Here is a 214,968-nt window from a genome sequence, read left to right on the forward strand (position 1 = left end):
ACAGCGACGAGTCGGCCTTCGGCGGGCTCGTTCCCCTCGACCGGGCGACAGGCGAGGCCGCGGCCGGACCGCACTGGCTGCCCTACTTCTGCGTGGATGACACCGACACGGCGGCGGCCGACGCGGAGCGGCTCGGCGGCCGGGTGACCATGGCCGCCACCGACATCCAGGAGGTCGGCCGGATCGCGTTCCTCGCCGACCCCGCGGGTGCGGCCTTCGCGGTGATCAAGCCGGTGATGCCCCAGGCCTGACCCCGGGCGTACGGCCCGGCGGCGCGCCCGGGCCCGGCCGTTGAACGATCGTTGATCGCCTGTTTATCGCGGCAGGGCACCGTGTGCGTCATGCCGATCAACACCGTGACGACCGACGAGCTCCCCTGGCAGGAGACGGCGCTGTGCGCCCAGGCCGGGCCCGAGTTCTTCTTCCCGGCTCCGGGGAGCTCCACCCGGGAAGCCAAGCAGCTGTGCAACGCCTGTGAGGGCCGGACGGCCTGCCTGGAGTACGCGATCGCCCATGACGAGCGCTTCGGTGTCTGGGGCGGACTGTCCGAGAAGGAACGCGAGCGGTTGCGCAGAGGCCGCCGCGACGCGCGCTGACCCGCCGGCGGGGCGGGCCCCCGTACGTCAGTCGATGCGGAAGGTCTCGCCGTACACCTGCCACACCAGCGGTGTCTCCAGGCCGAGGTTGCCCTCACGCAGGAACACCCGTTGGGCCGTGTCGATGCGGGTCGTGTCGCGCTGCACCTTCCGTGCCTTGATCGCCGACCGGCTCTCGTCGAGGAACGCGTTCAGGTACGCCTTCTCGTCGCCGCCCTCCGCGGCCGTGTCCGCCGACGCCATCGCGGCGTCGCGGATGCCGTAGAAACCGTCGGCCTCGACACCGGGCCCGTGCAGCACCATCGCGTCGTAGTAGACGAACTGTCCCAGGGTGCCGAGGCCGTCCAGCTTCGCGAGCCGGACCGCCGGTTCGAAGTACAGCTCGTCGCGCGCGTCGTCCTGCGCCTTCCGGAAGGCCGGATCGTCGGCCGCCTCGCGCCACGCGCCGGTGAACCCGGGATCCAGGCCCTCGTGCGAGTCGGTGCCGTCCACCTCGCGCAGCGCGGGGAGGAACGGGGCCAGCGGGTTGTCCGGGTGCTTCCCGGTGTAGGACTCGACCAGTTGCAGCATGTCGTTCGTCCCGGAACAGAAGCCGACGATCCCCGCGGTGTACCCGGTGCCGTCATGCACGTCCTCGATCGTCCCGTACTGGCTGCGCCAGTCCAGGGTGGACGCCTCCGCGCTCGACACGATCCGGGACGCCCTCTCCTTCATCCCGGGTGCGGCGAGGCCGGGCGGCAGCGAGTCGATCTGCTCGGCCTCCTCCGCCTCCTCGGCCGCTTCCGGCTTCTCGTCGCCGTCCTTCGTGGGTCCGGCAGCCTGGGGAACCACGGTGGGGGGCTCGGAGTCACCGCTGCTGAACATGATCGAAGCCACGATGGCGATCGGCGCACCGAAAAGGACAAGACGCGTCACAGGTTTCACCGGCACAGAATACGTTCGGTGAAGCTCTGGGTGCAGTCCAATCGCGGAGGCGGCGCACGCGGGGCGTACGCCGCCTCTCGGAGCGGTTCCGGACGCTCTTACCCGACCCGGCCGGCGAGCAGCCGGGGAGCCCGCCGGGTCGGGGTCGGCCCAGGGTCAGGCCTGGGCGGCGCGGGACGCCAGACGGGCCCTGCGCGCCGCCAGCTTCTCGTCGAACTTCGACGCCTCGCTGTCCAGGCCGCTCATGTACATGCCGAGTTCCTCCTGCGCCTTCAGGCCCTCCGGACCGAGACCGTCGATCTCGAGCACCTTCAGGTAGCGCAGCACGGGCTGGATCACGTCGTCGTGGTGGATGCGCATGTTGTAGATCTCGCCGATCGCCATCTGCGCGGCGGCCCGCTCGAATCCGGGCATGCCGTGGCCGGGCATGCGGAAGTTGACGACCACGTCCCGCACGGCCTCCATCGTGAGGTCGGGAGCGAGGTCGAACGCCGCGGACAGCAGGTTGCGGTAGAAGACCATGTGCAGGTTCTCGTCGGTCGCGATCCGGGCCAGCATCCGGTCGCAGACGGGGTCGCCCGACTGGTGGCCGGTGTTGCGGTGCGAGACGCGCGTCGCGAGCTCCTGGAAGGCGACGTACGCCACGGAGTGCAGCATGGAGTGGCGGTTGTCGGACTCGAAGCCCTCCGCCATGTGCATCATGCGGAACTCCTCGAGCTTGTCCGGGTCGACGGCGCGCGAGGTCAGCAGGTAGTCGCGCATCACGATGCCGTGCCTGCCCTCCTCCGCGGTCCAGCGGTGCACCCAGGTGCCCCAGGCGCCGTCGCGCCCGAACAGGGAGGCGATCTCGTGGTGGTAGCTGGGGAGGTTGTCCTCGGTCAGCAGGTTCACGACGAGGGCGATCCGCCCGATGTCGGTGACCTTGGACTGGCCGGACTCCCACGCCTCGCCGTCCTCGAAGACGCCGGGGAAGTTCCGGCCGTCCGAGAACGGTACGTACTCGTGGGGCATCCAGGCCTTGGCGACCTTGAGATGGCGGTTGAGTTCCTTCTCCACCACCTCTTCCAGCGCGTACAGCAGCTGGGCGTCGGTCCACGCCTTCGAACTTCCGAGGTGGGGAGAGGTGATCGTCACGGGGAGCTCCTGGGGACGGGAGAATTACCTACGGCTTCGTAGGTTACGTGACCGTAGGTTAAGGCTGCGGTAAGGCCATAACCAAGCCCGGTCATCGCGGTACCCGATCACATGAGGTTATCCATGCAGCTCAGAGGCCTGCTCGGCGGACAGGTCGGGCCTCGTCGTCCGGGCTGCGGCCGGCGGCCGGCGGGCGAGCCGGATGGGCCCGTTCCGCGTGCGGCGGCACGGCTTCGGTGCGGCACGAAAGGCTTCCGGCGGCGTGACCGGGTTCAGGGCGGTCCGGACCGCCCTCAACCCGCAGCATCCCGGATCTCAGCAGGCTCCGCCCAGCAGATCCGTCAGATCGCCGTCGAGATCCAGGAACCGGTACTCGTCGCCCACCGGCACGAGCTCCTGCGCCCGCCTCAGGAAGCGCCGCAGCTCGGACGTCCTGACGTGGACCATGGCGATGCCCTCGACGGCGTGGAACTCCAGCACCGTGCGGTCGTACCCGAACGGCCTGACCCTGACGTCGCCCACCCCGGCGGGCGCCTCCATCCCCGTGGTCAGCAGCTCACGGGAGAACTCCCAGGACACCTCGGTGCCTTCGAGGGTCGCCGGTGCCGGGAACGCCATGCGGACGGCGAAGGGGTCACCGCGGTCGTAGTGCAGGATCGCGGGCAGGGTCTCCATCCGCGGCGCGGACGCGACCATGCGGGCCTGCACGGACTGCTCGATAACGCTGGACAAGGCCTGCTCCCTCTCGCCTACGAACGGCTCCCGGCTCTGGAGTAGACGACGGAACGTCTCGATCCGTGCACTGGCGGGCAGCGTGAGCTGCGTCACCGTACGGCTTCCTCCCTCCGGTCGACTGCCCCGATTCACGCCGTGCACCCTGGACGCCCCTCGCCCGGTGGGTTAGCTTCCAGCGCCATGAGGGCCATGCGGAAGACGAGACGGCTGATGGCGCTGGGACTGTGCGGCGCGGCGGTGACCGCCGCACTGGCTGTGCCGTCGGCGCAGGCCGCCGCGGGCGGACACGGGGGCGCGGCTCGCGGGTGGACGCTCACCGGCACCGGGACGGACGCGAGGTTCCGCGGTCTCGCCGCCGTGGGCCGCGACGCCGCCTGGGTCGCGGGATCCGGGGGCACGGTGCTCCGTACCGAGGACGGCGGGAGGCACTGGCTCGATGTCTCGCCCGCCGCAGCGGACGGGCTGGAGTTCCGCGACATCGAGGCCTTCGACCGGCGCCGGGCGGTGGCCCTGGCCATCGGCGAGGGCGAGGCGTCCCGGGTCTTCCGCACCGAGGACGCGGGAAGGACCTGGGCGGAATCCTTCCGCAACGACGACTCCCGGGCCTTCTACGACTGTCTGACGTTCTTCGACAGCCGTCACGGGCTCGCGATGAGCGACCCGGTGGACGGGAGGTTCCGCATCCTGTCCACCTCCGACGGCGGCCGGAGCTGGCGTGTGCTGCCCGACGCCGGAATGCCCGCCGCGCAGCCCGGCGAGGCCGGGTTCGCGGCGAGCGGCCAGTGCCTCGTCAGCGCGGGCCGCGGCGACGTCTGGCTGGCCACCGGCGGCGCGGCGACCGCGCGCCTCCTGCACTCCCGTGACCGCGGCCTCAACTGGACGGAGACGGCGGCGGGCATCCCGGCCGGGGACCCGGCACGCGGGGTGTTCGGCGTCGCCTTCCGCGACCGTACGCACGGCATCGCCGTCGGCGGCGACTACCGGGAGGACCAGGCCTCCCCGGACGCCGCGTCCGTCACCGGTGACGGCGGCCGGAGCTGGCACCGCGCGACGACCCCGCCGCCGGCCTACCGCTCCGGGGTCGCGTGGCTGCCGCACAGCCGTCGCTCGGCGCTGGCCGTCGGTCCGACCGGGACCGACGTCACCCGGGACGGCGGGCGCACCTGGCGCACCGTGGACACCGGCTCGTACGACACGGTGGACTGTGCGGCGGACGGCGGCTGCTGGGCCTCGGGCGAGAAGGGACGCGTCGCCCGGCTCCACTGACTCGGCCGTACCGGCCGTGCCGGTGCCGTTCCGCGGCGCGGTGCCTCCTTCGGGTCGCGGCGCCGCATCGCACCACCGGCGCCGCCCGCCCTCGCCGGGGGAAGAGCCGGCAGCAGTACATCCCCCGGCAGGCTCCGACCACGAACCGCGCCTGATCGGCGAGCAGTTCGGCCGCGCTCGGAACCACGCCGAGCAGCGGTCCGCGCCGGGAGGGCCAAGGCCCTGTCGTGGGAGAGGCGCACACGCCGCACCGCGTCCCCGGTGGCCCGCGCGCGTCCGCACCCGGGGGGCACGAAGTCCCTGGCTTCCATCGTGTGGTCGCCCGGGCCGAGGACGTATCCGCCGTGCCGGGTGTCGATGCGCGGTCCGTGCCGCCGCGGTCGTGCACCCGCCGGGGACCACCGGACAGCCCTTAGACTGGCCCGCCGTGACGACTTTCCGGATGCCTGCCGACGAGGCCGAAGCCCGCGCCGTGCAGGACGTGTTGCGGCCCCGCGTCGTACTCGACGAGCCGGGGCCGCCGCCCGGGGCCGGCCGGGTCACCGGGGTCGACGTCGCCTACGACGACGAGCGGGATCTCGTCGTCGCGGCGGCCGTCGTCCTGGACGCGGCCACCCTGGAGGTGGTCGCCGAGTCGACCGCCGAGGGCCGGGTGACGTTTCCCTACGTCCCCGGGCTCCTCGCCTTCCGCGAGATCCCGGCGGTACTGGCCGCGCTGGAGGCCCTCCCGGTGGACCCCGGGCTCGTCGTCTGCGACGGGTACGGGCGGGCGCACCCCCGCAGGTTCGGGCTGGCCAGCCATCTCGGCGTCCTGACCGGCCTGCCGGTCATCGGCGTCGCCAAGAACCCCTTCACCTTCCGCCACGACCCGCCCGGACCCCTGCGGGGCGCCTTCACACCGCTCCTGGACGGGGACGAGGAGGTGGGCAGGGCGCTGCGTACCCAGGACGGCACCAAGCCCGTCTTCGTCTCCGTCGGTCACCGCACCGGGCTGGACAACGCCTGCGCCCACACGCTCGCGCTGGCCCGCGACTTCCGTCAGCCGGAGACCACCCGCCGGGCCGACGCCCTGTGCCGCTCCGCGCTGCGGGCTGCGGCAGGCCGGCCGCCGCTCCCGCCCGAGCTGTCGGGGCCTGCCGGATCTGTTGCCGACTGAGTACAAGGACGGATGTTCCTCGTCGAACATCGGGGGCAGGCTGGTACACATGATCAACCACCACGCACCCCAGATGAGCACCGGTACCGTACGTCTCTCCCAGCGCGGCATAGCCGTCGGCATGACGCTGGGAGTTCTCGCGGGAGCGGGCTGGACCGTGTCCATGGTCGTCACCCTGGCGTCCTGGATGAGCTGACCCCGGGCGTGCCCCCGCGTCCTCCGGTGGTCAGCGCACCGCCGCCACCCGGAAGCGCAGACCGGCCGCCTTCAACCGTTCCAGCAGCGCATCGCCCATCGCCACGGCCGTCGTGACCTGACCCGACGTCGTCGGCAGATCGTCCTGGGCGAGCGAGAGCGCCGACTCGGCCAGCATCTTCGCCGTCTCGCCGTAGCCGGGGTCGCCGCCCGACACCTCCGTGAATACCCGCCGTCCGCCGCCCTCCCCGACGAAGCGGACCGTGAACCAACTCCGCCCCCGGCGCCCCTCGTCCGGCCCCGTGCCCGGTTCGACCCGTGCCGACAGCCAGTTCCGCGCGGCCGGTATCTGGGCGGCCCCCACCAGCAGGCCCACGGCCGCGACACCGCCGAGCGCGGTCGGCAGGTGCTTCACCGAGGCGAAGTGCCGGTAGCGGAAGTCGGGGCCGTAGCGCTCCAGTCCGCGCGCGGACCGCTCCACGACGCGCGGGTCCAGGGTGGGCAGCGGCAGTGCCCAGGTGCCGGTCTCGGCGCTGAAGTGCGGTGAGCCCTGCGGGGCACGCGCCCGTCGGCCCACCGTGCGCGGTTCGTGCAGCCGGCGTTCCCTCGCGGCACGCAGCATCTGCGGGCCCCGGCCCATCGCGGTGAGCGCGGAGGCGAACGTACCGCCCGAGAAGACCGCGTCGGTGCGCACGAAACCGTCGACGGTCAGCGGCACGCCCTCGGGAAGCTGCTGGACGGTGAAGTAGACGCCGAGGTCGTGCGGTACGGAGTCGAACCCGCAGGCGTGCACGAGGCGGGCACCCGTCTCGCGGGCCCGCGCGTCGTGCTCCACGTACATCCGGTCGACGAACTCGGCCTCCCCCGTCAGGTCGGTGTAGTCCGTCCCGGCCTCGGCGCAGGCTGCGACCAGCCTCTCGCCGTACCAGACGTACGGGCCGACCGTCGAGGCCACCACGTGTGCCGATTCGGCCAGCTCCCGAAGGGCCGCGGTGTCGTCCGCGTCGGCCGTCAGCAGGGGGAGGTCCGCACAGTGCGGACGGTCCGAGGCCAGGCGGTCGCGCAGCTGCTCCAGCTTGGCGCGGCTGCGGCCCGCCAGGGCCCAGCGGAAGCCGTCCGGCGCGTGGGCGGCCAGATATTCGGCGGTGAGTGCCCCGACAAAGCCCGTGGCTCCGAAGAGGACGACGTCATAAGGGCGTTCTGCCCTGTTCTGCCTGTTCATGAGTTCCTCCGCAGGGGCCGGCGCCGAAGTAGCAGGCAGAGGGTAGCGGAGGCGTTCGTGGCGCTGCGAGGCCGGGAGGGTCCCGGTGCGAGAGGATCCGGGGAAGAACTAAGCGCTTGCTCGGCCAAAAGGGTTGTGCCGAGCGTGGTCCGTTCTTAGCATCATCGATGTTACATCAGTTGTGTCATACCGCTGGGGGCTTGATGGCAACGACAGGACACGGGTCGCAGGGCCCGCTGGCCGGGGTGCGCGTCGTCGAACTGGCGGGCATCGGCCCGGGGCCGTTCGCCGCGATGCTCCTCGCCGACCTCGGCGCCGACGTGGTGCGGGTCGACCGGCCGGGCGGCGCGGTGCTCGGAATCGATCCCGCGTTCGATCTCACCAACCGCAACAAGCGATCGGTCCTCGTCGACCTCAAGGCCGAGGACGGGGCCGGACAGGTGCTCGGCCTCGTCGAGCGCGCGCACGTCCTGATCGAGGGCTACCGGCCCGGCGTCGCCGAACGCCTCGGCGTGGGGCCCGAGGCCTGCCTCGCGCGCAACCCGCTGCTCGTGTACGGACGCATGACGGGCTGGGGTCAGGACGGGCCGCTGGCCGACCGGGCCGGGCACGACATCGACTACATCGCCCTCAGCGGCACCCTCTCCATGATCGGCAGGTCCGGAGAGCCGCCGACCGTGCCCGCCAACCTGGTCGGCGACTACGCGGGCGGCTCGCTCTACCTCGTCGTCGGCGTGCTCGCCGCCCTCCAGCACGCGCGTACACCCGGAGGGACGGGCCAGGTCGTCGACGCGGCGATCGTCGACGGCGCCGCCCACCTCGCCACGATGATCCACGGCATGCTGGCGGCCGGCCACTGGCAGGACCGGCGCGGCGCCAACCTCCTCGACGGCGGCAGCCCCTTCTACGGCTCCTACGAGACCTCCGACGGCCTGTACATGGCGGTCGGGCCCCTCGAACCCCGCTTCTACGAGGAGTTCGCCACGCTCCTGGACCTCGGGGACGAGGCACCCGACCGCGACGACTTCGGGCGCTGGGAGGAACTGCGCGCACTCGTCGCCGAACGCTTCAGCACCCGGACCCGCGCCGAGTGGACCAAGATCTTCGAGGGCACGGACGCCTGTGTGGCCCCCGTGCTCTCGCTCCGTGAGGCACCCGGCCACCCCCACCTGGCCGCCCGCTCCACCTTCCTGGAGCACAGCGGCCTCACCCAGCCCGCCCCCGCCCCCCGCTTCTCCGCGACGCCCGCCCGAGTGCGCAGCGGACCCGCGCTGCCCGGAGCGGACACCGAGGCCGTCGCCGCGGACTGGGACCTGCCGGGCCTGCTGACCAGCGGGAAGGAGCCGGCCGGCTGATGGAGAACTCCCCTCCGCCGGACCGCGCGAGCGACCCGCGCGCCGCCCGCGACCGGGCCACCACGCCCGACCACACACCCACCGGCTCCTGGCCGACGCGGCTCATCTCCACCGTCAACCGGCTCCAGGGGGCTTGAAGTGCAGCGGCAGATCTTCGACGAAGAGCACGACGCGTTCCGTGAGACGGTCCGTACCTTCCTGTCCAAGGAGGTCCTGCCGTACTACGAGCAGTGGGAGCAGGACGGCATCGTCCCGCGCGAGGCCTGGCTCGCGGCCGGTCGTCAGGGACTGCTCGGCCTCGCCGTCCCGGAGGAGTACGGCGGCGGCGGCAACGCGGACTTCCGCTACAGCGCCGTGCTCGCCGAGGAGTTCACCCGGGCCGGCGTCTCCGGGCTGGCGCTCGGCCTGCACAACGACATCATCGGGCCCTATCTCACCGGCCTCGCCACCGAGGAGCAGAAGCGGCGCTGGCTGCCCGGGTTCTGCAGCGGCGAGACCGTCACCGCCATCGCCATGACCGAACCCGGAGCCGGGTCCGACCTCCAGGGCATCCGCACCTCGGCCGAGGACAGGGGCGACCACTGGCTCCTCAACGGATCGAAGACGTTCATCTCCAACGGCATCCTCGCCGACCTCGTGATCGTCGTGGCCAAGACCTCACCCGACGGGGGTGCGAAGGGCCTGTCGCTGCTCGTCGTGGAGCGCGGGGCCGAGGGCTTCGAACGGGGCCGCAACCTCGACAAGATCGGCCAGAAGTCCCAGGACACCGCCGAGCTGTTCTTCGACGACGTACGCGTCCCCAAGGACAACCTCCTCGGCGAGCTCGACGGCGCGTTCCTGCACCTCATGACCAACCTGGCCCAGGAACGCATGGGCATAGCGGTCGCCGGTATCGCCGCCGCGGAGCACCTCCTGGAGATCACCACCCGCTATGTCAAGGAGCGCGAGGCCTTCGGGCGCCCGCTCTCCAAGCTCCAGCACATCCGGTTCGAGATCGCCGAGATGGCCACCGAGTGCGCCGTCACCCGCACCTTCCTCGACCGGTGCATCGTCGACCACTCCGAGGGGACGCTCGACGCCGTGCACGCCTCGATGGCCAAGTGGTGGGCCACCGAGCTGCAGAAGCGCGTCGCCGACCGGTGCCTGCAACTCCACGGCGGATACGGCTACATGACGGAGTACAAGGTCGCGAAGGCATTCGTCGACGGCCGTATCCAGACCATCTACGGCGGGACGACCGAGATCATGAAGGAGATCATCGGCCGCTCGCTGCTCGCCTGACCCCCTGCCCAGCACCGACCCCGAAAGGCAGCTGCCTTGAGTACCGAAGCATTCGTCTACGACGCGATCCGCACCCCGCGCGGCCGCGGCAAGGCCAACGGCGCCCTGCACGGCACCAAGCCGATCGACCTCGTCGTCGGCCTCATCCACGAGATCCGGGGGCGCTTCCCCGGCCTGGACCCGGCGGCCATCGACGACATCGTCCTCGGCGTCGTCAGCCCGCTCGGCGACCAGGGCTCCGACATCGCACGTATCGCGGCGATCGCGGCCGGGCTGCCGGACTCCGTGGCGGGCGTACAGGAGAACCGCTTCTGTGCCTCCGGCCTCGAAGCGGTCAACCTCGCCGCGGCGAAGGTCCGTTCGGGCTGGGAGGACCTCGTCCTGGCGGGCGGTGTCGAGTCGATGTCGCGGGTGCCGATGGGCTCGGACGGCGGTGCCTGGGCCATGGACCCGATGACCAGCTTCGAGACCGGCTTCGCCCCGCAGGGGATCGGCGCCGACCTCATCGCGACCATCGAGGGCTTCTCGCGCCGGGACGTCGACGAGTACGCCGCCCTGTCCCAGGAGCGCGCCGCCGTCGCCTGGAAGGAGGAGCGCTTCGCCCGTTCCGTCGTCCCCGTCAGGGACCGCAACGGCCTGCTCGTCCTCGACCACGACGAGCACATGCGCCCCGGCACCACGGCGGAGTCGCTCGCCGGCCTCAAGCCCTCGTTCGCCACGATCGGCGAGCTGGGGGGCTTCGACGCCGTGGCCCTGCAGAAGTACCACTGGGTCGAGAGGATCGACCACGTGCACCACGCCGGGAACTCCTCCGGCATCGTGGACGGAGCCGCCCTGGTCGCCATCGGCTCGAAGGAGACCGGCGAGCGCTACGGACTCACCCCGCGCGCCCGGATCGTCTCCGCGGCCGTCTCCGGCTCCGAGCCGACCATCATGCTCACCGGACCGGCCCCCGCCACGCGCAAGGCGCTGGCCAAGGCCGGACTCACCATCGACGACATCGACCTCGTCGAGATCAACGAGGCATTCGCCGGAGTCGTCCTGCGCTTCGTCAAGGACATGGGCCTGAGCCTCGACAAGGTCAACGTCAACGGCGGCGCCATCGCGCTCGGCCACCCGCTCGGCGCGACCGGCGCGATGATCCTGGGCACCCTCATCGACGAACTCGAGCGCCAGGACAAGCGCTACGGCCTCGCCACCCTCTGCGTCGGCGGCGGCATGGGCGTCGCCACCGTCGTCGAGCGTCTCTGACCGTTCCCCTGCCTACGGAGAAGACAAGCAAATGACCGAGAGCACGACCATTCGCTGGGAACAGGACGAGACCGGCGTCGTCACCCTCGTACTCGACGACCCCGACCAGTCCGCCAACACGATGAACCAGGCGTTCAGGGACTCCATCGCGGCCGTCGCCGACCGCGCGGAGGCCGAGAAGGACTCCATCCGGGGCATCATCTACGCCTCCGCCAAGAAGACCTTCTTCGCCGGCGGCGACCTCAAGGACATGATCCGGATCGGTCCGGACAACGCCCAGGACGCCTTCGACGCCGGCAGCTCGATCAAGAGGTCGCTGCGCCGCATCGAGACGCTGGGCAAGCCGGTCGTCGCCGCGATCAACGGAGCGGCACTCGGGGGCGGTTACGAGATCGCCCTCGCCGCCCACCACCGTGTCGCCCTGGACGCCCCCGGCTCCCGTATCGGCCTGCCCGAGGTCACCCTCGGCCTGCTGCCCGCGGGCGGCGGCGTCACCCGCACCGTACGGCTGATGGGGATCGCGGACGCACTGCTGAAGGTCCTCCTCCAGGGCACCCAGTACACCCCCCGGCGGGCGCTGGACAACGGCCTGATCCACGAGGTCGCCGCCACCCGCGAGGAGATGCTCGACAAGGCCCGCGCCTTCATCGACGCCAACCCGGAGTCGCGGCAGCCCTGGGACGTCAAGGGCTACCGGATCCCCGGCGGCACCCCGTCGAACCCGAAGTTCGCGGCCAACCTGCCGGCCTTCCCGGCCAACCTGAAGAAGCAGCTGGCCGGCGCCCCCATGCCCGCGCCCCGCAACATCATGGCCGCGGCGGTGGAGGGAGCGCAGGTCGACTTCGAGACCGCGCAGACCATCGAGGCGCGCTACTTCACCGAGCTGGTCACCGGCCAGGTCGCGAAGAACATGATCCAGGCGTTCTTCTTCGACCTCCAAGCCGTCAACTCCGGCGCCAGCCGCCCTGCCGGCGTCCAGGAGCGCCAGGTCCGCAAGGTGGCCGTCCTCGGTGCCGGGATGATGGGAGCCGGAATCGCCTACTCCTGCGCCCGCGCCGGTATCGACGTCGTCCTCAAGGACGTGTCCACCGAAGCCGCAGCCAAGGGAAAGGCGTACAGCGAGAAACTGCTCGCCAAGGCGCTGTCCCGGGGCCGTACGACCGAGGCGAAGCGCGACGAGCTGCTGGCCCGCATCACCCCGACCGGTGACCCGGCCGATCTCGCGGGCTGCGACGCGGTGATCGAGGCGGTCTTCGAGGACACCGCGCTCAAGCACAAGGTGTTCCAGGAGATCCAGGGCGTCGTCGAGCCCGACGCGCTGCTCTGCTCCAACACCTCGACGCTGCCCATCACCGTGCTCGCCGAGGGTGTCGAGCGGCCGGCCGACTTCGTCGGGCTGCACTTCTTCTCGCCCGTCGACAAGATGCCGCTCGTCGAGATCATCAAGGGCGGGAAGACCGGCGACGAGGCCCTGGCCCGCGCCTTCGACCTGGTCCGCCGGATCAGCAAGACGCCGATCGTCGTCAACGACTCACGCGGCTTCTTCACCTCGCGCGTCATCGGCCACTTCATCAACGAGGGCGTCGCCATGGTCGGCGAGGGCGTCGAGCCCGCTTCGGTCGAACAGGCGGCGGCACAGGCCGGTTACCCGGCCAAGGTGCTCTCTCTGATGGACGAACTGACGCTCACCCTGCCGCGCAGGATCCGCGACGAGACGCGTCGCGCCGTCGAGGAGGCGGGCGGCGCCTGGGCCACGCACCCCGCGGACGAGGTCATCGACCGGATGGTCGACGAGTTCGGGCGCCCGGGGCGCAGCGGGGGAGCGGGCTTCTACGAGTACGGCGACGACGGCGCGCGGGGCGCACTCTGGCCGGGGCTGCGTGAGCACTTCACGGAGCCCGGCACCGACGTGCCCTTCGAGGACATGAAGGAGCGGATGCTCTTCTCCGAGGCCCTGGACAGTGTCCGCTGCCTGGAGGAGAACGTCCTGACCACCGTGGCCGACGCCAACATCGGCTCCATCATGGGCATCGGCTTCCCCGCCTGGACCGGTGGCGTGCTCCAGTACATCAACGGCTACGAGGGCGGACTGCCGGGCTTCGTGGCGCGCGCCCAGCAGCTCGCCGAGCGCTACGGCGACCGCTTCCAGCCCTCCGGGCTCCTGCTGGAGAAGGCGGGCAAGGGCGAGACGTTCCACGACTGACGCACCGCCTCGCAGGCCGCGTTCACCCCTCCTCACCCGCGGTGAACGCGGCCCGCAGCTCCTCCTTCAGGGACCGCTGGAAGGCCGTGAGCAGCGCCTGCAGCACCATCGGCTGCATATGGGCGGAGAGCGACTTCATCGCCTTCACGTGCTCCGGGTCCGACTCCCGCTCCCGGTACGGGCCCCACACCTCGTCGCGGAACAGCCGGGTCAGCTCGTGGGCGGCCGATCTGGTGTGTTCCAGCAGGACCGTGCGCGCGGCCAGGATCGTCCCGTGCGCGATGGGGACGTCCAGCAGCTCCACCCCGAGCCGCAGCAGCCCCGGGTCCACCCGGAGCGGGCCCCCGGGCTCCTCCGGACGCTCCAGCACCCCCATGGCCGCGAGCCGGTCGACGTCCTGCCCGCTGAGCGTCCGGCCCGCGCGCCGCTCCAGCTCCGCGCGCTCCATGTCCTCGGCGGAGTCCGGAGCCCACGACGCCACCAGTGCCCGGTGGATGGCCAGATCCTGCGCGCTCAGGTCCCTCGGCAGCTGCTGGAGGTAGCGCTCGATCGCGGCCAGGGTCATGCCCTGGTGCTGGAGTTCCTCGATGAGCGCGAGCCTGGAGAGGTGGTCGTGGCCGTAGTGCCCGACGCGCCGGGGTCCGATGACCGGGGGAGGCAGCAGGCCACGGGTGCTGTAGAAGCGCACGGTGCGCACCGTGACTCCCGCGCGCGCCGCCAGTTCGTCGACGGTCAGCGTCGCCTCTTCGGTCCCGGTCGCCATGTCTGCTCCTCGTCGGCGGGGCACGCCGTGCCTTCGGGATACCGGGAGGACGGTTGTGCCACGCGGTAGCGCCCGTTCGTCGGTCAGGTGCAACAGTATTGCTGTCTCACCACTGTTGTGAAAGATTCCGGCGCCGCCGAGGCGCGTCGAGGTGGGGCACAGGGAAACGAACCAGGTAACCCTGTCGCCCGTCCGGTGTGGTTGAGTGGCTCCATGGCGGCACCGGACACCGACGAGACACTGCTGGCCAGGGCGCTCGACGAGACGCCACCGTCCGACGCGCTGAGCGAACAGATCCTGGACGCGGCACGCGAGCAGTTCACGACGTTCGGGCTGCGCCGCTCGACCGTCGACGACGTGGCCAAGCGCGCCAAGGTCTCCCGGGTCACCGTCTACCGCAGGATCGGCAACAAGGACAGCCTGGTCTCCGCCTGCCTGCTGCGCGAGTACCGGCGTTTCGTCGTGGACGTGGACGAGGCGGTGGCCGCGTTGCCGACCGTCGAGGACCGGCTCGTCGCCGGGTTCGTCGCCGTACTCAGGCACATCCGCGAACACCCGCTGGTCGGTGGGCTGCTGAGGCTGGAGCCGGAGATCATGCTCCCCTTCCTCACACTGGAGAGCGGCCCCGCACTCGTCGCGATACGCGGGTACCTGGCCGACCGCCTGCGCTCTGCCCAGCTCGCCGAGGGGCGGCCGGAGACGGACCAGACACCGGTCGCCGAGCTGATGGTGCGGATCACCGTCTCCTTCCTCCTGAATCCGGTGAGCTGCTTCGAGCTGGACGACGACGAGCAGGTGGGCGCCTTCGCGCGCCGCTACCTGGTGCCGCTGATCAGCGCGGGGTGAGCCTCTCGTGCCCGCGCGTGCGGCTTCCCCCGAGGCGGACGCGCGCCGTACTGCCCGGCGGCCCGCCGGGACGCCCGCCGGTCATGGCCGCTCCACGGGCAGGGGTTCCAGAGGGCGGCTCGTGGCCCAGTGCGGACCGAGGTCGTCCAGCCGGTAGCCGAACGGGTAGCTCCGCGGCCGGGGCCGGGAGGGCAGCCAGTGCGGCCTGGCCGGCAGCAGCCGTATCCCGTACGAGCGGGTCCGCACGAGCCGCGCGGCCGTCGCCCGCGCCCACCGGGGCTGCGCCGGGAAGCCGAGCGCGCGCAGCAGCGGCTCGTCGAGCAGCGCGAGCGAGAACCTGGCCACCAGGGGGCGCAGCGGGGCCGGGTACCAGGCGGCCATCACCCGGAAGGTCGCGTTGGCGACACGGCGGTTGGCCGGGTCGTAGGCGAACATCCGCTCCTCGTAGGAGTCGAGCAGCTCCTCGAACCCCTCGTAGGTGCGGGGAGCGCCCTCGATGCCCATCATGACGGCCATCCGGCGCCCCACCTCGGCCAGGGCTCCGGTCTCCTGCGCGCACAGGGGCCGCCATCCGAAGCGGTCGATCCAGCGTTTGGGGCCGACGACGGTGGTGGCCAGCACGTAGAGGTAGTCCTCGTTCGGGATGCGGTACCTGCCGTGGATGCGGTTGAGGTGGCGGGCCGCCGCCCTGGCCCGCTCCGAGTCGAAGCCGTCGGCCGCCATCTCGTACCCGAAGAGGACCGTGTCGTCGTAGCGCTTCTGCCCATGGCGTTCGAACTCCTGCGTGCGGTCCAGGAGCGCGGAGATCCGGGGGACGCCGTAGTCGCGGAGGAAGGCGACGCCGATGCCCTGCCGGTAGTCCCAGGGGAACTCGTACTGCGACATCAGCCGGAGTATCTCGGCGCAGTCGCGGGCGGGATCCATCCCTCGGATCTCGCGCAGTCGGCTGTAGCGACCCATGGTGTGCAACCTCCTCGGTGGATGGAGCCGTTCAGGTCGAAGTCCCGGGTGCCGAGCTGTCCAGCGGTCCCAAACTCCTTTTCATGCCAGTCAGTTGAAGGGCTCTCGCGCGCAGAGTGTCAAAGTTACAAATACTATCGACTTGTTTCATGGGGTGCGTCAACACCGAGGCTGGTCTCCCCCTGCGGCTCGCCGCGCCGCTCGCGATCGCATACTGGAACACACGGGTCGCACACCGGCCCGGCCCGCTCACCCGCCGGCCCCGGGAGCACCAGCATGAACAGCGAAGGCGATCCCGCCCCGCCCCCTCCGGGCGGCGTCCTGTGGAGCCTCGCGGGCGACGTCCGCGGCCTGCTCATGCTGCCCGCGGCCCTCACCCTCCAGGTCGCGCATCCGGCCGTCGGCGCGGGCGTCGACGAGCACTCCGTCTTCCGTACGGACCCCTGGGGGCGCGGCGAACGGTCCCTCAGCTCGCTGCTGCTCTGGGTGTACGGCGGCGAGGCGGCGGCCGAGGAGGGGCGCAGGCTCAGAAAGCTGCACCGCTCCATCCAGGGCACCGACACCCGGGGGCGCCCCTACCACGCGCTCACGCCCGCGAACTACGCGTGGGTGCACGCCACGGGATTCCCCGTCTACCAGCACGCCTCGCGCTACCTCGTCCGCCCGCTCACCGGGGCGCAGGAGCGTGCCCTGTACCGGGAATGGCTCCAGGTCGGCCGGATCCTGGGGCTCCGCGACAGGGACATGCCGCAGACGATCGAGGAGTTCTGGCCCTACTACCGCAGGATGCTCGCCGACGAGGTGGAGGCCACCCCCGTCGTACGGGAACTGGTCGCCACGGGCGTCCCCGTGCCGCCGCCCGACCGGGGGCCGCTCGTCCTGCGGGCGGCCCTGGGAGCGGCCTGGCCGCTCCTCCTCCCGCCCCTCGCCAGGTTCCGCCGCTTCATCACGGTCGGGCTGATGCCGCCGGACGCCCGTGAGGCCATCGGGCTCGACTGGACTCCTCGGCAGGAGCGCCGGCTGCGGCTCCTCGGAGCTGTCGTGCGGCGGACCGTGCCGCTGCTCCCGGAGCGGCTGCGCTACCTTCCGGCGGCCCGCTCGGCGCGGGCCGGGTGGCGGGCCGAGCGGCGGCGGCGCGGAGTCAGGCCGAGGCCCGGCGGATCAGCTCCGTCGAAGTGACCACGGACCCGGGCCATGTCCCGGTGTCGCCGTTCAGCCGCTCCATCAGCAGCCGGACCATCAACCTGCCCATCCCCTCAACATCCTGACGGACCGTCGTCAGCGGCGGCTCGGTGGCCTCGGCGACCGAGGCCATGTCGTCGAAGCCGACGACCGCCACGTCCTCCGGCACCCTGACGCCCCGTTCGCGCAGCACCCGCAGGGCACCGGATGCCATCAGGTCGTTGGACACGAACACGGCGTCGAGGTCCGGCCTGGCGTCCAGCAGGTCCGCCATGGCCCGGGCGCCGCCCTCCGCCGTGAAGTCGCCGTCGACGACGAGATCCGGCGCGGCGTCCGGAAGGACGTCGCGGTAGCCGTCGATCCGGTCGAGTGCCGACGTCTGGTCGCGCGGTCCGGCGATGTGCGCGATGCGCCTCCGGCCCAGCGAGACCAGGTGGCGCACCGCGTCCCGCGCGCCGCCACGGTTGTCGCAGTCGACGTACGGCACCTCTGGCGTCTCGCCGGTATCCGCCGCCGGGTGTTCGGGACGGCCTCCGTAGACCGTCGGGACCCGGAACCGCCGGATGATCGCGGGCAGTTCGTCGTCGGTGTGCAGTGAGAAGGCGAGCACACCGTCCACATGGCCACCCGCCAGGTAGCGGGTGACCCGGTCGAAGTCACCCCTGCCCTCCACCAGGAGCAGTACGAGCTGCGCGTCGTGGGCGTTGAGTTCTCGGCTGATGCCGCGGATCTGGCGGGAGAAGAACGGGTCCGAGAAGACGCGGAACTCGGGTTCGTCGATGATCACGGCGACCGCGCCGTTGCGCCGGGTGACGAGTGTGCGCGCCGCGTGGTTCGGGATGTAGCCGAGCTCCTCGACCGCCTTGCGCACCTGGTCCACCAGGGGCTGCCGCACGCCCGCACCACCGTTGACGACCCGGGACGCCGTCGCCCGGGAGACCCCGGCGCGGGCCGCCACGGCCTCAAGGGTGGGCCGTGCATCACGCTGCGGATCGGGGGTCGGCTCGGGCAAGGGTCACTCCTCGTACACGCGCGCCCCGGCGGGGAACGGCTGGAGCCGGCGGGTTCGGCACGGACGCCTCAGCCTATCCGCCCGGCCGGAGGCGCCGAGGCCGGAGACCGCCGGCCCGTCCCGGCGCAAAGGGCCCCGCGTGTAACGGCCGCTGATCCCGTCAGGTGTGCACCGAGTGTGGTACTGCCTACGAAGGGCGAAATATTCGCATTGCGTGAAAGGTGCCATTTGTGTCATATGACGAGCAGAAACCGGGCGGACGAGGGGAGTATCTGCCGGTAACGGCCGATCTTCCCGCCGATCCGGCCCACGGCCGCCGTCCCTCTACCGACCGAGTGGTGTTCGGCGTCTCCGCAGTGCTCACCCTCGCCTTCGTCATCTGGGGGTCCACGGCCACCGACTCGCTCGAAGACGTCTCCAACACCCTGCTCAACGGACTCATCCACAACGGCGGCTGGGCCTTCATGCTGGCCGCGTCCGGCTTCGTGGTCTTCGCCCTCTGGCTCGCGATCAGCCGCTACGGGCGGATCTCGCTCGGTCAGGAGGGCGAGGAACCCGAGTTCCGCACGGTCTCCTGGGTCGCGATGATGTTCAGCGCGGGCATGGGCATCGGCCTGATGTTCTACGGGGTGAGCGAGCCACTGGCCCACTTCGTCAATCCGCCCCCGGGCACCCACCCCGCCGACGCGGACGAGGCCATGCAGACGGCGATGGCGACCACCCTCTTCCACTGGACGCTCCACCCCTGGGCGATCTACGCCGTCGTCGGGCTGGCCATCGCGTACAGCGCGTACCGGCGGCACCGGCGGCAGACCATCAGCGCCGTGTTCATCCCGCTCATCGGCGAGCGGCACTCCCACGGCGCCGTCGGCCGGATCATCGACATCCTCGCCATCTTCGCGACCCTCTTCGGATCCGCCGCCTCGCTGGGCCTCGGCGCCCTGCAGATCGGCAGCGGATTCCAGGAGCTCAACTGGATGGAGAAGACCGGGACCGGCCTGCTGGTCGCGATCATCGCCGTCCTGACGGCCGCCTTCGTCGCATCGGCCATCTCCGGTGTGGAGAAGGGCATCCAGTGGCTCTCCAACATCAACATGGTGCTCGCGCTGATCCTGGTGATCTTCGTCTTCGTCGTCGGCCCCACCATCATCGTGCTGGACCTGCTGCCCACCTCGATCGCGGCGTACTTCGGTGACCTCGCCCAGCTCGCCGGCCGGACCGAGGCGACCGGAGAGGGCGAGGTGGCCGACTGGCTGGCCAGCTGGACGGTCTTCTACTGGGCATGGTGGATCTCCTGGACGCCCTTCGTCGGCATGTTCATCGCCAGGATCAGCCGCGGCCGTACGATCCGGCAGTTCGTCGGAGGCGTGATCCTGGTGCCCAGCACGGTCAGCCTGGTCTGGTTCGCGGTGTTCGGCGGCTCGGCGATCGAGCTCCAGCGGAACGGGCAGCTCAAGGGGGTCGGCGACACCCCGGAGGCCCAGCTCTTCGGCGTCCTGCACCAGTACCCGATCGCCACCGTGATGAGCATCCTCGTCATGATCCTGGTCGGCATCTTCTTCGTATCCGGTGCCGACGCCGCGTCGATCGTGATGGGCACGCTCTCCCAGAAGGGCGTCCTCGAACCCGCCAAGTGGGTCGTGATCTTCTGGGGCGTCGTCACGGGTGCCGTGGCGGCGGTCATGCTGCTCATCGGCGACGGGCAGGGGGACGCGCTGGCCGGGCTGCAGAACCTGACCATCCTGGTGGCCGCGCCCTTCACCCTCGTGATGATCGGGATGTGCATCGCGCTCATGCGGGACCTGCGCCACGACCCGATGATCGTCCGCAGGGAGTTCGGCGTCGAGGCCGTCGAGTCGGCGGTCATCGAGGGCCATGCCAAGTACGACGGCGACTTCGAGATCCGGATCGGCCCCGGCTCCGCCGAGGTCACCACCGACGAACGCCACAAGTCGGACCCGCCGGCCTGACGGGTCCGTGGCGCGGGCCCGCTCCTCCTCCGACGGGTCCGTGGCGAGCGTGAGGTCCGCCTGCCCGGAGGGCCCGGAACACCTCGGGCCCGTCCGGCTCGTCGGCCCGGCCCGGGCCGCGGCTCAGCGCACCAGCTGGGCCGCGGCCCGAGCACAGCCGCGTGCGACGGTCACACCCGCGCCGCCGTGCCCGTAGTTGTGCACCAGCAGGCCACCGCCCGGCAGCGCCTCGGCCTCGATCCGCACCCCTCCGTCGCGAGCCGGCCGAAGCCCGACGCGGTGGCCGGTCACCCGCGCTCCCGCGATCTCCGGCCGAACCAGCGCGCAGCGCGCCACGATCTCCTCGGCCGTACGCGGATCGGGCTCCGCACGCGAATCGTCCACCTCGGCCGTACCGCCCAGCACCAGTCCGCCCGGCTGCGGGAAGAAGTACGTCGTCGCGCTGGACGCCGGGTCCGCCTGGGTGAACCACTCGTCGATCCCCGGGTTCTCCACCACCACCAGCTGCCCCCGGACCGGACGCACCCCGGGGTCCGGCACCAGCTCCCGGGCCCCGAGTCCCGCGCAGTTGACCACCACGCGTGCCTCGGCCGCGGCCTCGGCGAAGCCGTCCACCGCACGCCGTTCGATCACACCCCCGGCCGCCGCCAGCCTGCCCTCCAGCCAACGCAGATGGACCGGCATGTCGATCAGCGGAAGGGTCACCCGCAGCCCCTCCGGCACCTCGGAGACTCCGTCCAGACCGCGCGCCCACGGGCCCAGCGCCCCCAACCGCTCGCCAGCGTGGACCCCGGCGACCATCCGCACACCCGTCTCGCCGGGGGAGGCGGCCAGCTCCCCGTACACCCGCAGGGTCTCCAGCGACCAGACGCCGACCATCGCCTCGGGCTCGATGCGGTACGGCCACCACAGGGCTCCCGCCACCGCCGACGTCGTGGCCGAGGCCTCCTCCCGGGACCAGACCCGCACCCGCAGTCCCCGCTCCGCCAGCAGCAGCGCGGTGGTCAGCCCGCTGACCCCGCCGCCCACCACGATCACGTCCGCCACCCCGCACACTCCTGCCTCCGCGTGCCCCCGCGCGGAGGCCCTGGCTGGCCATGGTCGCACCGGTGGTCCGGCGGCAGGACGCCCTCCGGGTGTTCGTTAGGATCGGCACCCTGATGACTGCCACTCTCGTCGCCAAGGAACTCGCCGCCGGGCACGGCGACCGCACACTCTTCGCCGGCCTCGACCTCGTCGTCGCGCCCGGAGACGTGATCGGTCTCGTCGGAGCCAACGGCGCCGGCAAATCCTCCCTCCTCCGCCTGCTCGCCGGGCTGGACCGGCCGGATGAGGGCGAGCTCCGGCTCTCCCCGCCCACCGCCACCGTCGGTCACCTCCCCCAGGAGCCCGAGCGCCGGCCGGGCGAGTCCGTACGGGAGTTCCTGGCACGCCGCACCGGGGTCGCCGACGCCCAGACCGCGATGGACGCGGCGACCCAGGCCCTGGTCGACGGGACGCCCGGCGCCGACGACGCCTACTCCGAGACCCTGGAGCGCTGGCTCTCCCTCGGCGGCGCGGACCTGGACGAACGCGCCGAGGAGGTCGCCGCCGAACTCGGGCTGACCATCGGCCTCGACCTCCCGATGACGGCACTCTCCGGCGGGCAGGCGGCCCGCGCCGGCCTGGCCTCCCTGCTGCTCTCACGCTACGACGTCTTCCTGCTCGACGAGCCCACCAACGACCTGGACCTCGACGGCCTGGAACGCCTGGAGCGCTTCGTCTCCGGGCTCAGGGCCGGCACCGTCGTCGTCAGCCACGACCGCGAGTTCCTGATGCGCACGGTCACCAAGGTCCTGGAACTCGATGTCGCCCAGCAGCAGATCAACCTCTACGGCGGCGGCTACGCCTCCTACCTGGAGGAGCGCGAGCGCGCCCGTACCCATGCCCGCGAGGAGTTCGAGGAGTACGCCGACAAGCGCTCCTCGCTCGAGGGCCGCGCCCAGATGCAGCGGGGCTGGATGGACAAGGGCGTCAAGAACGCCCGGCGCAAGGCCACCGACAACGACAAGATCGGCCGCAAGTTCCGCAGCGAGGCCAGCGAGAAGCAGGCCGCGAAGGCCAAGCAGACGCAGCGCATGATCGAGCGGCTCGACGTCGTGGAGGAGCCGCGCAAGGAGTGGGAACTGCGGATGGAGATCGCCTCCGCACCGCGCTCCGGTTCCGTCGTGGCCACACTCCGCGACGCCGCCGTCGTCCGCGGTGGCTTCTCCTTCGGCCCGGCCACCCTGCAGATCGACTGGGCCGACCGGGTCGCCATCACCGGTGCCAACGGCGCGGGGAAGTCCACGCTGCTCGCCGCCCTGCTCGGACGCCTGCCGCTCGACGCGGGCCACGTCTCCCTCGGCTCGGGGGTCGTGGTGGGCGAGGTGGACCAGGCGCGCAAGCTCTTCCACGGCACGGAGAGCCTGCTGGACGCCTTCTGCGCGGCCGTGCCCGACACCGAGCCTGCCGAGGTGCGCACCCTGCTCGCCAAGTTCGGCCTACGCGCCGCCCATGTGCTGCGCCCGGCGACCACGCTCTCGCCCGGCGAACGCACCCGGGCGGGTCTGGCGCTCCTGCAGGGCAGGGGGGTCAACCTGCTGGTCCTGGACGAGCCGACCAACCACCTGGACCTGCCGGCGATCGAACAGCTGGAGTCTGCTCTGGAGGCGTACACCGGGACGCTGCTGCTGGTCACGCACGACCGGCGGATGCTGGAGGCCGTCCGCACGACGCGCCGGGTCGAGGTGTCCGACGGGAAGGTCACCGAGGCCGTCTGACGGGACGTCACGGAGACCGTCCGACGAGAGGGGCACCGAGGCCGTCCGGCGGAGGACGGGCAGGCGGGCGGACGGGTAAGGCCCCGTCCGCCCGCCCCAGGTGCTCAGCGCCTGGAGCCGCCCTTGTCGGAGCCACCGGTCAGTCCGGCACGGCGCAACGCGTCGGCCATCGCGCTGTTGGCCGGCGCGGCCGCGGGCCGCGAGGCGCCTGCGCCCCCACCGCTGCCGTCCCGCCGGTCACGACGCTGTCCGCCCGAGCCGCCCTGACGGCTCTCCGGCTCCTGCCGCTGCCGTGGCGGGCGCTCACCGCCGGCCCGCGCGTTGCTGTTCCGCTCACCGCGTTCGCGCTTCGCGCCCTGGCCGCCGCCGCTCCGGTCCGCCGTCGCCTCGTCGTCCAGACGGAGCGTCAGCGAGACGCGCTTGCGCGGGATGTCGACCTCCATGACCTTCACCCGCACGATGTCGCCCGGCTTCACGATGTCCCGGGGCTCCTTGACGAAGGTGCGCGACATCGCCGACACGTGCACGAGCCCGTCCTGGTGGACGCCGATGTCGACGAACGCGCCGAACGCGGCGACGTTCGTCACGACACCCTCCAGCACCATCCCCGGTGCCAGGTCGCCGAGCTTCTCGACCCCCTCCTTGAAGGTCGCCGTCCGGAACGCGGGCCGCGGGTCGCGGCCCGGCTTCTCCAGTTCCCTGAGGATGTCCGTCACCGTCGGCAGACCGAACTTCTCGTCCACGAAGTCGTCCGGCCGCAGCGAGCGCAGCGTCTGGGTGTTGCCGATCAGTGAGGCGACGTCACCACCCGTACGCTTCACCATCGTCCGCACCACCGGATACGCCTCGGGGTGCACGCTCGACCCGTCGAGCGGGTCGTCGCCGTCCCTGATCCGCAGGAAGCCCGCACACTGTTCGTACGCCTTCGGGCCCAGCCGCGCCACGTCCTTGAGTGCCCTGCGGGAGCGGAAGGGGCCGTTGGTGTCACGGTGTGCCACGATGTTCTCGGCCAGTCCCGAGCTGATGCCCGACACCCGTGAAAGCAGCGGTGCCGAAGCGGTGTTGACGTCGACACCGACACCGTTCACGCAGTCCTCGACCACCGTGTCCAGGGAGCGCGACAGCTTCACCTCGGACAGGTCGTGCTGGTACTGCCCCACCCCGATCGACTTCGGGTCGATCTTCACCAGTTCGGCCAGCGGATCCTGCAGCCGGCGGGCGATCGAGACCGCGCCGCGCAACGACACGTCCATGTCCGGGAGTTCCTGCGAGGCGAAGGCCGACGCCGAGTACACGGAGGCGCCCGCCTCCGACACCATCACCTTGGTGAGCTTCAACTCAGGATGCTTGTCGCACAGTTCGCCCGCGAGCTTGTCGGTCTCGCGGGACGCCGTGCCGTTCCCGATCGCGATCAGGTCGACATGGTGCTCCCTGGAGAGGCGCTCCAACGTGGCGAGCGAGCGGTCCCACTTGTTCGCCGGCACGTGCGGGTGGATGACGTCCGTCGCGACGACCTTGCCGGTCGCGTCCACGACGGCGACCTTGACGCCCGTCCGGAAGCCGGGGTCCAGTCCCAGGGTCGCCCGGGTGCCCGCCGGCGCGGCGAGCAGCAGGTCCCGCAGGTTGGACGCGAAGACGCGTACGGCCTCGTCCTCCGCCGCCGTGCGCAGCCGCAGCCGCATGTCGATCCCGAGGTGCACGAGGATCCGGGTCCGCCAGGCCCAGCGCACCGCGTCGCCGAGCCACTTGTCCCCGGGGCGCCCGCGGTCGGAGACACCGAACCGGCGGGCGATCATGTTCTCGTACGACGAGGGCCCGGGCTGTTCCGAGGGCTCCTCCGGTTCGAGGACCAGGTCGAGGACGTCCTCCTTCTCGCCCCGGAGCATCGCGAGGACCCGGTGCGAGGGCAGCGCGGTGAACGGCTCGGCGAAGTCGAAGTAGTCGGCGAACTTGGCCCCCGCCTCCTCCTTGCCGTCCCGTACCCTCGCGACCACCCTGCCCCGCGACCACATGCGTTCGCGCAGCTCACCGGTGAGGTCGGCGTCCTCGGAGAACCGCTCGGCCAGGATCGAACGTGCGCCGTCCAGCGCCGCCGCGGGGTCCGCCACACCCTTCTCGGCGTCGACGTAGCCCGCAGCCGCGGAGAGCGGGTCCACCGACGGGTCTGCGAGCAGCCCCTCGGCGAGCGGCTCCAAGCCCGCCTCGCGGGCGATCTGCGCCTTGGTCCTGCGCTTCGGCTTGAACGGCAGGTAGATGTCCTCCAGCCGCGCCTTGGTGTCGGCAGCCCGGATCCGCGCCTCAAGCGCCGCGTCGAGCTTGCCCTGCTCACGTACGGACTCCAGGACCGCCGTACGGCGGTCCTCGAGTTCCCGCAGGTACCGCAGCCGTTCCTCGAGCGTGCGCAGCTGCGCGTCGTCGAGCATCTCGGTCGCTTCCTTGCGGTAGCGGGCGATGAACGGCACGGTCGAACCGCTGTCGAGCAGATCGACGGCCGCCTTCACTTGACGCTCACGTACGCCGAGTTCCTCGGCGATCCTGCCTTCGATGGACGTCGTCACGGTTTTCCCGACTCGCCTTCTCATGCTGGCTGTGCTGGCTGTGCCACTGGGGTGCTCCACACCCTGGTGGGCCCCTTCGCCTGCATTGTGCCGGGTTGCCGGGGGCCGTGTCGCGTGACCTGGTCGATCACGGCCCCGCCGTCCTGACGGACGGGCCGGTCAGGTGCGCGCTGCACCGCTGCTGCGGGAGGCGTCCCGACCGTCGTGAACGTGTACGTGCTCAGCCCTTGCCGACCAGGTCGTCCGGGAACGCACCGGCCGAGGCCGCCGTGAAGAGGAATCCGCGCCCCAGTTCGGTGAGCCGCGCCACGTCGTCGGCGCCGAGGTGCTCGTACGGCGCGGCGTCCATCCGGTCCGTCGCGTCCTCCAGCTCGGCCCTGAGCTCGGTACCCGCCTCGGTGATCTCGCCCTCGGCGTCCAGCACGCCGCGGGCGCGCAGCCGCGCCACGGCCGCCTCCCAGTCCGTGCGCCGCCAGCCGCGGGTGGCGATGATCCAGTGGGGCGCCATGCCCTTGCCGGTGGCGGTGTGGCTGACCAGCGCCTCCAGCGGGTCGAGGCCGGCCGACAGCAGCGCGGCCAGGTGCCCGTCGCCGCGGTGCTCGCGCAGCAGCGTCGCCGCGTGCCAGTACGCCAGGTGCGGCTCGTCCGGCACCGCCAGGTCGGCGTGCGCGGCGTACAGCGGACGGGCGTGGCGGGTGCAGGCCTCGGCGGCGCGCAGCGCCAGCCGCGCCGCCTCCTCCATCTCCGGGGAGCCGATGACCTCCTCGCCGAGTACCCGGCGCAGCGTCGAGTCGGCGGCCCGCAGCCGGGCTTCGAGCGCGGCCCGGGGGGTGATCTCCGACCAGACGGCCGGCAGGTGGCGGGCCACCAGCTCGTGGTTGAAGTTGTAGAACGTCGAGGTGACGGTGCCCGCCCCCACGGCGCCCATGGCCGCGGCCCGCGCGGCGAAGTACACGGCGCTCGGGTTCTCGATGCCGACCTCCCCGAACTCCTTGCCGAGGTCGGGGGAGAAGTAGACACAGGAGTGGATCGGGTTGAGTGCGTTGTGGCAGCGACGTCCGGCGCGCGGGGGAAGAATGGTCATGCCCGCACGTTACCGACTGGTTGGTACGCCCGATACCCCCGGGGCGGCGACGTCCCGACCGTGCCGGCACGCGTGGCCGGGCACGGCAGGAAAGCCGGGGAACTCGTCATTGCGGCCGTCGCTCGGAGCCCCCGCGGCCGTGGTCGGGCACCGGCGCGCGAGGAGCCGGTTCATCCGGACGCGGCAGGGCTCTCCGCCGGCACCGTCGGCCACGTGAAACCGGGGGCGCGGCGCTCCAGGAAGGCGGCGACGCCCTCGGCGGTGTCGCCGCTCTCCCGTGCCTGCGAGGACCAGTGCGCGTCCCGGTCCTCGCGGCCGTCCGCGAACTCCTTCGCCGCGGCCTGGGTCAGCTGGGAACGCGAGGCCAGGACCCGCGCGAACGAGAGCACCCGGTCCTCCAGCCCGCCCGCCGGCAGCACCTCGTCGACCAGGCCCGTCCGCAGCGCGCGCTCCGTGCCGATGAGCTCGCCGGAGAACAGCAGGTACTTCGCGGCGGACGGCCCCACCAGTGAGACCAGCCGCCGCGTGGACGACGACGGGTAGACGATCCCCAGCTTGGCCGGGGTGATGCCGAAGGACGCGCCCTCCTCCGCGAACCGCAGGTCACAGGCGGCCGCGAGCTGGCTGCCCCCGCCCACGCAGTAGCCGCGTACGGCAGCCAGTGTCGGCCGGGGGAAGGCCGCCAGGGCGTCCTCGGCCCGTACGGCTAGGGCTTGCGGCCTCCCGCCGGGATCACGGAGCGAGGCGATGTCCGCGCCGGCGCAGAAGGTCCCCCCGGCGCCGGTGAGCACCAGGACGCGGACGCCGGGGTCGGCGGCGAGTTCTTCCAGCAGCGCCGGCAGTGCCCGCCACATGTCGGAGGTCATCGCGTTGCGCTTGGCGGGGTTGCTGATGACGACGGTGGCCACGCCGTCCACGACCGCGTGCTCCAGCCGCGGCTCCGTCCGCCCGGGCTGCTGCTCCGTGAGGTCCATGCGCCGGATGCTATCCGTACCGCTCGAACCTATGATCAAGAAGGGGTCCAGAAGCGAGCACGCACCGTGAGGAGCTGTCGATGGCCGGACCCACGACCGAGGGCAGGAAGCTCGACCGGAGTTTCGCCGCGCTCGCCCTGCTGGGCGCGCTGCTGGCCGTCGCGGGGATCGTCGGCCTCGTCTACACGGGGGTGGCCACGCTCACCTCGATGATCCTCTTCGGCTGGCTGCTGCTCATCGGCGGTCTCGTCGGCCTGCTGCACGCCGTTCAGGCGCGCGGCACCCCGTACTTCTGGCTCGGCGTGGTGGTCGCCGCGCTGAACATCGCGGCCGGTGTCGTCGTCATCAGGAATCCCGTGGGCACGGCCGAGGCGCTGACGATGTTCGCCGCCCTGCTCTTCCTGACCGGGGGAGTGTTCCGACTGGTCGGCAGTGTCGTCGTACGGGGCCCGCAGTTCGGCTGGACCCTGCTCCAGGGGGCCTTCGGGCTCGTGCTGGGGGTGCTGGTGCTCGCCGACTGGCCGCACAGCAGCCTCTACGTGCTCGGCTGCTTCTTCTCACTGGCCCTGTTGTTCGACGGTCTGGGGCTGATCGCCATGGGGGTCGGCGGGCGACGCGTCGTCAGTATGGTGACGGAGCAGATGGCGCCCGAACACGGCGAGAAGTAGTCCAATCACCTGGCGTCGCCGTACTCAAGTGGTCAAATCGCATCCATAAGTGACCACTTGCGGACAGGCCTGCGGTCCGGACCATGCTGTTCCCGACACTCATTACTCGATGGTCAGTGAGATCCGAGTCGAGAGCGGGTGCCGGTCTATGGAGAGCCGTGGGAGTGTGCCGGCCCGTCCGGTGGCGTACGAGGGGGTGTGGCGCTTCACGGCCCCCGCCGTGGACGCCTCGGTTCCCCAGGCCAGGCACGCCGTACGGGACCTGCTGAAGCGGCAGGGCGTACCCGTCGAGGACGAGATCCTCCAGGGGCTGCTGCTGATCGTGTCGGAGCTCGTCACGAACGCGGTCCGGCACGCGGCTCTGCTCTCGCCCGAGCTCGCGGTCGAGGTGGCCGTCGGCGCGGAGTGGATCCGGGTGTCCGTCGAGGACAACCACCCCTACCGCCCCACGGCCCTGGTCACCGACTACGGGCAGACCGGCGGCCGGGGGCTGCTGCTGGTGCGGGAGACCACCGCCGAGGCGGGCGGCACCTGCGACGTGGAGCACACCGCCGGCGGCGGCAAGATCATCTGGGCGGCGCTGCCCCTCAAGACGCAGCTCTGACCGCCCCCGGCACCTCGAGCGGCTTCACCAGCCGGCGGACGGGCCCGTCAGCTCCCTGACCGCGGGCCGCGCGGCGTCCAGCACCGTCATGAACCAGGCCGAGAAGGGCACGGCCGCGTGCCGCTCCGCCAGTTCGCCGGCGGTCACGAAAGCCGTCTCGCCGACCTCCTCCGGGTCAGGACGCAGCTCCTCCTGCGCCAGCCCGACGAAGAGGTGGTTGAACTCCTGCTCGACGAGACCCGACACGGGGTCGGGGTGGTTGTAGCGGACCGTGCCCGCGGCGGCGAGCAGCGAGGGCGAGATCCCCAGCTCCTCGTACGTACGCCGCGCGGAGGCCGCGAAGGGCGCCTCTCCCGGGTACGGATGACCGCAGCAGGTGTTCGACCACACACCGGGGGAGTGGTACTTGCCGAGCGCGCGGCGCTGGAGCAGCAGCCGTCCCTGCTCGTCGAAGAGGAAGACGGAGAACGCCCGGTGCAGCTGACCGGGTGCCTGGTGGGCCGCGAGCTTCTCCGCGGTGCCGATGGTGGTGCCGTTCTCGTCGACCAGTTCGAGCATGATCGCGTCTGCTGTGCCGTTCGACGCGCTGTGCGTCGCGGTGGCTGGTGTGGTCGGCATACCCATCCTTCGCTTTGGTTCCCTGCCTCGTGCGCCGGGCCCCTCGAGTGCGGTCAAGTCTGCCGTACAAAAGCCGCTTGTCCGTGCTTCGGGGGCTGGCATGTCCGTCCCGCCGCCCCCTCCGGGGAGCGGCGGGACGGACGACCGGGTCGGACTCCGAAGGCCTCCGGGTAGTGGATCGTGCCCCTCGGGACCGGCACCGAATCGTCGGGCACCAGGGCGTTCACGGCCTCGTCGGGGACCTCGAAGCCCGGCGCGACGCCGAACCCCGGGGCCGGACGGAAGCCGAAGGCCGGGTGGTACCCGGGATGACCGTGTACCAGAACGAGTGACTCGCCCCGCAGCCGTGCCGCGTCCAGCACCGCGCGCACCACCGCGCGGCCGGCGCCCAGGGCGTCGACCGGATCGGCCTCGGCGGGGGTCGGGAACGCCGCCGCGACGACACCGTGCACCGCCTCATGGCCGCCGGGTGTCAGTGGCACAGACGCGCCTCGTGCTCCGCGTGCCCGCTGGGCTCCAGCTGGAAGGTGCAGTGCTCGACGTCGAAGTGATGACCGAGGCAGCCCTGGAGGTCGTGCAGCAGCTTCTCGTGCCCGATCGAGTCCAGCACCTCCTGGTGCACGACCACGTGCGCGGAGAGGACCGGCATCCCCGAGGTGATCGTCCAGGCGTGCAGGTCGTGGACGTCCAGCACGCCGGGCAGCGCCGTGATGTGCGCGCGTACCTCCCCCATGTCGACCCCCTTGGGCGCCGACTCCAGCAGTACGTCGAGGGTCTCCCGCAGGAGTTTCACCGTACGGGGGACGATCATCAGGCCGATCAGCAGCGAGGCGATGGGGTCGGCGGCCTGCCAGCCGGTCGCCATGATGATGCCGGCCGCCACGAGCACGGTCACCGAGCCGAGGGTGTCGGCGACAACCTCCAGGTAGGCGCCGCGCACGTTGAGGCTGTCCCGCTGCCCCCGCATCAGCAGGGACAGCGAGACCACGTTGGCGACCAGGCCGACGGCGGCGAACACGATGGCCAGACCGCCGCGGGTCTCCGCGGGGGTGATGAAGCGGTCGACTGCCTCGAAGACCAGGTAACCGCCCACGCCCAGCAGCAGCAGGCAGTTGGCCAGGGCCGCCAGGATCTCGGCGCGGGCGAAGCCGAAGGTCCGGTTGGGCCCGGCGGGCCGGTTGGCGAAGTGGATGGCCAGCAGGGCCATTCCCAGGCCCAGGGCGTCGGTCGCCATGTGGGCCGCGTCCGCGATCAGGGCGAGGGAGTCCGCGAGCAGCCCGCCGACGATCTCCATGACCATGACGCCGAGCGTGATGCCCAGGGCCACCCGGAGCCTTCCCCGGTACGCGGCGGCGGCCGTGCCCGTGGGGGGCGCCCCTCCGTGCGTGTGCCCGTGGTCGTGGCCTGCCCCCATGAGAACGCCTCCGTACACGCGTCGTGTCCTGCGGACAGCTCGGACGCACCTCGCCCGACGCGGCCAGTGAACTACGGGGGAGGGGTACGGGGCAACACGGCACTGAACACCGTTGTCATGTGCTCTGACCTGCGGAAACGTTTGCAGGTCAGAGCGCCGTCACGGTGTCGGCCGACCGTACGCCGTCACTTCGCGACGCGCGCCTCGGGATGGCTGAGGCACCAGCCCTCCCAGGCCGACTCCACCATCTCGCGCAGCCCTCGCCGGGCCGTCCAGCCCAGTTCCTCGGTCATCCGGGCGGCCGACGCGACCGCCGTGGCCGCGTCCCCGGGCCTGCGCGCCTCGACCACCGGCTTCCTGGGCATCCCCGTGACCTCACCCACCAGCTCGGCCAGCCGGAGCACCGAGACGCCCTCGCCCCGGCCGATGTTCACGGTGAGGTCCCCGGCGTCCGCGCCGGTCGCGTTCAGATCCAGCTTCCTGGTGACCGCGAGATGCGCCTCGGCCAGATCGGCGACGTGGATGTAGTCGCGCACACAGGTACCGTCCGGCGTCGGGTAGTCGTCACCGAAGATCCGCGGTGCCTCGCCCCGGGTCAGCCGGTCGAAGAACATCGGCACGACGTTGTGGACACCGGTGTCCGAGAGTTCCGGCTCCGCGGCGCCCGCCACGTTGAAGTACCGCAGGCAGGCCGTCGAGATGCCGTGCGCCCGCCCGGTGGCCCGGACCAGCCACTCGCCGACGAGCTTGGTCTCGCCGTACGGGTTGATCGGAGCGCACGGGGTGTCCTCGGTGATGAGGTCGGTGTCCGGGACGCCGTACACCGCCGCCGACGACGAGAAGAGGAAGCGCCTGACGCCCGCCGCGACCACTGCCTCCAGCAGTACGGAGAGACCCGTCACGTTCTCCCGGTAGTAGAGCAGGGGCTTCTCCACGGACTCGCCGACCTGCTTCTTGGCCGCGAGATGCACGACCCCGGTGACCGCGTGCTCCGCCAGTACACGGTCGAGCACCTCGCGATCGGACGCCGAGCCGCGCACCAGCGGGACGTCCTCGGGCAGCCTGGCACCGATGCCCGTCGAGATGTCGTCGAGGACGACGACCCGCTCCCCGGCCGCCCTCATGGCCTTCGCCACGTGTGCCCCGATGTAACCCGCTCCGCCTGTGATCAACCACGTCATGGGTGTCAGCTTATGCGCTGTACGGACGCGGTTTGTGGGGCGAGGCGTTGATCGACGATGATGATCGCGAACGCTGCCGCATGATGGCCGGTTCGCCCGAACGGAGCAGAAACGGGCGGTGAACTCGGCCTTCCGTTCATCCGATAGCCTCAGCCGACGTGCCGCCGGCCCACCTCCGGGCCGCACTGTCGCGCGCCGTCCCGCCAGCGCCAAGGAGTGAGTTCGTCTGTCGACCGCCATCCTCACCGGTACGCCGGTACCCGGATCGTCGCTCGAGGACGATCTGAGGTCACTCGGCTTCGAGGTGACTGCCGCCGCCGACGCCTCCGAGGCCGCCGAGCTGCTCGCCGCAGTACCCGCCAGCAGACGCGTCGCGCTCGTGGACACCCGCTTCGTCGGCCACGTCCACGCCCTGAGGCTCGGACTCACCGACCCCCGGTTCGCCGTCGCCGCGGTCCCCGGAGCGCTCACCGCGCTGCCCGAGGCACGCGCCGCACTGCTCCGTGCCCTCGGCCGGCCCGTGGCCGCCGTCGGCGCGGGGAGCCCCGTCGCGCCCGGAGCCTCGGAGACCGGCCCCGACGACCGCACGCTCCCGGGCGCGCTCGCCGCGGCGCTGGACGCCGAGGGCACCGAGGTGAAGCGCCCTGAGCTCGGCTCGCTCACCGCCGCGGTGCCCACCACCTCCGAGGAACGGCACGCCGCCCGGGCCGCGGTGGCCTCCGTCGACGACGAGGCCGTACGGCTGCGCAGCGCGGTGAAGGCGCACGACGGCTTCTTCACCACGTTCTGCGTCAGCCCCTACTCCCGCTACATCGCGCGCTGGTGCGCCCGCCGGGGACTCACTCCGAACCAGGTCACCACCGCCTCGCTGATCACCGCGCTGATCGCGGCCGGCAGCGCGGCGACCGGCACCCGAGGCGGATACGTCGCGGCCGGGGTGCTCCTGCTCCTCTCCTTCGTCCTGGACTGCACCGACGGGCAGCTGGCCCGGTACTCGCTCCAGTACTCGACGATGGGCGCCTGGCTGGACGCCACCTTCGACCGGGCCAAGGAGTACGCGTACTACGCGGGCCTCGCCCTCGGCGCGGCCCGCGGCGGCGACGACGTATGGGTGCTCGCGCTCGGCGCGATGGTGCTGCAGGCCTGCCGCCACGTCGTGGACTTCTCGTTCAACGAGGCCAACCACGACGCGGTGTCCAACACCAGCCCGACCGCCGCGCTCTCCGACAAGCTGGACAGCGTCGGCTGGACGGTCTGGCTGCGCCGGATGATAGTGCTGCCCATCGGTGAACGATGGGCCATGATCGCCGTGCTGACCGCCGTGACCACGCCCCGGATCGTGTTCTACGCCCTGCTCGTCGGCTGCGCCCTGGCCGCCTGCTACACCACGGCAGGCCGGCTCCTGCGCTCGCTGACCCGCAAGGCGCAGCGCACCGACCGCGCCGCCGGGGCACTGGCAGACCTCGCCGACTCGGGGCCGCTCGCCCAGGGCGTCGCCGCGGTGCTCCGCCGCCCGCGCGGCGGCTTCACGGCGCCGCTGCTCGCGTTCGCCGGAGCGCTGGCGATGGTCGCCGCAGCACTGTTCGCGCCGTACGGCGGGCTGCTGACCGTGGGCGCCGCACTGGTCTACGCACTCCTCTCGGGCCTCGCGGTCTCGCGGCCGCTCAAGGGGGCGCTCGACTGGCTCGTCCCGCCGGTCTTCCGTGCCGCCGAGTACTGCACGGTCCTCGCGCTGGCCGCCCGCAGCGACGTACCGCACGCCGTTCCCGCGGCATTCGGCCTGGTTTCGGCCGTCGCCTACCATCACTACGACACGGTGTACCGCATTCGGGGCGGCACCGGCGCACCGCCCCGGTGGCTGGTGCGCACCGTCGGCGGACACGAGGGCCGGACCCTGGTCGTGGCCGTACTCGCCGCCGTACTGACCACCGGTTCAGGTTTCACCACGGCTCTCACCGCGCTCGCGGCCGCCGTGGCCCTGGTGGTCCTCGTGGAGTCCATCCGCTTCTGGGTGTCCTCCTCGGCCCCCGCCGTACACGACGAAGGAGAACTCGCATGATCGGCCTCGTACTGGCTGCCGGTGCCGGACGCCGTCTGCGTCCCTACACGGACACCCTGCCCAAGGCCCTGGTGCCCGTGGACGGTGAGAAGACGGTCCTCGACCTGACGCTGGCCAACTTCGCCGCGGTCGGACTCACCGAGGTCGCGGTCGTCGTCGGCTACCGCAAGGAGGCCGTCTACGCCCGCAAGGCCGAGTTCGAGGCGACGTACGGCGTGAAGCTGACGCTGATCGACAACGACAAGGCCGAGGAGTGGAACAACGCCTACTCCCTGTGGTGCGCCCGTGAGGTCCTGAAACAGGGCGTCATCCTCGCCAACGGCGACACCGTGCACCCCGTGTCCGTCGAGAGGACCCTGCTGGACGCCCGCGGCGAGGGCCGGAGGATCATCCTCGCCCTCGACACGGTGAAGCACCTCGCCGACGAGGAGATGAAGGTCATCACGGACGGTGAGAAGGGCGTGAGCCGGATCACCAAGCTGATGGACCCGGCCACCGCGACCGGCGAGTACATCGGCGTGACGCTCATCGAGCCCGAGGCCGCCGAGGAGCTCGCCGACGCGCTGAAGGCGACCTTCGAGCGCGACCCCGACCTCTACTACGAGGACGGCTACCAGGAGCTCGTCGACCGCGGCTTCACCGTGGACGTGGCCCCCATCGGCGAGGTGACCTGGGTCGAGATCGACAACCACGACGACCTCGCCCGCGGCAGGGAGATCGCGTGCCTGTACTGACCCGCCTCATCCCGTCCCCCGTCGTCGTCGACATCCGGCGCGGCGCCATGGACGATCTGGCCGGTCTCCTCGCCGACCAGCGGATCTCCGCGTCGGGCAAGCTCGCCATCGCGATCAGCGAGGGGTCGGGGCGCGCCCTGCGCGAGCGGCTCGCCCCGGTGCTGCCGGGAGCCGACTGGTACCCGGTCGCCGACGGCACGATCGACTCCGCGGTGCGGCTCGCCGACGGCATCAAGGGCACCCGCTACGACGCCTTGGTCGGCCTCGGCGGCGGGAAGATCATCGACGTGGCGAAGTACGCCGCGGCGCGGGTCGGCGTCCCCATGGTCGCCGTCGCGACGAACCTGTCCCACGACGGGCTCTGCTCCCCGGTCGCGACCCTGGACAACGACAACGGGCGCGGCTCCTACGGCGTCCCCACCCCGATCGCCGTGGTCATCGACCTCGACGTGATCCGCGAGGCCCCCGCGCGTTACGTGCGCTCGGGCATCGGCGACGCGGTCTCCAACATCTCCTGCGTCGCCGACTGGGAGCTCGCCCACGAGATCCAGGGCGAGGAGATCGACGGGCTCGCGGCAGCCATGGCCAGGCAGGCGGGCGAGGCGGTGCTGCGCCACCCCGGCGGGGTCGGCGACGACGCCTTCCTCAAGGTGCTGGCCGAGGGCCTCGTCCTGACGGGCATCTCGATGTCGGTCGCCGGGGACTCCCGGCCCGCGTCGGGCGGCTGCCACGAGATCAACCACGCCTTCGACCTGCTGTACCCGAAGCGGGCCGCCAGCCACGGCGAGCAGGTCGGCCTCGGCGCCTGCTTCGCGATGCACCTGCGGGGCGCCCGCGACGAGTCGCGTCACATGGCGTCCGTCCTGCGGCGCCACGGGCTGCCCGTGCTGCCGCAGGAGATCGGATTCACCCCCGACGAGTTCGTGCGGGCCGTCGAGTACGCCCCGCAGACGCGGCCGGGACGCTTCACGATCCTGGAACACCTCAACCTGTCCACCGACCAGATCAGGGACGCGTACGCCGACTATGCAAAAGCCATCCATAGCTGAACTCCGCCCCGTCGTTCACCCCCCGGGTGTGAAGGACCGGCGCAGCGGCGAGCACTGGGCTGGTCGGCTCTACATGCGTGAGATCTCGCTGCGCATCGACCGGCACCTGGTGAACACCAAGGTCACGCCGAACCAGCTGACCTACGTGATGACCGTCGCCGGCGTGCTCGCGGCGCCCGCCCTCCTGGTCCCCGGCATCCCCGGGGCCCTGCTCGGCGTGCTCGCGGTACAGCTCTACCTGCTGTTCGACTGCGTCGACGGCGAAGTGGCCCGCTGGAAGAAGCAGTTCTCGCTGGGCGGGGTCTATCTGGACCGGGTGGCCGCCTACCTGTGCGACGCGGCGGTGCTGGTCGGCTTCGGCCTGCGCGCCGCCGACCTGTGGGGCCCTGGACGTGTCGACTGGCTGTGGGCCTTCCTGGGCACGCTCGCCGCGCTCGGCGCCATCCTGATCAAGGCCGAGACCGACCTCGTCGGGGTCGCCCGCCACCAAGGCGGGCTGCCGCCCGTCAAGGAGTCCGCGTCCGAGCCGCGCTCCTCCGGTATGGCGTTCGCGCGACGGGCGGCAGGCGCGCTCAAGTTCCACCGGCTGATCCTCGGCATCGAGGCGTCGCTGGTCATCCTGGTCGTCGCCGTGATCGACACGGTCAGGGACGACCTCTTCTTCAGCCGGCTCGCGGTCGCGGTCATGGCCGGTATCGCCCTGCTCCAGACAGTCCTGCACCTGGTGTCGATCCTGGCGTCCAGCAGGCTGAAGTGAGCTCCCCCATGAAACTCGGCGCCGTCATCATCACCATGGGCAACCGCCCGGACGAGCTGCGTGCCCTCCTCGACTCGGTCGCCGGGCAGGACGGCGACCGGATCGAGGTGGTTGTCGTCGGGAACGGCGCCGCGGTCCCCGACCTACCCCCGGGTGTGCGGACCGTGGAACTGCCCGAGAACCTCGGCATCCCGGGCGGCCGTAACGTCGGCATCGAGGCGTTCGGCCCGTCCGGAGCCGATGTGGACGCCCTGCTCTTCCTCGACGACGACGGGCACCTGCCGAACACCGACACCGCCGAGCTCTGCCGGCAGGCGTTCGAGGCGGACCCGAAGCTCGGCATCATCACCTTCCGGATCGCGGACCCGGACACCGGCGTCACGCAGCGGCGCCACGTGCCACGGCTGCGTGCCTCCGACCCGATGCGCTCGTCCCGCGTCACGACGTTCCTCGGCGGCGCGAACGCCGTACGCAGCCAGGTGATCGCCGAGGCGGGTCCGCTCCCCGGCGAGTTCTTCTACGCGCACGAGGAGACCGACCTGGCCTGGCGGGCCCTGGACGCCGGCTGGATGATCGACTACCGCGCCGACATGGTGCTGAACCACCCCACCACCGCCCCGTCGCGGCACGCGGTCTACCACCGCATGGTGGCCCGCAACCGCGTCTGGCTGGCCCGCCGGAACCTGCCCGCTCCGCTGGTCCCCGTCTACGTGGGGGTCTGGCTGCTGCTCACCCTGCTGCGCAGGCCCTCGCTCCCCGCCCTGAGGGCATGGTTCGGTGGCTTCCGGGAAGGCTGGACCCAGCCCTGCGGGCCCCGGCGTCCCATGAGGTGGCGTACGGTGTGGCGGCTGACCAGACTGGGCCGGCCGCCGGTGATCTGAGAGGCTCTCCTCTGAGAACATGAGCCGTATTCATCCGTACGGGGACCCTGTCCGCCCTGGCCGCGCCCGCGACCGGCTGCGCATCGTGAAGACGAGAGTTCTTAACTGTGAGTGACACGACCCACGACGGCGGGATTGCGCTGAGCAGTCCGCCGTCCGCCGATACGGGACTGAGCGCGTCCCAGCTGGCCGACAAGTACGGCCTGACGGTGAGCGGTGCCCGGCCCGGGCTGTTCGCGTACATCCGGCAGCTCTGGGGCCGTCGCCATTTCATCCTGGCGTTCTCGCGGGCCAAGCTGACCGCGCAGTACAGCCAGGCCAAGCTCGGCCAGCTGTGGCAGGTGGCCACACCGCTGCTGAACGCCCTGGTCTACTTCCTGATCTTCGGGCTGATCCTCGGCACGCGGAAGGGGATGAGCCAGGAGGTGTTCATCCCCTTCCTCGTGACGGGGGTGTTCGTCTTCACCTTCACACAGAGCTCGGTCATGGCGGGGGTGCGCTCCATCGCGGGCAACCTCGGCCTGGTGCGGGCCCTGCACTTCCCACGGGCCTCGCTGCCCATCTCCTTCTCCCTGCAACAGCTCCAGCAGCTGATGTACTCGATGATCGTCCTGCTGCTCGTGGCGGTCGGCTTCGGCAGCTATCCCTCGCTCTCCTGGCTGCTGGTCGTCCCGGCGCTCGCCATGCAGTTCTTCTTCAACACCGGCCTGGCGCTGATCATGGCCCGGCTGGGCAGCAAGACCCCCGACCTCGCGCAGCTGATGCCGTTCATCATGCGGACCTGGATGTACGCGTCGGGTGTGATGTTCTCCATCCCCGTGATGCTCGCGGACAAGCCGCCGTGGATCGCCGACGTACTGCAGTACAACCCGGCGGCCATCTACATGGACCTCGTCCGCTTCGCGCTGATCGACGGATACGGCTCCGACAACCTGCCGCAGCACGTCTGGGTGGTAGGGCTCGCCTGGTCGCTCCTGGTGGGCGTCGTGGGCTTCGTGTACTTCTGGAAGGCAGAGGAACGGTACGGCCGTGGCTGAGGAATCGTCCCAGGGACACATCCCCACCGTGATCGCGGACGACGTGCACATCGTCTACCGGGTCAACGGCACGGGCGGCGGCAAGGGCAGCGCCACCGCCGCCCTCAGCCGGATGATGCGCCGTGGCAAGGGGGAGCCGCGCGGTGTGCGCAAGGTGCACGCGGTGCGGGGTGTCTCCTTCACCGCCTACCGTGGCCAGGCCATCGGCCTGATCGGCACCAACGGCTCCGGCAAGTCCACCCTGCTCCGGGCCATCGCCGGCCTGCTGCCGACCGAGCACGGCAAGGTGTACACGGACGGCCAGCCGTCACTGCTCGGCGTCAACGCGGCCCTGATGAGCGACCTGACCGGCGAGCGCAACGTCGTCCTCGGCGGTCTCGCGATGGGGATGAGCCGCGAGGAGATCCGCACGCGCTACCAGGACATCGTCGACTTCTCCGGCATCAACGAGAAGGGCGACTTCATCACGCTCCCGATGCGGACGTACTCCTCCGGCATGGCGGCGCGGCTGCGCTTCTCGATCGCCGCCGCCAAGAACCACGACGTCCTCATGATCGACGAGGCGCTCGCCACCGGTGACCGCAAGTTCCGGGTGCGCTCCGAGGAGCGGATCCGCGAACTGCGCAAGGAGGCCGGCACCGTCTTCCTGGTCAGCCACAACAACAAGACGATCAGGGACACCTGCGACCGGGTGCTGTGGCTGGAGAAGGGCGAGCTCCTGATGGACGGCCCGACCGAAGACGTGCTCAAGGCCTACGAGCGGGAGACCGGCAAGTAGCCGATGCTTCCGCGTGGCCCCCGCCCGAGCACCACGGCGGGGGCCACCACCCTGTGCGGCCCCCGCAAGAGCCGTGGGCGGTCCAGGGGTTGTCTCCTACCGGCGGATGACGTCAATCGCGTTGTGTCCGGGGAACGTTGGTGGTGGGCGGAGTGTTGTACCAGGGGCGCGCTGCACCCCGGCGCGGCCCTGTGAGCTGTACAACGTAAGCTGTACCGGTGCTGATTCGCGGCAGTCTGCGGTGATACGCAACCCCGGCACAGCGCCCGTTGCGCGTACGTCGCACTCGGGAAGCCTGGCGGCGTGTCCGAAAAGGGATGTTTTGGGTCAGCAGTGTAGAACGGGAGATGTGACGGCAATGATGGAAGATCTCCAGCTCCGACGTGGTTTCGCCGTCCCCGCGTCGGGTGACACGCGGTGACCCGTACCCAGCGGGCGCGCACCGACGCCGCCGTGACCGGCACGCTCGACAAGGCCGCGGACGAGAACTTCCCCGTCGCCCCCTTCTTCCTGCCGCGCGCCTGGCGCGACGACCTGATGGCCGTCTACGGATTCGCCCGCCTCGTCGACGACATCGGTGACGGCGATCTGGCACCCGGCGGCGCGGACGCCCGTCACCTCGGCCTCGAACCCGGGCAGGGCGATGACAGGCTCGCCCTGCTGGACGCACTCGAAGCCGATCTGCACCGCGTCTTCGCGAGCACAGGCGACCCGCGCCACCCCCTGATGCGCGCCCTGCGCCCCACCGTGCGGCGCTGCGCCCTCACCCCCGAGCCCTTCCTCGGGCTCGTCGAGGCCAACCGGCAGGACCAGAAGGTCCGCCGCTACGGCACCTACGGTGAGCTGCTCGCCTACTGCGAGCTCTCCGCCAACCCGGTCGGCCGGCTCGTCCTGCAGATCACCGGCACCGCGAGCCCCGAACGCATCCGTCGCTCCGACGCCGTCTGCACCGCGCTGCAGATCGCCGAGCACCTCCAGGACGTCGCCGAGGACCTCGGCCGCGACCGGATCTACCTGCCCGCCGAAGACATGGCCCGCTTCCACGTCGGGGAGGCCGACCTGGCCGCGCCGTCCGCGGGCGCGGCGGTACGCACCCTGGTCGCCTTCGAGGCCGAACGCGCCGGGCACCTGCTCGACGAGGGCATCCCGCTGGTGGGCAGCGTGCACGGCCGCCTCGGACTGCTGCTCGCCGGCTTCGTCGGCGGAGGGCGGGCCGCCCTCGGCGCCGTCAGGGCCGCCGGTTTCGACGTACTGCCCGGACCGCCCAGACCCACCGCGCCGAGACTGCTGCGCGAAGTGGGAGCCGTCCTGCGAAGAGCGCACAGAGAGAGGTGACCCGAACCGTGGAGGGACAGACGACGTACATGTCGGCACCGGTACAGGCCGCGTACAGCTACTGCGAGGCCGTCACCGGACAGCAGGCCCGTAATTTCGCGTACGGCATCAGACTGCTGCCGTACGAGAAGCGGCAGGCCATGTCGGCGCTGTACGCCTTCTCCCGTCGGGTCGACGACATCGGCGACGGCGAGCTGGATCCGGCGACCAAGCGCACCCGGCTGGAAGGCACCCGGGAGCTGCTCGACCGGATCCGGGACAAGGCGGTCGACGAGGACGACACCGACCCGGTCGCGGTCGCGCTCGCCGACGCCGCACGGCGCTTCCCGCTGCCGCTCGGCGGCCTCGACGAACTCATCGACGGCGTGCTGATGGACGTACGCGGGGCGACCTACGAGACCTGGGACGACCTCAGGACCTACTGCCGGTGCGTCGCGGGTGCCATCGGGCGCCTCAGCCTGGGCGTCTTCGGTACGGAGACGGGCGCACCCGGCGCCGAGCGTGCCGCGGAGTACGCCGACACCCTCGGTCTCGCGCTCCAGCTCACCAACATCCTGCGCGACGTCCGCGAGGACGCGGGCAACGGGCGCACCTACCTGCCCGCCGACGACCTCGCCAAGTTCGGCTGCTCCGCCGGATTCCACCGGGCCACCCCGCCGCCCGGGTCGGACTTCGCGGGACTGGTGCACTTCGAGGTCCGGCGCGCCCGGGCGCTCTTCGCCGAGGGGTACCGGCTGCTGCCGATGCTGGACCGGCGCAGCGGCGCCTGCGTGGCGGCCATGGCCGGCATCTACCGCCGGCTCCTCGACCGGATCGAGCGCGACCCCGAGGCCGTCCTGCGCGGCAGGGTCTCGCTGCCCGGCCACGAGAAGGCGTACGTCGCGGTCCGCGGCCTGTCCGGTCTCGACGCGCGGTACATCTCGCGCCGGACGGCCAGGGGGCGGGTCTGATGGCACGCCCGACGCGATCCGCCCGCGCCTGGCGGGCAACCTTCCCGCGTCCCGGCGCGTCCCTCACCGGGACGACCCGGCGAAGGGGGCAGCCATGACGCACCGGAGCGCCCGCTCCTCCCGCGCCGTCGTCGTCGGCGGAGGGCTCGCGGGGGTCACCGCCGCGCTGCGTCTCGCCGACGCCGGGCTCGACGTCACCCTGCTCGAAGGCCGCCCCCGGCTCGGCGGGCTCGCCTTCTCCTTCCGCCGGGGCGACCTCTCGGTCGACAACGGCCAGCACGTGTACCTGCGTTGCTGCACGGGCTACCGCTGGTTCCTGGACCGGATCGAGGGCTCCCACCTCGCCCCGCTGCAGGACCGCCTCGACGTACCCGTGCTCGACGTGGGCCGACCGGCCGGTCCGAGGCTCGGACGGCTGCGCCGCACCGCCCTGCCCGTGCCGCTGCACCTCGCCGGCGGACTCGCCGCCTACCCGCACCTCTCGCTCACCGAGAAGGCGGGCGTCGCCAGGGCGGCGCTCGCGCTGGGCCGGCTCGACCCCGCCGACCCGGCGCTCGACGGCATCGACTTCGCCACCTGGCTGCACCGTCACGGACAGTCGCCGCGCACCGTCGAGGCCCTCTGGGACCTCGTCGGCGTCGCCACGCTCAACGCCACGGCACCGAACGCCTCCATGGCCCTGGCCGCCACGGTCTTCAAGACCGGGCTGCTCTCCGACCCCGGCGCCGCCGACATCGGCTGGGCCGCCGTGCCGCTCGGGGACCTCCACGACACCCTCGCCCGCAAGGCACTCGAATCCGCGGGCGTGGGCATCCACGTGCGTACCCGGGTGTCGTCGCTGACCCGCACCGAGGACGGCCGCTGGTCCGTCGGGACCGACGGCGAGCGGATCGACGCGGACACCGTCGTGCTCGCCGTGCCGCAGGGCGAGACCCACCGGCTGCTGCCCGACGGGGCCCTCGGCGACCCCGACCGGCTGCTCGGCCTCGCCGACGCGCCGATCCTGAACGTGCACGTCGTCTACGACCGCAAGGTGCTGCGCAGACCGTTCTTCGCCGCGCTCGGCTCACCCGTGCAGTGGGTCTTCGACCGCACCGGGTCCTCCGGTCTCCAGGGCGGCGGCCAGTACGTCGCGGTGTCGCAGTCCGCCGCCGGGGACGAAATCGACCTGCCCGTCGCCGAGCTGCGCAGGCGGTACCTGCCCGAGCTCGAGAGACTTCTGCCGGCCGCGCGCGGAGCCGGTGTCCAGGACTTCTTCGTCACCAGGGAACGCAACGCGACCTTCGCACCCGCGCCCGGGGTGGGCCGCCTGAGACCGGGCACACGAACGCGTGCCCCCGGGCTCTTCCTGGCGGGGGCATGGACCGCCACCGGCTGGCCCGCCACGATGGAGGGTGCCGTCCGCAGCGGGTTCGGTGCCGCGCACGGTGCGCTCCAGGCCCTGGGCCGGCCCCACGAACACCCGCTGCAGGAGGCGGCATGAGCAGTACCACCGGAACAAGAGGAGAGTCTGTGACCCCGGCGAATCCGGCTTACGACACCGTGGCGGACACCACGGACGTCACCGCGCTTCTGGAGCGCGGAAGGGCCCTGTCAGCGCCGGTGCTGCGAGCTGCCGTGGACCGGCTGGCGCCGCCCATGGGCACCGTCGCGGCCTACCACTTCGGCTGGATCGACGCCCAGGGCCGGCCCGCCGACGGCGACGGCGGCAAGGCCGTGCGCCCCGCGCTGGCACTGTTGTCCGCGGAAGCGGCGGGTGCCCCGGCCGAGGTCGGTGTCCCCGGCGCGGTGGCCGTCGAGCTCGTGCACAACTTCTCGCTGCTGCACGACGACCTGATGGACGGCGACGAGCAGCGCCGCCACCGGGACACCGTGTGGAAGGTGCACGGCCCGGCCCAGGCGATCCTCGTCGGCGACGCGCTCTTCGCGCTGGCCAACGAGGTCCTGCTGGAGCTCGGCACCGTCGAGGCCGGCCGCGCCACCCGCCGGCTGACCACGGCCAGCCGCAAGCTGATCGACGGTCAGGCCCAGGACATCGCCTACGAGCACCGCGAGCGGGTCACCGTCGAGGAGTGCCTGGAGATGGAGGGCAACAAGACGGGCGCCCTGCTGGCCTGCGCGGTGTCCATCGGTGCGGTGCTCGGCGGGGCCGACGACCGTACCGCCGACACCCTCGAGGCGTACGGATACCACCTCGGCCTGGCCTTCCAGGCGGTCGACGACCTGCTCGGCATCTGGGGCGACCCGGAGTCCACGGGCAAGCAGACGTGGAGTGATCTGCGTCAGCGCAAGAAGTCGCTTCCCGTCGTGGCGGCCCTCGCCGCGGGCGGAGCGGCGTCCGAGCGGCTGGCCGCGCTGCTCGCTGCGGACGCCAGGAGCACCGACTTCGACAGCTTCTCCGAAGAGGAGTTCGCCGCCCGCGCGGCACTCATCGAGGAGGCGGGCGGTCGCGAGTGGACCGCAGAGGAAGCGCGTCGTCAGCACGCCGTGGCCATCGAGGCGCTGCACGGTGTCGACATGCCGGAACGGGTGCGGGAGCAGCTCACCGCGCTCGCCGACTTCGTTGTCGTACGAAAGAGATGATGACCATCCAGATATGACTCGCAGTCGCCGGCGGGCGCCCGAAGTGGGCGCCCGCCGACGGCACCCCCAGCACAGCAGATGACCAACTGCACGAAGGGGAAGCCATGACAGCGACGACCGACGGAAGCACCGGGGCCGCGAACCTCCGAGCAGCCCCGGCAGGCCATCCGACCGAACCGACCATCGCCGCGGACGACACGCTCGACGTCGCGCGGCGGGCCGCGGAGCGCTCGGTGGAGCACCTCCTCGGCAGGCAGGACGAGCAGGGCTGGTGGAAGGGGGACCTCGCCACCAACGTCACCATGGACGCCGAGGATCTGCTGCTCCGTCAGTTCCTCGGGATCCAGGACCCCGACACCGTGCAGGCGGCCGCCCGTTTCATCCGGGGCGAGCAGCTCGGTGACGGCACCTGGAACACCTTCTACGAGGGACCGCCGGACCTCTCGGCCACCATCGAGGCGTACGTCGCCCTCAGGCTGGCCGGCGACCGGCCCGACGACCCCCACATGATCCGCGCCGCGGGCTGGGTGCGGGAGCAGGGCGGCATCGCGGAGTCCCGGGTCTTCACCCGGATCTGGCTCGCCCTCTTCGGCTGGTGGAAGTGGGACGATCTGCCGGAACTCCCACCCGAGTTGATGTTCTTCCCGAAGTGGGTCCCGCTCAACATCTACGACTTCGGCTGCTGGGCCCGCCAGACCATCGTGCCGCTCACCATCGTGTCCGCGACGCGGCCGGTGCGGCCCGCCCCGTTCGCGCTGGACGAGCTGCACACGGATCCCGCCAGCCCCAACCCGCCCAAGCCCACCGCTCCGGCGGTCAGTTGGGACGGGATCTTCCAGAGACTCGACAAGGCGCTGCACCTCTACCACAGGGTCGCCCCGCGCAGGCTGCGGCGCCTGGCCATGAACGCCGCGGCGCGCTGGATCATCGAACGCCAGGAGAACGACGGGTGCTGGGGCGGCATCCAGCCCCCCGCCGTGTACTCCGTCATCGCCCTGCACCTGCTGGGCTACGACCTGGACCACCCGGTGATGAGGGCGGGCCTAGCCTCGCTCGACAGGTTCACCGTCTGGCGCGAGGACGGGGCCCGGATGATCGAGGCCTGCCAGTCGCCGGTCTGGGACACCTGCCTCGCCACCATCGCGCTCGCCGACGCCGGGGTGAGCCCCGACCATCCGGCGCTCGTGCGGGCAGCCGACTGGATGCTCGGCGAGGAGATCGTGCGCCCGGGCGACTGGTCGGTGCGCAGACCCCAACTCCCCCCGGGCGGATGGGCGTTCGAGTTCCACAACGACAACTACCCGGACATCGACGACACCGCCGAAGTCGTCCTCGCGCTGCGCCGGGTCCGTCATCCCGATCAGGCCAGGGTCGAGGCGGCCATCGAGCGGGGGGTCCGCTGGAACCTGGGTATGCAGTCCCACAACGGTGGCTGGGGCGCCTTCGACGCCGACAACACCAGTCCCTTCCCCAACCGGTTGCCGTTCTGCGACTTCGGCGAGGTCATCGACCCGCCGTCCGCCGACGTCACCGGGCACGTGGTGGAGATGCTCGCAGTCGAGGGCCACGCGAGCGACAACCGGACCCGCCGGGGCGTCGACTGGCTCCTCGCCGAACAGGAGCCGAGCGGTGCGTGGTTCGGCCGCTGGGGCGTCAACTACATCTACGGGACGGGCTCGGTGGTGCCCGCGCTGATCGCGGCCGGACTGCCCGCGGCGCACCCCTCGGTGCGACGGGCCGTCGAGTGGGTGAGATCCGTCCAGAACGACGACGGGGGCTGGGGCGAGGACCTGCGCTCCTACCGCGAGGAGAAGTGGATCGGCCACGGCAGCTCGACCGCCTCGCAGACCGCCTGGGCGCTCCTCGCGCTCCTGTCCGCCGGCGAGCGGGAGAGCAGATCCGTGGAGCGAGGCGTCGAATGGCTGGCCGGGACCCAGCAGGCCGACGGGTCCTGGGACGAGCCGCACTTCACCGGCACGGGCTTCCCGTGGGACTTCTCCATCAACTACCACCTCTACCGGCAGGTCTTCCCCCTCACCGCACTCGGCCGGTACGTCTACGGCGATCCCTTCGCCACCGCCTCCGGTATCGGCGCCGGCACCGGTAGGGGGGCCTGACCCGATGGGTGGTGCACAGGAACCGCCCGGTCCCGCCACGCCGCTGCTGATCGCCTGCGCGCTCGGTATCGAACGCCTCGCGCTGCGCACCGGCAGGAGGGGAGGCGCCCCCGGACCGGTCAGCGTCATCAGCACCGGAATGGGCGCCCGGGCGGCCGAGAGCGCGGTCCGGGCCGCTCTGGGGCGGGACGGCGCCGGAGGTACGGCCGTCATCGCCTCCGGATTCTGTGCCGGGCTCGCCCCCGGCATGCACCCGGGGGACCTCGTGGTGGCGGAGGAGACCAGGGACGCCGCCGGTACGACGGCCTGCGTGGCACCGGGACTGCTGGTCGACGCGCTGACCAGGGCGGTGCCGGGCCGGGCCGTCCACACCGGCCCGCTGGCCGGCTCCGCACACGTCGTGCGGGGCCCCGAGCGGGCCGAGCTCCTGGCCACCGGCGCCATCGCGGTGGACATGGAGTCCGCCGCCACGCTCCGCACCGCCGTACGCACCGGACCACGCCCGGTTGCGGCCGTACGGGTGGTCGTGGACGCTCCGGAGCATGAGCTCGTCCGTATCGGCACGGTCCGCGGTGGAATATCGGCATTCCGCGTTCTTCGTGTTGTCCTTCCGGCTTTTTATGAATGGCACCGATCTTTGCTGCTCCCCAGGAGGTGAGCCCAGATGGCCATGCCGCTCCGTCAGTCCATCAAGGTTGCGACGTATCTCTTCGAACAGAAGCTCCGCAGGCGGGAGAAGTTCCCGCTGATCGTCGAGCTGGAGCCCTTGTTCGCCTGCAATCTGGCGTGTGAGGGCTGCGGGAAGATCCAGCACCCGGCCGGAGTGCTCAAGCAGCGCATGCCCGTCGCGCAGGCGGTGGGGGCGGTGCTCGAATCCGGGGCCCCGATGGTGTCCATCGCCGGCGGAGAGCCGCTGATGCACCCGCAGATCGACGAGATCGTCCGACAGCTGGTGGCGAAGAAGAAGTACGTCTTCCTCTGCACCAACGCCATGCTGATGCGCAAGAAGCTCGACAAGTTCACCCCGTCGCCCTACTTCGCCTTCGCGGTGCACATCGACGGGCTGCGCGAGCGGCACGACGAGTCCGTCGCGAAGGAGGGCGTCTTCGACGAGGCGGTGGCGGCGATGAAGGAGGCCAAGAGCCGCGGCTTCCGGGTGACGACCAACTCCACGTTCTTCAACACGGACACCCCGCAGACGATCATCGAGGTCCTCAACTTCCTCAACGACGACCTCAAGGTGGACGAGATGATGATCTCGCCCGCCTACGCCTACGAGAAGGCACCGGACCAGGAGCACTTCCTCGGCGTCGAGCAGACCCGGGAGCTCTTCAAGAAGACCTTCGCGGGCGGCAACCGCCGGCGCTGGAGGCTCAACCACTCCCCGCTCTTCCTCGACTTCCTGGAGGGCAAGGCGGACTTCGACTGCACGGCCTGGGCGATCCCCAACTACTCCCTCTTCGGCTGGCAGCGGCCCTGCTACCTGATGAGCGACGGGTACGTGCCCACCTACCGCGAGCTCATCGAGGAGACCGACTGGGAGAAGTACGGCCGCGGCAAGGACCCGCGCTGTGCCAACTGCATGGCGCACTGCGGCTACGAACCCACGGCGGTGCTCGCCACCATGGGCTCGCTCAAGGAGTCCCTCCGAGCGGCGCGGGAGACCATCGGCGGGAACCGCTGACGCCATGGCCCACGGAGGACCGGTAGCACCGGCCCTCCCCGGCCCGCCGGCCCGACCGCTCGCGGTGTGCCGCCCCTCGCGGCGCGCCCGGGTCGGGCCGGCGGAGGTCGGCGCGGGCGCACCGGTGCGGGTGCGGCCGACGACCACGGCCCCGGTGTCGTACACCGGGGCGAGCGCGGGTCCGCAGGGCGGGGCGGACGCGGGAATCCCGCCGGAGCCCCGCCCGCGACCGTGAGCCGACAACAGGACCGACGAGAGGGGGCCCGGTTGTGACGATGCTGGAATCCATCAAGGGACCGCAGGACCTGAAGGCGCTGAGCCGACCGGAACTCGGCGAACTCGCCGAGGACATCAGGACGTTCCTCATCCGCGCGGTGGCGAGGACGGGTGGTCACCTCGGCCCCAGTCTCGGAGTGGTCGAACTCTCCGTCGCCCTGCACCGTGTCTTCGACTCGCCCGTGGACCGCATCCTGTGGGACACCGGGCACCAGAGCTACGTGCACAAACTGCTGACGGGGCGACAGGACTTCTCGAAACTGCGCGGCAAGGGCGGCCTCTCCGGCTACCCCTCCCGCGAGGAGTCCGAGCACGACGTCATCGAGAACTCCCACGCCTCCACCGTGCTCGGATGGGCCGACGGCCTCGCCAAGGCCAACGAGGTGCTGGGCAGCCCGCACCACGTCGTGGCGGTCATCGGCGACGGGGCACTCACCGGCGGCATGGCCTGGGAGGCGCTCAACAACATCGCCGCGGCCAGGGACCGCCCCCTGATCATCGTGGTGAACGACAACGCGCGTTCGTACGCCCCGACCATCGGCGGTCTCGCGAGCCATCTCGCCACCCTGCGCACCACCGACGGCTACGAGCGCTTCCTGTCCTGGGGCAAGGGCGTGCTCCAGCAGACGCCGGTCATCGGGCCGCCGCTGTACGGATCGCTGCACGGCGCGAAGAAGGGTTTCAAGGACACCTTCGCGCCACAGGGCATGTTCGAGGACCTGGGACTCAAGTACGTCGGACCGGTCGACGGACACGACACCGCGGCGGTCGAGGCAGCCCTCGACCGGGCGAAGCGATTCCACGGCCCGGTGCTCGTGCACTGCATCACCGAGAAGGGCCGGGGCTATCCACCCGCGCTCGCGGACGACGCCGACCGCTTCCACACCGTCGGCAGGATGGACCCGCTGACCTGCGAACCGCTCGTCGTACCCGCGGCACCCTCCTGGACCTCGGTGTTCGGCGACGAGATCGCACGGATCGGGGCCGCCCGCAGGGACGTCGTGGCGATCACCGCGGCGATGCTGCGCCCCGTCGGCCTGACCAGGTTCGCCGAGGAGTTCCCCGACCGGATCTGGGACGTCGGCATCGCGGAGCAGCACGCTGCGGTGTCGGCCGCGGGCCTCGCCACCGGCGGTCTGCACCCGGTCGTCGCCGTGTACGCCACCTTCCTCAACCGGGCGTTCGACCAACTGCTGATGGACGTCGCCCTGCACCGGTGCGGAGTGACGTTCGTCCTGGACAGAGCCGGCGTCACCGGTGTCGACGGCCCCTCCCACAACGGCGTGTGGGACATGTCCGTGCTCCAGGTCGTGCCCGGGCTCCGCATCGCCGCGCCGCGCGACGCCGACCGGCTTCGCGAGGAGCTTCGCGAGGCTGTCGACGTCGACGACGCACCGACCGTGGTCCGGTTCCCCAAGGAAGCGGTGGGTGAGCCGGTCCCGGCGGTCGGGCGGATCGGCGGTATGGACGTCCTGCACCGGACCGCGGACCCCGACGTCCTGCTGGTCGCCGTCGGGGTGCTCGCCGGGATCTGCCTGGCCGCCGCCGACCTGCTCGCCGGGTCCGGAGTCCGCTGCACGGTCGTCGACCCCCGCTGGGTCAAACCGGTCGACGCGCAGTTGCCGGCGCTCGCCGCGCAGCACGCGCTCGTCGCGGTGGTCGAGGACAACAGCCGGGCGGGCGGCGTCGGTTCGGCGGTCGGGCAGGCGCTCAGGGACGCCGGCGTCGACGTACCGCTGCGCACGTTCGGAGTTCCCGAGCGGTTCCTCGCACACGCCGGGCGCGCCGAGGTGCTCGCCGACACCGGGCTGACCCCGGTGGAGATCGCGGGACGCATCGGCGCTGCGCTGGAACGCCGAAGGGCAGTCGGAAGGCGGGACATGCCGAAGGAGAGCGGCGCATGAAGTACGAACGGCCGGGCTTCGACCTGGCGCGGCTCCTTGCGGAGCGCGGCGCCGAAAGGTACGACCTGCACACCCGGCACCTCAACCACCAGCTGCCGAGGATGCTGCGCACCATCGGCTTCGACAAGGTCTACGAACGGGCCGAGGGCGCGTACTTCTGGGACGCCGAGGGCAACGACTACCTCGACATGCTCGCCGGGTTCGGGGTGATGGGGCTGGGCCGGCACCACCCCGTCGTACGCAAGGCGCTCCACGACGTCCTGGACGCCGGGCTCGCGGACCTCACGCGGTTCGACTGCCAGCCGCTGCCCGGCCTGCTGGCCGAGAGGCTGCTGGCGCACAGCCCGCACCTGGACCGGGTCTTCTTCGGCAGCAGCGGTACGGAGGCGGTCGAGACCGCGCTGAAGTTCGCCAGGTACGCCACCGGCAAGCCGCGGATCCTCTACTGCGGCCACGCCTTCCACGGGCTGACGACCGGATCGCTCTCGGTCAACGGCGAGGAGGGGTTCCGGGACGGGTTCGCGCCGCTGCTGCCCGACACCGCCATCGAGCTCGGCGACCTCGACGCCCTGCGGCGCGAGCTGAAGCGCGGGGACGTGGCCGCACTCATCGTGGAACCGATCCAGGGCAAGGGCGTCCACGCCTCACCGCCCGGGTTCCTCCGGGAGGCGCAGGAACTGCTGCACCGGCACAAGGCCCTGCTCATCGCCGACGAGGTGCAGACCGGGCTGGGCAGGACCGGTGACTTCTACGCCTACCAGCACGAGGAGGGGGTCGAACCGGACCTGCTCTGCGTCGCCAAGGCGCTGTCCGGCGGGTACGTCCCGGTCGGAGCGACCCTCGGCAAGGACTGGATCTTCAAGCGCGTCTACTCCTCCATGGACCGGGTCCTCGTCCACTCCGCGAGCTTCGGGTCCAACGCGCAGGCCATGGCGGCCGGCCTCGCCGTCCTCTCGGTGATGGAGCAGGAGGAGACCGTCGCGAACGCCCGCCGCACCGGCGATCTGCTGCGCGAGCGGCTCGCCGGGCTGGTCGGCCGCTACGAGTTGCTGCACGAGGTGCGAGGCCGGGGGCTGATGATCGGCATCGAGTTCGGCCGGCCGTCCTCGCTCAGGCTGCGCAGCCGCTGGACGATGCTGCAAGCGGCCCGCAAGGGGCTCTTCGCCCAGATGGTGGTCGTACCGCTGCTGCAGAAGCACCGCATCCTCACCCAGGTCTCCGGCGACCACCTGGAGGTGATCAAACTGATTCCCCCGCTGGTCGTCGGAGAGCCGGAGGTGGAGCGCTTCGTGGCCGCCTTCACCGCCGTGATGGACGACGCGCACAGCGGCAGCGGACTGATGTGGGACTTCGGCAGGACGCTGGTGAAACAGGCCGTCGCCAACCGCTGACACTTTGCCTCTGAGGCAATAAATTTGCCTCAGAGGCAGGATCCTGGCCCAATGGAGGTATGAATCCTCCTGACGGAGGGGCGGCCGACGAGCTCCCGGGAGTCGCGCCGCGCCTGCGAGAGCTGCGCCGCGACCGCGGACTGACGCTGGAGAGCGCCGCCGGGCGTGCCGGACTCTCCCCGGCCCACCTCTCCAGGCTCGAGACGGGCCGGCGTCAGCCCTCGCTGCCGATGCTGCTCGGCCTGGCCCGCGTCTACGGTACGACGGTCTCCGAGCTCCTGGGCGAGATGCCCCCCGAACGTGACGCGATCGTCCGGGGCGGACCGGCCGAAGGCCCGCCCGACGACGGGGCCGACGGCTGGATCTACCGGCAGGCGGGCGGTTCGGGACGCGCCATGCAGGCACTGCGCGTCCGCGTCCCCCACGGCACCGAGGGGGATCTCGTGCGCGTCCACCCCGGGGAGGAATGGCTCTACCTCCTCGACGGCCGGCTCAGGGTCGTGCTGGGGGAGACCGTGCACGATCTCGGTCCGGGCGACAGCGCGCACTTCGACTCGCTCACCCCGCACCGGATCGCGGCCCTCGACCGCGGTGGGGCGAGCCTGCTCTTCGTCCACACGCTGCTGCAGAGCCCGCCCGCCGAGCTGTGCCTGGGCGGCGCGGTCCGGCGGCTCTGATCGCGCGCGCCTCGATCGGCGCACCCTTGTTCCCACCCGGGCCCTAGCGTTCCCACCCCGGCCCGAGCGGCCGGAAGAGAGGACTGTCATGTCCGATTCGGAGTACTACGACCCGCTCACCCCGCGACGAGCCGAGGGCGCCGACACCCAGGAGCGGCGGATGCCGCGCGGCCTGGTGATCCGGCTCGTCGCCTACCTGGTGGCCGGACACGTCGTCGCGGCCTTCCTCTACATCCTGTTCAACGTGGCCGGCAAGGGCTGACCGCCACCGCTACGGTTTCCCGGACGGCGGGCCGTTCACGGACGCCGAGCGTCCTCGACGAGTCGCTCGCGCAGTTTCTCGCGGGTCTCGTCGCTGACCTTCAGCCCTTCCCGGAGGTAGCGCTCGGTGCTGCCCCAGGTCTCCTCGATGGCCGCGAACGCCGCGGCCAGGTATTCGCGGTGGGCCCCGAAGAGCGGATTGAGCAGCTCCATCACCTCGTCGGACATCCCCGCCGACGAGGTGTCGCTGCGGCGCACCTTGTAGCGGCGATGAGCGTCGTTCGACTTGAGGTAGTCGGCCTCGACAGCGTCCTTCTCGACCCCGACCGCCAGCAGTGACACCGCCACCGAGAGGCCGGCCCGGTCCTTGCCCGCCGCACAGTGCATCAGCGCCGGCACGCTGTCCTCGGCCAGGGCGTGCAGTACGCGGCTGTGCTCGGCCGTGCGGTCCTTGATCATCGTGCGGTACGACAGGACCATGCGCTCCGTGCCCTTGCCGTCGGCCAGGATCGAGCGCAGCTGCTGGATGTCGCCGTCGCGCACCAGCCGCCAGAACTCCGCGCCGTCAGCCGGGTCGGAGAGCGGAATGCTGACATTCCGGACGCCGGGCAGCTCCACGTCGTACCCGTCGAGCTTGTGGTCGGCCGCGTTGCGGAAGTCGAAGACCGTGTGCAGTCCGAGCCCGGCGAGGAAGGCGGTGTCGGCCTCGGTGGCGTGGGCGAGGTGGCCGCTGCGGTAGAGGCGTCCGAAGCGCACGGTGCGTCCGTCGACCGTCGGGAGCCCGCCGACGTCGCGGAAGTTGCGGACACCGGTCAGGTCGACGTCCGTCGGCTCGGGGCCGGCCGGCGGGACCTCTGGCAGCTGCGTCACAAGGGCTCCTGGAGTGTCTGGCGTCGGCGCCGCTCGCCGACGGGGGCACGCTCGCGACGATACGACATGGCCGCGTCGGCTCACGGCCCCGGGCGCTGCGGTGTCCCCCCGCCGGGCCGACGACCGCAACATGTCCGTATTAATGCATTTAGCAGAACATGCCCTGCTTGTGCGGGAGATGAGGGGAGGGGGGTGAGCGAGGTCATATCCGTGACGGTGTGTGGCGAGGGTGCTCGTGGGTATTCCGGACGCCCTGCGGAAAGCCAAGATCCGTAATCCACGGAGTGTGACGGGAATTGCGCGACGGAATTGAGGTGTCGATTCCGGTTCGCATTCCGAGGCTTGTTCCCGGAGTCCCGGCTCGCTTACGGTCACGGTCAATCCGGACGGAACGCCTAATCCTGCCGCCGCCCGGAATCCGCACCGACTCACGTGTGGCAGGAGCGGGGGAACCAGGTAAGCCGCCGACCGGAGCCATCCGGAACGGCTCGGGGTCAAGACGCGCCACCGCGCGGCCGGGCATCTCCAGTCCGAACCCGACAGCTCACCTCGTAGGCGCCGGAGAGGAATTCCCCATGCCCGCAAAAGGCAAGCACCGCCGTAAGAAGACCGGCCCGATCTCCCGCGGCTTCCTCGCCGCGGGTACCGGCGGCGCCGTACTCGCCCTCCCGCTGATCGGCGCCACCGGCGCCCACGCCGCGGAGCAGGCCGCGCCCGCCGCGGCCAAGTCCGCCTCCGTCGCCGAGAGCGCGCCCGCCACCGGGGTGAAGGGCTCCCCGAAGACCTACTCCGTGGTCGCCGGCGACTACCTCGCGAAGATCGCCAGTAGCCAGAAGACCAAGGGCGGATGGCAGAAGCTGTACAAGGACAACCGCGACGTCGTCGGTGGGAACCCGAGCCTGATCCGCCCGGGAATGAAGCTGACCCTCGGTGCCAAGGCCCCCGGTGCGACCGGGAAGCCGGCCGCCGAGGCCGCGCCCTCCAAGGCGAAGTCCGCCCCGAAGCCCGCCGCCGAGAAGGCCGCTCCGGCCGAGAACGCCGCCGCCACCGCCGACTCCGGTGCCTCGCAGAGCACCGGCTCCGGCTACGCGGCGCCGGTGGAGAGCCCCACGGTCACCACGCAGTACCGCGCCTCCGGCGCCAGCTGGTCCAGCGGCTACCACACCGGTTCCGACTTCCAGGCCGCATCCGGCACCAGCGTCCGGTCCATCGGCCCGGGCACCGTGGTCTCCGCGGGCTGGAGCGGCTCGTACGGCAACGAGGTCGTCATCCAGCACAGCGACGGCATGTACTCGCAGTACGCCCACCTGTCCTCGCTGGAGGTCTCGGCCGGACAGACCGTCACCGGCGGGCAGCAGATCGGCCTTTCCGGCTCCACCGGCAACTCCACCGGCCCGCACCTCCACTTCGAGGTCCGCACCGGTCCGAGCTACGGCTCGGACGTCGACCCGATCGCGTACCTGCGTTCGCACGGCGTCTCCATCTGAGGGGCGACACCCGAGGGTTGAGCAGAGGGGCGGTGCGCACGGCGCGCCGCCCCTCTGCTTATTCCGGCTTTACCAAAACCTGACCAGGTGGTCTTTGTCACCAACCGTCAACCCCTTATTACGGTCGCGTAGGTCACATTCGAAGGTGCAGGATAAGTCGTTGTGGCAGACGATTCGAGAAACAAGACACGAGGCATCATCGGGTCGTACGCGGCGATCGGCGACAGTTTCACCGAGGGCGTCGGGGACCCCGGCCCGGACGGGCGGCTCGTCGGCTGGGCGGACCGGTTCGCGGTACTCCTCGCGGACCGGCTCCCCGTCCCCGACGCGCTGGCCCGCCCGGTGGACGACCCGCACGGGATATTCCGGTACGCCAATCTCGCCGTACGCGGACGACTCCTCGACCAGATAGTCGAGGAACAGGTCCCCCGCGCGAAGCAGCTCGCACCGGACCTGGTGAGCTTCTGCGCGGGCGGCAACGACATCCTGCGTCCCGGTTCCGACCCGGACGACGTGGCCGAGCGCTTCGAGCGCGCGGTGGCCGACCTGGCGCGCTCGGTCGGCACGGTCATGGTGACCACCGGCTTCGACACCCGGGACATCCCGGTGCTGAAGCATCTGCGCGGCAAGATCGCCACATACACCGCACACGTCCGGTCCATCGCCGACCGCTACGACTGCCCGGTCCTGGACCTGTGGTCCCTGCGGTCGGTCCAGGACCGCAGGGCCTGGGACAACGACCGGCTGCACCTCTCGCCCGAGGGGCACACCCGGGTCGCGCTGCGCGCCGCCCAGGTGCTCGGCCTCGGCGTGCCGGCCGACCCCGACCAGATGTGGCCCCCGCAGGCACAGCGCGGAGCTCTCGAGGTGCGCCGGGACGACATCAACTGGGCGCGGGAGTACCTCGTCCCGTGGATCGGCCGACGGCTGCGCGGTGAGTCCTCCGGCGACCACGTAGAGGCCAAGCGCCCCGATCTGCTGCCGCTCTGACCGCCCCCGGCGTTCTCCACCGCGGCCGACGCCGGGCGGCACGCCCTCTCGGCGGCCGACGGAGAACGGCGGACGCTTTTCGGCGGGTGGCACGTGACGTAAGGCAGCGGGCGTTCTCAGCGGCTGACGTAGGGCAGCAGGCGCCTGCCCGGTCGCGGGTGGGCGAGTCCGTCCGGAGCGGGCGCCCGCACCGGACGGGCCGGTATGCGCTCCAGGACGCCTCCCGCGAAGACGTCGTACAGCGGCAAGGTCTCCAGGTGGACGTAGCCGATGTGGCAGTCGCACACCTCCAGCGGGCATCCGCGCGGCCCGAGTGAGCTCCGGTAGCTGCCGTCGTACAGGTTGCCCAGTTCCGCCCGGACGAAGTGACAGCGCCGCACCGTCCCGTCACCGTCCACCGAGATCACGGAGTCACCGGTCCGGCAGGGCAGACCGGCCGAGCGGTGCGGATGCCGGCTGTACGGGAACAGGGGGTCCAGGGCCGTCCAGCGGTCCGCCTCCTCGTCCGTGTAGGTGTGCCCCTCGGCGGCGTTCACCCAGAGGTACACCTCGGGCGGCAGCGCCGCACGCAGGCGGCGGGCCTCCTCCAGGTGTTCGCCGAGCCCGACGATCCCGACGCTGTGGCGCACCCCGAGGTCCGCGAGTTCCCGGATCCGGCCGAGGAAGCGCTCGTACGGCGTCTGGCCCGGATGGTAGGTGCACCACAGGGCGACCTTGTCCCTGTCCGCCTCCGACAGCCAGCCGGTACGGCCGCTGAGATTGGTCTGGACGGCGACCCGCTCGATGTGCGGCAGCCGCGAGAGTTCGACGAGCGCCCGCCGGTACCACGAGCGGACCAGCCCTTCCCCCCACGGAGTGAACAGCACCGACAGCCGGTCACCGGTCTGTGCCGCGGCCCATGCGGTGAAGCGCTCCAGGGCGGCACGGTCGGCGCGCAGCCGGTCGCCGCTGTCCCGCCGCTTCGCGAACGGGCAGTAGGGGCAGTCGTAGTCGCAGGAGGCCAGCGGACCCCGGTACAGGATGGTCAGGTCCTTGCCCATCGGCCCGCTCACTTCGCCTCGTACGCGGCCATCGCGGCCCGCACCCCGGGGGAGAACAGCTCCGGCCCCAGCGCGTCGGAGTGGGCCAGGCCCTCGGGGGAGAGGCGCAACCGGCCCGGGCCGGCCGCTTCGTCCAGCCAGCCGCGCGCGGCGAAGCGCTCCAGCTCGGTGGAGAAGGTGTCGCAGGGATCCGTGCCGAAGCGCTCGCGGTACCCGGCGGTCTCCATCCCCTCGGCCTGCAGGAGCGACTGCAGGAGGTGGCGTCTGCGGGCCTCGCCTGCGTCGACGTACCTGCCGACCTCGGCGCGGGAGAAGTCCCGGGTGCCGGTGAAGCCGTCGATGATGCCCCGGATCTCCCGCATCTCCACCGCGTAGTCGAAGGAGTAGTGCAGGGAAGAGGTGTAGGAGCGGGCGCCGCAGCCCAGCCCGATCATGCCGTCGGTCTGGCAGGCGTAGTCCTCGGGGCCGGCGGGCGTGGTGTCCGCACGGCGGAACATCCGCATCGACACCTGCTCGTAGCCGTGCGACAGCAGATGGTCGCGGCCCGCGCGGTAGAGCCGCAGGCGCTGCTCGTCCCAGGCGGTGTCCGGCCCCGAGCGTGCCGCCGACCCGGCGGATCCGGGGCCCAGTCGCCCGAGGCCGGTCAGCGGGCGGACGTAGAGCGGATAGAGGTACAGCTCCTCCGGGCGCCACGTCAGGGCGGCATCCAGCGAAGTCCGCCAACTGGCCTCGGTCTGGCCGTCGATGCCGTAGATCAGGTCGATGTTGAGGACCGGGACACGGGCGTCGCGGATACGGCCGAGAGCCGCCTCCACGTCCGACCGGCGCTGGGGGCGGACCGCGGCCCGGGCCTCGGTGTCCACGAAGCTCTGCACCCCGATGCTGATCCTGGTGGTCCCCCGGTCGGCGAGGACCGCGAGCCGGTCCGCGGTCGCGGTCGACGGCGAGGTCTCGACCGACAGGGGAACCGAGCGCAGATCGGCGCCCATCCGCTTCTCCGCGATGTCGCAGAGACGCTCCAGCTCTCCGGCGTCGAGGTAGGTCGGCGTACCTCCGCCGAACGCCGCCGCGGCGAACCGCACGGGGGCGTCGTGGCCCAGAGCGTCCCTCACCGCGACGGCCTGCCGGTCGAGCGCGTCGAGGTAACGGGTCGTCAGCTCATCGGGGGCGCCGATCCTGGTGAACAGGTTGCAGAAGCCGCAACGGACCTCGCAGAAGGGTATGTGGACGTAGAGGGAGAGCGCGTCCTTGCGCTCCGCCGCCCACAGCTCGGCCAGCGGCGGACGCCCGGCGGGATGGGTGTCCAGCGGGCGGTAGGCGGTCTTGTGCGGGTAGGCGTAGACATAACTCAGATAGGGGCTCGTGCCGGTCGTGGTGCCTGTCATCGTGCTGCCCCCTGGTCGAGGAAGAAATGGGCGTACGGCACGGTCCACACGGCTTCGTGGCCGAGCCGGTGGCCGGTGTAGCCGTCGTCCCCGTACGCCGTGCCGTGGTCGGAGCAGACGATGGCGAAACACCTGCGGCGGCTGCTCGCGGCGGCGAAGAGGCGTCCGATGTGCCGGTCGACGTACTCCAGTGCCGCCGCGTGGGTGGCCTTCGAGTCGCCCGCTCCGGACGTGGCGCCGGGGAGGTGGAACCAGTTGGGCTGGTGCAGCGCCGCCACGTTGACGAAGAGGAGGAGTCTCTGCTCCCGGGGGAGTTCGGTGACGATCCGTTCGGCACAGGAGACCTGCGCCTCGAAGGACGTGGGCGAGGCGACGCCGAACTCCGGTTCCCAGTGGCTCTCCTGGAACATGCCGGGCAGCACCGAGCCGAGCGGTGGGCGTCGGTTGAAGAAGCCGACTCCGCCCACGCAGACCGTGCGGTAGCCGACGGCGGCGAGGCCCGACAGGAGATCGGGGCTGTCGTGCACGAAGGTGCCGTCCGCGGTCGACTCGCTGCCCGCGAACCGCGCGGCGAACAGCCTCGGGTGGGGCCCGGGCGCGGCGGGGGTCGGCAGGAAACCCGCGAAGATCGCCTGATGGGAGGCGTACGTGAAACTGCCCGGCGCGTGCCTCTCCTCCCACACTCCACCGGGCAGATGCCGGGCGAGATTCGGGATGCGCCCCGCTGCGGCGAGTTCCCGGGCGACGTCGAACCGAAGGGTGTCCAGAGTGACGAGCAGCAGATCGTGACTTCCGACGACCGCGTTCATGTCCGGGTTCGAGGGCTCCCGGTTCGAGGGCTCCGGGTTCGGGGTCTCCGGGGTCGAGGTCTCGACGCCGGGTGACGTGCAGTCAGGGTACGTCGATGACACGGCTGTTCCTCGCTCGGTCCAGTACGGCGGCTATCTGCGCGCCGTAGGTGTCCAGGCCCTCCGCCGTGCTGCCCGGCAGACCGGTCAGGCGCGGCAGGAGGTCCCCGAAGGCGTTTACCTCTCCGACGGCGAAGCGCCGCCAGCCGGTCGCCGGCAGCAGGTCGACGCCCACGCAGAGCGTGCCGGGGAAGCAGGCGGCGGCCCGCTCGCACACGGCCAGCGCGGCGGCCCAGCTGCCGCCGGCCGACTCCACCGCGGCCCGCACCTCGTCGAGATCGCCGCGCGCGCCTCCGAGGTGCAGATTGGTCATGGGGGACCGGCTGGTGCGTACGACGGCGTGGGTCGCCCTGCCCGCGACCACCACGACCCGGAGGTCGGCCACCCGGCCCCGGACGGACGCCTTGGGCAGCCAACGCTCGATGTGCAGCCCGTCGGGTGCCAGGGCGTCGATCAGCACGGCCACCTCGCGCTCCGTCGTGCACCGGCGAACCCGCAGCGAGTTGAACAGGCGGCCCTCACCGTCCCGCTCCACGGAGGTCGTCGCACGGACCCTGCCGGGGCCGGCCGTCTCCAGGGCCAGCACACCGGAGGCGGACGAGCCGTGGGCCGGCTTCACGAACACCCTCGGCATACGGTGGTCCGCCATCAGCGCCCGCACGTCCTCCCATCCCCGCACCGGGGCGCCCGCCGGCCCGGATGTGGGGGAGTCCGGGACCGGGACTCCGGCGCCCCGGACGAGGCCGTGGCAGAGCCGTTTGTCGAACAGCGCCGCCATGTCCTCGGGATCGTCCAGCAGCTCGGCTCCCGCGGCGGCGGCCGTCCGCGCCACGTCCCGGACGGCCGCCGTGAACCGGGCGTACCAGCGGGCCGAACCCTCGACCCTGGTCGGATCGTCGCTCCCGCGCAGCAGCCGGTCCACCTCGGCGTCCTCGCCGGGGGAGTCGACGCGAACCGTCTCCCCGGGGAGGAAGACGGCGTCGCCCCCCAGCACCTGGAGCCAGGAGACCGGACGTGCGGCCGGGAGCCCGGCGGCGCGCACGGCGTCCTGGAACAGGCCGACCCGGCGGTTGCCGGGGATGCCGACGACCGCGAAGCGCGGCGGGCTACTCGCTGACGGCGACATAGCGCGACTCGTCGTCCTCGTCGTCCCACTTGTCGCCCTCTTCGAGATCGACCCGGACACCCTCCCGGGTGCACAGAGTCTCGATACGGGCCACGAACGGGTCGGTGAGGAAGTGGTGGTGGAGGTCCAGGGAGGACAGATGGGTGAGCGGCTGCCCGCCGAGGAGGGCCTCCGCCCCCGTGTCGCTCAGGGTTCCCATGGACAGGGACAGGGAGTCGAGGCGCGCGACCACGGGTGCCGAGGCGATCGCGACGGCTATCTCGTCCTGGATCTCGCTGTTCTGAAGGCCGAGATGGCGCAGCCCCGGAAGCCCGGCGCCGGACAGCACGGGTGCCAGGTCGGTCACCGTGGTGTCGCCGCCGTACCACTCGGAGCCGAACCAGAGCTCCAGGTGTTCGAGGGCGGGGAGCTCGCACGCACCGACCGCGCGGGTGATGTGCCCGGGCAGTCCGCCCGACTCGAACCGCAGCGTACGCAGCGACTCGTGCCGGACAGGGCGCAGCCGGAGGCCCTCGCTCTCGGGGGCCGTCTCGCCGCAGCCGCGCACCGCCAGTTCCTCCAGCAGCGGGAACGCTTCGAGGACCGGGGTGACGTCGCACATCTGGAGCCAGGAGAGCTCGCACTCCTCGCTCTCCGCATCGGCGAGGAACAGTGCCCGCAGAGCCGGGAAGCGGTGCGCGTCGGCGACCATCGTGGCGATCACCGGTTCGAGGGGCGTGTACTCATCCTTCCACCAGGGGCCGATCAGCAGCGCGCGGACCCGGGCGGGGTCCACCTCCGTGAGGAAGCGCTGCCAGTGCTCCGCGAAGGTCTCCTCACTCCAGGCGCATTCGAGCCGCCACGCCACGGAGTCGGGTTCGGGCAGCGTCCCTGCACCGGGCTCGTCCTTCGAGGGCAGGGTGAGGACGGGAAGGCCGTGAAATACGTCCGGATGAATGATGTCGGTCATCGCGCGCCTACTCCGCTACCGCGGTGTAGCGCCCCGCCGCCCCGCCGTCGCCCCACGGCTCGCAGCGATCGGACAGGTCGACCCGCACGCCGTGCGGCTCCAGGGCACCCGCCAGCCGGCGCTCCATCGGCTCGGTCAGGAAGTGATGGTGCAGGTCGAGTTCCTCTAGATGGGTGAGCGGCTGGCCGTCGAGCAGCGCGGCCGCACCCTCGTCGCCCAGGGTGCCGTTCGACAGGTCGAGGGTACGGAGCCGTGCGACGAGCGGCGCCGAGCCGATCGCGACCGCGATCTCGTTCTGCAGCTCGCTGTTGCGCAGACCGAGGTGGTGCAGCCGAGGGAAGCGGGTGCCGGTGAGCAAGGGTGCCAGGTCCGGGACCACCGCGTCACCGCCGTACGCGGAGACGCCCAGCCAGAGGTCCAGGCGCTCCAGCGCCGGAAGTTCGCTGTCCAGCACACCGCGCAGCGCCTCCGCGGGGAGTCCTCCGCTCTCGATGGTCAGCTCGCGCAGGGCGTCGTGCTTCACCGCCGGGAAGAGCAGTCCCGAACCACCGCGGATTCCCAGGTGGGTCAGACCGGGGAACGCGGTGAGCAGGGCGGTGACGTCCGAATGCTCGATCCAGGAGATCTCCGCCTCCTCCAGCACCAGATCCCCGACGAAGACGGCGGTGAGCGAGCTCAGCCGCTCGGCCGCGGCCACCACGAGCCCGACGGGGTAGGAGGAATCCTCCTCGTACGTCTCCCCCCACTGCCCGATGATCAGGGCCTGGACACGCGAGGGATCGACGGCGTCGAGGAAGGCGTTGAACTCCTCCTCCCAGGTGACGTCATCGGAACCGAAAGGGTCGACACTGATGCGCCAGGCCGCGGCTTCGGCCGCGGGGCGGGCCGTCCCCTCGGTCTCGCGCCGGAAATCGACGGCCTGGAGGCCGAGCAACTCGTGCAGACGGTCCGCGTCGGACATGGCGCTGAGCTCCTGATGCTGGGGACGGCTGATGTCCGCAAGGTTTATCAAGCGACACTGACAACGCCGCCGCCGGGCCCGGAGTCGAGGGCTCGCACGGTGCCCGGCCGCACTGTGCCCATCGGGGCCGCGTATCCGTCCGGGACCCGGACCACCTGAGCGGGAACGGCCTCCGACCGCCCGGTCCGTGCGCTCGGACGACGGATTGTCAGACCCCTCTCGTAGCGTTTTATCCATGACCGGCACAGCGGGTGCCGGGGTGGAGGGGAGACTCCTGTGTACCGGCAGGGCGATGTACTGATGGTTGCGCTGGACGAATCGGAAGTGCCCGCGCGCTTCCTCGACGCGGCGGGTGAACTGCGCGATGGCCGGGGGAGGCTGGTCCTGGCGCTGGGCGAGGTCACGGGGCACGCCCACGCCGTGCAGGGAAAGGGCCGGCTGATGAGGGAGGCCGGGCCGTTCGGCCCGATGCTGCTCCACCTTCCCGACGGCGGCCGTGTGGTGCACGAGGAGCACGCGGCGATAGCGCTCCCGAAGGGCTGGTTCCGCGTCGTGCGCCAGCGCGAGTACGCCCCGGGCGCGGTGCGGATCGTCGCGGACTGACTCCCTGCCGTGGCGCCCGGTCCGGTGCGGGCGCGGCCGACAGCGGGAGCACCGGAAACAGCGGAATCAGCGGGATTCAGTGGGACACAGGGGACGGGGAACACCGATGCAGTACGTGGACACATGGCGGACCGTGGCGGCGGCGACCGGCCGGGCGGACAGGGGCGCGGCAGAGGACGGTGTGCGGCTGGCCTACCGCAGGGCGGGGCTCGCCGAGCCGGAGCGCATCATCTGGGTGGAGTCGCCGAGGGCGGCGGTCGAGGCGGTGGAGAAGCTGGCCGACGCTGGGCGCTCCGTCCGCGAAGAGGTCCGAACCCGCCCCTGGGCGGAGGAACGCCGGCGGATCTACGATGAGTTGGGCCCGGCCGGCTGGTCCGCGCTCTGGTCCGCCACCGGCGCACAGCTGTGGGAGACCACGGCCGCACTGGCCGAGCGGATACGGACGGGGGTCGTCGCCGGGCTCGCCGCACGGCCCGAGGAGGAGTCGGGTGTACGGCTGGTGCTGCTCGACGCGGTGCTCGGCCAGCACGACGCGGCCTGGCTGGCGGCCTTCGACGGCCGGGGCGACCGGTTGGCCGGACTGGCCGAGGTCGCCAGGAACGCCGGCTGGTGGTGGCCGTACGAACACGCCGTGGTGATCAGCGAACGGCCCGCGACGCTTCACCGCGACGAGGCGGGACGTCTCGACCGTGGTGACGGCCCCGCCCTCGCCTACCCCGACGGCTTCGCCCTGTACGCCTGGCGTGGGATGCCCGTGCCGGCCGAGTTCCTGGACACCCTGGGGAGTCTGACCCCCGAGCGGATACGCGGTGAGGAGAACGCGGAGCTGCGCCGCGTGATGCTCGAGTACTACGGGTACGACCGCTACCTCACAGAATCGGGCGCCGAGCCCGTGCACCGGGACGAGACCGGAATCCTGTGGCGCATCGCGATGGAGGGGGACGAGGACGTCGTGATGGTCGAAGTCGTCAACTCCACGCCCGAGCCGGACGGAACCTGTCGCACCTACTGGCTGCGTGTGCCGCCGAGGACCAGGACCGCGAAGGAGGCTGTCGCCTGGACCTTCGGGCTCGACGGGGAGGTCTACGCCCCGGTGCGCCAGACCTGAACGGCGCGGTGAGCGGCGCCTTGGGCGGTGACCGCCGCCGGACTCCTCTGGGGGTGGTGTCCCCGGCGGCGCCCATGGCGGCCCGTCCCGTCGGGAGGAGGCCGGCCGCCGGGTCAGGCTGTCAACACCTCGGGATCGATACCGAGTTCGCGGGCGAGGGCCTCCTCGGTCCACCGCAGCATCGTGGCCCGGGAGAGCGGACCCGCGTACGACGTCATCTGGACGGCCAGGCCGTCCAGCAACGCGGTGAGCCGCCAGGCCACGGACACCGGATCGTCGCAGCGGAACTCACCCGCGGCGGCTCCCTCCTCGATGACCTCGGCCAGCTCGGCCTTCCACTGCTGGTCGAGATCGCCCGCCACCTCGCGGAGCACCGGATCGCGCAGGGAGGACGCCCAGCCCTCGATCCACAGCCGCCACCCCTTGGCCTGGCCGGTCGGCGCGTACCAGCGAACGGCGGCGCGCAGCCGCCGGACCGCGCTGGTGCGGCGGTTCAGCAGGCCGCGCAGATGGGCGAGGTCGGCCTCCGCGGCGTACTCGAACGCGGCGGCCACCAGCTTCTCCTTGGACGAGAAGTGGTAGAGCACCAGGGCGTTGCTCACCCCGAGAACGGAGGCGACATCGGCGATCCGGACCGCGGACACACCCCGCACCTCGATCTGTTCCACGGCAGCGCGCAGGAGGTCCTCCCGACGCTCCGCCACGCTCAGCCGCACTCTCGCCACGGACTCACCCTAATGGCTGTCCCGTAGACCCTGGCGGGCGCGCGACGACAGCCGTGGCGCCTCGCCGCGCTCCCCGACGCCGGGACGCGTCCAGGACGCGAACGTCCTCTCGCCTTGCGACGCACCGGGTCCGGCGCCGCCCACCGATCCACCGGGGGCTGAGGGAAAGCCCTCGGCCGACCTCCTGGTCCGCTCACCGGGCCACCCCCTCCGGCGTCCTACCGGTACCAGCCGAACCTCTCCGCCATCACCGGCAGACGGTCCGCCACGAGTGCGTGCGCGGCGGCCCGTGGAGTGACGCCGTCAGCCTCCGCCCGCGCCAGGACGCGGCCGATCAGGGCACGCATCGAGCGACGCGTATGGGCGAACGCCTCCTCGGCATCGGCTCCGATGTCACCGAAGAGCGTCCACCACCACCACGCGTTCGTACCCGAGTTGACGACCACGTCCGGCAGGACCGTGATCCCGCGTCGAGCGAGAAGCGCCTCCGCCTCGGGCATGACCGGCATGTTCGCCGCTTCGACGACCCAACGGGCCCTGACCGAGGCCTGCTTGACGGCGTCGACGGCGTACGACACGGCTGCCGGCACCAGCACCTCGGCATCCGCCGCCAGCCAGGCGTCTGCGGGCAGCTCCCGGTCCTCGTCGCGCAGCGCCCCTCGGTCCACCGTGCCGTACACGTCCCGCGCGGCGAGCAGGGACTCGACATCCAGCCCCGCGGGGTTGGCGATGGTGCCCTTCGCGTCCGCCACCGCGACCACGGTGAGCCCTGCCCGGGAGAGGAAGCGCGCCGTCGCCCCTCCCATGGTGCCGAGCCCCTGGAGGGAGACACGCGCATCGCCGTACGCCAGGCCCGTCCGGTCCAGCGCGACGAGAGCGGACTCCGCGACACCGCAGCCGCCGACCAGCTCGTCCAGCCCGATCCCGTCCACCGTGACCGCGAAGGCGTCCGCCAGCCGTCGCCGGGCCGCCGCCTCGTCGTCGAGCAGCGGGTAGACCGCCTGGACCGTGGAGACGAGTCCGGCTTCGGTCGCCGCCCGGTCGACGAGGTCCTGGCTGAGCCCGAGATCCTCCCCTGTCGTCCAGACGCTCTCGACGTAGGGACGCATCGCCCGCAGGTAGCGCACGAGTATCCCGTACGCCCCGGCGGCCCGCGGATCGCAGTCGATGCCCCCCTTGGCGCCTCCCAGCGGGATGTAGCGCGCCCGTACGTCGTCGGTGTCGAAGTGCAGGGCCTCCTTCATGGTCATCCCCCGCGCAAGACCGGTCACCTCCGCGAGGGTGCAGCCCTCCCGCATGCGCAGCCCGCCGCTCGACACGCCGCGTACCAGCCGGTCGACGACCAGATACCCCTCGGTTCCGGTGACGTGGTCCGTCCAGGTCAGGGAGATCAGAGGCGCGGGCAAGGCGGACGTCGGGGCACTTCGCTGGGTCGTCACGGGGCGGCTCCTGGATCACGGGGTGCGGTGTACGGAACGGATCCACCGAACAGGCGCAGCGGGATGTACTGAACAGCGAGTCAGTATCGGGAGGTGGCCCGCAGCTGTCAACGCGCAAGATCCGGCCGTATGTGACCCGTCCGTACCCGGGATGCGGAATCCTCCGGGGTGCACGGACGTTGGAGTCGGCATGACGGACACCGACATCGGACCCGGGCGGGCGGCACTCCTCCGGCTCCTCGGCGAGTACGACGGCGGCGTGCTGGTCACGCTCAATCGCGACGGCAGGCCCCAGCTGTCCAACGTGAACCACGCCTACTACCCGGACGAAGGTGTGATCCGGGTTTCCGTCACCGAGGGGCGGGCGAAGACCCGCAACCTGCGGCGGGACCCGCGGGCGAGCTACCACGTGACGAGCGACGACCGGTGGGCCTGGACCGTCGCGGACGTCTCCGCCGAGCTGACCCCGCCCGCCGCGGATCCCCGGGACGAGACCGTGGAGCGGTTGGTGAAGCTCTACAAGGACGTCCGGGGAGAACATCCCGACTGGGACGAGTACCGGCGGGTGATGGTCGAGGACCGCAGAGTCGTCCTGACCCTCAGGATCGAGCACGTGTACGGGCAGCCGCGTGCCTGACGTCTCACCCGCGCAGGACGAGGCTCCGGAAGAGCGGACGGTGTGCTCCGTTCACCGCCGAGCTCTCGCCTCTTCCACCCTCCCGACCATAATGAGACGACACCCACTCCCTCAGGAGAAGCTGTGACCGGCGCCGACAACCAGCCCTCACTCCGCACCCGACTCCGCTCGCTGCGCCCGGACGCCTTCGGGGCGGATCCGGCCGGGGCGCGGATGGAGCGGATCCGCCGCTCGCCCAACTTCGCCGACGGGGTGTTCCAGAATCCGGAAGGCGCCCGCACCAGGCCGTCGGGCTCCATGCTCGAATTCGCCAAGGTCTACTTCCGCAAGGAGGAGCGCGCCCTCAGGTCCCCGGAGGGCACGGTCCCCATTCACGCCACGACGCTCGCCGACCTCGCCGCACCCCCGGCGACGGGCCTGCGAGTGACCTGGCTTGGCCACTCCAGCGTGCTCACCGAGATCGACGGCCACCGGGTGCTCTTCGACCCCGTCTGGGGCGAGCGCTGCTCCCCCTTCGCGTTCGCCGGGCCCAAGCGCCTGCACCCCGTGCCCCTGCCGCTCGCCTCTCTCGGCTCCGTCGACGTCGTCGTGATCTCGCACGACCACTACGACCACCTCGACCTGCCCACGATCAAGGCCCTGGCCGGCCAGGACACGGTCTTCGCCGTCCCGCTCGGTGTCGGCGCGCACCTGGAGCGTTGGGGGGTGCCCCTGGAGCGCATCCACGAGCTCGACTGGAACGAAACCGTCCGGATCTCGGGCATCAGCCTGACCGCCACCCCCGCCCGCCACTTCTGCGGGCGCGGACTGCGCAACCAGCAGCACACGCTCTGGGCGTCGTGGGTCGTCGCGGGACCGGACCACCGCGTCTACCACAGCGGGGACACCGGCTACTTCTCCGGCTTCAAGGACATCGGGGCCCAGCACGGCCCCTTCGACGCGACCATGATCCAGGTGGGTGCCTACTCCGAGTACTGGCCCGACATCCACATGACTCCGGCCGAAGGGGTGCGGGCACACCTGGACCTCCAGGGCGGCAGCCCGCACGGTGCGCTGATGCCCATCCACTGGGGCACCTTCAACCTCGCCCCGCATGCGTGGGCGGAGCCGGGGGAGTGGATCAGGGATGCTGCCGAGGAGGCAGGGCAGCCGGTGGCGCTCCCTCGTCCGGGTGAGCCGTTCGAGCCGTCTGGGGAGCTTCCCTCGGATGTTTGGTGGCGTGCGGTGGCGGGGGCGATCGCGCGCCCGTGGCGTCGTTCGAAGGTGACGGATGCGGCACTGGTGCATCGCGAAGAAGTCGACCTTGCGGGCGAGCGGTGACGGAGGACTAGGGCGATCCTGAGCAGCTCTCTCAGGTGTCGAGTGATCTGCCGCGCGAGCAGAGGGCCCTGCCATGGATGGCTGTCGCAGGCAGGGGACTGGAACGCCCGGTCATGACGGAGCCCCGGCCGATCCCGGGGAGCCGCCCGCGCACCGGCCCTCCCCATGGAGGTCCGGCGGCGTCCTCGGCAGGCGTCAGTGTCGAGCGAACCGGCGCAGGGAATCGAGTACGGGCGGCGCGAGCGTGTCCGGGTGGTCGGCGTCGTGCAGCAGATGGTCCACTCCCGGCAGCATCGCTCGGCCCGGTCCACCGGCATGCGCGTGACGCAGGGCGGTCGTCAGGGCGTTCGTCGTGACGCAGGGGACCTGGGCGTCGTTCGTGCCGCACGTCAGCAGCACCTTGGTTCCCGGCCGGAGTGCGGCGGCGGTGTCCGGTGGGTAGACGGCGTCGTCGCTCAGCACGAAACGGGCGTTGGGGCCCTGGAACGCCTCGAAGAGCTGGGCGATCGCGGGGGGCAGGTCGGTGGTGACGATCGGTCGGTGTTCGCGCAGGGAGGTGACGGCAGCGTCGATTGCCGTGTTGACCGCGCGTTGCTGCTCTGGTGTGAACTGGCCCTGCCGGGTCGCTTCGGCGACCTGGGCCTTGAGTTGGAGCGTGACCAGGTCCAGCAGGCGGATTGCCTGCGGTTGCAGAAGCGCCAGGCCGGCAGGGCGCGGGCGGACGTTGCCGCTCAGTAGCAGTCCCGTCATCGCGCCCTCGCTGTGCCCGACGAGCAGCAGCCCGTGTGGGTCGGTCTCCGGCTGATCGCGCAATGACGCGTAGGCGGCCCGTGCCTGGCGGACGAATGCCGGGTAGTCGAGTCTTTCCGGGTGGTCCTGGTAGGCGCCGAGTCCGGTGCGGCCGGTGCCGTACTTGTCGAATCTCAGCGTGGCGACTCCGTCCCCGTCGAGCGTGTCGGCCACCTGCGCCAGGGTGTCCGGTGAGGACGCGGGCGGTTGGTTGCCGTCGCGGTCGGTGGGTCCGCTGCCGGGCAGCAGTAGAGCCGCCCTCAGCCGCTGCCCGGCACGATGCTCGGGAACGTGCAGGGTGCCGTACGAGGTCGTACCGTCGACCGTGAAGACGACCTCGCGGTCGGCGGCAGGCACGAGACCGGGCGTCGCCTCGGCGGGAGCGGCGGTGCCGACGGCCAGTGCCATCAAAGCCGCTGCCAGGTGGCGAAACATTGGCCTACCTCCTTCGGACAAGGGCGTTCTCGATCAGGGCGACGGTCGCGCGAGGGTCGTCGACCTGGAGGACCAGGCGTGCGTACTTCTCGTCGGCGAGTTCGACGACGACGGCTTTCGAGGCATCCCTGACGTCCCAGAAGACCTTGTCGCCGTCCTGATGGAATGTGCCGGCGATTATCACACCGGGTACGTGGGAGCCCGGTGCGCGGATTCCCTTGGGGGCGGTGGCGATGCCGGGGTCGGCGGTCGCGCCGCGGATGTTGGCCAGCGGGATGGTCAGGCGGCCCTTGAAGGCCCAGAGCTTGTCGAGACCCTCGATCACGACGACGAGGTCGTCGCCGTCGATACGTATCAGTGCCATGTCGGGTTCCGTTTCAGGGGAGTGGGCCGAGGCGGTGGGTCAGCGCGGTGGTGGCGTTGTCGGGGTTGCCACGCAGGAGGATGCCCAGCGCGGCGGCGGTGAGGGCGGAGGCCAGGTCGGCGCCTACGCCGAGTGCCTCGGCGATCGTCCGGTCGACGGCGGCCAGCGCGGCCGTCACCTCGGAGGCGACCTCCTCGTCGACCGGTGCGCGTTCGACCGTCGCGAGTAGAAGCAGGCGGAGGTCGGCCGAGGTGACGAGTCGCAGCGCGGCCGCGGCATCCGTCGCGCCGGCGAGGGCGTCGAGCAAGGGGCCGACTTCGTCGGCGACATGACGCCGCAGAGCGATCAGGTAGAGACCGCGCTTGCTGCCGAACGTCTTGTACAGGCTGTTGCGGTGCACGCCGAGGTGGCTGACGAGATCGTCGACGGACACACCGTCGTACGCGCGTCCGCCGAACAGATCCACGGCGGCACGCACCGCTTCGTCCTCGTCGAATGCTCTCGGCCTGCCCATGGCCACAAAGGTAGATGGTTAAGGAACGATCAGTCAAGAACGATCGTTCCTTAACCTCCGGTGACCTTCGAGGCACGGCCTTCCAGCACCTGACTACGCGATCCCCGACCGAGTCAGGTCGGGCGACAGCCCAAGGCGTCAACCACCCGCTTCCACCTGCCCGGGACACCTGCCCGGGACAACCGTGCAGTCAGGCCTGATCCTTCGTGCCGCCCGTCGTCAGCAACACCGCCGTGGTGCCGAGCCGGGGCACCTGAACCGACAGTGAGCCGTCCTCCCCCGCGTGCAGAGCGGAGTCCACGGCGCCGAGGTAGTCGGCAGACATGGCTCCGGTGGTGGGGAAGCCCGGAGTGAGTCGGCAGACGACGGCTTCCTCGGCGAAGGACTGCAACCGTACGAGCAGGCGACCCGGCTCCGGCACGGTCAGGCCGACGACACGCATCCGCGGATCGTCGAGGGCCAGCAGCGAGTAGGACGTGCTGGGGGCGGGTCCGGCCGCCCTGCCCGCCCGGACCGCTACCAGGGGCCGGCTGCCGACGGCGGCGGTCCGCATGCCGAGCACCGCCCCGCCGAGAGCCGGTGCCTCCTGCCATCCGATGCTGTAGCGGAAGACGTGGTCGAATGCCTGCTCCGAGGGGAAGTTGGTGTCCCAGATGTTGTTGTGGACCCACGAGAACACGGTTCCCGGCTCTTCCTGGACCAGTGACTGCGGATACGGCACGTAGGGGATGGCGATCCCGCCCACCTGGATCAGCGGGGCGTCCTGCGTGGCCAGTGCCGCGCTCGTCCCGTCCTCCTGGAGGCTGACCCAGCGGCGAACCGCCCGCATGTGCCGCGCTGACCCGGGGACGGTCGGCAGCCCCGTCCCGGTGACTCCGCCGGTCGCCTCCATCCGGACGACCGGGGATCGCATCGCGAAGGGGAAGGCGAAGAACGCGCTCTCCTTCGTCAGCGTCGCGGCCTTGTCGATCCGGTTCTCCAGGTCGATACGCGCACTCGCGTGCGGCAGGTGAACCCTGACCCGCAGCCGTCGGGTGCCGGCCGGAGCGCACTCGTAGACCAGCGTCTCGCCGGTCGCGTCCGAGGTCCGTTCCACCAGAGCCGCCGGGGGAGCCGTACTCCGTGTGGCCAGCAGGTGCATCGAGTCGTCGGCGGTGGTCTTGCTCGACTGGTGGTTGAACCCGCCGGCCGTGGCGTATTCGTCGTACAGGTACCCGTTGAAGCCGACGGTGGCGTCCTGGCGGACCAGTTCGTTCCCCGTCCGCTTGTCCAGGACCGAGTCGATGCACGCGGACGCCAGGTCGACGTGGACGCGCAGGTACTCGTTCTCCAGGACCGCGGAGACATCGGCCGGGGAGCCCTTCTCCGCCGGATTCCCGACGGAGGGTGCGGAGGCCGAAGCGGGCTCGATGTCCACACGTACCGCTCCGTGTGCCGGTACGGCGTCGAGCCGGAACAGCAGGAAGCGGCCGGCTGCCCGGTGGAGCTCGTTGTTCTGCCCCTCCTCCGACACCTCCAGCGGTGAGCCGTCGCGGGAGTCGACGACCCTTACGGCATCGGTGAGCGGCACGGTGCTCTCGGGGAGGAAGAGCCGAACCGGCTCGGAACGTTCCCAGCTGCAGGTGTTGACGACGTAGTAGCCGGCGAGCGTCCCCTCGCGCGGTACCAGGCGCTCCCCCAGCGCCGCACTCGCGGCGTCCAGCAGCGTGTGCGCTCCGTCGTGGGCGCGCAGGGCCTGGGCGTACTTCCAGTGCCACTGCCGCTCGCCCGAGGCGTGACCGTGGTCGCCGTGTGTCCAGGGGTCGCCGGCACCCCAGGTGTGCTCGTTGAACAGGGATGCGGCGCGGTACACCTCGGGTGCCGCGCTCGTGATCCCGGCCCCGCCCGGTGCCCCCAGGATGTCCGCGTGGCCCGCGAGGGTCTGGGCGTCGGCCAGCGCCGCCTGCCCGTCACGGGTTGCGGCCAGTGGCACGGCTCCCGCGCCGACGCCGTCGACCCACCAGTCCGTCCAGTCGCCCTCGTACGTCTCGATCCGGTCGCCCAGCCTCTCCTCGGCGTCGGTGAAGAAGTCCTCGTTGCGGGAGGTGCGCAGGGTGGGGAAGGCCCACTCCTCGTTCCACCGGCGCACCGTGTCCGCGATGATGCGGCGCGGCGGTCCGTTGTCCGCGAACTTGCCCAGGACCCGGAGATGCAGGATGTCCCACGGGTACGGGTCGCCCTTGAACTCCTCGTCCAGAACAGGGAATCCCGGGATGCCACGACCCTCGTGCGGGTACTGGTGGTTCGCTGTCGCTGAGAGGTAGTTCGGCAGCAGGTCGTCGACGCGGTCGAAGGATTCGTCGAAGCCGATGATCGAGCCCTCCATGTAGGCGAGGCCGTGGGGGGTGTCGGTACGCCACACCAGCACCTCGCGCCCGCTCGGTGCCCGCCAGCGGAACAGCCGTGGCAGGTCCTGACCGCCGGTGTGGTGGGGCACCGCGCGCCCAGCCCAGTTGTGGGCTACCGACAGATAGCGGATTCCGCTGTCGGCGAGGACGTCGGGAAGCCCGACGACCTGGCCCGGGACGTCCGTCTGCATGGCCGTCGTGATGCCGATGCCCTCCCGGTCCCGCAGCTCCCTGACCGGGCGCAGCAGTTCGTGGAGCTCATCGGTGGAGCAGGTCTCGGTGTGCAGGTTGAAGGGCATCGCGGTCAGTTCGATGCGCCCTTCGCGCACCCGGTCCAGGAATTCCGCGACCATCCGCTGCGGCCGGTTCTGCGACCAGTTCTCGAAACTGAAGTAGCCTTCGACGGCCCACCGGAACTTCGACTCGTCCGGCCAGTCGTCTGTGGTGCGGCACAGTTCGAGCAGGGAGTCGAGGTACTTGCGTCCTTCGGCGAGCACGGTGCCCTGGGGGTCGGTGTAGCCGATGTCCAGGTGGGCGTGTTGGACCAGGTGCAGCGTCCAGTGACGCTGCGGGCTCAGCAGCACCTCGACGCTTCCCTCGTCGGCGAGCTCAGGCAGTTCGACGAGGATCGGTGTGGGTGCGTCGACCTCGGGGAGAAGCAGTCGGGTGTCCGTGCCGGGGCCGGGGAGGACGTCGCAGCGCAGGACGCTGCCGGAGACGGTGGTGACGCGGGCACGGGTGAGCGGCCGGTCCGCCGCCACACGCACCGACTGGAGGAGGCCCCCCGCACCGTCGTGCCGCAGGAGCGGTTCGCAGGAGAGCCTGACCCGGTGTCCGCCGAGAACGCCTTCGGCGGACACCGCGCGCTCGCGCAGGATGTCTCGGGCCATGTTCGAGTCCCACCAGGAGGGACGGGCAAGTGCGGGGCGGGGCATGGGAGGGGTCTCCACTCGTGTCTGGTGCCGGGACGTGCTGCTCGGGGGGAGTGCTCAGGAACGGTCGGAGGCGAGGCCGGCGAAGATCTGCACCATCGCGGACTGTTCGAGGGTCTCGGCCTGAGCGGCCGGGTCGTGGTCGCCGCCACCGGAGGGCTGGAAGCGGAACAGCCCGTCGGACGGTGTGCGGTTCTCCCTCCAGGTCTGCTCGGCGTAGGCGGCGGCGGCCGTTCGATAGGCGCGGTCGGGCCTTACCTCGTTCAGGATGCGGAGGTTGTCGAAGTAGAAGGCGTTGAAGATCGCCGGCTGGTCGTGCAGCCGGTCCTCCTGCGTCCAGTACGTGAGCGAGCCCTTCGCGTCCTCGGCGGCACGGTCGAGGTAGTTCCGGTCGCCGGTCGCGCGGTAGAGCGTGGCGGCGGTGCCGATCATCGCGCCCGAGTTGTACGACCAGAGGGTCTTGTTCACGGTGCCGTCGTCGTCGCGACTGTTGTTGTACAGGCCGGGGGACCGGCGCAGGCACGACCAGTTCCACTCGTACCACTTCTTCGCACTCGCGAGGAGCTGGTCGTCGTGGTCGATGGCGTACAGCTCCGCGGCCAGTTGGGCGGCCAGGCCCGTGACGTTGGCGGCGCGCATGGTGTTTCCCGGCGAGTCGACCCAGTTCATGCCTCCGGGACATGGCTTGGCCGCGTCCTCGTCCCAGCCTCTGCTGACGATCGAATAGGTCTCCATCGCCCGGTCGAGGTAGAGCCTCTTTCCGGTGGCACGGTACTGGTCGAGGAAGGAGAGTCCGACGACGGCGTTGTCGTCGTAGAAGACGTCGCCTCCCTGGCCCAGCGGGGCGGGGAGGTAGGAGTCGTAGCCGGACCGGCCGTCGCGGGGGTCGAAGTACAGCCTCAGCGCCGTGAAGCGCTCGGCGGCGTCGCGTTCGTAGCGGGCACCGACGCCCGGCAGTTCGGACATGTCGACGGTGGCGGCGGTCGCCTCACGCAGCGGCCAGAGGTAGGAGTGGGGGTTCTCGCCCTCCCTGAGCGGCGTCTTCTCCAGGTAGAGGCCGTGCTCCGCCGGCCCCTGGTAGAGGTGCTGCTGCAACGAGTCGTAGGTGACCTCGGCCCGGTGGGCCCAAACGGAGGGCGCGGCCTCCCGCGCTGTGCCGACTGCGGCGGCGGGGCCCGCCCACAGCGTTCCGGAGAGGACAGCGAGGGCCAGCGCGGCGCGTACGGGGGTCTTCACCATGGTCTGCCTTTCAGAGAGGTGGAAGAAACGTTGGCGGTCGGCGGGACGTCGCTCAGCCGTGGAGTTTGAGGCTGCTGACGAAGAAGCGCTGTGCGGAGAAGAACAGGACGACCGTCGGCAGCGAGACCAGCAGCGCACCGCCGAGCACCACCGGCGGCCCCACATTGGAGTAGTTGCCCTGGAGCTCGGCGAGAGCGGCCATGACCGGGCGGATGTTCTTGCTGGTCGACAACGTGATGCCGAACAACAGGTCGTTCCAGACGGCGACGAACTGGAAGACGAAGGCGGCCACCATGGCGGACCTGGACAGCGGCACGTGGATCTGCCAGAAGATCCGCCACCATGACGCACCGTCCATCCGGGCGGCCTCGATGATCTCCGGTGCCAGCGTCAGTGCGAAATTGCGCATGATGAAGTAGGCGAACGGGATGGCGATCGCCACGTACACGAGGAACAGCCCGAACTGGGCGTCGTAGAGCCCGCTGTCGGCGTAGGCGAGGAAGAGCGGCCGCAGGAAGACCTGGAGTGGAAGCAGGGTTCCTGAGTAGATCAGCCAGAACCACAGGGCCTTGTGCTTGACCGGCATGATGACGGTCGCGAACGCGGCGGTGGTGGCCACCACGATGGCGGCGGCGGCGCTGGTGACGGCGTAGAGCAGGCTGTTGCCCATGGAGGGGCCGAGATCCGCCTTCGCCCAGGCTTGCGACATGTTGTCGAAGAGTCCGAAGCCCTGCGGCCACCAGTGGGGCGTCCCGCCGTAGTCGGCTGCCGGCACCATGGCGTTGACCAGCAGCAGCCAGGTGGGCAGCGTCCAGGCCAGGGAGATGACCACCAGGGTCGTGTTGCGCAGGATCCGGCCGGGCGTGGGCCGCGTCCGCGGAGTGCGCCCGGGCGTGCCGGTGATGGTGGGCATGATCAGTCGCCTTTCGGGGTCAGCTGACGCCGTAGGTACAGCCACGAGGTGAACAGCACGATCGTGGTGAGGACGACCGCCACCGCCGCGCCCGCTCCGGGGTGCAGGGCCAGGAAGGTCTCCTGGTACATCGATACCGCGAGCGTCTCGGACTGTCTGCCGGGACCGCCCTGGGTGAGGACCCAGATCAGGTCGAAGGACTTGAGCCCGTTGACCAGGCTGGTGCCGACGACGATCACCGAGACCGTCCGCAGCTGGGGCAGCACGACGAACCAGAACTTCCGCCATCCGGCCGCACCGTCCAGCGAAGCGGCCTCGAGGGTCTCGGGCGGGATGGTCTGGAGGCCCACCAGGAAGAGGATCACCGCGACGCCCGCCGACTGCCACGTGTTGGCGATGATCATCACCAGCGTGTTGCCCGGCCACTCCAGCAGCCAGCCCTGGGCGAGCGAGTCCATGCCGAACGCCCTGAGGACCTGGTTCGCGGCGCCGTCGGTGTTCAGGACGAAGTTCCACACCACCGCGACGGCCGAGCCGGACAGGGCGTAGGGGAGTACGACGACCAGCCGTGCCACACGGGACCACCCGGCCCCCTGCGTCAGCACGGCGATGGCCAGGCCCAGCACGAGCGGCAGTGCGACCGTGCCGACCACCCACATCAGGGTGTTCTGGATCGACCGGGTCAGCACCGGGTCGTCGAGGAAGAGGGCGTAGTTGTCGAGACCGGCGAAGCCCGACACGCGCCTGTCGTCGAAGAAGCTCCGGTAGACGGTCGTTGCGAACGGGAGGAGCAGGAGTGCGCTCACCAGGAACACGGCGGGAGCCAGGAATCCGGCCCCGGCCAGTCTGTCGCGTATCCGTCGGGCGGACCGGCGCGTGGGCACGGAGCCGGCAGGGTCCGGTCCTGACGAAGTGTGCGGTCCGGGGAGCGGCGGCCGACGCTGGTCGAGGGAAGAGCTCATGCCTCGTCCCTCTCCCAGGCGGCCCACTCCTCGGTTGCCCGGCCCGCCATGCTGCGCAGCGTGCCCTCGGGGGAGGAGGCCCCGGTCATGAAGCTCCCCAAGTCGTCGGTGTTCCCCTGGATGAGATTGGGCGGGCCGGACTCGCCGTAACGCGGCAGCAGGGTCCAGTGCTCCCGCAGCGCCCGGTCCTTGAGTCCGGCCATCACCGGGTTGCCCGGCCTGGCGAGCGGATTGGCCGATGCGTCCTGGAGGAAGTCGGTCCACACCTTCTGGACCTTCGGGTGGAGCCAGTGCGCCGCGTTGGCCATCGCCGCCTCGTGCGAGACGGCCTTGCGGGGGACGGCGAGCACCCCGGACTCGGTGATGACGGAACGGCGGCCGGACGGCTCGACGGGAGGCATCACGAAGGCGTCGAAGTCGACACCCGGCTTCATGCCGGTGGCGGCGATCCCCTGCGACTGCCAGGAACCGTGCAGGAACATCCCGACCCGTCCGGCCTTCAGCGCGGCAGCACCGTTGTTCTGGTCGAAGTCCGCCGGGGTCATCCAGCCCTTGCGCATGAAGTCCTGCCAGATCTGCATGGCCTTCTTCGCCTGCGGGTCGGTGTAACGCGCCTTCCCACTGATCAGCTCCGTGTAGAACTCGGGGTCCACCTTGCTGACGAGCTCCTGGAACCACTCGTAGGCGGGCCAGTTGCCGCTCTGGGTGGCGACGAAGGGGATGACGCCCGCCTTCTTCAGCACCTCCGCGTTGTGCAGCATCTCCTCCCAGGTGTCGGGTGCGCGCAGGCCGTGCTTGCGGAAGAGAGCCGTGTTGTAGAACAGCACGTAGTACGACTCGTAGAGCGGGATCCCGTACACGGAGCCGCGGTAGGACATCGCCTCCCGGGTCTGGGTGGAGACCCAGCCCCTGCGTTCGTAGTCGGCCCATACGGAGGAGAGGTCGCTGAGTTCCCCGGTGCGGGCCAGAGACTTGAGGAAGTAGCCCGAGGCCCACTTGATCATGTCGGTGGCCTTGGTCGTCTGCAGCGAAATCTGCGTGACCTGCCTGTACGAGGTGGGATTCGGGTTGGACAACGGACGCAGTGCGTGACCGGTGAGCTTCTTCAGCTCCCGCCCGGCCGCGACGTAGCCCTGGTCCCAGGTGGCGTTGTCGTTGGCGAGCGAGGTGGTGCCGGGCTTCACCGCCGTGCTGTCGCCCCGGGCACAGCCGGCCAGCACGGCCGCGCCGCCCGCTCCGATGCCCGCCAGGACGCTGCGGCGGCCGAGCGGGTGGGACGACCATCGTGTCGCCCCGCCGATTGATCTCATTGGTTCCCTTCCCTGCGGGCCCCGAGGGGGATCCACGGCTCTGGGGTGTGGTGGGTGAGGGGTACGGCCCTCCGAGAGATCTCGCCGCACGGCAGCGGCGGTTCGGATTGCCAGGATGTTAACGACACCATGGAGTCGAAACAAGGCTCTGTGACGAAAATTCGCCTGCAACCCTTACCTAGCAGCTGTTATGCCTGGTGGTCGGACGTCGCCCTTGTCGCTTCTGATTGTTATCGATACCATCCTTTCGGTCGCCCGCTCATCCCCTCAGGAGTTCCTGTGCACTCAGAGCCCCGCCCCTACGAACGCAATCCCCGCTACCAGGCCACCGGTGCCGTCGTCACCGGGTGGAGCGAAGCGGTCGCCTCGCTGCCCGGGCAGCCGGCCGTGCTGGCCCTCGACGGGCCCGCGGCCCTGGACTGGGAGGAAGCGGCCCGAGGGATCGCCACCGCCCTGCGCGGGCGGTCCACGGAGGTCGCCGTCCTCGACGTGCGGGAGCGCTGGTCGCCGGCAGCCGTCGAGCGGCTGTGTGTCCCGGATGCCGAGGCCGACGAGTTCTTCCTTCCGCTCGCCGCCTTCGACATGGCCGACCTCTTCGAGGGCCGGCTGTCCGTCGACCGGCCCACGAGCGGCATCCTGCTGGTCTTCGGCCCCGGCGCCGCCCTCTGCTCGCCCGATCTGATCTGGTGGGCGGACCTCCCCAAGCGGTACGCCGAGAGCGCCGTCGCCTCCGGAGAGCTGCCCGTGGGTGTCAACCTCGGTCGCCCCCACGCGCCCGGCGAACTGCGCAGCCTCTTCTACACCGACTGGCCCGTCACGGACCGCCATCGTGACGCGCTCGCGCCCAGGATCGACCGGTGGATCGACGTACAGGACCCGCTGGCCCCCGCCTCTCTGGGCGGCGAGGCGGTCCGCGCCACCCTCGCCGATCTCGCCCGGCAGCCCGTGCGTACCCGCCCCTACTTCAACTCCACCCCCTGGGGAGGCCACTGGGCCGCCGAGAAGCTCGGCTTCGTGCCCGACGGCGGCAGCACCGCCCTCGGCTACGAGCTGATCGCCCCCGAAGCGGGCGTCCTCGTCGGCCAGGACGCCGGGCCATTGGTGGAGCTGCCCTTCCAGCTGCTGTGCGTGCTGCACCCCGAACGCTTCCTGGGCGCCGACGTGCACCGGCGCTACGGCACCTCGTTCCCCATCCGCTTCGACTACCTCGACACGGTCGGCGGGGGCAATCTCTCCCTGCACTGCCACCCGCAGGAGACCTACATGCGGGAGACCTTCGGCTGGCCCTACACCCAGCACGAGACCTACTACGTCACCGCCAGCGACCCCGGGTCGCGGGTCTTCCTCGGGCTGCGGCAGAGTACCGACGTGGACATCCTGCGCAAGGAAGTGGAGGCGTCCGTGACGCACGGCACACCGCTGCGCGTCGAGGACCACGTCCAGACATTCCCCGCCGAACAGGGCCAGCTGTTCATGATCCCGGCCGGCACACCGCACTCCTCCGGTGCCGGCAACCTCGTTCTGGAGATCAGCGCCACCCCCTACCTCTATTCGCTGCGCTTCTACGACTGGCTCCGCCGCTCCACCTCTGACGTGCCCAGGCCGCTCTCCCACCGTCACGCCTTCGCCAACCTCGACTCCGGACGGCGCGGCAGGGAGGTCGTCGAGGATCTCGTCCAGCAGCCGCGGACCCTGCGCGAGGGCGTGGGCTGGCGCGAAGAGGTCATCGGGGCCCTGCCCGAGATGTTCTACGCGGTCCACCGTTTCGTACTCGACGGAACAGGGCCTGCGGACGACGACACCGAGGGCCGTTTCCACATCCTGAACGTCGCCGCCGGTGGCGGTGTTGTGGTGGAGACCGCTGACGGCCGGCGCCATGACCTCGCGTTCGCCGAGACCCTCACCGTGCCGGCGGCCGTCGGCGGCTATCGCCTCCACCCCGTCGGCGAACGGCCCGTACAGGTCGTCAAGTCCCTGGTGAAGCCGGCATGACCCGGGTTCCCGTGCTGGAGATCGGCGGCACACATGTAACCGCCGCCCTGGTGGACACGAGGACCGGGCTGCCGGTCTCGGACTCCGTCGTCCGCAGGCCCGTGTCGGCAGGTGCCGGCGCCGAGGAGATCCTCGACTCCTTCGGCGGGGCAGCCCGGCACCTCGCAGCACCGGATCGGGCGAGTTGGGGCGTCGCCGTACCGGGACCCTTCGACTACGCGGCCGGCATCGGCAGGTTCCGGGGCATCGGCAAGTTCGAGTCGCTGCACGGCGTCGACGTGGGGGCGGAACTACGCGATCGGCTGCCGCACCCGCGCGACATCAGCTTCCTCAACGACGCCGACGCCTTCGCCGTCGGGGAGTACCACCGCGGTGCCGCCGCAGGGCGTGACCGGTCCGTGTGCATCACCCTCGGAACCGGCGTCGGGTCTTCCTTCCTGAAGGGCGCAAGCCCTGTCACCGAAGGCCCCGCAGTGCCGCCCGGAGGCCGGGCCCACCGCATCGCAGTCGACGGACTGCCACTTGAGGAGGTGATCTCGCGGCGGGCGATCCGCGCGCGTTACGCCCGGGCCGCGGGTCTCGACGGGCGGACCGAGGGACCGGACGTCGGTGCCATCGCCGCACTGGCCCGAGAGGCGGACCCGCACGCAGCGGCGACGATCATCGGCTGCTTCACCACACTGGGGCGCGCCCTGGCACCCTGGTGCGCCGCGTTCCGACCGGACGTGATGGTCGTCGGCGGCTCCATGGCGGCCTCCTGGGATCTCATCGGCCCCGCGCTTCGCAGCGGACTCACCACCGGGGCCGAGGCCGCCGGGCCGGGAGCGGATACCGTTGTCGCCGCGATGGACCTGAGTCCCGCCCGAAGGCCCGACGACGCTCCCCTGATCGGCGCCGCCCACTGGGCCCTGGGACGTCGGACGGAGTGCGGCCCGGCGGAGACCGACTCCGTAGGGGCCGGCCCCCTACCGTTCGGCGCCCACCGAGGGGATCGGCCGTGAGGAGACTGAGCCGGCCCCCGGAAGGCAGCCGCGGGATCCGTCCGCAGGGTCGGTCGGCGCCACCGGCCGGGGACTCTCTACAATGACGGCGCCTGCGGCTCCGGCAACCCACCGACGGCACAGAGCCTCTGACGGCACGAAGGAAGGACCGGCCGTGGCGCAGCACCGACCGAGCGACGTCGCCGCCACGCCGACCATGCGTGACGTCGCCGCCCGCGCCGAGGTCAGCGCGATGACCGTCTCCCGGGTGCTCAAGGACGACCCCCGCGTCACCGAAGCCACCCGGGAGCGGGTGATGAGCGCTGTCGACGCCCTCGGCTACCGGCGTAACGAAACCGCTCGCCGCCTACGGGTCGGCGGGAGCGGGATGATCGGCCTGGTCGTCACCAACCTGGCGAACCCGTTCTACTCGCGGCTGGCGCTCGGGGTCCAGGAGGTGGCGGACGAACACGGACTGCGGGTCCTGCTCGGAAACACCGCCGAACAGGTCGACCGGGAGCGAGGGTTGGTGGAGGATCTGACATCCCGCCAGGTCGACGGGATGATCGTGGTTCCCGCGGGGGGCAGCCACCGCCACCTCGCACCTGCCGCGCTGCGTGGCATGCCGATCGTCCTTGCCTCCCGGCCGCCTGCGGGAATGGACGCCGACTGCGTGCTGGTGGACGACTTCGGCGGAGCGGAAGCGGCCACCGGCCGACTGATCGAGGACGGACACCGGCGGATCGGGTTCCTCGGCAACCCGCCCGCGCTCTACACCGGTGCCGAGCGCTTCCGCGGCTACTGGGCAGCCCATGAGGCGGCCGACCTGGAGCCGGACGACCGCCACATCCGTCGCGGACTCGCCGACGTCGCCGCGGCCGAGCACGCCGCCGTCGCCCTACTGAGCGGGCCCGACGCCCCCACCGCGCTCTTCTGCACCAACAACCGTCTGACCCAGGGCGCCATCAGGGCCGTCCGCATGCTGGGCGCCCCGGTCCCCCTGGCCGGTTTCGACGACTTCGACCTCGCCGACGTCCTCGGGCTCCCGCTGACGATCGCGTCCTACGACGCCGACGAGATCGGGCGCAGGGCCGGCCGGATGCTCATCGACCGCATCAACGCCGGCCCGGACACCCCTGTGCCCGCACGACGCTCCGTGGTCCCCACCGAAGTCATCCGGTACGGGATCGACCGACCGTAAGCCTTGCACCGTCCGACCGCCCTCGGGACACCGCTGTCACTCGACCGGACCGGCGGACGGGCCCGCTGCCACCCGCGCGGAACTTTTGATGGAGTCTCCATGCACGACGACCGCAAGCTGACCGAACGCCGGCTCGCCCGGGTACTCGACCAGCGTCTCAGGCCCGCAGTCCATGCCCACTCCCTGCCCCTCGAGGTGAGTGCTCACCACGTATCCGGCGAGCCGGTGCCGGTGAGTGACGGCATCGCCGGACCCTACGAGCCGATCAGTACCGGCGAGTACTGGGGCCCGGCCTGGTCCACCAGCTGGTTCAGGATCCGTGGCACGGTCCCCGCCGACTGGGCGGGGAAGCGAGTCGAAGCGGTACTCGACCTCGGCTTCGGCACCACCCAGCCCGGCTTCTCCGCCGAAGGGCTCGTGTACCGGGCCGACGGCACCCCCGCGAAGGCACTGAATCCACGCAACACCTGGCTCCTCATCACCGAACGGGCAGAGGGCGGTGAGGAATTCGAGTTCCACATCGAGGCGGCCGCCAACCCGCTCATCTTCGACTTCGACGCCGCGGGCGACCCCTTCGTCCCCACCCGGGCCGGCGACGTCGCCTCCTGGCTGCGAGCCGAGACAGACACCGAATCCGCCGGTAGGCCGCTGTACCGGCTGACCCGCATGGATCTCGCCGTCTTCGACGAGACGGTGTGGGAGCTCGTCCAGGACCTCGACGTCCTCTCCGGGCTCATGCACCAACTGCCCGAGGACTCCACCCGCCGCAGCCGGATCCGGCACACGGTGAGCGCGGCCCTCGACGCGATCGACCTCCAGGACATCCGAGGCACTGCCGGGCGGGCCAGGACAGTGCTGGCTCCCGCCCTCTCCGCACCCGCGCACGCCGGTGCCCACCGCATCTCGGCCGTCGGCCACGCCCACATCGACACAGCCTGGCTGTGGCCGGTGCGTGAAACCGTCCGCAAGGCGGCCCGCACCGTCTCCAACGTGACCGCGCTGATGGACGACCACCCCGATTTCCGGTTCGTCATGTCACAGGCCCAGCAACTGGCCTGGCTCAAGGAACAGCGCCCCGAGGTGTACGCCCGGGTGCTGCAGAAGGTCGCGACCGGGCAGTTCCTGCCGACCGGCAGCCTCTGGGTCGAGCCCGACACCAACCTCTCGGGCGGCGAGTCCCTTGTACGCCAGTTCGTCCACGGCAAGCGGTTCTACCTGGAGGAGTTCGGCGTCGAGACGCGAGACATGTGGCTCCCGGACACCTTCGGCTACAACGCCGCGCTGCCCCAGCTCATGAAGCTCGCCGGCATCGAATGGTTCCTCACGCAGAAGATCTCCTGGAACACCACGAACGCGTTTCCGCACCACACCTTCTGGTGGGAGGGCATCGACGGCTCCCGGGTCTTCAGCCACTTCCCGCCCGTCGATTCCTACAACGGCGACCTCTCCGGTGCCGACATCGGCCACACCGAGCGCAACTTCCGCGACAAGGGTCCGGCCAACCGCTCCCTGGTGCCGTTCGGCTACGGTGACGGCGGGGGCGGCCCCACCCGTGAGATGCTGGCGCGCGCCGACCGGCTGGCGAACCTGGAGGGCTCCGCGAAGGTCGAGCTGGAGGGGCCCGCCGACTTCTTCGCCAAGGCGCAAGCGGAATACCCCGAAGCGCCGGTATGGGTCGGCGAACTCTACCTGGAACTCCACCGGGGCACGCTCACCAGCCAGCTCGCCACCAAGCAGGGCAACCGCCGCAGCGAGCACCTGTTGCGCGAGGCGGAACTGTGGTCGGCCACGGCCGCACTGCGGACCGGTGAGCCCTATCCGTACGCCGTGCTCGACCGCGTCTGGAAGACCGTCCTGCTGCACCAGTTCCACGACATCCTGCCCGGCTCCTCCATCGCCTGGGTGCACCGTGAGACGGAGCAGGCCCACCAGGAAGTCGCCCGGGAACTGAACGCGGTCATCGATACCGCCCAGCGGGCTCTGGCCGGGCCGGCGGACGCCGACGGCGGTGTCGTCGTCTTCAACGCTGCCCCCCACGGCCGCGACGGAGTGCCGGCACTCGCCGCCGCCCTCCGTACGACACCACTGCGGACGGCACCCGTACGAGCAGGCCATGACGGCAGTCTCGTCCTGGACAACGGGCTGGTACGGATCACGGTCGACACCCACGGGCTGATCACGTCCGCGTACGACCTGACAGCCGGGCGCGAGGCTCTCGCCCCCGGGACGGCGGGCAACCTGCTCCAGCTCCATCAGGACTTCCCCAACCAGTGGGACGCCTGGGACGTCGACGCGTTCTACCGCAACACCGTGCAGGACCTGACCCGGGCCGACGAGGTCACGGCCCGTCACGACACCATCGAGGTCGTGTGGACCGTCAACCAGTCGCGCATCCGCCAACTCCTGACCCTGCGAGAAGGCGCCCGGCGACTCGACATCGACACCACCATCGACTGGCGGGAGCGGGAGAAGATCCTCAAGGCCGCCTTCCCGTTCGACATCCGGGCCTCCGAGTCCACGAGTGAGATCCCCTTCGGACACGTCCGTCGGCCGACCCACTCCAACACCAGCTGGGACGCGGCCCGTTTCGAGATCTGCGCCCACCGCTTCCTGCACATCGAGGAGCCGGGCTGGGGGGTGGCGCTGGTCAACGACTCCACGTACGGCCATGACGTCACCCGCGATGTCCGCCCCGACGGCGGGACGACGACCACCGCCAGGCTCTCGCTGCTGCGCGCTCCGCTCTTCCCCGACCCGGAAGCCGACCAGGGCGAACACCGCCTGCGGTACGGCCTGGTGATCGGCTCGGACATCGGCGACGCCGTGCGCGAGGGCTACCGCTTCAACCTCGCCGAACGAACGGTCGCCGGTTCGGCGGCTGTCGCGCCACTGGCCGAAGTCGACCACAGTGGTGTGGTGATCGAGGCCGTGAAGCTCGCGGACGACCGCTCAGGTGAAGTGATCGTGCGTCTCTACGAGTCGCTCGGGGGGCGAGCCGCGACGACCTTGCGCGCGGGATTCCCGTTGCTCGCAGCCACGACGACCGACCTGCTGGAACGGCCCGTGGGAGAGGGCGCCGACCTGCCCGTCACCGCCGAGGGCGTGCCCCTCGTGCTGCGCCCGTTCCAGATCCTGACCGTGCGAATGACCCCGCGCGCCTGATGGAAGAACGACGGGGGACGCCGGTGCCGAACCCGATGCGCTCCGGTCCGGATCACCCGCGGGCGGCCGCATCGGTCATCTGCGGGTGATCACGAGGTCTGGCTCCGGATCCGGGACCGGCAGGCACGCATGACGAGGTGCCGGGTGTCCTCCGACGGCCCACCAGCCCTGTCGCCGCCGCCGGCGATCCGGTGGAACCGGTCGGCCCGGCGCGCCCGACGGTACGGGCCGCGGTGGTGAACGCCCGTCACGGCCGCCCTTGAGCCGGCCTTGCCCACCGCGGTCCCGGAGTGCGCGGCGGCCGGCACGGGGGCGTCGTTGACGCCGTAGCCGACATCGACGCCGGGAAGTTCTGGCGGGAGCGCCGAGCGGGTCGAGCCGTCTCACAGCCGGTGCCCCGCCGGCTTCAGGGGACTCCCTGACTCTGCCTGCGGGTGCGCCGTCGGGGGGTGCGTTGTTTAGTGGGATCCGTAGGGGAAACGCGGTGGGCGTCACCGTGTCCGTGACGGTTTTCGGACCCGGCGCACCAGGCGCGGAGTGGAGGAGGACGTCATGCCGGCTGGATCCAGCAAGAAGCGTGAGCGACAGTACGAGCGCATCAAGGAGAGCCAGGAGGAACGGGGTGCGTCGACGGCCCGATCGAAGGAGATCGCGGCCAGGACCGTCAACAAGCAGCGCGCGCGGTCCGGCGAGTCGAGGACGGCGAGCAGGACGTCGACGCAGGACAGGAAGTCCGCCTACGAACGCGGGGGTGAACGCTCCCACAAGGGCGCGCAGGGGCCCACGAAGGATCAGCTCTACGCGGAGGCCAGGAAGAAGAACATTGACGGGCGTTCCTCCATGGACAAGGAACAGCTCCGCAAGGCCCTCGGGCTCTGACGCCTGCCCGCGGTCCCGTGACCGGCCGGCCGCACGACGGAGGGAAGAGGACTTGACCGCAGATGCACGCGGCGACGAGGTGCCCCAGCCGCAGGAAGACGACGGCAGCGGTCCGTCGAACGACGCGCTCGACCTCGAGAACACGCTCGACGAACGGGATCTGCGCGGCGGGACGCAAGAGGGCTGCTCCCCGCCTGAACGCCCCTTGGTCGTGAACAGGTTCGGCACCTCCGGGGCCGGGGTGCACCGCGGTGGGTCCATGGGCCGGCGGCTCGCCCAGGAGAACGGGGACGTCGGGCAGCCCGACGGTGACGGTATCGGCGCCCCCGCCGGGAGCGAGCGCGAGCCCCGGGCAGGAGGGCTCAGCGCGTCGGGCGACGCGGCCGGACGGGAGAACCCCGTCTTCGCCGAGAACGTGGGCATCGACGGTGGCGCGGTCTCGGCGCAAGAAGCGGTCGTGCGTGTCATGGGCGCGGCGGACATCCAGGGGCGTGCGGTCTGATGGCGAAGACGGGAGAGACCACGGCGGGAGCGGCGATCTTCGATGTCGACGGCACTCTCACCGATACCAATCACCTCCACGTGGTGGCCTGGTGGGAGGCCTTCCGGCAGGCCGGGCACAGTGTGCCGATGCCGGACATCCACCGGGCGGTCGGTCTCGGCTCCGGTGATCTGATCGAGCGACTGCTGGGGCCCGATCGTGACCCCGAGCAGGACGAGGCCATCAGTTCGGCGCACACGGTGCTCTACGCCACGTACTTCGACCGCCTCCCGGCTTTCCGGGGCGCGGGCGACCTGCTGCGCACGCTGGCCGAACGGGGTTGGCGGGTCGTCCTCGCCACCTCGGCGAGCGGGACGGAGCTCGCGGCTCTGAGGCGGGCGGTTGACGCGGACAATGCGGTCTGGGCCACGGCGAGCTCGGACGATGTCGACCGGGGCAAGCCCTCCCCTGAGCCGGTCGAGCTGGCCTGCCGGCTGGCCGGTGTCAGTGCGGGCCAGGCGGTGTTCGTGGGCGACACGGTGTGGGACATGGAGGCGGCGGCCCGGGCTGGGGTGACTGCGGTGGCCCTCCTGTCGGGCGGGATCCCGCGTGCAGACCTGGAGCGGGCAGGAGCGGAAGCGGTCTACCCGGATGTCGCCGATCTGCTCGACCGCCTCGACGACAGCGTTTTCGGGCCTGGCACCGACTGACCCGCGGGCCCCGAACCTCCTCCATCTTCGCGTACTCGCTCACGCGGTCCGCCGACCAGGGCCGATCTTCACGCCTCCCTCTGGGTGGCGCTCGCAGCCGACACCGCCTCGATCGCGCTGATGGAACCCGTTGACAACGGGATCGTCGCCCTGACACCCGGGGCGAGGGTCGCCCACCTCCAGGACGTGCTGGCCCGGACGGCGCTGCGGGGCGGTTCTGCCGTGGCCTTCGTGATCACGGCGCCGGTCAACAGATGGATGATCGGCCGCGGCGACGTGCATCACTCAGAGGAACCAGGCTCAGGCCGCATCGGGCTCGGCCCCGTGTCCTCGACCGTTATGTGCAGAATTCTGGTGGTACCCCTGTGCGGAAGAAGCGGCCATGACGAGTACAGAACGAGGGGTTCACATGCAGGTGGGATACAAGCTGGCGGCGGAGGCTTTCGGCCCGGCGGAGCTGGTCAGGCAGGCCGTGCTCGCCGAGGAGGCGGGATTCGACTTCGTGGAGATCAGTGACCACTACCACCCCTGGCTCGACAACCAGGGACACTCTCCGTTCGCCTGGACGGTGCTGGGAAGCATCGCGGCCAAGACGTCGCGAATCGGTCTGGCGACCGGGGTCACGTGTCCCACCGTGCGCTACCACCCCGCTGTCATCGCTCAGGCGGCAGCGACGCTCGCCCTGCTCTCGGAAGGCCGCTTCGTCCTGGGCGTCGGCTCGGGGGAGCGGCTCAACGAACACGTCGTCGGCCCCGGATTCCCTGACGCGGTCCACCCCCGGCACGAAATGCTCACGGAAGCGCTGGAGATCATCCGGCTGCTGTGGGGCGGGGGCTACCGTTCCTACGAGGGAAAGCATCTGCGGCTGCAGGACGCCCGGGTCTTCGACCTCCCCGACGAGCTGCCTCTGATCGCCGTGGCCGCCAGCGGCCACATGTCGACCCGTATCGCCGCCGACCTGGGCGACGGCCTGTTCGCCACTGAGGACAAGCCGAGCATCGTTTCGCACTACCGCGACGCCGGCGGGACCGGTCCCTGCTACGGCGAGGTCCCGATGGCCTGGGCGCCCGACGCGCACACTGCCGCGCGTGCCGCTCTCAAGACGTCGCGGTGGGCGCTGACCGGTTGGAAAGTGATGAGCGAACTGCCCAATCCGGTCAACTTCGATGCCGCGACCACTACCGTGCGCGAGGAGGACATTCTCGAGAGGTTCGCCTGCGGGGCGGACCCTGAACGCTATGTTGAGGTCGCCCAGAGCTACGTCGACGCGGGCTTCGACAGGCTGGTCATGCAGAACGCGGGCCCCGACCCCGACGGCTTCATCGACTTCTACCAGCGCGAGCTCGACGGGCGCATCCGACAGCTCCAGCCGAACAACGCGCGAGCCTGAAGGCTGCGAAGGGGCGATCCGGCCTCGGATGCCAGTTCCCCGGGCCGCGATCTCCGAAGACGCCTCGTCCGCCCTGTGCTGTGAACGCGAAGTGAAGCCGGATGGTGCGCGTCGGAATCGTGCCGGCACGTCACATGATCTTGCTGGCACGTCCTGGTTGGCCATGACCCGTGACTGATGCAACGACATGGCCTGGCGACTCCCGCCGGAGCCGGGGCTCAACCCGGGTCAGGGCCTCTTAGGAAAGCGGACTGGGCGTGTCCTGCGGCAGGTGCGTCCATGTCAGGCTCTGGGGGCCGCCGCCCCCGGGGGGCTGTCAGTTGCAATCGAGAGGCCGCGCAGTGTCAGCGCGGTCGGCGTGGGCAGTGGCTTGTCGGCCGGGTCGGTGTGGAACGACCGGAGCAGACGGGCCCCAGGCGCGCTACAACTTCACCGCCGGTGTCCGGCCGTCGGCGCCCTGCGCCCCCCGACTCAGGGTGACTGCGGGGCGCTGAGTCGCAGGCCGTCGAAGAGGAGGGCGGTGATCTGCCGGGCCTCGACCAACCATCCCTCCGTGGCGCGCATTCCGCAGATGCCACCCAGGGCGCGCAACAGGGTGGAGCCTGTGACGTCGTCGCGGACGGTGCCGGCCGCGCTGCCGGCTTCGAGCAGCAGGGAGAGGGCGTTGGCCATACGGGTGCGTGCGTCGTCGAAGACCGGTGAGTCCGTCGCCATGATGCTTTCCAGCACACCGGACATCCCCTTGCCCACCGCCGCGTGGTCCACGAGCAGCAGCAGGAAGCGCCGCAGCGCCTCCTCCGGGGCGTGTTGGCCCAGCAGTACGCCGGGCGCACCGCACAGGTCGTCGACCTCCTTGCGGTAGACCTCCTCGATCAGCGCTTCGCGGGTCTCGAAGTGGCGGTAGAGCGTTCCGACGGCGACGCCGGCGCTGCGGGCGATGTCCTCGACGTGCGCGTCGGTGTCGCCGCCGAGGAGCGCTTGGCGGGCCGCGGACAGCAGTGCCTCGCGGTTGCGTCGTGCGTCGGCACGCAACGGGCGTGATGCCGGCAAGAGAACCTCCATAAGGTGAGTCCGGTTCCGTTTACGTGTACGGTTTCCGGAGTCGGCTTCATCTTACGGAGGAGAGACCCCATGCCCTTCACGGACAACAGCCTCGACGGCCTTCGGGTACTGGTCACCGGCGGCAGCCGGGGCCTCGGCGCGGCGACCGTGCGCCGCTTCGTCGCCGCGGGCGCGACCGTGCTGACGGCCTCCCGCAGCCGCCCCGAGGAGGACAGCGGTGCCGAATTCCTCGCGGCGGACCTCTCAACGCGGCAGGGAGTGGCCGAGCTCGGCCGCCGCGTCGTCGAGGAGGTGGGCGGCGTCGACGTGCTCGTGAACAACGCGGGCGCTGCGAGTGCCCCGGCGCCGACCTTGAGTCGGTCGGACGAATCCTGGCAGGCGGACCTTGAGATGAACCTCCTCAGCGCCGTGCGCATGGACCGGGCCCTTGTGCCGGGAATGGTCGAGCGGGGCTCCGGCGTCGTCGTGCACGTCTCCTCGATCGCCAGCCGACTGCCTCAGCGCACCGAGGCGTCCTACGCCGCCGCCAAGGCCGCGCTCAACACCTACAGTCGCGAACTGGCCACCGAGGTCGGCGAGCACGGCGTGCGCGTGGTCTGTGTTCTTCCCGGCTTCGTCGTCACCGACGGTGCGACCGCCCACCTGAAGCACATGGCCGAGAAGCAGGGCATGACCACCGAAGAGGTCACGCAGCAGATCGTGGACCACCTGAAGGTCCCCATGGGCCGCCCCGGAGATCCCGAGGACGTCGCCGAGATGATCGCCTTTCTCGCCTCCGGCCGCGCGAAATGGCTCACCGGAGCACAGTTCCGCGTTGACGGCGGCATCATCCCGGCCGTCTGAGCAACCACCGACAGCACGAACAGGACACCCTCATGCCCATCACCCTGACCTCCGTGATCATCGACGCCGCCGACATCGAGAAGGAGAGCTCCTTCTGGCACCGGCTGCTCGGCGGCTCCCTCACCCCCACGCCGACCCACCACTTCGTTCAGGCCCCCGGCCTCCCGGTGATCGTCGTCCAGTCCGCCCCTGGCCATACCGCCCCGAACTGGCCGGAAGGCACCTCTCAGCAGATGCACCTCGACTTCGGCGTCGACGACCTCGCAACCGCCGACTGCACGGCCACCGACGCAGGTGCCACCCGACTGCGGCCCACCGACGAGATCACCCCGGAAACCCGCACCGGCAGCCGCGTCTACGCCAGCCCGGCCGGACATCCCTTCTGCCTGCGCTCGACCTGACCCGGACGCCGTCCACCGAGCCGCGCCTGTCGTCAAACGATCGTGCGACGACAGGCGGCAGACGCACCCAACGAACCCGTGCAACCCGGGGGTCCGCGTCAGTCGGATCCGCTAGTGACTGATGACCAGGTCTGACGACAGACAAGGTCCATTCCGCCGTACGGAAGGGGCCCGAGTGGGGAACATGGTCTACAAGCGGATCTCGACCGACCAGCAGTCCACCGCCGGGCAGAACCTCGTCCTGGACCAGGCCGGGATCGAGGACCCGGTCGTCTTCGAGGAGGACGCGGGTACCTCCAGCCGCCTCCGCCCCCTCCAGCGCCCGAAGTTCCGCCACCTGCTCACCTGCTCCTGCTCACCTGCTCACCTGCGCGCCGCCGGGCGACACCGTGCGCATCTCCCGGGACGGCACCTCGGCGGTCCTGGCCCAGCGCAAGGCCCGCCGCGAGTACGAGAACCGTGTTAAACGCCCTTCCGGCCGCTACAACCGGACCATGACCAATCTCCCCTCGCTGCTCGACATGGCCGGTCACTGACCCCTCCTCGGCGTCGGCGTCAAGCACAGGGACAGCCGGAACGGGCCTTGGCCCAAGGCCCTCCCTCCGGACATCTCGCCCGAGTTCACGGACATCGTCCTGGCCAGGCCCCTGGGCCCGCGCAGTAGACCGAGGTACACCCCAACCCCGACCTTCGTCGTAGAACCCCCTCGACCGCGGTCCAGGAAGGTTCGAGACGTCCGTCCGATGTGATCGCGACGCCCGCTGGAACAGAATCGTTCGCGTATCGGACGGACTGGACGCGGAACGGAGTACGCGGTGGTGAGAAGCGGCCGTCCGGCGCCGCACACCTTCGGGAAGGCGCTTGCGGCGCCGGCAACGCCCACGGCGAACTGGACCAGGAATCCGAGCGGTGGTGGGGGCTCCTCGGCCATGTGCCCTGCGGCCTCGCCGGACGGTCCTGCTCGGACTGGTCGCGGTCCTCGGGATCGAGTTCTGCGGCTGGGCCCACCTGTGGCTTCAGCCCGGCACCGGACGGAGGGTATCGAGCGCCTGATCCCGTGGGAGCACTACGTACCTGACCCTGACGCGTGCCATCTGACGTCCGGCATCCGGCTGACAGCCGACAGACACCTGACACCTGACACCTGAGGAGACCATCACATGCACAGGAAAAAGGGCCTGTCCCTCGGCCTTGCCACCTCCGCCGTGGCGGCGACCGCCATCGCCGGGGTGTCGCTGGCAACGACCTCGGACACCGCCGAGGCGAAGGCCGAGGCCCTGCGGTGGGGCTCGTGCAAGGACACGCAGAAGAAGTCCGGCGAAACAGGGGAGTCGAAGGCGCCGGGGAAGTCCGGCCAGGCTCCAACTCCTCAGCTGGAGTGCGCGACGCTCGAAGTCCCCCTGGATTACGCGGACCCGGACGGCCGCACGATCGACATCGCCGTCTCCCGGATCAAGAGCGAGAACCCCTCAAAGCGCCGCGGCGCGCTGCTCGTGAACCCGGGCGGCCCGGGAATCGGAGGCCTCGGCTACCCATACGCGCTCGCCGTCTCGGGGCTGCCGCAGGATGTGCAGGACTCGTACGACCTGATCGGCTTCGACCCGCGTGGCGTCGGCCGCAGTACGCCGGTGACCTGCGATCTCACGTCCGAGCAGTTGGAGCACCGGCCGGTGTACGCGCGGACCGCGGCCGACGTCATGAAGGAAGCGGACCACGCACGGGACGTCGCCCGGCAGTGCGCCGACTCGAAGACGTCGTGGATGCTGCCGCACGTCAGCACCGCCAACACCGCCCGTGACATGGACCGTATCAGGGTGGCCCTCGGCGAGTCGAAGATCTCGTACCTCGGCACCTCCTACGGCACCTCCCTCGGTGCGGTCTACACGACGCTCTTCCCGAAGAAGAGCGACCGGTTCGTGCTGGACAGCAACCTCGGCCCGAAGGGGTACGACGTCAGGGCCATGCGGCTGTTCGGGCGTGGCTTGGAGGACCGGTTCCCCGACTTCGCGAAGTACGCCGCCGCGCACCCGGAGTACGGTCTGGGCAGCACGACGCGGCACGTGAAGCGGAAGTTCCACGAGTTGGCGGAGAGGCTGGACAAGAACCCGGCTCAGGGATACGACGGGGCGCGCTTCCGCCTGGACACGTTCAGCCTGCTGTACGTCGACTCCAACATGCCTCTGATCGCGAAGACCTGGCAGGCCCTGGACACGGGCGAACCGGTGCCGCCGAGCCCGCCGGTGCAGGACTCGGAGAACTCCACGGCTTCCCGTTATTACGTGACCTGCAACGACAGCCGCTGGCCGAGCTCGATAGTCGCCTATCAGTACAGCACCGCGGTGGACCGTGTGAAGTACCCGCTGGTCGGCGGGTCCACCGCCAACATCGGACCGTGTGCCTTCTGGCCGGACAAGCGCACCGAGCCGCAGGTGCAGATCGGTGACCGGGGACCGTCGAACGTCCTCATGGTGCAGAACGAGCGCGACCCGGGTACGCCGTTGGCCGGCGCGAGGAAGCTGCGGGAAGCGTTCGGCAAGCGGGCCACGATGGTCACCGCCGACCAGGGCGGCCACGGCATCTACCCGAACGCCTCCAACACCTGCGCGAACGACGCCGTGACGAGGTACCTGACCACCGGGAAGCTCCCTGCCAAAGACCTGGCCTGCGCTGCGCAGAACTCGAGCGGGCAGTCGGGCGAGTAACCCGGGACGGCAGTTGAAGAGGCAGGAGTGGTGAACATGACGAGGAGCGGAGTCCGTCACTCCCGCTGCCACCGTCGTGCGGCAGCGTTCCCGCACACTCGTCACCGCGGTCACGGTGCCGCTCGCGCTCGCCGCACTTTCGGCCTCCTCACGGCGGCCTGCCCGCAGGTGACCGCACTCGCCCGACTCACCGGCGAGTTCGCCAGACCCACGGCCGAGCAGGATTCGACCTCCTCCGCCATCGCATGGCCGCCGGTGACACCAGCGGCTACCGGGCGCCGGAACCTACCGAGAGGACGGGCCAGCAGCCGGGAAGGGGTGAAGGACCTCAAGAACACGGCGGCGAGGAGGAAGAGCCTTGCCGGCGAGCGGTGACCGGGCAGGGGCGGATCTCGGGCCGCTCGTTCGGTCGCTGAGTGATACGCCGCGGCGGGACCGTCCACCATCTCGATCGTTTTCCCCCGCGGACCGACCACCCTTGCGCGTGGCTGCGTGCTCCCTGACGTCGCGCGGGTGAGTATGTGCGGACCCGACCCTCCTCCCGCACCGAGGCGATGCGATGCCCGACCGCGCCGACCACGCCCGCCGAGGGGGTGCTGCACCGGGGTCGGCCGTGCGGCGCCTGCCGGCGGAAGAGTCGCTCTTCAGCTGCATCTACGGCCTGGTGCTGGCCAGTGCCTTGGTGGCCGCGCTGGACGCGACGGGTGACCAGGCCGATCCCGGTCCGGACGCGCTGTGGGTGGTGCTCACCGCGCTGGCGGCAAGCGCCGCCCACGGGTACGCGCACGTCATCGCCCAGCGTGCGTCCGCCGACGGGGCGGCAACCGTGAGCAGACTGCGGCTGGTGCTCGCCGAGTGGCCACTGGTCGCCGCCGTGCTGCCGACGGTGGGGATACTGCTCGGCGCGGTCGCCGGGTGGTGGTCAGAGGCCACCGCTGTGGACACGGCCCTGGTGTTCAACACCGCCGCTCTGTTCGGCTGGGGTACCTGGGCCGCCCGCATCGCCGGGTACGGATGGCCGTCCTCGTGCCGGGCAGGGAGCCTGGACATGCTGATCGGTCTGGTCATCATCATCGCCGACACCCTGATCGACTGACTGATCGTTCAGGAACGCCGTTCCACGTGGACGCCGGTGGTCCCGTGGATCAATCGTTTCCGGCTTTCGGGCTGTCCGGCTGAGGAAGTGGGGCCGTCAGCGGTAGCCGGACGCGTCGGCGGTCCTGCCCGCCTCCTCCACCTCGACCAGATAGCGCCAGCAGTCCGGGCGCGAGCCGTCGAGATCGGTGAAGCCGTACTCCCGCGCGAGCTGACCGCTGGACACCGACCGGCCGTTCCAGCGTGCGACCTCCGCGTCGCCGGCCAGCGCGGCGACAGCGCGTCCCACGTACGAGGGGCTCTCCGAGATGCAGAAGTGCGGCACCTCGGCCAGCGCGTCGCGCCAGGTCTCCTCCCTGACACCGAACGCTTCGAGCATCATCTCCGAACGCATCCAGCCCGGGGTGAGCGTCACCGCCGTCCCGCCGTAGGGACCCAGCTCGTGCGCGAGCACGAACCCCATGCGCAGCACACTGTTCTTGACCAGGTCGTAGAAGTACGAGTTGCGGTAGCGGCTGCTGTTGTACGCGGAGGTCCCGTCCGTCATCTCGACCACGAGCCCACCGGGCCGACGCACCAGCAGGGGCAGCAGGAAATGGCTGGAGATCGCGTGGGTCTCCACACCGAGGCGCATCAGCCGCAGCCCGTTGTCGAGATCGTGCTCCCACACCTTCTTGTCGAACTCGAACAGTCGTTCACCGCCCCACACATCGTTGACCAGCACGTCGAGCCGCCCCTGCTCGGCGTCGACGCGCTCGGCCAGCGCCCGTACCTGCTCGGGCACCAGGTGGTCGGTCGGCACCGCGATCCCGGTCCCGCCCGCCCCGCTGACCAGCTCGGCGGTCTCCTCGATCGTCTCGGACCGGTCGTACTCCGAGCGTTGCTGCCGAGTGGTACGACCGGTGACGTAGACCGTCGCTCCGGCCGCGCCCAGTTGGACGGCGATGGCTCGTCCGGCTCCCCGTGTCGCACCCGCGACCAGTGCGATCTTCCCCTGGAGGTCCGGAGTCGGAGCGTCGGGCATGAGTTCCATGGAGTTTCCCTGTCTTTCTGCGTGTTTCTGGCCTGTGCCCGTCGTCGACACGGGCCGGTCACACCATGGTCGTCCCCAAACCTGACAGCCTCTGTCGTCATTACCAAGAGCTTCGCACCGACCGGCACCGCGGTGCCGGTCGGTGCGAAGCAGGCCGGGGCCGAGGCGGACGAGCGCAATGGGCTGATCAGAGCACGCGGAAGGGGTTGTCGCGGCGGCGGAACCGCCCGCCCTGCGAGGACGCCGACGCCATCGAGCGGACCACCGCCTTCTTCGAGAAGGAGACCCGTACGGTCCAACCGCTCACCGAGGCGGAGCAGCGACCCGGCCACAGGGCAAGCGGGAGGTGTGCGCTGAGCGAGGTGTCCGGATCACCTGCCGCGCCCGTGTCTCCTGCCTGCCCGGCCCCCGCGCGGTGGAAGGCGGCGCATCACGGCCCGGCCCACCAGTCCGCGCAGGGACGGGGGCGCAGTTCCCACGAACGGCCTCAGGACGAGGCGGGTCCCTGTGGGGAGCGGAGTACGAGCAGGGTGATCTCGCTGGGGGCGAAGACGCGGAACGGCGGGCCCCAGAATCCGGTGCCGCGGCTGGTGTAGAGAAGCGTGCGGGCGCCGTGGCGACTGAGGCCGGCGAGCGCGGGCTGGTCGACACGGACGAGGTGGTGGAAGGGCCAGATCTGGCCGCCGTGCGTGTGGCCCGAGAGCTGGAGGTCGACACCGCCCGCTGCGGCTCGGTCGACGAACTTGGGCTGGTGGGCCAGGAGCAGGACAGGCAGGTCGGGGTCGGCGCCTTTCAGGGCCCCGGCGAGGTGGGCACCGTGGCCGGCCAGCCCCGAGGACTCGGCGGTGACGTCATCCACGCCGGCGACCACAAGGGTGTCGCCGCCGCGTTCGAGAAGCAGGTGGCTGTTGCGCAGCGGCTCCCATCCCAGCTCGTCCATCAGATCGACCCAGCCCTGGGCCTCGCTGTAGTACTCGTGGTTTCCGGTGACGTAGACCCTGGCCCGGGTGGCGCGCACGGTGCCGAGCGGGGCGGCCTGGGCCCGGCGGCGTTCGGCTGTGCCGTCCGCTATGTCGCCGGTGTGGCAGACCAGGTCTGCCTCCAGGGTGTTGACCTTCGCGCAGACCCGGGCCGACCAGCGGGAGCGGTCGAGCGGGCCGTAGTGGGTGTCGGTGATGAGGACGACGCGGGTGCCGTCCAAGCCGGCTCCCAGGCGGGGCAGTCGTACGTCGAGCTGCCGCACCCGCGGCACCCGGCGGGCCTCGGCGTACCCCCAGGCGAGCAGCACGACGGCTACGCCGAGGACCGCCGAAGTGACGATTCGCGCCCGGCTCTGCCCGTCGCCCACGCCGGTCACGGTCAGGCCGAGGCGTAGCAGGACACCGAGCACGACGGACCAGCTGAACAGCACCCAGCTGACCCCGAGGAGGGTGTCACCGATGATCGCCGCCCGGTCCTGCTGTCGCCGGCCGTGGCCGCGGACCATCGTGAGCGGCATGGCGATCAGACCGAGGACGAACAGGGCGGTGCCGCCCAGCGCCACGGGGAGCGGCCAGTGCTGGCCGGCGTGCAGCAGCAGCCAACAGGGCACAGTCCACAGCAGGACGGGTGCGATCAAAGGGATGTAGCGCATCAGGCGGTGCAGTCGACTCTGCGGGGTCGCATGCGCCGTACCGTCCACGGATCGGGTTTCGCTGGTGTCTGTCACGCTTTCCTTCCTCGGGTGCCCGGACTGCCGACGCGCACTGTACCCGTGCGGTCATGGTGATCCCGGCCGGAGGTTCGTCGGCGACAGGTGGCCACCTTGCCGAGGATCTCGTCGGCGGTGTGCGGCATCGGGCAAGGTCCCCCTGACCTGGCGGACTTGACGCCCCCGGACCACGCGACCCGGACCGCGCGACCCGCAGCGAGAGTTCCGGACCGCGCGTCCAGGGCTGTGCGGCCCGAGAGGCCCGGGACCCGGCATCTCCGCGCGATCGGCGCCGGCGGCGTCGAGTTCGCCGTACGCCGGCCGACAGCTCGTCTACGTGCCGGTTGTGCCGTCGAGCAACTCGAGCAGGATGTCCAGGTGGCCGTTGTGACGGGCCGTCTCCTCGGTGAGGTGGAGGAGGATCCAGCGCAGGTCGACGTGGAGGCCGTTGCGGACGGCTCCCCGGGCCTGCTCGTCCAGGCTGTTCCCGGCGACCAGTTCCCGGTAGCGGGAGCTCTGTTCGGCGTACTCGTCGAGCAACTGCGTGAGCGGGAAGTCGACGGCGATGCGCATCTCGCGGTCAGGGTCCTCCTCGGTCCAGGGACCCCGGTCCTCCTCGCCGAGGAAGACCACCTGGAACCAGTGGTACTCGACCCAGCGGAGGTGGTTGACCACTCCGCTCACGGTCATCAGTGGTGAGCCCGGCAGGAGCGCCTTGCGGGCGTTCTCCGCGGAGACGCCCGCGCACTTGGCGCGCACGGTGTCACGTGTGTAGTCGAGGAACGTGGTGAGCTGGGTTCGCTCGTCCCACGCAGGCGGTGTGTCATCGATTCTGGTCATCGCGCGAAGCGTCCCTGATCGTCGTGACCCGTGTCGAGGTATTAACCGCCGGCCCCGACCTACTTCACCAGCTCCGCCCGCTTACGGCTCCCGTCGCCCTTCGACGACGCCCGACCGGCCGCCGGACCGACGCGACGGGGCCGCCCCGCGTACGCGGGGTGCCACGGCATGCCGGCCGTCGTGGAAGGGCTGTCCACGACGGCCGGCGGCCCTCCGTACGAAGGCCCCGCGAGCTCGGCATGATGCGGACGAGGGTGTCTCAGATGTGTGCGGCCAGGGGCCCGAGCACGGGGATCCACTCCCGCGCGTCGACCGCGCTCACCACTCCGTTGACCCGGAACGGATCCGCGTCGGTGTACCCCAGGGCGGCTTCCTTGGAGTCGGCGCGGATCAGGACAAGGGCCCCGGCGGCCTCCTCGGGCCCGAACGGACCGGAGCAGAGGTTGATGCCCCGGTCGCCGAGCGCGCCGAGGAACTCCCTGTGCGCCGGGCGGTGCCTGTCGCGCGCCTCGGTGTCATCGGTGTAGGTGTAGGTGACGGCGAAGACCGGCATGCCGGTTCCTTCCTCTCGTTACGGTGTGGAGACCTCGGGCCGCTCAGCGGCGCCGAGGCCGTTCGCACAGTTCGGCCGGCGCGACCTCGTGGGTCTCGTGACCAGCCAGGACAGTGACTGCGGCGACCACGTCGCAGACCGCCGCGAAGGCCGCTCCCGGGATCCGGCCGGTTACGCCGCTCCCCATGATCGCGAATCCGGCGGCCGGAGCGAAACCGGCGAGCACGCAGCCGCACCGGCTGCTCGCCGCGGACCTCGTACAGCCGCGCGGTTCCGGATGCGCGTGGCTCCCGTTGCACAGGCCGCGATGCGGAGCGCCGCTTCCGCCGCACGGGCCGCCCACCGCCATTCCGTCCAATGGGAAACTTTCTGAATCCTGGGCGAGGAGACGCCGTACGACGAGGATGGCGCTGTCCTGGCTGTCCGGAGCACCTGTGACACCGAGAGGACCCGAGGACCCCATGGCCGACGCGAAGAGCTACATCATCGAGTCGCTGGACACCGGACTGCGCCTCATGCGCCTCTTCCTCACCCACGACACCCTTTCGGTCACCGACGCCGCCGGAGAGCTCGGAGTGGCACGCTCCACCGCGCACCGGGTGCTCAGCACCCTGGAGGCGCGGGGCTTCGCCACCCGCGACGCCTCCGGCCGGGGTTACGCCGCAGGACCCGAACTGGTCACCCTGGGCCGTCCGGCAGGCTACGGACCGGAGATCAGGGCCCGCCTGCAGGTGGTGCTCGACTCGGCGGCAGGGGCCACGGGAGAGACAGTCGGCGTCGCGGCACTGATCGGTGACCAGGTCGTCATCACGGACGGCCGGGAGTCGCCCCATCCGGTGCGCGCGGTGCTGGAGACCGGCCGAGTGCACCCGGCGCACGCCACCTCGGCGGGCAAGCTGCTGCTCGCGGGGCTCACCAGCGAGCAGGTCCTCGCCCTCTACCCGAGCGAGCGGCTGCCGGACCTCACCGGGCGCACCCTGACCTCGCGCACCGGCCTCCTCGCCGAACTGGCGCGCATCCGGTCCGTCGGTCGTGCCGACAGCGTGGGCGAGTCGGTTGTCGGGATGAACGCCGTCGCCGTCCCGCTGGCAGGCAACAGCTGGCGGGACCGGCTGGCCCTGACGGCTTCCATGCCGGCGGACCGGGGGAGCGAACCCGACCTGTCCCGCCACGCGGTGGCGCTCCACGGCGCCGCGGCGCTCCTGCCCACGGAAGCCGCCTGAACCCCCGCTGAATCCGTACAGTCCGCGCCCCCTCTGCGGGCCCGTCGCGCGCAGCACAGACCGGGCCGCAGGCGTTCCCCTCGCGTGCCGCACGCCCCGAAGGGCCGTCCTGTAGCAGCCGCGCGCGAATTCGTACGCGGGGTCGACTTCTGGACGCCCGTGCGGAAACGGCGGCGTACGTAATCGGCTGCCCGTGCGAGGCCTCATACCAGAGCGGGACGACCAGTGGGCAACTTCGACAACTGCACGTCGAGCACGGGCGATTGACGACTACCGTGTGTTGCCGGTGATCAACGGTGGGCTCATATCGGTCGGGCCCGCCTCAAGCGTTGACCCGGGCCTGACCGACCACCGTAGGTGTCACCACAAGAAGGCCGATTCCTGGTGCCCCCACGTACCGAGGACGATGATGTCTCAACTTCGCGCACCCACAGCGCGACCGGAACGCCGCGAAGGTGGACGGCACGGCCGTCCGGGCGGCCGTTCGCACTCGGCCGCGAGCCGGTCGCGTGCCGCACCGTCCGCGCCCGAGGCCCGACTGCGGCCACAGCTGCTCCGGACGGCCGTCCTGCCGACCGTGGCCGCGGTGCTCAGTGGGGCCGCAGCCGTCATCTTCACCGTCCGGGCATCCGGTGTCAGCCCGTCCGGCAGTCTTCTGGCGGCGCTCGGCGGTTCCGGAGCGCTTGCCGTGGCAGCCGTGGCGGCGGCCTTCCTCGGTGCCGGCCGGGTCGCCACCGGCGTTCTCGACCGCTGCCTGGCCCTGCGCCGTACCAGCGCACAGCACCACGCGGAACTCAAGCGCCTCGTGGAGCAGCTCCGCGACGGCGAACCCGTGCCGGCCCGCAGGGCCACACCGCAGGCCGCCCCGGACGCCGATGCCTTCGACCTCCTCGCCCAGGAGGTCGAACGGACCCAGGACGAGGCGGTGTCCGCGGTCGTCCAGGCCTCCCAGCTGTTCCGTGGCAACGGGAACGAACAGAAGGTCGAGGTCTTCGTCAACCTCGCCCGGCGGCTTCAGTCCCTCGTGCACCGGGAGATCCAGATCCTCGACGAGCTCGAACACGAGGTGGAGGACCCGGACCTGCTCAAGGGCCTCTTCCACGTCGACCATCTCGCCACCCGTATCCGGCGCCACGCGGAGAACCTCGCCGTGCTCGGCGGCGCCGTCTCGCGGAGGCAGTGGAGCAGCCCGGTGAGCGTGACCGAGGTGCTGCGTTCGGCGATCGCCGAGGTGGAGCAGTACCCGCGCGTCAAGCTCGTACCGCCGATCGACGGCACCCTGCGCGGACACGCCGTGGCCGACGTGATCCACCTCCTCGCCGAACTGGTCGAGAACGCCACGGTGTTCTCCGCCCCGCACACCCAGGTACTGCTCCGCGCCCAGCGCGTCACCGCCGGGCTCGCCCTCGAGGTGGAGGACCGGGGGCTCGGTATGCCCGGGCCCGAGCAGAAGCGGATGAACACCCTTCTCTCGGATCCCGACCAGGTCAACGTCGCCCATCTGCTCCAGGACGGGCGGATCGGGCTCTACGTCGTGGCCTCCCTGGCCCGCAGACACGGCATCGCCGTACGGCTCCAGAGCAACATCTACGGGGGTACGCAGGCGGTACTCGTGCTGCCCCAGGTCCTGCTGGGCATCGACATCGACGCCACGGCCGAACCGGGCACGGCCGCGGTTCCGCCACGCGGAGCCGCGCTGCTGCCGCCGGGCGGTGAGCGGCCCCCGGCCCGTGTGCCGCAGGCACCGCCGGAGCCGGGACAACAGCCCCCGCAGGGCGGGCCTCCGGACCAGGGGCCGCCGTTGCCGCTGCGGGCGGAACGGGTCGACCGTCCGAACCTCGCCGCCTTCCCGCCCGTCGCCCGTACAGCCGAGCCCTTGGGGCCGACGGGGGCGCCGGGACCCGTCGAAGCGGTCGTCGGGCCGCCCGAACCCGCGGTGCCGGTCGGAGACGCCGGCACTCCCACCGAAGCCCAGGCTCCGGTCCCGGCCGAGGCCCCGGTCCCGGCCGAGGCCCCGGCCCCGGCTCCGGTCCCGGCCGAGGCTCCGTTTCCCGCTCAGGTCCACGTCCAGGCCCCGGTCCAAGTCCGGGCGCAGGCGCCCGTGGACAGCGGGCAGGGCCGCCCGCAGCTTCCCAGGCGCAGCAACCAGGAGCACCTGGTCCCGCAGCTGCGTGAGGCACCCGTCCCGCGGGCCGAGGACGACGACGCGCTTCACGACCCAGGCCTGATGGCCGCCTTCCGGCGCGGGGTCGACCTGGCAGAGGCCCAGACCGCAGACGAGCTGGAACCCGCCGCCGCGTACGGCTCCGCTGGGCCCGTGCCCGCTGCCGTGACCGTCGGGGCACAGCGCTCCCACGGCCTGGCCCCGCTGCCGTTCCGAGGATCGGCCACCACCGCGACGGCGGGTACGGACCCGCGAGCCGCGATCCGGCCCGGGACGCAGCCCTCCGAACCGGATCCCCGAACCGAGAACATGTTCAAGGAGTAGATGCACCATGAACACCGAAATGCCGACCGGTCAGGTCTCGGACCTCGACTGGCTGCTGAGCGGCCTCGTCCAACGTGTGCCGTACACCCGCAGCGCGGTCCTGCTCTCCGCGGACGGGCTGGTGAAATCCGTCCACGGTATGGACGCCGACAGCGCCGATCACATGGCGGCCCTCGCCGCCGGCCTCTACTCACTCGGCCGGAGTGCCGGAGCCCGCTTCGGCGACAACGGCGACGTGCGGCAGGTCGTGGTCGAACTCGACTCGACACTGCTGTTCGTCTCCACCGCGGGGGCCGGGACCTGTCTCGCCGTCCTCGCCGGCCGTGAGGCGGACGCGGCCGTACTGGGGTACGAGATGGCCATGCTGGTCAAGAGCGTGCGGCCCTACCTGATGACGCCGCTCCGGCAGCCGGCCGGAGCGCCGTTCGCCCCGGGGCCGTGAGGATGCCGGCCCCGCAGGACGGACCTTTGCTCGACGACGCGGCCGGCCGGCTCATCCGCCCCTACACCGTGAGCAACGGCCGCACGAGGCCGACCACCGTGCTCGATCTGCTCTCCCTGGTGATGGCCACGGGCAGTGCCCCACGGGCGCACCTCGGCCCCGAGCACACCGTGGCCCTGGAACTCTGCGGCGGCCCCACCTCCGTCGCCGAGGTCGCCGCCCAGCTCCGGCTGCCCGCGGTCGTCACCAAGGTCCTTCTGTCCGACCTGGTCGACTGCGGGGCGGTCACCGCGCACGCCCCCGCATTCCATGACATGCCCACCGACCGATCTCTGCTGGAGGCAGTGCTCGATGGTCTACGACGACAGCTCTGACAGCTCCGAATACTTTCCCGTGGCCCTCAAAGTCCTGGTCGCGGGCGGGTTCGGCGTCGGCAAGACCACCTTCGTGGGTGCCGTCAGCGAGATCGCGCCGCTGAGCACGGAAGAGCTCCTGACACAGGTCAGCGCGGCGACCGACAGCCTCGAAGGCATCGAGTCCAAGACGTCGACCACCGTGGCCATGGACTTCGGCCGGATCACGCTCTCCGAGCAGCACGTGCTCTACCTGTTCGGCACCCCCGGGCAGGAGCGGTTCTGGTTCATGTGGGACGAGCTGTCCAAGGGAGCGCTCGGCGCGGTCGTGCTGGCCGACACCCGGCGGCTTGCCGAATGCTTCCCGGCCGTCGACTTCTTCGAGCGCCGCGGCATCGGTTTCATCGTCGCGGTCAACGAGTTCGACGGCGCCTACCGCTACGAGCCGGACGAGGTGCGGGGGGCGCTCGACCTCGGCCCCGAAGTGCCGGTCGTGCTCTGCGACGCCCGGATCGCCAGCTCGGGAACCGGCGCACTGGTCACGCTCGTGCAGCACCTCATCAACGCCACGGCGCCGGCACCGCTCTCTGCCTTCGGGGTCGGTCCCTGACCCGCAGTTCGACGCTCGGATCCCACCCGTCCGGTGCGATACGCGGCCGGGCCGAGCCTCTGTAGATCCTCAAGTCCCTTGCCCTGCGGGGAGCGCAACCGTCAGGGTGATCCACATGGCAGCTCTTGCGGGATCGAACAAGAAGCACAACTTCGTGCTGGTCGTCCGGGACTCGGACACCGTCACGGTGGCACTGCGTCAGGCGCTGGCCGAGGCATCGCCCGCGGAACGCCCAGGACTTGAGCGCGCTGTCGCACTCGTGGAGTCCACCGCCGCCGCCACCGAGACCCAGCTGCGCGCCCGCTGGGTCCGCTCCCGGCTGGCAGCCGTCGGCTTCACCGGGGACATCGCCTCGGTCGCGGCGGTGAAGGCGCTGCGCCGGGCGGAGCCGAAGCTGAGCCTCCTGGCGGCGGTGCAACTGCGGAAGGACGCCTTGGACGCTCCGGAGTGATCATCCGGCACAGCACGGCGCGTACTACCGAGTGCGCCACCCGTCAGCCGGTTCGCCGGGTCCGGTCCCGGCCTGGAGGGGCCGGGCACTCGCAGGCCCCACCGGCTGCGGGGGAGACGGCCCACCTCGCGGCGAGCGGCAGCGAGCGGGCGGCGACGGATCCGTGCCCTTCCAGGTCAGGGCCGGGCCCAGCGGGTCAGGACGGTTCGGACGGGCTCAGCCGCTCAGGAACGCGGTGATGCGCCGCCGCAGCGAGGGGGCGTCGAGGCCGTGCGCCGTGAGATGCTCCGCCATCTGTCCGTACCTGCGCAGCTCGGTGCGGCCCACCCCGAGGCCGAGCACCCGGTGCGGCGTGTCCGCGAGGGCGTCGTTGGCGGCCGCCGTCGACGTACCGGCCAGATAGGGCTCGACGATCACCACGTCGACGGCCGGGCCCGTGCCCGCCGCGCGGCGCAGCCCTGCCGTGTCGAAGGGGCGCACGGTCGTCGCGTAGAGGACGGTCGTGTCCATGCCCTCCGTCGCGGCGAGCACGCCGTCGAGCATCGGCCCCACCGCGATCACCACCCCGTGCGCCCCTCGGCGCACGGTGTCGAAGCCGGGGCCGGTGACCGGGCGGCCCACGCTGTTCGACTGGAGCGAGAGGCGCACATAGACCCGGCCGTCGCCCGCGGCGGCCTGCCGTACCAGGGCCTCGGCCTCGTCGGGGTGGCCCGGCACGTGCACGGTCCAGTCGTCGAGGGTGTCCAGCAGTGCGACGTCTCCCGGTGACATGTGGGTGAAGCCGCCGGCCGGCCAGTCGTACGAACCTCCCGCGCTGACGAGTACGCCGCCCACCCCCTGGTGCCCCAGATCCAGCTTGACCTGCTCGAAAGGCCTCTCCACGAGAAAGCTGGCGAACGTGTGCATGAGAGGTCGCAGCCCCGTGAGGGCCATCCCCGCTCCCGCGCCGATGAGCAGCTGTTCCCTGATCCCGACATTGACCACCCGGTCCGGGTGCGCCCGCTCCGCCCCGTCGAAGCCGTCGCGGCTGACTTCCGCGAGTACCAGGGCGAGCCGGGGATCCTCCTCCAGGAGCTGGGTGGTGGTGGCGATGAAGCGGTCTCGCATGGTGTCCATGGGCGTGTCCCTAAGGTGTGTCGGTCCGGGGCTCGGGTGCTGTCGGTACCGGTGCTGACCGGCGCGTGGGCGCGATCAGCGTCTGGGTGCTACGCGGGCGACCACGGCGTGCGGCCGGCCGGGGTGCGGCGCGGTGAAAGCGCTGTGCAACGCCTCGTGGTCCCGGCCGTCCACGGTCAGTGCCGACCATCCGGCGGCCTCGAACCGGGCGGCGATCCCGCCCGGCCTGGCGTACGTGGCGGAGGCGTTGTCGATCACCACGGTGTGCAGCTGCTCCAGTCCGGCCGGTCCCGCGTAGGCGATCGCCTCGTGATTGCTGCCCTCGTCGAGCTCCGCGTCGCCGGTCAGCACCCACACGCGCGGATCGGTCAGTCCCTGAGCCCGGAGGCCCAGCACGCTGCCCACGGCGAGGGGGAGCCCGTGCCCGAGGGAGCCGCTGCCGATCTCGGCGCCCGGCACCAGCATGCGGTCCGGGTGGTGTCCGAGCGGCGAGTCGTAGCCTCCGAAACCTGTGAGCAGGCCCTCGTCGAAGAAGCCGCGCGCCGCCAGTACGGCGTAGTAGGCCATGGGGCCGTGCCCCTTGGAGAGCAGGAACCGGTCGCGGCCTGGGTGGTCGGCCGTGCCGGGGGAGACCCGCAGCACCCGGTCGTACAGCACCCAGAGCGTGTCCAGGGTGGAGGTGGCGGCCGGCCCGTGCTTCTCGTCACCGGTCATGAGACTCATCAGCCGGTCCAGCTGGTCGTATCCGTGGACCGGCGGGGAGATCGTGTTGGTGGTCATGCGTTTCAGCATTCAACGTCAAGCAAGGTTGAGGTCAAGCGCCGGAAACGGGTTCGTGAGCACCCGTACAAGTGCGGTATTGTTCTCATGCACGTTCGGCCAGGGGAAACCCCAGGTCAGACGGGCATCGGGACGTGGCGCAGCTTGGTAGCGCACTTGACTGGGGGTCAAGGGGTCGCAGGTTCAAATCCTGTCGTCCCGACTGTGCGGAAACGCAGGTCGGAGGCCGTTCTCTCATCCACGAGAGGGCGGCCTTTCGTGCGTCCGGGAGCGTGGTGGTCGCAGTGTGGTCGCCCGCCTGGGCCGGGGCTGGTTCGCGTGGGTGGCGGGTGGTGCGGGCATGATCCTTGTGCTGTCGGTGGCTGACGCCGCTGTCGGCCTCGATTGAGTAACGAGCGGTCTGCCGGCCTCAACGCACGTAGATCGTTGCATAGGCTAAATGAAGAGTCGCAAGACGGGATCGCGGTTCGTAGCTGTTCGTATACCGGCCGGGAGCACCATGACCACGACCCCGCGATGGGACGGATCGGCCGTACTTTCATGGCTGCCGGCCGTGGTGATGGCGGTCGTGGCCGTTGTCGATCTCACCGCAGGGCCTGGGGTGGGGTTTCTTCCTCTGGTGTCGCTCGGACCCGCCTTCGCCGGCTTGATCGGCACGTGGAGGCGCACCGCCTTCATCGGTGCGGTGGCGCTGTTGCTGTGCTTCGGTCTCGGCCTGTACGACGGTCTCTTCGACGGCCGCCGCGGCTACACAGCCATGGCATCCGTCGGGGGAGTGACCGCAGCGGGAGTCGTGGCTGCGGTCATGCGGCAACGACGCGAGGCGGAGCTCGCCAGTGTCCGTTCGATCGCCGAGGCCGCGCAACGCGTCCTGCTCAGACCGGTGCCCCGCCGTGCGGGGCCCCTGAGGGTGGCGGTCTCCTACACATCAGCAGTGGCCGAGGCGCGGATCGGCGGGGACCTGTACGAGGTCGTCGTCGCACCTCGAGGCGTGCGTGTGCTGATCGGTGACGTACAGGGCAAGGGGCTCGCTGCGGTGGAGACAGCGGCCGTCGTCCTGGGCGCTTTTCGCGAGGCGGCACACGAGGAACCGGACCTCGTCAAGCTTGTGGCTCGTCTGGAACGGAGTGTGGCCCGCGAGTTGCAGGGCGAGAAGTTCGTGACTGCTCTCCTGGCGGAGGTGCGGCCGGAAGAAGAGACCGTCGTCATGGTCAACTGTGGGCATCCCGCACCCATGCTGATCAGCCGGGACGGCGCCATCGAATTCCCGGAGCCTCCGTCGTACGCTCCGCCGCTGGGCCTGGGCCTGGGCCTGGGCATCCATGACGGCGAGCCGCCGCAGTCCCACCGCGTCGGATTCAGCCCAGGAGAACAACTCTTGCTGTATACCGACGGGGTGACCGAAGCGCGCGACGGTGAAGGGCACTTCTATCCCCTGAAGGATCGAGCCGGCCTGCTCAGGGACGACGACGCGCAAGTCGCTCTGGAAGAACTCCGCGGGGACGTCGTCCGGCACGTGGCCGGCCCGCTGCACGACGACGCGGCAATGCTGCTCCTCCGATATCACCGGGATGAGATGCCAGCCGGGGTAGAGGGGTCTGCGGACTCGATGGAAAGGGACCATGGTTGAGCGAAGCGCCCCGGCCGAGGGCATGTTTGATGTGGACGCGGTGACCCGTGCGGTGTTGACGGCGTCACGGCTTCTCGTCGCGGTGTCGGCACGTTCGCTCGCCGAGGTCGAAGACCGTGTGACACTGCCGCAATTTCGCATGCTCGTCGTCCTGTCCACACGTGGTGCGACCAAGCTCGTCACCCTCGCGCACCTGCTGGGTGTGGCCCCCTCGACCGCGATGCGGATGGTGGACCGGCTGATCGCGGCGCGGCTCGCCGACCGGCAGATCAATCAGGACAACCGCCGCGAGACCTTGCTCCAGGTCACCGATGAGGGCCGCCGTACGGTCGAGGACGCGACGACACGGCGCCAACAGGAGATCGACGCCATCGTCGAACGGCTCGACCCCGTCCAGCGCCTCGCCCTTGTCAGCGCCTTGACCGCCTTCAACGAGGCGGGCGGGGAGCCGGCCGTGCCGACGCGCGGTGACAGCGCTCTGCATCCACTGGGCTGGGCAGACCTGTCGTCGGGGCACCACGTCTGAACATCGTCGTATGTGGCGGCGGCCGCGTGACTGCGTGATTCCGGCAGGAAAGAAGGCGCTACGTGTCGGCATTCCGACGCTGCCATGAATAGCGGCGGGCGCCACCATGTTTTGGCGCAGTCCGCGACACCGGAGCTGGGCCGGACCACTGGTCGAAAGGAGGGGAGCTACTTGGAGGTGCCTGACAGCCACCGCGGGGCTGATCCAGCTCCCGGAATCGCGGCCCATTTTCGGTCGACTCTGTGGGGGCCGGCAGAGTTCGTCGGCGTTCCGGGGGCAGGCATTCTGACTCGTGGTCTCGCGGTCGGGTTCCTCGGCGTCACCTTGATCACCGGTGCGGGAGTCCTGGGCATGTGGGCCGGTCCCTCGGCCCTCCGCAGCGGGGAGGCCGGGTTGGTGCTCGTCGCCGCACTGGTGCTGTATCTGGCGGTTCTGCGGGCCGGGCGCATCCTCATAGGGCTTGTGGGAGTGCTGGGTATGTGTCTCGCTTTGGCGGCGCCCCAGGCTGCGGCGGGGCTCGCGCTGGCCAGCCGGGGCCAGGTGCAGTCTGCTCACGTCACCTCCGTCGAGAGCAAGGGACACCAGCAGCATCGCTTCCTGTGCGAGGTGGACCCAGACGGGCCCGGAGTCTCCCCGCGCATGAAGATCTGGCGGGGGTGCACCGGCTTCACCGACCCGGGGGACGTGCTCACGGTTCTGTACGACCCGGCGGGACGCGCACCGACCCGTGGAGTAGCACAGCCGGGTGAGCAGGCAGCGGCCGAAGTGCGCCTGGCCACCCTTGCGCTGGTCTTCGCCGGTGGAACGACGCTCGCGGTTGTGCGGTCCTTTCGGCTTACGCTGCCATGAAGCACGTTCCCAGTTGCCTCTGATCAGCACTGTGTACCCGGACGGTGCAGCCGCACATAGGCGGGCTGCGGAGACGTGCGTCGTGGACCACCACGGATGCCAGGCGCGTCGGGGAGCCGGCGCCGGCTCAGTCGGCTCTTCGAGCCGAGGCCGTCCATAGATTCTCCAGCTCGTCGACGCGCCCTCGCCGGCACTTGCCCGGCGCCAGCACATCCGCATCCGCGTCGGCTGCATCCTGGCCCCCGGGATGCGACGGGACGAACGCGTGGTGAGTCGACAGCCCTTGGCCACGAACTCCGCGAAGACGGCCGACGAGCACTTCCGAGCCGTCTGCGGACTGCTACGACGGCTATGCCCGACTGCTCACCAGCGCCGCAGCTACCGGCAGGCTCCTCACTCGCGCCGAGCGTGAGGCTCCGCGGACGTTCGGCGAGCAAGCTGCCACTGACGGTGTCACCCTGCAACTGCGGTGATCGGGACCTGCATCCTGAACTGGCCCGCACAGGGGCCTCTGACCTGCTCCCGGAGCTCGGCCGGTTCATCGGCGCCTTCAGTGGTTTGCTACACGCATACAGTGGATTGGTGGATGAGCGTATGGCAGGTCAGGACCGCTGGTAGCGATGTGGTGGGGAGACGTCGTGGCCTTGGCCTCTGCCTTCGCCAGGCCTGCCTGCAAACGTGTCAACCGGCACACCAGGCTTGCGGGCTCATGTTCGACCTGTAACGAACACGCCTATGGCTGCGTGGAGCGGCCCATCTCTGCTGTGAAGAGCAGCGGATCACTGTCGAACCCGCGGATCATCTGCCGAAACTCCCACGCTCCGGAAGCCTGCCGTACGAACTCAGCGACCGTTGCCGCACAGGATCCGCTGACCTGGGAGAAGTTGTCCTTGAGGAGCTCCTCGTATCCCTCGGCAACCAGGACTCCGGCGTTCGAGATGTCGGCGAACACCTTACGGCCGTCGTTCTGGTGGATTGCCACACCCACGACAACCCGTGCGAAGGAGGAAGCGAGGCGATCGAGCTCCAAGGTCATCTCTTCGACGTAGCCGAAGCCTTGCCCTGTCTGGCTGTGCCTACTCATGTTGATGGTGCCGTCCGGTGAGCGGCTGTCGAAGTGGACGACGTAAGCAGGCGGCCCGTAAGTGGCGGCTTCCGAATAGGTGGTGGCGATGATGTCCAAATGCAGTGGTGACTCATTCCACGGATTGGGATCCCACTTGAGTCGCACCGCGACCTTCCCCACACTCCGGCTGTCGCTGCTCACCCTTTGGCTGCCTCTCCCCAGTCGAACTACTGCAACGGGCCACCGGGCAAGTATGACCGACTCCAGTTCGGGCGACGCTTTGAACAGCCGGATCAGTGCGCTGTCCAGGCTCGCGGCGGGACGGCTGCCACGCGTGGTGCGGCGTTTCCCTGCCGCTGGAATGCTGACCTGCCAGGGAGGGCGCCGTGGTAGCGGAGCGCAGGAGGTCACCCGCACTGACCGACTGGGGCTGCCCTGTCCGGTGACTGTCCGAGGGCGGCGAAAGGGCCCGTGCCCGACGCGCATGAAGGCGCGAGAGGGACACGGGCCCGTGAGGGCCTGGCGGTCAGCCGGTCATACCGTGTTCTCCGCCTGCTCCCGGTCCTTCCCGCTTTCCGAGGGTCCGCCCGCCTTCCGGTCCTTTACGTACTCCAGGAAGGTGTTGAGTTCGCGCTTGACGACCGGGGCGAGGAGGTAGAGGCCGATGATGTTGATGACGGCGAGCGTGAACAGGACCGCGTCGGCCAGGTCGATCAGGGTCTGCAGGGTGAGCAGCGATCCTGCGACGGCGAACACGGTGTAGAGGATCTTGAAGGTCAGCTCGCTGGTCCGGCTGCGGCCGAACAGGTACGTCCACGACTTGAGGCCGTAGTAGCCCCAGGTCAGCACCGTTGAGACGGCGAAGAGCAGCACAGCGACGGTGAGGACGTAGGGGAACCAGGGCAGGACCGTCTCGAACGCGTCGGAGGTGATGGTGACGCCGCCGATGTCTTCGCCGGCGCGGCCCTCCGCCCAGCTGGCCGGGTTGGCGATGACGATGGTCAGAGCGGTCATGGTGCAGATGACGACGGTGTCGATGAACGGTTCCAGCAGCGCGACCAGGCCCTCGCTGGCGGGGTGCTTGGTCTTCACCGCGGAGTGGGCGATCGGGGCGGAGCCGAGACCGGCCTCGTTGGAGAAGGCGGCCCGCTTGAAGCCGATGATCAGTGCACCGAGCACACCGCCGGCGACTCCCTCGGGGTTGAAAGCTCCCTCGATGATGGTGGCCACGGCGTCCGGGACGGCGGTGACGTTGACCAGGATGACGACGAGGCACGCGGCGATGTATATGCCGGCCATGGCAGGGACGAGCCTGCTGGTGACGTTGGCGATGGAGCGGATGCCGCCGAGGAGCACGATACCGACGAGCGCGGCGATCAGGATGCCGAAGAACAGGGCACCGGCGGAGGAGCCCAGCGCGCCGTCCTCGCCACCGGTGACCGAGACCAACTGCGCGTAGGACTGGTTGACTTGGAAGAGATTGCCGCCGAAGAGGCCGAAGAACAGGATCATGAAGGACGCGAGGACCGCGAGGACCTTGCCGAGAGCCTTGCCGTTCTTGCCGAAGCGTTCGGCGAGGCCCTTGGGGAGGTAGTGCATCGGACCGCCGGAGACGGTGCCGTCGGCGTGCACCTCGCGGTACTTAACGCCGAGAGTGACCTCGACGAACTTGGTGGCCATGCCGAGAAGACCGCACAGGACCATCCAGAAGGTGGCACCCGGCCCGCCGATGGAGACGGCGACGGCCACACCGGCGATGTTACCGAGGCCTACCGTGCCGGAGACGGCGGCCGTCAGCGCCTGGAAGTGGTTGACCTCGCCGGCCGAGTCCTTCTCGTCGTACTTGCCCCTGACCACGTCCACGGCGAGTCTGAACTTGCGGAACTGGATGAACCCGAACCAGCCGGTGAAGACCAGACCGGCGACGACGAGCCAGGCGACGATGAGAGGCAGATCGGTTCCGCCTACGGGGACGGCGTAGAAGACCACCTCCCCCAGCCACTTGGCTATGGGCTCGAAGAAGCCGCTGACGGCTTCATCGACGGACCGGGTGACGGAGTCGAGTGACAAGATGACTACCTCGGTGGCACGGGGACGGCAAACAGGAGTTGTCGCCGGATGAGTGATCTCTGAGCGAACGTCGTTGTCCGATATGCGGCCCCTGGTGTGCGGTGCTGCTTGGCGCCGCCATCACGTCGGGGCCCGGTGCGGATAGGGGCCGATCCTCCGCAGCACGGTTGTTGGTGGATTCACCTGCGGAGTTGCGATTTTGTACCACGCCTTTACCGAACCTTGGGTGATGCATCTCACATCGCTACTGGTGATCGCGGAAAGTCCCAGCCAGCGAGACAGGACCGTTATTCGACCGCAGGGACGTGTGCTGTATGCACTTACCTCTGTATCGAGTTGACGCAGTTCGCCGGCCGTCACGAACGTCGCGCCCGGCAGGCCGGCGCGTCGCTTCCCTCGGTGAAGCGGGCCGGACACCCGGACCCGACGGGACAGAGCTCGTACAGCTGTAGCCAGGTCGCGTGCGGCGCAGAGCAGGTGAACGGGGTTGCGGGTCGTGCCGCGGAAGGAGTGCAAGTCAGCCTGCGCCGCTTCGACGGCTCACGTGCCGGTGGGCCAGCCGGTGTCACCGGTGATGACCGGGTTCAGGCCGGGGGAGGTGTAGCGGACGACGCCCCAGCCGGCGATTTGAATGGCGCAGGGGGAGGGGAGCACTCCAGGCGAATGCCGCCTGGTTCGCCCTCGCGGCCCATCTCACCCGTGCCGCCGGCGCTCCGGCTGGCGACTTCGACGCCGAAGCGGCCTCCGCCACGATCCGCGACCGCCTGATCGACCTGCCCGCCCGCCTGGCCCGCTCTGCCCGCCGCCTCACCCTCCACCCGCCCGAACGCCGGCCCTGGAGCGAGTACTTAACCCGGTTGTTCCACGCGGTGCATCAGCCTCCGAACTCCTGACGTGCCGTGCCCGACCCGCCCGAAAGGGGCCCGAGACCTGTGGACATGTCAAAGGCCACGGCAGGCCGGCGGATGCTCCCTGACCGAACTCGCAGAGCAACCAAGGGGCGATTCGAAGCCTCCCCCGGAGCGATCACTTCGGAATCAAGCCGGTGGATCGAGGCTCAGTACGTCGGATTCGGGTGAACTCCCGTTCATCTCGTGAATTTCTGCTACAAATTTTCTGGACGGTTGATCAGATGGCGCTGCGAGCCCCTGGACACCCGTCCGGGCCCAACGGGTTCGTGACACTCCGTCATTATCTGGGGGACACGTGAGCGATGCGTTGGAACTGACAGTTCTGGGGGCGGGGCTCCCTGCGGCCTTCGGCTTCCTCTTCGGCCACTTGGACCGCATCGTCGGGCGCCGCCTGGCCCGGCAGGACGGGGAGGCCGGATCCGGCGAGGGGGAGGAACCGGTCGCGCTGCCCGTCTGCCTGGACGGCGACCCCGGTGAACTCACGCCCGACCTCGACCTGGCCGATCAGGTGGCGGGATCCCTGCAGACCCTCTACGGACGGCTGGGCCCCTACGCCCTGGACGCCCGGCGGCTGACCCCGCAGGCCCCGGGGCTGGCCGACGACCTGGGCGCGCTGCGCACTCTGCTTGAGGCGGTCTACGGAACGCGCCTCACCTTTCGCGGCGAGTCGCGTGAGGCCACGAGCATGCGCGCGACCGTCGACGCGGCCGACATCGAGGGCGTGGTCAAGGGCATCGCGGTCAGAGGAGCGTGGGGGACGGAACAGGGCTGCCTCGACGCCTCGGTGACGGCGCGGAACGTGGGACGTACGGGCCATGTCACCGGCATCGACGTGGACGGCACCGGTCGCGGCGAGCCGACGGACGCCTGACCGGCACGTGACGCAGCGCTGCTCGGCCCAGTGCCACCGGGCCCTGTCCGCGTGGAGACGCCACCAACGACTCGCTTCGTAGGAGACCGCGTCGTATGACAGCGCGTGAGACGTCGGCGCAGCCCCTGAGTCCTACCGCGGTCCGGCGCGCGGTACGCGACTGGCTGCTGGCGGAGGACGACCAGGTGTCGCCGGTACTGATCGTCACCGCCTCCCAGCCCGAGGCGCTGGCCGCGCTGTTCGACGAGGCGCTCGGGATCTGGCGTGCGCGGGTGCGTGGCGGAGGCGGCGGTTCCGACGGAGGTGAGCCCGGCTGGGCCCGGTGGACGGCGGACGGCGTGTTCGCTCCGGACAGCGCCGACGAGACCTATGCCGGCCGTCTGCTCGACCTCGCCGGATCAGGGGGCGTCCCGGCGGACACCCGGCGTCCCGGTCCCGGGTTGCTGGTCGTCGACGACCTCGACGAACTGCGGGCGAGGGTGTCACGAGCCGTCGCCAAGGCGGCCCGTCCGCGACCGGACCCGCGGACCGCCGGAGTGCGTCTGCTGCTCGGTGCCGCGACGGGTTCGGAGGCGATACCCGAGGAACTCGACCCCCGGACGAAGATCCTCACCCGGGCCCACATCCACCCGCGGACCGCGGCCCACGACCGGATCGTCGCCTGGGCCCGGGATCCCGGTGCTCCGGAGATCCTGCTCGTCAAAGGTCCCTCCGGCGCCGGCAAAACGGTGCTGCTGCGCCAGGTCCTCGACACCCTGGCCGAGGACGACCGCGTCGACATGGCGTTCGACCTGCTGCGCGACAGTGAGTCCGATCTGCGTCCGCTCACCACGCCGGCGCTGGTGGCCGGTCTGCGACGCGCCCTCGAAGGCGAGGGTGCGGCCGTCCGGCTGAGCGATCTGTTCAAGGGCCCCGTCACCGCGAACGTCACGGCCCGAAACGTCACCAGCAGCATCACCGGGATCAGCATCGTGGCCGGGAGCGCCGACCCCAGCCTCGACCAGGTTCTGTCCTGGTTTGAGAACCGGCCCGGGCGGCCGGCGGAACGCAGGCAACTGGTGGTCCTCGTGGACGCCCTCAACGAACTGAACGACGACCCGAGGGCGGATCTCGGTGGTCTGCGCACCCTGATCGCCGCGATCGTGCAGCGTGGCCGGTCCGCTCCCTCCGGACCCGGCTGGGGGGTGAAGGTCCTGCTGTCCTCCACGGAGACGCCCTCCTGGCTCTCACCGTCCCGCACGGTCGACCTCACCGGCCCGGAGGTAGACGAGGAGATCCGTGCCTACGCGCTCGACCGTCTGCTCGGGGGCTCCGTCCCGGCCTCGGCCGAGGGCGAGATCGCGCAGCAGGTGGTCCAACACTCCGGGGGCCTGTTCATCGTCGCGTCCGGAAGTCTCGATGTGTGGGAGGACGAGGGCCGGCTGCCCGAACCCTCCGAGGACGCGGTGCCCAGCGCGGTGCGGCACTTCGAGGACCGGTTCGACCGCCTGCGGACGGCGGTTAACGACAGCGGCGACGACCGGCGCATGCGGGACTGGGCGGACATCGCCCGCGTCCTCACGATCGCGGCGCTGTTTCCCCAAGGGCTCACGGAGAGAGAACTGGCCGGCATCTGGACCGCCCGCACCGGTGACCCGGTCGGGACGGAATGGACCGTGTCCTGGCCGGAGGATCTGCCGACGAGGCTGGCCTCGGGGCCGGCACGCCAGTTCCTGGTGTTCCCCGGACCGCGTCACCCCGACGCCCGCGTCCGGGTGCGCCACGCCAGTATTCGCGACGCCGTCCTCGCGGGCGCCGAGCCGCGCGAGGCACCGGACGGATCGCTCGCCGTCGACCCGGCCCGCCTCGTCCCCCGGCCGGGCATCGGTATGACCGCGGAATTGGAGCGCTTCGTTGTGGCGTTGACTCCGCTGGAGGGCGGTCCGGGGTGGGACGCGGTGCACCGCCGACTGGCCGTGGCGCTCGTGCCGGACGTCCTGACGCGGCTGCTGGGCCGTGTTCTGGGCGACCGCGTCGACGCCCGAGGCTCGCGGGACCGTGTGATGGGGTGGCTGCGCGCTCTGGTGGAGGACTGGTCCTGGTGGGAGTCGTTCATCGGCGCCCACGAGGATGCCGAACTCCCGCTCGGCCTGCCCCGGCTCGAACGCCATCTGACCGCGCTGGTCGCGGTGCCCCGGTTCGACGCAGCGGCCGTGGTGCTGTGGCCGGACGGGCTTCCCCCCGTGCAACTCCCGGAGAACGGACAGGCAGAGCGACGGCGTCCGGTTCCGCCGACCAGGGGCCCGCGGCCCACCCCGAAGAGGACGCACTACGCCTCCCTACGCTATCCGTCCGTGCGCGCCGTCGTAGAAGGCCAGTACCGGTTCCCCACGAGAGACCAGGCGCTCGCTCAGTTGCGGATCATCGCCACGACGTTCACCCAGTCCCGGCAGCTCTGCGATCTGGAGGACGACGGGGACGTGAGCGTGCTCTGGATCACCGGGTACGCGCTCCTGCCCGAGGAGACACGGCGAGGCGTCCGCGGCCACTACGCGCGTGTCCGGGTCGCGCGACGCGACGATGCGTGGACCTTGCTCGTGGAACCCGTCGAGACGATGATCAAGCCTCCCGTGCAGGACCGTCCGCCTCCCAACCCCCGGACCCCGCGCGATGCCCCGAACTGGGGCCACCCCGTCCTCCGCAGGGTCCGCCGCAACAGCAGAACTCCGGCTGCGGCCGCCTACCCCACGTGGGCGGCGGCCCAGCGCGACCTGGACGTCCTGCGCGACGAGTTCCCCAAGGTCGCGATCCCCACCCTCGGCCGCCTCTACACGCTGGTCTGGGAAGGCGGGCGCCGTGAGCGCGGGCTCGTCCCGACGGTGAGATACGTGATGAGTATCGAGGAGTGCGAAGGGGGTTACCTGATCCGGGCGCAGCTCAACGAACAGCGCGGCGACGGAGACCGGCCCCCGGCAGAAGGGGGAGCATGATGGGCGTGCGACTGAGTGATCTGCAGCGTGCCCTGCACGAGCAGATCGGAGAACTGCCCGCGAAGGAGTGGGCCGCCGGGCCCGAGACGCTGCCGCAACAACTCCTGCACCAGGAACGCACCTCCGGCCGGGCGGACAGCGCGCTGGCCGGACTGATGGCGGCGCGCCTGCGTCAGGTCACGACGACTACCCACCGAGTGGGGCTGGCCACCCGGTGGTCCACCGCACGGACTCGTCCCCGGCTGCGCAGTCGTGCCGGGATGGTGACGGCGCTCGCCGCGTCCGCCGACGGTGCTCGCGTGGTTCTGGGCGGCCTCGACGACGGACTGTGGCTGTGGACACCGGACGCCGCCGACGGGGAGCTCACGTCGCTGGGCCGGGTCGCCGCGCCCATCACCGCGGTGGACCTCTCCCCGGACGGACGGCGGGCCGTCACCAGCGACGCGTCCGGCGTGGTCACCGCCTGGGAGCCGGGGGTGCCGGACGGTGCAGGACAGCTACGCCTCGGCCGGCACCTGAGCGCCGCGCGGGACGTCGTACTGCTGGACGGTGGCGACGTCGTCTCCGTGGGAGACGACGGACGGCTGCTGCGCTGGCCCACCGGAGCCGGCACGTTTTCGCCCGTCGGGGACCTGCGCGACGGGGGCGGGGAGTGTTTGGCCACGCTGACGGCGCCGTTGTCCGCCGTGGTGGCGCTGGGGCGACACGTGGTGGTCGTGACCAACCAGGGCCGGGCCTGGCGCTACGACCTCGACTACCCCTCGCACGCGGTGGAGCTGACGCCGCTGCCGGCGGGTGACGGCATCACCGCCCTCGCCGTCGCGCCCGGCCGCCGGGAGGTCGTCGGCATCGACCAGGGCAACGCTCTGCTGGCCTGGCCGTTGGACGATCCCGAGGCCGGTCCTCGCGAGGTGGGGCGGCACGATCTGCGCCTGTGGTCTCTGGCTGTCGCCCCGGACGGGCAGAACGTCGTCGCTGGGGCTGTGGACGGCCAGGTGCTCGCCTGGTCGCTGGACCGTGTGGCGGCCCCGCGACCGTTGCAGCGGCACGAACGCGCGGTGACCGCGGTCGCCTGCTGCGTGCCACGGACGTCGCCCGACGGCGGCACGCCGTCCCCCACCACGGTGATCAGCGGCGGGAAGGACGGGCTGGTCCTGCGGGGGCGGCTCGACGACGAGGAATCCCCGCCGAGCGACAGGGCGCGCATCGACACCTGGGCCGTCGCGGCGGTCGATCCGGACACCCGGGTGATCACCGGTGGCCGACGCGGCGTCCACCGGTGGGATCTGACGAACGGCGACACCGCTCCGCGCCCGGTGCGGATCTCCGGCACCGCGGTACACGCCGTGCTGCTGCTGGGAGCGGACGGCCCGCTGGTGTGGATCGCCCAGAGCAAGCGCGACCTGTGGGTGCAGGAGTCCATCGTCGCCCCCGGGCCGCCGCGGCGGCTGACCCGCGCGACGGCGGGCGGCTACGAGACACTTGCCGCCTTGCCGGACGGGAGGCGGTTCGTCGCGGCCACAGCCACGGGAGAGGTGGAGGTGTGGGACTTGGTGTCCGGCACCGCCGAGTCCCTGGGGACCCACGGGAACCGTCCCCTGCGGGTGCGCGCGGTGGCCACCGCTCCGGACGGGCGGTGCGCGGCCACGACGGGGCACGACCGGCAGGTCTGCCTCTGGGATCTCGACTCCCGTGGCCGTACCCCGCTGGGCCGGCTCGACGGCCACGGGCGGGCGCTGGCGTTCTCGCCGGACGGTGAGCGGCTGTACGCGGGCGACAGTGAGGGCGGCGTGCGGTGTCTGCCGCTGCGAACCAACGCCCGGCCGTGGACGGTCGGGGAGCTCGGGCAGCGTTCCGTGGTGCGGTCCCTCGCGCCCCTGCCCCGTGCGGGAGCTGTGGCCGCCACCACGAGTGAAGGTTCGGTCGTGCTGTGGCCCGACGCACCGTCCGATGCGGACCCGAAGCCGTTGACCCGGCTGGTGATGACCGGCACGCCGCTTCGCCTGCTGCCCAATACCCGCGGACTGCTGGTGACCGGATTCGACGGAGGCCTGACCCAGCTGGAGCTGATGACGGCCGGGAATCTTTCAGCGTGTTCGGCGGCGCCGAACCGTCCCCTCGCACCGGTCCCGGCCGGTGTGCGCACCGGGACCGCTAAGGTCGCCGTCGCCGACCAGTGGTGGCTGAACCGCCTGCCGCGCCGTCCGGACCTGGCGACGCTGCGCGGGCACCTCATCGCGGCCGGAGCCGGGACGACGGTCATGCTCTGTTCCGACGCGCCGCAACTGGCCAGGTTCCGGGCTCGGATGGAGGAACTGGGCTGGACCGTGCGCACGGCCGAGGCGGACCAGGCAGCCCGCCGGGCCGAGTTGCTCGCCCTCGTTCGCGAGGCTGACGGCGCCGGCCACCCGGTCGTTCTGGTGTCCGGCGATTCCGAGCTGGTGGCCTCGGTCCGCCGAGCCGGGCTGACCGCGGAGATCGTGAGCGAGCCCGAGTACTGAACGGCGCCGCGCTCGAACCGGTCGCCTGAGAGAGCAGCTGGACACCGAGCGGAAGGCGGCCGTGCCCTTGCCGGAAATCTCGTCCGTGCAGGTCGAGCCGTACGAGGGAGTGGTCAAAGGAGCGGTGGTGTCATCCGTGCCAGAGCGCGGCGAGGCCGGGGTGGCGTTGCAGGGTTCCACGGGGGCGGCTTGGGGACCACATGATGTGCGCGATGGTGCACTAGGGAGCCTGCTGCGCACACTATCCACCCTGGGTCCACTACATCCAGAAAATGCCGTTGGCCTCTACTCCTCGGGTCAAGGGGTCGCAGGTTCAAATCCTGTCGTCCCGACTCGAGAGAGTCGCAGTCCGAAGGGCTGGAGCGGAGGAATCCGCTCCAGCCCTTCGCGCGTTTCACGGGTTCTGCGGAGCCGCGCAGGGCTCACCCCCGGTCCTCGGGGGCGTCGCGACGGACGGAGGCCGTACCGGGGTGTCCGGTACGGCCTCCGTCGTGCGGGGGAAGTGTTCAGGCGGTCTCGCCGGAACCGGCGGCCGCGCCGGTTCCTTCGGCCTTCTTGATGCCTTCGGTGATGTCGTCCAGGACCGAGAGCTTCGGTGCCTTCGCGTTGACGTCGAAGCCGGAACGGATGACGACCAGCATGCTCTTGATGTTGGGCGACGGGAACGCGAGCGACTCGACGTAGCCGTCGTCGCCGTTCTTCGTCACGACCTTCCAGCGCACCGCGTAGCCCTTCTGCCCGGCGACCGTGACGGCCTCGGACCTGAGCTCCTCGTGCGAGGTGATCCCGCCGTAGATCTTCTCGCCGTACGACTCCTCGGCGTTGGCCTTGATGTCGGCCTCGGCCGCGGCCTTCGCCGTGGTCTCCTCGATCTTCAGGGCCTGCGCCGGTGCGGAGAACACCCCGCCCCGTACGCACTTCTGGTCCGTGTCGCCGGGGCAGGCGTACTCGCCGGTCGTCAGGCCCGCGCCGATCGGGCCCGACTGGCCGGTCCAGCCGTCGGGCACGGGGATGCTGATGCCGCTGGCCGCGTCGGTGGCGTACCCCTTCTCGGTCTGCGGCAGTTGCTGGTCCGGGTTCCCGCCCTCGCCGCCGTCCTGCCCGCCGTTCCCGCCGCCGCCCTGGCCGCCGTCCGGTGCACCCGGGAGGCGTGGGCTCTCGGCGGGGTTCCGGGGGGCGCCGGCCGAGTCGCTGTTCGCGCCGTCGGAGCCGTTGCCCAGCATGTACGCGCCGCCGCCGACGGCCGCGAGGAGGACGACACCGGCGGCGATGCCCGCCCCGATGCGAATGCGACGGCTCCGGACCGTCGCGGGAGGTATCCGGAGCTGGTCGGTCCAGCGGCTCCCGTCCCACCAGCGTTCCTGTGCGGGGCCGATTCCTGAGTGCCCGGGGTCTGGATGCCAGCCGGGCGGGGTCGTCTGGGTCACAAGAGCACCGTAGGCGCCCAGGCTGAGAATCGTATGAAACGCACAGCGTGGTCGTAGTCACGTCCCAGGTGGCCGAGCCGCCTGTGAAACGGAGTTCGCGCGGTGTCGCGCCCGGCGGGACCCTTCCTACGGCTCGATCAGCCCGGCCCGGATCGCGTACCGGGTGAGTTCCAGGCGGTCACGGAGGCCCAGCTTCTGGAGCAGATTGGCGCGGTGCCGCTCGACCGTCTTGACGCTGATGACCAGCAGCCCCGCGATCTCCTTGGACGAATGTCCCTCCGCCACCAGCTTGAGGATCTCCTCCTCGCGCTCGGTGATCGCCCGCGCCGGCACGTCGCCCCCCTCCTTCACCCGGTCCAGGTAGTTCCTGATCAGGGCTGTGACGGCGCCCGGATAGAGGAACGGTTCGTCCCGCATGGCCGCCCGGCACGCCTCGACGAGGTCCCGGTCGGCCACCGACTTCAGTACGAACCCCGAGGCGCCCGCCTTCAACGCCTCGAAGAAGTACTGCTCGTTGTCGTACATGGTGAGCATGAGGATGCGCAGTTCCGGCATGGTCCGGGAGAGCTCGCGAGCAGCCTGGAGGCCCGTCAGCCGTGGCATCGCGATGTCGAGCACGGCCAGGTCCGGCCGCTCCGCGCGCGCCATCTCGATGGCCTCGGCGCCGTCGCCCGCCTCGGCGACGACCTGGAGATCCGGCTCGCCGTCGAGGATCAGCCGCACGCCTCTGCGGACCAGGGCGTGGTCGTCGGCGAGCAGGATGCGGGTTCTCCCGGAGCCGGCGGGGGAGTGGGCCATGGGTCAGTCACTTCCGTTCCGTACGGGCACGTCGAGGCGTACGTCCGTGCCGCCCGTGGCGACGTCGCCGATGGTCAGCTTGGCGCCGATGAGCAGGGCGCGTTCGCGCATGCCGCGCAGACCCGCGCCCTCCGGGGCGTCCCCGATTCCACGGCCGTCGTCACGGATGCGGAGTTCGACGCCGACCGCGCTCCGGCGCAGGGAGAGTTCGAGCAGGGCCGCCCCGGCGTGCCTGACGGTGTTCGTCGCGCACTCCTGGGCGATGCGGTAGACGACCAGCTCGGCCTCCTCGCCCAGTTGGGGGAGGTCCTTCTCCATCCGGCGCCTGATCGTCAGGCCGTTGGGCGTCGGCGTCTCGGTCGTCAGGGCCGTCAGCGCGCTGACCAACCCCAGCTCCTCGAGGACCCCGGGACGCAGCCGTCGCGCGATCCGCCGGATCTCGTCCAGACTGCCGCGGGTGATCTCCTGGACCTGGGCCAGCTCCTCACGCAGCGGATCCGGGGCGTGGCCGGTGACCCTCTTCAGTTCTAGCAGTACGGCTGTGAGCGTCTGGCCCACCTCGTCGTGCAGTTCCTGTGCCACGCGGCGCCGCTCGGCCTCCTGCGCCCAGAGGGCTCGGGCGCTGCTGGTCGCACGTTCCGCCTCCAGGCGGTCCAGCATGCTGTTGAACGTCTCGATCAGGGCCGCGACCTCCCCTTCCCCGGCGACCTCGGGACGGGGACGCGGGCTCAGCAGGTCGATCGTCGCCATCGCCCGGGTGACCCTCTGCAGCGGGGCGAGCCCCAGGCGCAGGAGCAGGGCGTTCGCGCCGAGCATCAGCGTCATGCCGCCCGCCAGGATGAGGGCCTCGGTCAGCACCACCGGGGCCGAGACGGTGATCGGGCCGAGCAGCAGAAGGGCCCCGGCGGCGACCAGCACCGCGGCGTTGAGCAGGAAGATGCGCCAGAACAGGGACAAGACCGCACGGCCTCCTTCGGACGGGTACGCGGGTGACCACTGCCTCAACTATCGCCGCTCCGCGGCGGCGCGCGGCCGTGCGGGGGTTCCGCGGCCGCGTCTGCATGGTCGGCCCCGCCCAAGATGGGTGCCGCCCCCTATGGCCGGCGGCCCCCGTCCGCCGCGACGATGGAACCGGCCCAACGGGTTCTGATCCGGGAGGGAGTCACCATGCCCCACTACGACGAGCGGCTGAGCGGCATCGAGGAACGGCCCCACGACGACGAGCGGTCGAGCGGTCCTCGGGACCGGAGGTCCCGTCACGACGAGCGGCCCGGCGGCACCGAGAGCCGGCCGCGAACCGGGGACCCGGAACACCCGGTCGCGCCCCGACGGGGTGCCTCGCGCGGACGCCACGACGGCCTCGTGCTGCTGTGGCTCGCCGTCGGGGTGGTCGCGCTGTTGGCGGGGATCTTCATCGGCCACGGCCTGCTCATCGCCGCGGGCCTGGTGGTGGCCGGGATGGCGGGCCAGCTCCTCGACCCGCGACGGACGCGCTCGGCGAGCCGGGTGCCGCGTTGCCGCTGAGACCTTCCGCACCTCGTCCGCCCTTCCGGGCTTTGGTCCGACCACACACCCTGTGTGACATAGTCGTTCCATGTGTATCGCCCGGAACAGGGAGTAACGGATGCCCGTCGAGTGGCAACCCGTCCGGCAGTCCCGCACCCACGAGCTCGTGCTCCGGAGCATCGAGGAGCAGGTCCTCGCCGGAGAGCTCAAGGCCGGTGACCGCCTGCCGCCCGAGCGGGAGCTCGCGCCGGTGCTCGGCGTCAGCCGTTCCGCGCTGCGCGAGGCGCTCAGGGTCCTGGAGACCATCGGCGTACTGGTCGCCCAACCGGGGCGCGGCCCGGACTCCGGCGCGCGCATCGTCCGGAACCCCGACGACGCGCTCGGCCGCCTGCTGCGCCTGCACTTCGCACTCGGCAGCTACAGCCTGCACGACGTGCTGGAGGCGCGGGTCGTGCTGGAGCGGTCGAGCTGGGAGGCCGCCGCCCGGCACGCCGGTGCGGAGGACCTCGACGCGGCGGAGCGGCTCGTCGGCCGGATGGGGCAACCGGACCTGGGTGTGGCCGAGTTCAACGATCTCGACACCCGTTTCCACGTACTGGTCGCCGGGAGCTCCGGCAACGCGCTCACCTCCACTCTCACCTCGGCGGTGCGCGAGTCCGTCCGCCCGCTGATCCTCCGCGCGCTGGAGGCGGTCGACGACTGGCCGACGACGGCGGGCGCACTCAACGACCAGCACGCCCAGCTGCTGCGACTGGTGCGCGAGGGGCGGGGCGGCGAGGCGGCGGACCTGGTCGAGGAGCACATCCGGGGCCTGCACGGGACGCTGGTCGACGGGGACGGCTCGCCCTAGGGGGCGTCGGGCCTGTTGTCGACGGGAGCGGGAACGGCGCGCGCACCGTTCCCGCTCCCGTCCGGCGTTCCCGCGGTCGTGTGCGCCCGCGCGCTTCCCTGAGCGGACCGAGGCTAGTATGGTCCGACCATAAACAACCGGGGAGGCCCCATGCGCATCGGACTCTTCGCCACCTGTCTGGGAGACACCCTCTTCCCCGAGGCGGTGAGGGCGACCGCCGTGCTGCTGGCCCGCCTCGGCCATGACGTGGTGTTCCCGCCGGGCCAGACCTGCTGCGGCCAGATGCACGTCAACACCGGCTACCAGCGCGAACCCGTCCCGCTGGTGCGCAACTTCGCCGAGCAGTTCGGGGACGCCTCGATCGACGCCGTCGTCATGCCGTCCGGATCGTGCGCCGGCTCCGTCCGGCACCAGCACGAGATCGTGGCCGAGCGGTACGGCGACGCCTCGCTCCGCGCCGGGGTGGCCGAGGTGAAGGCCAAGACGTACGAGCTGTCCGAACTCCTCGTGGACGTCCTCGGTGTCACCCGGGTCGGCGCGTACTTCCCGCACCGCGTCACGTATCACCCCACCTGCCACTCCCTCCGGATGCTCAGGGTCGGCGACAAACCGCTGCGTCTCCTGCGCGCCGTCGAGGACATAGATCTGGTCGAGCTTCCCGAGGCCGAATCCTGCTGCGGCTTCGGCGGCACCTTCGCCGTCAAGAACGCCGAGACCTCCACCGCGATGCTCCAGGACAAGATGAGCAACATCGCCCGCACGAAGGCCGATGTGTGCACCGCCGGGGACTCCTCCTGCCTCATGCACATCGGCGGCGGGCTCTCCCGCATCCGGTCCGGCACGCGCACCCTGCACCTCGCCCAGATCCTCGGATCCACCCGGACCGCGCCGTACGCCCCGTTGGAGGCCGCCCGATGAGCACGTTCCTCGGCATGCCCGCCGCCCCGCCCCGCTCCCCGTACGGAACGGGAAACCTGCGGGGCGACCGCACGTTCCCCGAGGCGGCGCGCCACGAGCTGCGCGACGAGCAGCTTCGCCGCAACCTCGGCAGGGCCACCCGGACCATCCGCGCCAAGCGGCTCCACGTCACCGGTGAACTCCCCGACTGGGAGCCGCTGCGCGACGCCGGGTCGGCCGTCAAGACCGACACGATGAACCGGCTCCCCGAACTCCTGGAGGAGCTGGAGCGCAACGTCACCGAGCGCGGCGGCACCGTCCACTGGGCACGTGACGGCGTCGAGGCCAACGAGATCGTGACCCGGCTGATCCGGGAGACCGGCAGCAGCGACGTCATCAAGGTGAAGTCGATGGCCACGCAGGAGATCGGCCTCAACGAGCACCTCGAAGCGGTCGGCATCACCCCGTACGAGACCGACCTCGCCGAACTCATCGTGCAGCTGGCCGACGACAGGCCCTCGCACATCCTGGTGCCCGCGATCCACCGCAACCGCGACGAGATCCGGCAGATCTTCCTCGACCGGATCCCCGGCGTCGACCCGGACCTGGACAACGTGCCGGCGCACCTCGCGGCAGCGGCCCGCGCCTATCTGCGCGAGAAGTTCATGACGACCCGGGTGGCGGTCTCCGGTGCCAACTTCGGCATCGCCGAGACCGGCACCCTCGCCGTCGTCGAGTCGGAGGGCAACGGCCGCATGTGCCTGACCCTGCCCGACACCCTCATCACCGTCATGGGCATCGAGAAGGTCCTGCCGCGCTACCAGGACCTGGAGGTCTTCCTCCAGTTGCTGCCGCGTTCCTCGACCGGCGAGCGGATGAACCCGTACACCTCGCTGTGGACGGGAGTGACCCCCGGTGACGGACCCCAGAACTTCCACCTGGTCCTCCTCGACAACGGCCGCACCGCCGCGCTCGCCGACACGATCGGCCGCGAGGCCCTCAACTGCATCCGCTGCTCGGCCTGCCTCAACGTCTGTCCCGTGTACGAACGGGCCGGGGGACACGCGTACGGATCGACGTACCCCGGTCCGATCGGAGCGGTCCTCACCCCCCAGCTCGCCGGTATGCACGCGGCGAAGGACGACCCCAACAGCTCGCTGCCGTACGCCTCCAGTCTCTGCGGCGCCTGCTTCGACGCCTGCCCCGTCAAGATCGACATTCCCTCGATGCTCGTCGAACTGCGCCACCAGCACACCGAGCGGTCGGGTACCACGGCGGAGAAGCTGGCCATGAAGGCTGCCGCCGGGGTGATGAGCAGGACCGGCCTGTACACCGCGGCGCAGAAGGCCGCGGCCCTCGGCCGGGTCGTGGGCGGACGCGACGCGACGATCTCGCGGCTGCCCGCCCCGCTCAGCGGCTGGAGCGACAGCCGCGACACCGCGGCCCCGCCCAAGAGGTCGTTCCGCTCCTGGCTGGCATCGGCCGAGGGCGCGGAGACGATGCGCGCCGCCGCCGAGGAGGGCGCCCGCCACATCGCCGAGGAAACCCACGACACCGAGGAGGGCCGGTGACCACCACAGGCGCGCGCGAGACGGTGCTGGCCCGGATCAGGGACGCCCTGGCCCTCGCCCCCGTCCCCGGCCCGGAGATCCCCCGCGCCTATCGCACCGGGCGCACGCTGCCTGACGACGAACGCCTCACGCTCCTGACCGACCGGCTCGTCGACTACAAGGCTCGGGTCCACCCCTGCACCGCCGACCGCACGGCCGAAGCGATCGCCGCGATCCTGCGCGAGCGGGGCGCCCGGCGGATCGGCGTTCCGGACGGGCTGGACGAGCGGTGGCTCACGGCCTACGAGGGCGAGGTCCAGCGGGACTCGGCGGACATCCCCGCACCGAGCCTCGACGCCCTGGACGCGGTGGTGACGGCCTCGGCGGTCAGCTGTGCCGAGACCGGCACGATCTTCCTGGACGGGTCACCCGACCAGGGCCGGCGTGCCCTGTCCCTCGTCCCCGACGTGCATGTGTGCGTGGTCGACCTCTCGTCGGTCGTCGTGGGTGTGCCCGAGGCGGTGGCCAGGCTGGTGCCCGAGCGGCCGACGACCCTGATCAGCGGTCCGTCGGCCACGTCCGACATCGAACTGGAACGGGTGGAGGGCGTCCACGGTCCCCGCACCCTCGCGGTGGTGATCCGCACGGACGCCTGAGGAGACCGCCGACGGGTGAAACGCGTCGGCGGCCGCCGACCGTCCTCAGAAGCGGTGGGTCACCTCCAGCGGGGCGAAGGAGACACGGGTGACCGCGCCGTCGTCCGCCCAGCGCACCGTGACCGTCCCCCCGTCGACGTCCACGTCCACCGCGCTCACCGCCTGGTCGAGCGGCGCGGCGGCCGGATCCGCCGTCAGTGAGGCCAGCGCCACCAGCACCTCCGTGCCCTCCACATCGGCGGCCAGCCGGGGCAGAACGGCCCAGCGCGTGAACGCCGTGCCCTGCGGCGCGCGTACGTCGTCCCGGTCGGCCCAGCCGTGCAGAGGGTGCAGCGCCGAGCGCACCGGGCCCCGGGGGTCGGTCGCCCATCCCGTCTGCTCGGCCCGTGCGCCCGCGGGGGCGCCGACGACCCGGTGGACCCGCAGTTCGTACCGCCCCCTGACCACGGTCACGCTCTCCACCCGCAGCCCCGGCGCGGTGGGCGGGCCCTCCGGGAACACCGGGCGGTGCCAGGACGCGGCCCAGCCCCAGCCCTCGCCGTGCCCGGCGCCCAGCGGACGGATCCGGACCCTGCTGCTGCGTGAGCCCGCGAGCTGGAGCGCCAGATGGTTGTCCGCCGTGTTCGCGGACGCCGTGGGGCCGGTGGCCGTCGAGTACGCGAGGCGCGCGTAGAGCGGGTCCGAGACCGCCGCGGTCTCACCCTCGTGCGGCCTGACGTGGTCGCTGCCGTGGTTGTGCAGCCGCACGATGCCGTCCGCCCGGGTCGACTGCACCAGCAGCCCCGGCGACGGCAGGGACAGCACCCGGTCCGGGCCCTCACCGGGGGCGGGTTCCTCGGGCGCGGTCCACAGCGGATGCTCCGCCGGTGCGAGCAGCGCGACGAACGCCTTCGACGCCCAGTACGGCGACGAAGGACCGGAGTAGACCTGGAGCGTCGCGTCGTGCGGTCCGTGCCAGCCCAGGCTCAGCAGACCGTCGTCCCCGGTCGCTCCCCGGTCGAGGAAGTACTTCAGCGAGCCGCTGACCAGCCGTCGTGAGACGCCCGGAGCCAGCGGGGTGTGTCCGGACACCGCGCCCATGGCCACCGCCGCACCGGCCGCGAAGCGGTAGGTGAGGGAGCGGCCGAAGTGCATGGGGGCGCCGTCCGCGCCGAACATCAGCGAGAAGCTCTCCAGGTGCTCCTCCAGCCGCGCGCCGTAGCGCGCGGACAGCTCCGCGTCCCCCGACAGGAAGGCGTCCAGTACGGGATACAGGTGCAGGGCCCAGCCGTTGTAGTGGTCGAAGGCCCGGCCGTCCCCGTCGGCGTACCAGCCCTCGCCTCGGTACCAGCCCTCCAGGAGGTCGAGCGCCCGCTGCCGGGCACGGGCGGTCTCGGCGTCGCCGCGGCCGACCGACTCGAGGAAGCCGGCCACGGAGAAGGGGAAGAGGTACCAGTTGTTGGGCGCCGGGGTGTGCCGCAGCGCGCCGCGCAGCCACTCCTCCGTCCGGTCCCGGGTCGCCGCGTCCAGCCGGTCCCAGAGCCAGGGGCGGGTCAGGCGCAGCCCGATCGCCACCGACGCCGACTCCACCATCGGCTGGCCGAACACGGTGTGGTCCAGGATCAGCGGCCAGGACTCGGTGTCGTCCCGCCCGGCCGTGCGGGTACCGGCGGTGAGCCCGTCGGCGTAGCGCTCCAGCCAGTTGTGGGGGTCCTCGCCGCCCGCGCCCGCCACCCGGAACGCCGCGGTCAGGAACGTGCGCGCGTATCCCTCCAGGCCGTCGGAGCGCACACCTGAGCGGGACGGGCGGCCCGGCAGGTCGAGCATGGCCCGGCCGGGAGTGGCCCACTTCCAGGCCGCGTCCAGGAGACCGTCCGCCGCCGCCTCCCAGTGTGCCCGGGTGTAGCCGGTGTGCGGGCTCCGACCACGGTCCTCGGAGGGGAGTTGAAAGGGGGTGGAGCTCATGCGAGGAATGCCAGCCTTTCGCGTCGTACGGGATGGGCGAAGCCGTCGCCCGCGGCCCAGCGGGCGACCTCGCCGACGGCAAGGTCGGCCAGCCGCCGCAGTTCGTTGCCCTGCGACCCCGCCAGGTGCGGGGTGATGATCGCGTTGTCGCAGTCCCACAGCGGATGGTCGTCGGGCAGCGGGTCGGGGTCGGTGACGTCGAGCACCGCCCGGATCCGCCCGGCCCGCAGCACGTCGGTGAGGGCGTCCTGGTCGACGACGGCGCCCCGGGAGGTGTTGACGAGGACGGCGTCGGGCCGCATCGAGGAGAGGAGTCCGCGGCCGACCAGCCCCGTGGTCGCGGGCAGCAGCGGTGTGTGCACGCTGACCACGTCGCTCTCGGCGAACAGCGCGGGCAGGCCGACGGGGAGCACTCCCAGGGCCGCCGCCTCCGCGTCGGTGACGTACGGGTCGTGCAGGAGTACCCGCAGGTCGTACGGGCGCAGAAGTTCGATCACCCGCCGGCCGATCAGCGAGGCGGACAGGATGCCCACCGTGCGGCGGTAGTTGCCCACGTCGGCGGGGGTGGCGAGCCAGGCGTCGCGCGTCCGCGTGGCGCGGAAGTCCCGGGCCCGCTCCAGGACCCGCTTGCCGGACAGCAGGACCATGGCGACCGTGTACTCCGCGACGGGCAGGGCGTTGGCCGCCGCGGCCGACGAGACCTCGATGCCCCGCTCCCAGCAGGCCTCGGTCACATGGCCGCGCACCGTGCCCGCCGTGTGCACCACGGCCCGCAGCGCGGGCGCCGAGTCCAGCACGCCGGCGTGGATCGGCGGGCAGCCCCAGCCGGTGACCAGGACCTCCGTGTCCGCGAGTACGGCGCGGGAGGCCCCGGTGGTGAAGTCGTCGATGGCCGGCAGGGGTGCGAGCTCGCACACCCCGGCCAGCGCTGACAGGGAGTCAGGGGAGAGCACCGCGGCTGCGGCGTCCGCTCCCATGGCGATTGCGGCGCGCGGCCGGCGGCGGGCGGGCGGAGTACTGGGCATGGTTCTCCTGTGCGGTCGTCCGGGCGGGGCGGTACGGGCTACTTGACGGCGCCCGCCGTCAGCCCGGACCGCCAGAAACGCTGGAGCAGGGCGAAGGCGAGGATCAGGGGCACCACCGCGAGCAGCGACCCCATGATCACCACGGGGTAGTACTCGGGCGATACGGACGCGGCGCTGTTCCAGGAGTACAGGCCGAGGCTGACCGGATACAGGTCCTGGTCGGAGAGCATCACCATGGGGAGGAAGAAGTTGTTCCAGATCGCCGTGAGCTGGAAGAGGAAGATGGTGACCAGCCCCGGCCCCAGCATCCGCAGCGCCACGCGGAAGTACGCGGCCAGTTCGCCCGCGCCGTCCATCCGGGCGGCTTCGAGCACCTCGTCCGGCACGTATCCCTGGCTGAAGATCCGCCCCAGGTAGACACCGAACGGATTGAACAGGACGGGGATGAAGACCGCCCAGAAGGTGTTCACCAGACCCGCGGCGGACGCCATCAGGTAGAGCGGCAGGGCGAGTACCGTCTGCGGCACCATCACGGCGGCCAGTACCAGCCCGAACAGCTTCTCCTTGTGTGCGAAGCGGTACTTGTCGAAGGCGTAGCCGCACGCGATGCTCACCAGTGCGCCGAGGGCGGCGCCGAGTACCGCGTAGAGCAGGCTGTTGCCGTACCAGCGCCCGTACAGCCCGCCGTCCATAGCGAACAGGTCCTTCATGTTCCGCACGAAGGAGAAGTCGCTCAGCGAGAGGATGTTGCTGCTGAACAGGGCGTCCCGGTCCTTGGCGGCGGCCAGCACCAGCCACAGCACCGGCAGCAGGGTGTAGAGCACCGACACGAGGACGACGACGTTGACGACGGAACGCCCGAGCAGCCGGGGGCGGAGGGGCGACGCGGTGCGGGATGCGGTCGGCGCGTTCATCGGGCGCCCTCCTCGGCGGCGTCGTAGCGGTTGGTCCAGCGGGTGACGCCGTAGGAGAGCGCGATCGTGCACAGCAGCAGGATGACGGAGGCTGCCGCCGCGAGACCGTAGTTGTTCCGGGTGAAGGCGGCGTCGTAGATGTACATGCTGGGCGAGAACCGCGAGCTGATCATCGGGGTGGACTGGCTGAGCAGCATCGGCTCGGTGAAGAGCTGGAGCGCGAAGATGAGGGTGAACATCGCGACCATCACGGTCGACGACCGCACCAGCGGCGCCTTGACCCGCAGCGCGGTACGCACCGGGCCGGCGCCGTCGACGACCGCGGCTTCGACGACCTCGCGGGGCACGGCCTGGAGCGCGGCGTAGAAGACGACCATGTTGTAGCCGAGGTTGCTCCAGAGCGCGATGTTCACGATGGACGGGAGCACCGTGTGCACACCGAGGAAGTCGACGGTGATGTCGGCCCTGCCGAGCAGGTCGATCACCGGGCTGATGCCCGGGGTGTACAGGTACAGCCAGATCAGGGCCGCGATGATGCCGGGCACGGCGTGCGGCAGGAACAGCGCGAGTTGGACGGTGCCCCGGAGGCGGACCACCCCGGAGTCCAGCAGCAGCGCCAGCGCGAGTGCGCCGATCACCATCAGCGGGATGTAGACCAGGCAGTACAGGGCCACGATGCCGAGTCCGGCGAGAAACGTCGGGTCGGCCAGTACGGCGGTGTAGTTGCGGAGCCCCGCGAAGACCGTGCGCTCAGGACCGAAGCCCAGGCCGGGCTGGTCGTCGCTGAAGAAGCTCAGGCGGACGGCGGTGGCGACCGGGATCAAAAAGACGGTCACCAGGAGTACGAAGAAGGGGGTCATCAGGACGCCGCAGGCACCGAGTTGACGGCGTCTGGCCGACGTGCGGGCCGTGGGTGCGGGCGCTGCGGCTGCCGGGCTCCGCGGTGACGGCCGGGCGGGGGCGTCCGCCGGGACGGATACGGGGGTTGCGCTGGTCATGGGTGTCACCTGCCTCTCTGCTGCTGGGAAGGGGTGCGGATCGCCGGTCAGGTGGAGTGCCGGGTGGTGGAGAGTCCGAGTGCCTTGAGGTCCGGCATGGTGCCCTCCTGCGCCGCCCGTACCGCCCCGAGGATGGAACCCTGGCCTCCGCTCGCTCGCGCCAGCCCGTCCTTCATGATCTTCCCGGTGGCCGTCATCCGGGGTCCCCAGATCCAGCCCGGACGGATCTTGCGGGCCTCCCGCTCGAAGAGGCCGTAGATGTCCTGGCCGCCGTAGTAGGCGCGGTCGAAGGCCTTGCGGCCCACCTCGACCAGTCCGGGGGCGGCGGGGTACTGGCTGCTCGCTCCGCTGGAGAGCCGGGCGCGCAGCGCGTCCGGATGCGAGACCTGCCACTCGATGAACTCCATCGCGGCCTCCGGGTGCGCGCTGTCCTTGGTGACCGCGAAGGTCGAGCCGCCGTGGGTTCCGACCCCCGGATCGGCCGGGTCCCACTGGGGGATCGGCGCGAGCGCCCACGCGCCCTTCTGGCCCGGGCGGGCCTTCATCTGCGCACCGGCGTCCCACGCTCCGCTGAGCCGACTGAGCACCAGGCCGTTGCCGATCTGGACGTCGCTCTGCCGGCTCTCCACCGCGTTCATGAAGACCAGGTCCTGGTCGGTCAGCCGCTGCCAGAAGGCGGACACCCGGCGGGTCGGCGCGTCGGCCAGCGACACGTTCCAGGCGCCGCCCGCCGTGTCGAACCACCGGGCGCCGGCCTGCCACGCGAACGCGGCGAGATGGGTGTCGCCGTCGGTCGGGAAGAGGGCCAGCCTGCGCTCCCCGTCCTTGCGGCGTACGACCCTCGCGGCGTCCTCGAACTCCTCCCAACTGCCCGGGACGGTCAGCCCGTACCGTTCGAAGAGGTCGGTGCGGTAGTGCAGCACCATCGGCTCTATGTCGAGCGGGACGCTGAACACGCGCTTCTCGAAGGTGGTCAGCTCCAGCGCCTGCGGCAGCAGTTTCGCGCGCAGCCCGTCGCCCACGAGGTCCGTGACGTCGCGGCAGACCCCGTCGATGGCGAAGCCCGGGACCTGGGGGTACTCGATCGTGGCGACGTCCGGGGCGTTGCCGGCCCGGGCCGCGTTGCTGAGCTTGGCGTAACCGCCCTGGGCCCCCGAGGGGATCTGCTGGAAATCGACCCGCACGCTGTCGTGCCCGCGGTTGAACGCGTCCACGACCTCCTGACTGCCCCGCAGCGCGGACCAGAAGGTGATCCGTGTCTTCCTGCCGGTCCTGCTGCTTGCGGTCCTGCCGGTACTGCTCGTACCGCCCGATCGTGTGTCTCCGCCGCCGCCCCCGCAGGCGCTGAGCGCGCCCGCGAGTGGCAGTGCGGTGATCGTGGCGAGTACGGATCGACGGCTCTGTCGACCAGGCATGCGTGCCTCCCGCGGCTCCTGATTCGAGACACGGGGAATACTGATCGGCTGATCGATAGTGGTCAATAGATCGATCAAAAGAAGCTTGAAGTGTTCAATCGATCAGTTTGCGGGATGGGGCAACCCCCGCGTCGAACCGCGCACTTCGAGGCGGGGGAGCAGCTCCGTACGGCGCACGGGGCCGGTGGTACCCGCCGGGTGCGCGAGCCGGTGCAGGAGGAGCTCGGCCGCCGCCCGTCCGATCTCGGCCCGCGGCGGCGCGACCGCGGTGAGGGCGGTGCTTCCCAGCGCGGCGACGACGTCGTCGTACGCCACCACGGAGCAGTCCCGCGGCACCCGGATCCCGCTCTCCGCCAGCCGCTGGACCAGCATCAGGGCGTCCTCGTCGCCGTGCAGCACCGCACCGGTCACGCCCCGGTCCCGCAGCAGGGCCGGGAGATCCGGGACCGCCTCCCGTGTGCCGGGCTCCCCGGGGCCGGCGTTCGGGGAGCTGAGCACCACCGACCAGTCCTCCACCTCGGGCCGCCCCGCGGCGATCTCGGTGAACGCCGCCCGGATGGAGCGCGCGGTCGGGCTGTCGTTCCGCGCGGCCAGTACGAGCCTGCGGTGGCCGAGCGAGACCAGGTGGTCCACGGCCAGGTGGATTCCGTACCAGTGGTCGGAGCAGACCGAGTCCAGGGCGTGCAGCGCGCTGCCGGGCCGGGGCCTGCGCTCCATCAGGACCGTCGGGACCCCCACCTCGGCGAGCCAGCCGTAGTCCGCCTCCTCCCCGGCGGAGCTGCGCCACCGGGGAGCGATCAGCAGTCCGCGCACGCCGGCGGCCAGGGCCCGTTCCACCTGCGGGCGTTCGGCGCCCGCCGCCTGCGGGGCGATGTACAGGGTGATCCGTGTCCCGGCCTCCTCCAGGGCGGTCCTGGCACCGTGCAGGGTCTCGTAGAGATACGAGTGCCGCTCCGGCACGACGAGGGCGACCGCGCCCCCGTCGCCCTCCGGTCCACCGCTTCGGGCGGCGGGCACCGCCGCCGTGCGCGCGACCTCCCCCATCGGGCGGACCACCCCGTGGCCGCGCCGCAGCATCCCCGTCCTGGCCAGCTCCTCGACGTCCCGCCGGAGCGTGACCGGCGAGACGTCCAGCTCGTCCGCCAGCGCACTCACCTTGACGGCACCGCGCGCGTGCACCACCGCGAGAATGCGTTTCCGCCTCAGCTCGACCGGTTCCCGCATGCTGGCCCCCTGCCTACCGCTGTGCGATGTTCGTTTGAACGTTTCCGTGAGCGGTCGCAGCATAGCGAGGGACCCGCACCCGATGCGGCCGGAGGGCGGAACGATGATCCGCCGAAGTGAATATGTGTCTACCATCTGACCCGGAATGGACACCATCACACTCTGGCAACTGGCCGCGCTCGCGGCGGCATCCACGCTCGTCGGCTTCTCCAAGACGGCCGTCAGCGGTGCCAACACGATCAGTCTCGCGGTCTTCGCGGCCGTACTCCCGGCACGCGAGTCGACCGGGGTGCTGCTCCCGATCCTCATCGCCGGCGACATCCTCGCCGTGCTCGTCTACCGCCGTCACGCCGACTGGCCGACCCTTCTCCGGCTCTTCCCCGCCGTGGCGGCCGGCGTGGTCGCGGGCACCGTCTTCATGATGTGGGCCGACGACGACGCCGTACGCACCTCGATCGGCGCGATCCTGCTCCTCATGGCGGGCGTCACCGTCCTGCGCAGGCGCGCAGGCCCCGGCCCGGTCGCCGAGGAGGGCGCGGACGGCTCCTCGCGCGGTGGCCGCCTCAAGGCCCGTTCGTACGGCGCGCTCGGCGGATTCACCACCATGGTCGCCAACGCCGGCGGCCCCGTGATGTCCCTCTACCTGCTCTCGGCGGGCTTCCGGAAACTCGGCTTCCTGGGGACGTCGGCGTGGTTCTTCCTGATCGTCAACACGTCGAAGGTGCCCTTCAGCGTGGGCCTCGGCCTCATCGACGCGCAGTCGCTGCTGCTGGACGCCGCCCTCGTGCTGTTCGTCGTCCCGGGCGCCTACCTCGGCCGCGCCTGTGTCGGCCGCATCAACCAGAAGCTCTTCGACCGTATCGTCATCGGAGCCACCGTCCTGGGCGGCCTTCAGCTGCTGCTGAGCTGAAGACCACCCAGGCGGGGGGCCGTCAGACGATTCCCTCGGCGATCTCCGCCTGCTCACGCGCGTTGCCGTAGGCAGCCGGCGTGCTGTAGGTACGGCGTGCCACGAACCACCACACCGTGGCCAGCACCAGCACGGCGACCAGGGCGATCGACGCGTAGTTCATCGAGTCGATGGTCACCGGTGAGGACTGCGGCAGCAGGAACAGCACGCTCACGAGGGCGACCCACACCACGGCGATCCAGCCGATCGGCTTCGACCAGCGGCCGAGGTGCCAGGGGCCGCGTTCGAACCGGTCACCGGCCCGGAGCTTCAGATAGATCGGGATCGCGTAGGCCGGGGTGATCCCGATGACGTTGATCGCCGTCACCGCCCCGTACGCCGTCGCGGAGTACAGCGACGGAACCGCCAGCAGCGCGGCGACCACGACGGACAGCCACACGGCGGGCACCGGCGTCTGGGTGCGCGCGCTCACCTTGCGCCACAACGCGGACCCCGGAAGCGCGTTGTCACGGCTGAAGGCGAAGACCATCCGGCTCGCGGCCGCGACCTCGGCGTTGCCGCAGAACAACTGTGCGGCGATCACGATCAGCAGCATCGCGGTGGCGCCCGCCGTGCCCAGGGCGTCGATCAGGATCTGGGCCGGCGGCACCCCGGTGGCACTGTTCTGCGTGCCCGCGTAGTCCTGGATGGCGAAGGTCAGCCCGGCAAGGAGGACGAACCCGGCGACCCACGAGACCCAGATCGCCCGGACGATGCCCTTCGCGGCGGTGACCGACGCGTTGGAGGTCTCCTCGGAGAGGTGCGCGGACGCGTCGTACCCGCAGAAGGTGTACTGCGCCAGGAGCAGGCCGATGGCCGCCACGTAGATCGGGTTCTCCCAGCCCGTGTCGTTCACGAACTCGGTGAAGACGAACGACGGTGACTGGTGGTGCGAGGGCACGATCGCCAGCACCGTCACGATCACGGCGACACCGGCCAGGTGCCACCAGACACTGATCGAGTTGAGCACACTGACCAGGCGCACACCGAACAGGTTCAGCACGGCGTGCAGCAGCAGGATGCAGAGGAAGATCACCATCGTGGAGCCGGGCGTCGGGTCGAAACCCCACTGCAGGTTGAGCAGGGCGCCGGTGAACAGGGCCGCTCCGTAGTCGATCCCGGCGATCGCCCCCAGCAGGCCGAGCAGATTCAGCCACCCGGTGTACCAGCCCCACTTGCGGCCACCGAGCCGGTCGGCCATGTAGTAGAGGGCGCCCGAGGTCGGATACGCGCTGGTGACCTCGGCCAGGGCCATGCCCACGCAGAGTACGAACAGGCCGACACCGGCCCAACCCCAGAGCATCACGGACGGGCCGCCGGTCGACATGCCGAAGCCGTACAGCGTCATGCAGCCGGAGAGGATCGAGATGACGGAGAAGCTGATCGCGAAGTTCCCGAAGCCGCCCATGCGGCGCGCCAGCACCGGCTGGTAGCCGAGTTCGCGCAGGCGCTGCTCCTCGTCCTTCTGCGGTGTCGGCTCCGTGCTCGACGGTGTCGAGGCGGATATGGACATGGGGATGACCTCCTGTGGGGGATGGGTGGGGGTACGTGGAGGGAGGGCGCCGGCCGGTCAGCCGTGCGCCTTTCTCCCCGGGTCGTGTCCGGCGGCCAGGCAGCGGCTCCGTGCCCGCAGGAACACGTCCTCGGCACCGGCCGGGCCCTGCGGGGTGCGGGTGCGGTGGGCCCACGGGACGGATGTGAAGTACGGGCCCATGGCGCGGAAGACCGGCGCGGCGTCCGCGAACCTGAGCGAACCCCACAGGGCGTGGGCCAGATGGTTGAGGTCGAGCAGCGAACGCGATGCCGGCTCCGCCCTCTCGAACCACGTGGTCAGCGCGCGCCAGGCGTCGCGCTCGCCGTCCTCGGTGACCCAGTGCAGGTCCAGCGCCTTCTCGTTGCCGCGCTCCCGCCGGTAGCGTTCCACCCGCACGTACAGCGGGAGCGCGTGCAGCGCGGAGCCCTCAGGCGCCGAGGACGCCGCCCACTGGACGAAGTTGACCGCCTCGGAGAGCGTGCCGCTCGCCTGCCGCGCGTAGACGAACTGCAGCATCCGGTGATAGGCCTCGCGGTTGAACGGGTCACGCTTGTCCGCCTCCGCCAGCAGCCCCCACGGCCCCGGGAACAGCATGGGACCCGGAGGCAGCAGCCGGTGCTCCTCCAGCCGCTGCCCCTCGTCGAGCTGCGACAGGGCCAGCAGGCAGACCCAGGGCACCGGGTCCTCCGGTGACGCGTACGCGGCCGACCGGCAGCCCTCCCACGCCTCCTGCCACAACTGCTGGGCGCTCGGGCGCCTTTCGCGGTGTGCCCGGACCGCTCGCTCCACGGTCACCCGGGCGTGCATCACCTTCGCCGCCGCGCTCCGAGGCTCCTCGGTGAGCCAGGCCTGCACCGTGTCCGAGCCCGCGGCCACGGCCGCGAGCACCTGGGTGCGCTGGGTCCACAGCGCCCAGTCCGGCGTGCTCTCCAGCAGGTCCCGCATCGCGAGCCATCGACCCGTACGCAGATCCTGCAGTGCCACGCGCAGCGGGTGATCAGGCCCCGCGGGATGGTAGACCGGCCGGAAGTCACTGGGGGCCATGTGCGGGCCCCGCCCCTGGACGCGCGGTGGGGGCGCGGCGGTGTGCCGGGCGCAGTGGCGCGGCGCTGGTTCTGCTCGTCATGAATCCTCAAGGCCGTGGGGGGTTGGGTGTTTCGGTTGTCAACTACACAGGGTCATCGTCCGGTTGGCCGCACGGCGGTGAGTTTAGAGCGCCGTGCGCCCGCCATCCGACGACTTTGCGGATCTTACTCAAGTACGCCTATCACGCAGGACGTTGAACGCCGTGCGGGGCCCTGCGCGGGACGTCCTCGCCCGGCTTGACGCGGCGCGTGGTCTGCACGACTGTGGGCGCAGTCACCGGATGATCACGATTCCGCCCGGAACAGGGCGGCCCGCACGGCTGGAGCGTCGATTGACAGGACCGGTACTCGCCATCGACCAGGGGACGTCCGGAACGAAGGCGCTGGTGATCTGCCCCGAGCGGGGTGTGATCGGTTCCGGTTCCGCGCCCGTACGCCCGCGATACGGCGCCTCGGGCCTCGTCGAGGCCGATCCCGCGGAACTGCTCGGCTCGGTGCTCGGTGCCGGAAAGCAGGCGGTGGCGGAGGCCGGCGAGCCCGTGGCGGCGGTCGGTCTGGCCAACCAGGGCGAGACGGTGCTGGCCTGGGACCCCGCGACCGGACGCCCGCTCACCCCCGCCGTGGTCTGGCAGGACCGGCGCTCCGAGGACGTCTGCGCGGAACTCGCCGAGCGCGGGGCGGAGCTGAGGCGGCTCACCGGGCTGCCCCTCGACCCGTACTTCGCCGCCCCGAAGATGGCGTGGATTCGACGCGAGCTGACCCGTGAGGGCGTCGTGACCACAAGCGACTCCTGGCTGGTCCACCAACTGACCGGTGCCTTCGTCACCGACGCCGCCACCGCGGGACGCACCCAGCTCCTCGGCCTGCACGACGTCGAGTGGTCGCCCGCCGCCCTGGAGATCTTCGGCCTGTCCGGTGAACGGCTGCCCACCGTCGTCGACTGCGCGGGACCGGTCGGTACCACCACGGCGTTCGGCGGCGAGACTCCGCTGACGGGCCTACTCGTGGACCAGCAGGCCGCCCTGCTGGCGCAGAACGCCCTGGAGCCCGGCAACGCCAAGTGCACCTATGGGACAGGAGCGTTCCTGCTCGCCCAGACAGGTGGCCGGCCCAGCACCGGCGCCTCCGGTCTGGTCAGTTGCGTCGCCTGGCGGTTCGGCGGACGGACGGACTACTGCCTGGACGGGCAGGTCTACACCGCCGCCTCCGCGGTGCGCTGGCTCACCGACCTCGGGGTGATCTCCGGCGCCGCGGACCTGGACCCCGTCGGCGCCTCGGTCCCGGGTACCGGGGGAGTCACCTTCGTGCCCGCGTTCGCCGGTCTCGCCGCCCCCTGGTGGCGCGGCGACGTGCGCGGCTCCGTCACGGGTCTCGGCCTCGACACCACCGCCGGCCACCTCGTGCGCGCGCTGTGCGAGGGCATCGCCGCGCAGGTCGTCGCGCTGGCCGACGCCGTGGCGTCCGATCTCGGCGCCCCGCTGACGGCGCTCCGGGTCGACGGCGGTCTGACCCGCTCCTCCCTGCTCATGCAGACCCAGGCCGACCTGCTGCAACGGCCGGTCGAGGTGTCGGCGTTGCCGGACGCGACCGCGCTCGGCGCCGGCGTGGTGGCCCGGATGGGACTCGACCCCGAGCTGCCGCCGCACCGGGCGACGCCGCTTTGGACCCCGTCCGCCGTGTACGAACCCGAGATCGGTGCCGACGAGGCGGCGGAGCGGCTGGCGCGCTTCCGCGCCGCGGTGGACGGCCTGCTGGAGCGCGCATGACGGTCACGATCACCGCGGCCGGACCGCTGCCCGCGGAGTGCGGCGCGGAGGGGGAGGCCGGAGGCTACGACGTCACCGTCGTCGGCGCGGGAGTGGTCGGTGCGGCGATCGCGCGGGAGCTGGCCCGATTCCGTCTGCGTACCGCACTCGTCGACGCGGCCGACGACATCGGCAGCGGCACGTCGAAGGCCAACACCGCGATCCTGCACACCGGCTTCGACGCCGTACCCGGTTCGCTCGAGGCACGTCTCGTACGCGAGGGCCGGGAACTCCTCGCCGCCTACGCGGGCGAGACCGGTATCCCGGTCGAACGCGTCGGTGCTCTCCTCGTGGCCTGGGACCAGGAGCAGCTCGCCGCGCTGCCCGGCCTGCTCGACAAGGCGGCCCGCAACGGCTACCACGCGGCCCGCACCGTCGACGCCGACGAACTGCGGGCCCGCGAACCCCACCTGGGACCAGGGGCGCTCGGCGCGCTCGAAGTCCCCGACGAAAGCATCATCTGCCCCTGGACCACCCCGCTCGCCTTCGCCACCCAGGCCGTACGGGCGGGCGTCCACCTGCACCTGAACTGCCGGGTGCGGGACGTCGGGGCCGACGACGGCGGCCACACCCTCACCACCTCGCGCGGCCCGCTGCGCACCCGCTACCTGGTCAACGCCGCAGGGCTGTACGCCGACGAGATCGACCGGCTGCTCGGCAACGACGTCTTCACCGTGACCCCGCGCCGCGGACAGCTCGTCGTGTTCGACAAACTCGCCCGCGACCTCGTCGGCCACATCATCCTGCCGGTCCCCGGGCCGGGCGGGAAGGGCGTGCTGGTGGCGCCGACCGTGTTCGGCAACGTCCTGCTCGGACCGACCGCCGAGGACCTCGACGACAAGACGGCGACCGGATCCACCGCCGACGGCCTCCGCCGGCTGCGTGAGAAGGGCCGCGGAATCGTGCCAGGCCTCCTCGACGAGGAGGTCACCGCCGTGTACGCGGGCCTCCGCGCCGCCACCGGACAGGAGGACTACTGGATCCAGGAGTACCCCGGCCTGCGGTACGTCGCGGTGGGCGGTATCCGGTCCACCGGGCTCACCGCGTCCATGGCGATCGGCCGGCACGTCACGGGACTGCTCTCCGCTGCCGGCCTGGAGCTCACCGGCCCCCGGCCGCTTCCGCCCGTCACGATGCCCAACCTTGGTGAGGCCTTTCCCCGGCCGTACCGGAGCGCCGCCCTGATCACCGGGGACCCGGCCTACGGGACCCTCGTCTGCCACTGCGAACAGGTCACCCTCGGAGAGATCCGGGACGCGCTGGCGGCGACGATCCCGCCACGCTCGCTGGACGGGCTGCGGCGGCGTACCCGCGCCCGCGGCGGCCGGTGCCAGGGCTTCTACTGCGGTGCCGCCGTCCGAGCCCTCTTCGAGGCGGGCGGCCCCGCGGCCGGGAACGAGCAGGAGGCGCCCCGGCCGGCCGGGGCACAGGACGACGAGGAGGCGCGAGGATGACGGGGCGCGAAGAGGGACTGCGGGCCGCGCGCGAGGTCGACGTCCTGATCGTCGGTGCGGGGCCCGCGGGCCTCGCGGCCGGCGCCGAACTGGCCGCGGCGGGCGCGGGCCGGGTGGAGATCCTCGAACGCGAACAGGAAGCGGGCGGAATCCCCCGTCACTGCCACCACGGCGGATTCGGCGCCCGGGCCACGTACTCCTGGGCTCCGGCGGCCCTCACCGGCGGAGCCGCCCACGACCGCGGGGGGACGAGCGGACCCGAGTACGCCCGGCGGGGTGCCACCGCCGCCGTGTCGGCCGGCGCCGTGCTCCGCACCGGCGTCACCGTCACCGGCTGGGCGGGCCCCCTCACCGTGGAGACCACCTGCCCCGCCGGTCTCGAACGGATCACCGCGCGGGCCGTCGTCCTCGCCACCGGCGCCCGTGAACGGCCGCGCAGCGCCCGGCTCATCCCCGGCACCCGCCCGGCCGGCGTCTACACCACCGGTGAACTCCAGCAGGCCGTCCACCTGTACGGGCAGCGGATCGGCACCCGCGCGGTCGTCGTGGGCGACGAGCCCGTCGGGCACGCGGCGGCCGGCACCCTGCGCGCCGCCGGGGTCCAGGTCGTCGCCATGGTCACGGACCGGCCGGAGCCCAGGGTCCGGATGCGGACACGCGTCCCCCTGCTCACCGGCGCGACCGTCGGCGGCCTGCTGGGCAGGAACCGGCTGTCCGGGGTGACGCTGCGCCACCTGGACGGCCGCACCACCACCCTGAGCTGCGACACCGTCGTCCTGACCGGCGACTTCGTCCCCGACCACGAACTGGCCAGGCGCGGTGGCCTGGTCCTGGACCCCGGGACCCGCGGACCCGCGTACGACAGCGCGTACCGCACCTCGCGGCCTGGCGTCTTCGCCGTCGGGAACCTGCTGCACGCCGTCGAGCGAGCGGGGTTCGCCGCTCAGGAGGGCCGGGCCGTGGCCGTTCCCGTGCTGCACCGCCTGGCGGGCACCGAGGAGCGGGCGGCAAGCGGGCCTCCGCTGGTCGTCGACGCCCCGCTGCGGTGGATCACGCCCAACGTGACGGGTCCGCACGGGGTACGCCCGCCGGGTGACCGGTTCCTGCTGCGTACCGCCCGGCGGCTTCCCCCGAGCGTCTTCGTCGTCAGCCAGGACGGCCGCGAACTCCACCGTCGGCGGCGGCTGTCGCCCACGGTCCCGGGCCGATCGCTCCAGCTGGCGGCGGACTGGCTCGACCATGTCGATCCCGACGGGCCGCCCGTACGCGTCACCGCGCTGTGACGGGTGCCCTCCGGTGGTCCTCCGCCCGGTTGGGGCCGCGCCGCCGCGGGGTCAGGGGATCAGCAGCCAGTCCGCGCCCACGGCCGCCAACAGGCCGATACCCAGCAGCCAACTACCCAGCCGCGTGCGGCCGTTCCTGCTGAGTTCGATCACCACTCCACAGAGGATGAGCGCGAGGCCGTACACCCCGACCACCAGGACGGAGGAACGGCTCGCGATGTGCAGGGCCAGTACGGCCGCCATCGCCGCCATGCCCACCGAGGAGAGGACGACCCGCAGCCGCCTGGCCTGGCTCGGTGTGAGTCTGCGCTCCGGCCCGGCGGGCCCGGGTATCGCCTCCGGGCCCGGCGGACGGTCCTCGCCAGGGCTCTCGCCCCGGTCCTCGCCCCGGTCCTGCTCCGGGACGGGATGATCCTGCTCCGGATCAGGGACGGCCTGGTCCGGCTCCTGGTGAGAGGTGCCGGAGGTGTCAGAAGTGCTCATGAGGCCGGATCGTAACGGCTGCGCACCGGGAAGTTCGCCGGACCCCGGGATCACCGCGGCGATCAGGCGATGGAGGCCGACACGATCGCCGAGACAGCCAGATTGCAGGACGCGGTCACCCACACCGCCGGATGCGGCTCCCGCTCCACCAGCGTGGCCCCGAGCTTTCCGGGCGTCACCAGGTCGACCACGAGGAACGCGACGGCCATCATGACGAGGCCGAGCAGCCCGAACGCGGCGGTCGAGGCGAGCCCCTTGCCGAAGTCCTCGTACGTCGTCCAGATCGACGTGAACACGATGCCGCCGATGCCCAGCAGCGCCGAGCTCAGGAGGACCGAGGCGTTGCGGTTCCGCTCCTCCCATATCTGGCGGCCGAGCTTGCCCGGGGTCAGGGCGTCGATCAGGAAGATGCCGAGAACGAGCAGTACGACGCCGAGGGCCCCGTATGCGGTGGCACGGCCGAGGCCGTTGATGATGTCGGTCATCGGGGCGTCCGTCTCCAGAGCGATTGGTCGAAGAATGGAACGTAAGCGTGACAGGCGTGATCAACGCACCGTCAGGAAAGTGCAAAACCTATCGCACTCGTTACGCTCGCCGACCGGCCCGGTCACCTCGAAGCAACCAGGGAGCCTCCGCCGCCGCGTCCACGACCGGAGCCAGCCCGCCCCCGGACCCCGCCGGCCCGGCCTCCCGAGGAGCCACCCGGTCCGCCAGTTCCAGGGCCCAGCGGATCAGTCCGCCCACGCCGATCCCGTGCGGATCCGACTCCCGGAACGGCTCGACGGCCCCCGCCCCACGCCTCAACAACCGTGCTCCGCCGCCCGAGTTGCCCCGGGCGCTGTGTGTGAGCCCCACCGCCATCTGCGCCAGCCCGCGCCACAGCTCGCGCTCCGCGCCGGGACCCGACTTCCAGGCGTCCTCGAAGACCTCGTGGGCGTGGAAGGGCATCCCCGCGTCCAGCAGCCGCTGCGCCTCGCGCACCGTCTCGCCGGGGGAGCGGAGCACGCCCTCGGGCTGCCGCTCCACGCCCGGAGCCCCGTAGGGCAGGGGGCGCCCCAGCCCGTCCCGGGGGCGCGCGTTGCGCGCCCGCCCTTCCTCGTCACGGTCCCTGCGCGATTCGTCCACCGTCCGATTGTGCCTCGCACCTGCGGAGAACAAGGCGAACCCTGTCCGCGGGCACCCGCGCGCGGCTACGCTCGGAACCCTCCGCAATCACCCTGGGAAGGGGAGGCATGAAGCCGTCCCGGCCGTTGTACGAGCGCGACCCGGAACTCGCCGCAGCCGCACAGGCCGTGAGCGCCCTCTGCGGCGGACAGGCAACCGGCGGACTCCTGGTGTTCAGCGGCGAAGCCGGCATCGGCAAGACCGCCCTGCTCGCCGAGATCCGGTCGATGGCCGCCGACCGCTGCACCGTCTGGTCGGCGCGCGGGGGCGAGACGGTGACCTCCGTGCCGTTCCACGTCGTACGCCAGCTCCTCCAGCCCGCGCTTGACCGCTTCCCCGACGACGAGACCCGCGCGCTGTTCGGCGACTGGTTCGAGATCACCGCGCCCGCACTCGGCCTGGCCGAGCCCAGCGGCCCGCAGCCCGACCCCCAGGGTGTCAGGGACGGCCTCGACCACGTGGTGTCCCGGCTCGCCTCCAGGCTCAGCCACCGGCCCCTGCTCCTCATAGTGGACGACGCCCACTGGGCGGACGGCGAGTCCCTCGCCTGGCTGGCGGGCTTCACCGCACGGCTCTCCGAGCTGCCTGTGCTCGTCGTCCAGGCGCACAGGCCCCAGGAGTTCGCCGACCGCAACGCCGACTGGGCCACCGACCGGCCCCCGCAGGACGGCGGGGTCGCCGGCCACCCCGCGCTCATCCGGGTCGCCCTGCGCGCCCTCACCCCCGACGCCACGGCCGAACTGGTGCGCGCCGGACTGGGGGACCACGCCGACGACCCCTTCTGCCGCGAGGTCTGGGCGGTCACCGGCGGCAACCCCTACGAGGCCGTCGAACTCGTCGCCAAGGCACAGGACCGCGAACTCCCTCCGGTCGAGGAGTCCGCCGGAATGCTGCGCGAACTCGGGGCGTCCGCCCGGGGCAGCGGGCTGGTCGCCCGACTCGAACGCCTGGGCACCAACGCCAACCGCTTCGCCTGGGCGGCGGCCGTGCTCGGCACCGAGATCTCCCAGGAACTCGCCGCCACCCTGGCGGGCATGAGCTCCGCCGAGGCCGCCGACTGCACGGCCCGGCTGCGCGACGCCCGGGTCGTCAGCGGTTTCGACCCGCTGGAGTTCGTCCACCCGCTGATCGCCAGCGCCGTCTACCGCTCCATCCCGCCCGCGACACGCACCGCCATGCACGGGCGTGCCGCATGGGCCATCACCCAGGCCGGGCTCGGGGCCGCGGCGGCCTCCCGCCACCTGCTCGAAGTGCACCCGGACGACGACCAGGAGCTCGTCGCCCAGCTCCGCGAGGCGGCACGGCAGCACCTCGCTGTCGGCGCCCCGGAAGCCGCGAGGCGCTGTCTCGAACGAGCCCTCGAGGAACCGCCGCGCCCCCACGACAGGGCGGCCCTCCTCTACGAACTGGGCTGCGCCACGCTGCTGTCCTCGCCCGCCACCACGGTCCAGTACCTGCGTGCCGCCCTCGACACGCCGGGACTCGACGGGGCGCTCCGGATCGACGCCACCTTCCGGCTCGCCTCCGCGCTGTCGCACAACAACCAGCTCAAGGACGCGGCTCTGTCGCTGGCCGCCGAGGCCGCCCGCACGGCTCCGGGCCCCGGCCTGATGCGCCTTCAGGCCGCGCACTTCCTGTGGGAGGGCATGCAGGCCTCCGAGGACGACGGGAACGCGCGGTCGGCCCGGCTCGCCCGCAACGCCGACCACCTCAAGGGCCGCGACAACGCCGAGCGCGCCCTGCTCACCCTCCGGGCCTTCGACGCGATGCTCCGCGGCGAGAACGCCCAGGTGGTCGTGGACTTCTGCGAACGCGCACTGGTGGACGGGCGGCCCGCGAGAGGGCTCGGCTGGACCGACTCGGAGTGGGGCTTCGAACTCCCCACCATGGTCGGCATCACCTACGCCTTCACCGACCGGCTCGACCGGGCCGAGGAGCTCTTCGGCGAGGCGGTACGAGCCTTCGAGATCTCCGGCTGGAGCGGAGCGCATCTCGCGTTCGCCCACACCCTCCTGGGCCTGGTGCACCGCCGGCGCGGACGGCTCGCGGAGGCGGAGGGCTTCCTGCGGGAGGGGCTGCGCCTGGCCGACCGCGTGGGCAGCGGGCTGCCCGTCCACTGGGACGCCGCCTGTCTGCTCGTCGACACCCTGATCGCCCGCGGCCGGACGGCGGAGGCCCGGCGGGTCGCCGACCGCTACGACTTCGGCCCGCCCTACCCCAGCGCGATGGTCCTGCCCGACGCCCCCTGCGTACGGGGCCGGCTGCTGCTCGCCGAAGGCCGCACGCAGGACGCCGTGGCCGAGCTGGAGGCAGCGGGAGCGGCGCTGGAGCCCCGAGGCCGGTTCAACGGTGTCTGGGCACCCTGGGCGGGCGACCTCGCCCGTGCCCTCGCCGACACCGACCCGGTCCGCGCGGCCCAGCTGGCCACCCGCGCCCGCGTCCACGCGGAGCGCTTCGGCACGGACACGGCGATCGGTGAGGCCCTGCGCTGCGCCGCCCTCTTCGCGCCCGAGGACGAGGCCACCCGTCTGCTGGCCGAGTCCGTACGCCACCTGGAGGCGTCCTCGTCGGCGTACGAGCACGCCGTGGCCCGTTTCGAGTACGGCCTCGCCATCCGGTCCCAGCGTGAGCTCGCCCGAGCCCAGAAGCTCGCCGCCGCGTGCGGCGCCGAAGGGCTGGCGACCCGCGCCCAGCAGGTACGGACGTCGTTGAGGTGCCCGGAGTGAGGTAATGTTTGTCCTGCGCGGTCACCCGGGAGTCACCGGGCGGATACGCAGCGGGACGTGGCGCAGCTTGGTAGCGCACTTGACTGGGGGTCAAGGGGTCGCAGGTTCAAATCCTGTCGTCCCGACTGGAGACAGTCGCAGATCAGGGCCGGTTTCGGAGCAATCCGAAACCGGCCCTTGATCATTCTTGGGGACCAGTTGGGGACCGGCGCCCTTGACCGGCGTAAGCGGGTTACGACGATCGGGCCCGGCAGTGAGCGTGGTGCGCGGAGCACGCTGAGGTGTGCGGAGAGCGCCGCACCGGCGGCCGTGATCTTGTGCACGTCAGGGTGCAGGTATCGCTGAGTGGTGGTCAGGGAGCCATGACCGGCGATCTTGCGGAGGACGTGTACCTGGACTCCGGCGTCGGCGAACCAGGTCAGTCCGGTGTACCGGAGGTCGTGCCGGCGCAGGTGTTCGTAGCCGAGCTTGGTGACCACGTGGTCCCAGTGTGTGGCGTCGCGCAGGACGGCGGTGGAGATGCGGCCGCCGCGTGGTCCGGTGAACAGGCGGGCGTCGGGATTCGCGCCGGCGGACAGGACGCGCTGGGCGACGAGGGGACGGATCTCCTCGACGATGGGAACCTTACGGGCCCGCTTACCCTTGGTGCCCTTGTCGGCCAGCCCGCCGGGCGCGGGTGTGGTCTGGCGTCGCACGGTCCAGATCCATTGGTTGGTGTCGATGTCCCCGACACGGCAGCCTGAGACCTCGCCGATCCGTGCGGCGGTGCACGCGGCGAAGATGACCACGTCTCCCCAGCCGCGGTACTGGTCGTGGGAAGCGGCAACGAGCGCGTCGGCCAGCGCAATCAGGGTCTCCCAGTCGGGCAGGGCCAGTGCCCGTGGGTCCAGGAGTTCGTCCTCGGCCTGTTTGTAGAGCTTCTGCCAGCCGGTTACCCGGGCGGGGTTGACCCTGATGATGCCGTCGCGGAGTGCCTGCTCCATGACGTGGATGACCGCGCCGGTGTAGGCGTGGGCGGTGGACTCGCTGATCCCGAACCCGGCAGCGATCTTCGCCAGGGTCGTGTGTTCGCGCAGGTAAACCAGTGCCACCATCGCGCGCTGGGACGGACGGTGCTTGCAGCGCCGGTCACCCTCCCGGGTGAGGATGAGCATCGTGACCCACTCCACGAGCGCATGGGGCAGGTCGAGTGCGGCAGGACAGATGACCAACGAGGCCCCCGAGCAGCGTGGTTGAGACGTCAGACATCTCGATCAACGGCTCGGGGGCCTCGCTCGTTGTGCTTTGTGGACCGTCACCTGATCGGTGGCCAGCTCGAAGAAGCTCATTCCTGGCTACCAGAGGTCCCGTTGCACCGCCGGCTCAACGACCAATACCGTCAACTCGCTTGACGTGGGCAGCTTTCCCGCTAACTTCGCGGCATCGGCTCCTGCGTCGCTGAGTTGAGACGTCGAACACCTCCCTCAACGGCACGGGAGCCCTGCCCGTTGCGCACGCCAACCCCGCGCCGCCCCTTCGCCCGATCAGCGACTACGCTGAAAACGCTCATTTGCCTTTCAACGCATTCACGCCTGGTGACGGAGCAGACCTTGCCGGGTGAACGTGCAAGTGGTGCCCTAGGAGCTGTGAAAAAGGTTTCTTGGCCTGTCGCTCCTTCCTGACCTGGTCGCATCGCATCCGGTCTTCGCACTACCTCCGCGGTGCCTAGCCGCGCGAGAGACAACGCCGCCATGACCATTTCAGGTTTGAGTCTGAGAAGCAGACTGACTTAAATTCTCGGTTCCGACCGTTCCACTGATGCCGAATCAAGGAAGGCAGGGGTAATTCTCATGACACAGGAGAACCTCGAGGGCGTTGGCGTCGACAACACCACATCCCAGGTACGTGCGGTTCCGCAGCATATCGCCTTCATTCTGGACGGAAACCGGCGATGGGCACGTGGCCACTGTCTTAGCGTCGATGAAGGGCACCGCGCTGGCATCTTGAAGGTCTTCGATGTCTTGGCGTGGTGCGAGGATGCCGGGGTGGAGGTAGTCACGATGTGGTTGCTCGCCATGAGGAATCTAAAGCGGAGCGACGACGAGCTGGCAGGTTTGTTCCGTGTTTACGAGGAGGTGGCTGAACGCCTTGCGGACGGCCCGTGGCGCGTCCGCGCGATGGGCGCCCTGGATCTACTACCGAAAAGCGTTACCGAGGCATTTCGCCGGGCTGAGGAGTCGACCCGGCATAGCGAGGGCCTTCAGGCGAACATTGCGCTTGCCTATGATGGTCGCGCTGAGATTGTTCGCGCCGTGCGCTGTCTGTGCGATGGGCTGGCCAAGGGTCCCGAACCAGGGTCATCGTCGGTGATCTCTGAAGAGGCGATAGGGCAGTATCTGTTCACGGCTGGCCAGCCGGACCCAGACCTGGTGGTGCGCACCTCCGGAGAAAAACGTCTGTCGGGTTTCCTGACATGGCAGACAGCTCAGTCTGAACTGTACTTCTGCGCCGATCTATGGCCAGATTTTACCCGAGAGCACCTGACCCGCGCACTGGACCATTATGCCCGTAGGGATCGTCGATTCGGTCTTTAGGTTTTGTGAGCCCATAACGAGAGTGACGTGGCTGCAGGACCAGAACATGCTCGCCTCTGAATTAGAGGTGCCCTCCCTTCTGTACTTACGACATCGAGGAAATGAAGGCAGTATCACGCACCGTTGCGTGATGCTCACCAGAACCGGAGGTTCTGTTGGGGCCCGGAGTTTCGGGTGTCACGGCAGAGGCCCGCATGGCGGAAACCTACGCGCCCGTTTCTCCGGGACCGAAGTCACGATGCAAAGGAGCTCATCATGTCCGCTTCCCTCCCCCCACTGCCCGCTCACCTGATGGTCAGTGACATCAATCCGCACCTGCCGGAAGCTCGGCGGCGTATGTACTCCTGGGCGGAGTCATTCGATCTTCTTCCTGGGATGCTCCGCCAGCGTTACGAGAACTCACAGATGGAGCTCCTTGCTGCCTACTATTATCCTAGTTGCGATCTGGAAACATTCAGTCTATTGGTCCGCTGGATGCTCCTTGGGGCCATCCATGACGATCTCATGGATGACGTGCTATGCCGCAACGACCCCGTATCTGCCCGGCAATGCATATCCGCCGTCAAGGTGTTTATGTGCGAAGGGAAAGGAAATTCAAGTCCGCTGATGCAGGCGCTCGAAAATTTGTGGCACGAGACTCGCATACCGCAACGCTCCACCATGTGGCAGCACACGCTCGCCCGCCACTGGGAGGTCTCGGGATGGGAGGCCCTAGCATGTGTCGCCGACGACCTGAGCGGTCGCACACCGCCTCTGCAAGAATATCTTGAACGCCGCCGGGTCGGCGTTACTGAGCTTGTATATGTTGATCTCTTGGAGGTAGCCGAACGAGTGGACCTGCAAGAACATGTCCGCAACTTACCCTCAGTGCAGTCCTTGGGGAATCTTTGCTCCGACTACGTCGGCCTCTGTAATGATTTGCTTTCACTGGAGAAAGACCTACGCGTTGGGGGTGTGCACAACGCTGTTACGACGATTCGGACACGAGATCGCTGCACCCTCGACGAAGCCGTTGAACGAGTCAAGAGCCTGGCCATCAATGTCGTAGACGCTTACGTAGAGGCTGAGTCCTGGGTCCCCGCCCAGCTCCAATCTGTCGGCTGCACCGGACGACAGTACGAAGATGCCATGCGGTATGCACATGCATTTCGCGCCGTCTTTCACGGAAATCATGAATGGCACATGACCGTCGCCCGGTTCGCGGATCAAGAAACTAAAATAAAATCCGCAAATGATTCTTCTTATGGAGACGATTTGCGCAGGGTCATCATTGCAAGTTCGTAGCGGTGATCAGCCCTTGGGCGTTTTCAGTGTGGCCGCTGATCGGGTGACAGGGTGGAGCGGGGTTGGCGTGCGCAACGGGCAGGGCTCCCGTGCCGTTGAGGGAGGTGTTCGACGTCTCAACTCGGCAGCGCAGGAGCCCTTTCGGCAGAAGCGGAATTATTGTTGAGCGAGACGATTTCACCGCTTAGCACCCACAGGCTCTGTTCACGCCGAACTGCGGCCGCTGGAACAGTTCCAACACGTCGGATTCAGGGTCGGGCACTCATTGCATGCAGCAGCGACAGAGTCAGACTCTCTTCCGGCGCTGGGAACGAAAGCCTGCGGAGCAAGGGATGCGTGAACACGTTGAAATATCCTGCAGTGAACGGCCCGAAGGCTGCCGGGCCTGTAACGATGGGACGGCCCGCCTCGCCGAGGGGAAAACGGCTGGTTCTTGTCGAGCAGGGCCTGGTGGGAGTGGCAGTGAGATATCTGAGCGCGCGGGGTACGCTTTATCGTTTTTCCTTGCCGAACCTGTGGTGACCTTTTTGTCATCGGAGTGTCATCCGCATGGATGTAGCCAGGATGGCATATTCATGCGATGTGAACGATCCCTTTGCTTTCAGCCCTGTGATGTTCTGGTCCGCAAGCGAACAGCGGAAGCTCGGCGTCGCCCGTCGCCGTGCGACACAAGAAGGTGAGGAGCTGTCGTCATGTACGGAAGGATCCCCGGCGCACACGACAGGCGTCGCGGAGACGCTCAGCGAGCGTGACCGCCTGCCGTTGACGGGGGTAGCGCGCAAGGTGTTGACGGAGGCGTTGGAGTGCGGTGTCGATTCGGGTGGAATGCAGGTAAGGGCAGAGATCTAGGAAGAGGTGACCGTGGATGACGGCGGCGTCGACGTGACCCATGTCCAGTTGCATCTCAGCCAGGCGGGCATGGGTCAGGGCGGCGGGCTTGCGTTCGTCCGGGGAGCGGTGACGGGCGGAGGACTGCAGGGCGGCGAGGGCTTGGTCGGGTAGGCTGAGTGCGTGCAGTGTCTGGGCGCGCTGATAGTCCAGGCCGGCGCGGGGATAGGTGTTGAACGGGCCTGTGGCAGCGGTGGCTTGGGCGTGGTGTTCTTCGGCGAGGGCCAGATCGGCGGGCGCACGTCGGCGGTCACCGTGGGCGGCACCGGCGTAGGCACGCTGGGCCAAGAGGAACGCTCGGGGGGCTGGGTCTGCGTGAGCAGGTAACGCGGAGATCGCGGCTTCGGCAAGTTGAAGGGCGTGGCGTAGATGGCCAAGACGTAGAGCCTGGGCGCTCAGTGCGCGCAGCGTGATCGCGTATAGACGGGCGTCACCGGCCCGTGTTGCCAGATCGAGGGCGGTGCGGAAGTAGCGCTGCGCCAACCCAGGGTGGCCGGAGTCGTCATTTGTCAGAGCCAGGAGATGAGTGAGCTGTCCGGCGCCCTGGAGCAGGTCGTTGTGTAGGGCCCCGTTGGCGGGGGCGTGGAGGAGCCGGCCGACCTGGTCGGCGAGGTAGGAGGCGAGCATGGCGCGGACGTGGGCGCCGCCGTGGCGGTCGGCCAGGGTGGCGAAGGTCTGTGTCATCTCCTTCAGAGCTTCGACGTCGCAGGTGGCGACCTGGATGCCGGTAGGTTCTTTCTGCCCCTCGACGGGGAGTGCGCCGAAGTCGGGCAGAGCAGAGGCGGCTGTGGTCACGGCGTAGGCCGTCTTGGCCAAGAACGAACGGCGCTCGGGGTCGGTTTCGGTGCGGCACAGATTCAACAGATGATGCACAGGATCAGCTTCCGCAGACGGCGTAGAGCTTGGCGCTGACGGTGCCTGCGGGGCCGGGGCGAAACCCGCGTCCTGGATCGTGACCAGACGCCCGATGCGCTCGGATAGTGCCGCGGCGATCAGATGAGGGGCGGGAGGACGAGGCCGAGTGCCGGTGAGCCAATGGGCCACCGCAGTACGGTCGTAACGTAACGCGAGTCCTTGGGCCGCGCCCAGGGCTCGCACCGAACGAGCCAGATCGCCGGCACTCCACCCAGCTTCGGCGAGTAGCGCGGCAAGTTTGTTGTTCGGCGCATGGCCGGGCATCCTGTTCCTCTCCGCGAGAGGGGCGGGTCCGTAGATGGCACTACCGCCTCTCAGGCTCTTCTCGGGCATTCGGCGACGAGTCCCGCGTCCCGCCAGCGGGCGAAGAAGGCGTACACGCGCGGCCAGGGCGGGAAGTCCGACGGCTTCGATCGCCACTTGATGCCGTTGTCGACGGGGTAGCGGATCGCGTCGATCATCTGCCGGTGGCAGTAGCTTTCCGGGCGGCCGCCCCGCCCGGCCAGCATCTCGGCACCGGCAGCAGGCCACGCACGAAGCCCACTCGGCATCGCTCATGCCGAACCGTACCGGGGCCGGCGCCCCGGCCGGTCGGCAGCGTTCCCGAGCCTGTGGGCGAGACAGCCACACCCGGGAGTGGACGGACTGGACCGGGCGACCGCGATCACGCGACACTTCGACAACAGGGCCTCTTGCTTCTCACTGGACTCGACATCTGCGAGCTACCGGGAGGCCCGTCCTTCATGCCCGAACATTCGACAACTCATCTGATCCAGCACTCTGTTCGAGGCCCAGCCGACCACCCGAGCGGATAGAGAACAGCCGGTCAGAGAACCTTCCAGCTCCGGAGGGATCTCCGGTGGCGCCTACCGAAGGTTGCGGCGGAGTTCGTGGGGGAGGGTGAAGGTGATGGATTCATCGGCGGTCGTCACGGTCTCGACGTCGCTGTAGCCGCGTTCGGCGAGCCATTTCAGGCCGACGGTGGTGACGCCTTCCAGCCAGGTCTCGTCGATCTCGTGGGCGAATTCGACGAGGTGGGCGGCGGGGGCGCCGGCGTTGCGGGCCACTTCGACCATGCGGGCGGAGTTGGAGGAGTTCTCGGAGCCGACGACGATGACGAGTTCGGTGTTCTCGACGAGTTTCTTCACGGCAGTCTGGAGGTTCTTGGTAGCATAGCAGATTTCGTCGCTGGGCGGTGAGGTCAGGTTCGGGAATCGGGTTTTGAGGGCGTTGACGGTTTCCACGGTTTCGTCGACGGAGAGGGTGGTCTCGGAGAGCCAGACGACTTTCGATTCGTCACGTACGCAGAGGTCGGCGACGTCGCCGGGGCCGTCGACGAGGGTGATGTGGTCGGGGGCTTCGCCGCTGGTGCCGATGACTTCTTCGTGGCCTTCGTGGCCGATCAGGAGGATGTCGTAGTCCTGCGCTGCGTAGCGGACGACTTCCCGGTGGACTTTGGTGGCCAGTGGGCAGGTCGCGTCGATCGTCGCGAGACGGCGTTCGGTGGCTTCGGCGTGGACGGTGGGGGCCACGCCGTGAGCGGAGAACAGGACGATGGCGCCTTCGGGTACTTCGTCGGTCTGTTCGACGAAGATGGCGCCCTTCTTCTGCAGGCTCTGCACGACGTACTTGTTGTGGACGATCTCGTGGCGGACGTAGATGGGGGGCCCGCACTGTTCCAGGGCCTTTTCCACAGCCAGGACGGCGCGGTCCACGCCGCCGCACCAGCCGCGGGGTGAGGCCAGCAGGACCCGGCCGGGCTGCGACGCCGACTTCGGTGGGGGTGTGATGGTCATGTGGTCCTCGATGTGGCGCTGACGGCCAGAGAGCGCAGTACGGCCGTGATGTGGGTGGGCAGGTTGGCGGTGTCCAGGGTGGTCAGTGCGCTCTGGCGCCGCTCGGTGATCATTTCCTCTACCGCTGTTAGGCGCCGGTGTCGGTGAGGACGGTGCGGATCTGGTCTGCGCCGGCATCGATGGGGTGCGGGTTGTCGACGTGGTGGTGCAGGACGCGGCGCTGGGGTCCGTCGGCGTTTTGCAGGGAGAGGGCCATCAGGACGGTGGCTTTGCCTTCCCGTAGGTCGTCCAGGGAGGGCTTGCCGGTGTGGGTGGGGTTGCCGAAGATGCCCAGGAGACCGTCGCGGAGTTGGAAGGCCTCGCCCACGGCCATGCCGCAGGCGGTCAGCGTGGCGCGTATGGCGTCGCCGCCGCCGGGGTCGGCGGAGGGCTGTCCCGCGTGGGAGATGTCGAGGTACTGCCCGTAGATGGTGTCAGCACGCAGGGCGTTGGCGATGGGCAGGACCGCATCCAGCTGTGCGGGGGTGAGGCCGACACCGTGGAGGAGCTGGTCGGCGAAGACGAGGGCGAGGTCGCCCATGAGGATGGCGGCGTGGGTGCTGGTCTGACGGTGGACGGTGGGCTGGCCGCGGCGGGTGTCGGAGGCGTCGGAGATGTCGTCGTGGATGAGGGCGAAGGCGTGGAACATCTCCAGTGACGCGGCGGCCCTGATGACCGGGTCGGGGGTGCCGGTGCCTCCGGCGGCCTGCCAGCCGGCTACGCACAGCACGGGTCGGATGGGTTTGCCGCCCGCGCCGAGGAAGCCGCTCAGCGCCTGGGCTGCCTGCTGCGGCAGGATGCGGTCAAGTGCGCTGTGGGTCTGGGTGGCCAGGAAGTCGGTGAGGACGGTGTCCACCGCGCGGCGTACCGCGTCCTGGTCGAAGAGTGTGGGCGGGGCTTGGACGCTCATGCTTGTGTCTCCCCTTCCGTGTCGGTGGGGGCGAGTTGTTCGCCCAGGCGTATCGCTTCCTCGACCAGGGCGTCGACGATTTTCGACTCGGGGACTGTCTTGACGACCTCGCCCTTGACGAAGATCTGTCCTTTGCCGTTGCCGGATGCCACTCCGAGGTCGGCTTCGCGGGCTTCGCCGGGCCCGTTGACGACGCAGCCCATTACCGCGACGCGCAGCGGGTAGGGGAAGCCGTCCAGTGAACCCCGTGATCCTGGACACTCGATCTTTATGCCGCGAAAAAGGGATGACCCCTACTCCTGGGGGTCAAGGGGTCGCAGGTTCAAATCCTGTCGTCCCGACTGGAGACAGTCGCGGATCAAGGGCCGGTTTCGGAGCAATCCGAAACCGGCCCTTGATCGTTTTCGGTAGTGAGTGCGGCACGCCGAGGTGTGCGGAGGGTGCTCGGTCGCCCGTGGCCGGCGTCTCAGGGGCTCGGCTGTTCCGGCACCGGACCGCTCATGACCTGGTACGGATGTGCAGGGCGAGCGCGCCGGCGGCCGCGAGCGCGCCCGATCCGACCAGTGCGAGCGTGGCCGGGGAGCCGAGCACCCGGTACGGACCGATGGCCAGTACGGAGCGCCGTGCCTGGATGGACAGCGCACTGGCGGTGCTCTGAACGGACCCCAGCGACACCAGGGACAGGGCGGAGCCGATCGAGCCGACGGACACCGACGAGCCGATGGACCCGATGGACAGCGCGCTGCCGACCGAACCGATGGACAGCACGGATCCCACGGAGGCGATGGACAAGAACGAGTCCTTCGACCACAGGGAGAGCGAGGAACGCCCGGGCGGGCGGGAGGAGATGTTCGTCATGGGAGGCATTGTGCCGGGAGAGGGGCCGAGGCGGGTGTAGCCACCGGTGGCACCCCTCGCCGTTTCCCGCTGGTCAGGCGCCGCCCTGAAGGCTCTTCAGGAATCTGGCCGCCACCGGTCCCGCGTCGGCGCCGCCCGAGCCCCCGTCCTCCAGCATCACGCACCACGCCAGGTCGCTGCCGCCCTGGTAGCCGATCATCCAGGCGTGGGTGCGCGGCGGCTTCTCCTCGCCGAACTCCGCCGTCCCGGTCTTGGCGTGCGGCTCCCCGGGAATGCCCGTCAGGGCGCTCCCCGCTCCGTACGTCACCGTCGCCCGCATCATGTCGCGCAGGTCACCGGTCACCGACGGGTCGAGCGGCACCTTCGCCTCGTGCTTCTTCTTGACCGCGTCGGGCACCAGCACCGGCTGTTTGAAGGTGCCCTCCTTGACCGTCGCCGCGATCGACGCCATCACCAGGGGGGACGCCTGCACCCGGGCCTGCCCGATGGTGGACGCCGCGAGGTCGTTGTCCGACGTGCTCACCGGGACGGAACCGTCGTACGTCGTGTCGCCCACATCCCAGACCCCGCCGATCCCGAAGGCCTCCGCGGCGTCGTGCAGGGCCGAGCCGCCCACCTCGGCGCGGTGTTCCACGAACATGGTGTTGCACGACTTGGCGAACGAGTCCTTGAAGGTCGAGCCGGCCGGCAGCGTGAACTGGTTCTGGTTCTCGAACCGCTGCCCGTCGACGTGCGCGAACTTGGGACACTTCACCACGTCCGAGGGCTTCATGCCCGCCTTCAGCATCGCCGCCGTCGTCACCACCTTGAACGTCGAACCGGGTGGGTACCGCCCTGCCAGCGCCCGGTTCAGGCCGCCCGCCGGGCGGTTGGAGACGGCCAGGATGTTCCCGGTCGAGGGCTCCAGGGCGATCAGTGCCGCGTTCACCTTCAGCCCCTCCATGGCAGCGGCGGCGGCGCTCTGCACCTTCGGGTCGATCGTGGTCCTCACCGGTGTGCCGGGCTTCGCGGAGCTCTTGGTGAGCGAGGCCTCGGCCTGGCCCGACTGCCGGTCGGCGATCACCACCTCACTGGTGGCCGCGCCGTCGCCGCCTCTCAACTGCTTGTCGTAGCGCGCCTCCAGTCCGAAGGTGCCCTTGCCCTGTTCGTCCACCGAGCCGCGCAGCGAGGCGGCCTGCAGGTCCTCGCCGTTGGTGTCGAGCACGGCTGCGCGCTCGGCCACCGCCTTCAGCGCGAGCGTCTGTCCGGGCTTCAGCCGGGGGTGGATCATCGGGGAGCCGAACTCCACCGTCCACTGCTCCGCCTTCTTGACCAGCGTCGCCTCGGACTCGTAGCTGAACAGGCCGACGGCCGGGACGGTGAACCGCGCGGTGTAGGGGACCGTCACATCGCCCTTGTCGTTCTTCTTGCCGTCCCCCGCCGACAGCTCCGCCTTGGTGGGTTTCAGATTGGTCGTCACCGAGGTCAGCAGGGACTCGGCGTTCTCCGGCGAGTCGGACAGGGCAGCCGCCTTCGCGGCCTGGCCCGCCCCCCACGCGTCGAGGAACGACTGCAGCCGCTCGGTCGCCGCGGCCACCTCGGGGTCCTCCGCCCCGTCCCCGGACCATGCCCGGTACCCCCACCAGCCCGCGCCGGCCGCCAGGACGACGGCCACCGCCACTCCCAGCACCGCTCCCGTGCGTGGTCCGCGACGCCTCGCGCGGTCATGACGTGCCATCTGCTGCAAGGTGGGGTCCGACACTTGGCGTTGTCTCCTCGTCTGCTGCGGATACCTCTCCCGCGACCGGACCGCTTCCGATCACCTGTCCGACACGCTAACCGCTGCCCCCCGGCGCGGGGCCACCGCGGAGAGCGCCGGGAGAGTGAGTCGAGAGCGGACCGGGAGCGGGTGGCGCGAAACAGCGGGTGGCACGACGGGCGGGCCGGTGGCGCCCCGCCGTCGGGGGACGCCACCGGCCCGCCCGGGCCGCGATGGAGAGCCAGGTCAGTCGCGCGGCGTGAAGGCCACCACGTCGCCGGCGCGTTCGCCACCGGAGAGCTGCCCGAAGCGGTCGGTGCGGATGTAGACGCGGTGCAGCCACCGGTCCGCCCCGTCCCAGCGCGGTGTGAACGGCGTACGAGCGTGTGTCGTACGGAAGTTGTCGATGATCAGGACGTCACCCGGGATCAGGTGCACGGACTCGGTGATCTCGTCCAGCGCCTTGGAGAGCGACTCCACCGCCTCGACGTCCCGGGGGTCCTCGGGTGCCAGCAGCTCCCGGTCGTAGCCGAGCAGCGGGTCGGCCGGATCGCCGTAGAGCGGCTTCACCTCGGCGATGGCGCCCGGGTCCTCGACCCCGCCGCGGAAGGCGACGTCGACACAGCACGGCACCTTGTGGTCGAAGAGGTGGCTGCGGAAGGCCTCCGGGACCAGCGGCAGCGCCTTGCGGATCGAGCCGACCAGGGTCGCGGCCCTGCGCTCGTGGTCGGCGCGGGAGCACGCGAGCATCACGTAGTTGGGCTGGAGCCGGTGGTACGCCATCTCCGTGTGGAACTCCAGCAGGGTCTCCGAGGTCTCCGAGGAGAGGTGGTGCGCGCCGGGGGAGGGGTACACGTCGTGGTAGACGGTGCCGCTGCGAAGCTCCTTGTACCCGGTGTGCAGGCCGAGCCGGCGGCCGACGACCGCGAGCATCGCCTCCATGGTGAGCAGCGGGCGCTCCACCGGGGCCGGAGTGGTCTCCGGCGTGGGCGGCAGCTGGCCCTCGGGCTCGACCGGAAGGCCGCGGAGCAGGAGGTAACCGTCCTGGTTGCCGGACGCGTTGAAGGCGTCGAGCGCCTCGGCGATCGAGGCCGGGAGGTCGCCGGACGCCTCCTTCGCGGCACCGAGGAAGGCCGGGAGGTCCGCACGTGGCACCGCGGGCAGGCGCGAGGCGAGTGCCAGGAGTTCGTCGCGGAGTTCGGAGCAGTCGATGACGGTCACGCGTCGTTCCTTCCTTTGATGTGAGCGCGGGCGTACTGGTAGAGCAGTTCCGCGCCTATCTCGGTCGCCAGGACGGAGGTGATCCCGGCGTGGTCGTACAGGGGCGAGACCTCCATGACGTCGAAGCCGACCGGCCGCAGCTCGCCCACGCAGCGCAGCAGGGCCAGCACCTCGCGGGAGGAGAGCCCGCCGGGCGCGGGGGTCCCGGTACCCGGGGCGAAGGCGGGGTCCGCCACGTCGATGTCGACCGACACGTAGACGGGCCGGTCGCCGATGAGCTCCTTGACGAGGGCGTGGGTCCCGGCGACGCCGGTCTCGACGAACTCGTCGGTGGTGACGACCCGTACCCCCTTGCCGCGGGCGTAGTCCAGCGAGTCGGGCTGGGGGTTGTGGCCCCGGATCCCGATCTGCACCGTCCGCGCGGGGTCGATGATGCCCTCGTCGATGGCGTGCCGGAACGGCGTCCCGTGGTGGTACTCGCCCCCGTAGAAGGCGGGGTTGGTGTCGGAGTGGGCGTCGAGGTGGACCACGGCGACGGGGCCGTGCTGCTCCGCCACGGCGCGCAGGGCCGCCAGGGTGAGCGAGTGGTCGCCGCCGAGCATCAGGAAGGCGACGTTGTCCTGGAGGAGGCCGCGCAGGTGCCGGTGGGCCGTCTCCATGGCGATGTGCATGTTGAACGGGGTGAGGTCGATGTCCCCGCCGTCCACGCAGTCGATGAGTTCGAAGGTGCCCGGCCCCCGGTCGATGCCGACCCCGTGGATCAGGCCGGACTCGTTGCGGATGGCGCGGGGGCCGAAGCGGGCACCCGGCCGGTAGCTCGTGCCCCCGTCGTACGGGGCGCCGATGACGACGACGTCGCGGCCGGTGGGCTGCGGATCGTGCGGCAGGCGCATGAAGGTGGGGATCTGCGCATAGCGGGGCGAGATCGCGGTGTCGACACGTTCCACGGCGTCATCCCTCCTGTCGGACGGGCCGCGGACGGCCGCTACGGAGTCTGGGGCGGTTCACTCGGTCTCCTTCAGCCGCGCGGCCACCTGGTGCACGGCGTCGGCGGTGCTCACCTCGGCGGGTGGCAGCCCCTCGACGACCACCCGGTCGAAGATCTCCCGCACCACCTGGGACTTGGCCCGGTGAACGTCGGCCTCCGGTACCCCGGCGTCCATCAGCAGGAGGCTGAAGGACGACGTCGTCCCCGAGCCCTCGTGCACCCCGAGCTTCGGCCGGTTGACCGTCTCCTGCGGGAGCAGGGCGCTCATCGCCTCGCGCAGGACCCATTTGTCGCGGCCGTAGCGGCGCTTCAGCCCGGCCTCCAGAGGGACCAGCAGGTCCAGTACGTCGCGGTCCCAGTACGGATGGGTCGACCAGTGGCCCTGGATGCCGGAGAGCACCGGGGTCATCTCGTTGAGCCCGTCGAAGGTGGCCATGTCGAGCGCCACCGCCGTGTCCAGCTGGGGCAGCCTGTCCTCCCGGTGCATGCCGGCGAGGGGGATGTCCGCGCCGTAGCCGGTGAGGATGCGGCGGGCGGGCCCGTCGAGCGCCCGGTACAGGGCGGTGAGCGGCAGCAGGTACTCGATGATGTCCGGGTCGACGGACTCGGACGCCCAGATCGCGTACGGGAGCTGGCCGAGCAGGTCCGCCGTGGGGACCGTGATCTCCCGGTGGGCCGAGCCGAGATGTGTGGCGACCACGCGTGCCTCGGCGAACTCGTTCGCGGTGTCGGTGCCCATGGACAGCGTGTCCAGGGGGCCGTCGGTGTGTGCGGCGGCGAGTGCGGCGACACCGGAAGAATCGATTCCTCCGGAGAGCACCACCAGCGGGGTGGTGCCGCCGGTGCGAGCCCGGACGGCCCGCTCCAGCGTCTCCCGCACGGCCGCCGTGGCGTCGGCCTCGTGCATGATCCGCCGGGACACCGGCGGCGTCCAGGTCCGGGAGGCCGCCGCGGTACCCGTACGGACATCGAGGTCCAGGACCGTGCCGGCCGGCACCTGGTGGACGCCCGGAACCCTGCGGACCCTGCGGGCCTCGGCGACGGGCCGCCCGGACGGCGGGGCCTGGGCGGTCGCCGGGACGAGGGCCTTGATCTCGGTGGCGGCCAGGACACGGCCGGGCACCGGAAGGGCGTAGAGCGGGACGGAGCCCGCGTGGTCGGTGGCCAGGAGCACACGGTCGCCGAGGGCCGCGACCGCCGCGAACCGGCCGTTCAGCAGCCGGAAGGCGTGCAGGTCGTAGACGCCCAGCAGTGCGAGCAGCAACTGCGCGTCCGTGCGGGGTTCGGTGCCGGCGGGGAGGAGGGTGAGCAGTTCCTCCCGGTTGTAGAGCTCGCCGGCCAGGACGAGTGCCGTGTCGCCGAAGCGGGCCACGGCGTCGCCCGCCGAGCCCGAGTGCACGAGTACGGCGTTCAGGGTCTGGTTGCGGAGGGCCTCGGCCACGGTCTCGTGGGCGCCCCGGGTGGCGAAGACCGGCCCGGGGGCCTGGTCCCCGCCCAGCTGGGCGGAGACCAGGAACCCCGTGGCGGCGGGGAGTGTGTGCGCCATGATCAGATGCTCAGGGCTCCGAAGCCGCCGGAGGTGAAGTCGTAGTTCACCGGGACCTCGATCAGGAACGGGCGGCCGAGGCCGGCTCCCTTGCGCAGAGCGGCGAGCAGGTCCTCGCGGGAGTTCGCCTTCACGGCCTCGACACCGTTGGCGCGCGCGAGTTCGGTGAAGTCGACCCCGGTGAACTTGACGGCCGGGTCGTGCGAGCGCTGGTGGCCGAGGTTCTGGTAGAGCTCGATCAGTCCGTTGGTGTCGTTGTTGACGACGACCGTCACGATCGGCAGGTTCAGCCGGGCGATGGTCTCCAGGTCGGAGCTGTTGGAGTGGAAGCCGCCGTCCCCCGCGATGAGGAAGGTGGGCTGGCCGGGACGGGCCATCTGGGCGCCGATCGCCGCGGGGATGCCGTAGCCGAAGCTCGAGCAGCCGGCCGAGGTGAGGAAGCCGAAGGGCTGGTCGGCGCGGGCGAAGAGCACCCCGTAGTGCCGGAAGAAGCCGATGTCGGAGACGATCGTGCCCTCACCGGCGGCGGCGGTCTCCGCCATGACCGTGTTCATGGAGTCCATCACCTGGTGGACGCGCATGCCGTCGTCGTACTCGGTGGGGTCGGCAAGGAACTCGGCGATGCGCTCGCGCAGCGGGGTGATGTCGTGCGGGGTCTTGCTCGCGAGGTCCGAGGTGGCGGAGTCCAGGTGCTCGACGAAGGCCAGGACGTCGGTGACCACGTCGATGTCGGGACGGTAGACCCGGGGGATCGGGTTGACCGTCGGGGAGACGCGGACGGTCTTCTTCTCGGCGCCGCGGGTCCACATCGAGGGGCGCAGGTCCTCGGCGTAGTCGTAGCCGAGGGTCACGACGACGTCGGCCGGGCCGAAGAGGGTCTCCAGGGCGGGGAACGACAGGATGCCGTCCATGTATCCGGTGACGGCGCCGTAGTTCAGGCGGTGGCCGTGCGGCAGGACACCCTTGGCGATGTACGTGGTGATGACCGGGACGTCCAGGCGCTCGGCCAGGGCCCGTATCGCGGGGACCGCGCCGGAGCGGATGGCCGCCGCGCCGACGACGAACACCGGGTGCTCCGCACCGGCGACCAGGGCCGCGGCCTCGTCGGCGGTGGCCTCCCAGCCCGCCTGGACGGCGCCGACCGGCTTGGCCGGGGTGCGCGCGGCCGGGTGGTCGATCGAGGTGTCGATGTCCGCGCCGAGCAGGTCGACGGGGACGGAGATGAAGCTGGGGCCGACGGGCTCGGTCATCGCGGCGGCGACGGCGGAGTCGACCAGGTCGGTGATCTCGTCGGGACGCTGGAGTTCGACCGCGTACTTCGTCATGGGGCGCATGACGGCGACGGAGTCCAGGCACTGGTGGGTGTCGTTGGGGAAGATGTCGTGCGACTCGGACTGGGCGGCCAGCGCGATCACCGGCGAGCGGTCCAGGATCGAGGTCGCCACGCCGGTCGCGAGGTTCGTCATACCGGGACCGAGCGTCGCCCAGCAGGCCTGCGGGCGGCCGGTGATGCGGGCCAGGACGTCGGCGGCGACGCCGGCGGTGAACTCGTGCCGGGTCAGGACGAAGTCGATACCCGGTGCCTCGTCGAAGAGGATGGAGGCGGCTTCGCGGCCGACGACACCGAACACCGTCTGCACACCGTGCTCGTTGAGACGCTTGAGCAGTGCGTGTGCGGCCGTCGGGTTGTTGCTGGGCTTGGTCGATACACGGGACATGCGGCGTCGTCTCCAGGATTTCGACGGGATGCGGAATGTCGTCACCGTGCCGGGGCGCTCTCTCCACCGCCTCTCCAGCGCCTATCCGACCGCGCTGTAGTGCGCTTCGAGGCGGCCCGGGGACTGGTTCGGGCCCTGTCCTCCGTCTACTGTGATAGATGAATAGGAATACAGTCACCCGCATAAAGAAGCCGCTGAGGGAAGAAGGCGATCATGACCGGTACGACCACCCGGGACCCCGCGGGGTTCGTGGTGCACACCGCCCCGGCGGGACTCTCGGACGACGGGCGGGACGACTTCACGGTCCTGGCCTCCACCGTGCCCACGCAGGTCAGCGCGGTGTTCACCAAGTCACGCTTCTCCGGCCCGAGCGTGGTGCTCAGCCGGGCGGCCGTGGCCGACGGGCAGGCGCGCGGAGTGGTCGTCGTCGCCCGGAACGCCAACGTCGCCACCGGCCCGGAGGGGGAGAGCAACGCCCGCGAGGTGCGGAACTCGGTGGCCGCGGAGACCGGGCTTCCCGAGGGCGAGCTGCTGATCGCCTCCACCGGCGTGATCGGCCTCCAGTACCCCATGGAGCAGATCCGGGCACACATCAAGACACTCTCCTGGCCCTTCCCCGAGGGCGGCTTCGACCGGGCCGCGCGCGCCATCATGACCACCGACACCCGGCCCAAGGAGGTCAGGGTGCGGTGCGGGGAGGCCACGCTCGTCGGCATCGCCAAGGGGGTGGGGATGCTCGAGCCCGACATGGCGACCCTGCTGACCTTCTTCGCCACCGACGCCCGGCTGCCGCGGGAAGTGCAGGACCGGATCTTCCGGAACGTCATGGACCGCACGTTCAACGCCGTCTCCATCGACACCGACACCTCGACCAGCGACACGGCGGTCCTGTTCGCCAACGGGCTGGCCGGCGACGTGGATCCCGCGGAGTTCGAGGACGCGCTGCACGAGGTGGCCCTCGCCCTGGTGAAGAACATCGCCTCCGACGGCGAGGGGGCGAGCAAGCTCATCGAGGTGCGGGTCACCGGGGCCCGGGACGCCGCGCAGGCCAAGCGCGTGGGCAAGACCGTGGTCAACTCGCCGCTGGTCAAGACCGCGGTGCACGGCAGCGACCCCAACTGGGGCCGGGTCACCATGGCGATCGGCAAGTGCACCGACGACACCGACATCCTCCAGGAGAACGTCACCGTCCGGTTCGGCGGGACCCAGGTCTACCCGCAGAGCGCCGACGGCCCCGGCGACGCCGAACTGCGGGCCGCGGTCGCCGAGCACATGCGCGGCGGAGAGGTGGTGATCGGCATCGGACTGGGTATCGGAGAAGGGGAGTTCACCGTCTACGGTTGTGATCTGACGGAGGGATACGTACGGCTGAACTCCGAGTACACCACCTGATCCGCCACGCCCCGGCCCCGCCACTGACTCAAATGTGCCGCCTCGACACGTCCGCTCCGTAGGGTGACGTGTGATCAGCACAAAGTGAACGAGGTGGCGCATGGGTCAGTCGCGAAGGTCGGTTCTGCAGGGAGCCCTGGGTGTCGGGGCGGCGGGGCTGCTGGTCGGCGGTGCCGCCCCACTGTCGGCCGTGTATCCGCGTTCGGCACCGAAGGGCACCCCGATCGGTCTGCGCTGGCTCGGAGTGGCCGGGTGGGAGCTGTCCTTCGCGGGCCGCAGCATCCTCTTCGACCCGTATCTGAGCCGGATGCCGTACGCCGACGCCGACGGCGGCCTCGATCCGGCACTGCCGCTGCGCCTTGACCCCGAAGCGGTCGAGCACGTCGCGGAGAAGGAGCTGACCGGTGCGCCGGAGCTGGTCCTCATCAGCCACGGGCACTTCGACCACCTCGCCGACGTGCCGCACCTGCTGTCCCGGCCGGGCTGGAGGAGCCGGCGGGTGCGGACGCTCTGCGACACCACCTCGCGGAACCTGCTGGCCGCGATGGGTACCCCCGCGCACCGCATGGCCGACGTGGTCGCCGTGAACGGAGGCGACCACCTGCAGTTCGACGGCTACAGCGTGGAGGTGTTCCGGAGTCTGCACAGCAGGCAGAAGGACTACTCGTCCTTCGCCCCCGGGGCGCGCGACGACGTCCCCGCGCGGCCCCGGACCCTGGGTGACCTGGTCGAGGGGCAGACCCTGGCCTTCCAGGTGTCGGTCGAGGGCGGGCAGTCCGTGCTCCTGACCGGTACCAGCAACGTCGCCGAGCGTGAACTGGCGGGTGCGCGGCCCGACGTTGCGGTGATCGGGATGAGCGGCCACGAGGTCGTCCACGGCTATCCGGACCGGCTGCTGACCGCCCTTGGCTCGCCCTCCGTCCTCCTGCCCTGCCACCACGACGACATGGTGACGCCGCTGGGCGACTCGGGGATCTCCCGTACGACGACCCCTGGCGCGGCGGCGGCGCTGGCCGAGGCCGCCGAACGCCGGGCGCCGGGTGCCGGGACGCGGGTGCTGGACCCCCGGCATCTGGAACTGCTCGACGTCACGGGGCTCCCGGTCGCCTGATCCCGCGGTCGCCCCGGTTCCGCGCGAGGCCGGAGCCTTCGGGGTCCCCGGACCCGGGGAGCCTCGTGCCCCGAGGTGTGGCTCCCTCGCGCCCGGAGTCGTCGATTCCGGTGCCCGGAGCCGTCGATTCCGGTGCCCGGAGGCTGCGCCACCGGGGCCGCGGTGCGTCCGGTCGTCGCGTTTCGGCTCCCGCAATCCTGACGTACCGTCCGTCGGCGTACGGTTTCCGCCATCACTGGACTAGACCTCTGAGGTGGCGATTCGCGGTCCGGATCGGAGCGCTGGGTAACCTCACTCACCACGCGTAGTCCCCGCTTTCTTCACGGCGGACGCACATCCTCCGCCGGGGCGCGACGTTCCGGGGGTCGTGCCCGGTCCCGTGTCGAGGTGCTCCGGATCCGGTGATTACTCCGCGCAATTCGCGATCATGTAAACCGGCCACTTCGTCCTGCACCCGCCACCTGCGGTTTTCCACGGTCAGCATTTTCGCTGGGCTCGGTACGACAGTTTTCAGCCGTGCCGATCCGGGCGTCGTTGACGCGGCAAGGTTGGCTTATTACTGTCCGGACTCGATAGGGCAGAACCCCGCTACGCGCGTAGTGGTCGAAGCCAGGACCACTGCATTCCCTCCACCGAACAGCGCATCCCAAGACATTGCGTGCGAATATCCAGCAGTTCATGGCAGGGGAATCAAGTCATGGACGGCAGAACGGGAGACCCCTATGGCCGGCGTCCAGATTCGAATACTCGGTCCGATCTCCATGCTTTCCAGGAACATTCCGGTCCCGCTCGCCGGGCAGCGGCAGCTCCGGGTTCTCACCGCGCTCGCACTCGTGTCGGGCAGGGCCGTCAGTACGCCCGAACTCATCACCCACCTATGGGGTGAGCGTCCGCCCCGGACCGCCCCCGGTCAGCTCCAGACGAGCGTGTGGATGATCCGCCGCTCGCTCGCAGCGGTCGGCGCGCCGCAGGAAACCGTCCTGTCGACGGCTTCCGGTTACCAGCTCGACTCCGCCCACTGCGAGATCGACAGCGACATCTTCCGTCGCAACGTCGCGACGGCGAAGAAAATGGTACGGGCCGGACTCACGGAGGAGGCTCTGGACCTCCTCAAGGAGGCGCTCGCCCTCTGGCGGGGGCCCGCTCTCGCCACGATTTCGAGCAGTGCGCTACAGACCCGTGCCGCCCGGCTGGAAGAAGAACGCGTCGCCGCACTGCAACAGCGCATTTGCCTGGAAATTTCTCTGGGCCAATACGAGGAGGCAATCGGTGAGCTCACCGACCTCATAGCCCTGCACCCTCTGCGGGAAGAGCTGTACGCGCATTTGATGCAGGCGCTGTATCTCTCCGGTCGGCAGGCAGATGCCCTCGCCGTCTTCCGGAGGGCCCGAAACACGCTGACCGACGAGCTGGGCATCTACCCCGGCCCCAGGCTGACCACGCTGGAGCGGGCGATCCTCCGGCAGGACGCCGACATGCTCTCCGCCGTGCCGGGCATGGCCCGGTACTGACCCTGGTCAGCGTCCCACAGCCGCGCTCCCCGACATGGCTGCCGGGGAGCGCTTCGGCGTGCCACGGACCTGAGCCCGTCCGGGCGGTCCCGGCCGCCCCCTCCCGGGACGGCCGGCCGCAGCCCTGGTCCGAGCCCGCACCGCACCGCGTCGGCCGGTGCCGCCGGACGGACACCCGCGGTGCGGTCAGGCACACCAGGGCGGCCGGTGAGTCCCAGGTCCGGTCTCGGTCCGGTCCGCAGTACGTGCACGCCCCCGGGACGAGCGGACAGCACGGGAGCGGGGCCGCCGCACCCGCCTCACCGCTCTCCGCCGGTGCTCGCGTGCCCTCCCCGCAACCGCACGGGGAGGGCACGCGAGGTGTGGTGGGTCAGAGACCCATGCCCTGCATCGTCCGCTCCAGGGAGTCCGCGTACAGGCGGGCTCCTCCGACCTTCGGATGGAAGGACTGGGCAGAGGCCCCGAGTTGCAGGATCGGCCAGTCGATCGCGGGCTCGTCGCTCTGCACCAGGTCCAGCACGATGCCGTGGACCTGCTCCGAGTCACCGCAGACCGCCTTCCCCGCGAAGTTCTGGGCGGGGTTGGAGTACCAGGCCTTGGTGCCGGCGGCCTTGGCGTCGTCGACGGCGCCCTGCATCTCGGTGGCGAGGGTGCCCGCCATGCCGTTCAGCCAGGGGGCCTCCTCGGTACCGATGCCGGGGATGCACTGCCCCGACTTCTCCAGCAGCGGCGGGTACCCCATCAGGACGATCTTGGCGTTCGGAGCCTTCGCCTGGATCTTCTTCAGGGCGTCCGTGATGGCCGGCCGCACCCGTTCCTTCGCCAGTCGCGTGGCCGCCACGCCGATGTCCAGCCCCTGGTAGGCGGCGTCGTCCACCCGCTTGTCATCGTCGTCGAACTTCTGGTTCTGGCACAGCGTCGGCCAGCCGATGCCGCCGAAGATGCACTTCTGGATGATGTAGGCGAACCGGGCGTCGTTGCCGCCGATCGAGATCGTCACCAAGCTGGTGTTCTGGTCGAGGTAGCCCTTGGACAGCTGGGGCAGCTCGCCGTTCTCACCGACGCTCGCGATGTTGTAGGTGCGGGCGCCCGAGCAGGCGATCAGGTGGTAGTCCATCGCCGCGGACCGGCTGTCGTCCATGGATCCCACGGACGCCGAGCGGCCCGGGATCGTGGCCTGGCGGGACCACGCCTTGGTCGAGCGGTGGCAGGCGTCGCGGGTCGACGGGGTGCCGGGGTCGCGGTAGTTGGTCTCCTTGTAGTAGTCGACACCGCCGGCGGCCGAGGCGCCCTCACCCGAGGAGTAGGAGTCGCCCATCGCGACGACCATGTCCTTGGGCTTGGCCGTCAGCTTCTGGAACCCGACCGCGTCCCACGCGACGTCCTCGGACCCGCTGCCGTCGGCCGCGTGCGTGGACAGCGAGACCTTCGGGGTGGAGGTGAACTGGAACACCCCGAGGGAGACCCACTTGTTCTCCATGACGCGCTGCGGGTGCACCCGTACCGGACTGCTGCTGTTGGTGCCGGAGATGGTGTAGGAGGCCTGCCTGGTGTGGGCTCCGTGGTCGGGGAGGTGCACCCAGACCCGGGCCCAGCCGGTCATGCCGTTGGTCAGTGTCCAGGTGCCGGTCGTGCGCATCCGGGCGCCTTCGGCCGTCGCCTGGTCCCTGGTGTGTCCGAACCAGAAGTGGTTGCCGTAGCCGGCCCCGATCTGATGCGTGTCGATCTTGCCCGGGTAGTTGGCCCCGCTGGCCGTGAAGTTGAAGCCGAAGGTGCCGGGTGAGGTCGTCGCCCCGCAACTGCGCGCCGGTGAACCGGCCGGGGTGACGCCCGAGGCCACGTCGTCGATCACGTACGTCCCGGACGGCAGCCCGCTGGAGCACCGGGGCGGGTACGCGTTGCCGTCGGGTTGTTCCGGGTAGGTGGTGTCGAAGCGGTGCAGGGCGAAGCCGCAGGTCGCCGCGGACTCGCAGTTCTTCCAGGCGGCCTTCTTGTTCCACCAGCAGTGCAGGAAGAACTCGTCCGACGGGTTGTTCAGCTGGCAGGCGCCGTTGGTGCTGGTGTCGCTGTCGGTGATCTTGCTGGGGTCGCAGTTGTTGGACGAGTCGCAGAACGTCCCGACCGGCGGCTTGGCCGAGGTGCGGTAGATCGGGTCCGTCCACCAGGCGGCCCGGTAGCCGGGCTGGAAGTCGCCGGGGGCGAACATCGCGGAGATCGGGCGGGCGGCCCAGCCGATCACCTTCTCCTGGTACGGCCAGTCCTGCGGGTGGGCGGCGTGGGAGTAGTCGTCCCCGCCGGCCGAGTTCTCCAGGAACGGGGTGCGGTTGGCCTTCCACAGCGCGTTGGCCGGGTTGTTGGTGTAGCCGACGCCCCAGTGGCCGCCGTGCGAACCGGCCGAGGACTGCGGGTAGAAGCCCGAGTTGTACGCCCAGAGCGCGAAGAACCAGTTCTCGATGTACTCCGGGCCGCCGTCGTTGACGGTCATCCCGGCGCCGTACGTCTGGTTCCACTTGTCCACGAGGATGTTGACGCCCGCGGAGATGTTGGCCGTGTAGTCGAGGGCGACGGCCTCCTGCTTCTGCACGGACAGCGCGGTCTCGCCGGGCTTCTCGTGGCCCGCCTTGCGCATGCCGTCGGTCACCTGGACGATGCCGTAACCGCAGTCCGCGTTCGCCCAGTTGATCGCCCACGGGTCCGGTGTCTCGCCGTCGGAACCATGGCTGATGCCGTAGAAGTTGCCGATCAGGGTGTTCGCCGTGACACCCGGTACGGCGAATCGGGTCGCCTGCCACATGTTGGATTCCTGGGCGGTGACGCCCAGCATCACCTGTGCGGGGATGTGGTAGCCGTCGGCCGCGTCAGGCGTTCCGTTGGGGTCGCCCGCCATGGTCTTGAGCGGGAAGAGGGACTGCGGCTGGTAGGCCGACATCCCGGTGTTCTTCCAGTTGGCGGCGCGGGAGACGTGCGTGTTCAGTTTCCCGACCACGGCCTGGTCCACCGCCCACTCGACCTGACGCGGGGTCGGCTGGAAGGCCTGTTTGCGGACGTCACCGCGCGCCACCGAGCAGTAGCGCTCGTCCTCGACCGGGTTGGTCGGGGAGCCCGCGGCGAGCGCCGGTGCGGCAGCCGCGGTGCCACGGGTCAGCGCCGGTGAGGTGGCCAGGCCCGCCGCGGTCTTCGCGGTGGAGCCGAGCGTCGTGCCGGGCCGGGAGTCGAGGGTGACGCTGCGCCCGGTGTCGAGGATCTTCATCGCGGTACGGGCGGTCCGCGCCGAGGCGGCCTCCTGCGGGGAGATCCTGGAGTCCTTGCCGTCCGCCCACGCGGTGGTGACGGCGGCCTCGCCCCTGGTGGACAGGACCGCGTCCTTGGCCACCGAGGCGGGCATGCGCACGGACGCGGGCAGGGTGCCGGTGGCCTCGGCCTTCCCGGTGACGTACACCGTGCCGGTGCGGGCGGAGCGGGCCAGGTCGAAGTCGGAGAGGGCGCCGGTGGCCACGCGACGGGTCGTGCCGGTGGCGCCGGCGGAGCCGAAGAGCGCGGCCGGGGCGCGCCGGACCTCGGCCCGCTCGGTGACGGCCTTCGTCTTCGCGTTCTTCGCGCGGGTGCCGGGCCGGTCGATGTACACGACCGAGCCGTCCGCGGCGGCGGTGAGCTGGAAGGGGACTGCGGCGGTGCGGGCTGCGACGCGCACGTCGCCGGAGGGTGCCACCCGGACCAGCCGGGCGCCCTGCGCGGCCGCGTAGCCGTCGGCGAGCGGGACGGCGGAGGTGACCTGGCCGGGCAGTTCGAGCGGCTTCGCCGCCTTGCCGCTCGCCGTGTCCACCCCGATGAGGCGGGTCTCGTTGCGCTCCGACTCGTCGTCGGAGAACTGTGAGAAGACCGCCTTCTCCGTGTTGCCGCACCCGGGCGAGAAGTAGCTCAGGCTGGACTGCACGGGAAGCTTGGTGACCGCGCCGGTGGTCAGGTCCACGATCGCGGTGAAGGCGCCGCGGGTCAGCAGCGCGGGCTTGTTGGTGAAGGTGCGGGGCGCGTAGGTGACGGCTGCGCGCTTGCCGGACGCGGTGAGGCAGGCGTTGCCGATCCAGGTGTCGGTCTCGAAACCCGGCTCGGACAGGGTCGCCGCGGTCCGCCAGTGGTAGCCGTCCCCGGCGGCGGCGACCATGACGTGGAAGCCGGTCGCGTCACCCGAGGTGGTCCAGGCCAGGTCGTCGGACGTGCGGTAGCCGGAGCCGAGGAGCGCCGCGCGGTCGTCGGCGGGTACGGCCTCGGGGAGTTCGGCGGGGCCGGGCTCGGCGGCGTCGGCCTCGTCCTTCTGCGACCAGCCCTGAGCCGCTCCCGGCGGAGGGGTGGGGGTCTTGGCCATCGAAACCGACGGGTAGCCCGCCAGCAGTGCCGCCGCGGCGACAGTTATGACAGGTATATGCCATCTTTTTCTTCGGGACACGTGGTGCTCGCCTCGTTCCGGACGCCCGGGTCGCGCGTGGGGGGAAGCGGGTCCGCTTCGCGCGTGGGGGGCCGCGAGCACATCACCCGGAACTCTTCCCCGCCTCTTTCCCGCCTCTCCCGCTATACCGACCCGCCGTCGGCTATGCGCCCGTGCCCCTCCGCCCCGCTCCGGACCCCCGGATCCCCGCAGAATGGCGCGGAAATCACCGCGAGAAGGGCTGGGACATGGAGACCGAACAGTCGGGCACCACCGGCTTCGACGCCGCCGTCGGCGGCGTCGTCGCCCCGACCGACAAGCTGGGCGGGACGCTCCGCCTCGTGCGCACCGACGACTTCGACTCGCTCGACCCGGGCAACACGTACTACGCCTACACCTGGAACTTCTTGCGCCTGGTCGGCCGGACCCTGGTGACCTTCGACACCGCGCCCGGCAAGGCCGGCCAGCGCCTGGTCCCCGACCTGGCCGAGTCGCTCGGGGAGGCCTCCGACGGCGGGCGGACCTGGACGTACCGGCTGCGCCCCGGGCTGCTCTACGAGGACGGCACCCCCGTCGTCGCGGCGGACGTCAAGTACGCGATCGCCAGGAGCAACTACGGGACCGACGTGCTGGGCGTCGGCCCCACCTACTTCCGCCACCTGCTGGGCACCGACTACGGCGGTCCCTGGCGCGAGCCGGACGTGGACGGCCCGATCACCGTGGAGACCCCCGACGACCGCACCCTGGTCCTGCGGCTGACCGAACCCTTCGCCGGCATGGACCTGCTGGCCACCATGCCGAGCACCACCCCGGTGCCCAGGGCCCGCGACACGGGCATCGGCTACCGGCTCGGCCCCGTCGCGACCGGTCCGTACCGCGTCGAGTCCTACGAGCGCGGCAAGCTCGTCGTCCTGGAGCGCAACCCGCACTGGGACCCGGAGACCGACCCCGTGCGCCGTCAGCGGGCCGAGCGGATCGAGGTGCACCTGGGCAAGGACCCGCACGAGGTGGACCTGATGCTGCTCTCCGGCGAGGCGCACATCGACCTCGCGGGCTTCGGGGTGCAGCCCGCGGCGCAGGAACGCATCCTGGCCGACCCCGCCCTGCGGGCCAACGCCGACAACCCGCTCACCGGCTTCACCTGGATCTACTGCCTCTCCAGCCGGATCACCCCGTTCGACAACGTGCACTGCCGCCGCGCGGTGCAGTTCGCCACGGACAAGGCGGCCATGCAGGCGGCGTACGGAGGGCCCGTCGGCGGTGACATCGCCACCACGATCCTTCCGCCCACCATCGACGGCTACCAGCCCTTCGACCGCTACCCGGTCGGCGAGGACGGCACCGGCGACCTGGAGGCGGCGCGCGCCGAACTGGCCCTGGCCGGAATGCCGGACGGCTTCCGCACGAAGATCGCGGCCCGCAAGGACCGCCTCAAGGAGTACCGGGCGGCCGAGGCGCTGTCGGCCGGGCTGGCCCGCGTCGGCATCGAGGCCGAGGTGCTTGACTTCCCGTCCGGCGACTACTTCGACCGCTACGGCGGCAGCCCCGAGTACCTGCGTGAGCACGGCATCGGCATCATCATGTTCGGGTGGGGCGCCGACTTCCCCGACGGCTACGGCTTCTTCCAGCAGATCGTCGACGGTCGTGCCATCAAGGAACGCGGCAACCAGAACATGGGTGAGCTCGACGACCCGGAGATCAACGCCCTGCTCGACCGAGGAGCCGTCAGCGACGACCCGGCGGAACGCGCGGCCATCTGGCACAGCATCGACCGGAAGACCATGGACCACGCCGTGATCGTGCCGTACCTCTACCCGCGCTCCCTGCTCTACCGCCACCCGGACGCACGCAACGTGTTCGTCACCGGATCCTTCGGGATGTACGACTACGTGGCGCTGGGCGCCCGCTGACGCACGGCCGGGGGCAGCCGGCGGGCCCCGTCGCCCGCCCGCTGCCCCTTCGCCGTCGGCCGGGTCAGCTCCGGCCGGCGACGGCGGGCCGCGCCGCGCCACGTTCGGGTGCGGGACGCCCCGGGCGCACGGCGCCGCCCCGGGCCGACCGGTACGCACGGCGCTGTGTGCCGCCGCCCGGCTCCGCCTGCTGAAGCCCTTCCCCCGCGCCCGTGAGGCCCACCGCGTGGAGTTCGGCCTCGAATGCGGCCAGCCGGGCCAGGAACTGCCGGGTCGGCGCAGTCAGATCCGTACCGCGTGAACTGCGCAGCAACAGCCTTGCTCCGAGGCGGAGTTCGAGACGATGGATGCGCCGGGTGAGAGCCGACTGGCTGATGGAGAGAATGGCCGCGGCACGGTTGATGCTGCCGTGGTCCGCCACCGCGCGCAGCAGGTGGAGGTCCTCCACGTCGACCTGGACCGACTCGTCGGGCAGCGCGGGCGGTGCCTGCAGGCCGCGGGCGTCGTCGGTGCGCCGCTCCAGCTCCGCCCGCTGACCGCGCAGCCAGTCGGCCCACCACGGATCGCGGAGCACGTCCCCGTGCTGCTCGGTGAACCTGCTCAGGCAGCGGGTCGTGAGCAGCGCCGCCAGCCGCTGCGCCAGGGCGCCGGGGACCACGGCGGGATCGACCAGCAGACCGGCGGCCCGGCGGGGCCGCTCCACCAGCGAGCGGCGTACCAGAGAGGGGGCGAACACGGCCGGGCAGGCCGGGGAGCCGAGGCCGACCGCGTCACCGCGCCGCAGCATCCCCCGGGCCACCGAGGCGCCGGTGACCTGGATGCGGGCGGGCGGGGTGAGGCCGGCCGCCAGGTAGACCCGGCTCACCAGGACCTCCGCCTCGGGCCCGGCCTCCGACACCCAGTTCTCCTCACGCAGATCGGCGAGCGAGACCGTGGCGCGGCCCGCCAGCGGATGGCCGAGAGGCAGCGTCACCCAGAGCGGGTCGTCCAGCACCTCGTACGTGCGCACGGTGCGGTCGACCGATCGGGAGAGGGGGTTCAGGCCCCAGGTGTGCGCGGCGTCCACCCGGTACCCGTCGAGCTGCCGGAGCACCTGACGGGGCGTGTCGTGACTGACCGACAGAAGGATGCCCAGGGTGTCGGCCGCATCCTCGACCAAGTCCTCCATCAGCGGTTCCGCGGTGGCGATGTTCAGGATGCGGGGCGCGTTCAGGGCCTCGGCGCCACGTCCGTAGATCTCGGTCTGCACGGCCTGGTCGACCTGGCGGAAGAACCGCCGGCCGGCCACCAGGACCCGCGCGCCGTCCGGACTCAGCCGCGCCGTACGCGCGTCGCGCAGCGTCAGCAGCAGACCGGTTGCCTGGTCCAGCCGGTCGAGCCGGCGCTGGGCGGCCGGTGCTCTCAGACCCGCCCGGCGTGCGGCCTCGGCGAGGTCGCCGCACTGTCCGACCGCGTCCAGCAGCCGCAGATCCGGACGGGAGAAGGGCAACCGCGTCAACCGGTCGGGAACGGAGGGCACGTGTATCGCAGAAGGCACGGACGGCTTCCTTACGCTTATGTATGACGCCTCTTCTTCACCTGTGACGGCCTGTCGCGGCTCACGTTAGGCAGGCGTTCTCTTCTCTCGCTCCTCTCACCGGCGGCGACCCCGGACAGCACGAAGGCGGGCACCGCGCAGTGCGGCGCCCGCCGGGAGCTACGTGCTTCAGGCCTGGTCGGTGGGGCGGATGAAGATCTCGTTGACCGTGGCGTGCGGGGGCGCGGTGACGGCGTACAGGACGGCGTCGGCTATGTCCTCGCTCTGCAACTGCCTTATCTTCGAGACGCGTTCGGTGATCGCGGCCTTGGAGGGGGCGTGTGTGATGTGGTCGCGAAGCTCGGTCTCCACCGTGCCCGGCTCGATGACCACGACGCGCACCCCGCGCTCGGTGACCTCCTGGCGCAGCCCTTCGCTGAAGCCGTTGACGGCGAACTTGCTGGCGTTGTAGACGGCGCTGCCGCGTCCGACGACCCGGGCGGCGATGGACGAGATCTGCACGATCGCGCCCTGGTTCCTGATCAGCTCCGGGAGGGCCGCGTGCGTCATGTACATCAGGCCCATGACGTTGGTGTCCATCATCCGGGTCCAGTCGGTGGTGTCCGCGTCCTCCACCGGCCCCAGCAGCATCAGCCCGGCGTTGTTCACCAGGATGTCGAGCCTGCCGAGGGTGTCGACGGTGGACCGCACGGCGGCGGCCACGGCCTGCTCGTCCGTGACGTCGAGCTCCAGGACCTGGACCGTCGCGCCCTCGGCCTCCAGCTCGCCGCGCAGTTCCTCGAGGCGGTCGACGCGGCGGGCGGCCAGGGCGACCGAGGCACCGGCCGCCGCAAGGGCGCGTGCTGTGGCGCGGCCGATTCCTGAACCGGCTCCTGTGACGAGTGCGACCTGTCCCTGCAGCGATGAACTCATGTGGTCCTCGTTCTCGGGGTGTTGGGCTGGATCGGGAATCCGGCCGAAAAGCGTCCGACGGTACGGCGCGCCGACCGTACCAGCCGGGTGTACGACGGGTGAACGGTCATCGGCGGCCCCTGTTATGTGCGTTCGTGGCCGGTTATGCAGGTCGGACCCCCCGGACGGGAGCTCGCGCGGCGGGCGGTGAGGATGGGGCCGCTACTTCACGTCGGCATGCCCGGGCAGCGATAGGTGGGACCCATGACGCAGGACGCAGCATCCCCGAAGGTGACGGCCGCGCCGTCCTACCCGATGGAGCGCGTCTCCCCGATCGATCCACCGCCGCCGCTCGCCCTGCTGAGGTCCGGCCCCGCCGCGAGCCGCATCACCATGTGGGACGGCGGCCAGGTGTGGCTGGTGACGGCGCATCCGCACGTCCGGGCGGTGCTCGCGGACCGGAGGTTCACCGCTGTCACCAGCGCCCCCGGTTTCCCGATGATGACGACCACGTCCGTCCTGGTGCGGGACAAGCCCCACACCGCCTCCTTCATCCGCATGGACGACCCCGACCACTCACGGCTGCGGTCCATGCTCACCCGTGACTTCCTGCACGGCAGGGCCGAGGCGATGCGGCCGGTGCTGCGCGAGCACCTGGACGAGATGCTGGGCGAACTGGTCAAGGGCGAACGCCCGGTGGACCTGGTGCGCGGGCTTACGATCCCGGTCCCGTCCCGCGTCATCGCGCTGCTGTTCGGCGTGTCCGACGAGCAGCGAGAGCTGATCGAGAACCGGGCCGGCATCCTCATCGACCGCGGTTACCGGCCCGAGCAGGTCGCCGCGGCGCGCGACGAACTGGACGGCCTGCTCCGCGAGGTGGTCGAGGAGCGCATGCGGACGCCGGAGCCGGGTGACGACCTGCTGAGCAGACTGGTCGTCGACCAGGTGCGCACGGGGAACCTGACCGTCGAGGAGATGGTCCCGATGTGCCGGCTGCTGCTCGTCGCCGGCCACGGGACGACGACCAGCCAGGCCAGCCTGAGCCTCCTCAGCCTGGTCACCGACCAGGACCTGGCCGACAAGCTGGCCGCCGACCCGGAGCTGCTGCCCCGGGCCGTCGAGGAGCTGCTGCGCTACCACTCCATCGTGCAGAACGGGCTGGCCCGCGCCGCCCTGGAGGACGTGGAGCTGGGCGACGTGACGATCCGGGCCGGCGAGGGCGTGGTCGTGTCGCTGTCGGCCGGCAACCGCGACGAGGCGGTCTTCCCCGACCCCGACACCCTGGACCCGGGCCGGGACGCCCGCCGCCACCTGGCCTTCGGCCACGGCATCCACCAGTGCCTCGGCCAGTGGCTCGCCAAGGTGGAGCTGGAGGAGATGCTCGCCGGCGTACTGCGCTGGATGCCAGGCGCACGGCTCGCCGTACCGTTCGACGAACTGGACTTCCGCCACGAGGTGTCCAGCTACGGACTCGGCGCACTGCCGGTGACCTGGTGAGCACCGGCCGGCTGACCGTCGCCGTGGACACGGAAGCCTGCTGCGCCATGGGCCGCTGCGCGGCGACGGAGCCGCAGGTCTTCGACCAGGACCCGGACAGCGGCACCGTGGTCCTGCTCATGGCGGAACCGCCGCCCGAGCTGCACGAGACGGTCCGGCTGTGCGCCGACCTCTGTCCCTGTGCGGCCATCACTGTCACCGAGGACTGACACCACCGGTCGGCAACGGCCGTCGAGGAGCGATGATGATCGATCTGCCCGGTTCCGACGCCTCCGTCCGCCCGGACGCGCAGGCCGCGCTCGACGCGGACGGCACCCCGCTCGGGCTGCGCACCCGCTGGGCGGTGGAACTGCTCACCGGCCCCCGGGCGCCCCTGGACGAGGATCTGTCCGGGAACTTCGTCCCGGTCTTCCTCGCCCGGCACCCGCAGGGCTTCGCCGCGACGGTCGAAGGGTGGCGCGGGCTGGGTCCCTTCACCGTCACCGACTACCAGCCGGTGGCGCACAAGTCGTGGGTGAGCCTGGAGGGTCCGACGGGGGTCCGCTCCACGCTGTCGCTGACGCTCGACTCCACCGGACTGATCCGCGTACTGCACCTGGGGCCCGAGGTCGTGACGCCGCCGGTGCGGACGTGGGACGACCTGGCGCGGGCGCTGGAGCAGCCGGGGGTGACCTGGTCGGCGCTGGTGGCCCGGACCGAAGGCTCCGTGACGGAGACGCTGTACGCCAAGGACGCCGACCGGCCGATGCCCAACGGCTCCTCGTACAAGCTGTATCTGATGCGCGCGCTGGCGGAGGCGGTGGCCGCCGGCTCCGTACGCTGGGACGACGAGGTCACGGTCACACCCGCCCTGCGCAGCCTGCCCACCGGCGACATGCAGGAACTGCCCGACGGCACCAGGGTCCCGGTCCGCGAGACCGCGTACAAGATGATCGCGATGAGCGACAACACCGCCGCCGACCTGATCCAGGACCTGCTCGGCCGGGACGCGGTGGAGCGGGCCGTGGTGGCCGGCGGGCACAGCGATCCGGCCCTGCTGCGACCGTTCCTGACGAGCCATGAGGTGTTCGAGATCGGCTGGGGCGCCCCGGAGCACCGGGCGGAGTGGACCGCCGCCGACGAGGACGGACGCAGGCGCCTGCTGGAGCGGATCGCCGGCCCGATGACCGTGCGCGGCTCCGACCTCGGCCCGACCGTGCACCGCTCGGGGCTGGACTGGCACATGAGCGCCTGGGACGTGGCACGTGTGCTGGGCGCCCTGGTCGAGGACGGGATACGGGACACCAGCGGGGCCGTCGACGAGATCCTGACGGCGTATCCGGGGGTGCCCATCGACTCCGCCCGCTGGCCGCGCGCCGTGTTCAAGGGCGGTTCGTGCCCAGGGGTGATGATGTTCTGCTGGCTGCTGGAGGACCCCGACGGGGTCCGCTACACGCTGGTGCTCCAGCAGTGCGCCGACGACCAGAAGCTCATCGGCGACGGGCAGTTCCTGCGGGGCGTCGGCGGCCGCGTCATCGAGTCCGGACTGCTCTCCGGCACGTCCCGGTGACCGCCAGGGACCGGTTGCTGGCCGTGCTGGTGGCCGTGCTCTGGGGGCTGAACTTCCTCGCCGTGCGGGTCGGCCTCGACCACTTCCCGCCGTTCTTCCTCGCGGCGCTGCGCTACCTGGTGCTCGCGGTGCCGGTGGTCCTGTTCGTACCGCGTCCCGGCGTGCCGCTGCGCTGGCTGCTCGGGTACGGACTGGGCTTCGGCGTAGCCCAGTTCGGGCTGCTGTTCCTCGCCATCGAGCAGGGCATGCCGTCGGGTCTGGCCTCCGTGGTGGTGCAGGCGTCGGCGCCCTTCACCGTGCTGCTGGGGGCGCTGCTGCTGCGCGAGCGCGTCACCGGGCGGCAGCTCGCCGGCATCGGCCTGGCCGTGCTGGGGATGGTCGTCATCGCGGTGGACCGGGCGCGTACGGCGCCCCTGCTGCCCCTGGTGCTGACCGTGCTGGCGGCGCTCGGCTGGGCGGTGGGCAACCTGGCCAGCCGGCAGGCGAAGCCGGAGTACCCGCTGCGTTTCGCGCTCTGGATGGCCGTGGTGCCGCCGCTGCCGCTGCTCGCGCTGTCCGCGGTGATGGAGGGTCCCGCCACGGGATGGCGGGCGCTGGGATCGGCGTTCGGTCCCGAGGGCTGGCCGAGTCTCGTCGCGCTCGTCTACATCGCGGTGCTGGGCAGCGTCGTGGGTTCCGGGATCTGGACGGCGCTGCTCAAGCGCTACCCGGCGGGTGTGGTCGCGCCGTTCTCGATGCTGGTCCCGGTGGTCGGCATGGCCGGCGCCTGGCTGGCGCTGCACGAGCGCCCCACCGCATGGGCGGTGGCCGGTGGCATCGTCGTGGTCGCCGGGGTGCTGCTCGGCACGGGCTGGCTGCCGCGCTTCCTGCGGGAACGCGGAGGCACGGCGGCCGTCACCCACGTCCCCGAGGGGAGCGGGGGACGGCCGCCGAGCGGTCAGCCGGCCGGGGCGACCGGTGCCTCCCAGGAGACGAAGCGCTCCTGAGGGGCGAAGCCCATCGCCCGGTTGAGGGCGATCATCGGGTGGTTGTCGGAGGCGTTGGCCGTCTCGATCAGCCTCACCCGGGGCTCGTACTCCCGTACGTGGGCGAGGTTCGCGAGCTTGAGCAGCAGCCCCAGGCCGTGGCCCCGGTGGCCCTTGGCCACCACCGTCATGCCCTGGAGCAGATGCCGCGGGTTGCCGGTCGTCTTGGACGCACTGGTGAAGCCGGCGAGTTCCCCGGTCCCCTCGTGGACGGCGCCCACATGGTAGGCGCGCCGCCCACGGCCCACCCGCATCCGCTCGTACCGCCGCACATGGCTGGTGCGGACCGCCTCGGGCCCCTCGCCCCAGGTCTCCGGGAGGCTCTCGCCCAGTGACTGGCCCAGCTCGGACACGGCCACGGCGAAGGCGTCGGGCGTGATGGTCCCCCACCGCTGGAGCCGGTAGCCGGCCGGGACCTCCGGACCGCCGTCGGCCGACGGGTCGTGCCCGTCGAGGTCCAGCCACTGGTGGATGCCCTCGGGCCCGTCCGACGGGGTGGCGCCCAGCGCCGCGGCGAACGCGGCCGGACCCTCGTGCCGCACCGGCCCCCCGGGCAGCGCCTGGACCACATCGCCCACCAGAAGGGTCCGGCCGTGCTCCCCCGCCAGGGCGCGGGCCCGCCGGAACAGGGCGGTCCCGATCCCCTGGCGGCGCTCCTTCGGCGCGGTCAGCAACTGGTCGACGACGGCGACCGGCGCCCCGTCGGGAAGTACGAGGCGGAGCGCGCCGACCGGCTGCCCGTCCAGGAAGGCGACCTCGCCGGCCAGAGCGGTGTCCGGCGGGGCGAAGCGCACCGATCCGGCCAGGTCCGCCGCGCAGGGCGGGGCGGCGGAGAGCGGGACGTCCTCGGCGCTGTCCGTGGTCAGCCGGAGCCAGGCGTCCAGCGTGGCCGGGTCGCCGGCGTCCAGCGGGACGAGGCGGAGGTCCGATGCTGCGTAGTTCATAAGGTGTCGCTCTCCCGTTCGGTGCGGGTATCGGTGACGCCCATGGCCTGGATGTCGTACAGGCCGAAGGCGGGGTGTACGTAGACGTTCGTGACGCGGGGGCCGCGGTAGTGCAGGGTCTTGTCGTGGACCAGCGGGAGGATGACCGCGTGGTCCATGACCCGGCGCTCCACCTCGCGCCACAGCTCGGCGCGGTCGGCGGGGTCGGCGGTGTGCAGCCCGGTGTCGATCAGTTCGTTGACCTTCGGGTCGTCGAGTTCGGCGATGTTCCAGTTGCCGCCACCCGGCCGGATCAGCCGGCCGTCCACCAGAGGGGCCAGGAAGCCGTACTCGGTGGGGAAGTCCGCGCCCCAGTCGGTGACGATCAGGCCGAGCCCGTGTTCGCGGATCGTCTCCGGAGAACCGGCCCCCTGGCTGAAGTAGGTCGCGACGTCGAGTTCCTTGACGGTCAGCCGGATGCCGACCCGGGCGAGGGACTCCACGACCGCGTCGGCGACCAGCCTGAACTTGCCCCGCTGGGTGCCGATGACGGCGTCGAAGCCGTCGGGCAGCCCGGCGGCCCTGAGCTCGGCGCGGGCGGCGTCGAGGTCGCCGCGCAGGTCGGGGCCGGTCGGGTAGCGGTCGAGCGGCTGGTGGGCGGGGAGCCTGGGCGGGAAGAGCGCGGTGGTCAGATCACCTCCGGTGACCGGGCCGCCGCGGGCCTCCTGGAGCAGGATCTTGTCGGCCGCGTAGTGCACGGCCCGTCGCACGTGCACGTTGTCGAAGGGCGGGATGTGCGGCTGGAGCGAGACGAAGTGCAGGAAGCTCGTCTTCGGGTTGTCGGTGCGTGAGCGCAGCACCGGATCATCGGCCAGCCGGGCCTGAGCCGCGTGCTGGAGGCCGCGCCCCTCCAGGTTGACGTCGAACTCACCCTCCGTCAGACGCTCGTCCATCTCGTCCAGGTCGAGGCCGATGGTGACGTCCACCCGGTCCGGGAGCGCGGGCCGCACGGGGTCGGTGGCCCGGTCCCAGTGCGGGTTGCGCTCCAGCAGGAGCCGGCTGCCCGGCCGGTGCTCCGCGATCCGGTACGGACCGGTGCAGCGCGGGTCCTCGCCGTACCGGGCTCCCGTGTCGGCGTGCCTGGGCACCGGCGAGACACAGGGCTGGGCCATCAGATGGTCGAAGTCGGAGAACGGGGTGCGCAGCCGGAAGACGATCGTGCGCGGGTCGGGGGTGAGCACGGCGGCCAGGCCGTTCTCCCCTCCGTCGCGGTAGGGACCGGCGTACGGGCGGTCCGGGTCGTCCAGCAGCGGTACCAGATAGGTGGGGCCGCCGGGAAGCACGTCCTGGGCGAAGATCCGCTGCACGGCGTACCGCACGTCGGCCGAGGTCACCGGGGTGCCGTCGTCGAAGCGGACGCCCTCGCGGAGCCGGTAGGTCCAGGTCCGGTTGCCGTCGCTCGACACCCCGGGGGCCTCCGCGAGGTCGGGTACGGGAACCAGGCCCGCCGGTCCGGGGTCCGTGGGATAGGCCATCAGGGTGCGGTTGAGCAGCCGCTGCAGCAGCCACACCCAGACGTAGTAGGTCCGCGCCGGGTCGAGGGAGTCGACGTCGGCGGAGGAGACCAGCCGCAGCGTGCCCCCGCGCCGTCCGGAGGGGTTGACACTCGCTCCGACGGCCGCGTTCCAGCCGTCGTCTTCCTGGAAGCCGGTGGCGCTCATCGGGTGGTCGTCTCCCGGTCGTCGGCGGGCGTGCCCGCGCTGCTTTCGGTACGGCGCAGCGGCAGCAGGTACGAGCGCTGCTCGCTCACCTGGCAACCGCGGGCCAGCTTGGCCTGGACGCTGCCGATCCCGGCGTGCAGGACGGTGACGCCCTCCTTGGCGGCGGCGTCCAGCACCTGGTAGTAGAGGACGTCGTAGTACAGCGGCAGCTTGCCCTGGGCCTCGTAGTCGAATCCGGCACGGTGGCCGTACCACTGCTCCTCGCCCCGGGCCCGGGACCGCAGCACCATGCCGAAGCCGATGACGGTGCCCTCCTGCCGGGCCACGGACACCAGGACGTCGTCGCCCATGATCTCGGCGATCCTGCCGATCATCCGGGCCGACCCCTCGTCACTGGCCGGATTGCCGTACTTGCGAAGGAGGTTGGCGTCGAGCTCGCCGAGGCGGGGGGCCAGTGCCTGGGTGAGCGGCTCGACGTTCACCTCGACACCGGCCTCGGCCAGCGCACGGCGCTCCAGCCGCACCCGGCGGCGGCGGTGGGCGCTCATCTCCTCGACGAACTGCTCGAAGCCGCCCGGCGGGATGTCCAGCCAGGCGTAGTGGTCGGACGGGTGGTGCTGGTAACCCCGGCTCTCCAACAGGGCGACCAGGGAGGTGTCCCGCACGTCGACGTGCGGGAAGCAGACGGTCGCCGCTGCCCGGTCCGCCGCCATCGACTCCGCCCGTTCCAGCAGGGCGGCCAGATCGGCCTCGCCGGACTCCGGCGAGGCGAGCGTCCTGGTCCGCCCCAGATGCCGTCCGCCGCAGACCAGCGAGGGCAGCAGGCTGTCGGGGTCGCCCCCGGCGACCCCGCCCAGCACACCGGCGGCCTCGGGAACCTCCTGCTCCAGGGCGCGTTTCAGCATGGCGTCGGGCCTGGCGAGCAGCCAGGCCACGGAGGTGTCGGCCCAGGCGGTCACCAGCCCCGCGACCGGGGCCCCGTCCCGCTCGCGTACCAGGAAGTCCATCGCCGTACCGGAGTTGTGCTCCTGCACGGTGAGCCAACGCGGGGTCTGGAAGAAGTCCTCAGCCCCCAGCAGCGAGTTCCAGCCCGCCGCCTCCAGCCCCGCCGCGTTCGCGACCGCCCGCACCCCGTCGTCGTTCGCCGTATACGGGCTCACCGAAGGTCTTCCTCGACGACGAAGTCCAGGAGGGCGGCCGCCTTGTCGGCGAGCTCCTGGGCGGCGACCCGGTCGGGGCCGTTGCAGTAGGTGAAGCCGACGCAGGAGGAGTTGTCCATGCGCTGCAGCAGGTGGTCGCCCTTCTCGACGTGCAGCAGCACCTGCACGTTCTCCACCGCCGCCGCTGCCTCCAGCCCGTCGACGTGCGAGAGGGTCCCGCGCCGGGTGGGGTAGATCATGCGCACGGCGGCGCCGCCGCTGTGGACGACGGGCTCGATCGGCGGGGTGACGCCGATGGTGAGCAGCCAGGCGTCCAGGATCGGGCTGCGCCCGGTGACGTCGGTCACCAGCATCGTCATGCAGCTGGACGGGGTGCGGGGGTTGGCCTCGATGATCCGCCAGCCGGACTCGGTGCGCCTGACCTCGGTGTGGCAGGGTCCGTGCCGGTAGCCGATCATCTCCAGCGTCGTACGGACCACGTGGTAGAGCTCGTCCCGCTCGTCGTCGGGGAGCGGCACGGGGAAGGTGTGCCCGCACTCGATGTAGGCGGGGTCGCCGAAGAGGTCCTTGGAGGTGACGCCGAAGACGTGGGTGTGCCCGTCCACGGTCATCGTCTCGACGCTGACCTCCTCGCCCTCGACGTACTGCTCCAGCAGGACGTCGCCGCTGCGGGGCTGGCCGCGCAGGCTGTGCCGGACGGCGGAGAGTTCCTCCCACGCCTCGACGAGCCCGGCCATGTCGTCGACCCTGCGGACGCCGTAACTGATCGCCTCGGCCGGTGGTTTGGCGATCATCGGGAACCCGAGCCGGCGTGCCGCCTCGTCGAGCTGGCTCCGGTGGCCGACCAGCACGTGGGGGATGTTGAACGGCTGGTCGCCGAGCGCGATCCGCAGATGGTCCTTGATGTTGGCGGTGCGCACGGCCGCCGGGTCGGGGCCGGGCAGCCCGAGGCTGCGCGCGGCCTGGGCCGCCAGCTCGGTGTGGTAGTCGGAGAACGAGGTGATGCCGTCCACCAGGGGGGTGCCGTCCTCGCCGGTCACGACGGCCAGCACCGCGTCCAGGTCGGTGGTGTCGACGTCGACCACCCGGTCCACTATGGCCAGCGGGTGGGTGTCCCAGTCGTGCCCGTGGGTGTACCAGGATCGGTCACCTGTCAGCAACCACACTTCGAGGCCGTGTTCCTGAGCCTGTTTCAGCCCCAGGACGAAGGGATGGTTCTGCATGTGCTCGACGATCGCGATCCGCTTTCCGGCGAACCGTGCGTAGTCGGCCAGAGGTGTTGTCATCGGACGCCTCCCGTGTGGGTGATGTGCAATCGACCGGTTCCGGGTTCTCGGGGTTCAGTTGAACCGCCTCCGGGCCGGCGGTGCCATGCATCGGGAGCCAGGACGCATAGGCGGCGGGCGAGGCGCATAGGAGCGCGGGGGCGGCCCCCGGTGTCCGGCCGCGCACTCCGGCGACGTACGCCTCGCACAGCCGGGAGGGACGGCCGGAACGGACCGAAGGCGGTACCGGAGCCAAGTCCGGTACCGCCTTCGGCATGCGGCGCGGCTCAGGTGCCGCTGTCGTCGTCCTGGATGTGCACCGCGGCCTCCTCCGCGGACGCGGCGCCCCCGTCGATGCCCACGTCGCGGCCCATCACCCTGTTGTTACGCAGCCGGCCGGCCTCCTCGGGGGCGGCGACACGGCCCGCTCGCTCGTCCCCGGCGTCGTCCTCCTCCGGACCGTTGTCCTCGGGCCCGTCGTCGGCCCCGTCCGGCAGGAGCGGGTCCTGCTCCGGTTCCTCCTGGGCGAGGCGTCCGTCGAGTGACTCGCCTTCGCGCTGCTCCTCGCCGGTCGTGCCGTGCTTCGACACGCCCAGCGGCTTCTCCGGCGGGGAGTAGCCCGTGTCCAGGATGTCGTCGAGCCCCGGCTCGTCGATCACGTTCTCCGGGTCGAGGCCGTCCGCCGGCCGGTCGGCCCCGTCGGAACCGTCCGGCTGGTACACGTCGTCACCGCGTCCGTCGTCCGACATCCGGTCGCTCCTTCCCTCGAAGTACGCCGTGTCCGCCGTCGCCCGTATCGGGCGGAGCGCCACGAGGGCGGGCGGGGAGGGCGGAAGCCCTGGTCAGCCACATCGGGCCCGCGATCACTCGGCCCAGGCAGCTTATGACCGATCCCGGACCGGTGCGACCGGGGGACGGACCGGCCGCCCACCGCGCGGAGCGGGAGAACAAGCGCGGGGCGACAGGTCTGGAGGGGCGTGGAGGGGGCAGACGGCGAGACGCCGGGGTTCAGCTCCGGAACCACTCACAGCCCCCGGGCACCGAACGACGGGATCGACATGCCGACCGACATACCGGAAAGACGCGCGGCCCTCACCGACGCGTCCGTCTCCACCGTGCCGCCCGTCCCCGCCGACCGCACGGTGGTCACCCGGCCCGTGTCCGGCGGGCGTGGCGCGGCCGTCGGCCCGCGACAAGCCCCGAAGACCGCCGGAGGCACGGGGCGGGCCGCGGGCATCATCGCCTCGATGGCGGTCTGCCAGGCCGCCCTGATGGTCGGGTTCGGACTGCTGATCACCGGGCCGGCCGCCGACGTCTGGCCACTGACGTCCGAGGACGGAGTGACCGACGGGCTGGAGCGCGCCCGCACCGGAACGCTCGACACGGTGTCCCTCGTCGTGTCCGAGGCGGGGAACACCGCAACGGTCGTCATCGGCACCCTCGTCAGCTGCCTCGTCCTCCTCCTGGTCCCGCGGCTGCCCCGGTGGCGCGACGCGATCTTCCTGGCGGTCGGCGTCTCACTCCAGTCCCTGGTCTTCCTGGCCATCACCGAGTCGGTGGACCGCAACAGGCCGGACGTCGAACGCCTCGACGCGTCACCCCCCACGTCCAGTTTCACCTCGGGGCACACCGGGGCCGCGACCGCGCTCTACGCCGGTCTCGCGGTCCTCGTCCTGCACCGGGTCAAGGGACCTTGGCGCAAGGTCCTCGCGGCGCTCCTGCTGCTCGTGCCCCTGCTGGTCGGCCTCGCCCGGATGTACCGGGGCATGCACCATCCGACGGACGTCGCGGGAGGCATCCTCAACGGAGGGCTCTCCCTCCTGATCGTCGGCCGCGCCCTGCTGACCGGACCGCACGTACCCGCACCGGCACCGGCCGCGGAAGCGACTCTTCCCCGGCCCGCCACCGTGTGGGGGCAGGACCCCGGGCGCACCGTGGTCGTCCACAACCCCACCGTGACCGGCGAGGAGACCCTGACGGCGCTGCGGCGGGTACTCGACGAACACGGGCACGCCGGAGCGGACTTCGTGCCGACCACCGCCGACGACCCCGGCGAGGGGCAGGTGGCCGAAGCGATCCGGCAGGGCGCGACGCTCGTCGTGGTCTGCGGCGGTGACGGCACGGTCCGCGCGGCCGCGGAGGCTCTCGCCGGCACGGACGTGCCGCTCGTGGTGGTGCCCTGCGGCACCGGCAACCTGCTCGCCCGGAACCTGGGCCTGCCGGTGAAGCCGGCTCAGGCACTGACCGCCGCCCTCGGCGGCGCCCCGCACCGGGTCGACCTCGGCCTGGTCGAGGGCGACGGCCTGGCTCCCGCGCACTTCACCGCGATGTCCGGGGCGGGTCTCGACGCCGCGATGCTGGAGAGCACCAGCGACCGGGCCAAGGCCGTGCTCGGCTGGCCCGCCTACGTCATGGCAGGGCTGCGCGAACTGCGGGCGCCGCGGATGCGCCTGACGGTCTCCGTCGACGGAGCGCGCCCCGTGCGACGGAGCGCCCGTATGGTGCTCGTCGCCAACACCGGCAAGGTGCAGGGCGGGGCCGCCCTGGTGCCGGCCGCCCGTCCGGACGACGGCGTGCTCGACCTGATGATCCTCGACCCGCGCGGACCGGCGGGGTGGCTGAGCGCCGTCGGATCGCTGCTCCGCCCCCGTCCGGACGCGAAGGCCGCCCCGGAGGACGGCCCGCTGACCGCGGGGTCGCACCGCTCCGTGGAGTACTTCACCTTCCGCAGCGCGGACATCCGTTTCGACGCCCCGCAGCCGCGCGAGCTGGACGGCGATCCCGTGAGTCCCGGCCGGCAGCTCACCGTCCGGGTGCGGCCCGGTGCGCTCACCGTCCTGATGCCCGTGCGGGGGGAATGAGATGGGTACCGCTACCAAGGTCCCGCAGACCCGCGACATGGTCGGCAGCGAACTCTCCGGCGACGAGGCGCTCGCCGCCCTGCGCCGCTACGGCCGCTGGCCGCTGCTGCGCGACTCCTTCGTCCGCTTCCGCTACGCCGACGGCTTCAGCCACTCCCGGGCGCTCGCCCTGCAGACCGTGCTGGCCGTGGTCCCGCTCGTCATCGCCTTCGTCGGGCTGTCCACCGCCCTGCACACGGAGAACCTGGGCAGGGTGGCGGAACTGACGATCCACCGGATCACGGCCGGGCCCAGTGCGGAAGTCGTCGACGACGCCCTGGACCGCAGCCGGCGCCACGCCGACGACGGGGCCCAGCTGGCCCTCTGGCTCGGACTGGTCTTCTCCCTCACCAACACCACGACGGCCATGTGCCAGATCGAGCGCGGCGCCAACCGCATATACGGCGTCGAGCGCGACCGGGTGTTCCACCGCAAGTACCTGCGGGGGCTGGTCATGTCGCTGACCGCCGGCATCCCGCTCGGCATCGGCTTCATCGCGATGGTGGCCGGAGGGGACCTGGTCGCCGCCGTGGTCGACGTCTACGACCTCGGAGCCGATTCCCGGTCCGCCTGGGACCTGCTGCGCTGGCCCGCGGGGGTCGTCCTCGTCCTCCTCTCCGCGAGCGCGATCTTCCGGCGCTCACCCAGGCGCCGGCAGCCGGGCTACACCTGGCTGGCCTTCGGCGCCGCCGTCTACCTGGTCCTGTGGACCACGCTGACCTGGCTCCTCAGCCTCTACCTCTCGATCAGCGGCTCCTTCGACACCGTGTACGGCCCGCTCACCGCGTTCATGTCACTGCTGTTGTGGGCCTACCTCACCTCCATCGCACTCTTCCTCGGCCTCTCCTTCGCCGCCCAGCTCGAAGCGGTCCGGGCCAAGCGGCCCGGACCCGTACAACCCGACCCAGGAGCCTGAATGTCTGCCCGACCCGCCCCACCCGCCTCACGAGGGACCCGCAGGGACGCCGACCGGAGGTTCGGGATCCGCCTGTTCGGCTCCGCAGCCGCCGCGGCGGTCGCGGCGGTCCTCTTCGGCCTCCTGCTCGTCCTGGTCGAGAGCGGGTGGCAGCCGCTGCGCCGGCTGGACGCGGGCGCGGCCCGGTGGCTGAACCGGACCGCCCTGGACCATCCGGCGTGGACCGGCACCCTGCGCTTCTTCTCGGACGTGGTGTGGGACCCCGTGACCCTGCGCGCGGCGGTCGCGGTGCTCACGCTCTGGCTGGTGTACCGCCGCGCATGGCGGCTCGCTGCCTGGTCCGCCGTCACGGCGATCGCCGGAGGGCTGACGGGTCTGCTGGCGAAGACCGTGGTCGAACGGGCGAGGCCGGCCCTGCCGGATCCGGTGGCGCACGCCCCGGGCTTCTCGTTCCCCTCCGGCCACGCGATGACGGCCACGACCTCCTTCGCGATCCTGCTGCTGGTCCTGCTGCCGCTGGTACGCCGGGGACTGCGGCCCCTTTTCTGGGCCGTGGCCGTCGTCTCGGTGCTGGGCGTCGGCTTCACCCGCATCGCGCTGGGCGTCCACTGGTTCAGTGACGTGGTCGGCGGCTGGACGCTCGGGCTGGCCGTGGTCGCGCTGACCGGCTGGTCCTTCGAGGCGTGGCGCGCCGACGCGGGTCTCGGCCGGACCGAGGTGGCCGAGGGCCTGGAGCCGGAGCTGAGCGGCGACGACCCCGGGTCCGCCGACCCCGAATCGTCCGACACCGAGCGGACCGATCCGGCTCGCGGGGAGCGTTCGCAGCGATGAAGGGAACGTTTGTTCTAATGCCTGGGTAGACTGGCCCCATGTCCCTTCATCTCCAGGGTTCGCTGTTCGACCAGGCCGACAGTCCGCGCCTCGGCCCGCTCGCCGGGGTGCGCAGGACCGTCCTCGGCGCCGGGGCGTGGATCGACCTGCTGCCGGGGTGGCTCGGCGGCGCCGACGACCTCTTCACCGAGCTCGTGGCCGAGGTCCCCTGGCTGGCCGAGCGCTGGCAGATGTACGACCGGATGGTCGACGTGCCGAGGCTGCTGGCCCACTACCGCGAGGGAGAGGTCCTGCCGAGCCCCGTCCTGGTGGAGGCCCGCGAGGCGCTGTCCTCCCACTACGCCGACGAGCTGGGCGAGCCCTTCACCACGGCGGGGCTTTGCTACTACCGCGACGGCCGGGACAGCGTCGCCTGGCACGGCGACCTGAACGGGCGCAGCCGGTACGAGGACACGATGGTGGCGATCCTGTCCCTCGGCGCCCCGCGCGACCTGCTCCTGCGGCCCGTCGGCGGCGGTGACGTCGTACGCCGTCCGCTGGGGCACGGCGACCTGATCGTCATGGGCGGCTCCTGCCAGCGCACCTGGCAGCACGCCATCCCCAAGACCGCGCACGCGAAGGGCCCGCGGATCAGCGTCCAGTACCGCACCCGCGGCGTGCGCTGACGCGGGGCCGGATGCCAGGTGTCCGGCGACGCGCGAGCAGCCGGGTGCCCGGCCCCGCCGCTATGGGCGGAGGGGCCGGGCACCCGGCTGTGCGGAGGGGAGGCGGAGTCGACGCCTCGGGGCCCGCAGGCCGTCCCGTGGCCGGGTTGCGGTGTCAGCGGGTGACGCGGAAGCGGTGGATCTGGTCCGCGCCGCCGAGGCCCGCCCCGGACTTGTCGACCACGTAGGCGGTGCCGTCGGCGATCTCGACGTGGTTCGGGTTGGCGCCGGTCGTCACGGTCCGGACGATGGTGCCCTTCGCCGGGTCCACGACGGTCGCCGTCGCGGCGGTGCGGTTGGCGACCACCAGGTTGCCCGTGCGGTCGTCGGCGGCGACGGAGAGTGCGCCCGCACCCGTGGCGACCGACTTGGTCACCAGGCCCTTCCTCAGGTCGATCACGGAGACGCCGCCCGCGGTCTGGTCGGCGGTGTAGGCGGTCCGGCCGTTCTTGGAGAGCGCGATCGAGATCGGGCCGTCACCCACGGGGATGAGGCGCGGCGTCGAGGACTTCCTGGAGACCTCGATGACCTGGTCGCCGTTCAGGTCCGCGGCGTAGGCGGTACCGGTCCGCTCGTTCACGACCAGGCCGGTCGGTCCGGAGCCGGCCACGGTGATCCGCTTCTTCTCCTTGAGGGTCTTCGAGTCGAAGGCGACGAGGGTGCCGTCAGTGAACGCGCTCGCCCACACGGTGTCGTGGCGCTCGTCGACGACGATCTCGCGGGCGTGGTTCACGTTCGGCAGGGTGGCGAGGTGCTTGCCGGTCCGCTGGCTGTACACGGCGACGCTGTTGTTGCGGGTGTTCGTCGTCCAGACGGTGTTGTGCTCGTCGTCCACGGCTACTCCGTAGACGGCCTCCAGCGCACCCGTGGCCGCGTCGGTGACCGGCGGGGTGACGGTCTGCCTCGCCTCGAGGGTCCTCGGGTCCAGCTTCAGCAGGCTGGAGCTCACGACCGGCGGCCGCCCCACGGCGGTGGTCGCCCAGAGGACGTTGTTCCGCTCGGAGTACGAGGACTGGTAGAGGCCCTTGGCGAGCGGTGCGACGGTGACGGCGTCGCCCTTGCCGTACGCCGAGGCGGTACCCGTCAGTGCGGCGGTGGTGCCGGCGGCGACCACGAGGGCGACGGCGGCGCGGGTGACGGTGCGACGGCTTCTGCGGGTGGACGAGGTCATGCTGGGTCAACTCCCTGACAGTGGTTCAGTGAACTTAGGTTAGCCTAACCTCATCGGGTTGGAGCTCCCTGCGTGGCGGCTTGAAGGTAAGGTGACCCTAAGTTGCTGTCGCCTCGCCGTTCGGAGCTCCTCTCGTGATCACCTCAGTGCCGCCGCAAGGCGCTCCGCGCCGACCGCCACGGATCGCGCGCCCGGATGAAGTGCCGCGGCTCGGGGAGCCGGGATTCCCGCTTCCCGCACCGGGGGAGACCGAGGACTTCTGGGCGGGCGTGAGCGCCACGGGCACGCCCGTGCTGTCGCCGGACCCGCAGGGCAGCGCCGACCACACCGCCGTGACGTTCCTGTGGCGGGGCGGCCCGACCACCCGCGCCGTACAGGTGCTCCCCAACAAGATCGGCGATCCCCGAGCGCCCCAGGGCAACCTGATGGAGTGTGTGCCCGGCACCGACGTCTGGCACTGGACAGTTCGCCTGCGGAACGACTGGCGCGGCACGTACGACTTCTACGTGGACGAGGGCGGCGGCCCCGAACCCGGCACGGCCGACCACTGGCGGTGGCTGCGCACCCGGCGCCGTCACGACCCGCTCAACGGCCGTACGCTGCCGCGCCGCTGGCACGGCGACCCGGTGTCGTACGCCGAGCTCCCGTGCGCACCCGGCGGGCAGGACTGGCAACCGAGGCCGGGCGTCGCCCGTGGCCGTACCACCGTTCACGAGGTCCCGGCCGAGAAGCTCGGAGGCCCGCGCCGTGTCTGGCTGTACGAGCCGCCGCCCGCCCCGGAGCACTCCGAGGACACCGGGCACTCCGAGAGCTCCGGGCACTCCGGGCGCTCCGAGGACCTGCCCGTGCTCGTGCTCCTCGACGGCGAGCACTGGCAGCCGCGTCTCGGGCTGGCGAACCTGTTGGACAACCTCGTCGCCGACGGCCGCATCCCGCCGCTGGTCGCGCTGCTGCCGGAGTCCGTCGACGCCGACACGCGGTGGTCGGAGCTGACCTGCCGCCCGGAGTTCGTCGCGTTCCTCGCCGACGAGCTGCTGCCCTGGGCGGCGTCCCGCCTCCCGGTCACGGACGACCCCGCCCGTACCGTCGTCGCCGGACAGAGCCTCGGCGGCCTGTCCGCCGCACACGCGGCCCTGTCGGCGCCCGGCCGCTTCGGCAACGTCCTCGCGCAGTCCGGCTCCTTCTGGTGGCCCGACGGGCCGCAGGCCGAGTGGCTCACCGACCGGATAGCGGAGTCACCGCGCCTGCCGGTCCGTTTCCGGCTCTCCTTCGGGGAGCAGGAGTGGGTGGCCCTCCCCGCCGCCCGGCGACTGCGCGAGGCGCTGGCCGCGGCGGGCTACGACGACGCCTCGTACCGGGAGTTCAACGGCGGCCACGACTACCTGTGCTGGCGCACGGAACTGGCCGACGGACTCGTCGAGCTGCTGCCGGGGGCCGCCCCCACCGCGTAGGCGCGGCCCGCCTCACGCCGCGTCCGGGCCCCGCTCCAGAGCGTGGGCACAGGCTCCGTACGGCGCCGGGCCGAACCGGACGGACCAACCCGCCGGTACCTCCCGCCAGGCCGGCCAGAGCGACCGCGGGCCGGCGGTGCTCTCCAGCACCTGGTGCGTGGCGACGTCCTCGGGGCCCGGGTCCAACGGGCCGGTCCTCGCGCTCATGCGTCCAGTTCCTTCAGCCGTGCGGCCAGGACGGCCGCGATGTCGTCCAGATGGCGGTCCCGCATCAACTGCGGGTGCGTGCAGTCGAGGTCGTGGTTCTCGATGGCTCCTGTCACATGGGGCCGCCACGCCTCGCGGGTGAGCCAGTCCTCCGCGCGCGGAGCGGCGGCGGTGAAGAACACGATGTCGCCCTCGTAGCACTGGTGGACGTGCTCGCGCATCATGCGGGCGTGGTTGGGCACGATGTCGACGATCTTCGACAGCGCGCGCCCGCTGAGCCCGGCCAGCGGACTCCCCGCCCGGCGCAGCGTCGCCAGCACGTCCTCGCGGTCCCGCTCGTGCGTGCGATCGAAGCCCGCCATCCGCAGCACCGCCGTCAGCGCGTCGCCCTCCTCGGGCGCCGGCCGTTCCCGCCACTGCTCGGCCGGGAACGCGTCGAGCAGCGCCAGCAGTTCGACCTCCTCACCCGACTCCTGGAGCAGTACGGCGACGGTGTGCGCCAGCACCCCGCCGACGGACCAGCCCAACAGCCGGTAAGGACCGTGCTCCTGGACCGCGCGGATGTGCCCCAGATAGTCGGACGCCTCCTCCCGCAGGGTGCGCGGCAACGGCTCGTCCCCGGCCAGTCCGCGCGCCTGGATGCCGTACACCGGCTGCCCCGGACCGAGCCGGGCCGACAGGCCCGCGTAGCACCAGGCGATTCCGCCGGCCGGATGGATGGCGAACAGCGGCGTACGCTCCTCCCCGCCGCGCAGTCGCAGTACGACGTCGAGAGCGTCCTCGGAGGCCTCGCCCGTGGTACCCAGGCGAGCCGCGAGCGCGGCCGGTGTCGCCGCCTCGAACAGCGATCCGATGGTCAGCCGGGTGCCGAACTCCTCGCGCACGCGGGCCACGAGCCGTACGGCGAGCAGCGAGGTGCCGCCCAGGTCGAAGAACGGGTCGTCAGGTCCGACCCGCTCGACGCCGAGCACCTCCGCGAACAGCCGCGTCAGCGCCTCCTCGTGGGCGCCCGACGGACGCCGGGCGCCGGCGCCGCCGCCGAACACGGGAGCGGGCAGGGCGCGACGGTCCAGCTTGCCGGCGGGGCTCAGCGGGAACGCGTCCAGGCCCACGACCGCCGCCGGCACCAGGTGCTCGGGCAACTCCCGTGCCAGCGAGGCGCGTACGGCCGCCGGGTCGGCACCGCCGGTGACGTAGCCGACGAGCCGCTGCTCGCCGGGACGGTCCTCGCGCACCAGGGCGCAGGCGCCGTCCACCCCGCCGAAGGAGGCCAACGCCGTCTCGATCTCGCCGAGTTCGATGCGCTGCCCGCGGAGCTTGACCTGGTCGTCGGTGCGGCCGAGGTACTCGACCTCGCCGTCCGGGGTCCAGCGCGCCAGGTCACCGGTGCGGTACATCCGGCCTGCCGGGGGGCCGAAGGGATCGGCGACGAAGCGGGACGCGGTCAGCTCGGGACGGTTCAGGTAGCCCGCCGCCAGCTGACGGCCTGCCAGGTAGAGCTCCCCCGGTATGCCGGGCGGGCAGGGTCGCAGCGCCGCGTCCAGCACGTACAGGCGGGTGTTCCAGACCGGGCGGCCGATCGGCACCGGCCCGGTGGCGTCCGCCGCGCACGCGTGGAAGGTGACGTCGACGGCCGCCTCCGTCGGGCCGTAGAGGTTGTGCAACTCGGCGCCGGGCAGTGCGCGCCCGAACGCGCCGGCGGTCTCACGGGGCAGGGCCTCACCGCTGCAGAACACCCGCGTGAGACTGCCGCACGCCTCCGGGTCCGCCTCCGCCAGGAACACCCGGAGCATCGAGGGCACGAAGTGGCAGGTGGTGACGCCCTGTTCGCGGATCAGCCGGGATAGGTAGGCCGGGTCCCGGTGGCCGCCGGGCTCGGCGACGACCAGGGCGGCACCCTGGCGCAGCGGCCAGAAGAACTCCCACACGGACACGTCGAACGACGACGGTGTCTTCTGCAGCACCCGGTCGTCCGGGGTCAGGCCGTAGGCGCCCTGCATCCAGCGCAGCCGGTTGTCGATCGCACCGTGCGACACCACGACGCCCTTGGGGCGGCCCGTCGAACCGGAGGTGTAGATGACGTAAGCCGGGTGGGCCGGGGTGAGGGGCCGCGACGGGTTCACCCACAGGTACTCCGAGACGTCGAGGCCGTCCAGGACGACCAGCGGGGTCCCGGTGCCCTCGGGGAGCCGGCCCGTCCGGTCGGTCACCGCGCACACGGGGGCCGCGTCGCCCAGCATGTACGTGAGCCGCTGCTCCGGGTAGTCCGGGTCGAGCGGCAGATACGCCGCCCCCGCCTTCAGTACGGCGAGTAGCGAGACGACCAGTTCCACCGAGCGTGGCACCGACACCGCCACCACCGCGCCCGGCCGGGCGCCCAGGGTCCGCAGGTGCCGGGCCAGCCGGTTGGCGCGGGTGTTCAGCTCCTCGTAGGTGAGAGAGGTCTCCCCGAAGACCAGGGCGGTCGCGTCAGGGGTGCGAGCGGCACGCGACTCGATCGGGCCGATGAGGGTGGTGGCCGGGAGTGTGCGGTCGGTGTCGTTGAACGCGCCCAGGACCAGATCGAGTTCGGCCTCCGTCGCGATGCCGTGCTCGGCGGTCGGCAGGTGCGGGTCCGCCCGGCTCAGCCGCTGCACCAGGTGCAGGAACCGTTCCTGGTGTGCGGCGAGGTCCCCGTCGCCGTGGAGCGCGGGGTTGCCGTCGTGGTCGATGCGCAGGCCGTGGCCGTCGGACCGGTCGTAGACGTTCACCGTCAGGTCGTCGACCGGGCCCGCGGACAGGTTCCGGGCGCGCGCGGGAGCGCCCGCGAAGGCCACGTCGTAGTCGAAGGGCATGACGTTGACGAGCGGTCCCACCAGCCCCCGGTTCTCGCCGAGGAGCCGGAGGTCGCGGCGGATGTCCTCGTAGCGGAAGCGCTGGTGGCGGCGGACCTCGCGGATGCCGAGCACGACCTGTCGGACCAGCTCGGCGAACGTCGCCTCGGGCGGGACGTCCAGCCGCAACGGCAGCACGTTCATCACCATGCCGGGCACCCGCAGCGACACCGATCCCACGCGGCCCATCATGGGCAGGCCGAGTACGACGTCACGGCGGCCGGTCGCGCGGGAGGTGTAGAGGGCCTGCGCGGCGATCAGCACGTCGGGCCAGGTGGCGCGCAGCCGGTCCGCGAGCTCCCGCACACCCTCCGTCGCCTCGGGACCGAGATGCGCCGTGCGGCGCAGGAACGTCCGCGAGGGAAGCGCGCCCCGGCCCGCGAGGCGGGGGACCTCGGGGCGGTCCGCGAAAGCCTCGGCCCAGTGCCTGCGGTCAGCCGCGAAGGCCTCCGAGGACCGGTACGCGGCATCCTCGGCGACCAGGTCGGCGAGCGTCCCGAACGCACGCGGAGCGGGCTCCGCGCCCCGGGCGAGCGCCGTGTAGACCTCGGCGGTGCGCCGTACGAGGAGTGAGTAGCCGAAGCCGTCCATGACGAGGTGGTGGATGCGCTGGTACCACAGCCACCTCTCCTCACCCACCCGGAACAGGGCGTGCCGGAACAGCGGACCGGCCGCCAGGTCGAAGGGCTCCGCCAGGTCCGCGCTCATCCACTCCTCGGCCCGCCGGCCGGCGTCGGGCGCCTCCCGCAGGTCGTGCGTGGTCAGCGGCAGTCCGACCGAGGGCAGGACGTGCTGGAGCGGGCCTTCGGGGGAGTCCTCGACGCGCACACGCAGTGCGTCGGTCTCGGAGGCCACCCGGCGCAACGCCTCGGCGAACAGACCGGGATCGAGCGGTCCGTCGATCTCCAGGCACTCCGCCGTGTTCTGCGCGGGGCTGAGCGGATCGAGCGACTGGGCGAACCACATGCCCGACTGGGCGGCGGTCAGCGGCAGTGTGACGACCGGTGCGGCACGGGGCCCGGCGCCGGCGTCGGTGAGCAGGGTGGTCACGAGGCCCCCAGCAGCGGCGCCCACGCCTCGATGGCGGGCTGCTCGGCGAGGTCGGCGAAGTCCGCCTCCACACCGTGGTCACGGCGCCAGCGTCCCAGCAGCGCCATGATGCGGACCGAGTCGAGTCCGTGGTCCAGGAGGTTCTCGTCGACGGGTATGTCCGCGGGGTCCTCGCCGAGTGCGTCGGCGACGTCGTGGCGGATCAGTTCGAGGGTGAGCGCCATGGTGATCAGATCTCCTTCAGGAGCGCGTCGGTCGTGGTGACCACCGCGCAGCGGCCGGCGGCCCAGTGCAGGGCCATGTCGTGGTCCTCGCGGGAGAAGTCGGCCACCGCGTCGGCGACCACGAAGGCCTGCACGTCCCGCATCCACGCGTCGCAGGCGCTCATCAGCACCCCGATGTGCGCGAAGACACCGGTGATCACCAGCTGGTCGCGGCCGGTCTCCCGCAGCATGTCCCCGAGCGGTGTGCGTACGAACGCGCTGTACTTCCACTTGGTCAGCACGGTGTCGCCGTCGGCCGGCGCGACGGTCTCCGGGATCGCCAGCGCCCGCGGGTCGTCCGCGGCGCCCGGACCCCAGAAGTCGAGCTGGAGTCCGCGCTCCTGCGCGGTCTGGCCGCCGCGCTGCACCGAGTAGACGACCGGGACGCCGATGCGCCGGTACTCCTCGATGACGCGTGAGGTGTTGCCGAGCATGCCGGTGAGCGGCTGCTCGCCGGGCGGAAAGGCGCCGAGGAAGTGGTTCTGCAGGTCGTGCACGAGCAGGACGGCCCGCGCGGGGTCGACGGTCCAGTCCACGCGGTTCGGGGGAAGTTCGGCCTCGGTCGGCAGTGCGTAGGAATTGATGGCGGGAAGAGCCATGGGGGGAACCTTTCGGTGCCGCGCGGGGCGGAACTCGATCTCAGTGCCGGTCCGGGACGGTGCCGGCGGGGGCGGCTTCGGAGCGCAGCCCCTTCTTGCTGACCTTGCCGATTCCGGTCTGCGGGAAGGCCTCGACGAACTCGACGAGGTCGGGGACCTTGTACGCGGCGACTCCGCGCTCGCGCACGAGGCGTTTGACGGCGACCGGCTTCAGGGGCTCGGCGCCCTCGCGCAGGACGACGTAGGCCAGGGTCCGTTCGCCCAGGTACTCGTCGGCCACCCCCACCACGGACACGTCGTGCACCGACGGATGGCCGAGGATGATGTTCTCGATCTCCTCCGGTGCGATCTTCTCGCCACCCCGGTTGATCTGGTCCTTGGCACGCCCCTCGACGACCAGGTGGCCCGTCGGGGTGCGGCGCACGATGTCGCCGGTCCGGTAGAAGCCGTCCTCGGTGAAGGCCCTGGTGTTGTGCTCGGGGGCACGCCAGTAGCCGCGGATCGTGTACGGACCCCGCGTCAGCAGGTGGCCGAAGCCGCCCTCCGGCACGTCCTCGCCGGCGTCGTCGACGAGGCGCACCTCGTCGTCCTCGGAGATCGGCCGGCCCTGGGTGGTGACCACGGTCTCGTGGTCGTCGTCCAGCCGGGTGTAGTTGACGAGCCCCTCGGCCATCCCGAAGACCTGCATGAGGCGGCAGCCGAGGGCGGGTTCCAGGCGGCGGGCCGCCGCCTCGCTGTACTTGGCCCCGCCCACCAGGACCAGTTCCAGGCTCGACAGGTCGTGCTCGGTGCCCGGGCCCGCCTCCGTCCACACGAGTGCGAGGGGCGGCACCATCCCGGTCATCGTGACGCGCTCGCGCTCCACGAGCGGGAAGGCCGTCGCCGGGTCGGGACTCGGGCAGAGCACCGCGGTCCCGCCGGCGTACAGCGCGCCGAGCCACCCCGGTGAACTCATCGGGAAGTTGTGCGCGGCCGGGAGCAGCACGAGGAAGCGTGTGTCGGCGTCGACTCCGCAGATCTCGTTCGATCCCCGCAGCGAGTAGATGTAGTCGTCGTGCGTCCGCGGGATGAGCTTGGGCACGCCCGTCGTGCCCCCGGACAGCTGGAGGAACGCCAGATCGTCCGGCCGGGGCTCGTGGGCGGTGCCGGCGGGGGTGCGCGGCACCTCCGACAGCGCGGTGTGCGGGCCGGGCGAACCGACGACGAACACGTGCTTCAGGGTCGGCGTGCGCTCCTTCACCCGTGACGCGAGCGCGACGTGGTCGAAGCCCGCGTGCCGGTCGGGGACCACATAGGCGACGGCTTCGGTGAACGCGCAGAAGTAGCCGATCTCCGTCTCCCGGTGCGCGGGCAGCGCGTAGACCGGCAGCGCGCCGACCCGGAAGAGCGCGAAGACGACCTCGATGAACTCGGCGATGTTCGGGAGCTGTACGACGACCCGGTCACCGGGCGAGATACCGCGCGCCGCGAACCCCGCGGCCAGTCGCGAGGCCCGCTCGTCCAGTTCCCGGTACGTCCACGAGCGCCGCTCGGGAGCGGGATCCACGACCGCCACCCGGTCCGGGTGGGCGGCTGCGCGCTCCCTGAGCACACCGCCGAACGTCTCCCCGCGCCAGTGGCCCGCGGCCCGGTACCGCTCCGCGAACCCGGCCGGCCAGGTGGGTGCGTCGGGCATCCGTACGGGGTCCGCGGCGTCGGGCTGCCGTGCGGCGGTCGCGGCGTCGGGAACTCCTACGGGGGTCACAGCGCGGCCCCCACAGCGCTCAGGAAGGTACGGAACTTCGCCTCGGTCTCCGCCGTCTCGGCCGAGGGCGAGGACTGGGCCACCACACCCGCGCCGGCGAACAGCCGCAGCGTGCGGCCCTCGGCCTCCGCGCAGCGGATGGTCACGACCCACTCGCCGTCGCCGTCCGCGTCCTGCCAGCCGACCATGCCGGTGTACGCGCCCCGGTCGAAGGGCTCCGAGTCGGCGATGACCTGCCGGGCCACTTCCGTCGGCGTTCCGCAGACCGCCGGGGTGGGATGCAGGGCCGACGCCAGGTCGAGGGCGGTGGAGGCCGGATCGCGCAGCTCTCCGGTCAGCGTCGTGGACAGGTGCCACATGGCGGCGGTCCGCACGAGGGTGGGGCGCTCGGGCACCACCAGGCTCACGCAGAACGGTGCCAGGGCCTCACGGATGGCGTCCACCACGACGGCGTGCTCGTGGAGGTCCTTCGGCGAGTCGAGGAGAGCGGCCGCCCTGCGGACGTCCTCGGCCAGGTCGCCGCTGCGCTGGGCGGAGCCGGCCAGCGGGTTGGCGACGAGCCGTGCCCCCCGGCGGGCCACGAGCAGTTCGGGACTCGCGCCCACCAGGGTGCGGCCGGGGCCGCTCGGCACGGCGAAGGTGTAGCCGTCCGGGTCGCGCCGTGCCAGACGGCTCAGCATGGCGGGCAGGTCCAGGTCGCGGGACGACGTCAGTTCCAGCGTGCGGGCGAGGACCACCTTGTCGAACTCCCCGGCACGCATCCGCTCCACCGCGGCCGCGACGGCCTCGGAGTACCGCTCCGCGGACGGGACCTCGCGTATCCGCCAGTCGTCGCCCCCGTCCGCGTCCGGGCCGTGCAGGGCGATGAGCGGGTCGGCGCGCAGGGCGTTCGCCCACCGAACGGCCCGCGGGACGGCCAGCGACGCCACGCCGTCCGGGGCGAACGGCACGGAGCCGACGACGACCGGCGCGGGATCACCCGCGCCCCGGGCCGAGTCCAGGGCCTCCCGTACCCGCCGGGCCAGGGGCCGTGAGTCGTGGGGTATCCGCACCGAGGTGCCCGAGCCGAGCAGGGTGTGCCGGGGCGTGGCGAGGAAACGGTCGGTGCCGGGCCGGTAGGCCTCCAGCAGAGCCGTGGCCGCGCCGGGGGTGTCGTGCGGGGGAGGAGCGGTGGGTACGCGCAGAGAGGCGGACATGGGTGGTCTCCAGTGGGGGGTGGCTCGAGCTGCGGTGGGCGGCGGACGGGTAGCGGGGTTCAGGCCCGCAGGGTGGCCCCGCCGTCGACGTACAGGTCGTGCATGGTGATGTGCCGGGCCCGGTCGGACGCGAGGAAGGCGACGGCGTCGGCTATGTCGGACGGGTCGGCTATACGGCCCAGCGGAATGCCGGTGCGGTACGTGGCCGGATCACCCTCGACCACACGGCGGGAGGCGGCCTCCTCGTCCCCCGCCGTCCACATGCCGCGCTGCATGTCGGTGAGGGTCGAGCCGGGTGAGACGGTGTTGCAGCGGACACCCCGGGGCGCCACTTCGAGGCCGAGGCACTTGGTGAACATCACCGCGGCCGCCTTGGACGCCGCGTAGGCCGCCATGCCCGTGCGGGGGATGCCCGCGGCGTTGGACGCGACCGTGACGATGCTGCCCGAACCACGCTCCGCCATACGGCGGGAGACGGACCGTGAAACATGGAACACGCCATGGGTGTTGACGGCGAAGGTCGCCGCCCAGTCCTCGTCCGTCAGGTCCGCGACCCGTGAACCACGCAGGATTCCGGCCACGTTGACCGCGATCTCCAGCGGACCCAGCGCGACCTCCGTCTCGGCGACGAGCGCCTCCACCGCAGCGGAGTCGGTGACGTCGAGCGTGCGCGAGGCGACCTGACCGTCGTACGCCTGCGCGAGGGGTGCGAGGGCGTCCCCGGACACGTCGGTGGCGAGGACACGGGCCCCGCGGGCGGCGAGGGCGTGGACGACCGCCTCGCCTATGCCGCGGCCCGCACCCGTCACGAGCGCGGTGCGGCCGGCGAGTTCCTGGTCGAGGCTCACTTGACCATGGCCTTCCGGATGTCGTCGAGCACCGAGACGGCTGCCTGCGCGCCCCCGAGGCTGGTCCACTTGGTCCCGTCGACGACGGTCGCGTGCTTGTCCCGGACGGCGCCCAGCTGTCCGTAGGCGGGCTTCCGGGCCAGCTCGGCGAGCAGTTCGGAGTCGGTGCCCGCATCGAGCGTGCCGATGAACAACCAGTCGCCGTCGATCTCCTTGAGGTTCTCGTCGCTCAGCGGCGTCGAGTGGCCCTCACCCTGCTCGTTCTGGATTCCGGGGCGGGTGAAGCCGAGGTCCTTGAGGACGTCGCTGATGAAGACGCCCTGCTGCATGACCGCGGTGCCCTTGGCCGAATAGCGGGCGACGGACACCTTCGTGCCTGCTCGCGGACCGAGATCCGTCTTCAGCGCGGCGGCCCGGGTCTCGTAGTCGGTGAGGAACTTCTCGGCCTCATTCGTCCTGCCCAGCGTCGTGCCGGTGAGGCGGAGGGCCTTCTTCCAGTCCTTGGTGCCGCCGATGGTGACGACCGTGGGCGCGATCCTGCGGAGCTGCGCGAGCACCTGCTCGTCGGCGAGCTGACCCGCGAGGATCACGTCCGGCTTCGCCTGGACGACCTTCTCGATGTCAGGACCGGTGACTGCTCCCACCACCGGGATGGTCTCCGCCTGGTCCGCGAGGTACTGGGGCGCGCCCTTCTGGCCCCGGCCCGCGGTCAGACCGACCGGCTCGACACCCAGGGCGAGCGACGCGTCCAGGTCCATCTCGCTGAGGGCGACCACGCGCTCGGGCGCCGCTGGGACGTCGACCTTCGTGCCCGTGGCGTCGGTGACCTTCGTGGTCGCCGTGTTCCCCGCGCCGTCGGCTCCCGCTTTCCCCTCGGACGATCCGCAGGCGCTCAGGGTCAGGGAGCACAGCGCGAGAAGGGCCACCGACACGACGGGACGTGCGATACCGCGGGACGAGGGGGACGAATACGGCGCCATGGCCAGAGATCTCCGTTTACGTTCGGTTTACGTTCGGTCGAATCGCGTCCCGGCAAGCTGCCCCCGTACTCCGAAACGGAGAGAGGCGGTGCGCGTCGCACCACTTCCGGGCACAGCTGTGCCCAGGACCCGCCGGAACCGGACGAGTGCATTTAGGTTAGGCTAACCTTATGTCGATAGCGCAAGGGGGTCGGTCGACAACAGCCGGATCCCGCCCACGTGAAAGCCCCCCGCCCCAGGGGCATTCGGTCCTCCCGGCAACCGTGGGGCTCCTGCTGCTCCTCGTGGCCCTCGTGCTGCTCTCCCTCGTCATCGGAACCGGCGACAGCCCCGTGGCGCGCGCCTGGGACTTCCTGATCGGCGACCCCGCCGCGCGGGCCGACGCCCAGATCCGACTGGCCGTCATGGACGTACGCCTGCCGCGCACCCTGGCCGCCCTGCTCGTCGGCACCTGCCTGGGCGCGGCGGGCTGCCTGCTCCAGGCGGCCACCCGCAACCCGCTCGCCGAGACGGGGCTGCTCGGCGTCAACTCCGGTGCCGCCTTCGCCGTCGTACTCGGGCTCACCTTCTTCGGCGCCGACTCCCCGGGCGCGCTGCTCGTCTGGGCCCTCGGCGGCGGAATGGCCGCGAGCGCCGTCGTACTGCTGTTCGCCGGGTCCGGGCGCACCGCGGGCTCCCCGCTGCGACTCGTGCTGGCCGGATCCGCGCTGGGTGCCACGTTCCACGGCGGTACGTCGTACGTCCTGCTGGGCACGCAGTCGACCTTCGACACCTACCGCTACTGGACGATCGGCTCGCTGGCCGGAGTCGAGATCTCCGACCTCGCCCCCCTGCTGCCCCTCGTGGCACTCGGCCTGATCACCGCCCTCGGCTGCGCCCGCCCGCTGTCGGCGCTCGGCCTCGGGGACGACGGCGCTCGCTCGCTCGGCCACCACCCCGGCCGGATCCGGCTCGTCGTCGCCGGCGCGGTCTCGCTGCTCGCCGGGTGCGCGGTCGCCGTGGCCGGTCCCGTCGCCTTCCTCGGCCTGCTGGCCCCCTACGCCGCCAGGGCGCTGACCGGGCCGCGCATGCTCGCCCAACTCGTCCTGTCCGCACTGATCGCGGCGGACATCATGATCCTCGCCGACGTCCTCGCCCGGATCGTCATCCGCCCGTGGGAGACGCCGGTCAGCGTGCTGCTCGCCTTCGTGGGCGGCCCCCTCCTCGTCCTGATCGCCCGGTCGTCCCGCCTGTCCACCGCCGGAGCGACGGAATGACCGACGTGACACCGCAGAACGCCGGGCCGCACACGGATGGTTCGCAGGTGACGGCGCCCGATACCGCGTCGTACACGAAGGGTTCGCAGGTGACGCCGCCGGACACCGGTCCGTGCAGCGGCGGTCCGGACGTGACTCCGCCGGACAGCACCGTGGTGCGCGCGGGCGCGCTCTCCTGGCTCCTCCCGCGCCGCAGCGTCCTCGCCGCCGCCCTGCTCCTGCCGGTCCTCGCCGTACTCACCGCGCTCGCGGTGATGGCGAGTTCGACCGGAATGAGCCTGTCGGACACCCTCGCCGGCCTCCTCGGCACCGGTGACGCCGGAACCGTCATGATCGTGCGCGACTTCCGGCTGCCCCGCGTCTTCGCCGGGCTCATGGTCGGTGCCGCGCTGGGCATCGCGGGCTGCCTCACCCAGACGCTCGCGGGCAACCGTCTAGCCACACCCGACCTGCTCGGAGTCAACGACGGCGCCACCGCTGCGGTCGTCGCCGCCGCGGCCGGCTCCACCACGGGCATGGTCGGCGCCTGGTGGCTCGGCCCGATCGGCGCCGTCGCCGCCGCCGCGGTTGTCGTCCTGTGTGCGGGCGGGGCCGGGAGCGCCGGCTACCGGGTCCTCGTGACGGGCATCGGGGTCTCCACGTTCATCGGAGCCGTGGGCGACCTCGTCATGTCGCGTCAGAACGACAACACCGCGGGCGGCGTCTTCCTCTGGGCCGTGGGCAGTCTCAACGGCCGCGACTGGGGGGTCGGCACACCGCTCGCACTCGTCCTGCTGTTCCTGGTCCCGCTCGCCCTGGCCGTCGGCCACCGGCTCCAACTCCTGCGATTCGACGACGACGTCGCGGCCTCGCTCGGCGTGGACCTGCGCAAGCTGCGCGCCGTCGCGCTGGCACTCGCCGTGGCCCTCGCCGGCACCGCCGTCGGCGTCGGCGGCCCCATCGCCTTCGTCGCACTCGCCGCCCCGATCCTCGCCCAGCGCCTGACCGGCCCCACCCGGGTCCCGGTCACCGGCTCCGCCCTGGCCGGCGCCGCCCTGATCGCCGCCGCCGACGCGCTGGGACGCGTCGCCGCACCTGTCGAACTGCCCGTCGGTGTGGTCACCAGCGTCCTCGGCGGCCCCTTCCTGCTCTGGGTCCTGTTCCGCCCGGACCGTGCCACCGGAAAGGCCTGACCGCCCCCATGAACGACGTACCCCGCGCGACCGCCCCCGGTCTCGAAGTCAGCGCCCTCCACGCCGGATACCCCGGCCGTCCGGTCGTCGAGAACGTCGGCCTCACCGTCCCCGCCGGCCAGGTCGTCGCGATCGTCGGTCCCAACGGCTGCGGGAAGTCGACCCTGCTGCGCACCGTCGCGCGCCTGCACCGTCCCGAGTCCGGAACGGTCCGGGTCGGCGGAGACGACATCTGGGAACTGACCCGGCGCCGGGCGGCCCACCGCGTCGCGCTGCTGCCCCAGTCGCCCCGCGCGCCCGAGGCCGTGACCGTGGCCGGCCTCGTCCGCTACGGCCGCCACCCCCAGCAGGGTCTCCTGCGGCAGTGGTCCCGGGAGGACGAGAACGCCGTACGCGAGGCACTCGAGGCCACCGGAACCACGGAACTGGCCGCCGAGCGCCTGGACAGGCTCTCCGGCGGCCAGCGTCAGCGCTGCTGGCTCGCCATGGTCCTCGCCCAGCGGACCCCGGTCGTCCTGCTCGACGAACCGACCAGCGCTCTCGACCTCGGACACGCGGTGGAGGTCCTGGAACTCGTGAGGGAGGTCGCCGCCGCGGGCCGCACCGTTGTCATGGTGCAGCACGACCTGGCGGCGGCGGCCCGCTACGCCGACACGATCGTCGCCATGAAGGACGGACGCGTCGTCGCCCGGGGCGGACCGGGCGAGACGGTCGACGCGGCCCTGGTGAAGGAGCTCTACGGAGTGGACGCCGACGTACTCGCCGCGCCGGGCGACGGTTCCCCGGTGGTGGTGCCCAGGGCCCGGCTGCTCACGAAGCGGACGTGACGGGTCCCGGCCGCCGCGCGGCCGGCCGGGACGGCCTGGTCCGGGGACCGAAGACGGCCAGGGCCACGGCGCCCACCATCCACACGGCGGCGATGAAGTAGAAGACGCTCTGGTAGCCGGTGCGGTTGTAGAGCCCCGCGATGATCAGCGGGCCCGCGGCGTTCGACAGCCGGCCGATCCCGTAGGTGATGCCCGTTCCCAGGGAGCGGCTCCGGGTGTCGAAGAGCTCGGGGGAGTAGGCGTACGCGAGGGCGGTGTAGCCGCGCTCGAAGAGGTTCACCAGGAAGCCGAAGACCACGATCAGGACCGGGTCGAAGGTCAGCCCGTACAGCAGACCGCAGAGCGCGATGACCGTGCCGAAGGCGACGAGGCACCACTTGCGCTCGAACCGGTCGGTGACCAGGGAGGCCAGGAAGGAGCCGAGGGGCGCGCCGACGGTGGTGAGGGCGATGTAGAAGACGGACTTCTCGACGCTGAAGCCCTCCTTCGCCAGCAGGGTGGGCGCGAAGCTCGAGTACCCGAAGAAGCCGATGGTCTGGGTCACCCACAGGACCGTGAGCAGCAGCGTCGGTGCGAGGTACCTCCTGCGCAGCAGCAGACGCACCGGGGCCTTGACCGCCGGGGGCTCCTCGACGGGTTCGGCCGGTTCGGCCAGCGGCCCCTTCTCGGCGGTCACCGAGGCCTCGATCTCACGCAGGACCGCGTCGGCCGCGGCGTGGTCGCCCCTGTTCTCGTACCAGCGCGGTGACTCCTTGATGTGCTTGGAGAACAGCACGAGCAGGACGCCGAGCGCACCCCACAGGTACACCAGCCGCCAGGACCAGTCGCTGAGCGGGACGACGAGACTGGCGATCAGGTTGGTGGCGGGCGTACCGCAGATGCCGATGACCATGGCGTACGCCTGGTACTTGCCGCGGACGGCGGCCGGATACATCTCGTTGACGTAGATGACCGCCACGACGGTCATCGCCGACAGGCCCGCCGAGGTGAGCACCCGGAAGACGCCGAGTGAGAAGACGTCCCACGAGAACACCGACACGAACGAGAAGAACCCGAAGAACAGGGTGGTGCGGAGCAGGGTCCTCCTGCGGCCCCACCGGTCGGCGAGGGCGCCCGCGACGATGGACCCGATGAACATGCCGACGAAGGACAGTGAGGTGACGTAGGCGACCTGATTGACCGTCACTCCCCAGAGCTCGATGAGCTTCGGGGCGGTCGTCGCGAAGCTGTTGATGTCCGCGAACTCGAAGAAGTAGGCGAAGGCGACAGCCAGCAGGGTCGTCTTGTGGAAGCGTGAGATGGGCAGCCGGTCCAGCCGGTTCGCCGCGTTGGCGTGCTGCATGGGGACGGTCCCTGTCGGTGTGCGGGTGCGGGTGGGAGAGGGTCAGACGTCTTCGCCGGGCCAGTACAGGCTCATGGGGTTGTCGACGAGGAGTCGGCGCCGCTGCTCGGGGGTGACGGCGATGTGCGGGATGTGGTCGACCAGGAGTCCGTCGTCGGGCATGTGCCCGGTGAGGTTGGGATGGGGCCAGTCCGTGCCCCACAGCACCCGGTCGGGGAACTCCTGGACGACGCGCCGCCCGAAGGGCACGACGTCGGCGTAGGCGCTGCGCTCACCGTCGAGGGCGGCGGGACCCGTCAGGCTGAGGCGCTCGGGGCAGGTGACCTTCACCCATACGTCGTGGGAGCCGACGAAGCGGAGGAAGCGGCTGAACCGAGGTCCGTCCACGGGGAGTGACACGTCGGGCCGGCCCATGTGGTCCACCACGAGGGGTGTGGGCAGGGATCGGAAGAAGCCCTCCAGCCCGGGCAGATCGGCGCTCTCGAAGTAGAGCACGACGTGCCAGCCCAGCGGGGCGATCCTCCCCGCGATCGTCGCCAGGTCCTCCAGCGACGACGTGTCGACCAGACGACGCAGGAAGTTGAAGCGCACACCGCGTACCCCCGCCGCGTCCAGTGCGCGCAAGTCGGCGTCGGAGATGTCCGGCCGGACGGTGGCGACCCCACGTGCCCGGCCGTCGGCCGCGCGGACCGCGTCGAGCATGGCGGTGTTGTCCGTGCCGTGACAGGTGGCCTGCACGACGACCGCACGGCTGACACCCAGATGTGCGTGGAGGGAGGACAGTTCGTCCCTGCCCGCGTCGCAGGGGGTGTACTTGCGCTCGGCCGCGAACGGGAACTCGGCCTGCGGGCCGAACACATGGCAGTGGGAGTCGACGCTGCCGGCCGGGAGCCGGAACGCCGGTACGGACGGATCCCGGTACCAGTCCAGCCAGCCGGGCGACTTGGGGGAGCGAGTGCTCATGGGTCTCCTCGTGGTGCGTGGGGAGGGGAGGGCGGGAGGCGCGTGCGCCGCCGCCGTGGACAGCCCTCAGCGGCCCTGACGCCTCAACAGCGCGTCGAGGCGCGGGTAGACGGCGCGTGCGTTGTGCTCCCGCACTCCTGCCAGGGCGTCCGGGGACAGTCCCGCGGCCTCCACGTAGCGGCGGGTGTCGTCGAAGTGGTGGCCGGTCCGCGGATCGACGTCACGGACGGCGCCGATCATCTCGGAGGCGAAGAGGATGTTCCGGGCCGGTACGACCTCGAAGAGGAGGTCCGAACCCGGCTGGTGGTACACGCAGGTGTCGAAGTAGACGTTGCCCAGGACGTGCTCCTCCAGCGGCGGTTTCCCGAGCGCCATCGCCAGACCGCGGAACCTCCCCCAGTGGTAGGGGACGGCACCTCCGCCGTGGGGGATGACCAGACGCAGCGTCGGGAAGTCCGTGAACAGGTCGCCCTGCACCAACTGCATGAACGCGGTGGTGTCGGCGTTCAGGTAGTGCGCCCCCGTCGTGTGGAACGCCGGGTTCACGCTGGTGCTGACATGGACCATCGCCGGCACGTCGTACTCGACCATCTTCTCGTACAGGGGGTACCACGAGCGGTCGGTGAGGGGCGGCGCGGTCCAGTGGCCGCCGGAGGGGTCCGGATTCAGGTTCAGTGCGACGGCCCCGTACTCCTCCACGCACCGGGTGAGCTCCGGCACGCAGGTCGCGGGATCCACGCCCGGTGACTGCGGGAGCATGGCCGCGGGCACGAAGCGCTCCGGATAGAGCCGGCTGACGCGGAAGCAGAGCTCGTTGCAGATGGCCGCCCACTCGGAGGACGTGCGGAAGTCGCCCACGTGATGGGCCATGAACGACGCCCTGGGCGAGAAGACGGTCATGTCGATGCCGCGTTCGTCCATCAGCCGCAACTGGTTCGACTCGACGCTCTCGCGGAGTTCGTCGTCGCTTATCCCCAGGTCCGGCCTCCGGGGCGTCACGGAGGGGTCGTCGAGTCCGGCGATCTGCCGGTCGCGCCACGCACCCAGCGCGGGAGGTGCCGTCGTGTAGTGGCCGTGGCAGTCGATGATCATCGATGTTCCTCTTCGAAGTGCCTGTGTCCTGCATGGCCGGGGGTGCCGCTGTGCGACCGTCCCACCCGGCCGGCTGCCACGCCACCGTAACCGTCGATGAAATTGTTGACAATATGCCTGACGAGAAAGTTTCGGGCATTATCGCTGACAGTGCCGACGTGGTCTCTGCCGCGCGGCAGCGGGGATTTACCGGACGATGTACGGAAGGCGGAGGGGTGACGTCGAATCAGGCCACCGGTCGGGCGGGCCGGAGCGCGGTCTCCAGCGGTATCCGGGAGGCGCTCGCGGCGGGTGACATGGTCCCCGGGCAGCGTCTGGTCGAGCAGGAGCTGTCCGAGGTCTTCGGGGCGACGCGGAGCTCGGTGCGCGAGGCGCTGCAGGATCTCGCCGCCGAGGGCCTGGTCGAGCTGATTCCCCGGCGCGGGGCGCGGGTGCGGGTGATCTCCGTCGAGGAGGCGGTGCAGATCACCGAGTGCCGGGCCCTGTTGGAAGGGCTGTGCGCCCGGCGGGCCGCGGAGTTCGCCTCCGACGAGGTGCGACATGAGCTGACGGGCATCGGTGCGGCGATGAGCCGCGCCGTGGCGGAAGGGGATCCGGACGCCTACTCCCTGCTGAACCGCAGGCTGCACGAGTGCCTCGGTGAGGTCAGCGGCCAGAAGGTGGCCCAGGCTCTCCTCGATCGGATGAACGGCCAGATGGTGCGCTACCAGTTCCGCCTCGCGCTCCGCCCTGGCCGCCCCGCGCGGTCGCTGCCGCAGCACCTGGCGATCATCCGCGCGGTCGTCGCGGGCGACGGGGCGGCGGCGGAGGCTGCCGCGCGTGCGCACGTCGACAGCGTGGTCGAGGCGCTGCGGGAGACTCCGGTGGCCGTGCGCCTCGGCTGACCCGGGCGACGACGGCCGGCCTCCCGAGGCCGCGCGGCCCGCGGGCCGGACTACCGCGGTCTCCCGGGGCGGCCCGCCGGGCGCGCGCGCCGGTCTCCCGGGGCGGCCGGCCCGTCGCGCGCCGGTCCTCCGCCGGACCGGCCCGCGCGCCCGGGCCCCCGACGCGGAACTCCCGCCCGGGTCGGTCGTCCCGGGCGGGAGCGTGTGCTGTCGCGTGCCGGCTCTCGTGCGGGACCGGCAGGTCAGGCGAGGAGCTTCTCCTTGGCCTTCTCGTACTCCGCCTGGCTGAGGTGCCCCTTGTCCTTGAGCTCCGCGAGCTTTGCCAGGTCGGAGACGTGTCCACTGCCCTTGCCGGTGTCACCGTCGGAGCCGGCGGCCTGCTTCACGTACTGCCGGAAGGCCGTCTCGCGCTCCTCGGCCTGCTTGGCCTCGCGCCGCCCCATGCCCCGGCCGCGGGCGATCAGGTAGACGAGTACGCCCACGTAGGGGAGCACGATCACGAAGATCACCCACGCCGCCTTGGCCCAGCCGCTCAGGGAGTGGTCCTGGAAGACGTCCGTGACCACCTTGAAGAGCAGGAACAGCCACACCACCCACAGGAACAGGTACATCATGGTCAGGAAGAGGTTCAGCAGCGGATAGTCGTCCATGGGTCTACTCCGATCGCACGGGCAGTCCCCTATTGGTACCCCTGATGCCGTACGTCCGCATTTCTGGCGGTTCAGGCGGCAAGGGTGTCCAGGAACGCCGCGAGCTTGTCCCTCGTCCGCTCGATCTGCTGCTCCACGGTCAGCGACTCCTCGAACCGTCCGCCGGGTGCGGGTGACTTCTTGCCCCGCACGTACAGCGAGCAGTCGAGGTCGGTGCAGACGTAGACGCCCACCGAGTTGCCGTCCCGGCCCGCCTGGCCGCGTTTGCGGGCGGTCATCAGTGAGACGCCGCTTCCCGGGTGCGTGGTCAGGCAGATCGAACACATGCTGCGGTGCAGGAAGCCGCGCTGCCGGGACGGGAAGCGGAGTGTGATGCCCGTCAGTTCGCCGCGGAGCTCGGTGACGATATAGCTCCGGTCGGGTGCCGAGAGGTCGCGCCAGCCGAGGAAGTCCAGGTCGCCCCAGGGGCGCTCGTCGAGGTCCCGGGGCAGCGGCAGGCGCTTCGCCTCGCCCTTGGTGCAATTGACGAACGACGCCCGTATGTCCTGCTCGCTGACTGCTCTCATGGCGTCAACGCTAAACCTGCCTATGAGCCCTAGGCAAATGCTTAATTCCCATAGGGTGCGCCGGGGTCGCCCGGACCGGACGGGCGGGTGGCGGCGATCGGCAGGTGGTGCGCGGCCGGATGCGGGATGTCCAGATCGGGGCGCCAGACGGCCAGGATCTGGGCCGAGGGGTGGAACAGTGCGCCCGGCAGCTCGTCGGGGGCGGTCCAGCGCCACTCGCCGACGAGATGCGGCTCGGTGACGCGGGGGACCGCCGATGCCACGGTCACCAGGGCCGCCATGCTGATCCTGTTGATGCCGCCCACCACGTCGTGGAGCATGGCGAAGACGTCCACGGCCTCTTCGGGCACCCGCAGCCCCGTCTCCTCGCGCAGCTCCCGCGCGGCCGCCGCCGCGACCGACTCGTGCGTCGGGTCGATCTTGCCGCCCGGCAGCTCCCAAGTGCCCGAGCGGTGTCTTCCGAGCAGGATCCTGCCCTGTTCGTCCTGTACGACGACTCCCACTCCGAAGGCCGCCTGGACGAGCGGCGGACGGCTGTTCCGGGTCGGGGCGTCTGCGGAATCCATGCGAAGAACCCTAAGGGTTGTATCCACAGGCGATCACGGGGCAGCCTTCAGTGGACCAGGTTGAGGGTGGTGTCCGAGACTCCGACGCGAATGGACTGACCCCACGTCAACTCCAGCGCGTCGGACTCCATTCCGTCGCCGAACACCACCATCCGGTCCGTCTCGACGGTGAGCCTGAGGCCGTCCTGGCGCGCCAGTTCGCCCGCGACCAGGGAGGTGCCGGTGGCCGGTGAGGGCCAGGCCTCGCGCACGAACCAGACCAGCCTGGGATCGGACGGGGCCGGCAGTCGCGGCGCGCCGCCCCGCTCGATCCAGAGCGACCGCAGCCAGCCGGTCGACCCCGTCCCCGTGCCGACCAGTACGCCGGACGACGCCTGTGCCTCGGCTGCGGAGGGGCTGCCGTCCGGGCCGATGCGGTAGCGCGCGGTCTGGTGGCCGGGTGATCCGAGGTAGATCTCGTTGAGTGCGAGCAGCCGCTGGGTGTCGTCGGCGACGGCCTCCGTCATCGTGAGCGCGTCCACCCGTGCGCCGGGGGTGAGAGCCGCTCGGCACAGCGCCTCCGTGTCACGGGGCCGGTGGCGTACGAGGACTCCGGGGTTGCGGCCGGGGTCGGTGTCGATGCCCACCACGGGCTGGCCGGACAGGTACTTCGCGGCATTGGCGACCAGGCCGTCCTGCCCGACCACGACGACCACGTCCTCCGGGCCGAACAGGAAGCGGTCGAGGTCGGACCGCTCCACCCGTGTCCGTCGCCACCGCAGGGGCAGCGCGGCGGCCACATCGGTGAGAGCGCGCTCGTTACGCCGGTGGCGCTCCGCCACCTCTTCGACGGACCGGCCGCGTCCGGCCAGCACGAAGGCGGCCTGGCCGTGGGTGCCGTGCCGCGCCAGCAGCTCCTCGTACTCGGTCGTTCGGTGCACCAGCACCGCGCGTGGGGCCAGGCTCACGCCCCCGGTTCCGTCCTGCCGAGCCTGGCGAGCAGGCCGGTGAGCACGTCGGGGGAGAGGGTGAGGCTGTCGATGCGCGGCAGGTTCTCGGCCAGCCGGGTCGCCGCCAGGGCGTGCAGCGTGCCAGGATCCACGTCCGCGTGCGCCCGCAGCCAGGCGGCCTGTGCCTCGGCCCGCGCCGCGCCTACACCGCGGGCGGCCTCCGCCTCCGCGGCGGCCAGGCGGACCGTACGGGCGGCCTCGGCCTCCGTGCGCACCCCGTCGGCGGCCGACTTCTCCTCCGCCTCGCGGCGGGCGTTGGTGCCGCGCTGGTCCACGAGCTGCTCCTCGCGGCGAGCGAGCTCGATCTTGCTGGCCAGCTCGTTCTCGGCGATGGCGCGCTCGCGCTCGACCGCGACCGCCCGTCGTTCGTAGACGGACCGGTCGGCCTCCTGCTGGATCTGCTCCCTGGCCGGCGTGCGCAGGGCCCGCTCGACCTCGGCCTCGGGCCGGATGGCCACGACGCGCACGGTCACCAGCTCGATGCCGGTCGCGGGCAGCCGGGGTTCGGCCGCGAGACCACCGGCGACCCGCTCCCGTACCGCGGCGACGCCGTCCACGAGCGCGGTCGCGAGCGGGGTCCGGGCCAGGACGTCGAGGGTGTGCTGCTGCGCGGTCTCGGTCAGCAGGGTCGCGATCTGCTCCAGCGGAGCCCCGCGCCAGACCCCGGTGTCGGGGTCCACGGAGAAGTCGAGCCGGGCGGCGGCCTCGGCGGGATCACTGATCCGGTAGGTCACCGTGGCCTGCACGGTGACGTCCTGGAAATCGGCCGTACGGGCGTGGAACGCCATCGCCAGCTCGCGGTCGTCCACCGGGATCTCGGAGAGCGCGGCGGTCAGGGAGCGGTACCAGAAGCTCGCCCCCGGGCCGTCGTGGACGAGGACGCCGCGCTTGTGGTGGCGGATGTGGGCGGTGGGCGCGGAGCGCAGGTGTCGCCGGCCGAAGCGCCGGGTGATGTCGGCCATCTCGGGACCCCCTCTTTCTCGTCACTGCGACGATAACGAGGTCACCCTCATGTCGTCAAGGGGACGAGAAGGGGGTGTGGGTACGAAAGCGGCCGGCCGGTGGTCTCCACGGCGCGTCTAAGTGCGCTGACACGCCGCGGCAGCGGTTCAGCACCGCACGGCGCGCGGCGAATACCGCACGGAAAGCGGCCGCGAAAGCCG

Annotated in this window: 183 protein-coding genes, 2 tRNA genes, 4 pseudogenes and 1 riboswitch (1 of these 190 cut by a window edge); of the genes and pseudogenes, 97 read left to right on the forward strand and 92 right to left on the reverse strand. The window is 71.1% G+C overall.

Annotation, left to right across the window (positions count from 1 at the left end):
* On the forward strand, nt 1-251 hold the 3' portion of the coding sequence (locus tag AB0I83_RS02470; protein ID WP_363303295.1) for a VOC family protein. Its footprint begins 544 nt before the window's first position; the window shows 251 of its 795 coding nt (coding positions 545-795); the start codon falls outside the window, past its left edge; its stop codon occupies nt 249-251.
* A gap of 90 nt (nt 252-341) precedes the next feature.
* Entirely contained in the window at nt 342-596 is a 255-nt protein-coding gene (locus AB0I83_RS02475) for a WhiB family transcriptional regulator (protein ID WP_356530332.1), read from the forward strand.
* Between the two features lie 27 nt (nt 597-623).
* On the opposite strand, the gene AB0I83_RS02480 is transcribed toward AB0I83_RS02475, so the two are convergent.
* The 3 genes from AB0I83_RS02480 to AB0I83_RS02490 form a co-directional block, all read right to left on the reverse strand.
* Complete coding sequence (locus AB0I83_RS02480; protein ID WP_363303440.1) at nt 624-1,511, reverse strand: chitosanase; 888 nt, start codon at nt 1,509-1,511, stop codon at nt 624-626.
* A 165-nt stretch (nt 1,512-1,676) separates the two neighbouring features.
* Nucleotides 1,677-2,654: an acyl-ACP desaturase gene (locus tag AB0I83_RS02485; RefSeq protein ID WP_356530331.1), complete on the reverse strand. Its 978-nt coding sequence runs from the start codon at nt 2,652-2,654 to the stop codon at nt 1,677-1,679.
* A gap of 315 nt (nt 2,655-2,969) precedes the next feature.
* Entirely contained in the window at nt 2,970-3,386 is a 417-nt protein-coding gene (locus tag AB0I83_RS02490; protein WP_356530329.1) for an SsgA family sporulation/cell division regulator, read from the reverse strand.
* Nucleotides 3,387-3,599: 213 nt separating this feature from the next.
* Between AB0I83_RS02490 and AB0I83_RS02495 the strand changes: the two genes are divergently transcribed.
* The 3 genes from AB0I83_RS02495 to AB0I83_RS02505 all read left to right on the forward strand — a co-directional run bounded on the left by AB0I83_RS02495 (nt 3,600) and on the right by AB0I83_RS02505 (nt 6,007).
* Entirely contained in the window at nt 3,600-4,655 is a 1,056-nt protein-coding gene (locus AB0I83_RS02495; protein ID WP_363303441.1) for an oxidoreductase, read from the forward strand.
* 442 nt (nt 4,656-5,097) lie between these two features.
* On the forward strand, nt 5,098-5,811 hold the full coding sequence (locus AB0I83_RS02500) for an endonuclease V (protein WP_363303442.1): 714 nt from the start codon (nt 5,098-5,100) through the stop codon (nt 5,809-5,811).
* Between the two features lie 73 nt (nt 5,812-5,884).
* On the forward strand, nt 5,885-6,007 hold the full coding sequence (locus AB0I83_RS02505) for a hypothetical protein (protein ID WP_356530328.1): 123 nt from the start codon (nt 5,885-5,887) through the stop codon (nt 6,005-6,007).
* Between the two features lie 30 nt (nt 6,008-6,037).
* Here AB0I83_RS02505 and AB0I83_RS02510 read toward each other — a convergent pair whose 3' ends face one another.
* Nucleotides 6,038-7,228, reverse strand: coding sequence for a saccharopine dehydrogenase NADP-binding domain-containing protein (locus AB0I83_RS02510; protein ID WP_356530326.1), 1,191 nt, complete (start codon nt 7,226-7,228; stop codon nt 6,038-6,040).
* Nucleotides 7,229-7,431: 203 nt separating this feature from the next.
* Here AB0I83_RS02510 and AB0I83_RS02515 point away from each other — a divergent pair, with 203 nt between their 5' ends.
* From AB0I83_RS02515 to AB0I83_RS02535, 5 genes are read left to right on the forward strand one after another with little or no spacing between them, the layout of a single operon-like run.
* Nucleotides 7,432-8,583 (forward strand): CaiB/BaiF CoA-transferase family protein, encoded by a 1,152-nt coding sequence (locus tag AB0I83_RS02515; protein WP_363303296.1) that lies wholly within the window; start codon nt 7,432-7,434, stop codon nt 8,581-8,583.
* Nucleotides 8,583-8,720 (forward strand): hypothetical protein, encoded by a 138-nt coding sequence (locus tag AB0I83_RS02520; protein WP_363303297.1) that lies wholly within the window; start codon nt 8,583-8,585, stop codon nt 8,718-8,720. The genes AB0I83_RS02515 and AB0I83_RS02520 overlap by 1 nt, the downstream gene beginning before the upstream one ends.
* 1 nt (nt 8,721) lies before the next feature.
* A complete protein-coding gene (locus AB0I83_RS02525) occupies nt 8,722-9,864 on the forward strand; it encodes an acyl-CoA dehydrogenase family protein (protein ID WP_356530322.1) in 1,143 nt (380 codons plus the stop codon).
* A 36-nt stretch (nt 9,865-9,900) separates the two neighbouring features.
* Nucleotides 9,901-11,115 (forward strand): acetyl-CoA C-acetyltransferase, encoded by a 1,215-nt coding sequence (locus AB0I83_RS02530; protein ID WP_363303298.1) that lies wholly within the window; start codon nt 9,901-9,903, stop codon nt 11,113-11,115.
* A 31-nt stretch (nt 11,116-11,146) separates the two neighbouring features.
* The gene (locus AB0I83_RS02535; protein ID WP_363303299.1) at nt 11,147-13,318 is read left to right on the forward strand and encodes a 3-hydroxyacyl-CoA dehydrogenase NAD-binding domain-containing protein; all 2,172 of its coding nucleotides are present in this window, start codon (nt 11,147-11,149) and stop codon (nt 13,316-13,318) included.
* A gap of 22 nt (nt 13,319-13,340) precedes the next feature.
* On the opposite strand, the gene AB0I83_RS02540 is transcribed toward AB0I83_RS02535, so the two are convergent.
* Complete coding sequence (locus AB0I83_RS02540; protein WP_363303300.1) at nt 13,341-14,081, reverse strand: MerR family transcriptional regulator; 741 nt, start codon at nt 14,079-14,081, stop codon at nt 13,341-13,343.
* A 213-nt stretch (nt 14,082-14,294) separates the two neighbouring features.
* Here AB0I83_RS02540 and AB0I83_RS02545 point away from each other — a divergent pair, with 213 nt between their 5' ends.
* Complete coding sequence (locus tag AB0I83_RS02545; RefSeq protein ID WP_363303301.1) at nt 14,295-14,927, forward strand: TetR/AcrR family transcriptional regulator; 633 nt, start codon at nt 14,295-14,297, stop codon at nt 14,925-14,927.
* 81 nt (nt 14,928-15,008) lie between these two features.
* Here the strand turns inward: AB0I83_RS02545 and AB0I83_RS02550 are convergent, their stop codons facing one another.
* Nucleotides 15,009-15,887: an oxygenase MpaB family protein gene (locus AB0I83_RS02550; protein WP_363303302.1), complete on the reverse strand. Its 879-nt coding sequence runs from the start codon at nt 15,885-15,887 to the stop codon at nt 15,009-15,011.
* 276 nt (nt 15,888-16,163) lie between these two features.
* Between AB0I83_RS02550 and AB0I83_RS02555 the strand changes: the two genes are divergently transcribed.
* Nucleotides 16,164-17,066 (forward strand): oxygenase MpaB family protein, encoded by a 903-nt coding sequence (locus tag AB0I83_RS02555; RefSeq protein ID WP_363303303.1) that lies wholly within the window; start codon nt 16,164-16,166, stop codon nt 17,064-17,066.
* On the opposite strand, the gene AB0I83_RS02560 is transcribed toward AB0I83_RS02555, so the two are convergent.
* Complete coding sequence (locus AB0I83_RS02560) at nt 17,029-18,081, reverse strand: LacI family DNA-binding transcriptional regulator (protein WP_363303304.1); 1,053 nt, start codon at nt 18,079-18,081, stop codon at nt 17,029-17,031. The genes AB0I83_RS02555 and AB0I83_RS02560 overlap by 38 nt on opposite strands.
* Nucleotides 18,082-18,311: 230 nt before the next feature.
* On the opposite strand from AB0I83_RS02560, the gene AB0I83_RS02565 reads away from it, so the two are divergent.
* Entirely contained in the window at nt 18,312-20,051 is a 1,740-nt protein-coding gene (locus tag AB0I83_RS02565; protein ID WP_356530308.1) for a BCCT family transporter, read from the forward strand.
* Between the two features lie 123 nt (nt 20,052-20,174).
* Here AB0I83_RS02565 and AB0I83_RS02570 read toward each other — a convergent pair whose 3' ends face one another.
* Nucleotides 20,175-21,107, reverse strand: a complete 933-nt coding sequence (locus AB0I83_RS02570) for an FAD-dependent oxidoreductase (protein WP_363303305.1) — start codon at nt 21,105-21,107, stop codon at nt 20,175-20,177.
* Between the two features lie 104 nt (nt 21,108-21,211).
* Between AB0I83_RS02570 and AB0I83_RS02575 the strand changes: the two genes are divergently transcribed.
* Entirely contained in the window at nt 21,212-22,852 is a 1,641-nt protein-coding gene (locus AB0I83_RS02575) for an ABC-F family ATP-binding cassette domain-containing protein (protein ID WP_363303306.1), read from the forward strand.
* A 104-nt stretch (nt 22,853-22,956) separates the two neighbouring features.
* Here the strand turns inward: AB0I83_RS02575 and AB0I83_RS02580 are convergent, their stop codons facing one another.
* The 3 genes from AB0I83_RS02580 to AB0I83_RS02590 all read right to left on the reverse strand — a co-directional run bounded on the left by AB0I83_RS02580 (nt 22,957) and on the right by AB0I83_RS02590 (nt 27,468).
* A complete protein-coding gene (locus AB0I83_RS02580) occupies nt 22,957-25,410 on the reverse strand; it encodes a Tex family protein (protein ID WP_363303307.1) in 2,454 nt (817 codons plus the stop codon).
* Between the two features lie 220 nt (nt 25,411-25,630).
* Nucleotides 25,631-26,494 (reverse strand): hypothetical protein, encoded by an 864-nt coding sequence (locus tag AB0I83_RS02585; RefSeq protein WP_356530301.1) that lies wholly within the window; start codon nt 26,492-26,494, stop codon nt 25,631-25,633.
* Between the two features lie 170 nt (nt 26,495-26,664).
* Nucleotides 26,665-27,468 (reverse strand): enoyl-CoA hydratase/isomerase family protein, encoded by an 804-nt coding sequence (locus tag AB0I83_RS02590; protein WP_363303308.1) that lies wholly within the window; start codon nt 27,466-27,468, stop codon nt 26,665-26,667.
* A gap of 80 nt (nt 27,469-27,548) precedes the next feature.
* Between AB0I83_RS02590 and AB0I83_RS02595 the strand changes: the two genes are divergently transcribed.
* The gene (locus AB0I83_RS02595; RefSeq protein WP_356530297.1) at nt 27,549-28,136 is read left to right on the forward strand and encodes a DUF308 domain-containing protein; all 588 of its coding nucleotides are present in this window, start codon (nt 27,549-27,551) and stop codon (nt 28,134-28,136) included.
* Between the two features lie 148 nt (nt 28,137-28,284).
* A complete protein-coding gene (locus AB0I83_RS02600) occupies nt 28,285-28,740 on the forward strand; it encodes an ATP-binding protein (protein WP_363303309.1) in 456 nt (151 codons plus the stop codon).
* A gap of 24 nt (nt 28,741-28,764) precedes the next feature.
* Here AB0I83_RS02600 and idi read toward each other — a convergent pair whose 3' ends face one another.
* From idi to galE, 4 genes and pseudogenes are all read right to left on the reverse strand, one after another.
* Nucleotides 28,765-29,358, reverse strand: coding sequence for an isopentenyl-diphosphate Delta-isomerase (idi, locus tag AB0I83_RS02605; protein ID WP_356530293.1), 594 nt, complete (start codon nt 29,356-29,358; stop codon nt 28,765-28,767).
* Nucleotides 29,359-29,510: 152 nt separating this feature from the next.
* A pseudogene (locus AB0I83_RS02610) lies at nt 29,511-29,816 on the reverse strand (GNAT family N-acetyltransferase); the annotation flags it as partial.
* A gap of 14 nt (nt 29,817-29,830) precedes the next feature.
* Nucleotides 29,831-30,772: a cation diffusion facilitator family transporter gene (locus tag AB0I83_RS02615; protein WP_356530291.1), complete on the reverse strand. Its 942-nt coding sequence runs from the start codon at nt 30,770-30,772 to the stop codon at nt 29,831-29,833.
* Nucleotides 30,773-30,957: 185 nt separating this feature from the next.
* On the reverse strand, nt 30,958-31,953 hold the full coding sequence (gene galE, locus AB0I83_RS02620; protein WP_363303310.1) for a UDP-glucose 4-epimerase GalE: 996 nt from the start codon (nt 31,951-31,953) through the stop codon (nt 30,958-30,960).
* 304 nt (nt 31,954-32,257) lie between these two features.
* Between galE and AB0I83_RS02625 the strand changes: the two genes are divergently transcribed.
* The 18 genes from AB0I83_RS02625 (at nt 32,258) to AB0I83_RS02710 (ending at nt 52,427) form a co-directional block, all read left to right on the forward strand.
* Nucleotides 32,258-34,012, forward strand: coding sequence for a DUF5941 domain-containing protein (locus AB0I83_RS02625; protein WP_363303311.1), 1,755 nt, complete (start codon nt 32,258-32,260; stop codon nt 34,010-34,012).
* Nucleotides 34,009-34,746 (forward strand): phosphocholine cytidylyltransferase family protein, encoded by a 738-nt coding sequence (locus AB0I83_RS02630; protein ID WP_356530286.1) that lies wholly within the window; start codon nt 34,009-34,011, stop codon nt 34,744-34,746. The genes AB0I83_RS02625 and AB0I83_RS02630 overlap by 4 nt, the downstream gene beginning before the upstream one ends.
* Nucleotides 34,734-35,795 (forward strand): iron-containing alcohol dehydrogenase family protein, encoded by a 1,062-nt coding sequence (locus tag AB0I83_RS02635; protein ID WP_363303312.1) that lies wholly within the window; start codon nt 34,734-34,736, stop codon nt 35,793-35,795. The genes AB0I83_RS02630 and AB0I83_RS02635 overlap by 13 nt, the downstream gene beginning before the upstream one ends.
* A complete protein-coding gene (locus AB0I83_RS02640) occupies nt 35,773-36,552 on the forward strand; it encodes a CDP-alcohol phosphatidyltransferase family protein (protein ID WP_356530282.1) in 780 nt (259 codons plus the stop codon). The genes AB0I83_RS02635 and AB0I83_RS02640 overlap by 23 nt, the downstream gene beginning before the upstream one ends.
* An 8-nt stretch (nt 36,553-36,560) precedes the next feature.
* The gene (locus AB0I83_RS02645) at nt 36,561-37,433 is read left to right on the forward strand and encodes a glycosyltransferase (RefSeq protein WP_363303313.1); all 873 of its coding nucleotides are present in this window, start codon (nt 36,561-36,563) and stop codon (nt 37,431-37,433) included.
* Nucleotides 37,434-37,540: 107 nt separating this feature from the next.
* Nucleotides 37,541-38,470: an ABC transporter permease gene (locus tag AB0I83_RS02650; RefSeq protein ID WP_363303314.1), complete on the forward strand. Its 930-nt coding sequence runs from the start codon at nt 37,541-37,543 to the stop codon at nt 38,468-38,470.
* Nucleotides 38,463-39,248, forward strand: a complete 786-nt coding sequence (locus tag AB0I83_RS02655; RefSeq protein ID WP_356530278.1) for an ABC transporter ATP-binding protein — start codon at nt 38,463-38,465, stop codon at nt 39,246-39,248. The genes AB0I83_RS02650 and AB0I83_RS02655 overlap by 8 nt, the downstream gene beginning before the upstream one ends.
* Nucleotides 39,249-39,665: 417 nt before the next feature.
* A complete protein-coding gene (gene hpnC / locus AB0I83_RS02660) occupies nt 39,666-40,583 on the forward strand; it encodes a squalene synthase HpnC (protein WP_363303315.1) in 918 nt (305 codons plus the stop codon).
* A gap of 8 nt (nt 40,584-40,591) precedes the next feature.
* Nucleotides 40,592-41,533: a presqualene diphosphate synthase HpnD gene (gene hpnD / locus AB0I83_RS02665; protein ID WP_356530275.1), complete on the forward strand. Its 942-nt coding sequence runs from the start codon at nt 40,592-40,594 to the stop codon at nt 41,531-41,533.
* 94 nt (nt 41,534-41,627) lie between these two features.
* A complete protein-coding gene (gene hpnE / locus AB0I83_RS02670) occupies nt 41,628-43,016 on the forward strand; it encodes a hydroxysqualene dehydroxylase HpnE (RefSeq protein WP_363303316.1) in 1,389 nt (462 codons plus the stop codon).
* Complete coding sequence (locus AB0I83_RS02675; RefSeq protein WP_363303317.1) at nt 43,013-44,116, forward strand: polyprenyl synthetase family protein; 1,104 nt, start codon at nt 43,013-43,015, stop codon at nt 44,114-44,116. Before hpnE ends, AB0I83_RS02675 begins: the two co-directional genes overlap by 4 nt.
* Before the next feature lie 104 nt (nt 44,117-44,220).
* Nucleotides 44,221-46,233: a squalene--hopene cyclase gene (gene shc / locus AB0I83_RS02680; protein ID WP_363303318.1), complete on the forward strand. Its 2,013-nt coding sequence runs from the start codon at nt 44,221-44,223 to the stop codon at nt 46,231-46,233.
* A 4-nt stretch (nt 46,234-46,237) separates the two neighbouring features.
* Nucleotides 46,238-46,891, forward strand: a complete 654-nt coding sequence (locus tag AB0I83_RS02685) for a 1-hydroxy-2-methyl-2-butenyl 4-diphosphate reductase (protein ID WP_356530269.1) — start codon at nt 46,238-46,240, stop codon at nt 46,889-46,891.
* A 6-nt stretch (nt 46,892-46,897) separates the two neighbouring features.
* Entirely contained in the window at nt 46,898-47,917 is a 1,020-nt protein-coding gene (gene hpnH / locus AB0I83_RS02690) for an adenosyl-hopene transferase HpnH (protein ID WP_356530267.1), read from the forward strand.
* A gap of 269 nt (nt 47,918-48,186) precedes the next feature.
* Nucleotides 48,187-50,097 carry a 1-deoxy-D-xylulose-5-phosphate synthase gene (gene dxs, locus AB0I83_RS02695; RefSeq protein WP_363303319.1) on the forward strand — a complete coding sequence of 637 codons (1,911 nt, stop codon included), beginning with the start codon at nt 48,187-48,189 and terminating at the stop codon, nt 50,095-50,097.
* Nucleotides 50,094-51,488: an aspartate aminotransferase family protein gene (locus AB0I83_RS02700; RefSeq protein ID WP_363303320.1), complete on the forward strand. Its 1,395-nt coding sequence runs from the start codon at nt 50,094-50,096 to the stop codon at nt 51,486-51,488. The genes dxs and AB0I83_RS02700 overlap by 4 nt, the downstream gene beginning before the upstream one ends.
* A 59-nt stretch (nt 51,489-51,547) precedes the next feature.
* The gene (locus tag AB0I83_RS02705) at nt 51,548-52,165 is read left to right on the forward strand and encodes an XRE family transcriptional regulator (RefSeq protein WP_363303321.1); all 618 of its coding nucleotides are present in this window, start codon (nt 51,548-51,550) and stop codon (nt 52,163-52,165) included.
* An 88-nt stretch (nt 52,166-52,253) separates the two neighbouring features.
* Complete coding sequence (locus tag AB0I83_RS02710; RefSeq protein WP_356530262.1) at nt 52,254-52,427, forward strand: DUF6126 family protein; 174 nt, start codon at nt 52,254-52,256, stop codon at nt 52,425-52,427.
* Nucleotides 52,428-52,462: 35 nt separating this feature from the next.
* Here the strand turns inward: AB0I83_RS02710 and AB0I83_RS02715 are convergent, their stop codons facing one another.
* Nucleotides 52,463-53,296 (reverse strand): tyrosine-protein phosphatase, encoded by an 834-nt coding sequence (locus AB0I83_RS02715; protein WP_356839920.1) that lies wholly within the window; start codon nt 53,294-53,296, stop codon nt 52,463-52,465.
* A 411-nt stretch (nt 53,297-53,707) separates the two neighbouring features.
* A riboswitch (cyclic di-AMP (ydaO/yuaA leader) is annotated at nt 53,708-53,867 on the forward strand.
* 4 nt (nt 53,868-53,871) lie between these two features.
* On the opposite strand from AB0I83_RS02715, the gene AB0I83_RS02720 reads away from it, so the two are divergent.
* Both AB0I83_RS02720 and AB0I83_RS02725 read left to right on the forward strand, forming a co-directional pair.
* Nucleotides 53,872-54,783: a LysM peptidoglycan-binding domain-containing M23 family metallopeptidase gene (locus tag AB0I83_RS02720; RefSeq protein WP_363303322.1), complete on the forward strand. Its 912-nt coding sequence runs from the start codon at nt 53,872-53,874 to the stop codon at nt 54,781-54,783.
* A 162-nt stretch (nt 54,784-54,945) separates the two neighbouring features.
* The gene (locus tag AB0I83_RS02725; protein ID WP_363303323.1) at nt 54,946-55,773 is read left to right on the forward strand and encodes an SGNH/GDSL hydrolase family protein; all 828 of its coding nucleotides are present in this window, start codon (nt 54,946-54,948) and stop codon (nt 55,771-55,773) included.
* A 116-nt stretch (nt 55,774-55,889) separates the two neighbouring features.
* On the opposite strand, the gene AB0I83_RS02730 is transcribed toward AB0I83_RS02725, so the two are convergent.
* The 6 genes from AB0I83_RS02730 to AB0I83_RS02755 form a co-directional block, all read right to left on the reverse strand.
* Nucleotides 55,890-56,813 (reverse strand): STM4011 family radical SAM protein, encoded by a 924-nt coding sequence (locus tag AB0I83_RS02730; protein WP_363303324.1) that lies wholly within the window; start codon nt 56,811-56,813, stop codon nt 55,890-55,892.
* A gap of 8 nt (nt 56,814-56,821) precedes the next feature.
* Nucleotides 56,822-58,198 carry an STM4012 family radical SAM protein gene (locus AB0I83_RS02735; protein ID WP_363303325.1) on the reverse strand — a complete coding sequence of 459 codons (1,377 nt, stop codon included), beginning with the start codon at nt 58,196-58,198 and terminating at the stop codon, nt 56,822-56,824.
* Nucleotides 58,195-59,007, reverse strand: coding sequence for an STM4013/SEN3800 family hydrolase (locus tag AB0I83_RS02740; protein WP_363303443.1), 813 nt, complete (start codon nt 59,005-59,007; stop codon nt 58,195-58,197). Before AB0I83_RS02740 ends, AB0I83_RS02735 begins: the two co-directional genes overlap by 4 nt.
* An 82-nt stretch (nt 59,008-59,089) precedes the next feature.
* The gene (locus AB0I83_RS02745; protein WP_363303326.1) at nt 59,090-60,232 is read right to left on the reverse strand and encodes an STM4014 family protein; all 1,143 of its coding nucleotides are present in this window, start codon (nt 60,230-60,232) and stop codon (nt 59,090-59,092) included.
* A complete protein-coding gene (locus AB0I83_RS02750) occupies nt 60,213-61,181 on the reverse strand; it encodes an STM4015 family protein (protein ID WP_363303327.1) in 969 nt (322 codons plus the stop codon). Before AB0I83_RS02750 ends, AB0I83_RS02745 begins: the two co-directional genes overlap by 20 nt.
* A gap of 7 nt (nt 61,182-61,188) precedes the next feature.
* Nucleotides 61,189-62,142, reverse strand: coding sequence for an STM4015 family protein (locus AB0I83_RS02755; RefSeq protein ID WP_363303328.1), 954 nt, complete (start codon nt 62,140-62,142; stop codon nt 61,189-61,191).
* 276 nt (nt 62,143-62,418) lie between these two features.
* Here AB0I83_RS02755 and AB0I83_RS02760 point away from each other — a divergent pair, with 276 nt between their 5' ends.
* A complete protein-coding gene (locus AB0I83_RS02760) occupies nt 62,419-62,745 on the forward strand; it encodes a hypothetical protein (RefSeq protein ID WP_356530248.1) in 327 nt (108 codons plus the stop codon).
* Between the two features lie 106 nt (nt 62,746-62,851).
* Nucleotides 62,852-63,853, forward strand: coding sequence for a DUF6745 domain-containing protein (locus AB0I83_RS02765; protein WP_363303329.1), 1,002 nt, complete (start codon nt 62,852-62,854; stop codon nt 63,851-63,853).
* 113 nt (nt 63,854-63,966) lie between these two features.
* On the opposite strand, the gene AB0I83_RS02770 is transcribed toward AB0I83_RS02765, so the two are convergent.
* On the reverse strand, nt 63,967-64,578 hold the full coding sequence (locus AB0I83_RS02770; RefSeq protein ID WP_356530245.1) for a TetR/AcrR family transcriptional regulator: 612 nt from the start codon (nt 64,576-64,578) through the stop codon (nt 63,967-63,969).
* Between the two features lie 218 nt (nt 64,579-64,796).
* On the reverse strand, nt 64,797-65,984 hold the full coding sequence (locus tag AB0I83_RS02775; protein WP_363303444.1) for a Glu/Leu/Phe/Val dehydrogenase dimerization domain-containing protein: 1,188 nt from the start codon (nt 65,982-65,984) through the stop codon (nt 64,797-64,799).
* A 223-nt stretch (nt 65,985-66,207) separates the two neighbouring features.
* Here AB0I83_RS02775 and AB0I83_RS02780 point away from each other — a divergent pair, with 223 nt between their 5' ends.
* A complete protein-coding gene (locus AB0I83_RS02780) occupies nt 66,208-66,654 on the forward strand; it encodes a PPOX class F420-dependent oxidoreductase (protein WP_363303330.1) in 447 nt (148 codons plus the stop codon).
* Between the two features lie 123 nt (nt 66,655-66,777).
* A complete protein-coding gene (locus AB0I83_RS02785) occupies nt 66,778-67,974 on the forward strand; it encodes an MBL fold metallo-hydrolase (RefSeq protein WP_363303331.1) in 1,197 nt (398 codons plus the stop codon).
* 195 nt (nt 67,975-68,169) lie between these two features.
* On the opposite strand, the gene AB0I83_RS02790 is transcribed toward AB0I83_RS02785, so the two are convergent.
* From AB0I83_RS02790 to AB0I83_RS02825, 8 genes are all read right to left on the reverse strand, one after another.
* Nucleotides 68,170-69,198 (reverse strand): alpha/beta fold hydrolase, encoded by a 1,029-nt coding sequence (locus AB0I83_RS02790; RefSeq protein ID WP_363303332.1) that lies wholly within the window; start codon nt 69,196-69,198, stop codon nt 68,170-68,172.
* 4 nt (nt 69,199-69,202) lie between these two features.
* Nucleotides 69,203-69,562, reverse strand: coding sequence for a hypothetical protein (locus AB0I83_RS02795; RefSeq protein WP_363303333.1), 360 nt, complete (start codon nt 69,560-69,562; stop codon nt 69,203-69,205).
* A 13-nt stretch (nt 69,563-69,575) separates the two neighbouring features.
* Entirely contained in the window at nt 69,576-70,076 is a 501-nt protein-coding gene (locus tag AB0I83_RS02800; protein WP_363303334.1) for a helix-turn-helix domain-containing protein, read from the reverse strand.
* A 190-nt stretch (nt 70,077-70,266) separates the two neighbouring features.
* Complete coding sequence (locus AB0I83_RS02805; protein WP_363303335.1) at nt 70,267-73,398, reverse strand: alpha-mannosidase; 3,132 nt, start codon at nt 73,396-73,398, stop codon at nt 70,267-70,269.
* Nucleotides 73,399-73,452: 54 nt separating this feature from the next.
* Nucleotides 73,453-74,634: a glycoside hydrolase family 76 protein gene (locus tag AB0I83_RS02810; protein WP_363303336.1), complete on the reverse strand. Its 1,182-nt coding sequence runs from the start codon at nt 74,632-74,634 to the stop codon at nt 73,453-73,455.
* Between the two features lie 52 nt (nt 74,635-74,686).
* A complete protein-coding gene (locus tag AB0I83_RS02815) occupies nt 74,687-75,547 on the reverse strand; it encodes a carbohydrate ABC transporter permease (RefSeq protein ID WP_363303337.1) in 861 nt (286 codons plus the stop codon).
* 2 nt (nt 75,548-75,549) lie between these two features.
* Nucleotides 75,550-76,431: a sugar ABC transporter permease gene (locus AB0I83_RS02820; RefSeq protein WP_356530232.1), complete on the reverse strand. Its 882-nt coding sequence runs from the start codon at nt 76,429-76,431 to the stop codon at nt 75,550-75,552.
* Nucleotides 76,432-76,505: 74 nt separating this feature from the next.
* Complete coding sequence (locus tag AB0I83_RS02825; protein WP_363303338.1) at nt 76,506-77,819, reverse strand: extracellular solute-binding protein; 1,314 nt, start codon at nt 77,817-77,819, stop codon at nt 76,506-76,508.
* Nucleotides 77,820-78,188: 369 nt separating this feature from the next.
* Between AB0I83_RS02825 and AB0I83_RS02830 the strand changes: the two genes are divergently transcribed.
* The 9 genes and pseudogenes from AB0I83_RS02830 to AB0I83_RS02870 all read left to right on the forward strand — a co-directional run bounded on the left by AB0I83_RS02830 (nt 78,189) and on the right by AB0I83_RS02870 (nt 88,614).
* Complete coding sequence (locus tag AB0I83_RS02830; RefSeq protein WP_363303445.1) at nt 78,189-79,811, forward strand: class I mannose-6-phosphate isomerase; 1,623 nt, start codon at nt 78,189-78,191, stop codon at nt 79,809-79,811.
* Nucleotides 79,808-80,812, forward strand: coding sequence for an ROK family protein (locus AB0I83_RS02835; protein WP_363303339.1), 1,005 nt, complete (start codon nt 79,808-79,810; stop codon nt 80,810-80,812). Before AB0I83_RS02830 ends, AB0I83_RS02835 begins: the two co-directional genes overlap by 4 nt.
* Nucleotides 80,813-81,008: 196 nt before the next feature.
* The gene (locus AB0I83_RS02840) at nt 81,009-81,992 is read left to right on the forward strand and encodes a LacI family DNA-binding transcriptional regulator (RefSeq protein WP_356530508.1); all 984 of its coding nucleotides are present in this window, start codon (nt 81,009-81,011) and stop codon (nt 81,990-81,992) included.
* Nucleotides 81,993-82,091: 99 nt separating this feature from the next.
* Nucleotides 82,092-85,154, forward strand: coding sequence for a glycoside hydrolase family 38 C-terminal domain-containing protein (locus AB0I83_RS02845; RefSeq protein ID WP_363303340.1), 3,063 nt, complete (start codon nt 82,092-82,094; stop codon nt 85,152-85,154).
* 552 nt (nt 85,155-85,706) lie between these two features.
* On the forward strand, nt 85,707-86,033 hold the full coding sequence (locus tag AB0I83_RS02850) for a plasmid stabilization protein (RefSeq protein ID WP_356530226.1): 327 nt from the start codon (nt 85,707-85,709) through the stop codon (nt 86,031-86,033).
* 52 nt (nt 86,034-86,085) lie between these two features.
* A complete protein-coding gene (locus AB0I83_RS02855) occupies nt 86,086-86,535 on the forward strand; it encodes a DUF5709 domain-containing protein (protein ID WP_363303341.1) in 450 nt (149 codons plus the stop codon).
* On the forward strand, nt 86,535-87,224 hold the full coding sequence (locus AB0I83_RS02860) for an HAD family hydrolase (protein WP_363303342.1): 690 nt from the start codon (nt 86,535-86,537) through the stop codon (nt 87,222-87,224). Before AB0I83_RS02855 ends, AB0I83_RS02860 begins: the two co-directional genes overlap by 1 nt.
* Nucleotides 87,225-87,267: 43 nt before the next feature.
* A pseudogene (locus AB0I83_RS02865) lies at nt 87,268-87,497 on the forward strand (DUF4396 domain-containing protein); the annotation flags it as partial.
* Nucleotides 87,498-87,633: 136 nt separating this feature from the next.
* Nucleotides 87,634-88,614, forward strand: coding sequence for a TIGR03557 family F420-dependent LLM class oxidoreductase (locus AB0I83_RS02870; protein WP_363303343.1), 981 nt, complete (start codon nt 87,634-87,636; stop codon nt 88,612-88,614).
* Nucleotides 88,615-89,085: 471 nt separating this feature from the next.
* Here the strand turns inward: AB0I83_RS02870 and AB0I83_RS02875 are convergent, their stop codons facing one another.
* Nucleotides 89,086-89,664 (reverse strand): TetR/AcrR family transcriptional regulator, encoded by a 579-nt coding sequence (locus AB0I83_RS02875; RefSeq protein ID WP_363303344.1) that lies wholly within the window; start codon nt 89,662-89,664, stop codon nt 89,086-89,088.
* An 81-nt stretch (nt 89,665-89,745) separates the two neighbouring features.
* Here AB0I83_RS02875 and AB0I83_RS02880 point away from each other — a divergent pair, with 81 nt between their 5' ends.
* From AB0I83_RS02880 to AB0I83_RS02900, 5 genes are all read left to right on the forward strand, one after another.
* Nucleotides 89,746-90,519, forward strand: coding sequence for an oxidoreductase (locus AB0I83_RS02880; protein ID WP_363303345.1), 774 nt, complete (start codon nt 89,746-89,748; stop codon nt 90,517-90,519).
* Between the two features lie 32 nt (nt 90,520-90,551).
* The gene (locus tag AB0I83_RS02885; protein ID WP_363303346.1) at nt 90,552-90,920 is read left to right on the forward strand and encodes a VOC family protein; all 369 of its coding nucleotides are present in this window, start codon (nt 90,552-90,554) and stop codon (nt 90,918-90,920) included.
* Between the two features lie 389 nt (nt 90,921-91,309).
* Complete coding sequence (locus tag AB0I83_RS02890; protein ID WP_363303347.1) at nt 91,310-91,456, forward strand: hypothetical protein; 147 nt, start codon at nt 91,310-91,312, stop codon at nt 91,454-91,456.
* A 624-nt stretch (nt 91,457-92,080) separates the two neighbouring features.
* Nucleotides 92,081-93,622 carry an alpha/beta hydrolase gene (locus tag AB0I83_RS02895; RefSeq protein ID WP_363303348.1) on the forward strand — a complete coding sequence of 514 codons (1,542 nt, stop codon included), beginning with the start codon at nt 92,081-92,083 and terminating at the stop codon, nt 93,620-93,622.
* A 559-nt stretch (nt 93,623-94,181) separates the two neighbouring features.
* Nucleotides 94,182-94,718, forward strand: a complete 537-nt coding sequence (locus AB0I83_RS02900) for a hypothetical protein (RefSeq protein WP_363303349.1) — start codon at nt 94,182-94,184, stop codon at nt 94,716-94,718.
* Between the two features lie 96 nt (nt 94,719-94,814).
* Here AB0I83_RS02900 and AB0I83_RS02905 read toward each other — a convergent pair whose 3' ends face one another.
* The 4 genes from AB0I83_RS02905 to AB0I83_RS02920 all read right to left on the reverse strand — a co-directional run bounded on the left by AB0I83_RS02905 (nt 94,815) and on the right by AB0I83_RS02920 (nt 98,833).
* The gene (locus AB0I83_RS02905) at nt 94,815-95,750 is read right to left on the reverse strand and encodes an SDR family oxidoreductase (RefSeq protein ID WP_363303350.1); all 936 of its coding nucleotides are present in this window, start codon (nt 95,748-95,750) and stop codon (nt 94,815-94,817) included.
* A gap of 487 nt (nt 95,751-96,237) precedes the next feature.
* Nucleotides 96,238-97,458 (reverse strand): metallophosphoesterase, encoded by a 1,221-nt coding sequence (locus AB0I83_RS02910; RefSeq protein WP_363303351.1) that lies wholly within the window; start codon nt 97,456-97,458, stop codon nt 96,238-96,240.
* Between the two features lie 315 nt (nt 97,459-97,773).
* Nucleotides 97,774-98,280: a DinB family protein gene (locus AB0I83_RS02915; protein WP_356530212.1), complete on the reverse strand. Its 507-nt coding sequence runs from the start codon at nt 98,278-98,280 to the stop codon at nt 97,774-97,776.
* 259 nt (nt 98,281-98,539) lie between these two features.
* A complete protein-coding gene (locus AB0I83_RS02920) occupies nt 98,540-98,833 on the reverse strand; it encodes a YciI family protein (protein WP_356530210.1) in 294 nt (97 codons plus the stop codon).
* A 461-nt stretch (nt 98,834-99,294) separates the two neighbouring features.
* Between AB0I83_RS02920 and AB0I83_RS02925 the strand changes: the two genes are divergently transcribed.
* The 6 genes from AB0I83_RS02925 (at nt 99,295) to AB0I83_RS02950 (ending at nt 104,400) form a co-directional block, all read left to right on the forward strand.
* Nucleotides 99,295-100,056 carry an IclR family transcriptional regulator gene (locus AB0I83_RS02925; protein WP_363303352.1) on the forward strand — a complete coding sequence of 254 codons (762 nt, stop codon included), beginning with the start codon at nt 99,295-99,297 and terminating at the stop codon, nt 100,054-100,056.
* 409 nt (nt 100,057-100,465) lie between these two features.
* Nucleotides 100,466-102,544 carry an ATP-binding protein gene (locus tag AB0I83_RS02930; protein WP_363303353.1) on the forward strand — a complete coding sequence of 693 codons (2,079 nt, stop codon included), beginning with the start codon at nt 100,466-100,468 and terminating at the stop codon, nt 102,542-102,544.
* A 7-nt stretch (nt 102,545-102,551) separates the two neighbouring features.
* Nucleotides 102,552-102,986: a roadblock/LC7 domain-containing protein gene (locus AB0I83_RS02935; protein ID WP_363303354.1), complete on the forward strand. Its 435-nt coding sequence runs from the start codon at nt 102,552-102,554 to the stop codon at nt 102,984-102,986.
* A 2-nt stretch (nt 102,987-102,988) separates the two neighbouring features.
* Nucleotides 102,989-103,360: a DUF742 domain-containing protein gene (locus AB0I83_RS02940; RefSeq protein ID WP_356530204.1), complete on the forward strand. Its 372-nt coding sequence runs from the start codon at nt 102,989-102,991 to the stop codon at nt 103,358-103,360.
* Nucleotides 103,338-103,949 (forward strand): ATP/GTP-binding protein, encoded by a 612-nt coding sequence (locus AB0I83_RS02945; RefSeq protein WP_356530203.1) that lies wholly within the window; start codon nt 103,338-103,340, stop codon nt 103,947-103,949. The genes AB0I83_RS02940 and AB0I83_RS02945 overlap by 23 nt, the downstream gene beginning before the upstream one ends.
* 115 nt (nt 103,950-104,064) lie before the next feature.
* Complete coding sequence (locus AB0I83_RS02950; RefSeq protein ID WP_356530201.1) at nt 104,065-104,400, forward strand: hypothetical protein; 336 nt, start codon at nt 104,065-104,067, stop codon at nt 104,398-104,400.
* Nucleotides 104,401-104,616: 216 nt separating this feature from the next.
* Here the strand turns inward: AB0I83_RS02950 and AB0I83_RS02955 are convergent, their stop codons facing one another.
* On the reverse strand, nt 104,617-105,516 hold the full coding sequence (locus tag AB0I83_RS02955) for a transketolase (RefSeq protein ID WP_363303355.1): 900 nt from the start codon (nt 105,514-105,516) through the stop codon (nt 104,617-104,619).
* Nucleotides 105,517-105,591: 75 nt separating this feature from the next.
* Nucleotides 105,592-106,308 (reverse strand): transketolase, encoded by a 717-nt coding sequence (locus AB0I83_RS02960; protein ID WP_363303356.1) that lies wholly within the window; start codon nt 106,306-106,308, stop codon nt 105,592-105,594.
* A 116-nt stretch (nt 106,309-106,424) separates the two neighbouring features.
* On the opposite strand from AB0I83_RS02960, the gene AB0I83_RS02965 reads away from it, so the two are divergent.
* From AB0I83_RS02965 to AB0I83_RS02980, 4 genes are all read left to right on the forward strand, one after another.
* Nucleotides 106,425-106,498: transfer RNA gene (locus AB0I83_RS02965), tRNA-Pro, on the forward strand.
* 297 nt (nt 106,499-106,795) lie between these two features.
* Nucleotides 106,796-107,926 (forward strand): PP2C family protein-serine/threonine phosphatase, encoded by a 1,131-nt coding sequence (locus AB0I83_RS02970; protein ID WP_363303357.1) that lies wholly within the window; start codon nt 106,796-106,798, stop codon nt 107,924-107,926.
* The gene (locus AB0I83_RS02975) at nt 107,919-108,452 is read left to right on the forward strand and encodes a MarR family transcriptional regulator (protein WP_363303358.1); all 534 of its coding nucleotides are present in this window, start codon (nt 107,919-107,921) and stop codon (nt 108,450-108,452) included. Before AB0I83_RS02970 ends, AB0I83_RS02975 begins: the two co-directional genes overlap by 8 nt.
* A gap of 177 nt (nt 108,453-108,629) precedes the next feature.
* On the forward strand, nt 108,630-109,301 hold the full coding sequence (locus AB0I83_RS02980; protein ID WP_363303446.1) for a hypothetical protein: 672 nt from the start codon (nt 108,630-108,632) through the stop codon (nt 109,299-109,301).
* Between the two features lie 733 nt (nt 109,302-110,034).
* On the opposite strand, the gene AB0I83_RS02985 is transcribed toward AB0I83_RS02980, so the two are convergent.
* Together AB0I83_RS02985 and AB0I83_RS02990 are read right to left on the reverse strand one after the other, a co-directional pair.
* Nucleotides 110,035-110,568, reverse strand: a complete 534-nt coding sequence (locus tag AB0I83_RS02985; RefSeq protein WP_363303359.1) for a TerD family protein — start codon at nt 110,566-110,568, stop codon at nt 110,035-110,037.
* Nucleotides 110,569-110,901: 333 nt separating this feature from the next.
* A complete protein-coding gene (locus AB0I83_RS02990) occupies nt 110,902-112,437 on the reverse strand; it encodes an alanine/glycine:cation symporter family protein (RefSeq protein WP_363303360.1) in 1,536 nt (511 codons plus the stop codon).
* Nucleotides 112,438-113,643: 1,206 nt separating this feature from the next.
* Here AB0I83_RS02990 and AB0I83_RS02995 point away from each other — a divergent pair.
* The 3 genes from AB0I83_RS02995 (at nt 113,644) to AB0I83_RS03005 (ending at nt 119,689) form a co-directional block, all read left to right on the forward strand.
* Nucleotides 113,644-114,219 (forward strand): hypothetical protein, encoded by a 576-nt coding sequence (locus tag AB0I83_RS02995; protein WP_363303361.1) that lies wholly within the window; start codon nt 113,644-113,646, stop codon nt 114,217-114,219.
* A gap of 95 nt (nt 114,220-114,314) precedes the next feature.
* A complete protein-coding gene (locus AB0I83_RS03000) occupies nt 114,315-117,188 on the forward strand; it encodes an ATP-binding protein (RefSeq protein ID WP_363303362.1) in 2,874 nt (957 codons plus the stop codon).
* Nucleotides 117,189-117,193: 5 nt separating this feature from the next.
* Entirely contained in the window at nt 117,194-119,689 is a 2,496-nt protein-coding gene (locus AB0I83_RS03005; protein ID WP_363303363.1) for a hypothetical protein, read from the forward strand.
* 506 nt (nt 119,690-120,195) lie between these two features.
* Here the strand turns inward: AB0I83_RS03005 and AB0I83_RS03010 are convergent.
* From AB0I83_RS03010 to AB0I83_RS03020, 3 genes are all read right to left on the reverse strand, one after another.
* Nucleotides 120,196-121,116, reverse strand: coding sequence for a DUF2510 domain-containing protein (locus AB0I83_RS03010; RefSeq protein ID WP_363303364.1), 921 nt, complete (start codon nt 121,114-121,116; stop codon nt 120,196-120,198).
* Nucleotides 121,117-121,242: 126 nt separating this feature from the next.
* Nucleotides 121,243-121,914 carry a response regulator transcription factor gene (locus AB0I83_RS03015; RefSeq protein WP_363303365.1) on the reverse strand — a complete coding sequence of 224 codons (672 nt, stop codon included), beginning with the start codon at nt 121,912-121,914 and terminating at the stop codon, nt 121,243-121,245.
* 3 nt (nt 121,915-121,917) lie between these two features.
* Complete coding sequence (locus AB0I83_RS03020) at nt 121,918-122,871, reverse strand: HAMP domain-containing sensor histidine kinase (RefSeq protein ID WP_356530189.1); 954 nt, start codon at nt 122,869-122,871, stop codon at nt 121,918-121,920.
* 210 nt (nt 122,872-123,081) lie between these two features.
* Between AB0I83_RS03020 and AB0I83_RS03025 the strand changes: the two genes are divergently transcribed.
* The 5 genes from AB0I83_RS03025 to AB0I83_RS03045 all read left to right on the forward strand — a co-directional run bounded on the left by AB0I83_RS03025 (nt 123,082) and on the right by AB0I83_RS03045 (nt 127,373).
* Nucleotides 123,082-123,438: a hypothetical protein gene (locus AB0I83_RS03025; protein ID WP_363303366.1), complete on the forward strand. Its 357-nt coding sequence runs from the start codon at nt 123,082-123,084 to the stop codon at nt 123,436-123,438.
* 100 nt (nt 123,439-123,538) lie between these two features.
* Nucleotides 123,539-124,270, forward strand: coding sequence for an FCD domain-containing protein (locus AB0I83_RS03030; RefSeq protein ID WP_363303367.1), 732 nt, complete (start codon nt 123,539-123,541; stop codon nt 124,268-124,270).
* 150 nt (nt 124,271-124,420) lie between these two features.
* Nucleotides 124,421-125,188, forward strand: coding sequence for a (Fe-S)-binding protein (locus AB0I83_RS03035; RefSeq protein ID WP_363303368.1), 768 nt, complete (start codon nt 124,421-124,423; stop codon nt 125,186-125,188).
* Nucleotides 125,185-126,738, forward strand: a complete 1,554-nt coding sequence (locus AB0I83_RS03040; protein ID WP_363303369.1) for a lactate utilization protein B — start codon at nt 125,185-125,187, stop codon at nt 126,736-126,738. The genes AB0I83_RS03035 and AB0I83_RS03040 overlap by 4 nt, the downstream gene beginning before the upstream one ends.
* A complete protein-coding gene (locus tag AB0I83_RS03045; RefSeq protein ID WP_363303370.1) occupies nt 126,735-127,373 on the forward strand; it encodes an LUD domain-containing protein in 639 nt (212 codons plus the stop codon). Before AB0I83_RS03040 ends, AB0I83_RS03045 begins: the two co-directional genes overlap by 4 nt.
* Before the next feature lie 45 nt (nt 127,374-127,418).
* On the opposite strand, the gene AB0I83_RS03050 is transcribed toward AB0I83_RS03045, so the two are convergent.
* The 6 genes from AB0I83_RS03050 to AB0I83_RS03075 form a co-directional block, all read right to left on the reverse strand.
* Nucleotides 127,419-129,317 carry a DUF2264 domain-containing protein gene (locus AB0I83_RS03050; protein ID WP_363303371.1) on the reverse strand — a complete coding sequence of 633 codons (1,899 nt, stop codon included), beginning with the start codon at nt 129,315-129,317 and terminating at the stop codon, nt 127,419-127,421.
* Nucleotides 129,314-130,342 (reverse strand): hydroxyacid dehydrogenase, encoded by a 1,029-nt coding sequence (locus AB0I83_RS03055; RefSeq protein WP_356530179.1) that lies wholly within the window; start codon nt 130,340-130,342, stop codon nt 129,314-129,316. Before AB0I83_RS03055 ends, AB0I83_RS03050 begins: the two co-directional genes overlap by 4 nt.
* A gap of 38 nt (nt 130,343-130,380) precedes the next feature.
* The gene (locus AB0I83_RS03060) at nt 130,381-131,256 is read right to left on the reverse strand and encodes a carbohydrate ABC transporter permease (RefSeq protein ID WP_363303372.1); all 876 of its coding nucleotides are present in this window, start codon (nt 131,254-131,256) and stop codon (nt 130,381-130,383) included.
* The gene (locus tag AB0I83_RS03065; RefSeq protein WP_363303373.1) at nt 131,253-132,254 is read right to left on the reverse strand and encodes a sugar ABC transporter permease; all 1,002 of its coding nucleotides are present in this window, start codon (nt 132,252-132,254) and stop codon (nt 131,253-131,255) included. The genes AB0I83_RS03060 and AB0I83_RS03065 overlap by 4 nt, the downstream gene beginning before the upstream one ends.
* A gap of 47 nt (nt 132,255-132,301) precedes the next feature.
* Nucleotides 132,302-133,669, reverse strand: a complete 1,368-nt coding sequence (locus AB0I83_RS03070; RefSeq protein WP_363303374.1) for an extracellular solute-binding protein — start codon at nt 133,667-133,669, stop codon at nt 132,302-132,304.
* A gap of 102 nt (nt 133,670-133,771) precedes the next feature.
* The gene (locus tag AB0I83_RS03075) at nt 133,772-134,893 is read right to left on the reverse strand and encodes a substrate-binding domain-containing protein (protein ID WP_363303375.1); all 1,122 of its coding nucleotides are present in this window, start codon (nt 134,891-134,893) and stop codon (nt 133,772-133,774) included.
* Between the two features lie 145 nt (nt 134,894-135,038).
* Between AB0I83_RS03075 and AB0I83_RS03080 the strand changes: the two genes are divergently transcribed.
* Nucleotides 135,039-135,803, forward strand: coding sequence for a sulfite exporter TauE/SafE family protein (locus AB0I83_RS03080; protein ID WP_363303376.1), 765 nt, complete (start codon nt 135,039-135,041; stop codon nt 135,801-135,803).
* Between the two features lie 22 nt (nt 135,804-135,825).
* On the opposite strand, the gene AB0I83_RS03085 is transcribed toward AB0I83_RS03080, so the two are convergent.
* The gene (locus AB0I83_RS03085; protein ID WP_356530169.1) at nt 135,826-137,355 is read right to left on the reverse strand and encodes an amino acid permease; all 1,530 of its coding nucleotides are present in this window, start codon (nt 137,353-137,355) and stop codon (nt 135,826-135,828) included.
* A gap of 57 nt (nt 137,356-137,412) precedes the next feature.
* Nucleotides 137,413-138,420 carry a hypothetical protein gene (locus AB0I83_RS03090; protein ID WP_363303377.1) on the reverse strand — a complete coding sequence of 336 codons (1,008 nt, stop codon included), beginning with the start codon at nt 138,418-138,420 and terminating at the stop codon, nt 137,413-137,415.
* A 373-nt stretch (nt 138,421-138,793) separates the two neighbouring features.
* Between AB0I83_RS03090 and AB0I83_RS03095 the strand changes: the two genes are divergently transcribed.
* From AB0I83_RS03095 to AB0I83_RS03105, 3 genes are read left to right on the forward strand one after another with little or no spacing between them, the layout of a single operon-like run.
* Complete coding sequence (locus AB0I83_RS03095; RefSeq protein ID WP_363303378.1) at nt 138,794-140,227, forward strand: FGGY family carbohydrate kinase; 1,434 nt, start codon at nt 138,794-138,796, stop codon at nt 140,225-140,227.
* Nucleotides 140,224-141,720, forward strand: a complete 1,497-nt coding sequence (locus AB0I83_RS03100; RefSeq protein ID WP_363303379.1) for an FAD-dependent oxidoreductase — start codon at nt 140,224-140,226, stop codon at nt 141,718-141,720. The genes AB0I83_RS03095 and AB0I83_RS03100 overlap by 4 nt, the downstream gene beginning before the upstream one ends.
* Nucleotides 141,717-143,003 carry an FAD-dependent oxidoreductase gene (locus AB0I83_RS03105; protein ID WP_363303380.1) on the forward strand — a complete coding sequence of 429 codons (1,287 nt, stop codon included), beginning with the start codon at nt 141,717-141,719 and terminating at the stop codon, nt 143,001-143,003. Before AB0I83_RS03100 ends, AB0I83_RS03105 begins: the two co-directional genes overlap by 4 nt.
* A gap of 51 nt (nt 143,004-143,054) precedes the next feature.
* On the opposite strand, the gene AB0I83_RS03110 is transcribed toward AB0I83_RS03105, so the two are convergent.
* From AB0I83_RS03110 to AB0I83_RS03120, 3 genes are all read right to left on the reverse strand, one after another.
* Nucleotides 143,055-143,486 (reverse strand): hypothetical protein, encoded by a 432-nt coding sequence (locus tag AB0I83_RS03110; RefSeq protein WP_363303381.1) that lies wholly within the window; start codon nt 143,484-143,486, stop codon nt 143,055-143,057.
* A 62-nt stretch (nt 143,487-143,548) separates the two neighbouring features.
* The gene (locus AB0I83_RS03115; protein ID WP_363303382.1) at nt 143,549-143,971 is read right to left on the reverse strand and encodes a DUF350 domain-containing protein; all 423 of its coding nucleotides are present in this window, start codon (nt 143,969-143,971) and stop codon (nt 143,549-143,551) included.
* Nucleotides 143,972-144,071: 100 nt separating this feature from the next.
* Nucleotides 144,072-144,611, reverse strand: a complete 540-nt coding sequence (locus AB0I83_RS03120; protein WP_363303383.1) for a DUF309 domain-containing protein — start codon at nt 144,609-144,611, stop codon at nt 144,072-144,074.
* Nucleotides 144,612-144,718: 107 nt separating this feature from the next.
* On the opposite strand from AB0I83_RS03120, the gene AB0I83_RS03125 reads away from it, so the two are divergent.
* The gene (locus tag AB0I83_RS03125) at nt 144,719-147,376 is read left to right on the forward strand and encodes an AAA family ATPase (RefSeq protein WP_363303384.1); all 2,658 of its coding nucleotides are present in this window, start codon (nt 144,719-144,721) and stop codon (nt 147,374-147,376) included.
* A 51-nt stretch (nt 147,377-147,427) separates the two neighbouring features.
* Nucleotides 147,428-147,501 (forward strand) — tRNA-Pro (locus AB0I83_RS03130).
* Between the two features lie 258 nt (nt 147,502-147,759).
* On the opposite strand, the pseudogene AB0I83_RS03135 reads toward AB0I83_RS03130, so the two are convergent.
* Nucleotides 147,760-148,530: pseudogene (locus tag AB0I83_RS03135) on the reverse strand (transposase family protein); the annotation flags it as partial.
* Nucleotides 148,531-149,205: 675 nt separating this feature from the next.
* Here AB0I83_RS03135 and uppS point away from each other — a divergent pair.
* Complete coding sequence (gene uppS / locus AB0I83_RS03140; RefSeq protein ID WP_363303385.1) at nt 149,206-149,949, forward strand: polyprenyl diphosphate synthase; 744 nt, start codon at nt 149,206-149,208, stop codon at nt 149,947-149,949.
* A 255-nt stretch (nt 149,950-150,204) separates the two neighbouring features.
* Complete coding sequence (locus AB0I83_RS03145) at nt 150,205-151,233, forward strand: terpene synthase family protein (RefSeq protein WP_363303386.1); 1,029 nt, start codon at nt 150,205-150,207, stop codon at nt 151,231-151,233.
* Between the two features lie 690 nt (nt 151,234-151,923).
* Here the strand turns inward: AB0I83_RS03145 and AB0I83_RS03150 are convergent.
* The 11 genes and pseudogenes from AB0I83_RS03150 to AB0I83_RS03200 form a co-directional block, all read right to left on the reverse strand.
* On the reverse strand, nt 151,924-152,994 hold the full coding sequence (locus AB0I83_RS03150) for a hypothetical protein (RefSeq protein ID WP_363303387.1): 1,071 nt from the start codon (nt 152,992-152,994) through the stop codon (nt 151,924-151,926).
* Nucleotides 152,995-153,350: 356 nt separating this feature from the next.
* Nucleotides 153,351-153,587 carry a transposase gene (locus AB0I83_RS03155; protein ID WP_363303388.1) on the reverse strand — a complete coding sequence of 79 codons (237 nt, stop codon included), beginning with the start codon at nt 153,585-153,587 and terminating at the stop codon, nt 153,351-153,353.
* A gap of 315 nt (nt 153,588-153,902) precedes the next feature.
* The gene (locus AB0I83_RS03160; protein WP_363303389.1) at nt 153,903-154,832 is read right to left on the reverse strand and encodes a 4-hydroxy-3-methylbut-2-enyl diphosphate reductase; all 930 of its coding nucleotides are present in this window, start codon (nt 154,830-154,832) and stop codon (nt 153,903-153,905) included.
* Between the two features lie 127 nt (nt 154,833-154,959).
* On the reverse strand, nt 154,960-155,781 hold the full coding sequence (locus AB0I83_RS03165) for a polyprenyl synthetase family protein (protein ID WP_363303390.1): 822 nt from the start codon (nt 155,779-155,781) through the stop codon (nt 154,960-154,962).
* A pseudogene (locus AB0I83_RS03170) lies at nt 155,778-156,002 on the reverse strand (flavodoxin-dependent (E)-4-hydroxy-3-methylbut-2-enyl-diphosphate synthase); the annotation flags it as partial. The pseudogene AB0I83_RS03170 and the gene AB0I83_RS03165, both read right to left, overlap by 4 nt.
* A 277-nt stretch (nt 156,003-156,279) precedes the next feature.
* On the reverse strand, nt 156,280-156,639 hold the full coding sequence (locus tag AB0I83_RS03175; protein ID WP_363303391.1) for a hypothetical protein: 360 nt from the start codon (nt 156,637-156,639) through the stop codon (nt 156,280-156,282).
* Nucleotides 156,640-156,712: 73 nt separating this feature from the next.
* Complete coding sequence (locus tag AB0I83_RS03180; protein ID WP_363303392.1) at nt 156,713-158,356, reverse strand: penicillin-binding transpeptidase domain-containing protein; 1,644 nt, start codon at nt 158,354-158,356, stop codon at nt 156,713-156,715.
* Between the two features lie 267 nt (nt 158,357-158,623).
* Nucleotides 158,624-159,598 carry a clavaminate synthase Cs1 gene (cs1, locus tag AB0I83_RS03185; protein ID WP_356530154.1) on the reverse strand — a complete coding sequence of 325 codons (975 nt, stop codon included), beginning with the start codon at nt 159,596-159,598 and terminating at the stop codon, nt 158,624-158,626.
* The gene (speB, locus tag AB0I83_RS03190; protein WP_356530153.1) at nt 159,595-160,545 is read right to left on the reverse strand and encodes an agmatinase; all 951 of its coding nucleotides are present in this window, start codon (nt 160,543-160,545) and stop codon (nt 159,595-159,597) included. The genes cs1 and speB overlap by 4 nt, the downstream gene beginning before the upstream one ends.
* A 57-nt stretch (nt 160,546-160,602) precedes the next feature.
* The gene (locus AB0I83_RS03195) at nt 160,603-162,135 is read right to left on the reverse strand and encodes an asparagine synthase-related protein (protein ID WP_363303447.1); all 1,533 of its coding nucleotides are present in this window, start codon (nt 162,133-162,135) and stop codon (nt 160,603-160,605) included.
* A complete protein-coding gene (locus AB0I83_RS03200; protein WP_363303393.1) occupies nt 162,135-163,850 on the reverse strand; it encodes a thiamine pyrophosphate-binding protein in 1,716 nt (571 codons plus the stop codon). The genes AB0I83_RS03195 and AB0I83_RS03200 overlap by 1 nt, the downstream gene beginning before the upstream one ends.
* A gap of 213 nt (nt 163,851-164,063) precedes the next feature.
* Between AB0I83_RS03200 and argJ the strand changes: the two genes are divergently transcribed.
* The 3 genes from argJ (at nt 164,064) to AB0I83_RS03215 (ending at nt 167,864) form a co-directional block, all read left to right on the forward strand.
* Nucleotides 164,064-165,242, forward strand: a complete 1,179-nt coding sequence (gene argJ, locus AB0I83_RS03205; protein ID WP_363303394.1) for a bifunctional glutamate N-acetyltransferase/amino-acid acetyltransferase ArgJ — start codon at nt 164,064-164,066, stop codon at nt 165,240-165,242.
* Between the two features lie 100 nt (nt 165,243-165,342).
* Nucleotides 165,343-166,353 carry an MBL fold metallo-hydrolase gene (locus AB0I83_RS03210; RefSeq protein ID WP_363303395.1) on the forward strand — a complete coding sequence of 337 codons (1,011 nt, stop codon included), beginning with the start codon at nt 165,343-165,345 and terminating at the stop codon, nt 166,351-166,353.
* 761 nt (nt 166,354-167,114) lie between these two features.
* The gene (locus AB0I83_RS03215) at nt 167,115-167,864 is read left to right on the forward strand and encodes a BTAD domain-containing putative transcriptional regulator (protein ID WP_356530146.1); all 750 of its coding nucleotides are present in this window, start codon (nt 167,115-167,117) and stop codon (nt 167,862-167,864) included.
* A gap of 370 nt (nt 167,865-168,234) precedes the next feature.
* Here AB0I83_RS03215 and AB0I83_RS03220 read toward each other — a convergent pair whose 3' ends face one another.
* Complete coding sequence (locus AB0I83_RS03220; protein WP_363303396.1) at nt 168,235-172,227, reverse strand: NocE; 3,993 nt, start codon at nt 172,225-172,227, stop codon at nt 168,235-168,237.
* A 308-nt stretch (nt 172,228-172,535) separates the two neighbouring features.
* On the opposite strand from AB0I83_RS03220, the gene AB0I83_RS03225 reads away from it, so the two are divergent.
* Nucleotides 172,536-174,197: an ABC transporter substrate-binding protein gene (locus tag AB0I83_RS03225; protein WP_363303397.1), complete on the forward strand. Its 1,662-nt coding sequence runs from the start codon at nt 172,536-172,538 to the stop codon at nt 174,195-174,197.
* Nucleotides 174,198-174,261: 64 nt separating this feature from the next.
* On the opposite strand, the gene AB0I83_RS03230 is transcribed toward AB0I83_RS03225, so the two are convergent.
* A complete protein-coding gene (locus AB0I83_RS03230; protein ID WP_363303398.1) occupies nt 174,262-175,734 on the reverse strand; it encodes a LysR family transcriptional regulator in 1,473 nt (490 codons plus the stop codon).
* Nucleotides 175,735-175,902: 168 nt separating this feature from the next.
* Nucleotides 175,903-176,646, reverse strand: a complete 744-nt coding sequence (locus AB0I83_RS03235; protein ID WP_356530140.1) for an SDR family oxidoreductase — start codon at nt 176,644-176,646, stop codon at nt 175,903-175,905.
* Nucleotides 176,647-176,889: 243 nt separating this feature from the next.
* Here AB0I83_RS03235 and AB0I83_RS03240 point away from each other — a divergent pair, with 243 nt between their 5' ends.
* Genes AB0I83_RS03240 through AB0I83_RS03255 form a run of 4 tightly spaced genes read left to right on the forward strand, consistent with a single transcriptional unit; the run spans nt 176,890 to nt 180,657 of the window.
* Nucleotides 176,890-178,122 carry a cytochrome P450 gene (locus AB0I83_RS03240; RefSeq protein ID WP_363303399.1) on the forward strand — a complete coding sequence of 411 codons (1,233 nt, stop codon included), beginning with the start codon at nt 176,890-176,892 and terminating at the stop codon, nt 178,120-178,122.
* Nucleotides 178,119-178,331 (forward strand): ferredoxin, encoded by a 213-nt coding sequence (locus AB0I83_RS03245; RefSeq protein ID WP_363303400.1) that lies wholly within the window; start codon nt 178,119-178,121, stop codon nt 178,329-178,331. Before AB0I83_RS03240 ends, AB0I83_RS03245 begins: the two co-directional genes overlap by 4 nt.
* 32 nt (nt 178,332-178,363) lie before the next feature.
* The gene (locus AB0I83_RS03250; RefSeq protein WP_363303401.1) at nt 178,364-179,671 is read left to right on the forward strand and encodes a serine hydrolase; all 1,308 of its coding nucleotides are present in this window, start codon (nt 178,364-178,366) and stop codon (nt 179,669-179,671) included.
* Nucleotides 179,668-180,657, forward strand: coding sequence for an EamA family transporter (locus AB0I83_RS03255; RefSeq protein ID WP_363303402.1), 990 nt, complete (start codon nt 179,668-179,670; stop codon nt 180,655-180,657). The genes AB0I83_RS03250 and AB0I83_RS03255 overlap by 4 nt, the downstream gene beginning before the upstream one ends.
* Here AB0I83_RS03255 and AB0I83_RS03260 read toward each other — a convergent pair.
* The 5 genes from AB0I83_RS03260 to AB0I83_RS03280 all read right to left on the reverse strand — a co-directional run bounded on the left by AB0I83_RS03260 (nt 180,609) and on the right by AB0I83_RS03280 (nt 186,514).
* The gene (locus tag AB0I83_RS03260; RefSeq protein WP_363303403.1) at nt 180,609-181,640 is read right to left on the reverse strand and encodes a GNAT family N-acetyltransferase; all 1,032 of its coding nucleotides are present in this window, start codon (nt 181,638-181,640) and stop codon (nt 180,609-180,611) included. The two genes, AB0I83_RS03255 and AB0I83_RS03260, sit on opposite strands and share 49 nt — an antisense overlap.
* Nucleotides 181,637-183,340 carry an ABC transporter substrate-binding protein gene (locus tag AB0I83_RS03265; protein ID WP_363303404.1) on the reverse strand — a complete coding sequence of 568 codons (1,704 nt, stop codon included), beginning with the start codon at nt 183,338-183,340 and terminating at the stop codon, nt 181,637-181,639. The genes AB0I83_RS03260 and AB0I83_RS03265 overlap by 4 nt, the downstream gene beginning before the upstream one ends.
* Nucleotides 183,337-184,500 (reverse strand): GNAT family N-acetyltransferase, encoded by a 1,164-nt coding sequence (locus tag AB0I83_RS03270; protein WP_363303405.1) that lies wholly within the window; start codon nt 184,498-184,500, stop codon nt 183,337-183,339. Before AB0I83_RS03270 ends, AB0I83_RS03265 begins: the two co-directional genes overlap by 4 nt.
* Nucleotides 184,497-185,786 (reverse strand): ATP-grasp domain-containing protein, encoded by a 1,290-nt coding sequence (locus AB0I83_RS03275; RefSeq protein WP_356530130.1) that lies wholly within the window; start codon nt 185,784-185,786, stop codon nt 184,497-184,499. Before AB0I83_RS03275 ends, AB0I83_RS03270 begins: the two co-directional genes overlap by 4 nt.
* A 266-nt stretch (nt 185,787-186,052) precedes the next feature.
* Entirely contained in the window at nt 186,053-186,514 is a 462-nt protein-coding gene (locus AB0I83_RS03280; protein WP_363303406.1) for a DUF5709 domain-containing protein, read from the reverse strand.
* A 309-nt stretch (nt 186,515-186,823) separates the two neighbouring features.
* On the opposite strand from AB0I83_RS03280, the gene AB0I83_RS03285 reads away from it, so the two are divergent.
* From AB0I83_RS03285 to AB0I83_RS03300, 4 genes are read left to right on the forward strand one after another with little or no spacing between them, the layout of a single operon-like run.
* Nucleotides 186,824-188,626, forward strand: coding sequence for a diacylglycerol kinase family protein (locus tag AB0I83_RS03285; RefSeq protein WP_363303407.1), 1,803 nt, complete (start codon nt 186,824-186,826; stop codon nt 188,624-188,626).
* Nucleotide 188,627: 1 nt separating this feature from the next.
* Nucleotides 188,628-189,581, forward strand: a complete 954-nt coding sequence (locus AB0I83_RS03290) for a YihY/virulence factor BrkB family protein (protein ID WP_356839991.1) — start codon at nt 188,628-188,630, stop codon at nt 189,579-189,581.
* On the forward strand, nt 189,582-190,412 hold the full coding sequence (locus AB0I83_RS03295) for a phosphatase PAP2 family protein (protein ID WP_363303408.1): 831 nt from the start codon (nt 189,582-189,584) through the stop codon (nt 190,410-190,412).
* Between the two features lie 38 nt (nt 190,413-190,450).
* Nucleotides 190,451-191,077, forward strand: coding sequence for an alpha-ketoglutarate-dependent dioxygenase AlkB (locus AB0I83_RS03300; RefSeq protein ID WP_356530124.1), 627 nt, complete (start codon nt 190,451-190,453; stop codon nt 191,075-191,077).
* 154 nt (nt 191,078-191,231) lie between these two features.
* Here the strand turns inward: AB0I83_RS03300 and AB0I83_RS03305 are convergent, their stop codons facing one another.
* Nucleotides 191,232-192,287: a YncE family protein gene (locus tag AB0I83_RS03305; protein WP_363303409.1), complete on the reverse strand. Its 1,056-nt coding sequence runs from the start codon at nt 192,285-192,287 to the stop codon at nt 191,232-191,234.
* A gap of 134 nt (nt 192,288-192,421) precedes the next feature.
* Here AB0I83_RS03305 and fes point away from each other — a divergent pair, with 134 nt between their 5' ends.
* Nucleotides 192,422-193,738, forward strand: a complete 1,317-nt coding sequence (gene fes, locus AB0I83_RS03310) for an enterochelin esterase (RefSeq protein ID WP_363303410.1) — start codon at nt 192,422-192,424, stop codon at nt 193,736-193,738.
* Nucleotides 193,739-193,750: 12 nt separating this feature from the next.
* On the opposite strand, the gene AB0I83_RS03315 is transcribed toward fes, so the two are convergent.
* From AB0I83_RS03315 to AB0I83_RS03350, 8 genes are all read right to left on the reverse strand, one after another.
* Entirely contained in the window at nt 193,751-193,945 is a 195-nt protein-coding gene (locus tag AB0I83_RS03315; protein WP_363303411.1) for an MbtH family NRPS accessory protein, read from the reverse strand.
* A complete protein-coding gene (locus AB0I83_RS03320; RefSeq protein ID WP_363303412.1) occupies nt 193,942-197,868 on the reverse strand; it encodes an amino acid adenylation domain-containing protein in 3,927 nt (1,308 codons plus the stop codon). The genes AB0I83_RS03315 and AB0I83_RS03320 overlap by 4 nt, the downstream gene beginning before the upstream one ends.
* Complete coding sequence (locus tag AB0I83_RS03325; protein WP_356530115.1) at nt 197,865-198,092, reverse strand: phosphopantetheine-binding protein; 228 nt, start codon at nt 198,090-198,092, stop codon at nt 197,865-197,867. Before AB0I83_RS03325 ends, AB0I83_RS03320 begins: the two co-directional genes overlap by 4 nt.
* 5 nt (nt 198,093-198,097) lie before the next feature.
* Nucleotides 198,098-198,730, reverse strand: a complete 633-nt coding sequence (locus AB0I83_RS03330) for an isochorismatase family protein (protein ID WP_363303413.1) — start codon at nt 198,728-198,730, stop codon at nt 198,098-198,100.
* Nucleotides 198,731-198,770: 40 nt separating this feature from the next.
* Nucleotides 198,771-200,405, reverse strand: coding sequence for an AMP-binding protein (locus tag AB0I83_RS03335; RefSeq protein ID WP_363303448.1), 1,635 nt, complete (start codon nt 200,403-200,405; stop codon nt 198,771-198,773).
* A gap of 65 nt (nt 200,406-200,470) precedes the next feature.
* Nucleotides 200,471-201,670 carry an isochorismate synthase gene (locus AB0I83_RS03340; RefSeq protein ID WP_363303414.1) on the reverse strand — a complete coding sequence of 400 codons (1,200 nt, stop codon included), beginning with the start codon at nt 201,668-201,670 and terminating at the stop codon, nt 200,471-200,473.
* A 59-nt stretch (nt 201,671-201,729) separates the two neighbouring features.
* On the reverse strand, nt 201,730-202,518 hold the full coding sequence (locus AB0I83_RS03345; protein ID WP_363303415.1) for a 2,3-dihydro-2,3-dihydroxybenzoate dehydrogenase: 789 nt from the start codon (nt 202,516-202,518) through the stop codon (nt 201,730-201,732).
* Nucleotides 202,515-203,498 carry an iron-siderophore ABC transporter substrate-binding protein gene (locus AB0I83_RS03350; RefSeq protein ID WP_363303416.1) on the reverse strand — a complete coding sequence of 328 codons (984 nt, stop codon included), beginning with the start codon at nt 203,496-203,498 and terminating at the stop codon, nt 202,515-202,517. The genes AB0I83_RS03345 and AB0I83_RS03350 overlap by 4 nt, the downstream gene beginning before the upstream one ends.
* A gap of 170 nt (nt 203,499-203,668) precedes the next feature.
* Between AB0I83_RS03350 and AB0I83_RS03355 the strand changes: the two genes are divergently transcribed.
* From AB0I83_RS03355 to AB0I83_RS03365, 3 genes are read left to right on the forward strand one after another with little or no spacing between them, the layout of a single operon-like run.
* Nucleotides 203,669-204,754 (forward strand): iron ABC transporter permease, encoded by a 1,086-nt coding sequence (locus AB0I83_RS03355; RefSeq protein WP_363303417.1) that lies wholly within the window; start codon nt 203,669-203,671, stop codon nt 204,752-204,754.
* The gene (locus AB0I83_RS03360; protein WP_363303418.1) at nt 204,751-205,926 is read left to right on the forward strand and encodes an iron ABC transporter permease; all 1,176 of its coding nucleotides are present in this window, start codon (nt 204,751-204,753) and stop codon (nt 205,924-205,926) included. The genes AB0I83_RS03355 and AB0I83_RS03360 overlap by 4 nt, the downstream gene beginning before the upstream one ends.
* 8 nt (nt 205,927-205,934) lie before the next feature.
* Complete coding sequence (locus AB0I83_RS03365) at nt 205,935-206,753, forward strand: ABC transporter ATP-binding protein (protein WP_356840006.1); 819 nt, start codon at nt 205,935-205,937, stop codon at nt 206,751-206,753.
* Here the strand turns inward: AB0I83_RS03365 and AB0I83_RS03370 are convergent.
* The 3 genes from AB0I83_RS03370 to AB0I83_RS03380 all read right to left on the reverse strand — a co-directional run bounded on the left by AB0I83_RS03370 (nt 206,737) and on the right by AB0I83_RS03380 (nt 210,150).
* Nucleotides 206,737-208,095 (reverse strand): MFS transporter, encoded by a 1,359-nt coding sequence (locus tag AB0I83_RS03370; RefSeq protein ID WP_356530105.1) that lies wholly within the window; start codon nt 208,093-208,095, stop codon nt 206,737-206,739. The genes AB0I83_RS03365 and AB0I83_RS03370 overlap by 17 nt on opposite strands.
* 42 nt (nt 208,096-208,137) lie before the next feature.
* Nucleotides 208,138-209,058: an amidohydrolase family protein gene (locus tag AB0I83_RS03375; RefSeq protein WP_363303419.1), complete on the reverse strand. Its 921-nt coding sequence runs from the start codon at nt 209,056-209,058 to the stop codon at nt 208,138-208,140.
* Between the two features lie 66 nt (nt 209,059-209,124).
* Entirely contained in the window at nt 209,125-210,150 is a 1,026-nt protein-coding gene (locus AB0I83_RS03380; protein ID WP_356530102.1) for an amidohydrolase family protein, read from the reverse strand.
* A 215-nt stretch (nt 210,151-210,365) separates the two neighbouring features.
* Between AB0I83_RS03380 and AB0I83_RS03385 the strand changes: the two genes are divergently transcribed.
* Complete coding sequence (locus AB0I83_RS03385; RefSeq protein WP_363303420.1) at nt 210,366-211,034, forward strand: GntR family transcriptional regulator; 669 nt, start codon at nt 210,366-210,368, stop codon at nt 211,032-211,034.
* A gap of 242 nt (nt 211,035-211,276) precedes the next feature.
* Here AB0I83_RS03385 and AB0I83_RS03390 read toward each other — a convergent pair whose 3' ends face one another.
* The 5 genes from AB0I83_RS03390 to AB0I83_RS03410 form a co-directional block, all read right to left on the reverse strand.
* Nucleotides 211,277-211,684 (reverse strand): SHOCT domain-containing protein, encoded by a 408-nt coding sequence (locus tag AB0I83_RS03390; RefSeq protein ID WP_363303421.1) that lies wholly within the window; start codon nt 211,682-211,684, stop codon nt 211,277-211,279.
* A 71-nt stretch (nt 211,685-211,755) separates the two neighbouring features.
* Nucleotides 211,756-212,250 (reverse strand): FBP domain-containing protein, encoded by a 495-nt coding sequence (locus tag AB0I83_RS03395; protein ID WP_356530097.1) that lies wholly within the window; start codon nt 212,248-212,250, stop codon nt 211,756-211,758.
* A 41-nt stretch (nt 212,251-212,291) separates the two neighbouring features.
* Nucleotides 212,292-212,816: an NUDIX domain-containing protein gene (locus AB0I83_RS03400; RefSeq protein ID WP_363303422.1), complete on the reverse strand. Its 525-nt coding sequence runs from the start codon at nt 212,814-212,816 to the stop codon at nt 212,292-212,294.
* A 47-nt stretch (nt 212,817-212,863) separates the two neighbouring features.
* Nucleotides 212,864-213,763, reverse strand: coding sequence for a hypothetical protein (locus AB0I83_RS03405; RefSeq protein WP_363303423.1), 900 nt, complete (start codon nt 213,761-213,763; stop codon nt 212,864-212,866).
* On the reverse strand, nt 213,760-214,767 hold the full coding sequence (locus AB0I83_RS03410) for an SPFH domain-containing protein (RefSeq protein WP_356840015.1): 1,008 nt from the start codon (nt 214,765-214,767) through the stop codon (nt 213,760-213,762). The genes AB0I83_RS03405 and AB0I83_RS03410 overlap by 4 nt, the downstream gene beginning before the upstream one ends.
* Between the last annotated feature and the right edge of the window lie 201 nt (nt 214,768-214,968).

This window comes from Streptomyces sp. NPDC049970, from assembly GCF_040660235.1.
Classification (GTDB): domain Bacteria; phylum Actinomycetota; class Actinomycetes; order Streptomycetales; family Streptomycetaceae; genus Streptomyces.

Bases quoted from the DNA above. Each gene is read 5' to 3' on its own strand.
- AB0I83_RS02880 (WP_363303345.1), top strand. From the start codon at position 89,746: ATGCCCTTCACGGACAACAGCCTCGACGGCCTTCGGGTACTGGTCACC.
- AB0I83_RS03015 (WP_363303365.1), bottom strand. From the start codon at position 121,914: ATGGCCCACTCCCCCGCCGGCTCCGGGAGAACCCGCATCCTGCTCGCC.
- AB0I83_RS03125 (WP_363303384.1), top strand. From the start codon at position 144,719: ATGAAGCCGTCCCGGCCGTTGTACGAGCGCGACCCGGAACTCGCCGCA.
- AB0I83_RS02550 (WP_363303302.1), bottom strand. From the start codon at position 15,887: ATGGGTCGCTACAGCCGACTGCGCGAGATCCGAGGGATGGATCCCGCC.
- AB0I83_RS02845 (WP_363303340.1), top strand. From the start codon at position 82,092: ATGCACGACGACCGCAAGCTGACCGAACGCCGGCTCGCCCGGGTACTC.
- AB0I83_RS03315 (WP_363303411.1), bottom strand. From the start codon at position 193,945: ATGAGCGCGAGGACCGGCCCGTTGGACCCGGGCCCCGAGGACGTCGCC.
- AB0I83_RS03070 (WP_363303374.1), bottom strand. From the start codon at position 133,669: ATGCCTGGTCGACAGAGCCGTCGATCCGTACTCGCCACGATCACCGCA.
- AB0I83_RS03165 (WP_363303390.1), bottom strand. From the start codon at position 155,781: ATGAGCGTCCAAGCCCCGCCCACACTCTTCGACCAGGACGCGGTACGC.
- AB0I83_RS03360 (WP_363303418.1), top strand. From the start codon at position 204,751: ATGACCGACGTGACACCGCAGAACGCCGGGCCGCACACGGATGGTTCG.
- AB0I83_RS03160 (WP_363303389.1), bottom strand. From the start codon at position 154,832: ATGACCATCACACCCCCACCGAAGTCGGCGTCGCAGCCCGGCCGGGTC.
- AB0I83_RS03030 (WP_363303367.1), top strand. From the start codon at position 123,539: ATGCCCGTCGAGTGGCAACCCGTCCGGCAGTCCCGCACCCACGAGCTC.
- AB0I83_RS03085 (WP_356530169.1), bottom strand. From the start codon at position 137,355: ATGTCCATATCCGCCTCGACACCGTCGAGCACGGAGCCGACACCGCAG.
- AB0I83_RS02900 (WP_363303349.1), top strand. From the start codon at position 94,182: ATGCCCGACCGCGCCGACCACGCCCGCCGAGGGGGTGCTGCACCGGGG.
- AB0I83_RS02520 (WP_363303297.1), top strand. From the start codon at position 8,583: ATGGAGAACTCCCCTCCGCCGGACCGCGCGAGCGACCCGCGCGCCGCC.
- AB0I83_RS02740 (WP_363303443.1), bottom strand. From the start codon at position 59,007: ATGAACGCGGTCGTCGGAAGTCACGATCTGCTGCTCGTCACTCTGGAC.
- AB0I83_RS02700 (WP_363303320.1), top strand. From the start codon at position 50,094: ATGAAGTACGAACGGCCGGGCTTCGACCTGGCGCGGCTCCTTGCGGAG.
- AB0I83_RS03400 (WP_363303422.1), bottom strand. From the start codon at position 212,816: ATGGATTCCGCAGACGCCCCGACCCGGAACAGCCGTCCGCCGCTCGTC.
- AB0I83_RS03100 (WP_363303379.1), top strand. From the start codon at position 140,224: ATGACGGTCACGATCACCGCGGCCGGACCGCTGCCCGCGGAGTGCGGC.
- AB0I83_RS03025 (WP_363303366.1), top strand. From the start codon at position 123,082: ATGCCCCACTACGACGAGCGGCTGAGCGGCATCGAGGAACGGCCCCAC.
- AB0I83_RS03300 (WP_356530124.1), top strand. From the start codon at position 190,451: ATGTCCCTTCATCTCCAGGGTTCGCTGTTCGACCAGGCCGACAGTCCG.
- AB0I83_RS03355 (WP_363303417.1), top strand. From the start codon at position 203,669: ATGTCGATAGCGCAAGGGGGTCGGTCGACAACAGCCGGATCCCGCCCA.
- AB0I83_RS02505 (WP_356530328.1), top strand. From the start codon at position 5,885: ATGAGCACCGGTACCGTACGTCTCTCCCAGCGCGGCATAGCCGTCGGC.
- AB0I83_RS02840 (WP_356530508.1), top strand. From the start codon at position 81,009: ATGCGTGACGTCGCCGCCCGCGCCGAGGTCAGCGCGATGACCGTCTCC.
- AB0I83_RS03375 (WP_363303419.1), bottom strand. From the start codon at position 209,058: ATGAGCACTCGCTCCCCCAAGTCGCCCGGCTGGCTGGACTGGTACCGG.
- AB0I83_RS02500 (WP_363303442.1), top strand. From the start codon at position 5,098: ATGCCTGCCGACGAGGCCGAAGCCCGCGCCGTGCAGGACGTGTTGCGG.
- AB0I83_RS02730 (WP_363303324.1), bottom strand. From the start codon at position 56,813: ATGGGCAAGGACCTGACCATCCTGTACCGGGGTCCGCTGGCCTCCTGC.
- AB0I83_RS02905 (WP_363303350.1), bottom strand. From the start codon at position 95,750: ATGGAACTCATGCCCGACGCTCCGACTCCGGACCTCCAGGGGAAGATC.
- AB0I83_RS03290 (WP_356839991.1), top strand. From the start codon at position 188,628: ATGGGTACCGCTACCAAGGTCCCGCAGACCCGCGACATGGTCGGCAGC.
- AB0I83_RS03050 (WP_363303371.1), bottom strand. From the start codon at position 129,317: ATGAGCTCCACCCCCTTTCAACTCCCCTCCGAGGACCGTGGTCGGAGC.
- AB0I83_RS03305 (WP_363303409.1), bottom strand. From the start codon at position 192,287: ATGACCTCGTCCACCCGCAGAAGCCGTCGCACCGTCACCCGCGCCGCC.
- AB0I83_RS02515 (WP_363303296.1), top strand. From the start codon at position 7,432: ATGGCAACGACAGGACACGGGTCGCAGGGCCCGCTGGCCGGGGTGCGC.
- AB0I83_RS02815 (WP_363303337.1), bottom strand. From the start codon at position 75,547: ATGCCCACCATCACCGGCACGCCCGGGCGCACTCCGCGGACGCGGCCC.
- uppS (WP_363303385.1), top strand. From the start codon at position 149,206: ATGACACAGGAGAACCTCGAGGGCGTTGGCGTCGACAACACCACATCC.
- AB0I83_RS02705 (WP_363303321.1), top strand. From the start codon at position 51,548: ATGAATCCTCCTGACGGAGGGGCGGCCGACGAGCTCCCGGGAGTCGCG.
- AB0I83_RS03325 (WP_356530115.1), bottom strand. From the start codon at position 198,092: ATGGCGCTCACCCTCGAACTGATCCGCCACGACGTCGCCGACGCACTC.
- AB0I83_RS03155 (WP_363303388.1), bottom strand. From the start codon at position 153,587: ATGCCGAGTGGGCTTCGTGCGTGGCCTGCTGCCGGTGCCGAGATGCTG.
- AB0I83_RS03040 (WP_363303369.1), top strand. From the start codon at position 125,185: ATGAGCACGTTCCTCGGCATGCCCGCCGCCCCGCCCCGCTCCCCGTAC.
- AB0I83_RS02895 (WP_363303348.1), top strand. From the start codon at position 92,081: ATGCACAGGAAAAAGGGCCTGTCCCTCGGCCTTGCCACCTCCGCCGTG.
- AB0I83_RS02870 (WP_363303343.1), top strand. From the start codon at position 87,634: ATGCAGGTGGGATACAAGCTGGCGGCGGAGGCTTTCGGCCCGGCGGAG.
- argJ (WP_363303394.1), top strand. From the start codon at position 164,064: ATGACCGGTACGACCACCCGGGACCCCGCGGGGTTCGTGGTGCACACC.
- AB0I83_RS03060 (WP_363303372.1), bottom strand. From the start codon at position 131,256: ATGAACGCGCCGACCGCATCCCGCACCGCGTCGCCCCTCCGCCCCCGG.
- AB0I83_RS03215 (WP_356530146.1), top strand. From the start codon at position 167,115: ATGCTTTCCAGGAACATTCCGGTCCCGCTCGCCGGGCAGCGGCAGCTC.
- AB0I83_RS02675 (WP_363303317.1), top strand. From the start codon at position 43,013: ATGAGCAGTACCACCGGAACAAGAGGAGAGTCTGTGACCCCGGCGAAT.
- AB0I83_RS02555 (WP_363303303.1), top strand. From the start codon at position 16,164: ATGAACAGCGAAGGCGATCCCGCCCCGCCCCCTCCGGGCGGCGTCCTG.
- AB0I83_RS02765 (WP_363303329.1), top strand. From the start codon at position 62,852: ATGCAGTACGTGGACACATGGCGGACCGTGGCGGCGGCGACCGGCCGG.
- AB0I83_RS03275 (WP_356530130.1), bottom strand. From the start codon at position 185,786: ATGACAACACCTCTGGCCGACTACGCACGGTTCGCCGGAAAGCGGATC.
- AB0I83_RS02975 (WP_363303358.1), top strand. From the start codon at position 107,919: ATGGTTGAGCGAAGCGCCCCGGCCGAGGGCATGTTTGATGTGGACGCG.
- AB0I83_RS02825 (WP_363303338.1), bottom strand. From the start codon at position 77,819: ATGAGATCAATCGGCGGGGCGACACGATGGTCGTCCCACCCGCTCGGC.
- AB0I83_RS02495 (WP_363303441.1), top strand. From the start codon at position 3,600: ATGGCGCTGGGACTGTGCGGCGCGGCGGTGACCGCCGCACTGGCTGTG.
- idi (WP_356530293.1), bottom strand. From the start codon at position 29,358: ATGCCGACCACACCAGCCACCGCGACGCACAGCGCGTCGAACGGCACA.
- AB0I83_RS03395 (WP_356530097.1), bottom strand. From the start codon at position 212,250: ATGAGAGCAGTCAGCGAGCAGGACATACGGGCGTCGTTCGTCAATTGC.
- AB0I83_RS03295 (WP_363303408.1), top strand. From the start codon at position 189,582: ATGTCTGCCCGACCCGCCCCACCCGCCTCACGAGGGACCCGCAGGGAC.
- AB0I83_RS03340 (WP_363303414.1), bottom strand. From the start codon at position 201,670: ATGTCCGCCTCTCTGCGCGTACCCACCGCTCCTCCCCCGCACGACACC.
- AB0I83_RS03365 (WP_356840006.1), top strand. From the start codon at position 205,935: ATGAACGACGTACCCCGCGCGACCGCCCCCGGTCTCGAAGTCAGCGCC.
- AB0I83_RS03350 (WP_363303416.1), bottom strand. From the start codon at position 203,498: ATGGCGCCGTATTCGTCCCCCTCGTCCCGCGGTATCGCACGTCCCGTC.
- AB0I83_RS02735 (WP_363303325.1), bottom strand. From the start codon at position 58,198: ATGACAGGCACCACGACCGGCACGAGCCCCTATCTGAGTTATGTCTAC.
- AB0I83_RS03110 (WP_363303381.1), bottom strand. From the start codon at position 143,486: ATGAGCACTTCTGACACCTCCGGCACCTCTCACCAGGAGCCGGACCAG.
- AB0I83_RS02790 (WP_363303332.1), bottom strand. From the start codon at position 69,198: ATGTTTCGCCACCTGGCAGCGGCTTTGATGGCACTGGCCGTCGGCACC.
- AB0I83_RS03335 (WP_363303448.1), bottom strand. From the start codon at position 200,405: ATGCCCGACGCACCCACCTGGCCGGCCGGGTTCGCGGAGCGGTACCGG.
- AB0I83_RS02940 (WP_356530204.1), top strand. From the start codon at position 102,989: ATGCCGGCCCCGCAGGACGGACCTTTGCTCGACGACGCGGCCGGCCGG.
- AB0I83_RS03080 (WP_363303376.1), top strand. From the start codon at position 135,039: ATGGACACCATCACACTCTGGCAACTGGCCGCGCTCGCGGCGGCATCC.
- AB0I83_RS03200 (WP_363303393.1), bottom strand. From the start codon at position 163,850: ATGTCCCGTGTATCGACCAAGCCCAGCAACAACCCGACGGCCGCACAC.
- AB0I83_RS02795 (WP_363303333.1), bottom strand. From the start codon at position 69,562: ATGGCACTGATACGTATCGACGGCGACGACCTCGTCGTCGTGATCGAG.
- AB0I83_RS03145 (WP_363303386.1), top strand. From the start codon at position 150,205: ATGTCCGCTTCCCTCCCCCCACTGCCCGCTCACCTGATGGTCAGTGAC.
- AB0I83_RS02510 (WP_356530326.1), bottom strand. From the start codon at position 7,228: ATGAACAGGCAGAACAGGGCAGAACGCCCTTATGACGTCGTCCTCTTC.
- AB0I83_RS02590 (WP_363303308.1), bottom strand. From the start codon at position 27,468: ATGGACCTCACGGAGCAGCAGCCCGGGCGGACGGAGCCGCGGCTGGAG.
- AB0I83_RS03090 (WP_363303377.1), bottom strand. From the start codon at position 138,420: ATGGCCCCCAGTGACTTCCGGCCGGTCTACCATCCCGCGGGGCCTGAT.
- AB0I83_RS03370 (WP_356530105.1), bottom strand. From the start codon at position 208,095: ATGCAGCACGCCAACGCGGCGAACCGGCTGGACCGGCTGCCCATCTCA.
- AB0I83_RS03280 (WP_363303406.1), bottom strand. From the start codon at position 186,514: ATGTCGGACGACGGACGCGGTGACGACGTGTACCAGCCGGACGGTTCC.
- AB0I83_RS02930 (WP_363303353.1), top strand. From the start codon at position 100,466: ATGTCTCAACTTCGCGCACCCACAGCGCGACCGGAACGCCGCGAAGGT.
- AB0I83_RS02600 (WP_363303309.1), top strand. From the start codon at position 28,285: ATGGAGAGCCGTGGGAGTGTGCCGGCCCGTCCGGTGGCGTACGAGGGG.
- AB0I83_RS03055 (WP_356530179.1), bottom strand. From the start codon at position 130,342: ATGCCCAGTACTCCGCCCGCCCGCCGCCGGCCGCGCGCCGCAATCGCC.
- AB0I83_RS02955 (WP_363303355.1), bottom strand. From the start codon at position 105,516: ATGGACACCATGCGAGACCGCTTCATCGCCACCACCACCCAGCTCCTG.
- AB0I83_RS02960 (WP_363303356.1), bottom strand. From the start codon at position 106,308: ATGCTGAAACGCATGACCACCAACACGATCTCCCCGCCGGTCCACGGA.
- AB0I83_RS03240 (WP_363303399.1), top strand. From the start codon at position 176,890: ATGACGCAGGACGCAGCATCCCCGAAGGTGACGGCCGCGCCGTCCTAC.
- AB0I83_RS03225 (WP_363303397.1), top strand. From the start codon at position 172,536: ATGGAGACCGAACAGTCGGGCACCACCGGCTTCGACGCCGCCGTCGGC.
- AB0I83_RS02915 (WP_356530212.1), bottom strand. From the start codon at position 98,280: ATGACCAGAATCGATGACACACCGCCTGCGTGGGACGAGCGAACCCAG.
- AB0I83_RS02630 (WP_356530286.1), top strand. From the start codon at position 34,009: ATGATCGGCCTCGTACTGGCTGCCGGTGCCGGACGCCGTCTGCGTCCC.
- AB0I83_RS03235 (WP_356530140.1), bottom strand. From the start codon at position 176,646: ATGAGTTCATCGCTGCAGGGACAGGTCGCACTCGTCACAGGAGCCGGT.
- AB0I83_RS02970 (WP_363303357.1), top strand. From the start codon at position 106,796: ATGACCACGACCCCGCGATGGGACGGATCGGCCGTACTTTCATGGCTG.
- AB0I83_RS03180 (WP_363303392.1), bottom strand. From the start codon at position 158,356: ATGGCACGTCATGACCGCGCGAGGCGTCGCGGACCACGCACGGGAGCG.
- AB0I83_RS02850 (WP_356530226.1), top strand. From the start codon at position 85,707: ATGCCGGCTGGATCCAGCAAGAAGCGTGAGCGACAGTACGAGCGCATC.
- AB0I83_RS02885 (WP_363303346.1), top strand. From the start codon at position 90,552: ATGCCCATCACCCTGACCTCCGTGATCATCGACGCCGCCGACATCGAG.
- AB0I83_RS02685 (WP_356530269.1), top strand. From the start codon at position 46,238: ATGGGTGGTGCACAGGAACCGCCCGGTCCCGCCACGCCGCTGCTGATC.
- hpnE (WP_363303316.1), top strand. From the start codon at position 41,628: ATGACGCACCGGAGCGCCCGCTCCTCCCGCGCCGTCGTCGTCGGCGGA.
- AB0I83_RS02615 (WP_356530291.1), bottom strand. From the start codon at position 30,772: ATGGGGGCAGGCCACGACCACGGGCACACGCACGGAGGGGCGCCCCCC.
- AB0I83_RS03075 (WP_363303375.1), bottom strand. From the start codon at position 134,893: ATGCGGGAACCGGTCGAGCTGAGGCGGAAACGCATTCTCGCGGTGGTG.
- galE (WP_363303310.1), bottom strand. From the start codon at position 31,953: ATGACGTGGTTGATCACAGGCGGAGCGGGTTACATCGGGGCACACGTG.
- AB0I83_RS03065 (WP_363303373.1), bottom strand. From the start codon at position 132,254: ATGACCAGCGCAACCCCCGTATCCGTCCCGGCGGACGCCCCCGCCCGG.
- AB0I83_RS02925 (WP_363303352.1), top strand. From the start codon at position 99,295: ATGGCCGACGCGAAGAGCTACATCATCGAGTCGCTGGACACCGGACTG.
- AB0I83_RS03220 (WP_363303396.1), bottom strand. From the start codon at position 172,227: ATGGCCAAGACCCCCACCCCTCCGCCGGGAGCGGCTCAGGGCTGGTCG.
- AB0I83_RS02585 (WP_356530301.1), bottom strand. From the start codon at position 26,494: ATGACCATTCTTCCCCCGCGCGCCGGACGTCGCTGCCACAACGCACTC.
- AB0I83_RS03285 (WP_363303407.1), top strand. From the start codon at position 186,824: ATGCCGACCGACATACCGGAAAGACGCGCGGCCCTCACCGACGCGTCC.
- AB0I83_RS03380 (WP_356530102.1), bottom strand. From the start codon at position 210,150: ATGATCATCGACTGCCACGGCCACTACACGACGGCACCTCCCGCGCTG.
- AB0I83_RS02810 (WP_363303336.1), bottom strand. From the start codon at position 74,634: ATGGTGAAGACCCCCGTACGCGCCGCGCTGGCCCTCGCTGTCCTCTCC.
- AB0I83_RS02835 (WP_363303339.1), top strand. From the start codon at position 79,808: ATGACCCGGGTTCCCGTGCTGGAGATCGGCGGCACACATGTAACCGCC.
- AB0I83_RS03330 (WP_363303413.1), bottom strand. From the start codon at position 198,730: ATGGCTCTTCCCGCCATCAATTCCTACGCACTGCCGACCGAGGCCGAA.
- AB0I83_RS02800 (WP_363303334.1), bottom strand. From the start codon at position 70,076: ATGGGCAGGCCGAGAGCATTCGACGAGGACGAAGCGGTGCGTGCCGCC.
- AB0I83_RS02950 (WP_356530201.1), top strand. From the start codon at position 104,065: ATGGCAGCTCTTGCGGGATCGAACAAGAAGCACAACTTCGTGCTGGTC.
- AB0I83_RS03390 (WP_363303421.1), bottom strand. From the start codon at position 211,684: ATGGACGACTATCCGCTGCTGAACCTCTTCCTGACCATGATGTACCTG.
- AB0I83_RS03115 (WP_363303382.1), bottom strand. From the start codon at position 143,971: ATGACCGACATCATCAACGGCCTCGGCCGTGCCACCGCATACGGGGCC.
- AB0I83_RS02780 (WP_363303330.1), top strand. From the start codon at position 66,208: ATGACGGACACCGACATCGGACCCGGGCGGGCGGCACTCCTCCGGCTC.
- AB0I83_RS02540 (WP_363303300.1), bottom strand. From the start codon at position 14,081: ATGGCGACCGGGACCGAAGAGGCGACGCTGACCGTCGACGAACTGGCG.
- AB0I83_RS02750 (WP_363303327.1), bottom strand. From the start codon at position 61,181: ATGACCGACATCATTCATCCGGACGTATTTCACGGCCTTCCCGTCCTC.
- AB0I83_RS02575 (WP_363303306.1), top strand. From the start codon at position 21,212: ATGACTGCCACTCTCGTCGCCAAGGAACTCGCCGCCGGGCACGGCGAC.
- AB0I83_RS02920 (WP_356530210.1), bottom strand. From the start codon at position 98,833: ATGCCGGTCTTCGCCGTCACCTACACCTACACCGATGACACCGAGGCG.
- AB0I83_RS02945 (WP_356530203.1), top strand. From the start codon at position 103,338: ATGGTCTACGACGACAGCTCTGACAGCTCCGAATACTTTCCCGTGGCC.
- AB0I83_RS03035 (WP_363303368.1), top strand. From the start codon at position 124,421: ATGCGCATCGGACTCTTCGCCACCTGTCTGGGAGACACCCTCTTCCCC.
- AB0I83_RS03260 (WP_363303403.1), bottom strand. From the start codon at position 181,640: ATGAACTACGCAGCATCGGACCTCCGCCTCGTCCCGCTGGACGCCGGC.
- AB0I83_RS02595 (WP_356530297.1), top strand. From the start codon at position 27,549: ATGGCCGGACCCACGACCGAGGGCAGGAAGCTCGACCGGAGTTTCGCC.
- AB0I83_RS03250 (WP_363303401.1), top strand. From the start codon at position 178,364: ATGATGATCGATCTGCCCGGTTCCGACGCCTCCGTCCGCCCGGACGCG.
- AB0I83_RS02935 (WP_363303354.1), top strand. From the start codon at position 102,552: ATGAACACCGAAATGCCGACCGGTCAGGTCTCGGACCTCGACTGGCTG.
- AB0I83_RS02545 (WP_363303301.1), top strand. From the start codon at position 14,295: ATGGCGGCACCGGACACCGACGAGACACTGCTGGCCAGGGCGCTCGAC.
- AB0I83_RS03175 (WP_363303391.1), bottom strand. From the start codon at position 156,639: ATGACGAACATCTCCTCCCGCCCGCCCGGGCGTTCCTCGCTCTCCCTG.
- AB0I83_RS03210 (WP_363303395.1), top strand. From the start codon at position 165,343: ATGGGTCAGTCGCGAAGGTCGGTTCTGCAGGGAGCCCTGGGTGTCGGG.
- AB0I83_RS02720 (WP_363303322.1), top strand. From the start codon at position 53,872: ATGCCCGCAAAAGGCAAGCACCGCCGTAAGAAGACCGGCCCGATCTCC.
- AB0I83_RS02640 (WP_356530282.1), top strand. From the start codon at position 35,773: ATGCAAAAGCCATCCATAGCTGAACTCCGCCCCGTCGTTCACCCCCCG.
- AB0I83_RS02755 (WP_363303328.1), bottom strand. From the start codon at position 62,142: ATGTCCGACGCGGACCGTCTGCACGAGTTGCTCGGCCTCCAGGCCGTC.
- AB0I83_RS02805 (WP_363303335.1), bottom strand. From the start codon at position 73,398: ATGCCCCGCCCCGCACTTGCCCGTCCCTCCTGGTGGGACTCGAACATG.
- AB0I83_RS02860 (WP_363303342.1), top strand. From the start codon at position 86,535: ATGGCGAAGACGGGAGAGACCACGGCGGGAGCGGCGATCTTCGATGTC.
- shc (WP_363303318.1), top strand. From the start codon at position 44,221: ATGACAGCGACGACCGACGGAAGCACCGGGGCCGCGAACCTCCGAGCA.
- AB0I83_RS02745 (WP_363303326.1), bottom strand. From the start codon at position 60,232: ATGTCGCCGTCAGCGAGTAGCCCGCCGCGCTTCGCGGTCGTCGGCATC.
- hpnH (WP_356530267.1), top strand. From the start codon at position 46,898: ATGGCCATGCCGCTCCGTCAGTCCATCAAGGTTGCGACGTATCTCTTC.
- AB0I83_RS02710 (WP_356530262.1), top strand. From the start codon at position 52,254: ATGTCCGATTCGGAGTACTACGACCCGCTCACCCCGCGACGAGCCGAG.
- AB0I83_RS03105 (WP_363303380.1), top strand. From the start codon at position 141,717: ATGACGGGGCGCGAAGAGGGACTGCGGGCCGCGCGCGAGGTCGACGTC.
- AB0I83_RS02535 (WP_363303299.1), top strand. From the start codon at position 11,147: ATGACCGAGAGCACGACCATTCGCTGGGAACAGGACGAGACCGGCGTC.
- AB0I83_RS02645 (WP_363303313.1), top strand. From the start codon at position 36,561: ATGAAACTCGGCGCCGTCATCATCACCATGGGCAACCGCCCGGACGAG.
- AB0I83_RS03265 (WP_363303404.1), bottom strand. From the start codon at position 183,340: ATGAGCGCCACCGGCTTCCAGGAAGACGACGGCTGGAACGCGGCCGTC.
- AB0I83_RS02475 (WP_356530332.1), top strand. From the start codon at position 342: ATGCCGATCAACACCGTGACGACCGACGAGCTCCCCTGGCAGGAGACG.
- AB0I83_RS03410 (WP_356840015.1), bottom strand. From the start codon at position 214,767: ATGGCCGACATCACCCGGCGCTTCGGCCGGCGACACCTGCGCTCCGCG.
- AB0I83_RS03000 (WP_363303362.1), top strand. From the start codon at position 114,315: ATGACAGCGCGTGAGACGTCGGCGCAGCCCCTGAGTCCTACCGCGGTC.